Source organism: Bradyrhizobium sp. CER78 (assembly GCF_029846235.1).
In the GTDB taxonomy this organism is placed as follows: Bacteria; Pseudomonadota; Alphaproteobacteria; order Rhizobiales; family Xanthobacteraceae; genus Bradyrhizobium.
Window position 1 is genome coordinate 399600 of record NZ_JARVWP010000003.1, and the last position, 196733, is coordinate 596332.

Annotated in this window: 195 protein-coding genes and 3 pseudogenes; 111 read left to right on the forward strand and 87 right to left on the reverse strand. The window is 64.9% G+C overall.

Annotated features, from left to right (window positions below):
* Positions 1-550: 550 nt before the first annotated feature.
* Entirely contained in the window at positions 551-1276 is a 726-nt protein-coding gene (locus QDT69_RS07780) for a hypothetical protein (protein ID WP_279706012.1), read from the reverse strand.
* Between the two features lie 75 nt (positions 1277-1351).
* Between QDT69_RS07780 and QDT69_RS07785 the strand changes: the two genes are divergently transcribed.
* Both QDT69_RS07785 and QDT69_RS07790 read left to right on the forward strand, forming a co-directional pair.
* Complete coding sequence (locus QDT69_RS07785) at positions 1352-3823, forward strand: ribonuclease E/G (protein WP_279706194.1); 2472 nt, start codon at positions 1352-1354, stop codon at positions 3821-3823.
* Between the two features lie 99 nt (positions 3824-3922).
* Entirely contained in the window at positions 3923-5155 is a 1233-nt protein-coding gene (locus tag QDT69_RS07790) for an FAD-binding oxidoreductase (protein WP_279706013.1), read from the forward strand.
* 91 nt (positions 5156-5246) lie between these two features.
* Here the strand turns inward: QDT69_RS07790 and QDT69_RS07795 are convergent, their stop codons facing one another.
* Together QDT69_RS07795 and QDT69_RS07800 are read right to left on the reverse strand one after the other, a co-directional pair.
* A complete protein-coding gene (locus tag QDT69_RS07795) occupies positions 5247-6581 on the reverse strand; it encodes a dicarboxylate/amino acid:cation symporter (RefSeq protein ID WP_279706014.1) in 1335 nt (444 codons plus the stop codon).
* A gap of 184 nt (positions 6582-6765) precedes the next feature.
* Positions 6766-7953 (reverse strand): aminotransferase class I/II-fold pyridoxal phosphate-dependent enzyme, encoded by a 1188-nt coding sequence (locus tag QDT69_RS07800; protein ID WP_279706015.1) that lies wholly within the window; start codon positions 7951-7953, stop codon positions 6766-6768.
* A 240-nt stretch (positions 7954-8193) separates the two neighbouring features.
* On the opposite strand from QDT69_RS07800, the gene QDT69_RS07805 reads away from it, so the two are divergent.
* From QDT69_RS07805 to QDT69_RS07855, 11 genes are all read left to right on the forward strand, one after another.
* Entirely contained in the window at positions 8194-9615 is a 1422-nt protein-coding gene (locus QDT69_RS07805) for a M48 family metalloprotease (RefSeq protein WP_279706016.1), read from the forward strand.
* 86 nt (positions 9616-9701) lie between these two features.
* Positions 9702-10469 (forward strand): DsbA family protein, encoded by a 768-nt coding sequence (locus QDT69_RS07810; RefSeq protein ID WP_279706017.1) that lies wholly within the window; start codon positions 9702-9704, stop codon positions 10467-10469.
* A 133-nt stretch (positions 10470-10602) separates the two neighbouring features.
* Positions 10603-11535 carry a hypothetical protein gene (locus QDT69_RS07815; RefSeq protein ID WP_279706018.1) on the forward strand — a complete coding sequence of 311 codons (933 nt, stop codon included), beginning with the start codon at positions 10603-10605 and terminating at the stop codon, positions 11533-11535.
* A 127-nt stretch (positions 11536-11662) separates the two neighbouring features.
* Positions 11663-12463: a DUF1236 domain-containing protein gene (locus tag QDT69_RS07820; RefSeq protein WP_279706019.1), complete on the forward strand. Its 801-nt coding sequence runs from the start codon at positions 11663-11665 to the stop codon at positions 12461-12463.
* Between the two features lie 309 nt (positions 12464-12772).
* Positions 12773-13246 carry a type II 3-dehydroquinate dehydratase gene (gene aroQ, locus QDT69_RS07825; RefSeq protein WP_050420223.1) on the forward strand — a complete coding sequence of 158 codons (474 nt, stop codon included), beginning with the start codon at positions 12773-12775 and terminating at the stop codon, positions 13244-13246.
* A gap of 52 nt (positions 13247-13298) precedes the next feature.
* Positions 13299-13802: an acetyl-CoA carboxylase biotin carboxyl carrier protein gene (gene accB / locus QDT69_RS07830; protein WP_279706020.1), complete on the forward strand. Its 504-nt coding sequence runs from the start codon at positions 13299-13301 to the stop codon at positions 13800-13802.
* Between the two features lie 25 nt (positions 13803-13827).
* The gene (accC, locus tag QDT69_RS07835) at positions 13828-15186 is read left to right on the forward strand and encodes an acetyl-CoA carboxylase biotin carboxylase subunit (RefSeq protein WP_279706021.1); all 1359 of its coding nucleotides are present in this window, start codon (positions 13828-13830) and stop codon (positions 15184-15186) included.
* Positions 15187-15286: 100 nt separating this feature from the next.
* Positions 15287-16828, forward strand: coding sequence for a CHASE3 domain-containing protein (locus QDT69_RS07840; protein ID WP_279706022.1), 1542 nt, complete (start codon positions 15287-15289; stop codon positions 16826-16828).
* Positions 16825-17265, forward strand: a complete 441-nt coding sequence (locus tag QDT69_RS07845) for a response regulator (protein ID WP_050420220.1) — start codon at positions 16825-16827, stop codon at positions 17263-17265. Before QDT69_RS07840 ends, QDT69_RS07845 begins: the two co-directional genes overlap by 4 nt.
* Positions 17262-18353 (forward strand): response regulator, encoded by a 1092-nt coding sequence (locus tag QDT69_RS07850; RefSeq protein ID WP_279706023.1) that lies wholly within the window; start codon positions 17262-17264, stop codon positions 18351-18353. Before QDT69_RS07845 ends, QDT69_RS07850 begins: the two co-directional genes overlap by 4 nt.
* 133 nt (positions 18354-18486) lie before the next feature.
* Entirely contained in the window at positions 18487-19164 is a 678-nt protein-coding gene (locus QDT69_RS07855) for a hypothetical protein (RefSeq protein WP_279706024.1), read from the forward strand.
* Between the two features lie 24 nt (positions 19165-19188).
* Here the strand turns inward: QDT69_RS07855 and QDT69_RS07860 are convergent, their stop codons facing one another.
* The 7 genes from QDT69_RS07860 to QDT69_RS07890 all read right to left on the reverse strand — a co-directional run bounded on the left by QDT69_RS07860 (position 19189) and on the right by QDT69_RS07890 (position 30693).
* Positions 19189-19527, reverse strand: a complete 339-nt coding sequence (locus tag QDT69_RS07860; protein WP_279706025.1) for a BA14K family protein — start codon at positions 19525-19527, stop codon at positions 19189-19191.
* 11 nt (positions 19528-19538) lie between these two features.
* A complete protein-coding gene (locus QDT69_RS07865; protein WP_279706026.1) occupies positions 19539-19850 on the reverse strand; it encodes a hypothetical protein in 312 nt (103 codons plus the stop codon).
* An 8-nt stretch (positions 19851-19858) separates the two neighbouring features.
* On the reverse strand, positions 19859-21310 hold the full coding sequence (locus QDT69_RS07870) for an efflux transporter outer membrane subunit (RefSeq protein ID WP_279706027.1): 1452 nt from the start codon (positions 21308-21310) through the stop codon (positions 19859-19861).
* Between the two features lie 36 nt (positions 21311-21346).
* Positions 21347-24631, reverse strand: a complete 3285-nt coding sequence (locus QDT69_RS07875; protein ID WP_279706028.1) for an efflux RND transporter permease subunit — start codon at positions 24629-24631, stop codon at positions 21347-21349.
* Between the two features lie 3 nt (positions 24632-24634).
* Positions 24635-27742, reverse strand: a complete 3108-nt coding sequence (locus tag QDT69_RS07880) for an MdtB/MuxB family multidrug efflux RND transporter permease subunit (protein WP_279706029.1) — start codon at positions 27740-27742, stop codon at positions 24635-24637.
* The gene (locus tag QDT69_RS07885; RefSeq protein WP_279706030.1) at positions 27739-28977 is read right to left on the reverse strand and encodes an MdtA/MuxA family multidrug efflux RND transporter periplasmic adaptor subunit; all 1239 of its coding nucleotides are present in this window, start codon (positions 28975-28977) and stop codon (positions 27739-27741) included. Before QDT69_RS07885 ends, QDT69_RS07880 begins: the two co-directional genes overlap by 4 nt.
* A gap of 270 nt (positions 28978-29247) precedes the next feature.
* On the reverse strand, positions 29248-30693 hold the full coding sequence (locus tag QDT69_RS07890) for a DASS family sodium-coupled anion symporter (RefSeq protein ID WP_279706031.1): 1446 nt from the start codon (positions 30691-30693) through the stop codon (positions 29248-29250).
* A gap of 235 nt (positions 30694-30928) precedes the next feature.
* Here QDT69_RS07890 and aat point away from each other — a divergent pair, with 235 nt between their 5' ends.
* The gene (aat, locus tag QDT69_RS07895; protein ID WP_279706032.1) at positions 30929-31609 is read left to right on the forward strand and encodes a leucyl/phenylalanyl-tRNA--protein transferase; all 681 of its coding nucleotides are present in this window, start codon (positions 30929-30931) and stop codon (positions 31607-31609) included.
* A 109-nt stretch (positions 31610-31718) separates the two neighbouring features.
* Here the strand turns inward: aat and QDT69_RS07900 are convergent, their stop codons facing one another.
* Entirely contained in the window at positions 31719-32717 is a 999-nt protein-coding gene (locus QDT69_RS07900; protein ID WP_279706033.1) for a DUF2155 domain-containing protein, read from the reverse strand.
* A gap of 246 nt (positions 32718-32963) precedes the next feature.
* Here QDT69_RS07900 and QDT69_RS07905 point away from each other — a divergent pair, with 246 nt between their 5' ends.
* From QDT69_RS07905 to QDT69_RS07920, 4 genes are all read left to right on the forward strand, one after another.
* A complete protein-coding gene (locus tag QDT69_RS07905) occupies positions 32964-33743 on the forward strand; it encodes an SDR family oxidoreductase (RefSeq protein ID WP_279706034.1) in 780 nt (259 codons plus the stop codon).
* Between the two features lie 111 nt (positions 33744-33854).
* Positions 33855-34796 carry an alpha/beta hydrolase gene (locus QDT69_RS07910; RefSeq protein ID WP_279706035.1) on the forward strand — a complete coding sequence of 314 codons (942 nt, stop codon included), beginning with the start codon at positions 33855-33857 and terminating at the stop codon, positions 34794-34796.
* 168 nt (positions 34797-34964) lie between these two features.
* Positions 34965-36188: an SLC13 family permease gene (locus tag QDT69_RS07915; RefSeq protein ID WP_279706036.1), complete on the forward strand. Its 1224-nt coding sequence runs from the start codon at positions 34965-34967 to the stop codon at positions 36186-36188.
* A 19-nt stretch (positions 36189-36207) separates the two neighbouring features.
* Positions 36208-36747 (forward strand): hypothetical protein, encoded by a 540-nt coding sequence (locus tag QDT69_RS07920; RefSeq protein ID WP_279706037.1) that lies wholly within the window; start codon positions 36208-36210, stop codon positions 36745-36747.
* A 300-nt stretch (positions 36748-37047) separates the two neighbouring features.
* On the opposite strand, the gene QDT69_RS07925 is transcribed toward QDT69_RS07920, so the two are convergent.
* Together QDT69_RS07925 and QDT69_RS07930 are read right to left on the reverse strand one after the other, a co-directional pair.
* Positions 37048-37266, reverse strand: coding sequence for a hypothetical protein (locus tag QDT69_RS07925; RefSeq protein ID WP_279706038.1), 219 nt, complete (start codon positions 37264-37266; stop codon positions 37048-37050).
* A gap of 205 nt (positions 37267-37471) precedes the next feature.
* The gene (locus QDT69_RS07930; protein WP_279706039.1) at positions 37472-38410 is read right to left on the reverse strand and encodes a GlxA family transcriptional regulator; all 939 of its coding nucleotides are present in this window, start codon (positions 38408-38410) and stop codon (positions 37472-37474) included.
* Between the two features lie 111 nt (positions 38411-38521).
* On the opposite strand from QDT69_RS07930, the gene QDT69_RS07935 reads away from it, so the two are divergent.
* On the forward strand, positions 38522-39223 hold the full coding sequence (locus QDT69_RS07935; RefSeq protein WP_279706040.1) for a DJ-1/PfpI family protein: 702 nt from the start codon (positions 38522-38524) through the stop codon (positions 39221-39223).
* Positions 39224-39262: 39 nt separating this feature from the next.
* On the opposite strand, the gene QDT69_RS07940 is transcribed toward QDT69_RS07935, so the two are convergent.
* Positions 39263-40018: a substrate-binding domain-containing protein gene (locus QDT69_RS07940; protein ID WP_279706041.1), complete on the reverse strand. Its 756-nt coding sequence runs from the start codon at positions 40016-40018 to the stop codon at positions 39263-39265.
* Between the two features lie 120 nt (positions 40019-40138).
* Between QDT69_RS07940 and QDT69_RS07945 the strand changes: the two genes are divergently transcribed.
* Entirely contained in the window at positions 40139-41092 is a 954-nt protein-coding gene (locus QDT69_RS07945) for a LysR family transcriptional regulator (RefSeq protein WP_279706042.1), read from the forward strand.
* A 398-nt stretch (positions 41093-41490) separates the two neighbouring features.
* Here the strand turns inward: QDT69_RS07945 and QDT69_RS07950 are convergent, their stop codons facing one another.
* Positions 41491-41901, reverse strand: a complete 411-nt coding sequence (locus tag QDT69_RS07950; protein ID WP_279706043.1) for an NADH:ubiquinone oxidoreductase subunit NDUFA12 — start codon at positions 41899-41901, stop codon at positions 41491-41493.
* A gap of 268 nt (positions 41902-42169) precedes the next feature.
* On the opposite strand from QDT69_RS07950, the gene QDT69_RS07955 reads away from it, so the two are divergent.
* Positions 42170-42730, forward strand: coding sequence for a BA14K family protein (locus QDT69_RS07955; RefSeq protein WP_279706044.1), 561 nt, complete (start codon positions 42170-42172; stop codon positions 42728-42730).
* 53 nt (positions 42731-42783) lie between these two features.
* On the opposite strand, the gene QDT69_RS07960 is transcribed toward QDT69_RS07955, so the two are convergent.
* A complete protein-coding gene (locus tag QDT69_RS07960; RefSeq protein WP_279706045.1) occupies positions 42784-43680 on the reverse strand; it encodes a DMT family transporter in 897 nt (298 codons plus the stop codon).
* Between the two features lie 180 nt (positions 43681-43860).
* On the opposite strand from QDT69_RS07960, the gene QDT69_RS07965 reads away from it, so the two are divergent.
* Positions 43861-44265, forward strand: a complete 405-nt coding sequence (locus QDT69_RS07965; protein ID WP_279706046.1) for a response regulator — start codon at positions 43861-43863, stop codon at positions 44263-44265.
* 19 nt (positions 44266-44284) lie between these two features.
* Positions 44285-46522 (forward strand): CHASE3 domain-containing protein, encoded by a 2238-nt coding sequence (locus QDT69_RS07970; RefSeq protein WP_279706047.1) that lies wholly within the window; start codon positions 44285-44287, stop codon positions 46520-46522.
* Positions 46523-46687: 165 nt separating this feature from the next.
* Here QDT69_RS07970 and QDT69_RS07975 read toward each other — a convergent pair whose 3' ends face one another.
* On the reverse strand, positions 46688-47581 hold the full coding sequence (locus QDT69_RS07975) for a DMT family transporter (RefSeq protein WP_279706048.1): 894 nt from the start codon (positions 47579-47581) through the stop codon (positions 46688-46690).
* An 822-nt stretch (positions 47582-48403) separates the two neighbouring features.
* On the opposite strand from QDT69_RS07975, the gene QDT69_RS07980 reads away from it, so the two are divergent.
* The 3 genes from QDT69_RS07980 (at position 48404) to QDT69_RS07990 (ending at position 54868) form a co-directional block, all read left to right on the forward strand.
* On the forward strand, positions 48404-52183 hold the full coding sequence (locus QDT69_RS07980) for a vitamin B12-dependent ribonucleotide reductase (protein WP_279706049.1): 3780 nt from the start codon (positions 48404-48406) through the stop codon (positions 52181-52183).
* Between the two features lie 117 nt (positions 52184-52300).
* Complete coding sequence (locus QDT69_RS07985; RefSeq protein WP_279706050.1) at positions 52301-53536, forward strand: pentapeptide repeat-containing protein; 1236 nt, start codon at positions 52301-52303, stop codon at positions 53534-53536.
* A gap of 129 nt (positions 53537-53665) precedes the next feature.
* Positions 53666-54868: a hypothetical protein gene (locus tag QDT69_RS07990; protein ID WP_279706051.1), complete on the forward strand. Its 1203-nt coding sequence runs from the start codon at positions 53666-53668 to the stop codon at positions 54866-54868.
* Between the two features lie 132 nt (positions 54869-55000).
* On the opposite strand, the gene QDT69_RS07995 is transcribed toward QDT69_RS07990, so the two are convergent.
* The 4 genes from QDT69_RS07995 to QDT69_RS08010 all read right to left on the reverse strand — a co-directional run bounded on the left by QDT69_RS07995 (position 55001) and on the right by QDT69_RS08010 (position 58804).
* The gene (locus QDT69_RS07995) at positions 55001-55402 is read right to left on the reverse strand and encodes a lysozyme inhibitor LprI family protein (RefSeq protein ID WP_279706195.1); all 402 of its coding nucleotides are present in this window, start codon (positions 55400-55402) and stop codon (positions 55001-55003) included.
* Between the two features lie 216 nt (positions 55403-55618).
* Entirely contained in the window at positions 55619-56464 is an 846-nt protein-coding gene (locus QDT69_RS08000; protein ID WP_279706052.1) for a ParB/Srx family N-terminal domain-containing protein, read from the reverse strand.
* A 529-nt stretch (positions 56465-56993) separates the two neighbouring features.
* Positions 56994-57266, reverse strand: coding sequence for a DUF2312 domain-containing protein (locus QDT69_RS08005; protein ID WP_163159637.1), 273 nt, complete (start codon positions 57264-57266; stop codon positions 56994-56996).
* A 413-nt stretch (positions 57267-57679) separates the two neighbouring features.
* Complete coding sequence (locus tag QDT69_RS08010; RefSeq protein ID WP_279706196.1) at positions 57680-58804, reverse strand: metallophosphoesterase; 1125 nt, start codon at positions 58802-58804, stop codon at positions 57680-57682.
* Positions 58805-59344: 540 nt separating this feature from the next.
* On the opposite strand from QDT69_RS08010, the gene QDT69_RS08015 reads away from it, so the two are divergent.
* On the forward strand, positions 59345-60205 hold the full coding sequence (locus QDT69_RS08015; RefSeq protein WP_279706053.1) for a hypothetical protein: 861 nt from the start codon (positions 59345-59347) through the stop codon (positions 60203-60205).
* A gap of 403 nt (positions 60206-60608) precedes the next feature.
* A complete protein-coding gene (locus QDT69_RS08020) occupies positions 60609-61598 on the forward strand; it encodes an LLM class flavin-dependent oxidoreductase (protein ID WP_279706054.1) in 990 nt (329 codons plus the stop codon).
* A 15-nt stretch (positions 61599-61613) separates the two neighbouring features.
* Here the strand turns inward: QDT69_RS08020 and QDT69_RS08025 are convergent, their stop codons facing one another.
* Positions 61614-62792, reverse strand: a complete 1179-nt coding sequence (locus tag QDT69_RS08025) for a trypsin-like peptidase domain-containing protein (RefSeq protein WP_279706055.1) — start codon at positions 62790-62792, stop codon at positions 61614-61616.
* Between the two features lie 247 nt (positions 62793-63039).
* Between QDT69_RS08025 and QDT69_RS08030 the strand changes: the two genes are divergently transcribed.
* Positions 63040-63390: a zinc ribbon domain-containing protein YjdM gene (locus QDT69_RS08030; protein WP_279706056.1), complete on the forward strand. Its 351-nt coding sequence runs from the start codon at positions 63040-63042 to the stop codon at positions 63388-63390.
* Between the two features lie 31 nt (positions 63391-63421).
* Here the strand turns inward: QDT69_RS08030 and QDT69_RS08035 are convergent, their stop codons facing one another.
* The 6 genes from QDT69_RS08035 to QDT69_RS08060 form a co-directional block, all read right to left on the reverse strand.
* Positions 63422-63718, reverse strand: a complete 297-nt coding sequence (locus QDT69_RS08035) for a putative quinol monooxygenase (RefSeq protein WP_279706057.1) — start codon at positions 63716-63718, stop codon at positions 63422-63424.
* Between the two features lie 27 nt (positions 63719-63745).
* Positions 63746-65029, reverse strand: coding sequence for a cystathionine gamma-synthase family protein (locus QDT69_RS08040; RefSeq protein ID WP_279706058.1), 1284 nt, complete (start codon positions 65027-65029; stop codon positions 63746-63748).
* Between the two features lie 186 nt (positions 65030-65215).
* Entirely contained in the window at positions 65216-65476 is a 261-nt protein-coding gene (locus QDT69_RS08045) for a PepSY domain-containing protein (RefSeq protein WP_074126713.1), read from the reverse strand.
* Positions 65477-65606: 130 nt separating this feature from the next.
* A complete protein-coding gene (locus QDT69_RS08050; protein WP_279706059.1) occupies positions 65607-66335 on the reverse strand; it encodes an ROK family protein in 729 nt (242 codons plus the stop codon).
* A gap of 565 nt (positions 66336-66900) precedes the next feature.
* Positions 66901-67563: an FMN-binding negative transcriptional regulator gene (locus tag QDT69_RS08055; RefSeq protein ID WP_279706060.1), complete on the reverse strand. Its 663-nt coding sequence runs from the start codon at positions 67561-67563 to the stop codon at positions 66901-66903.
* Positions 67564-67648: 85 nt separating this feature from the next.
* Complete coding sequence (locus QDT69_RS08060; RefSeq protein ID WP_279706061.1) at positions 67649-67894, reverse strand: hypothetical protein; 246 nt, start codon at positions 67892-67894, stop codon at positions 67649-67651.
* 506 nt (positions 67895-68400) lie between these two features.
* On the opposite strand from QDT69_RS08060, the gene QDT69_RS08065 reads away from it, so the two are divergent.
* The 7 genes from QDT69_RS08065 (at position 68401) to QDT69_RS08095 (ending at position 71591) form a co-directional block, all read left to right on the forward strand.
* Positions 68401-68574, forward strand: a complete 174-nt coding sequence (locus QDT69_RS08065; protein ID WP_016840760.1) for a hypothetical protein — start codon at positions 68401-68403, stop codon at positions 68572-68574.
* A gap of 8 nt (positions 68575-68582) precedes the next feature.
* Entirely contained in the window at positions 68583-69455 is an 873-nt protein-coding gene (gene pdxY / locus QDT69_RS08070) for a pyridoxal kinase (RefSeq protein WP_279706062.1), read from the forward strand.
* 16 nt (positions 69456-69471) lie between these two features.
* Positions 69472-70098, forward strand: coding sequence for a LysE family translocator (locus QDT69_RS08075; protein WP_279706063.1), 627 nt, complete (start codon positions 69472-69474; stop codon positions 70096-70098).
* A complete protein-coding gene (locus QDT69_RS08080; RefSeq protein ID WP_279706064.1) occupies positions 70098-70442 on the forward strand; it encodes a tRNA-binding protein in 345 nt (114 codons plus the stop codon). Before QDT69_RS08075 ends, QDT69_RS08080 begins: the two co-directional genes overlap by 1 nt.
* A gap of 140 nt (positions 70443-70582) precedes the next feature.
* Positions 70583-70813, forward strand: a complete 231-nt coding sequence (locus tag QDT69_RS08085; RefSeq protein ID WP_279706065.1) for a hypothetical protein — start codon at positions 70583-70585, stop codon at positions 70811-70813.
* Between the two features lie 9 nt (positions 70814-70822).
* Positions 70823-70996, forward strand: a complete 174-nt coding sequence (locus QDT69_RS08090; RefSeq protein ID WP_279706066.1) for a hypothetical protein — start codon at positions 70823-70825, stop codon at positions 70994-70996.
* A 358-nt stretch (positions 70997-71354) separates the two neighbouring features.
* A complete protein-coding gene (locus QDT69_RS08095) occupies positions 71355-71591 on the forward strand; it encodes a hypothetical protein (RefSeq protein ID WP_021079644.1) in 237 nt (78 codons plus the stop codon).
* Between the two features lie 74 nt (positions 71592-71665).
* On the opposite strand, the gene QDT69_RS08100 is transcribed toward QDT69_RS08095, so the two are convergent.
* Both QDT69_RS08100 and QDT69_RS08105 read right to left on the reverse strand, forming a co-directional pair.
* Positions 71666-72187, reverse strand: coding sequence for a DUF1993 domain-containing protein (locus QDT69_RS08100; RefSeq protein WP_279706067.1), 522 nt, complete (start codon positions 72185-72187; stop codon positions 71666-71668).
* Between the two features lie 151 nt (positions 72188-72338).
* Positions 72339-72524: a hypothetical protein gene (locus tag QDT69_RS08105; RefSeq protein ID WP_128970955.1), complete on the reverse strand. Its 186-nt coding sequence runs from the start codon at positions 72522-72524 to the stop codon at positions 72339-72341.
* Positions 72525-72701: 177 nt separating this feature from the next.
* On the opposite strand from QDT69_RS08105, the gene QDT69_RS08110 reads away from it, so the two are divergent.
* Complete coding sequence (locus tag QDT69_RS08110) at positions 72702-73430, forward strand: class I SAM-dependent methyltransferase (RefSeq protein ID WP_279706068.1); 729 nt, start codon at positions 72702-72704, stop codon at positions 73428-73430.
* 2 nt (positions 73431-73432) lie between these two features.
* Here QDT69_RS08110 and QDT69_RS08115 read toward each other — a convergent pair whose 3' ends face one another.
* The 3 genes from QDT69_RS08115 to QDT69_RS08125 form a co-directional block, all read right to left on the reverse strand.
* Positions 73433-73639, reverse strand: coding sequence for a hypothetical protein (locus tag QDT69_RS08115; RefSeq protein WP_279706069.1), 207 nt, complete (start codon positions 73637-73639; stop codon positions 73433-73435).
* A gap of 104 nt (positions 73640-73743) precedes the next feature.
* Entirely contained in the window at positions 73744-75312 is a 1569-nt protein-coding gene (locus tag QDT69_RS08120; protein ID WP_279706070.1) for a serine hydrolase, read from the reverse strand.
* 291 nt (positions 75313-75603) lie between these two features.
* Complete coding sequence (locus tag QDT69_RS08125) at positions 75604-76170, reverse strand: septal ring lytic transglycosylase RlpA family protein (RefSeq protein WP_279706071.1); 567 nt, start codon at positions 76168-76170, stop codon at positions 75604-75606.
* 381 nt (positions 76171-76551) lie between these two features.
* On the opposite strand from QDT69_RS08125, the gene QDT69_RS08130 reads away from it, so the two are divergent.
* On the forward strand, positions 76552-77622 hold the full coding sequence (locus tag QDT69_RS08130) for a hypothetical protein (protein ID WP_279706072.1): 1071 nt from the start codon (positions 76552-76554) through the stop codon (positions 77620-77622).
* Between the two features lie 74 nt (positions 77623-77696).
* Here the strand turns inward: QDT69_RS08130 and QDT69_RS08135 are convergent, their stop codons facing one another.
* Positions 77697-78326, reverse strand: coding sequence for a L,D-transpeptidase (locus tag QDT69_RS08135; RefSeq protein WP_246787626.1), 630 nt, complete (start codon positions 78324-78326; stop codon positions 77697-77699).
* 176 nt (positions 78327-78502) lie between these two features.
* Here QDT69_RS08135 and QDT69_RS08140 point away from each other — a divergent pair, with 176 nt between their 5' ends.
* Positions 78503-78883: a hypothetical protein gene (locus QDT69_RS08140; RefSeq protein WP_279706073.1), complete on the forward strand. Its 381-nt coding sequence runs from the start codon at positions 78503-78505 to the stop codon at positions 78881-78883.
* A 13-nt stretch (positions 78884-78896) separates the two neighbouring features.
* Here QDT69_RS08140 and QDT69_RS08145 read toward each other — a convergent pair whose 3' ends face one another.
* Together QDT69_RS08145 and QDT69_RS08150 are read right to left on the reverse strand one after the other, a co-directional pair.
* Positions 78897-79679: an SDR family NAD(P)-dependent oxidoreductase gene (locus tag QDT69_RS08145; RefSeq protein WP_279706074.1), complete on the reverse strand. Its 783-nt coding sequence runs from the start codon at positions 79677-79679 to the stop codon at positions 78897-78899.
* A 33-nt stretch (positions 79680-79712) separates the two neighbouring features.
* Entirely contained in the window at positions 79713-80303 is a 591-nt protein-coding gene (locus tag QDT69_RS08150; protein ID WP_279706075.1) for an NAD(P)H-dependent oxidoreductase, read from the reverse strand.
* A 190-nt stretch (positions 80304-80493) separates the two neighbouring features.
* Here QDT69_RS08150 and QDT69_RS08155 point away from each other — a divergent pair, with 190 nt between their 5' ends.
* Both QDT69_RS08155 and QDT69_RS08160 read left to right on the forward strand, forming a co-directional pair.
* Positions 80494-80745, forward strand: coding sequence for a hypothetical protein (locus tag QDT69_RS08155; RefSeq protein WP_279706076.1), 252 nt, complete (start codon positions 80494-80496; stop codon positions 80743-80745).
* 185 nt (positions 80746-80930) lie between these two features.
* Positions 80931-83012, forward strand: a complete 2082-nt coding sequence (locus QDT69_RS08160; RefSeq protein ID WP_279706077.1) for a methyl-accepting chemotaxis protein — start codon at positions 80931-80933, stop codon at positions 83010-83012.
* Between the two features lie 156 nt (positions 83013-83168).
* On the opposite strand, the gene QDT69_RS08165 is transcribed toward QDT69_RS08160, so the two are convergent.
* Positions 83169-84332, reverse strand: a complete 1164-nt coding sequence (locus tag QDT69_RS08165) for an acyl-CoA dehydrogenase family protein (RefSeq protein ID WP_279706078.1) — start codon at positions 84330-84332, stop codon at positions 83169-83171.
* A 315-nt stretch (positions 84333-84647) separates the two neighbouring features.
* Positions 84648-85325, reverse strand: a complete 678-nt coding sequence (locus QDT69_RS08170) for a nitroreductase (RefSeq protein WP_146984255.1) — start codon at positions 85323-85325, stop codon at positions 84648-84650.
* A gap of 150 nt (positions 85326-85475) precedes the next feature.
* On the opposite strand from QDT69_RS08170, the gene QDT69_RS08175 reads away from it, so the two are divergent.
* Complete coding sequence (locus QDT69_RS08175) at positions 85476-85724, forward strand: hypothetical protein (protein WP_279706080.1); 249 nt, start codon at positions 85476-85478, stop codon at positions 85722-85724.
* A gap of 211 nt (positions 85725-85935) precedes the next feature.
* On the opposite strand, the gene QDT69_RS08180 is transcribed toward QDT69_RS08175, so the two are convergent.
* Together QDT69_RS08180 and QDT69_RS08185 are read right to left on the reverse strand one after the other, a co-directional pair.
* Positions 85936-86181, reverse strand: a complete 246-nt coding sequence (locus QDT69_RS08180; RefSeq protein ID WP_279706081.1) for a PilZ domain-containing protein — start codon at positions 86179-86181, stop codon at positions 85936-85938.
* A 71-nt stretch (positions 86182-86252) separates the two neighbouring features.
* Positions 86253-86624 (reverse strand): annotated as a pseudogene (locus QDT69_RS08185) (helix-turn-helix domain-containing protein); the annotation flags it as partial.
* A 168-nt stretch (positions 86625-86792) separates the two neighbouring features.
* On the opposite strand from QDT69_RS08185, the pseudogene QDT69_RS08190 reads away from it, so the two are divergent.
* Together QDT69_RS08190 and QDT69_RS08195 are read left to right on the forward strand one after the other, a co-directional pair.
* Positions 86793-87089, forward strand: a pseudogene (locus QDT69_RS08190) (PilZ domain-containing protein).
* Positions 87090-87134: 45 nt separating this feature from the next.
* A complete protein-coding gene (locus tag QDT69_RS08195; protein WP_279706082.1) occupies positions 87135-87323 on the forward strand; it encodes a hypothetical protein in 189 nt (62 codons plus the stop codon).
* 30 nt (positions 87324-87353) lie between these two features.
* On the opposite strand, the gene QDT69_RS08200 is transcribed toward QDT69_RS08195, so the two are convergent.
* Positions 87354-88229: an MBL fold metallo-hydrolase gene (locus tag QDT69_RS08200; protein ID WP_279706083.1), complete on the reverse strand. Its 876-nt coding sequence runs from the start codon at positions 88227-88229 to the stop codon at positions 87354-87356.
* Positions 88230-88351: 122 nt separating this feature from the next.
* On the opposite strand from QDT69_RS08200, the pseudogene QDT69_RS08205 reads away from it, so the two are divergent.
* Together QDT69_RS08205 and QDT69_RS08210 are read left to right on the forward strand one after the other, a co-directional pair.
* A pseudogene (locus QDT69_RS08205) lies at positions 88352-88465 on the forward strand (glycerophosphodiester phosphodiesterase); the annotation flags it as partial.
* A gap of 75 nt (positions 88466-88540) precedes the next feature.
* Positions 88541-89173 carry a DapH/DapD/GlmU-related protein gene (locus QDT69_RS08210; protein WP_279706084.1) on the forward strand — a complete coding sequence of 211 codons (633 nt, stop codon included), beginning with the start codon at positions 88541-88543 and terminating at the stop codon, positions 89171-89173.
* A 1-nt stretch (position 89174) separates the two neighbouring features.
* Here the strand turns inward: QDT69_RS08210 and QDT69_RS08215 are convergent, their stop codons facing one another.
* Positions 89175-90797 carry an ABC-F family ATP-binding cassette domain-containing protein gene (locus QDT69_RS08215; RefSeq protein ID WP_279706085.1) on the reverse strand — a complete coding sequence of 541 codons (1623 nt, stop codon included), beginning with the start codon at positions 90795-90797 and terminating at the stop codon, positions 89175-89177.
* Positions 90798-90958: 161 nt separating this feature from the next.
* On the opposite strand from QDT69_RS08215, the gene QDT69_RS08220 reads away from it, so the two are divergent.
* Complete coding sequence (locus QDT69_RS08220; protein ID WP_279706086.1) at positions 90959-91402, forward strand: DMT family transporter; 444 nt, start codon at positions 90959-90961, stop codon at positions 91400-91402.
* 15 nt (positions 91403-91417) lie between these two features.
* Here the strand turns inward: QDT69_RS08220 and QDT69_RS08225 are convergent, their stop codons facing one another.
* The gene (locus QDT69_RS08225; RefSeq protein ID WP_279706088.1) at positions 91418-92122 is read right to left on the reverse strand and encodes a GrlR family regulatory protein; all 705 of its coding nucleotides are present in this window, start codon (positions 92120-92122) and stop codon (positions 91418-91420) included.
* A gap of 288 nt (positions 92123-92410) precedes the next feature.
* Here QDT69_RS08225 and QDT69_RS08230 point away from each other — a divergent pair, with 288 nt between their 5' ends.
* The 4 genes from QDT69_RS08230 to QDT69_RS08245 all read left to right on the forward strand — a co-directional run bounded on the left by QDT69_RS08230 (position 92411) and on the right by QDT69_RS08245 (position 97569).
* Positions 92411-93502: a hypothetical protein gene (locus QDT69_RS08230; RefSeq protein ID WP_279706089.1), complete on the forward strand. Its 1092-nt coding sequence runs from the start codon at positions 92411-92413 to the stop codon at positions 93500-93502.
* 142 nt (positions 93503-93644) lie between these two features.
* Positions 93645-96419 carry a molybdopterin cofactor-binding domain-containing protein gene (locus QDT69_RS08235; protein ID WP_279706197.1) on the forward strand — a complete coding sequence of 925 codons (2775 nt, stop codon included), beginning with the start codon at positions 93645-93647 and terminating at the stop codon, positions 96417-96419.
* A complete protein-coding gene (locus QDT69_RS08240; protein ID WP_279706090.1) occupies positions 96416-96940 on the forward strand; it encodes a 2Fe-2S iron-sulfur cluster-binding protein in 525 nt (174 codons plus the stop codon). Before QDT69_RS08235 ends, QDT69_RS08240 begins: the two co-directional genes overlap by 4 nt.
* Positions 96941-96951: 11 nt before the next feature.
* Positions 96952-97569, forward strand: a complete 618-nt coding sequence (locus QDT69_RS08245; protein ID WP_279706091.1) for an Isoquinoline 1-oxidoreductase subunit — start codon at positions 96952-96954, stop codon at positions 97567-97569.
* 85 nt (positions 97570-97654) lie between these two features.
* On the opposite strand, the gene QDT69_RS08250 is transcribed toward QDT69_RS08245, so the two are convergent.
* The 5 genes from QDT69_RS08250 to QDT69_RS08270 form a co-directional block, all read right to left on the reverse strand.
* Positions 97655-97804, reverse strand: a complete 150-nt coding sequence (locus QDT69_RS08250) for a hypothetical protein (RefSeq protein ID WP_279706092.1) — start codon at positions 97802-97804, stop codon at positions 97655-97657.
* 55 nt (positions 97805-97859) lie between these two features.
* Positions 97860-98678 (reverse strand): tetratricopeptide repeat protein, encoded by an 819-nt coding sequence (locus tag QDT69_RS08255; protein WP_279706093.1) that lies wholly within the window; start codon positions 98676-98678, stop codon positions 97860-97862.
* A 32-nt stretch (positions 98679-98710) separates the two neighbouring features.
* Positions 98711-99397, reverse strand: coding sequence for a substrate-binding domain-containing protein (locus QDT69_RS08260; protein ID WP_279706094.1), 687 nt, complete (start codon positions 99395-99397; stop codon positions 98711-98713).
* A gap of 5 nt (positions 99398-99402) precedes the next feature.
* Positions 99403-100107: a GrlR family regulatory protein gene (locus QDT69_RS08265; RefSeq protein WP_279706095.1), complete on the reverse strand. Its 705-nt coding sequence runs from the start codon at positions 100105-100107 to the stop codon at positions 99403-99405.
* A 212-nt stretch (positions 100108-100319) separates the two neighbouring features.
* Positions 100320-101354 (reverse strand): glutamine synthetase beta-grasp domain-containing protein, encoded by a 1035-nt coding sequence (locus QDT69_RS08270; RefSeq protein WP_024581543.1) that lies wholly within the window; start codon positions 101352-101354, stop codon positions 100320-100322.
* Between the two features lie 540 nt (positions 101355-101894).
* On the opposite strand from QDT69_RS08270, the gene QDT69_RS08275 reads away from it, so the two are divergent.
* Positions 101895-102095, forward strand: a complete 201-nt coding sequence (locus QDT69_RS08275; RefSeq protein WP_050425031.1) for a DUF2735 domain-containing protein — start codon at positions 101895-101897, stop codon at positions 102093-102095.
* Positions 102096-102197: 102 nt separating this feature from the next.
* Here the strand turns inward: QDT69_RS08275 and QDT69_RS08280 are convergent, their stop codons facing one another.
* On the reverse strand, positions 102198-102509 hold the full coding sequence (locus QDT69_RS08280) for an MliC family protein (protein WP_279706096.1): 312 nt from the start codon (positions 102507-102509) through the stop codon (positions 102198-102200).
* A gap of 99 nt (positions 102510-102608) precedes the next feature.
* On the opposite strand from QDT69_RS08280, the gene QDT69_RS08285 reads away from it, so the two are divergent.
* Positions 102609-103352, forward strand: a complete 744-nt coding sequence (locus QDT69_RS08285; RefSeq protein WP_279706097.1) for a tyrosine-protein phosphatase — start codon at positions 102609-102611, stop codon at positions 103350-103352.
* A gap of 9 nt (positions 103353-103361) precedes the next feature.
* On the opposite strand, the gene QDT69_RS08290 is transcribed toward QDT69_RS08285, so the two are convergent.
* The gene (locus QDT69_RS08290; protein WP_050425034.1) at positions 103362-103565 is read right to left on the reverse strand and encodes a hypothetical protein; all 204 of its coding nucleotides are present in this window, start codon (positions 103563-103565) and stop codon (positions 103362-103364) included.
* A 114-nt stretch (positions 103566-103679) separates the two neighbouring features.
* Positions 103680-104396 (reverse strand): SGNH/GDSL hydrolase family protein, encoded by a 717-nt coding sequence (locus tag QDT69_RS08295; RefSeq protein ID WP_279706098.1) that lies wholly within the window; start codon positions 104394-104396, stop codon positions 103680-103682.
* Positions 104397-104511: 115 nt separating this feature from the next.
* Between QDT69_RS08295 and fabG (QDT69_RS08300) the strand changes: the two genes are divergently transcribed.
* Positions 104512-105192 (forward strand): 3-oxoacyl-ACP reductase FabG, encoded by a 681-nt coding sequence (fabG, locus tag QDT69_RS08300; protein ID WP_279706099.1) that lies wholly within the window; start codon positions 104512-104514, stop codon positions 105190-105192.
* On the opposite strand, the gene QDT69_RS08305 is transcribed toward fabG (QDT69_RS08300), so the two are convergent.
* Positions 105189-105533: a GrlR family regulatory protein gene (locus tag QDT69_RS08305; RefSeq protein ID WP_279706100.1), complete on the reverse strand. Its 345-nt coding sequence runs from the start codon at positions 105531-105533 to the stop codon at positions 105189-105191. The genes fabG (QDT69_RS08300) and QDT69_RS08305 overlap by 4 nt on opposite strands.
* Before the next feature lie 139 nt (positions 105534-105672).
* Between QDT69_RS08305 and QDT69_RS08310 the strand changes: the two genes are divergently transcribed.
* The 3 genes from QDT69_RS08310 to QDT69_RS08320 all read left to right on the forward strand — a co-directional run bounded on the left by QDT69_RS08310 (position 105673) and on the right by QDT69_RS08320 (position 107074).
* Positions 105673-106356 (forward strand): DUF2161 family putative PD-(D/E)XK-type phosphodiesterase, encoded by a 684-nt coding sequence (locus QDT69_RS08310; protein WP_279706101.1) that lies wholly within the window; start codon positions 105673-105675, stop codon positions 106354-106356.
* A 20-nt stretch (positions 106357-106376) separates the two neighbouring features.
* Positions 106377-106676, forward strand: coding sequence for a putative quinol monooxygenase (locus QDT69_RS08315; RefSeq protein ID WP_024581535.1), 300 nt, complete (start codon positions 106377-106379; stop codon positions 106674-106676).
* An 89-nt stretch (positions 106677-106765) separates the two neighbouring features.
* Positions 106766-107074 carry a hypothetical protein gene (locus tag QDT69_RS08320; RefSeq protein ID WP_279706102.1) on the forward strand — a complete coding sequence of 103 codons (309 nt, stop codon included), beginning with the start codon at positions 106766-106768 and terminating at the stop codon, positions 107072-107074.
* A gap of 80 nt (positions 107075-107154) precedes the next feature.
* Here the strand turns inward: QDT69_RS08320 and QDT69_RS08325 are convergent, their stop codons facing one another.
* Positions 107155-107793, reverse strand: a complete 639-nt coding sequence (locus tag QDT69_RS08325) for a GNAT family N-acetyltransferase (protein WP_279706103.1) — start codon at positions 107791-107793, stop codon at positions 107155-107157.
* Positions 107794-107933: 140 nt separating this feature from the next.
* Positions 107934-108332: a PaaI family thioesterase gene (locus QDT69_RS08330; RefSeq protein ID WP_279706104.1), complete on the reverse strand. Its 399-nt coding sequence runs from the start codon at positions 108330-108332 to the stop codon at positions 107934-107936.
* A 142-nt stretch (positions 108333-108474) separates the two neighbouring features.
* Between QDT69_RS08330 and QDT69_RS08335 the strand changes: the two genes are divergently transcribed.
* On the forward strand, positions 108475-109263 hold the full coding sequence (locus QDT69_RS08335; protein ID WP_279706105.1) for a cobalamin-binding protein: 789 nt from the start codon (positions 108475-108477) through the stop codon (positions 109261-109263).
* A gap of 45 nt (positions 109264-109308) precedes the next feature.
* Here the strand turns inward: QDT69_RS08335 and kynU are convergent, their stop codons facing one another.
* From kynU to QDT69_RS08360, 5 genes are all read right to left on the reverse strand, one after another.
* The gene (kynU, locus tag QDT69_RS08340) at positions 109309-110523 is read right to left on the reverse strand and encodes a kynureninase (protein WP_279706106.1); all 1215 of its coding nucleotides are present in this window, start codon (positions 110521-110523) and stop codon (positions 109309-109311) included.
* Between the two features lie 10 nt (positions 110524-110533).
* The gene (gene kynA / locus QDT69_RS08345) at positions 110534-111373 is read right to left on the reverse strand and encodes a tryptophan 2,3-dioxygenase (RefSeq protein ID WP_279706107.1); all 840 of its coding nucleotides are present in this window, start codon (positions 111371-111373) and stop codon (positions 110534-110536) included.
* 28 nt (positions 111374-111401) lie between these two features.
* Positions 111402-112211: an alpha/beta hydrolase gene (locus QDT69_RS08350; RefSeq protein ID WP_279706108.1), complete on the reverse strand. Its 810-nt coding sequence runs from the start codon at positions 112209-112211 to the stop codon at positions 111402-111404.
* A gap of 160 nt (positions 112212-112371) precedes the next feature.
* Positions 112372-113649 carry an ArgE/DapE family deacylase gene (locus tag QDT69_RS08355; protein ID WP_279706109.1) on the reverse strand — a complete coding sequence of 426 codons (1278 nt, stop codon included), beginning with the start codon at positions 113647-113649 and terminating at the stop codon, positions 112372-112374.
* A 54-nt stretch (positions 113650-113703) separates the two neighbouring features.
* Complete coding sequence (locus tag QDT69_RS08360) at positions 113704-114429, reverse strand: pyridoxamine 5'-phosphate oxidase family protein (RefSeq protein ID WP_279706110.1); 726 nt, start codon at positions 114427-114429, stop codon at positions 113704-113706.
* Between the two features lie 72 nt (positions 114430-114501).
* Between QDT69_RS08360 and QDT69_RS08365 the strand changes: the two genes are divergently transcribed.
* Genes QDT69_RS08365 through QDT69_RS08375 form a run of 3 tightly spaced genes read left to right on the forward strand, consistent with a single transcriptional unit; the run spans position 114502 to position 116477 of the window.
* Positions 114502-116016 (forward strand): PLP-dependent aminotransferase family protein, encoded by a 1515-nt coding sequence (locus QDT69_RS08365; protein ID WP_279706111.1) that lies wholly within the window; start codon positions 114502-114504, stop codon positions 116014-116016.
* 54 nt (positions 116017-116070) lie between these two features.
* The gene (locus QDT69_RS08370) at positions 116071-116220 is read left to right on the forward strand and encodes a hypothetical protein (protein ID WP_021079695.1); all 150 of its coding nucleotides are present in this window, start codon (positions 116071-116073) and stop codon (positions 116218-116220) included.
* Between the two features lie 11 nt (positions 116221-116231).
* A complete protein-coding gene (locus QDT69_RS08375; protein WP_279706112.1) occupies positions 116232-116477 on the forward strand; it encodes a DUF6719 family protein in 246 nt (81 codons plus the stop codon).
* Between the two features lie 51 nt (positions 116478-116528).
* Here the strand turns inward: QDT69_RS08375 and QDT69_RS08380 are convergent, their stop codons facing one another.
* A complete protein-coding gene (locus tag QDT69_RS08380; RefSeq protein ID WP_050425068.1) occupies positions 116529-116834 on the reverse strand; it encodes a hypothetical protein in 306 nt (101 codons plus the stop codon).
* A 140-nt stretch (positions 116835-116974) separates the two neighbouring features.
* On the reverse strand, positions 116975-117133 hold the full coding sequence (locus QDT69_RS08385) for a hypothetical protein (RefSeq protein WP_279706113.1): 159 nt from the start codon (positions 117131-117133) through the stop codon (positions 116975-116977).
* Between the two features lie 437 nt (positions 117134-117570).
* Between QDT69_RS08385 and QDT69_RS08390 the strand changes: the two genes are divergently transcribed.
* Entirely contained in the window at positions 117571-117798 is a 228-nt protein-coding gene (locus QDT69_RS08390; RefSeq protein ID WP_279706114.1) for a hypothetical protein, read from the forward strand.
* Between the two features lie 43 nt (positions 117799-117841).
* Here QDT69_RS08390 and QDT69_RS08395 read toward each other — a convergent pair whose 3' ends face one another.
* Positions 117842-118345 (reverse strand): CreA family protein, encoded by a 504-nt coding sequence (locus QDT69_RS08395; protein WP_050425044.1) that lies wholly within the window; start codon positions 118343-118345, stop codon positions 117842-117844.
* A 293-nt stretch (positions 118346-118638) separates the two neighbouring features.
* On the opposite strand from QDT69_RS08395, the gene QDT69_RS08400 reads away from it, so the two are divergent.
* From QDT69_RS08400 to QDT69_RS08415, 4 genes are all read left to right on the forward strand, one after another.
* Positions 118639-120384 (forward strand): L,D-transpeptidase, encoded by a 1746-nt coding sequence (locus QDT69_RS08400; RefSeq protein WP_279706115.1) that lies wholly within the window; start codon positions 118639-118641, stop codon positions 120382-120384.
* Positions 120385-120465: 81 nt separating this feature from the next.
* Positions 120466-121035: a glutathione peroxidase gene (locus QDT69_RS08405; RefSeq protein ID WP_279706116.1), complete on the forward strand. Its 570-nt coding sequence runs from the start codon at positions 120466-120468 to the stop codon at positions 121033-121035.
* A gap of 172 nt (positions 121036-121207) precedes the next feature.
* Entirely contained in the window at positions 121208-122191 is a 984-nt protein-coding gene (locus QDT69_RS08410) for a polysaccharide deacetylase family protein (RefSeq protein ID WP_279706117.1), read from the forward strand.
* Positions 122192-122210: 19 nt separating this feature from the next.
* Positions 122211-122768, forward strand: coding sequence for a dihydrofolate reductase (locus tag QDT69_RS08415; RefSeq protein WP_279706118.1), 558 nt, complete (start codon positions 122211-122213; stop codon positions 122766-122768).
* A gap of 115 nt (positions 122769-122883) precedes the next feature.
* Here the strand turns inward: QDT69_RS08415 and QDT69_RS08420 are convergent, their stop codons facing one another.
* On the reverse strand, positions 122884-123336 hold the full coding sequence (locus QDT69_RS08420) for a DoxX family protein (protein WP_050425049.1): 453 nt from the start codon (positions 123334-123336) through the stop codon (positions 122884-122886).
* 156 nt (positions 123337-123492) lie between these two features.
* Complete coding sequence (locus tag QDT69_RS08425) at positions 123493-125802, reverse strand: NADP-dependent malic enzyme (protein ID WP_279706119.1); 2310 nt, start codon at positions 125800-125802, stop codon at positions 123493-123495.
* Positions 125803-126025: 223 nt separating this feature from the next.
* On the opposite strand from QDT69_RS08425, the gene QDT69_RS08430 reads away from it, so the two are divergent.
* Complete coding sequence (locus tag QDT69_RS08430) at positions 126026-128020, forward strand: hypothetical protein (RefSeq protein ID WP_279706120.1); 1995 nt, start codon at positions 126026-126028, stop codon at positions 128018-128020.
* A 121-nt stretch (positions 128021-128141) separates the two neighbouring features.
* Here the strand turns inward: QDT69_RS08430 and aspS are convergent, their stop codons facing one another.
* Positions 128142-129917, reverse strand: coding sequence for an aspartate--tRNA ligase (gene aspS, locus QDT69_RS08435; protein ID WP_279706121.1), 1776 nt, complete (start codon positions 129915-129917; stop codon positions 128142-128144).
* A 196-nt stretch (positions 129918-130113) separates the two neighbouring features.
* On the opposite strand from aspS, the gene QDT69_RS08440 reads away from it, so the two are divergent.
* A complete protein-coding gene (locus tag QDT69_RS08440; protein ID WP_279706122.1) occupies positions 130114-131586 on the forward strand; it encodes a protein adenylyltransferase SelO family protein in 1473 nt (490 codons plus the stop codon).
* 95 nt (positions 131587-131681) lie between these two features.
* On the opposite strand, the gene QDT69_RS08445 is transcribed toward QDT69_RS08440, so the two are convergent.
* Complete coding sequence (locus QDT69_RS08445; protein ID WP_279706123.1) at positions 131682-132671, reverse strand: zinc-dependent alcohol dehydrogenase family protein; 990 nt, start codon at positions 132669-132671, stop codon at positions 131682-131684.
* A 104-nt stretch (positions 132672-132775) separates the two neighbouring features.
* On the opposite strand from QDT69_RS08445, the gene QDT69_RS08450 reads away from it, so the two are divergent.
* From QDT69_RS08450 to QDT69_RS08475, 6 genes are all read left to right on the forward strand, one after another.
* Complete coding sequence (locus tag QDT69_RS08450; protein WP_279706198.1) at positions 132776-133675, forward strand: LysR family transcriptional regulator; 900 nt, start codon at positions 132776-132778, stop codon at positions 133673-133675.
* Positions 133676-133792: 117 nt separating this feature from the next.
* Positions 133793-134005 (forward strand): hypothetical protein, encoded by a 213-nt coding sequence (locus QDT69_RS08455; RefSeq protein WP_279706203.1) that lies wholly within the window; start codon positions 133793-133795, stop codon positions 134003-134005.
* Between the two features lie 17 nt (positions 134006-134022).
* Positions 134023-134532, forward strand: a complete 510-nt coding sequence (locus QDT69_RS08460; protein WP_246667325.1) for an NADH-quinone oxidoreductase subunit B — start codon at positions 134023-134025, stop codon at positions 134530-134532.
* Between the two features lie 65 nt (positions 134533-134597).
* Entirely contained in the window at positions 134598-135092 is a 495-nt protein-coding gene (locus QDT69_RS08465; RefSeq protein WP_279706124.1) for a DUF892 family protein, read from the forward strand.
* Between the two features lie 394 nt (positions 135093-135486).
* Positions 135487-136701: a chromate efflux transporter gene (gene chrA / locus QDT69_RS08470; RefSeq protein WP_279706125.1), complete on the forward strand. Its 1215-nt coding sequence runs from the start codon at positions 135487-135489 to the stop codon at positions 136699-136701.
* A gap of 68 nt (positions 136702-136769) precedes the next feature.
* Positions 136770-137924 carry an acyltransferase gene (locus QDT69_RS08475; RefSeq protein WP_279706126.1) on the forward strand — a complete coding sequence of 385 codons (1155 nt, stop codon included), beginning with the start codon at positions 136770-136772 and terminating at the stop codon, positions 137922-137924.
* A 258-nt stretch (positions 137925-138182) separates the two neighbouring features.
* Here QDT69_RS08475 and QDT69_RS08480 read toward each other — a convergent pair whose 3' ends face one another.
* Positions 138183-138881 carry a hypothetical protein gene (locus QDT69_RS08480; RefSeq protein ID WP_279706127.1) on the reverse strand — a complete coding sequence of 233 codons (699 nt, stop codon included), beginning with the start codon at positions 138879-138881 and terminating at the stop codon, positions 138183-138185.
* A gap of 527 nt (positions 138882-139408) precedes the next feature.
* Here QDT69_RS08480 and rnd point away from each other — a divergent pair.
* Complete coding sequence (rnd, locus tag QDT69_RS08485) at positions 139409-140557, forward strand: ribonuclease D (protein ID WP_050425945.1); 1149 nt, start codon at positions 139409-139411, stop codon at positions 140555-140557.
* A 340-nt stretch (positions 140558-140897) separates the two neighbouring features.
* On the forward strand, positions 140898-141101 hold the full coding sequence (locus QDT69_RS08490) for a cold-shock protein (RefSeq protein WP_021079877.1): 204 nt from the start codon (positions 140898-140900) through the stop codon (positions 141099-141101).
* 95 nt (positions 141102-141196) lie between these two features.
* Here the strand turns inward: QDT69_RS08490 and purN are convergent, their stop codons facing one another.
* Both purN and purM read right to left on the reverse strand, forming a co-directional pair.
* The gene (gene purN / locus QDT69_RS08495; protein WP_279706128.1) at positions 141197-141847 is read right to left on the reverse strand and encodes a phosphoribosylglycinamide formyltransferase; all 651 of its coding nucleotides are present in this window, start codon (positions 141845-141847) and stop codon (positions 141197-141199) included.
* A complete protein-coding gene (purM, locus tag QDT69_RS08500; protein ID WP_279706129.1) occupies positions 141844-142917 on the reverse strand; it encodes a phosphoribosylformylglycinamidine cyclo-ligase in 1074 nt (357 codons plus the stop codon). The genes purN and purM overlap by 4 nt, the downstream gene beginning before the upstream one ends.
* A 160-nt stretch (positions 142918-143077) precedes the next feature.
* Between purM and QDT69_RS08505 the strand changes: the two genes are divergently transcribed.
* From QDT69_RS08505 to ppx, 4 genes are all read left to right on the forward strand, one after another.
* Complete coding sequence (locus QDT69_RS08505; protein WP_095734275.1) at positions 143078-143620, forward strand: CDP-alcohol phosphatidyltransferase family protein; 543 nt, start codon at positions 143078-143080, stop codon at positions 143618-143620.
* A 75-nt stretch (positions 143621-143695) separates the two neighbouring features.
* A complete protein-coding gene (locus tag QDT69_RS08510; protein WP_279706130.1) occupies positions 143696-144373 on the forward strand; it encodes a DnaA/Hda family protein in 678 nt (225 codons plus the stop codon).
* A 131-nt stretch (positions 144374-144504) separates the two neighbouring features.
* Positions 144505-146709: an RNA degradosome polyphosphate kinase gene (locus tag QDT69_RS08515; protein WP_279706131.1), complete on the forward strand. Its 2205-nt coding sequence runs from the start codon at positions 144505-144507 to the stop codon at positions 146707-146709.
* Positions 146710-146721: 12 nt separating this feature from the next.
* A complete protein-coding gene (gene ppx / locus QDT69_RS08520; RefSeq protein ID WP_279706132.1) occupies positions 146722-148224 on the forward strand; it encodes an exopolyphosphatase in 1503 nt (500 codons plus the stop codon).
* Positions 148225-148236: 12 nt separating this feature from the next.
* Here the strand turns inward: ppx and QDT69_RS08525 are convergent, their stop codons facing one another.
* Positions 148237-149076 (reverse strand): TerC family protein, encoded by an 840-nt coding sequence (locus QDT69_RS08525; RefSeq protein WP_279706133.1) that lies wholly within the window; start codon positions 149074-149076, stop codon positions 148237-148239.
* 115 nt (positions 149077-149191) lie between these two features.
* Positions 149192-149614: a nucleoside-diphosphate kinase gene (ndk, locus tag QDT69_RS08530; protein ID WP_229198738.1), complete on the reverse strand. Its 423-nt coding sequence runs from the start codon at positions 149612-149614 to the stop codon at positions 149192-149194.
* A 349-nt stretch (positions 149615-149963) separates the two neighbouring features.
* On the opposite strand from ndk, the gene QDT69_RS08535 reads away from it, so the two are divergent.
* The 3 genes from QDT69_RS08535 to QDT69_RS08545 all read left to right on the forward strand — a co-directional run bounded on the left by QDT69_RS08535 (position 149964) and on the right by QDT69_RS08545 (position 152594).
* Positions 149964-150230, forward strand: a complete 267-nt coding sequence (locus QDT69_RS08535; RefSeq protein ID WP_050627571.1) for a hypothetical protein — start codon at positions 149964-149966, stop codon at positions 150228-150230.
* 221 nt (positions 150231-150451) lie between these two features.
* A complete protein-coding gene (locus QDT69_RS08540; protein WP_279706134.1) occupies positions 150452-150622 on the forward strand; it encodes a hypothetical protein in 171 nt (56 codons plus the stop codon).
* A 109-nt stretch (positions 150623-150731) separates the two neighbouring features.
* The gene (locus QDT69_RS08545; RefSeq protein ID WP_279706135.1) at positions 150732-152594 is read left to right on the forward strand and encodes an ABC-F family ATP-binding cassette domain-containing protein; all 1863 of its coding nucleotides are present in this window, start codon (positions 150732-150734) and stop codon (positions 152592-152594) included.
* A gap of 19 nt (positions 152595-152613) precedes the next feature.
* On the opposite strand, the gene QDT69_RS08550 is transcribed toward QDT69_RS08545, so the two are convergent.
* From QDT69_RS08550 to QDT69_RS08560, 3 genes are all read right to left on the reverse strand, one after another.
* A complete protein-coding gene (locus QDT69_RS08550) occupies positions 152614-153180 on the reverse strand; it encodes a hypothetical protein (RefSeq protein WP_279706136.1) in 567 nt (188 codons plus the stop codon).
* 103 nt (positions 153181-153283) lie between these two features.
* Positions 153284-153736, reverse strand: coding sequence for a DNA polymerase III subunit chi (locus QDT69_RS08555; RefSeq protein ID WP_279706137.1), 453 nt, complete (start codon positions 153734-153736; stop codon positions 153284-153286).
* A 15-nt stretch (positions 153737-153751) separates the two neighbouring features.
* Positions 153752-155254 carry a leucyl aminopeptidase gene (locus QDT69_RS08560; protein WP_279706138.1) on the reverse strand — a complete coding sequence of 501 codons (1503 nt, stop codon included), beginning with the start codon at positions 155252-155254 and terminating at the stop codon, positions 153752-153754.
* Between the two features lie 369 nt (positions 155255-155623).
* On the opposite strand from QDT69_RS08560, the gene lptF reads away from it, so the two are divergent.
* From lptF to QDT69_RS08605, 9 genes are all read left to right on the forward strand, one after another.
* Entirely contained in the window at positions 155624-156790 is a 1167-nt protein-coding gene (lptF, locus tag QDT69_RS08565; RefSeq protein WP_050425932.1) for an LPS export ABC transporter permease LptF, read from the forward strand.
* Positions 156787-157884 (forward strand): LPS export ABC transporter permease LptG, encoded by a 1098-nt coding sequence (gene lptG, locus QDT69_RS08570; RefSeq protein ID WP_279706139.1) that lies wholly within the window; start codon positions 156787-156789, stop codon positions 157882-157884. Before lptF ends, lptG begins: the two co-directional genes overlap by 4 nt.
* A gap of 77 nt (positions 157885-157961) precedes the next feature.
* Positions 157962-160385 carry an LPS-assembly protein LptD gene (locus QDT69_RS08575; protein ID WP_279706140.1) on the forward strand — a complete coding sequence of 808 codons (2424 nt, stop codon included), beginning with the start codon at positions 157962-157964 and terminating at the stop codon, positions 160383-160385.
* A 78-nt stretch (positions 160386-160463) separates the two neighbouring features.
* Complete coding sequence (locus QDT69_RS08580; protein ID WP_279706199.1) at positions 160464-161420, forward strand: SurA N-terminal domain-containing protein; 957 nt, start codon at positions 160464-160466, stop codon at positions 161418-161420.
* A gap of 17 nt (positions 161421-161437) precedes the next feature.
* Positions 161438-162439, forward strand: coding sequence for a 4-hydroxythreonine-4-phosphate dehydrogenase PdxA (gene pdxA / locus QDT69_RS08585; RefSeq protein ID WP_279706141.1), 1002 nt, complete (start codon positions 161438-161440; stop codon positions 162437-162439).
* The gene (rsmA, locus tag QDT69_RS08590) at positions 162440-163294 is read left to right on the forward strand and encodes a 16S rRNA (adenine(1518)-N(6)/adenine(1519)-N(6))-dimethyltransferase RsmA (RefSeq protein WP_279706142.1); all 855 of its coding nucleotides are present in this window, start codon (positions 162440-162442) and stop codon (positions 163292-163294) included.
* A 19-nt stretch (positions 163295-163313) separates the two neighbouring features.
* Positions 163314-164372, forward strand: a complete 1059-nt coding sequence (locus QDT69_RS08595; RefSeq protein ID WP_279706143.1) for an alcohol dehydrogenase — start codon at positions 163314-163316, stop codon at positions 164370-164372.
* A 48-nt stretch (positions 164373-164420) separates the two neighbouring features.
* Positions 164421-165632 carry an ABC transporter substrate-binding protein gene (locus tag QDT69_RS08600; RefSeq protein WP_279706144.1) on the forward strand — a complete coding sequence of 404 codons (1212 nt, stop codon included), beginning with the start codon at positions 164421-164423 and terminating at the stop codon, positions 165630-165632.
* Between the two features lie 236 nt (positions 165633-165868).
* Positions 165869-166924: a hypothetical protein gene (locus tag QDT69_RS08605; RefSeq protein ID WP_279706145.1), complete on the forward strand. Its 1056-nt coding sequence runs from the start codon at positions 165869-165871 to the stop codon at positions 166922-166924.
* 216 nt (positions 166925-167140) lie between these two features.
* Here QDT69_RS08605 and gmk read toward each other — a convergent pair whose 3' ends face one another.
* From gmk to QDT69_RS08650, 9 genes are all read right to left on the reverse strand, one after another.
* A complete protein-coding gene (gmk, locus tag QDT69_RS08610) occupies positions 167141-167794 on the reverse strand; it encodes a guanylate kinase (RefSeq protein ID WP_279706146.1) in 654 nt (217 codons plus the stop codon).
* A gap of 3 nt (positions 167795-167797) precedes the next feature.
* Positions 167798-168685: a YicC/YloC family endoribonuclease gene (locus tag QDT69_RS08615; protein WP_279706147.1), complete on the reverse strand. Its 888-nt coding sequence runs from the start codon at positions 168683-168685 to the stop codon at positions 167798-167800.
* 213 nt (positions 168686-168898) lie between these two features.
* Positions 168899-170155 carry an endolytic transglycosylase MltG gene (gene mltG, locus QDT69_RS08620; protein WP_279706148.1) on the reverse strand — a complete coding sequence of 419 codons (1257 nt, stop codon included), beginning with the start codon at positions 170153-170155 and terminating at the stop codon, positions 168899-168901.
* A 225-nt stretch (positions 170156-170380) separates the two neighbouring features.
* Positions 170381-171646, reverse strand: a complete 1266-nt coding sequence (fabF, locus tag QDT69_RS08625) for a beta-ketoacyl-ACP synthase II (RefSeq protein WP_279706149.1) — start codon at positions 171644-171646, stop codon at positions 170381-170383.
* A 96-nt stretch (positions 171647-171742) separates the two neighbouring features.
* The gene (locus QDT69_RS08630; protein ID WP_002716125.1) at positions 171743-171982 is read right to left on the reverse strand and encodes an acyl carrier protein; all 240 of its coding nucleotides are present in this window, start codon (positions 171980-171982) and stop codon (positions 171743-171745) included.
* Positions 171983-172271: 289 nt separating this feature from the next.
* The gene (fabG, locus tag QDT69_RS08635; RefSeq protein WP_024581467.1) at positions 172272-173009 is read right to left on the reverse strand and encodes a 3-oxoacyl-[acyl-carrier-protein] reductase; all 738 of its coding nucleotides are present in this window, start codon (positions 173007-173009) and stop codon (positions 172272-172274) included.
* An 18-nt stretch (positions 173010-173027) separates the two neighbouring features.
* Positions 173028-173981, reverse strand: coding sequence for an ACP S-malonyltransferase (gene fabD, locus QDT69_RS08640; protein WP_279706150.1), 954 nt, complete (start codon positions 173979-173981; stop codon positions 173028-173030).
* A 223-nt stretch (positions 173982-174204) separates the two neighbouring features.
* Positions 174205-175230, reverse strand: a complete 1026-nt coding sequence (locus QDT69_RS08645) for a fatty acid desaturase family protein (RefSeq protein ID WP_279706151.1) — start codon at positions 175228-175230, stop codon at positions 174205-174207.
* Positions 175227-175943 (reverse strand): TetR/AcrR family transcriptional regulator C-terminal domain-containing protein, encoded by a 717-nt coding sequence (locus QDT69_RS08650; RefSeq protein WP_279706152.1) that lies wholly within the window; start codon positions 175941-175943, stop codon positions 175227-175229. Before QDT69_RS08650 ends, QDT69_RS08645 begins: the two co-directional genes overlap by 4 nt.
* A gap of 339 nt (positions 175944-176282) precedes the next feature.
* Here QDT69_RS08650 and rpsF point away from each other — a divergent pair, with 339 nt between their 5' ends.
* From rpsF to rplI, 4 genes are all read left to right on the forward strand, one after another.
* Positions 176283-176750, forward strand: a complete 468-nt coding sequence (rpsF, locus tag QDT69_RS08655) for a 30S ribosomal protein S6 (protein ID WP_279706200.1) — start codon at positions 176283-176285, stop codon at positions 176748-176750.
* 6 nt (positions 176751-176756) lie between these two features.
* A complete protein-coding gene (gene rpsR, locus QDT69_RS08660) occupies positions 176757-176996 on the forward strand; it encodes a 30S ribosomal protein S18 (RefSeq protein ID WP_016844287.1) in 240 nt (79 codons plus the stop codon).
* Between the two features lie 127 nt (positions 176997-177123).
* Positions 177124-178092, forward strand: a complete 969-nt coding sequence (locus QDT69_RS08665; protein WP_279706153.1) for a DUF2232 domain-containing protein — start codon at positions 177124-177126, stop codon at positions 178090-178092.
* 51 nt (positions 178093-178143) lie between these two features.
* A complete protein-coding gene (gene rplI, locus QDT69_RS08670) occupies positions 178144-178746 on the forward strand; it encodes a 50S ribosomal protein L9 (protein ID WP_279706155.1) in 603 nt (200 codons plus the stop codon).
* A gap of 48 nt (positions 178747-178794) precedes the next feature.
* Here rplI and QDT69_RS08675 read toward each other — a convergent pair whose 3' ends face one another.
* The 3 genes from QDT69_RS08675 to QDT69_RS08685 form a co-directional block, all read right to left on the reverse strand.
* On the reverse strand, positions 178795-179256 hold the full coding sequence (locus tag QDT69_RS08675; RefSeq protein ID WP_279706157.1) for a PaaI family thioesterase: 462 nt from the start codon (positions 179254-179256) through the stop codon (positions 178795-178797).
* Positions 179253-179858 (reverse strand): TetR/AcrR family transcriptional regulator, encoded by a 606-nt coding sequence (locus QDT69_RS08680; RefSeq protein ID WP_279706159.1) that lies wholly within the window; start codon positions 179856-179858, stop codon positions 179253-179255. Before QDT69_RS08680 ends, QDT69_RS08675 begins: the two co-directional genes overlap by 4 nt.
* A 114-nt stretch (positions 179859-179972) precedes the next feature.
* Complete coding sequence (locus tag QDT69_RS08685; protein WP_279706160.1) at positions 179973-180932, reverse strand: hypothetical protein; 960 nt, start codon at positions 180930-180932, stop codon at positions 179973-179975.
* A gap of 258 nt (positions 180933-181190) precedes the next feature.
* On the opposite strand from QDT69_RS08685, the gene QDT69_RS08690 reads away from it, so the two are divergent.
* Complete coding sequence (locus QDT69_RS08690; protein ID WP_279706161.1) at positions 181191-182444, forward strand: cyclopropane-fatty-acyl-phospholipid synthase; 1254 nt, start codon at positions 181191-181193, stop codon at positions 182442-182444.
* A 20-nt stretch (positions 182445-182464) separates the two neighbouring features.
* Here the strand turns inward: QDT69_RS08690 and QDT69_RS08695 are convergent, their stop codons facing one another.
* Positions 182465-182785 (reverse strand): hypothetical protein, encoded by a 321-nt coding sequence (locus tag QDT69_RS08695; protein ID WP_279706162.1) that lies wholly within the window; start codon positions 182783-182785, stop codon positions 182465-182467.
* 449 nt (positions 182786-183234) lie between these two features.
* On the opposite strand from QDT69_RS08695, the gene QDT69_RS08700 reads away from it, so the two are divergent.
* The 14 genes from QDT69_RS08700 (at position 183235) to QDT69_RS08765 (ending at position 196629) form a co-directional block, all read left to right on the forward strand.
* The gene (locus tag QDT69_RS08700) at positions 183235-184737 is read left to right on the forward strand and encodes a replicative DNA helicase (RefSeq protein WP_050425454.1); all 1503 of its coding nucleotides are present in this window, start codon (positions 183235-183237) and stop codon (positions 184735-184737) included.
* 51 nt (positions 184738-184788) lie between these two features.
* Positions 184789-186087: an alanine racemase gene (gene alr / locus QDT69_RS08705; RefSeq protein ID WP_279706163.1), complete on the forward strand. Its 1299-nt coding sequence runs from the start codon at positions 184789-184791 to the stop codon at positions 186085-186087.
* Between the two features lie 18 nt (positions 186088-186105).
* A complete protein-coding gene (gene xth, locus QDT69_RS08710) occupies positions 186106-186876 on the forward strand; it encodes an exodeoxyribonuclease III (RefSeq protein ID WP_279706164.1) in 771 nt (256 codons plus the stop codon).
* Positions 186877-187315: 439 nt separating this feature from the next.
* On the forward strand, positions 187316-187906 hold the full coding sequence (locus tag QDT69_RS08715; RefSeq protein WP_279706165.1) for a hypothetical protein: 591 nt from the start codon (positions 187316-187318) through the stop codon (positions 187904-187906).
* Between the two features lies 1 nt (position 187907).
* Positions 187908-188108 carry a hypothetical protein gene (locus tag QDT69_RS08720; protein WP_279706166.1) on the forward strand — a complete coding sequence of 67 codons (201 nt, stop codon included), beginning with the start codon at positions 187908-187910 and terminating at the stop codon, positions 188106-188108.
* Positions 188109-188240: 132 nt separating this feature from the next.
* Positions 188241-188966: a sulfite exporter TauE/SafE family protein gene (locus QDT69_RS08725; RefSeq protein ID WP_279706201.1), complete on the forward strand. Its 726-nt coding sequence runs from the start codon at positions 188241-188243 to the stop codon at positions 188964-188966.
* A gap of 358 nt (positions 188967-189324) precedes the next feature.
* Positions 189325-189612, forward strand: a complete 288-nt coding sequence (locus QDT69_RS08730; protein WP_279706167.1) for a hypothetical protein — start codon at positions 189325-189327, stop codon at positions 189610-189612.
* 261 nt (positions 189613-189873) lie between these two features.
* Positions 189874-190482, forward strand: a complete 609-nt coding sequence (locus QDT69_RS08735; RefSeq protein ID WP_279706168.1) for a hypothetical protein — start codon at positions 189874-189876, stop codon at positions 190480-190482.
* 119 nt (positions 190483-190601) lie between these two features.
* On the forward strand, positions 190602-191273 hold the full coding sequence (locus QDT69_RS08740) for an HAD family phosphatase (RefSeq protein WP_279706169.1): 672 nt from the start codon (positions 190602-190604) through the stop codon (positions 191271-191273).
* Between the two features lie 3 nt (positions 191274-191276).
* Positions 191277-191762 (forward strand): hypothetical protein, encoded by a 486-nt coding sequence (locus tag QDT69_RS08745; protein WP_279706170.1) that lies wholly within the window; start codon positions 191277-191279, stop codon positions 191760-191762.
* An 88-nt stretch (positions 191763-191850) separates the two neighbouring features.
* Entirely contained in the window at positions 191851-193332 is a 1482-nt protein-coding gene (gene radA, locus QDT69_RS08750) for a DNA repair protein RadA (RefSeq protein ID WP_279706171.1), read from the forward strand.
* 186 nt (positions 193333-193518) lie between these two features.
* Positions 193519-194154 (forward strand): CvpA family protein, encoded by a 636-nt coding sequence (locus QDT69_RS08755; RefSeq protein WP_021079832.1) that lies wholly within the window; start codon positions 193519-193521, stop codon positions 194152-194154.
* A gap of 64 nt (positions 194155-194218) precedes the next feature.
* Positions 194219-195730, forward strand: coding sequence for an amidophosphoribosyltransferase (gene purF / locus QDT69_RS08760; protein WP_279706202.1), 1512 nt, complete (start codon positions 194219-194221; stop codon positions 195728-195730).
* Positions 195731-195888: 158 nt separating this feature from the next.
* Positions 195889-196629 (forward strand): SDR family NAD(P)-dependent oxidoreductase, encoded by a 741-nt coding sequence (locus tag QDT69_RS08765; protein ID WP_279706172.1) that lies wholly within the window; start codon positions 195889-195891, stop codon positions 196627-196629.
* Positions 196630-196733: the final 104 nt, after the last annotated feature.

The following is a 196733-nucleotide window of genomic DNA, read 5'->3' on the forward strand; positions in this document are numbered from 1 at the left end:
ACGCCAAGGCGAAAAGAACCGAGTGTTGCGGCGGCGTGACGCTTCCCTTGCACGCGGCGGGCAATCCACGTATGTACGGAGTGCTGACGGCTAGTACTCCCGGTTGTGTCGCGTTCAGCCTCTTGGTGCAGCGGTGGAACCTTCCAAGTCGAAGATCCCGCCGTGTTTTTCCGGTCCCTCCCCAGCCAGCGCCGCGCGCGGCTGACACGGAGTGGCGGATTCAAGCCCGAGCGGCGTCCGGTCCCAGACACACTCCCTCGCCAGAGGGACGGTTTGAGACACGGCGTAACCGATTATCCGGTCCCTTGGGGCCTCGATATGCGATGGCCGGCAGGCGCTTCGGCGCCGGACGGGGCTTTCAGCAAAAGATACGGCGGTCAATTTCGCCGCCAACATGTTTAGACGGGCCGACGCTTAATGCGCCAGACTGTATTGCCGACCAGGATCCCCCGAATGATCGCGCTGACGCGAGGTGAAAACGTCGCCCGTCGCATCATCCCGGTGAGTTCCCGTCCGGCGCTGCGCCGCGAGACGCGTTTTGGCCTTCCCCTCACCCCCGAATCAGGTGGACCGTCGCGTAACCGGGCGGCGCAGTTTGCGCGCGCCATGATCCGCGCCCGCCGCCGCCAAGAGTTCCAAAATGCCCAACAAGATGTTGATCGATGCCACCCACCCGGAAGAGACCCGGGTCGTTGTGGTCCGTGGCAATCGCGTCGAAGAGTTTGATTTCGAGACCGCCCAGCGCAAACAACTGCGCGGCAACATTTACCTCGCCAAGGTCACGCGCGTAGAGCCGTCGCTGCAGGCTGCCTTCATCGAGTATGGCGGCAACCGTCACGGCTTCCTGGCCTTCAGCGAAATCCATCCCGACTACTACCAAATCCCGGTCGCCGACCGTCAGGCGCTGATCGAAGCCGACGAGCGCGCCCATCGCGAGGCCGAGGAAGAGCATGAGAACCGCGGCCATCGCCGCCGGTCGCGCCATCGCAATGCCCGTCGCCGCGGCCATGGCGACCGTGTCCAGAGCGAGGTGGTCGAAGGCGCCGGCGACGCGCAGGCGCAGCCGGCGATCGAGGCCCACGAGCACCCGGTCGATGCCGAGCATCACGAACGCGGCGTGGTCGCCCACGAAGGTCACGAGCATGAAGCGCATGAGCACGCGCATCATGAGGACCATGAGCATCACCACGATCATGAGCATGAGCATCACCATGATCATGGTCACGACGATCATGGCCACGATGATCACGATCATGACCACCACGACCATGATCATGCATACGATCACGACCACGCTCCCGTGGTGAGCGAGGCGCCGGCTGCCGATGCGCCGTCCGACCCCGTCGTCGCGGTGGTCGAAGCCTCCATCGCGTCAGCCGCGCCGGAGACTTTCGAGCCCGCCGAGGTCAATCATGAGCCCGAGCGGGCCCATGAGGAACAGGTCGAGGAAAACGCCGCGCATGCCGACGACGCACCGCATGTAGCTGGCGACGAAGTCCACGCTGTGGCCGATGAGCACGCGGTCGCCGAATACGCCCCGTTCGCGGAAGTGGCCGCGCCTGAGGCCGTACCCGCCGATGAGGCCGGCGAAGATGAAGACGAGGACGACGGCGAAGAAGGCGAGGAAGAGGATGTCGTCGAGTCCGTCGGCGGCGACGATGTGCTCGAGGAGGTTCCGGAGCGCCCGTTCCGTCCGCGCCGCCAGTACAAAATCCAGGAAGTGATCAAGCGCCGGCAGGTGATGCTGGTGCAGGTCGTCAAGGAAGAGCGTGGCAACAAGGGCGCCGCGCTGACCACCTATCTGTCGCTCGCCGGCCGCTACGCCGTGCTGATGCCCAACACCGCGCGCGGCGGCGGCATCAGCCGCAAGATCACCTCGGCCCAGGACCGCTCGCGGCTGAAGGAAGTGGTGCAGGATCTCGACGTGCCCGAGGGCATGGGGATCATCCTGCGCACCGCGGGCGCCTCCCGCAGCAAGCCGGAGATCAAGCGCGACTTCGAATACCTGATCCGGATGTGGGAGACGGTGCGCGACCTGACGCTGAAGTCGCAGGCGCCGACCCTGGTCTACGAGGAAGGCTCGCTGATCAAGCGCTCGCTGCGCGACCTCTACAACAAGGAGATCGACGAGATCCAGGTGGCGGGCGAAGCCGGCTACCGCGAAGCACGCGACTTCATGAAGATGCTGATGCCGGCCAATGTGCGCGCGGTGAAGCAGTATCGCGACGGCCAGCCGCTGTTCTCGCGGATGGGAGTCGAAAGCCAGCTCGACGCGATGTTCTCGCCGACCGTGCAGCTGCGCTCCGGCGGCTACATCGTGATCAACCAGACCGAGGCGCTGGTCTCGATCGACGTCAACTCCGGACGGGCGACGCGCGAGCACCATATCGAGGACACCGCGCTCAAGACCAATCTGGAAGCCGCGGAAGAAGTCGCGCGACAGCTGCGCCTGCGAGACCTCGCGGGCCTGATCGTCATCGACTTCATCGACATGGACGAGAAGCGCAACAACCGCGCGGTCGAGCGCAAGCTGTCCGACTGCCTGCGCCAGGACCGCGCTCGGATCCAGGTCGGCCGCATCTCGCATTTCGGCCTCCTGGAAATGTCGCGCCAGCGCATCCGCGCCAGCGTGCTGGAGAGCTCGACCGAGCCCTGCCCGCAATGCGGCGGTTCCGGCCACGTCCGTTCGGTCTCGTCGGTGGCGCTGCAGCTGCTGCGCGGCATCGAGGAAATCCTGATGAAGGGCGCGACCCACAATCTCGTGGTCCGCACCCGCACCGACGTCGCGCTCTACGTGCTCAACCACAAGCGCGGCCATCTGCGCGACCTCGAAGACTCCTTCCGCGTCTCGCTGTCGATCGTCGCCGACGCCACGGTGCACGGCCAGCAGTCCTACATCATCGATCGCGGCGAGCAGGTGCATACGCTCGAAGCCGCCAAGGCGCTGCTCGCGGCGCAGGCTGCCTCCGCGCCGTCGCAGGCCGAAGAGATCGATGATGAGGAAGAACTGTTCGAATACGAGGCCGAGGTCGAGACCGACGAGACCGAGGGCCTCGCCGACGACCGGGCAGCCGGTGAGGAAGCAGGCGCCGGCGAAGGCGACGGCCAGCGCCGCAAGCGCCGCCGCCGGCGCCGCGGCCGCGGTGGTGCCGAGGCCCGTGACGGCGCTCAGCAGCCGCGCGAGGACGGCGATCTGATGCATGTTCTGCCCGAGGGCACCGAGGCGGTTGCCGCCTCCGACGCCGAAGGCGATGAGGAAGAAGGCGACGAAGCGCAGGGCGCAGCCCGCGACGACCAGGCCGCCAACGGCGATCGCCGTCCGCGCCGCCGGGGACGCCGTGGCGGCCGCCGCCGGCGCGGCAGCGGCGGACCGGATGACGGTCTTGCCGGATCGATCTCCGACGAGCTGAGCCCGGCGGCAGCGCCCGAGGCCAGCGATGCGGTCGCCGATTTCGACAGCCATGACACCGAGCCGGCGCCCTCGCTCGCGCAGCCTGAACTGGTCGCGCAGCCGGCGGAATGGCAGCCGGTCGAGGCCGCACCCGTCGAGGCGATCGCGGTGCCCGAGCCCGAAACCGTGGCAGCGCCTGCCGCTGAGGACACGGCCGCCGAAAGCGATCGCGCGCAGCGCCGCCGTTCGACGGTGCGCGAAAAGGTCAGCTTCGCGTCGAGCCCGCAACCCGAGGCACCGGCGCTGGTCCAGAGCCCGGCGGAGCAAACTGCGCCCGCCCCTGAACCTGCAGCTTCTGCGCCGGAGCCCGCTGCGGCCGAGGCGCCGGCCCGCAAGGGCTGGTGGTCGCGCCGCTTCGGCGGCGGCAACTAGCGCAACCCGCAAAGTCAAAACGCCCGGTTCGCGCCGGGCGTTTTTATTGGACAGGCCATCCGTTCGTCAGGCGTACGGAGCCTGACGGAGACGGAGGCAATGCAAAGCGCGATCGTTCTTGGCGGCGGCATGGTGGGCGTCAGCACGGCGCTGCATCTGCAACGCCGCGGCTGGTCGGTGACGCTCGTCGACCGCAAGGAACCGGGCCGCGAGACGAGCTACGGCAATGCCGGCATCATTCAGAGCGAGGCAGTGCGGCCCTATCCGATGCCGCGCGATCCGGCCACGCTCGCGAGGATCGCGATGGGACGCACCAACGACGTGCGCTATCGCCTGGCCTCACTGCCGCAGCACGCCGGTCCGCTGCTGCGCTATTGGTGGAACTCGACGCCGGAGCGGCACCGCGAAGCCACCCTCGCCTGGTCGCGCCTGATCGCCTACGCCACGGCGGAGCACGACACGCTGATCCGCGATGCGCATGCCGACAATCTGATCCGCCGCGCCGGCTATCGCCTGCTGCATCGCGATCCGGTTGCGCTTGAGCAGGCGATCGCAGTCGCCGAAGAAAACCAACGTGACTTCGGCGTGCAGTTTCGCGTGCTTGACGGCAAGGCGCTCGCCAAAGCGGAGCCCTTGCTGCGCGACGACCTTCCCGGCGCCATTCACTGGCTCGGGCCGTGGACCGTGTCGGACCCCGGCGGTCTCGTCTCCGCCTATGCCGGATTGTTCGAGCGTCTCGGCGGGACGCTGCTGCACGGCGATGCGCTGACGCTGACGCAGACGATGTCCGGCTGGTCGGTCGACACCACCGGCGGCCGGATCGATGCCGCCAATGTCGTCGTCACGCTCGGACCGTGGTCGCCACAATTGCTGCGCAAGTTCGGCTACCGGATCCCGCTGGTGCGCAAGCGCGGCTACCACATGCACTATCAGGGCGGCCGCTCGCTCGACCTGCCCTTGGTCGATACTGCGAACGGATATGCGATGGCGCCGATGGCGAAGGGCATCCGCATCACCACCGGCGCGGAGTTGACCAGCCCCGACGCGCCGGCCACACCGATCCAGCTCGGCTACGCGGAAGCTGCCGCACGCGAGTTGATCGAGATCGGCAGCCGGGTCGAGCCCGAACCGTGGTTCGGCACCCGCCCCTGCACCACCGACATGCTGCCGGTGCTCGGGCCTGCGCCGCGCCATCGCGGACTGTGGGTCAATTTCGGTCACGGCCATCAGGGCTTCACGCTCGGCCCCGCGACGGCGCGGGTGCTGGCCGAAACGATGAACGGCGAGGCATCCTCGGTGGACACCTCGCCGTATCGGTTAGACCGGTTCTGAACCAGAGCGCGATGAGCCCTCATCGCGCTCTGGATTCTTGTTTGAGCATGATCTTATCGGAAAACCGCTTCACACTTTTCCGGACCAAGCTCTAGTCCGTCGTCAGCGCGGTCTCCATGTCGGTCGGATCGATCTGCCTTGAGAGATTGGCATTGAGCTTGTCGCGGTCGAGCTCGCCCTCCCACCAGGCGACGATCACGCAGGCGACGCCGTTGCCGCACAGATTGGTCAGCGCGCGGCACTCGCTCATGAACTTGTCGATGCCGAGCACGATCGCCATGCCCGGCACCAGCCGCGGATCGACCACCGCAAGCGTCGCCGCCAGCGTGATGAAGCCCGCGCCGGTGATGCCGGACGCGCCCTTCGAGGTCAGCATCGCGACGACCAGGATCGTGAGCTGCTGGCTGAACGTGAGATCGTAGCCCAGCGCCTGCGCGATGAACAATGTCGCCAGCGTCATGTAGATGTTGGTGCCGTCGAGGTTGAACGAATAGCCTGTAGGCACCACTAGACCGACCACGGATTTCGAGCATCCGAGACGTTCGAGCTTCTCCATCAATGACGGCAGCGCGCTCTCGGAGGACGAGGTGCCGAGCACGATCAGGAGCTCGTCCTTGATGTAGGCCAGGAACCTGAAGATCGAGAAGCCCGCGATCCGCGCGATGATGCCGAGCACCACGAACACGAACAGCGCGGCGGTCAGATAGAACGTCGCGATCAGCCCCATCAAGTTGAGGATCGCGCCGGTGCCGAACTTGCCGATGGTGAAGGCCATCGCGCCGAACGCGCCGATCGGCGCCGCCCGCATCACGATCGAGATCACGCCGAACACCGCGTGCGCGGCATCGTCGATGAACGAGCGGATGGTGTGGCCGCGCTCGCCGAGCCCCATGATCGCAAAGCCGAACAGCACCGAGAACAGCAGCACCTGCAGGATCTCGCCCTGCGCGAATGCGCCGACGACCGTGTCCGGAATGATGTGCAACACGAAGTCGACGCTCTTCTGCGCCTCGGCCTGCTTGGCATAATTGGCCACCGCCTGCGCATTCGCCGCTGCGCTGCCGAAGCCCGCGCCCGGCTTCACCAGATTGCCGATCAGCAATCCGATCACCAGCGCGAAGGTCGAGACCACTTCGAAATAGACCAGCGCCTTGACGCCGATGCGCCCGACCTTCTTGGCATCCTGTATATGCGCGATGCCCGAGACCACCGTGCAGAAGATGATCGGCGCGATCACCATCTTGATCAGCTTGATGAAGCCGTCGCCGAGCGCCTTGATCCAGTCGTTGGTGGCAAGCTGCGGCCAGAACGCGCCAACCAGCGCGCCGAGCACGATCGCGATCAGGACCTGGACATAGAGAATCTTGTACCACGGCTTGCCACCGGCAGACGCCGGTGAATCCGTGGCAACGGTTGCCGTTGCCATGTGTCACTCCCCCTCAGAAATGGCGGAATAGCCAAGATCAACTTGGCCGTTCAAGTCAAATGGAACTGTGTGGGCCCTGCCGTTTATCCGCGGCGATCTGTTGCGTCCCGCGCCGCCGAAGCACGGCAAGGCGCTTGCGAAACCAATCTAGCCGACAAGGCGGAGGGCTCTCAGAGATTGCGGGCTATTTAAGCCAATGCGCGATCCGCGCAACTGCTTCCTGCATCTCCGCCGCGGAACGCGCATAGGAAAATCGGATGAAGGCACGGCCGTGGATCGGATCGAAATCGACGCCCGGGGTCGCTGCGACGTGCGCCTTCTCGAGCATCTCGCTGGCAAAGGCGAAGCTGTCGGAGGTGAAGTCGGAGACGTCGGCATAGAGATAGAACGCGCCGTCGGCCGGCAGGAACTTGGTCAGCCCGGCCTTCGGCAGGCCCTCGATCAGGATGCGGCGGTTCTCCTGATAGCCGCGCTTGATCGCCTCCATCTCCTCGCGGCCGTCGAAAGCGGCTTCGGCCGCGATCTGCGACAGGGTCGGCACCGAGATCGAGAGATTCTGCTGCAGCCGTTCGATCGGCCGCACCAGCACGTCGGGCACCACCATCCAGCCGACGCGCCAGCCGGTCATGCAGAAGTATTTCGAGAACGAGTTGATCACGAGCGCGTTCGGCGACAACTCCGCCGCGGTCACCGCGGGAAACGCGTAGTCGAGCCCGTGATAGATCTCGTCGGAGATGAAACGGATGCCCGCGCCGTCTGCGGCCGCCATCAGGCTCGATAGCGCCTCGCGCGACATCATGGTGCCGGTCGGGTTGGCGGGGCTGCCGACCAGCACGCCCTTCAGCGGCGCCTTGCGATGGGCTGACAGCAGCGCCTCGCCGGTCAGGGCATGGCGAGTGTCGCCGGAGGTCTCGATCAGCACCGGCTCGCAGCCGAGCGCAGTCAGGATGTGCCGGTACGGCGGATAGCCCGGCACGGTGACCGCGACCCGGTCGCCCGGCTCGAACATCGCAAGGAACGCCAGGATGAACCCGCCGGACGAGCCGGTCGTGACGATGATGCGCTCGGCATCCACCGCGCAGCCATATGTGTCGCGGTAATGCCGCGCGATGCGCGCGCGCAGCGAGGGAATCCCGAGCGCGGAGGTGTAGTCGATCCGCCCGCCGGCAAGCGCGGCCTGCGCGGCCGCGATCGCCTGCTTCGGCGCGCCCTCGGCGGGCTGCCCCACCTCCATATGGATGACATAGCCGCCGGCGGCCTCGATTCGCGCCGCGGCGGCCATCACGTCCATCACCATGAACGGGGGAACGTCGCTGCGCCCGGACGCTGTCAACAAGCTGTTCAGACGGTCTCTCGGTGTCGCTTCACGCATGGATTTCTGCTATTGCACGGCCGCGGCCGGATTTGGGTTCCCGTGATCTGCGACCGCCCCAGACTGGCCGCATTCGGTGGCTCCTTATAACGCTTTCAGGCCAGGTGAATACCCCAAGTGAATACCCGGTTCGCGTGAAGAAGAGCTGCAAAAACAACAGACTGCGCCACGCGCTCGATCCGGTTGGCCCCGGAACCCGCGTTTGCTCCGGCGCGGCCCGTCATTGCCGATAGATCGCCCATGCTGTTCCGCCTTACGCCGCGCACCAGGACCATCAAGCTGACTGCCTTCAAGCTGACCGCCCTCCTGACCGCGGTCGCGCTCGCCGTTGGACCCGTCGTCCCCGCGCAGGCCCAGCAGAAGGGCCCGCCGGTGCTGCGCGACACCGAGTCCGAACAGCTGCTGCGCGAATATACGAGGCCGATCCTGCGCACCGCCGGTCTGGAAAAGCAGAACATCCAGATCGTGATCATCAACGACAGCTCGTTCAACGCGTTCGTCGCCGACGGCCGCCGCATCTTCGTCAATTACGGCGCACTGCTGCAATCGGAGACGCCGAACCAGATCATCGGCGTGCTGGCGCATGAGACGGGCCATTTGGCCGGCGGTCATCTCGCCAAGATGCGCGAGCAATTGGCGCAGGCGCAGACCCAGATGATCATCGCGATGCTGCTTGGTGTCGGCGCGCTCGCCGCGGGTGCCGGCGGCCGGGGCGCCGGCGGCGGGCTTTCCAGCGCCGGCGCGGCAGCGATCTCGGCGCCGCAATCGGTCATTCAGCGCACGCTGCTGTCCTACCAGCGTCAGCAGGAAGAAAACGCCGACCGCGCCGGCGTCAAGTTCCTGAATGCGACCGGACAGTCGGCCCGGGGCATGTATGAGACGTTCAAGCGCTTCACCGACGAGAGCCTGTTCGCCGCGCGCGGCGCCGACCCCTATCTGCAGTCGCATCCGATGCCGGTCGATCGCGTCTCCGCGCTGGAGGAACTGGCGCGCTCGAGCCCCTATTGGGACAAGAAGGACGATCCGGCGTTGCAGCTGCGTCACGACATGATGCGCGCCAAGATCTCCGGCTTCATGGAGCGGCAGGACACGGTCTACCGCCGCTATCCGCTGTCCAACACCAGCCTGCCGGCGCGCTATGCGCGCGCGATCACCACCTACCTGCACGGCGACCTGCGCTCGGCGATCGCGCAGATCGACGGCTTGATCCAGGTTCAGCCCAACAATCCCTATTTCTACGAACTGCGCGGCCAGGCCCTGCTCGAAGGCGGCCGGCCGGCGGAGGCCATCGCGCCGCTGCGCCGCGCGGTGCAGCTCTCCAATAGTTCACCGCTGATCGAGATGCTGCTCGGCCAGGCGCTGGTCGCCTCCGACAACAAGGCCACCACGGACGAGGCGATCAACATGCTGCGTGCCGCGGTGGCGCGCGAGCCCGAGGCGCCGCTCGGCTATACCCAGCTTGCGATGGCCTATGGTCGCAAGGGCGACTATGCCCAGGCCGACCTCGCCTCGGCACAGGCCGCCTATCTCCGTGGCGATGCCAAGACCGCCCGGGAGCTGGCGTCGCGCGCCAAGACGCGGTTCGCGATCGGCACGCCCGGCTGGGTCAAAGCTGACGACATTGTGAGCGCCAAGCCCATGCCGGGTCAGAAAAACAACTAGAAATAAACCGTAGTTCCATACAACGATCACCGAAACCGGCCCACGGCGATGCCGTATTTCGGGCCACCTCGAACAAGGATTTTGTCATGCCAGCGCTTCGTTTTCTTGCCCCTGCCCTGCTCGCGCTCGGCATTTGCGCCGCGCCGCTGACGGCGTCCGCGCAGAGCTTCAACGACACCCAGCGCGGCGACATCGAGACCATCGTGCGCAACTACCTGATCGCGCATCCCGAGGTGCTCGAAGAGGCGATGAACGAGCTCAGCAAGCGGCAGGCCGCCGCCGAGGCCGAGAAGCACGAGCAGAGCGTCGCCAAGAACGCCGACACGATCTTCAACTCGCCGCGCGGCGTCATGCTCGGCAACAAGGACGGCGACGTCACCTTCGTCGAGTTCTTCGATTACAACTGCGGCTACTGCAAGCGCGCAATGTCCGACATGCTCGACCTGATGAAGTCGGATCCGAAGCTGAAGGTCGTGCTGAAGGAATTCCCGGTGCTGAGCCAGGGCTCGGTCGAAGCCGCGCAGGTCGCGGTCGCCGTGCGCATGCAGGATCCGACCGGCAAGAAGTATCTCGAGTTTCACCAGAAGCTGTTGGGCGGCCGCGGCGCCGCCGACAAGGCGCGCGCCCTTGCGGTCGCCAAGGAAGTCGGTCTCGACATGACCAAGCTCGAGAAGGACATGGCGAGCCCCGAGGTCAAGGCGACCATCGAAGAGAACTTCCGCCTCGCCGAATCCATGGGCATGAACGGCACGCCGAGCTACGTGATCGGCAAGCAGGTCGTGATCGGCGCGGTCGGCGTCGAAGGTCTCAAGGAGAAGATCGGCGTTGCCCGCTGCGGCAAGGCGACCTGCTGATCCGTCCTTCGACAGCGCTCGTTCAATCAGCGAAATCCGGCTGCCAGGCAGCCGGATTTTTTTATTGCAGCACCGAACCACGTCCTCGCTGGCTGCAACCAAGGGCCGACACCAACAATGGAAGCCGCCCGCGATGCCCCTGGCCCCGCCAACCCTTGGCTACGACCTCACGCTCCTGAAGACGGCGCCGCAACGCGGCTCCGAACACGATCACGGCTGGTGCTACGGCCTGCCGCCCGGCATTCGCAGCGAGCAATGGCCGCTCAGTCCCCATGACGGCTTTCCGATGCAGCACTGCTTCACGCTGCGCCTCCCGCCGGAGTATCGCGTCAAGGGCGACGGCTATGTCGCGCTCGCGATGTTCGCCGATCAGCAATATGACGAACCCGTCGAGATCGACGCCGTCGTGCAATATCTCGCGGCAGAGACCATCGCGCGTCCGTCCGATCCGAATCTGCTGCCGTACTTCGCGTATCGACAGCATCGTCATCCGATGGAATTCCGGATGAAGGACATCATCGACCACAATTTCGCGGCGATCTGGCTCACCGAGGCCGAGTTCGCCGGCCCGCTCTGCCAGCCGCCGGAACTTGCCGGCAATCCGTTGCTGGAAACCAATTCGCCTCCACGCTGGCTCTTGAAGGGCGCCGCGCGCACGGCGTTCGACGTCAACGTCGGCCGCACCAGTCGCACCGACGAGCTGGAAAAGACATTCTGGTACCGACTGTTCGGCCACGTCCCCGCGAACGGGCACCACGCCTACGGCATTGCGCTCGCGCCGCGCGACGACGATCCCAATGTCGGCAAGCCGCCACGCGATCATCTGCTGCACAAGGGCGAGCTCGGCGACTACATTGCGCCCTATAGCGAGGACGGCATTGCGCGAGGCCTCGACCGATTGCACGGTCGTAACCATCTCGGCGGCACGATGTTTCCCAATCAATGGACGCCGAAATACAGCGCGACTTATCTCGAGATCGAAGAGCATTTCGGCGGCTTCAATTTCGGCGGCGGCAACGGCCAGCTCGATCTTGCGAGCATGGAGTTTGATTGGGCCTGCGGTTGAAGCGCGCGGCATTCATCGCGCATTCACATAAGATACAAATCGCGGGGAACCGCAAATCAACAGGAACATCGCACATCCTCTCCCGTTGTCGGCGCGGGCAATGCTGAAATAACGAGGAGGAATTTCGATGTCTAAACGCTTTCTGATTTCGGTCGCTGCGGCGGCCCTGATCGTTGGTACCGGCTTTGCGAATGCACAGGGCGCAGGCGGCGCCAACAAGGAAACCGGCGCCGGCGGCGGCGCGACCATGCAGCACTCTGAACCATCTGGTGGCGCGTCGTCGGGCACGATGGAGCACGACAAGAGCGGCATGAAGGGTTCCGAGCATTCCACGACGGGGCAATCCCCGGGCACGAAGGGTATGGAATCCGAGAAGGGACAGCCGGGCGCCAGCGGCAAGAACGCGCAGGACACCGCACCGGGCCAGAAGTCCAAGGACATGAAGGCTGAGGAGCGGGGCAAGAGCGGCACCGTCGGCGAATCCCGCGAGAAGAGCAGCGGCACCGAAAGCCGCGAGAAGAGCGGCGCCATGGAGAAGAAGGGGATGGACACCCAGAAGGGTATGGAGACCCAGAAGGGGGCAACCGAGCAGAAAGGCATGGAGACGCAGAAGGGCGCGACCGATACCAGCCGGCCGCAGACCACGACCGGCAACGCGGCGACGTCGGCCACCGCGGCTCCGCCGGCCGAGAAGCGCGCCCAGATCTCGACCGCAATCAAGTCGGAGCACGTCACCGAAACCACCAACGTCAACTTCAACGTTTCGGTGGGCACCCGCGTCCCGGCTGACGTTCACTTCTATCCGCTGCCGGAACGGGTCGTGACGATCTATCCGCAGTGGCGCGGCTATGACTTCATCCTGGTCAAGGGCCGCTACATCATCGTGCAGCCGGAGACCCACGAGATCGTCTACATCATCGAGGGCTAAGCCGGCCTCGGCGCGGGGGTGCCACGACGGGCCCTCGCCGCACTCTCAACCCCGCCCCTCAGGGGCGGGGTTTTGCATCCGCGCAACCCGCAGTCGCCGGTGGATGGCTGGCCGGAGCACAGCCGAGGAGCGCCTTCCACGAGATTTGGTTAACCAGCAATTTCCGTAGGTTACGGCAGCTATCTAACAGGCCGAGGGAAGCAGTTGAAGACCTTCCGATTTCACCTAAAGGCTTCCCCTGCGGCCGGTTGTTACCTATAACCCGGCCCACTTTCCCCTTCGCCGGAACCTTTGGCAGGAATCTTTGGAATGGCTGCTGCCGGAACGATCTATGTGCTGAACGGCCCGAACCTCAACCTGTTGGGGACGCGCGAGCCGGAGACCTACGGCCACGCCACCCTCGCCGATGTCGAGAAGCTGTGCGTGGACACCGCACGCCAGTTCGCCCTGACCGCCGACTGCCGGCAGTCCAACCGCGAGGGCGAACTGATCGACTTTATCCATGAGGCCCATGCCAAGAAGGCGGTCGGCATCATCATCAACGCCGGCGGCTACTCCCATACCTCGATCGCGCTGCATGACGCGCTGGTTGCGGTCAGGATTCCTGCCGTCGAGGTTCATGTCAGCAACATCCACGCCCGCGAGAGCTTCCGGGACCACTCGTTCACTGCTAAAGCCGCCTTCGCGTCACTTTGCGGCTTCGGCATCGACGGCTACCGGCTTGCGATCATCGGCCTTGCCACCAAAATCGGTGCCAAGATCGATGCAAAGGCAAAGACTTAATCGTCAATCCTGACGTTCCCCGTCACCAGACAGAGATTTCGGATCAAACAACATGGCGCGCCAGCCAGACGACAAATCAGCCGTAAAGTCCAAGAGCGAGTCCAAGAACGACGACAGCGTCCTCATTCGCGAACTTGCGCTGCTGCTTGCTGAGACCAACCTCACCGAGATCGAGATCGAGCGTGCGGGCCTGCGCGTCCGTGTCGCGCGCAACATCAGTATCGCGGCATCGGTGCCCGCTGCCGTACACGCGGTTGCCGCGCCGGCTGTCGTCGCCGCGCCGGCTGCCGCCGTTGCCGCTGCGACCGACCTGGCAAAGCACCCGGGCGCCGTCCCCTCGCCGATGGTCGGCACCGCCTATTGGTCGCCCGAGCCGGGCGCCAAGCCGTTCATTGAAGTTGGCACCAAGGTCACGGCCGGCCAGACGCTTCTGATCATCGAGGCGATGAAGACGATGAACCAGATCCCGTCGCCGCGCGCGGGCACCGTGACGCAGATCCTCGTCGAGGACGGCCAGCCCGTCGAATTCGGCGAGCCGCTCGTCATCATTGAATAGCTTTCCGTCAACGTCAGGCGCTGCGATGTTCGACAAGATCCTCATAGCCAATCGCGGCGAGATCGCGCTTCGCGTGCTGCGCGCCTGCAAGGAGCTCGGCATCTCCACCGTCGCGGTGCATTCCACCGCCGACGCCGACGCGATGCATGTGCGGCTCGCCGACGAGAGCGTGTGCATCGGCCCGCCGCCGTCGAAGGATTCCTACCTCAACATACCGGCGCTGCTTGCCGCCTGCGAGATCACCGGCGCCGACGCCGTGCATCCCGGCTACGGCTTCCTGTCGGAGAATGCGCGCTTTGCCGAGATCCTCGCCGACCACAATCTCGGCTTCATCGGACCGAAGGCTGAGCACATCCGCCTGATGGGCGACAAGATCGAAGCCAAGAAGACCGCCAAGCGTCTCGGCATCCCCGTGGTGCCCGGCTCGGACGGCGCGGTGACCTCGGAGGCCGACGCGCTCGCCATCGGCAAGGATATCGGCTTCCCGGTGCTGGTGAAGGCGGCAGCCGGCGGCGGTGGCCGCGGCATGAAGGTCGCCCACACCGAGGCTGACCTCGCACTCGCGCTCTCGACCGCGGCGAACGAGGCCAAGTCGGCATTCGGCGACGCCTCGGTCTATCTGGAGAAATACCTGCAGAAGCCGCGCCACATCGAGATCCAGATTCTCGGCGACGGCCGCGGCGGCGCGATCCATCTCGGCGAGCGCGATTGCTCGCTGCAGCGCCGTCACCAGAAGGTCTGGGAGGAAGGCCCCTCGCCCGTGCTCGCGGCAGCGGCGCGTGCCAGGATCGGCGAGACCTGCGCCAAGGCGATGCGGGACATGAAGTATCTCGGCGTCGGCACCATCGAATTCCTCTACGAGGACGGCGAGTTCTATTTCATCGAAATGAACACCCGCATCCAGGTCGAGCATCCGGTCACCGAAAGCATCACCGACATCGATCTGGTGCTGGAGCAGATCCGGATTGCCGCCGGCGGCGACCTGCCGGCCAAGCAGAACGACATCGCGATCATCGGCCACGCCATCGAGTGCCGCATCAATGCGGAGAACCCGCAGACCTTCCGTCCCTCGCCCGGACGGATCACGCAATTCCATCCGCCCGGCGGCCTCGGCGTGCGGATCGATTCCGCCGTCTATCAGGGCTACGTGATCCCGCCCTATTACGACTCGCTGGTCGGCAAGCTGATCGTGCACGGCAAGACCCGTGGCGAATGCCTGATGCGGCTGCGCCGGGCGCTGGACGAAATGGTGGTCGACGGCATCGAGACGACGCTGCCGCTGTTCCGCGCACTGGTGCGCGAGCCCGACATCATCGAGGGCGACTATCACATCCACTGGCTGGAGCAATATCTCGCCGGCCAGCCGTCCGACGTCCCAAAATAGTTCGGAACTCGGTGGAACCCAGGACCCTGTTCAAACGTACTAAAGGGTTATTGGCTTTCCACGGGGACGCATTGAATCCCACTCCCGCAAAGAGACCGTCGTGACGCCAGTTTCACGACGCCGATCCACGTTACAGATCCTGCTGCTCTCGGCGGGATTTTTCGTGCTGGTCGCGGTCAGCGTGGCGTCCGTCCTGCTGGTCAACAAGGCGCGCGAGGACAACGCCCTGGTCATCCACACGGTCGAGGTCGAGAGCCAGGTTGCCAGCCTGCTGGTCGACATCAGGCGCGCCGAAAGCGCCACCAGGGCGTATCTGCTGACGTCTGCACCACAATACCTGTCCGAGTACCAGTCGGCTGCGGCGGGACTCCCGGCCGCGCTCGGCCATCTCCAGATGATGACCGTCGATAATCCGACGCAGGTCGCCAATGCCGCGAGGCTCAAGGCCGCGGTCGAGCAGCGGCTGGCCGAGTTCGCCCTCAGCATTGAGCGCGTTGGGAACAACGACACTGCGACCAGCGTCGACGTCCTGCGCAAGCCCACATCGACCGATGCGCTGGAGGCGATCGCCCGGATCGGCCGCGACATGCGCACCGAGGAGGATCGCCTGCTGGCGGCGCGCACCGCGACCGCGGACAGGACCCAAGTGCTGGCCTCCTCGGTCACCATCGCCGGCTCCTGCATGGTGCTGGCGCTCGCCGCCCTCTCGGTCGTGCTGCTGCGGCAATCGTCGCGGGCGCGCGACGAGGCCGAGGCCAGGCTGCGCGACAGCAAAGTCAATCTCGAAACCATCGTCGACGAGCGGACCTCCGACCTGCGCGAGGCCAACGAGGAAATCCAGCGCTTCGCTTATATCGTCAGCCACGATTTGCGCTCGCCGCTGGTCAACATCATGGGCTTCACCAGCGAGCTGGAGGAATTGCGCGGCGACATATTCAAGCGCATCGCCACGCTCAATCGCACCGCGTCGCTGGCGCCGGCGATGCCGGAAGATGCGACGGACGTCGCCGAGCCCGAGCTCGAGGGTTCCGACAAGCAGCTGTCCGACGACTTCAACGAATCGCTCGGCTTCATCAAATCGTCGATCGCCAAGATGGACCGCCTGATCAGTGCGATCCTCAATCTCACCCGCGAGGGCCGCCGCGAGTTCAAGCCGGAGCGGATCGATCTGCGCGAGCTGATCGACGGCATCGTCAAGACGGTCGCGCACCAGGCCGCCGAGGCCAATGCGACCGTCGCGGTCGGCGCGTTGCCGAATATCGTCAGCGACCGCCTCGCGCTGGAACAGATCTTCTCCAACCTGATCGACAACGCACTCAAGTACCTCAAGGACGGCGTCCCCGGCGAGATCGCGATCGAGGGCCGCACCAAGCTCGGCTTTGCGATCTTCGAGGTCACGGACAACGGCCGCGGCATCGATCCGAACGACCATCAGCGCATCTTCGATTTGTTCCGCCGCGCCGGAACCCAGGACAAGCCCGGTCAGGGCATCGGGCTTGCCCATGTCCGCGCACTTGTGCGCAGACTGGGCGGCACCATGTCGGTAACATCGGAACTTCACCACGGCAGCACGTTCACGATCACGCTGCCCATCAAATGGTCAGGCAAGAACTTAGGCAAGAACCGGGATAAGGCATCATGAGCGATCCAGTCACCATCATCATGATCGAGGACGACGAGGGCCACGCCCGCCTGATTGAGCGGAATATCCGGCGCTCAGGTGTCAACAATGAGATCATCCCGTTCACCAACGGTACAGAGGCCGTGAACTACCTGTTCGGCAAGGATGGCAGCGCGGTTGAGCGCAAGGGCCAGGCCCTGCTCATCCTGCTTGATCTCAATCTGCCTGACATGACCGGCATCGACATTCTGAAGCGGGTCAAGGAGAACAAGTATATCAAGTCGACGCCGGTGGTCGTGCTGACCACGACCGACGACTCCCAGGAGATCAAGCGTTGCTACGAACTCGGTTGCAACGTCTACATCACCAAGCCGGTGAACTACGAAAGCTTTGCCAACGCCATTCGCCAGCTTGGCCTGTTCTTCTCCGTGATTCAGGTGCCGCCCGCTTCCGTATGACCAGCGCAACGCCGACACTGCTCTATATCGACGACGACGCGGCGCTGGCGCGCCTGGTCGAACGCGGGCTGACGCGCGCGGGCTACAAGGTCGTGCACGCCGCAAGCGGCCAGGAAGGTCTCGACCGGCTCGCCCAGGGCGGCATCGACGTCGTCGCGCTCGACCAGTACATGCCCGGCCTCGACGGGCTGGATACGCTGGAGCAGATCCTCAAGATACCGGACGCCCCGCCGGTGGTGTTCGTCACCGCCTCGCAGGATTCGGCGATTGCCGTCACCGCGCTGAAGGCCGGCGCGGCGGACTATCTGGTCAAGGACGTCAGGGGCGAGTTCATCCCCCTGCTCCAGGTCGCAGTGAACGGCGCGGTGCGGCGCGCGGCGATCCAGAAAGCGCGCGACGAGGCCGAGGCCGAGGTGCACGCCTCGCGCGACCGCTATGCCGCGCTCGCCGCCGAGCGCGAGGTTCTGCTGCGCGAGGTCAACCACAGAGTCGGCAATTCGCTGCAGATCATCGCCTCGCTGCTGCATCTGCAGGCCAATTCCGCAAGCCAGCAGGACGTCAAGGCGGCGCTCACCAATGCGATGGGCCGCGTCGCCGCCGTCGCGCAGGTGCACCGCCGCCTCTACACCTCGCACGACTTCAAGACCGTGATGCTCAACCAGTATCTCGAAGCGCTGCTTGAGGATCTCAGGCGCTCGGCCGAGGGCAACAAGATGTCGCGGCTGACGCTGAAGGCCGCCCCGGTCGAGATCGATCCCGACCGCGCGGTCGCGATCGGCATCATCGTCAACGAGCTGGTGATGAACGCCGTGAAATACGCCTATCCCGACGGCGCCGGCCCGATCCATGTCGAGCTGAAGCCGCAAGGCGACGATTTGCAGCTTGCGATCAGCGATGAAGGCGTCGGTTTCGACGACAAGGCCGATCCGCGCGGCACCGGCATGGGCCAGCGCATCGTCGCGGCGATGGCCGCCAAACTCGACGCCGGCGTCGAGCGCGACCCGGACCACAGCGGCACCCGCTTCGTGGTACGGTTCGCCCGCGTCAGCCCGGCGCCGGCGAAGTCGACCAGCGCCGCCGCCAGCTAGATCGATTTTTCGCATTCGCCTTAACGGCCGCGTCACCCTGTTGTTCGATCGCTGCAGGCTGCCCGGACCGGTTAAGACAAATCTGGGCATTGTTTGCCATGCTTTTCCCCCAACTTGGCAGGAACGGCACGCGATGTTCGGGCGCAGGGTGGAGTTCGGAAAGAAGCAGGAAACCTCGGGCGGGCTCAAGGAGGCCTTGCGTCCGGCGCCGGATGCCGACGGCGCGGCGCCCAGTTTTCACAAGAAGCAGTGGGATGATCCGCGGATCGGATCGATGCTGCGCGATGCGGGTTTCGCGCCGGACGACGAACGCGGCAACGCGCCGACGGCGGACAATCGCCTAGCCGTATTCGCTGCGGCCAATCGGCGGCTGCAGCAGCGCACAGAGGCCTTCAATCGCGACATGACGGCGCGGCACGGCCACTGCCATGCGGTGCCGTTCCTGGTCATCGATCACAAGATCTGGGACGGGCCGCACGGCGCGTTTCTCTACGCGCAGATGGATCTGATCGGCTACGACGAATGGAACGTGATCATGCTGGCATCGGATCCGCAGACCACGGAGGCATGCGGCCTCGCAGGCCATCCGGGCTTTCTCCCGGCGGTGACGCAAACCATGACCGAGCATGTGATCGGCTGGAAGGCGCGGCACGACGCCCTGCTTGAGACCTTCGGAATGACCGGCAGCGGCGGCCGAGGCATCTCGCGCGAGGACTATGAGACCGAAAGGGACACCCTGCGCCAGGAGATTATCGACAAGGCCGGCTGGATGAAGCCGCGCATCATCGAAGACCTCTTGCGCAAGGGCTAGCGGCGCTGGCCTTTCCCGAGCATCTCAATCAGGCCGATCGCGCTGCCGCCGCTGATGATGCGGGCGGCAATCCCGGCACGGTGCACCGAAGATCACCTGCGACGGATACAGTCGCGCCGAGTGATATGGCGTCGAGCCGAACAGACCAGCCGCGCCGAAGCCCGCGCTGAAGGGATCGGCGGCGAAGCTGCCCGGAAACGACCCATTGCTGCGGAAATCGCGGTCGTCATTCCTGCCGTCGAAATACGCGCCGCCGGTGCTGCCGTAGCGCAGCGGCCGCTGCGGCGCGAAGTCCTGGGCCGATACAACAGCCGTGCTGAGCGCGATGGCGGCGCAGGCGATCAATGCCCTGATGGTGGTCATGGCCGAGATCCTCATGGCGGAGTGGTCCCCCAGTCGCCCTTCCATGCGATCAGGCGTCCTTTACCGAATTGCAGATAGAGCCCGTCGCTGCGCCGTGACAACACGCTGCCCCTGACATTGGGCAGCGCGACGAACAATTCGTTGCCCGGCGTGCCGCGCACATAGTTCAGGGCAACGCCGAGCGACTGGCTGGCCTGGTCGGCGCTCATGCCGAACGCCAGCGGAACGCTGTTGGGCGGCCGCTGCTGCGCGCGGGCCATGCCGGTCGGCGCGCCCAGCGCGACGATGAGAGCAATAACGAATGACGTCACGAACCGCTGCATGATCGACCTCATGGCACTGCCGCCGCAAGCGTGCCGGCCGGCGTCCAGCCGCCGCCGAGCGCCTGGAACAGGCTGCTCGCCGCCAGCAGCCTGTTGAGCCGCACCGTGACCAGATTGTTTTCGGCCGTGAACAGCGTCTGCTGCGCCTGCAGCACCGTGATGAGGTTGACGGTGCCGCCGCGCAGCTGCGTCTCGGCGACCTCGAACGCCTTGCGCGAGGCGGCGACGACGTCGGATTGCAGGCGCTCCTGCAACGTATACTTCTGCAACGCGATCAGCGCCTTCTCGACGTCGGCGAAAGCCGACAGCACCGCCTTGCGATAGGCCTGCAGGTTTTGCAATTGCTGGCCCTTGGCAAGCTTGAGCTGGCTCTCCAGCAAGAAGCCGTCGAACAGCGGCTGGGTCAGCCCGGCGGCCAGCGTGTAATACCAGGCGCCCGGCGCGAACAGCGAGGCGAGCGCTGCGCTCTGGAAGCCGGTGGTGCCGGTCAGCTGGATCTGCGGGAAGAACGCCGCGCGCGCCGCATCGACGCTGAAATTGGACGAGGCGAGCTGCGCCTCGGCCTGGCGAATGTCAGGCCGCTGGTAGAGCAATTCCGACGGCATCCCGGGCGTCACGCGCGGCACCGCGATCTGCGTCGTGGAGCCGCCGCGCACCGTGAAATCGGCCGGCGCGCGCGCCACCAGCAGGGCGAGCGCGGCCATGTTCTGCCCGACCGTCACCTCGAGCGGCGGGATTGCCGCGCGCTGCGTCGCGACCAGCGCCTCTTGCTGCGACAAATCGAGCTGCGAGGCGGTGCCGCCGGCGAATTGCGACTTGATCAGCGCGAGGATGCGCTCGGCCGCCGCCAGATTGCGCTTGGTGACCTTGATCTGGTCCTGTGCCGCCAGCAGCTGGAAATAGGTGTTGGCAACGGTCGCCATCGTGCTCAGCGCGACCACCTCGCGATTGTAGCGGGCGACCGTCGCGCTTTCCTCCGACGCCGACAGCGTCGCGCGGTTCTTGCCCCAGAAATCCACGATATAGCTCGCGCTCAATCCGAGGCTATATTGCGAGAACGTCCCGCTGCTGCCGCCGAGCAGCGAATTCGATCCCGTCGCCACCTTTTGACGCTCGGCGTTGGCCGAACCGGAAATCGAGGGCAGCAGCGCGGCGCCGGACACGCCGGCCTGAGCGTCGGCCTGCACGATCTGGGCGATCGCCACCGCGATGTCGAGATTGTAGAGCTGCGCGGATTCCATCAGCCCGGTCAGTTCGGGCGAGCGGAAGCCGCGCCACCAGGCCAGCGCCGGGACGGCCGCGTCGGCATCGCCCTTGGCGGCGGCGCGATAGCTCGCCGGCACCTCGAGACTGAGTTCGGGCTTCTCCACCCCGGGGATGCAGCCGGACAAGCCAAGGCCGAGACCAAGGCTGACGCCGCCGAACGCGACCGCGCGCAGCAGCCGAGCCGGCCTCCGCATGATTTGAAGACTATGCAACGCTGCACCTGTCGGCATTTACTCGCCCGGTTGAAGTGAGGAGCCCGGCATCCGCATCGCGCCGCCGTGGCGGACACGCTGGGCCCACAGGCGGAACCGGTCGAGATAGAGGTAGATGACCGGCGTCGTGTAGAGCGTCAGAACCTGACTCAGGATCAGGCCGCCGACGATGGCGATGCCGAGCGGCTGCCGCAGCTCGCCGCCGTCACCCATGCCGATCGCGAGCGGCACCGCGCCGAGCAGCGCGGCCATCGTCGTCATCATGATGGGACGGAAGCGCAGCAGGCAGGCCTCCCTGATCGCCTCGAGCGGCTCCAGCCCGCGCTTGCGTTCCGCCTCCAGCGCAAAGTCGATCATCATGATGGCGTTCTTCTTCACGATACCGATCAGCAGGATGACGCCGATCAGCGCCATGATACTGAACTCGGTCTTGAATGCCATCAGCGCCAGCAAGGCGCCCACACCTGCCGAGGGCAGTGTGGACAAGATGGTCAGCGGATGGACGTAGCTCTCATAAAGCACGCCAAGCACGATGTAGATCGCGACGATCGCCGCCAGGACCAGGAACGGCTGGTTGCTGAGCGAATCCTGGAACGCCTTGGCGGAGCCCTGGAAGGTGCCGCGGATCGTGGCGGGGACACCGATCCGGTTCATGGTCGCCTCGATGCTGGCGACCGCGGTGCTCAGCGACACGTTCGGCGGCAGATTGAACGAGATGGTGTTGGCGACCAGGAGGCCCTGGTGGTTGACCGCAAGCGGTGTCGCGCCCTGTCTGAACGCCGCCACCGCCGACAGCGGGATCATGGTCTCGCTGTTGGTGGAGACGGCCGATCCGGTCGAGGCCACGCCCTTCCCGGTCGCGCCGATCGAATTGGTGGCCTGGTTGCGCGCGGCCTGGGCATTGGCTGAACTCGCCGCACTCGAGGTTCCCGCCGCCACCACGGTGCCCGCCACCGCGTTGGTCGATTGCGAGCCGCCGACCGATCCACCCGAGGTGCTGATGTAGACGTCCTTCAGCGTCTGCGGGTTCTGCCAGTAGCGCGGCGCGACCTCCATGACGACATGGTACTGGTTGCGCGCGACATAGATCGTCGACACCTGGCGCTGGCCGAAGGCGTCGTAGAGGGTGTTGTCGATCTGGCTGACCGTGATGCCGAGCCGCGCCGCGGCGTCGCGATCGATCACGAGGTCGGATTCCAGGCCCTTGTTCTGCTGGTCGCTGTTGACGTCGGCAAGGTTCGGGTCGCGCTGCAGGGCCGCCGCGATCTTCGGCGTCCAGTCATTGAGCTCCTCCAGCGTCGATCCCTGCAGCGTGTACTGATACTGCGCGTTCGAGGCCCTGCCCCCGACCCTGATGTCCTGCACCGCCTGCAGGAACAGGCTCGCGCCGGGCACCACCGCCAGCTCGCGGCGCAGCCGCGCGATCACGCCGTCGGCGCCGATCTTGCGCTGGTCGAGCGGACGCAGCGAGACGAACACGAAGCCGGAATTGGTCTGGCCGCCGCCGGTGAAGCCGACCACGGTCTCCACCGCCGGGTCGAGCTTGATGATCCCGACGAACTGCGCGAGCTTCTGCTGCATCAGCTGGAACGACACGCTCTGGTCGGCCTGGATCGAGCCGACCAGCCGCCCGGTGTCCTGTTGCGGGAAGAATCCCTTCGGGATCACGTCGTAGAGATAGAAGTTGAGGCCGAACACCGCCGCCAGGATCAGCATCACCGACAGCGGATGCTGAAGCGCCGCGGTCAGCGTCCTGCGATAGAAATTCAGCATCGCCTCGAAGAAGCGCTCGCTGGCCCAATAGAGCCGGCCGTGGCCGCCGGTGTCCGGCCTGAGCAGCACGGCGCACATCATCGGCGTGGTCGCCAATGATACCGCGAGCGAGATCAGGATCGAGATCGAGATCGTCATCGCGAATTCGCGGAACAGCCGGCCGACGATCCCTGCCATCAGCAGGATCGGGATGAACACTGCGATCAGCGAGATGCTCATCGACAGCACGGTGAAGCCGACCTCGTTGGCGCCCTTCAGCGCCGCCTCGAGCGGACTCAGGCCCTCCTCGATGTAGCGGGTGACGTTCTCCAGCACCACGATGGCGTCGTCGACCACGAAGCCGGTCGCGACCGTCAGCGCCATCAGCGACAGATTGTCGAGGCTGTAGCCGATCAGGTACATCGCCCCGAAGGTCGCAACGAGCGACACCGAGACCGCCACCACCGGAATGAAGGTGGCGCGCAGATTGCGCAGGAACGCGAACACCACGATGATGACCAGCAGCACCGCCAGAACCAGCGTTCGTTCCACGTCGTGCAGCGAGGTGCGGATGGTGGTCGAGCGGTCGACCGCAAGGCCGATATCGATCGCCGGCGACACCGACGCCTGCAATTGCGGCATCAGTCCCTTCACCAGGTCGACGGTCGAGATGATGTTGGCGTTCGGCTGCCGGTAGAGGATGATCAGCACCGCGGGCTTGCCGTTGGCGAGCCCGGCGTTGCGCAGGTTCTCGACGCCGTCGGTCACCTCGCCGACATCGGAAAGGTGAACCGGCGCGCCGTTGCGGTAGGCCACGATCAGCGACTTGTAGTCGTCGGCCTTGTTGGCCTGATCGTTGGCATAGACCTGGAAGCGCTGGTCGCCGACGTCGATGCCGCCCTTCGGACTGTGGGCGTTGGCGCTCGACAGCGCCGCCCGGACGTCTTCCAGGCCGATGCCGTATTTGTAGAGCGTCTGCGGGACCAGATCGACGCGCACGGCCGGCAGCGAGCTCCCGCCCACCACCACCTCGCCGATGCCCTCGACCTGCGACAGCTTCTGCGCCAGCACCGTGGAGGCGGCATCGTAGAGGTCGCCGCGGGTCAGCGTATCCGACGTCAGCGTCAGGATCAGGATCGGCGCATCCGCTGGATTGACCTTGCGGTAGGTCGGGTTGCTGCGCAGGCTGGTCGGAAGGTCCGCCCGCGCCGCGTTGATCGCCGCCTGCACGTCCCGCGCCGCGCCGTTGATGTCGCGGCTCAAGCCGAACTGCAGCGTGATCCGCGTCGAGCCGACCGAGCTCGACGACGTCATCTCAGTGACATCGGCGATCTGGCCGAGATGCCGCTCAAGCGGGCTGGCGACCGTGGTCGCGACGTCCTGCGGGCTGGCGCCGGGCAATGTCGCCTGCACCGAGATGGTCGGAAAATCCACCTGCGGCAGCGGCGACACCGGCAGCTTGAAGAACGCGACAATGCCCGCCGCCGCAAGTCCGAAGGTCAACAGCGTGGTTGCGACCGGCCGGCGGATGAAGGGCGTTGACGGATCCATGGCTCAACGCGACCCGCTCGCCTCGCCGACCTCGTCCGCCCGCCCGGCAAACCGCAGCGCGAGGCGATCGAACCAGAGATAGATCACCGGCGTCGTGAACAGCGTCAGCAGCTGGCTGACGAGCAGGCCTCCGACGATCGAGACGCCGAGCGGATGCCGCAGCTCGGAGCCCGCGCCGCTGCCGAGCATCAGCGGCAACGCGCCGAGCACGGCCGCCATCGTCGTCATGATGATCGGCCGGAACCGCAGCAGGCAGGCCTGATAGATCGCCTCTCGCGGCGGCTTGCCCTCGTTGCGCTCGGCATCGAGCGCGAAGTCGATCATCATGATCGCGTTCTTCTTCACGATGCCGATCAACAGGATGATGCCGATGATCGCGATGATGGTGAGGTCTTGTCCTGCCATCATCAGCGCCAGCAACGCGCCGATGCCGGCCGAGGGCAGCGTCGAGAGGATGGTCAGCGGGTGGATGAAGCTCTCATAGAGCACGCCGAGCACGATGTAGACCGTGATGATCGCAGCCAAGATCAGGAACAGCTGGTTGGAGAGCGAGGACTGGAACGCCAGCGCAGCGCCCTGGAAGCTCGTGATCATGCCGAGCGGCTGGTTGATGTCGGCCTGCGCCTGCTTGATCGCCGTCACCGCGCTGCCGAGCGAGGCGCCGGGCGCGAGGTTGAACGAGACGGTCGCCGACGGGAACTGGCCGAGATGCGAGACCTGCAGCGGCGCGGTCTCCACCCGCATCTTGGCCATGACCGACAGCGGCACCGGCGTCGAGCCGACCGATGACGGCAGATAGATCGACGACAGCGCGTCCAGCGAATTCTGCAGCGACGGATCGGCCTCGAGGATGACCCGGTACTGGTTCGAATTGGTGAACACGGTGGAGACGATGCGCTGGCCGTAGGAATCGTACAGCGCGTTGTCGATCGTCGCCGGCGTGATGCCGAACCGCGCCGCCTGGTCGCGGTCGATGTCCACGAACACCGACAGCCCCTGCGCGGAGATATCGCTGGTGACGTCGCTCAGTTGAGGCAATTGCCTCAGCTTGTCGACCAGCTTCGGCGTCCATTCCGCAAGCTCGTTCGGATCGGCGTCCTGCAGGATGAACTGGTACTGCGTCCGGCTCACCGTGCCTTCGATGGTGAGGTCCTGGACCGGCTGCATGTAGAGCGTGATGCCGGTCAGATCAGCCGTGCTGGCCTTGATCCGGTCCATGATCGTCAGGACGCCCGCCTTGCGCTGCTCGTGCGGCTTCAAATTGATCAGGATGCGGCCGCTGTTGAGCGTGGTGTTGGTGCCGTCGACGCCGATGAAGGACGACAGGCTCTCGACGTCTGGGTCTTTCAGGATCGCGCTGGCAAGCCGCTGCTGCCGCTCGGCCATCGCCGCATAGGACACCGATTGCGGCGCCTCCGAGATCGCCTGGATCACGCCGGTGTCCTGCACCGGAAAGAAGCCCTTGGGGATGACGACATAAAGCAGCGCGGTGAGCCCGAATGTGGCGAGCGCGATCAGCAGCACGAACGTCTGGCGATCGAGCACCCAGTTGAGCATCCGGGCATAGATCGCGATGACATAGTCGAAGCCTTCCCGGCTGAGCCGCTGGAAGGTGTTCTCGCGCGCCATGCTCTCCGGCTTCAGCAGCTTGGCGCAGGCCATCGGCACCAGCGTCAGCGACACCACGGCGGAGATCAGGATCGTGACCGACAGCGTGATGGCGAATTCGCGGAACAGGCGGCCGACGACGTCGCCCATGAACAGCAGCGGGATCAGCACCGCGATCAGCGACACCGTCAGCGAGATGATGGTGAAGCCGATCTGCTCGGAGCCGCGCAGCGCCGCCTCCAGCGGCGACTCGCCCTCCTCGATATAGCGCGAGATGTTCTCGATCACGACGATGGCGTCGTCGACCACGAAGCCGGTCGCGATCGTCAGCGCCATCAGCGACAGATTGTTCAGGCTGAAGCCGAACAGATACATCGCCCCGAGCGTGCCGACCAGCGACAGCGGCACCGAGAGGCTCGGGATCAGCGTCGCGCGGGTCGAGCGCAGGAACACGAAGATCACGAGCACGACCAGGACCACCGCAAGCGACAGCTCGTACTCGACGTCGCGGACCGAGGCCCGGATCGTCACGGTACGGTCGGTCAGGATGTTGAGGTCGATCGCCGCCGGCAGCGTGGCCTGCAGCTGCGGCAGCAGGTCCTTGATGCCTTGAACCACCGAGATCACGTTGGCGCCGGGCTGGCGCTGGATGTTGAGGATGATCGCCGGCGTCTCGTTCATCCAGGCGCCGAGCTTGTCGTTCTGCGCGCCGTCGACGACGTTGCCGACGTCGCTGAGCCGGACCGGCGAGCCGTTCTTGTAGGCGATGATCAGCGAGCGGTAGTCGCTGGCATTGCGGATCTGGTCGTTGGCGTTGATGGTGTAGGCGCGCATCGCGCCGTCGAAATTGCCCTTCGGCGTATTGACGTTGGCGTTGCCGAGCGTGGTGCGGAGATCGTCGATGTTGAGGCCATAGGCCGCGAGCTTGCGAATGTCGGCCTGGATGCGCACCGCGGGCCGCTGGCCGCCGCTGATGCTGACGAGGCCGACGCCGGGCAGCTGCGAGATCTTCTGCGCCAGCCGCGTGTCGACGAAGTCCTGCACCTGGGTCAGCGGCATCGTCTTCGAGGTCAGGCCGAGGGTCAGGATCGGCGCGTCGGCCGGATTGACCTTGGCGTAGATCGGCGGCGCCGGCAGGTCCGACGGCAACAGATTGCCCGCGGCATTGATCGCGGCCTGCACTTCCTGCTCGGCGACGTCGAGCGAGATCGACAGGCCGAACTGCAGCGTGATGACCGACGAGCCGGCCGAGCTCACCGAGCTCATCTGGTTCAGGTTCGGCATCTGGCCGAACTGCACCTCGAGCGGCGCGGTCACCGACGAGGTCATCACGTCGGGGCTGGCGCCCGGATAGAAGGTCTGCACCTGGATGGTCGGATAGTCGACCTCCGGCAACGCCGCGACGGGCAGGAATCTGAACGCCAGCATGCCCGACAGCATGATGGCGATCATCATCAGGGTCGTCGCCACCGGCCGCAGGATGAATGGCCGCGACGGGTTCATTTGGTCTGCCCGTCCTCGGACCGCTTGTGCTGGCCGCCTCCCGCCTTGTCGGGATCGGCGCCACCCTTGCTATCTCCCTTGTTGTCACCCTTCGCAGCCCCGTTTGCCGCGCCCTTGGCCGCAGCGGCCGGGTTTGCGGCATCAGTGGCGGAGCGCACGACGATCTTGGCGCCCTCGCGCAGCTTGTCGGCGCCGTCGATCACGATGCGATCGCCGGACGTGAGCCCCGACAGCACCTCGACGCGGTCGCCGTCGGTGACCCCGAGCTTGACCGGCCGCACCGAGACCGTGCTGTCGGCATTGACGAGATAGACGAAGGTGCCGGGAACGCCGCGCTGGATGCCGGCGGTCGACATCGTCGTGGCGTCCTTGTGGGTGTCGAGCAGCAGGCGGATGTTGACGAACTGGTTCGGATACAGCGTGCGCTTGTCGTTCTCGAACTGGGCGCGCAGCTTGATCGTGCCGGTGGTCGCATCGATCTGGCTGTCGAAGGTCTGCAGCGATCCCTCGGCGAGCTTGTTGGCGCCGCTGCGGTCGTAGGCCGCGGTCGGCAGCACCGCGCCCTCCTTCAACCGCTTGGCGACCGCCTGCAGATTGTCCTCCGGCAGCGTGAACAGCACGCTGATCGGCTCTAGCTGCGTGATCACGACGAGGCCGCTGGTGTCGCCCGGCGTCACATAGTTGCCGAGGTCGACCTGGCGCAGCCCGACCCGCCCGTTGATCGGCGACACGATGTGGCAATACGCCAAATTCACTTCGGCCGACATCACCGAGGCGCGGTCGGCTTCGACCGTGCCCTGATACTGCGCGACCAACGCGACCTGGGTGTCGAGCTGCTGATGCGGCACGGCATTCTGTGCGGCGAGGTTCTGGTAGCGGGTGAGATCGACCTGGGCGCCCTTGAGCTGCGCCTCGTCGCGGGCGAGCTGTCCCTTGGCCTGCGCCAGCGTCGCCTCATAGGGACGCGAATCGATCTCGGCGATCAGGTCACCCTTCTTGACCTCGTCGCCCTCCTTGAAATCGATCTTCATCAGGTAGCCGCTGATCTGGCTCCTGATCGTCACGGTCGCGAGCGACGTCACGGTGCCGAGGGCGTTGAGGCTGACGCCGATATCGCCCTTACCGATTGTCTCCGGCACGATCGACATCGGCCCGGCGTTACGCCCGCCACCGGCCTGCGGCGGCGCGGCCTGCTGCCGCGTCCACCAGACAATGCCGGCTAGGACCGCCAGCACCACACATCCCGTCAGAAACCCCGGCCAACGCGACGCTCGCCTGACTGGTCCAGGTGCGACGATCGACGGGTCTTTGATATGCTGGTCCATTAACTTGCCCACGAAGAAACACGAACGAGCTCGCGCGGCTCTATGTGTCCCCTGAAATCTGCGCGCGCCACATTCGAGGAAGCATTTTGAACGCTTCCCTCTGACAAAGCGCGTTAAGAATCGGAAAGGATGGCCCCTCCTTCCCGCTCGCGCGCTGTTTCACGCTGGATTGTGGCTATTTTACCCGATCGATTGTAACCAGGGCAACACGATCAGCAACAATCCGGCAAAGTAGATCACGCCGAAGATCAGCCCGAATTTCCAGAAGTCGCCTTTGCCGATATAGCCGCTGCCGTAATACATCGGCGCCGGTCCCGTGGCATAGGGCGAGATCACGCCCATCAGCCCGAGCGAATAGACACACAGCAGCATCAGGGTCTGCACCGACAGGCCGGGAATGCTGGAGCCGACCGCGAGCACCACCGGCAACACGGCTGCGGTATGCGAGGTGATGCTCGAGAAGAAATAGTGGATCCAGAAAAAGAAGGTGACGAGCAGGATCATCCCGACCAGCGGCGAGGTGCCGGCGAGCGGCTTGGCATAGCCCTCGGCCACCCATTTGATGAAGCCGATCTCGTTGAGCCCCGACGACAGCGTCAGCAGCGAGGTGAAATAGAAGAATACCTCCCAGGCGCTCTTCTCCGCGACGATGTCCTCGAACGCGATCACGCCGGTGAGAAGCATCAGCGAGATCACGACGAACACCACCGTGGTCGCGTTGATGAAGTTCGAGCCGAGCAGCGGCACGCTGATATTGGGGTTGGAGCCGCAGATCCACAGGAACATCGCGAGCAGCACCAGCACCGCCATGATCCATTCGTGTCGCGACGGCGGCCCCATCTTGGCGAGCTCGCCCTCGCTCCAGGTCACGATCTCCGGGCTTTCCTTGATCTCTGGCCGGCAGATCACGTAGCTCAGCAGCGGCACCAGCAGCAGCAAAAGGATACCGAGCGGCGCGAAGCCGATGAACCATTGCGACCAGCCGACCTCGATATTGACGAGCTTCTTGGCGATCGAGAGCGCGGCGGCGTTCGGCGCCAGCGCGGTCAGGAACAGCGAAGAGGTGACGGCCGTGGTCGCAAACGCCGTCCACATCACGAAGGTACCGATCTTGCCCGCGGTCGGACCGGGCTCCGAGCCATAGATGCGCGGGATGTTGCTGACGATCGGATAGATGGTGCCACCCGAGCGCGCGGTGTTGGACGGCGTCGCCGGCGCCAGCACGAGGTCGGAGAACGCCACAGCATAGCCGAGCCCGATGGTGCGGCGGCCGAGCCCGCGCACCAGCAGCAGCGCCAGACGGCGGCCGAGCCCGCTCTTGCGGTAGCCGATCGAGAACACGAAGGCGCCGACGATCAGCCACACCGTGCTCTCGGAAAAGCCGCCGAGCATCCAGCGCAGCGACTTGTTCGGGTCGGGTTCGACATAGCCACTGATGCCGGCGACCGTCAGGCCGATCAGGCCAACCGCGCCGACCGGCATCGATTCGAGGATCAGCCCGGTGATCACGGCGGCGAACACCGCAAAATAGTGCCACTGATTGGCGTTCAGCCCTGACGGCACCGGCACCAGATAGATCACGAGCCAGACCAGCAACGGCGCAAACGTCCGCCATGACGACTTCATGCAGCGTCCCCCTCACCTGTGTTGATTGTCGCGCGCGCAAGCCGCCTAGTCCCCGCTATGTCCCAGGCGGTGGCGCCGTCTTTTTGTGGCAATGTAGCACGGCCGCACAGTCCGCTCGGGAAACTGCGGCCGAATGGCGCGGCTTTTGGAGGAACCGGCGGGTTTCGTCAACACGTCGCGACCTCCATGGCAGGCCCCATCGCAAGTTCGCCCGCGCTTTGCTATCCTCCGTGGCATGACGTCACGCGACTCCGCTTCCTCCGAGATCACGCCCGAGGTGCTGCTGCGCGCCTATGCTTGCGGCATCTTCCCGATGGCGGAGAGCGCCGACGATCCGACCCTGTTCTGGGTCGAGCCGGAATTGCGCGGCGTGATTCCGTTCGACGGCTTCCGCATCGCCTCCCGCCTCGCCCGCACGGTGCGCTCGGATGCGTTCACCATCACCGTCGATACCGCGTTCAAGGCTGTCATCGCCGGTTGCGCGGCGCCGCAGCCCGGCCGCGACGACACCTGGATCAACAAGCGCATCCGCGATCTCTATGTCGGGCTGTACACGTCGGGCCATTGCCACAGCGTCGAGGTCTGGCAGGACGACAATCTGGTCGGCGGGCTCTACGGCGTCAGCCTCGGCCGCGCCTTCTTCGGCGAGAGCATGTTTCACACCGTGCGCGATGCATCGAAGGTCGCGCTGGTGCATCTGGTGGCACGGTTGATCGCCGGCGGGTTCGAATTGCTCGACACGCAATATGTGACCGAGCATCTGAAGACGTTCGGCGCGGTCGAGATTTCGCGCCGCCGCTATCGCGCGCTGCTCGACAAGGCGATCGCGGGCGCGCCGGCGGATTTCCGCAAGCTCGACACGACGCAACCGGTCAAGGGTGAACAGGCGCTGGCTATCGTCGCCGAACGCAATTGAGTTGACCTGATGCGGTAGCCCGGATGCAGCGAAGCGAAATCCGGGGCCGCACTGTCCACGGAGAAAAGACCCGGATTTCGCTGCGCTCCATCCGGGCTACACGTGCCAATCAGTTTCCGAACAGACCACCGAACAATCCGCCCGGCCGCTGCTGTTGCTGGGGCGGCGGAGGTGGCGGCTGCTGCTGGTATTGCGGCAGCGGCTGCGGCGGCGGACGCGGCGCGGCTTGCTTCGGCGGCGCGCGCTTCTGCGCCGGCGGCGGCGTCGGCGCCTTCGGCGGATCGGGCGCGGCGGTCACGATGGTCTGGTCCGGCCCTTTGCAGTCGGTCAGCCAGATGTCGTAGATCGGATGCTCGACGCCGTGCAGGCCCGGGCTCGCCGCGAACATCCAGCCGGAGAAGATCCGCTTCACCTCGCCCTGCAGCGTGATCTCATCGACCTCGACAAAGGCGTCGGTGTTGGCGGCTTCCGTCGACGGCCTAGTGTAGCAGGCATCGGTCTTCACCCGCAGCGCGCCGAACTGCACGGTCTCGCCGATATCCTCGTCGAAATTGATGATGCGGCCGGTGATCTTGTCGAGGCCGGAAAAGCTCGCCTTCTTGTTGGTGATCTTGGTCGAGGGCGGCTCCTGCACGACCTCGTCACCCGGCTGCAACGTCGCAGGCGTCTGCTGCGGGGCACCCTGGGGTGCACCCTGAGGCGCGCCCTTGGGACGCTGCCCCGGCGGCAGCGGATTGGCGCCGGGCGGCGTGTTGGCGACGGCGGGCCCGCCGGGCTGCGGCGGCTGCACGGCAACGCCGGGCGGAGCGACGGTCGCGCCGGGCGGCGGGGCCAAAGGCTGCGACTGCACGCTGCCGGGCGGCGGCACCGCCTGCCCCGGCGGCAACGCCCGCGGCTGCGTCGGCAGCAGGCGGCCGCGCGGCAATTCCGGCACTTCCTCGTCGTCGTCGCTGGGAGGGGCCACCTGGCCACGCGGGATCGAGCCGGGCGGGCGCGGCGCGGGATCGGAGAAAATCGTTCCGATCTGCGCGCGCGCGGGCGGCGCAAGCGAGATGGTGAAGGCGGCAACCAAGGCCGCAAAGCCAGTCAGGGCAACGGTTCGAAGCATCTCGCGCGGCTTTAAAGGGCGAATCGGGCGCGCGACAGTCTACCTTGATATCGGCCGCTCGCAGGCCACCGGTTAACACGCCGAATACGGCGGGGAAAGGGCACCCGGTCACCTCTCCCCGGCCCACTGGCCACCCACTGGTCTCCCTTGGGAACACGTGTGATAGTCCTCACGCTCAAGGCGCGCGGCAACGCGCGAAAACCAGGAAAATCCGGATCGAACCGGACCAGCCAGAGGAAACCCAACATGCCCGATCGCATCAGGCTCGACGGCCGGGTCGCCGTCGTCACCGGGGCTGCCGGCGTCATCGGAACCGCCACGCTCCATCTGCTCGCCGAACGCGGTGCGCGGATTGTCGCAGTCGACCGCAAAGGGGCCGATCTTGCCGCCGTCATCAAGGACCTCCCCGCCTCGGCCGAGGCCCTGTCGATCACCGCCGACGTCACCGATGAGGACGAGGTCAAGGACTACGTCCGCGCCGCCGTGGAGCGCTTCGGCACCATCGATGCCTTCTACAACAATGCCGGCATCGAGGGCGACATCAGGCCGATCCCTGAGTATTCGCTGGAGAGCTTTCGCCGCGTGCTCGACGTCAATGTCGTCGGCGTCTTCCTCGGCATGAAGCATGTGCTGCCGGTCATGCTGAAGCAGAACAAAGGCAGCATCATCAACACCGCCTCGATCGCGGGCCTGATGGGATCGCCGATGATCGCGGTCTATAGCGCCAGCAAGCATGCGGTGATCGGATTGACCAAGAGCGCGGCCTGGGAATGCACCGGCACCGGCGTGCGCGTCAATTGCGTCTGCCCCGGCATGATCGAGAGCCGGATGCTGAGCACGATCCTGCAGGGCCGCTCAGGCGGCAACGCGCCGCCGCCGGTCGAGAAGATCGTCGACCGCATCCCGGCGCGCAGGCTCGGGCTCGCAAGCGAGGTCGCCTCGATCGTCGCGTTCCTCGCCTCCGACGAGGCGAGCTACGTTTCCGGCTCCGCCTACACCGTCGACGGCGGCCGCACCGCCGCGTGAGCCGACCGTCATTCCGGGGCGGTCCGCAGGACCGAACCCGGAATCTCGAGATTCCGGGTTCGATGCTTTCGCATCGCCCCGGAATGACACCATCAAGAAGGTCTATTGCCCATGCCCGTCGTTCTCGATCCCGATGCCGCCGCCGTCTACAAGGCCTTCCAGGAGGCCGGCCGTCCCGCTTATGAGACGCTGACCGCGCCGGAAGCGCGCGAATATTATCGCGCCGCCCGCATCGTCTCCAATCCCGAGCCGCCCGCGCTTGAATCGAGCAAGGCGCTGGCGATCCCGGCGCCGCACGGCAACATCCCGGCCCACATCTATACGCCGAAGACGCTGCGCAAGACGAACGGACTCGCGCCGTGCCTAGTGTTCTTCCACGGCGGCGGCTGGGTGATCGGCGATCTCGATACCCACGAGGTGGTGTGCCAGAAGCTTGCCCATGAGGGCGAGCTGATCGTGATCTCGGTCGATTATCGGCTCGCGCCCGAGCATCGCTTCCCCGCCGCAGTGGACGACGCCGTCACCGCGACCAGATGGGTTGCCGCCAACGCCGGAGATCTCGGAATCGACGCTGCGCGCCTGATCGTCGGCGGCGATAGCGCCGGCGGCAATCTGGCGGCCGTGGTTGCGCTGACCGCGCGCGACGGCGGACCGAAGCTCGCCGCCCAGCTCTTGATCTATCCCGGCACCGATTTCTCGCGGAAGCATGCCTCGCACCGCGAGCCCGAAACCAGCATCCTGTTGACGCATTCGGTGATCGGCTGGTTCGCCAACCATTATCTCGGCGGCGCCGACAGCACCGACTGGCGCGCCTCGCCCGCGCGCGCGAAGAGCTTCGCCGGACTGCCGCCGGCCTATGTGCTGACCGCCGGCGCCGACCCCTTGCGCGACGAAGGCGACGAGTACGCGAACTTCCTGAAGGACGCCGGCGTGCCCGTGACCTACCGGCATTTCCCCGGCCAGTTCCACGGCTTCTTCACCATGGGCAAGCTGCTCAATCAGGCCAATGTCGCGGTGACCGAGATCAGCACGTGGTTGAAGGGACTTGGCTGAAGTCGCTGGGCTGAGCGATCCGATCAGGGACGTGCGCGGCGGCGGTCCCCGATCGAAACTCGCGTGCGCAGCTTGCGGCGTTAGCGCGCCTTGCAGTTCTCCGTGCCGCGCGATAGTGCGGCCGGACGCGCTTCACGCCGCCGAGCACTCCAGCCAGCGAGGATCATCTTGCTCACGCCCATCCTCGTCTACGGCATCCCGTTCGACTTCATCCTGTTCGCGCTGACGCTGCTCGGCGTCGCGATCTTCCATCACCATACGCTCGCCGTGGCGTTGACGGGTCTTGCCGCGATCGTCGCCTACAAGCTGATCTTCGCCGGCTTTGCGAAATTCGGCGCGGGCCTGCCCGGTCTCGTGCACCACATGGAGCATGAGTGGGTCACGCTCGCGAACCTGTTCCTGCTCTTGATGGGATTTGCGCTGCTGTCGCGGCACTTCGAGGAAAGCCGCATTCCGGACGAGATGCCGGCGCTGTTGCCCGATGACTGGAAGGGCGGACTGATCCTGCTGGTGATCGTGTTCGTGCTGTCGGCCTTCCTCGACAACATCGCAGCCGCGCTGATCGGCGGCACCGTCGCGCGTTACGTGTTCCGCGGCCGCGTCCATATCGGCTATCTCGCGGCCATCGTCGCTGCATCGAACGCCGGCGGCGCCGGCAGCGTCGTCGGCGACACCACGACGACGATGATGTGGATCGACGGCGTCAGTCCGCTCACCGTCGTCGACGCCTATGTCGCCGCCATCGCCGCGATGCTGGTGTTCGCGGTGCCGGCCTCGCTGCAGCAGCATCGCTTCTCGCCGATTGTGAAGAAGGCGCCATCCGGCCTCAGCATCGACTGGGCACGGGTTGCGATCGTCGCGGTGATCCTGCTCGCCGCGCTGACCGCCAACGTCACGGCCAATCTGAAATTCCCCGCGCTGCTCGACGCGCTGCCGGTGCTCGGGCTCGCGGTCTGGGCCGCGATCCTCGTCACTTCGCTGCTGCGCCGGCCGGACTGGTCTGTCATGCCCGAGACGCTCAAGGGCACCGTGTTCCTGCTCGCGCTGGTGACGGCGGCCTCGATGATGCCGGTGGAGAAGCTGCCGGCCGCCTCATGGCAGACCGCGCTCGGGCTCGGCTTCGTCTCGGCGGTGTTCGACAACATCCCGCTGACCGCGCTGGCGCTGAAGCAGGGCGGCTACGATTGGGGCTTTCTCGCCTACGCGGTCGGATTTGGCGGATCGATGGTCTGGTTCGGTTCGTCCGCGGGCGTCGCGGTGTCCAACATGTATCCGGAAGCCAAGTCGGTGGTCCGCTGGATCACCCAGGGCTGGCCGATCATGGTGGCCTATGTGGTCGGGTTCTTCGCGATGCTCGCCCTGCTCGGCTGGCATCCCGACGCGCCGCATTGACGCAAATGCAGAATTTGCCATGCTGCAGCGCACAATGCGCATTACTTCAAAACTGTGGAAAAGCGAGACAAATCCGTTGACATTGCTAAACTCCATTCGCCGTAACAGCTTATGGAGATTTCGCATGAGTGTTAGTGCAGAAGTCCTCGCCCGCGCCCCGTCGGAGCAGATGGAGGACGAAATCCACACGGTGACCTCGCATCGGCCACGCAGCAATGTCCGACCTCTCTCACCGATGCCGGACTATGTCGAGCACCGCAACGGCGTCAACGAAGTCGGCAAGCTGTCCGCCGAGGCGGTCGTGCGCGAATATGAAGCGGCGGTGAAAGAAATCGAGGCCCTTGGAGCGGAACTGCAATTGGCCGCCAAGAATTGCGAGGCAATGGTCGCAGGCGTTCATGACATGATCGCGGAAATCAAGGAATTCGCTGCGGGCTACCGCGATCAGGGCAAGCGCTTCTTCCTGCAGATCGAAGCCGTCTCGTTGATGACCATGGAGGTCAGGGACACCTGCGAAGCACTCAAGAAGAAGATCGCGACCGATACATTGAGCCAGTAATTTATTTCGGTTGAAGCACATTTCACGATCAGATCCGTGGATCTCTACGATCGTGGGCTGATCCTGTATTTGGTGAATGACTGCGCTAGTCCGGCGCGGCAGAACCGTTAGTTCTATTGAAGACCAAGTTGTTCAAGACCAAGTTGTTCAAGTTGCTCAAGACCAAGTCATTCAACACCAAGTCAATCAACACCGGTCATTCAACACCTTGCCCCGCCTCGGCGGGGCTTTGTGTTGTGACGCGAATAATATGTGCGCGCGTCGCGTACTCGAACGGACGGGCCTCCGTCCATGACCGGCTTAGCGCGCGTCAGGTGCACGCTCGGCTGTGTCCGCCGCCGAAGATAGTGCGGATATCGGGGACCAGCGGTCGCTGAAATCCTTGGCCGGCAGCGTGTCCGTGTCGGAAGCGATAATGCCGTCGGTCCGCGACGCGTGCGACCTCATCGTAGCGGCGGTTGCAGTGACGGCCAGCAGGGCGACAGCCACGAACCCGGTAATCGTTCGATGCTTTGTCATTCAGAACCTCCTCGGGTCCCCAATGCCCACTTAACGTGGGTCACGGGAACCTTCGCGAGGTTCATCAGCGCAAGACGGCATGCATCGCGTGAAATCGGACAACGATCTTGTCCCACTCAAGGTGCCGTCACCAGCGGCGGTTTTCGCCTCTCCGTTGGAATGATCTTCTATCCAACAAGTCGCCGGAGCTTCCGGAGCCTACGACTTACCCCACCCGCGCGGCCCGGCGCAGCGATTGCGGCGGCTGGCCGAAGGCGCGGATGAAGGCGCGGCGCATCCGCTCGGGATCGCGGAAACCGGTGATCTCGGCGACGCGCTCGATCGCCTCGCCCGACGACTGCACGCGCTGCCGCGCCACCTCGATCCTCAGCCGCTCGACTGCTTTCGACGGCGTGGTGCCGGTCTCGGCGATGAAGGCGCGGGTGAAATGCCGCGAGCTCATCCCGGCCTTGTCGGCGAGGTCCTCGACCGTCAGCGGCGCATCGAGATTTTCCCGCGCCCAGGCGAGCAGCGGCCCGAACCTTCCGTTCGGCGTCTTCAATTCCAGGAGCGAGGAGAACTGCGACTGCCCGCCGCTGCGCCGGTGATACAGCACGAGCTGCCGCGCGGTGTTCTGCGCGACCTCGTCGCCATAGTCCTCGGTGATCATGGCGAGCGCGAGATCGATGCCGGCGGTGATGCCGGCCGAGCTCCAGATGTTGCCGTCGCGGACGAAGATCTGGTCCGGCTCGAGCTTGATCTTCGGATAGCTCTTCACGAAATGCGGCGTGCGCTGCCAATGGGTGGTGGCGCGGCGGCCGTCGAGCAGGCCCGCCTCGGCCAGCACATAGGCGCCGGAGCAGACGCTGGCGACGCGGACGCCGCGACCCGCCATCCGCCGCACGAATGACAGTGTGGTGGGACAGCTCGCCGGTGTCCGCACGCCGTTGCCGCCTGCGATGATCAGCGTCGTGATCGCCGCCGACGGCTTGAGGCCGCGCGCCAGCATCTCGACGCCGGACGACGAGCGCACCGGCCCGGCCTTCACCGCAATCGTCTTGATAGCGGGCGGGTTGTTGGCGAAGCGCGCCGCGATCTCGAACGCCGCGATCGGGCCGGCCGCGTCCAGCAGCTGGAAGTCGGGAAAGATCAGGATGCCGATCATCGCCAAATCCTTTACAGTGGCGCCTCGTCCGAAAACGAGGGAAATACGCCATTCTTGACAGGAGGCCATCATGGCATCCTGGTTCCGTCAAGCGCTATTTGGAGACCTCCGATGTCCGAACCCCTGCAGATTGGATTGCTCGTCTTCCCGAAGGTGACCCAGCTCGACCTGACCGGTCCGCTGCAGGTGTTCTCCTCGGTCCCCGGCGCGAAGGTGCATCTGATCTGGAAACGGATCGAACCGGTTCCGACTGACTCCGTCATGGTGCTGACGCCGACCACGACCTTTGCCGACTGCCCGCAACTCGACGTGATCTGCGTGCCCGGCGGCTTCGGCACCGACGACATGGTCGGCGACGAGGAGATGCTCGGCTTCCTGCGCAAGCAGGCCGCGGGCGCGAAATACGTCACGTCGGTCTGCACGGGCTCGCTGGTGCTCGGCGCAGCGGGCTTGCTCAAGGGCTATCGCGCCACCACGCATTGGAGCGCGATCGATTTCCTTGCGGGCTTCGGCGCCATCCCGACCAAAACCCGCGTCTGCGTCGACCGCAACCGCTTCACCGGCGGCGGCGTTACCGCCGGCATCGACTTCGCGCTGACGCTGGTGTCCGAGCTGGTCGACCGCAAGACCGCGGAAGCAATCCAGCTCAGGCTCGAATACAACCCGGCCCCGCCGTTCAATGCCGGTTCGCCCGACACTGCGCCGGCCGAGATCCTGGCGTTGATGAAGGAGCGGATGGGACCGGCGCACGCGCGCCGCGGCGAATTGATGGGCCGCGCGGCGGCGCGGCTCGGCCAAAGCGGGCCCTCATGATCGCCCCTGACGATTGCGACCGTTAGCCAGGACAGGGCTTCAGGGAGCAATCGGCTCCAGTCCCTTGCTCCGTATCGCAGCGGCAGCCGCCGGCGAGTGCAGGAATGCGATCAATTGCTCGACCGCCTTCGGCTCGCCGGCATTGGCGCTGAGGCCGACGCTGAAGGTGGTGTAGTTCTGCAACTCGTCCGGAAGAACGCCCGCGAGAGCCACGCCCTCGACGCCAATGATGTTCGGCACGGTGATCACCGTCAGCTCCGCCTCGCCGCGCGCGACGGCCTCCACCGGGCTCCGTCCTGCCACAGCCAGGAGCTTCGGCTTCACGTCGCCGGCGATCCCGAGGCGATCGAGCAGATGAAGGAAATAGCTTCCGCTCACGCTCTCGCTTGAATAGGAGATTGATCTCGCCGCCAGCAGCGTTTGCTTCAGGTCCTCGCTGGAGGCGACCTTGGGCGTCGGTGCACCGGTGCGGATCGCGACGCCAGCGGCCGTGCGGGCGATGTCCGATCGAGAGCCCGCGGCTATCTTGCCGAGCCGCGCAAGATCATCGACCGCCGCCGGCAGCAAGACGGCGGCATCGAACTTCTCGCCCGCCTCGATCTGCCGCTTGAGCACAGGCACGCCCTCGAAGGTGAAGACAAGCATATGGCCGGTTGCGCGTGCGAACGCGGGCGCAAGCTCGTTGAAGACACCTTTCATGGTCGGCGTGCTGAGAACCGTGACCTCGGCCGCGCGGCCGGCCGTGGCGCTCATGGCCAGTACAAGCGCCGCGACCGCGACGCGAATGCCCCTCATCGATGTCTCCTGCATCTCTGGTCCAGGCCGACACTTCAGCCGGAGCTGGAGTCAGCGCCAGAACAGGAGTATCCACAAGGTCGATTATTCGACAGGCCGGTAGCCGTCTAGGTACGTCATATGCGCTGGGCTGAAAGGGTTGGGCGTTTTCTCAAGCCTCGCGACCTCCACGTCTTCATGACGGTGGTCGAAGAGCGCAGCATGGCGAAGGCCGCCGAGCGTCTGGCGATCTCGCGGCCGGTGATCTCGCGCACGATCGCCAATCTCGAGCACATGCTCGGCGTGACGCTGCTCGACCGCACGGCGCGCGGCATCGCGCCGACGCTGTTCGGCACGGCGCTGCTCAGGCGCGGCACCGCGGTGTTCGACGAACTTCGGCAGAGCGTCGAGGAGATCGCGTATCTTGCCGATCCCAAGGCGGGCGAGTTGCGCATCGCCTGCACCGAAGTGTGGGCCGCCGGCCTCGTGCCGACAGCGATCGAGCGGCTGTCGAAGCGACTGCCGCGGCTGCGCGTCAGGCTGGAGCAAGGCACCGCGCAGCATCAGTTCAACCTGCTGCGGGAGCGTCGATGCGAGATCGTGATCTCGCGGCTGCTGACCGAGACACCGGATTCCGACATCGACATGCAGCCGCTGTTCTACGAGCCGCTGACCATCGTCGCCGGCCCGCAAAGCTCCTGGTCGCGCCGCCGCAAGCTCACGCTGTCAGACCTCGTCGACGCACCGTGGATCCTGTCGACGCTGGAAGCGGAAGCCGGCTCGCCTTTCGTCGAAGCATTCCGTGTCGCGAAGCTGCCGGTCCCCACCGCAACGATCTTCAGCAACTCGCTCCACCTGCGCATCAGCCTGCTCGCCACCGGACGCTATCTCACACTCGTTCCGGGCTCGGCGCTGCGGTTCGGCCCCGGCGCCGGCCTGCTCAAGGCGCTGCCCGTGGCATTGCCGCGATGGCATCTGCCGACGGCGATCTTCACCCTGAAGGGCCGCATGCTGAGCCCGGTGGCGCAGGTGTTTGCCGATTGCGTTCGCGAGGTTGCGAGGCCGCTGGCCCCGGGTAAGGCCCGGGCAAGGTAGCGCCCTGACGCTTCGCCTACCCTGCTACCGAACTTGCCACAGAAAAAGGCCGCCCGGTTTCCCGAGCGGCCCTTCCTGTCTCACGGTAGCCTCACATTTGCGGGCGATTTCAGGACATCTGTACCGGGGGCCTATCTCCCGGCCGCATCCAACTCGGAGGCCGCTGCTCATCGGGACAGTCGCGATCTGGAGCCCGATCCGACGCGATGGTTTCCCATCTCCGTAAGATGGCTTCATTGAGCCGCGAAGCTGCGCGGGGCGCAAGTGGACAGCATCGGCGACGCCCGACCTGTCCCCGCTGTTACCGTTGTCCACAGGCGCGCACTTGCGCTGCCACAGCCACGCGTGCGCTGCACGCGCGCAATTGCGCACGTGCACGGGTCAGCAACGCGTGAAGGTCAGCTTCCCGGGGTCCAGGCGTGGTAGTCGCCGGTCGCCTTGGGACGGCGGCCGCTTGCCAGCGTCGAGCCGGACGGACGGTAAGCCTGCGCAGTGCCGGTCATGTTCGGCAGATGCGGCTTTTCCCATTCCCGAGGCGCATACTTGTCCTCGGTCGGGGGCACATCAACCGTGTGGTGCAGCCAGCCGTGCCAGCCGGCCGGGATCCGCGAGGCTTCGGCATAGCCGTTATAGACCACCCAGCGGCGCTCGAAATGCAGCGTCGGGTCGATCTCGCCGCCCTTGGTGCGATAGTAGCGGTTGCCCTGCTCGTCCTCGCCGACCAGTTCGCCGAATCGCGAGGTCCACAATTGCGTGCCAAAGGTCTGGCCGTTCCACCAGGTGAAGAATTTCAGCAGGAATTGTTTCATGCGTGGCCGGTCACGGGTTCGAGGCTGTCCGGCTCTGATGCCACCTGAATCCGCAAATGTCCAGCCGCCGCCAAGGTAGCCCGGCACTCCCGGCATGGGCCCCGATCACGAGCCCGTTTGGCGACCAAATGACGCGGTCGCGGAGAGTTTTGTTCACCTGCCATACATGCGCCTCCGGCCAAACAAAGATGACGGACAATCAATGTCGCGCGCGGGAACGTCCAACCGCAGAAATGGTTAGACATTGTCCGTTTTAATGGAGTCCAAAATGATCAATATGAAGGTTTTGAGCACTGCCGCGGCGCTGGCGCTTGCGCTGCCGTTGGCTGTGGCGCCGACCGTTTCCTTCGCCCAGTCAGCCGCGCAGATGGGCGCGATGGGCGGTGGCGGTGGTGCACGCGGCGGTGGCGGCGGCGGTGGTGGTTTTAGCGGCGGCGGCGGTCGTGGCGCGGCCATGGGCGGTGGCGGCGGTTGGACCGGCGGTGGTGGCGGCGGCCACTGGGCCGGTGGCGGCGGCGGTGGATGGCGCGGCGGCGGTGGAGGCTGGCACGGCGGCTATCACCGTGGCGGCGGCTTCTGGCCGGGCGCGGTTGCCGGTGCAGTCGTCGGCGGAGCCCTCGCCTCGGGCGCCTATTACGGCTCCGGCTATTACGGCTACGGCCCCGGGTACTATGACGACAGCTACGGCTATTACGACGACAGCGCGCCTGTCGCCGTGGAGGTCGCGCCGGGCGGCGACGCGAGCTACTGCGCGCAGCGTTACAGGTCCTACGATCCGGCCTCGGGCACTTATCTCGGCTTTGACGGCCTGCGGCACCCCTGCCCGTAATCACGGCTTGAATTGCTAAAATTGGCGAAGGGCGGCGGCAACGCCGCCCTTTTTCATGTCCGCAACGCCACCGCGACGGCTGCGAACGTCACAACCAGCGCCGCGATGTCGCTCGCGCTGAGCGGCTCGCGCAGCATGGCCGCTGCCGCCAGCACGCCGACCACGGGCACCAGCAGCGTGCCGATCGACGCGGTCGCCGCCGGCAGCCGCTCGAGCGCCGCGAACCAGCAGACATAGCAGAGACAGAACTGGATCAGCGTCATGTAGATCATCGACGCCCAGCCGAACTGCGACAGCGCGGCGAGCTGCGGCTGCTCGATCAGGACGCCGGCAATCGCGATCGGCACGCAACCGATCGCAAGCTGCCAGGCCGCGAGCGACAGCGGCGGCATTGCGAGCTTGTAGAACTTGGTCAGCACCGTGCCGAGCCCGACGCAGAGCGCGCCTGCAAGCGCGAACAGAATGCCCGGCAACTTGCCGAGGCTGGCGTCGATCCCGCCGCCGCCGATCAGCGCCGCGATCCCGGCGAGCGCAACCGCAAGTGCGAGCGCACGCGGCAGCGACACGCGCTCGCCAAGCACCCGCCAGGCCACCAGCGCGACCCACACCGGGATCGATATGCCGAGCACGGCCGCCTCGCTGGCGCGCAGCCAGATCAGCGCCAGGCCCATCGAGGCGACCCAGCCGCCGATCGACAGCGTTGATACCAGGGCCAGCCGCAACCACATGCCATCAGGGACGCGCAGCGTCTGCCCTCGCGCCAGCGCAACCAGAGCGAGCCCAAGCGCGCCGACCACGCCGCAGAGCCCACGCGACGACAATGGCGGCCACTCCGTGAGGAGGAATTTCATGATCGGGAAATTGAGGCCCCAGCCGATCGAGGCGACGACCAGGAATCCGAGGCCGAGCGGTGATAGCGGGGCGCGGCCGGCGACGGGAACTGCGGTCATGGACCTGTCGTAATGTGGGCGGACAAATACAAGTGATGGTATCAGGGCTAGCTCGAAATCTGCTTGTCAGCAAACAGCATATGCATTCTATGATACAGACTTTCCATCCAGGTTCCGCCTTAATTGACGGACGGGCCAAGCGAGTCGTCGGCACGCGAGGCCGCAGCAAGAGGATGCATCGTGCCGAGCGTTCTCGTGGTCGATGACGACCCGATGGTGTGCGTTGCCATCGAGGTGTGTTTGCAGCGCCAAGGCTTCGACGTCACCGTCGCGGACGGCGGCGAAGCGGGTATGCGCGCGCTCGACCAGGCCATGTTCGACGTCATGCTGGTCGACGTCTTCATGCCGCATATGCGGGGTTTCGAGGCGATCCGCATCTTCCACGAGCGCGCCCCCGAGATTCCGGTCATCGCGATGTCCGGCTATGCCTTCGCCAATGCCGACCGCGCGCCGGACTTCCTGCGGATGACGATCGAGCTCGGGGCGTCCGCCTGCCTGCGCAAGCCGTTTACCCCGCAGGCGCTGGTTGCCGCCGTTAACGAATGTCTTGCGAAGTCTGCTCCTTCCGCTCGTCTTTCGAAATAATTGCTCGTACTAATCGTCGATGGCTTCCCAGCGTCTCATCCTCGGCAGTGGCCTTGCGATCCTCCTCGTCATCAGCGCGGCGTCGATCGGGCTGGACGTCAAGTCGCGCAGCGAGATTGATTCGGTCGATCGCACGCTCCGAATCCTGAAATGCATTTCAGATGCGCGTCCGCTGCCGCGGGGCGTCGAGAGCGCGGCGCGCGGCTTCGCACTGACCGGCGATACATCCTTCGCCGACGAGTTCCGCGAGCAGAGCGCCGCCCTCACCGCCGCCTTCGACGAGCTGACCAACGCGGTGAAGTCGGCGCCGGAGGAAGCGCGGCTGATCGCGGGCACCAGGGGACAGGTCGATCGCGCCATCGCGCTCGGCGCCGAGCTGATCAGGTTGCGCACGGCGGGCGACACGGCCGGCGCCGCGGCGCTGACCTCAGCCGACGAGAGCCGCTCGCTGATGGAAAAGGTCGGGACTGCGCTCGACCGCCTGGTCACCGAGGAGCGCCGCCTGCTCGGGATCCGCACCGACCAGTCCAAGACCAATGGGCGGCTGCTGCTGGCCATCGACCTCGCGGGCGTCGCGATGATCCTGCTGCTCGCGGTCGCGCTGACGGTGACGGCCCGGCGCGCCAGCCGCGAACTGCAGGGCGCGCTCAGCGCGACCAAGGCAACCAATCTGTCGCTCGAGGGCAAGGTGGCCGAGCGCACCAAGGACCTCGGCGCCGCGCTCGAAGGGCTGCGCCGTTCAACCTCGGTGATGGAAACCACCTTCCGCAGCATGGCGGAAGCGGTGCTGGTGATCGACACCGAAGGCATCGTGCTGCTGTCGAACCCGGCCGCCGAGAAGATGCTGCGCTACAAGCCGGGCATGACGGTCCGGCAGCTCCGCGCCATGAGCAACGTGTTCCAGTCCGACGGCGTCACACCGATGCAGGCCGACGACATGCCCTCGGCCAGAGCGTTGCGCGGCGAGGAATTCGACGGGCTGGAATTCATCGCCAAGCCGATCCGGGGCGCCCCCGTGATGCACCTCGTGGTGTCGGGCCGGCCGCTGCGTGACGGCGGCGACGCCATCACCGGCGCGGCGCTGATCTATCACGACATCACTGCCTCGCGCGAAACCGAGCACAAGCTGCAGCAGGCGCAGAAGCTCGACGCCATCGGCAAGCTGACCGGCGGCGTCGCGCACGACTTCAACAACATGCTGACGGTCATCACCGGCACCACCGAGACGCTGGTCGACAGCCTGCGCAGCCAGCCGAAGCTTGCGCAGACCGCCGAATTGATCGACCGCGCCGCCGAACGCTGCCGCGAGTTGATCCAGCATCTGCTCGCCTTCGCCCGCCGCCAGCCGCTGGAGCCGCGCACCGTCGACATCAACGGCACCGTGGTCGACATCGCCAAGCTGCTGCGGCCGACGCTCGGCGAGCAGATCGAGATCAATTCGGTGCTCGCGCCCGACGTCGCGAGCGTCCATATCGATCCGTCGCAGCTTGCCAACTCGCTGCTCAACATGGCGATCAACGCCCGCGACGCGATGCCGAACGGCGGCAAGCTGCTGTTCGAGACCAGCAACGTCGTGCTCGACGATGCCTATGCTGCTGTTAATCCCGACATCACGCCGGGCCGCTACGTGCTGCTCGCGGTCAGCGACACCGGCACCGGCATGTCGCACGCGGTGCAGGACAAGGTGTTCGAGCCGTTCTTCACCACCAAGGAGGTCGGCAAGGGCTCCGGTCTCGGCATGAGCATGGTCTACGGCTTCGTCAAGCAGTCCGGCGGCCATATCAAGATCTACAGCGAGGAAGGCCACGGCACCACGATCAAGCTCTATCTGCCCCCTGCCCGCGGCCAGGTCGAGGTCGAAGCGCCCGCACCGGAGCCGCCGCGGCGCGGCAGCGAAGTCATCCTGGTGGTGGAAGACGACCAGCTGGTGCGCAACTACGTCGTCACGCAGCTCGGCAGCCTCGGCTACAAGACCATCGCCGTGCCCGACGCCCGCGCCGCGCTGGCGCTGGTCGACAAGGGCGAGAAGTTCGACCTCTTGTTCACCGACGTCATCATGCCCGGCGGCATGAACGGTCGCCAGCTCGCCGACGAAGTCGCAAAGCGGCGGCCCGGCATCAAGGTGCTCTACACCTCGGGCTACACCGAGAACGCGATCGTGCATCACGGCCGCCTCGACGAAGGCGTGCTGATGCTCGCAAAGCCCTACCGCAAGGCCCAGCTCGCCAGCATGCTGCAGCAGGCGCTCGGCGAGTGATGTGAGCGCTCGGTAGCGCGGTTGGCGTCTTGCGCAGACGGCCGCGCTGCGCTCTCCCCGTCATTGCGAGCGAAGCGAAGCAATCCATTTCGCCGCTTGTGGAGGCAGTGGATTGCCGCAGCGCTGCGCGCCTCGCAATGACGCGGTGAAGTCTGCAGGAGCAGCCTACCTTGTCGCCAGCGCGACGCCGGCGAGCGTGAACAGCAGCGCGACGATCTGGGTGGGCCCGAGCGGCTCGTGCAGCGCGACCGCGGAGGCGATCACGCCGATCACCGGCACCGCCATGGTGCCGATCGCCGCGACCGACGCCGGCAGCCGCGCCAGCGCGGCGAACCACGCGACATAGGCGACGCAGAACTGGATCAGCGTCGAATAGACCAGGAGCCACCAGCCGACGGTGGTGATGCGGTCGATATGCGTGGTCTCGATCAGGAAGCCGACGATCGCGATCGGCACGCAGCCGAGACCGATCTGCCAGGCCGCGGCCGGGATCGGCGGCATCACCAGCGGATATTTCTTCGCCAGCACCGTGCCGAGCGCAAAGCCGAACGCGCCGCCGAGCGCCATGATGATTCCCGGCAGCTTCTCCTCGCTCGCGGAAATCCCGTTGCCGCCCATGATCGCGGCAAGCCCCGCGAACGCCATCACCAGCGCGATGGTCCGCAGCAGCGTCGGCCGCTCGCCGAGCACCGGCCAGGCCAGCAGCGAGGCCCACACCGGCATTGTGTAGGCGATCAGCGCGGTCTCGCTCGCCGGCAGCCAGAGCAGCGCGAGCCCCATCAGCACCATCCAGCCGGTGACGTTGAGCGCCGCATACAGCACAAGGCGCGGCCACAGCCTCGCCTCGACATGCAGGCTCTGCGAACGGATCAGCGCCAGCGCGGCGAGCAGCACGGCCCCGATCACCCCGGTGGAGCCGCGCAGGGTCAGCGGCGGCAGCTCGCTGAGCAGGAATTTTGTGGACGGCCAGTTGAATCCCCAGCCCACCGAGGTGATGGCGAGGAACATCAGGCCGGCGGGCGCAAGGCGCGGCCGCGCGTGAGGCTTCTTATCTGTCATGGAACCCGGCAAGGGGACGAAATGGGTATGAAAAGGATGTGAGTCGGCCGCACCTTGCCCGCGATTTTGTCGCCCGACCATCACGCCTCTGACATGCCTGATCCGTAGTTTGCCCGTAGGCCTACGTGAGTCCCCAAAATTCAATCCGGGACGGCGAATAAAAACTTCGCCTGTGAACAGCGGGGCGAAACTCCAATCCACAGGTGGAGCGAATTTTTTTGGCTTGGGAATCCCTGAGGACTCACCGATAGTTGGCTCGATCACAGGCGCGGCATCGACCCCTGTTATCCCCCTCCTTCCACCATATTTAGTGTTTGATTCAGAAACTCGTACTAGTCCTTGACGGGCGCAACGGACATGGCCTAGCTTCCAACCTGTTCGGCGCGAGTGTGTTTGGGTCCCCGCCGGTCGCTCCCACAAGGGTTCCAAAATGACCACTCCGCCAGGCCTTCGGGCCGCGGGTGAAGGGCTTGTCTGCCCTGATTTTGGGCTGCTGTCGGGACGACAAACGGGCCGAGAAGGACCCGGAAACAGAGGCCGTAACCGGCCCGCGAGAAGCGTACGCGTGATGTGTCGCGTGAAGCGTTTTGGGGCGTTGAATGCATGACCGGAGGACCCGATCCAGTCGGATGCCATCGGGAACGTGCCGCCGCAGGGCCGGGCCAAACCGGCGCCGAGCGGACGAGAGAACAGGCCGGATCCACCGGCTGAGCTGCGGATGAAGGGAGGCGTGCACGCGTGTCCCGAAGTCCGCGAACAGATAACATTCCGGCAACCTGCGGGAAACGTGGGACCGGGCAGAAGAAGTGACGGGGCTCGACCATGCGAATCGAACGACGCAACACCACCAGCGGACAATCCCCCTACGCCGGGATCAATTTCCGCCTGACCACCTCAGAGATCCGCAATCCGGACGGCTCGGTCGTGTTCCGTGCCGAGAACGTCGAGGTTCCGGAGTTCTGGTCGCAGGTCGCCTCCGACGTGCTGGCGCAGAAGTATTTCCGCAAAGCCGGCGTTGCCGCGCGCCTGAAGAAGGTCGAGGAAGAGACCGTGCCGTCGTGGCTGTGGCGTTCGGTGCCGGACACCGAAGCCTTGGCGTCGCTGCCCGAGAACGAGCGCATTGTCGGTGAGACCAGCGCCAAGCAGGTGTTCGATCGCCTCGCCGGCTGCTGGACCTATTGGGGCTGGAAGGGCGGCTACTTCTCCACGGAAGAAGATGCCCTCGCCTTCTTCGACGAGCTGCGCTTTCAGCTCGCCAAGCAGATGGTCGCGCCGAACTCGCCGCAGTGGTTCAACACCGGCCTGCACTGGGCCTATGGCGTCGATGGTCCCGGCCAGGGCCACTATTACGTCGACTGGAAGACCGGCAAACTGACCAAGTCGAAGTCGGCCTATGAGCACCCGCAGCCGCATGCCTGCTTCATCCAGGGCGTCGGCGACGACCTCGTCAACGAGGGCGGCATCATGGATCTCTGGGTGCGCGAGGCGCGCCTGTTCAAATATGGCTCCGGCACCGGCTCCAACTTCTCGAGCCTGCGCGGCGAAGGCGAAAAGCTCTCCGGCGGCGGCCGCTCGTCCGGCCTGATGAGCTTCCTCAAGATCGGCGACCGCGCCGCCGGCGCGATCAAGTCGGGCGGCACCACGCGCCGCGCCGCCAAGATGGTCGTGGTCGATGCCGACCATCCCGACATCGAGACCTATATCGACTGGAAGGTGAAGGAGGAGCAGAAGGTCGCCGCGCTCGTCACCGGCTCCAAGATCAACCAGAAGCACCTCAAGGCCGTGATGAAGGCCTGCGTCAACTGCGAAGGCTCTGGCGACGACTGCTTCGATCCCGAGAAGAACCCGGCGCTCCGCCGCGAGATCAAGCTCGCGCGCCGTGCGCTGGTGCCGGACAACTACATCAAGCGCGTCATCCAGTTCGCCAAGCAGGGCTACAAGGAGATCTCGTTCGACACCTACGACACCGACTGGGACTCGGAAGCGTATCTGACCGTCTCCGGCCAGAACTCCAACAACTCGGTGTCGCTGAAGGACGACTTCCTCCGCGCAGTGGAAACCGACGGCGACTGGAATCTGGTCGGCCGCACCACCAGGAAGGTGACCAAGACTCTCAAGGCCCGCGACCTCTGGGAGAAGATCGGCTACGCCGCCTGGGCGTCCGCCGATCCCGGCCTGCACTTCAACACCACGATGAACGACTGGCACACCTGCAAGGCGTCCGGCGACATCCGCGCGTCCAATCCGTGCTCGGAATACATGTTCCTGGACGACACGGCGTGCAACCTCGCCTCGGCCAATTTGCTGACGTTCTACAGCACCACCACCAAGCGCTTCGACATCGAGTCCTACGAGCATCTCTGCCGGCTCTGGACCATCGTGCTCGAAATCTCGGTGATGATGGCCCAGTTCCCGTCGAAGGCGATCGCCGAGCTGTCCTACGAGTTCCGCACCCTCGGCCTCGGCTTCGCCAATATCGGCGGCCTGCTGATGACCATGGGCTTGCCTTATGACTCGAAGGAAGGCCGTGCGCTGTGCGGCGCACTGACCGCCGTCATGACCGGCATCTCCTACAAGACCTCGGCGGAGATGGCGGCTGAACTGGGCACCTTCCCCGGCTACAAGAAGAACGCCGCGCACATGCTGCGCGTGATCCGCAACCACCGCCGCGCCGCCCACGGCAACGCCACCGGCTACGAAGCGCTCTCGGTCAACCCGGTGCCGCTCGATCACGCCTCCTGCCCGCAGGCCGATATCGTCGCGCACGCCAAGCTGGCATGGGACGACGCGCTGGCGCTCGGTGAAGTGAATGGCTATCGCAACGCCCAGACCACCGTCGTGGCGCCGACCGGCACCATCGGCCTCGTGATGGATTGCGACACCACCGGCATCGAGCCCGACTTCGCGCTGGTGAAGTTCAAGAAGCTCGCCGGCGGCGGCTACTTCAAGATCATCAACCAGGCGGTGCCGTCGGCGCTGCGCGCGCTCGGCTATCGCGAGAGCGAGATCGCCGAGATCGAGGCCTACGCCGTCGGCCACGGCTCGCTGTCGAATGCGCCCGGGATCAACGCCTCCACCCTCAAGGCAAAGGGCTTCACCGACGAAGCCATCGCCAAGGTGGAAAAGGCGCTGCCGACCGCATTCGACATCAAGTTCGCCTTCAACAAGTGGACTTTCGGCGAGGACTTCATCCGCGACCAGCTCGGCATCGGCGCGGAAGCGATCGCGGCCCCCGGCTTCGATCTGCTCCAGGCCGTCGGCTTCACCAAGCGTGAGATCGAAGCCGCCAACGTGCATATCTGCGGCGCGATGACGGTGGAAGGTGCGCCGCATTTGAAGGCCGAGCACTATCCCGTGTTCGACTGCGCCAACCCCTGCGGCAAGATCGGCAAGCGCTATCTCTCGGTCGAGAGCCACATAAGGATGATGGCGGCCTCGCAGCCGTTCATCTCGGGCGCGATCTCCAAGACCATCAACATGCCGAACGACGCCACGGTGGAGGACTGCAAGTCCGCCTACCTGCTGTCGTGGAAGCTGGCGCTGAAGGCCAACGCGCTGTACCGCGACGGCTCAAAGCTGTCGCAGCCGCTCAACTCGCAGCTCATCAGTGACGATGAGGACGAGGACGATGCGGTGGAGGCGCTCTACGAAAAGCCGATGGCCGCGCGGGCCACCCAGGTCTCGGAGAAGATCGTCGAGAAGCTGGTCGAGCGCATCGTCGTGATGCGCGAGCGCGAGAAGATGCCGGACCGCCGCAAGGGCTACACCCAGAAGGCGGTTGTCGGCGGCCACAAGGTCTATCTCCGTACCGGCGAATATGACGACGGAAGGCTCGGCGAGATCTTCATCGACATGCACAAGGAAGGCGCGGCGCTGCGCTCCTTCATCAACAATTTTGCGATCGCAGTATCCCTGGGTCTGCAATACGGCGTGCCGCTCGAAGAGTATGTCGACGCCTTCACCTTCACCCGCTTCGAGCCCGCGGGTCCGGTGCAGGGCAACGACTCGATCAAGTACGCGACCTCGATCCTCGACTATGTCTTCCGCGAGCTCGCGGTGAGCTACATGTCGCGCTTCGACCTCGCCCATGTCGATCCGAACGAAAGCGGCTTCGACGCGCTCGGCAAGGGCGTCGAGGAAGGCAAGGAGCCGGATGAGGCGCCCGCCCAGCACCAGGCCACAAAATACCTGTCGAAGGGCCTGACCCGGTCGCGCACCGACAACCTCGTCGTCATGCGCGGCGGCTCGACCGCGGTCAGCGGCAACGCCGACAACGCCCCCGCCGGCGGCAGCCGCGTCACCGCGCTGTCGTCCCACGGCGCAACCGCCCGCGGCGCCTCCGACACCGTCGAAGGCGCGGTCGCCCTGAAGCAGGAAGTCAGCCACGACCTCTCGCCCACCGAGAAGCTCGAGGCCCTGCAACAGTGGAGCAAGCCCGGCACCGCCGCAGCCGTCGCCCCGTCGAAGGCGGAGCGTCGCGCCGAAGCCAAGGCCAAGGGCTATGAAGGCGAGATGTGCTCGGAGTGTGGCAACTTCACGCTGGTGCGGAACGGGACTTGTATGAAGTGCGACACTTGCGGAAGCACGACGGGGTGTTCGTGAGGTCGAGCGACAGTCTGCGATTAACTCCACCGAGCAAGAAGGGCGGCCAAAATGGCCGCCCTTCATCGTACGAGTATGCGGAGAGCCCAAATCAGCGCAGACGGAGCGCGCAAGACGATGCCCGCATCCAACGACGACAAGGCCAAAGATAGCTTCAGCGCGTTCTACTTAGACCGGAGCGCATTCCTCGCGCTGCCGGCATTCTTTCGCGCATCAGGCACCGTTTCCGCAATCATTGCGGTCATGCTATTCATTGTGTGCGCCCCTCTCTGTTTTGTACTGCTGTTCCGGCTCGGCTTCGATGCCGTCATGCTGCCGAACACAAGCTATCAAGACTCGGCCAGAAATTTCCTCGTTGCTTTCATTGGAGTATTTGGAGCGCCATTCCTAGTCTGGAGAACGTGGGTTGCTCATCAACAAGCCACCGCCGCAGCTAAACAAGCAAGCGTCGCGCTAGAAAATCATATCACGAGCATATTCTCAAAATCAGTTGAGCTTCTGGGCGGCGTACGGGAGATCAAAACGACGGGATCTGATGGAGCCACGATTTCGCGTTCGGCTCCGAATATTGAATCCCGTCTAGGAGGCCTCTATTCATTGGAGAGGTTGTTAGATGAGAGTGAAAAAGACCAAAGGGCAATCCTAGAGACGTTATGCGCTTACATTCGCGAGAACTCGCCTTTTGAGCCATCTACAAGCGAGGAGGAACACAAGGCTTACCTTCGAGGAGACCAAACTCCCAAGCCTACCCATCGAAGCGATGTTCAAGCTGCACTAACGATTATAGGTCGAAGGTCGTTGCGGATCAGGGAAAGAGCAACGCTTGAGGGATGGCGTTTGAACTTCCGAAATTCCAATCTGGTTGGATACGACCTTTCTAGCCTAAACTTCGATCGATCTGATCTGACTGGCTCGTTCCTCAACTTCGCCAACCTCAACTATGCAAGCTTCGAGGACTCGGTGTTTGAGACCTCAACCCTTCAAAGAGCGAAATTGACGAAAACATGCTTCCGGTCGTCACGCTTCAAGCACTGTCTCATCAAAGGAGCCGAGATTGACGACACCGATTTTCGCGAGACAAAGATCGATGCGACCGACCTTCGCGAAGCGACCATATCAAGTTTCGATATTTCGGGCGCAGACCTTAGGGAAGCTTTCGACACCTATTTGGAATACACAATCAACCGTCTAAAGTCGGAGGGCGCGACCAGCCCATTTGACGGGCAAGAAGTATCGAGAGTTGTGCAGCTATTCTCTAGAGCCAAATACGACGAACGGACCCAAGTATCGCAAGGAGTAAGTGATGCCATTGCGATCTGGCAAGCGTCCCGGCAGGAAGCGCCGCCCGGGTAAGCGAAGTGACGTCCGGGACCGGCACACAGGTCGCAAGATCGATTCCGCATATCGCTTCACTCATGCGGCTACTTGCTGCTAGCTCGCAAGCAAAAGGCCGCATTTAATCACCTGATTTGGCAACTATCTATGTTTGAACTGCCACCATTTCGGAAGTGCCCAAAATGCAAGAACGAGGCGCTCGGCACACTTTCCGTCGGCGGCACCATGGCGACGAAACGCTGCAAAAATTGCGGGCACTCCCACGGCGAGGTCCTACCGGACGTCGATAAGCGCGTCGTATATCTCGATCAGTTCGTCATCAGCGAACTCTATAAGACAAAGACAAAAACACGGCGCCCGGGTGCACCAAGCGAACAATTCTGGCTGGACTGTTACTCACTGGCCAATCGCGCCTATCTGAGGCAGCAAGTCATATTTCCGACCTCTAACCTTCATTCGGACGAGACGATCGTCTGGCACTCGCCGTCCGAGTTGAGGTTGGCCCACGAGATGTTCAGCGGAGACATCTCATTTGAGGACACCCACTCAGTCGCTATCTCGCAAGAGTGGGAATTTGCAGAGGCATACCTCAAAGACTTGGAAGTACCCAGCCTGACCTTCGACGTGGACGACATTCTTTCCGGCGACAGGAATGTCTGGCTGCCCATCTACCACATCAACGTAAACTCCGATCTATCGATATTCGCGCCGGGTTTGAGGGAGAGCAAAGCGACGGCCGCGAATAGTCTGAAACAACTGGCCGACGCATGGGCGAAGAAGCGATCGACGTTCGATCAGATTCTGAAGCACGAACTATCGAGCTACGGCTCCGCGATGCGGCACGCGCTCGAACATGAGGTTACGAGAACTGCGGCAGCGCTCGCATCGAATGATCCGTCAAGCCTACTTGAAATTAGCTTTGGATTGCAAAATAGGTATCGGCAACTAGCCGGCTTGTTCATGGAACGAGCAGTCCCTGGCAAGACCGCGGCAACGTTTCTTGACTGGGTAGGCAATGAACAGCAGCCAGCACATCGGATATTTGCCTATCTGATAGCAGCTCTCGGCTGGCGAGTATCAAGTGGACAAAGCCCCGCTCTGACCGCGGGCATACTCAACGACTTCATCGCGATAGCGACGTACGCGCCGTACGTAGACGCCATGTTCGTAGACCGACAATGCGCCTCGTTGTTGAAGCAAGGTCGGCTTCGCTCCGACCTGAACTATAAGGCGCGAATATTCTCAATGAGCAACAAGCAAGAATTCCTAGACTACCTCGAAGAGTTGGCAGACATTGCCTCCCCAGAAGTGCGGAGCTGTGCACACGAACTCTACGGCGTAGAGCTGTAGAACGCAGGCTACTGTCGACGGCAAACGCCAACCGCAACAATTTCGGCGGGTTACGCTTCCGCCTTCGCTCAATGAGCTACGGCGCACAAGTCGCTGACCCGCCCTCCTCGCCGACAATCAAGACGGTACCGTCTACCGCGAGGCGTGGGCACGCTTTTCGAGAAGCAGCGTGCGGTCGGCGATGTCCTTCAATTCGAACGCCTGGGAGTCGAGGAACGCGACGGACCCGTTGTCGGGGTCTGCGGCGAGGCGATGGGTTTCGCTGAGATGACGCTTCAGCCAGGCCCGCTGCTCGGTCAGCAATTGCGCGTGCGCCTCGCCCTTCGAGCTGGCGAGAAGGGCTTGGTAGGCGGTGTTGAGCCGCGTGTCCCACTTGCCGATTTCGGTCTTGCCGCAATCGAGCATCTTCGTTGACACCCCTTCTGCCTTGTCCATGCACGCATCATACTCGGCGCTTTGCTGCGCGCGGACCGGTAAAGTCCCGAGCGCGAGCATAGCAGCAGCAATGACAAGCCTTCGCGAATGCATCACCACGTCCAAATCACTCCGCCTTGCGTCTTTCGACAACCATCGCCGCACGAAAACGTCCGAAATAAGATCAAGGAGTTGATGCACTGACCATCTGGCGGAGGGCTGCCTAGCAAGCGTAGCCGAATGAGCGAAGAGACATCCAGGAGCCGGCGCGCAACTCGCAAGATCAATCCCGCACATCGCTTCGCTGATACGGGCTACTTGCTTCGATTGCGATGGTCACGCCGCCTTTGTTACAGAGCTGCCGAGCCGACGTAACAAGAACTTCCTGATTTTGTCTGCCATCATCTTCTTGGCTGTGGCTGGAAAGATCTGGTCTCGACCAGCTGCGATTTCGCCCCATGCATCGGCGAACTTGAACTTATCCATTGCTCGTAGGAGCGCTTCCCCGGCATCCCTCCATTGCGGGGCCTCATGAAGAACTTCACATAGGGGTTCAATAAACGTCCCTCGTACAAAGCCGGGGTTTCCATCGGCCGTTTCGGTAATGCACTGTAGGGCCGTGATGAGGGTGTTTCGTCCGTACTTGTTGAAGCAGCGAATGAGTGAAGTTACCGAATACGTCTGACCTCTTTGGATTGCAGCCCGAACTAGGTTCTTGCGAAGAATCTCGACGCCCGCCGCAGCGCAGACTTCCGCAAGCGCAAGAGCTTCCTCGTCTTTTGCAGCGAGTTTGGCGTGATAAAGCTGCTGAGCAGTTGTTTTGGTAACATTGCCGTTCACCGCTGCGTATGCAGCGGCCTGCTGAGCACGATCAGCCTGAACTATCTGACATGGAACCTGTTCCTGACCTCGCAGCATGGCGGCCGTGGTTCGATGCTGACCATCGACAATGGCAAAGAAACCTCCCTCAACCGGCGCAACGATCACGGGAGCGAACTTCGACCAGTCAAAATTTTCTGCAATTTGAGTGACGTTAGCAGCTCCCCTTCGACCAATTTCTCTTTGGTACGTTACGTCAACAACTAGCTTTTCGATACTAACCCAGTTGAGAATTGGAGCGGGTCCAGGGGAGAACTCCGAGCTAGGAGAAGCAAATCGTCGTGTGCTCAATGCAACAAACATAGCGTCCTCCATCGGTTGCGTTAGGGACTCTTCACGCTGTATTCCACCTCTCCTTTCCCTCCACGAACAATCGTCAATTTCGTTTCTGCACCTTAAAGAGCCGTGGATTCCTGAATCGCACGTCATAAATCGGAAACGGAGCCTACCGTGGCAGCCGATTCTTAGCGATGCCGCGACACAAGAAATCTCACCTAAAGCGAAGATATCGGCGCCGATGGCGCTGGCTCTAACGAGCGTAGAGCGGACTAGCACTACTGCGTCCGGGGTGCTCTCTCCCCGCCTTTGCGAGGAGCGACAGCGACGAAGCAATCCATCTATCCGCGTTTGCGGCCCAATGGATTGCTTCGCTTCGCTCGCAATGACGGCTGGCAGCGTCCCATAAGAGGGAAAGAGCGACTGTGACACAGTAGAATTGGCCGTGAGTGTAATCCGCCCTTTCGCCGGCAACAGTCGCGGCGGGTTACGCTTTCGCCTTCGCTCGATAAGCTACGACAAAGTCGCTAACCCACCCTACTTGCCTCCGCGGACCTCACGCCGCCTTCGCGGTCTTGTCGTCTGCCGGCGCCGTCTCCATCGCGCGCATGTAGAGATCGAGCAGGCTCTCACGCTCGTCGCGCTCGTCCTGGTCCTGCTTGCGCAGCTTGATGATCTCCTTGAGGATCTTCACGTCGAAGCCGTCGCCCTTCGCTTCCGAGAAGACCTCCTTCTTCTGCTCGCTCAGTTCCTGGATCTCAGTGTCCAGGTTCTCGATCCGCTCGACAAACGAACGAATCTTTCCGCCGGGAATGGTGATGTCGGACATGGTGCCTCCTGCTGAATGAGGTCGTGAAAATGAGAGCAAAGAGATGACCAATGTGTTAACCGTGCGATGTCGCGGCGCCTTGTTCATAGCTTGAACCATGCATTGCTTCGTTCGCAACGAGACGAGGAGCTCGGACAAATCATGTCGCGAGAATGCAGATGTATGACTCAAGCCGCGCCACACATTCGCTGTCGTCCCTGCGAAAGCAGGGACCCATAACCACGAATGGTCATTGTTGAGCGATGTTGGAACGACGAGTCCCTTCAACAACATCCGCTGCGGCGTATGGGTCCCTGCTTTCGCAGGGACGACGCGTGGAGAGAGTCTTGCTCCCATCCACACCCGGTCATCGCCCGGCTCGCGGGTGATGACACCGACCTCGCGATGGCATCATCGCGTGCGCAACAAATCACTCAGGCACTATCCGCCACCCGCAACGTGATCCGCGTCAATTCGGACGGGCGGCCGAGCCGCAAGGCGAAACCCGGCCATAGCGCGGTGCCGTTGTTGACGTAGAGCGTCATGCCGTCGACGTCGTAGCGGCCCGAGACGAAGCCGGCATTGGCGCGCGCGGCCAGGCGGTCGATCCCGAGGATCAATCCGCCATGGGTGTGCCCGGAGAGTTGCATTGCGACGCCGAGCCGAGCCGCCTTTCGTGCATCGCTCGGCTGGTGGTCGAGCAGGATGATCGGCGCGCCCTTGGGGGCGCCGTCGAGAACCGCGGCAAGGTCGCGGATCGAATGCCCCCGGTGGCGCGACGCGCGATCGGTGATCCCCGCGATCACCAGGCGGCCGCCGCCGCGCTCGAGCACGATGTGCCTGTTCTCGAGCGAGCGCAGGCCCAACGCTTCGTAGTGCGCCATCCAGCCGTCATAACCGAAGATATATTCGTGATTGCCCGAGATCACGTAGACGCCGTCGGCGGCCATCAGATCGCGCAGCGGTGCGATGTCGCTCCGCCGGGCATCAATGGTGCCGTCGATCAGGTCGCCCGTGATCGCGATCAGGTCGGCGCCGAGCTTGTTCGATCGCGCGACGACCTCGCGCGCCCATGGCGCCGGAAACAGCCGGCTGATGTGAAGATCGGTCAGTTGCAGGATGGTGTAGCCGTCGAACTCTCGCGGCAGTCCGCGGATCGCGACTTCGATGTCGTTGAGCGGCGGAATGCGCATCGCCTGATGGACGCCGATCGCGGCGGCGATGGCCGCGACGCCAGCAATTGCGTAGCGGACGCCGTCAGGCGCGCCCACGAAGCCGCCATGGATCATCGCGGCGACGACCAGCCCGGCATCGAGCGCCAGCTGCAGCAGCGCCAGCAGCATGATCGCGCCGAACGCCCAGTTGAACAGCGCAACCACCGGACGCGGAAACTCCGGCGAGAATTCCGATCCCGACGACAGCCTGTTCCAGCGGTGAAACTGCAAGGCGACCAGCACCAGCAGCGCTGCGACGATCTTTGCCGGGAGCGGCCAGTCGAGCGGCCAGATGAAACGGGCCAGGATCAAGAGGCTGGTCAGGCCGAAGATGAGTTGGGGAATTGGTCTCGCTCCGGATCGGATCGGTGGGTTGCGCGGTCGGCGCCCGGCAAAGGTAGGGTGGATCGGCCGCAGGCGTAAGCCGCCTTCATCAGCACATTTTCGGCAAGTCACGCATCGCTGAGACGCCCCGCGCACCCTGAGCCGCCACGTGAGCCAATAATACGCGATGAGATTGGATTGAATCGGCTTGGCGCGCTCTCGGTTCACCTCTCCCCGCTGGGGAGAGGTCGGATTGCGCCTGGCGATGCGAAGCATCGTCCAGTGCAATCCGGGTGAGGGCTCTTGCTCTCTCGATAGACCGTAATCCCTCACCCGATTTGCTGCGCAAATCGACCTCTCCCAAGGGAGAGGTGAACCTTCGATGCCGTTCCAGCTCAACCTGACCTCGTCATGCTCCAAGCTCGCAAGCCGCGCTGAAGCTTTGATGGAGATCTTCCAGGCACCTCCCCCGCATCCCCCGGTCCCCAGCAAATAGAACTTGAACATCGCTCAAACCTCTGATCTATTATTGAACATTGTTCATTTTCATTGGAGCCGACGATGCAGACCACCTTCCGGATGAACGGTTTGACCGGGTCCGAGCGGCCCGTGAAACCGTGGATGAAAGTCACCCCGGCGATCATCACGATCGGCATCATCGCGGCATTCGCGGTGCACGGACGCATCGCGCAGCCGCCCCACTACAATGATTTCGCCGACCACTCGGCCCTGTTCGGCATCCCTCACGCAGGCGACGTGCTTTCCAACATCGGCTTCGCGCTGGTCGCGATCTGGGGCTGGCTGGCGCTCTGGCCCCACCGCAACGGCGATCAACTCCGCGCCGGATGGCCGGGCTATCGCCTGTTCCTGATCGGCCTGTTCCTGACCGCGTTCGGCTCCGGCTACTTTCACCTCGACCCCGGCAACGGCCGGCTGACCTGGGACATGCTGCCGATCGCGCTCGCCGGCGCGGGCCTGCTCGTCGGCGTCCGCGGTGACACGCATGCGGGATCGCGAGCGAACATCGAAGCGATCGCGCTCGCGCTGTTCGCCGCAGCCGGCGTCGCGTGGTGGGTGTATACCGACAGGCATGGCGCGGGCGACCTGCGGCCGTATCTGCTGCTGCAGGTGCTCCCGCTCGTCCTGATCCCGCTCTGGCAGGCGATAGATCGCGCGCCGCGCACTGAGCGCATCGCCTTCGCCGCTGCGATGGGGCTGTACGTTCTAGCCAAGCTCGCGGAGGTGCTCGACCATCAGATCGCGAACACGTTTGGCTTCGTCAGCGGACACACCTTGAAGCATTTGATCGCGACGGCCGCCACCGCCGCGATCGTCTGGGGCGTGACGCGACGCTTCTCCGGCGGCAGCCGGCGAACGGCAACGGTCGTGCACAATTTCGGAATAATGGAAAAATACCGCTGATTTGCCCGACGCGTCAAGTCGCTTTTCCGAGTGCCGGCGGCGACCGCTCCTTTGCATGGGGTTGTTTTCGATATTTTGGGACGCGCAGCTTTGCTGGAGTCCAGAGCCAATTCCGTCATCCTGAGGTGCGAGCAGAGCGAGCCTCGAAGGATGCACGGCCACCAGCCGGGCCGTCGACCCTTCGAGACGCGCTTCGCGCTCCTCCAGCGCAAAGGCAAAGCCTTTGCGCGGGGGTGACGGTGATAGAGCTGTCCGGCAGAGCTACGCTTCTGGTCGGCGGATTGACTGGCATGTCGACCGTATCCATATGCAACTGCATGAACCGGCTGCCCGCGCCGTTTCGCCCCCACCTGGACACAGCCAAATACCTCCGGCTCCCCGTCCCTAACGCTCCGGAGCTCTCGTGGCCGCCCTCTCCATTCTCGATCTCGTCCGCGTCACCGAAGAGACCGATGCGCGCGGCGCGCTTTACAATGCGCGCGATGTCGCTCGCCATGCCGAGGCGCTCGGCTATCGCCGCATCTGGGTGGCGGAGCACCACAACATGGCGGGGATCGCGAGCGCCGCGACCTCCGTCGTGATCGGGCACATCGCGGCAGGGACCAACACCATCCGGGTCGGCGCCGGCGGCATCATGCTGCCGAACCACGCGCCGTATGTCATCGCCGAGCAATTCGGCACGCTGGCGCGGCTGTTTCCGGATCGGATCGACCTCGGGCTCGGCCGCGCGCCGGGCACCGATCAGCTGACGCTGCGCGCGCTGCGCCGCACGCCTGAATCAGCCGAGAACTTTCCGCAGGACGTGCTCGAGGTGCAGGCCTTCCTTGCCGCCGCCGGTCCCAACCAGCGCATCCAGGCGGTGCCGGCCGCGGGCACCGACGTGCCGCTGTGGATTCTCGGCTCGAGCAATTTTGGCGCGATGCTGGCCGGCGAACTCGGCCTGCCCTACGCGTTCGCTTCGCACTTCGCCCCCGAGCTGCTGAACCAGGCGCTGCAGATCTATCGCGCGCGCTTCAAGCCGTCGGAGCAGCTCGACCGACCCTACACCATGGTCGGCGTCAACATCATCGCCGCCGACACGGATGCAGAAGCGCGGCGGCTTGCCACCACGCAGCAGATGTCGTTCACCAACATCTTCCGCGGCGCGCGCGGCCTCAGCCAGCCGCCGATCGACGACATCGAAACCTATTGGTCGCCACAGGAGAAAGTCCAGGCGATGCGGATGCTGGAGCGCTCCATCGTCGGCTCGCCCGAGACGGTGCGCGCCGGCATCGATGCGTTGGTCGCCGAGACCGGCGCCGACGAATTGATGATCGTGTCCGACGTCTACGATCACCAGAAGCGGCTGCGCTCGTTCGAGCTGATCGCCAAAGCCGGCGGGATCACGCCGTAAATGTAGCCCGTAATGTCACTTGGGTAGCCCCGCAGGCGCCTGCGACTGCGCGAGCTTGCCCACCGTCACGTTCAACGAATTCGGCGCATTGTCGCGAACCATGGCGAGCTTGACCGAACTGCCAGGCGCCGCCGCATAGACCTTCTTGGTCAATTCGTTCGCGCTCTTGATCGGTTCGTCATTGACCGAGGTGATGACGTCGCCGCGTTTCAATCCGGCCTTCGCCGCCGGGCCGCCGTTCTGGACGCCGACCACGACGGCACCGTGGAGATTGTTCGCGCCCAAACTCTCGGCAACGTCGGGGGTGACCGATTGAACCTGGGCCCCCATCCATCCGCGCGTCACCGCGCCCTTATCCTTCAGCTGCGGGATCACCGTCTTCACGGTATCGGCGGGTATCGCAAAGGCGACGCCGACCGAGCCGCCCGAGGGCGAGAAGATCATGCTGTTCACACCGATCACATCGCCATGCGTGTTGAAGCTCGGCCCGCCGGAATCGCCGCGGTTGATCGGCGCGTCGATCTGAACGAAATCCTCCGACGAACCGGTCTCCAGGTCGCGCGCACGCGCCGAGACGATCCCCGCATTGAAGGTGTTTCCGAGCCCGAACGAATTGCCCGCAGCAAGCACCCAATCGCCGACGCGCAGCGGTTGATCGGCGAATTTGACATAGGTGAAGTCGGTCCGCCCATCGACCTTGAGCAGCGCCAGATCGCTGACGGAGTCCTTGCCGAGGACTTTCGCCTTGTAGACCTTGTTGTCGCTGGTGCGGACATCGGCCGTGTCGCTGCCCGCCAGCCGGTGATTGTTGGTCACCGCATAGCCGTCGGCTGAGATGAAGAAACCAGATCCGATCGAGGTCATCTCGGTCGGCTTCGGCATGTTGCCCCCGCCGCGCCGGCCGGGCCCCGGAACAACCTGCCCCGGCATATCCTGATCGGATCCGTCCGGTCCAAGGGAGGGCCCGGGAGAATCATCGTCGTCTGCCGCAGCCACCGTCGCGCTCACGCCGATCACGGCTGGCCCGACCTTCTCCGCGAGGTCGGCGAAGCCGCCAGGACCGGCATCGCCATGATCCGCACCCGAATGCACCGGCTGTGCGTGGGCGAGACTTGTGATCGCCAGCAGTGCCGACGAGAAGGCGGCGGTGGTGACCGACATGCGAAGCCTGAGAGCCGAGTTTCCGTGCATCATCTTCCGCATCCATGTTTTTGGATCAGCCGCCTGCGGGTCGCTCCCCGCAGGCGTGGGGCCGCAATGCCGAGCGACGAATGGCAACAGATAGCCGGGCCGACCGTTCCAGCGGCATCTGTGCTCGACAGCAAACTCGCCAGCCCTGCATTCGATCTGCCGTTTTTCGCGACGAATCCCTGGGTTTTCCCTTGCGTTCCCCGTCTACGACCCTACGGTGCGCCGGTCACGACGGAGACGATGTCGAGCAATGGACGCCGCAATGAACTGCCCGAAATGCAATTCCGAGCATGCCTATCGGGACGGCGCGCTCTGGGTTTGCCCGGAATGCGCCCATGAATGGAGCGCGGAGGCGGCTGCAACTGCCGCGGCCTCGCAGGATGCGGGCGTACGCGATGCGCATGGCAACCCGCTGACCGACGGCGACAGTGTCATCGTCATCAAGGACCTCAAGGTCAAGGGCTCGTCGTCGGTCGTCAAGGGCGGCACCAAGGTCAGGAACATCCGCCTCACCGAAGGCAGCGATGGACACAACATCGCCTGCAAGATCGACGGCATCGGCGCCATGAATCTGAAGTCCGAGTTCGTCAAGAAGGCCTAGCACGCGCCGAGCGCACCAGCCGACCGCCCGCCTACTTGCTCGCGATCTCGTTCGCCGAGACCAGGATCACATCGCGGTCGAGGATCGGCTTCGCCACCTCAAAGAACCGCGCCACGGCCGGCGAATTGTTGTGCCGGTCCATGGCGGCCTGATCGGCGTATCGCTCATAGGTCGCGAACACGCAAGCGTCGGCGGCATCCTGCGAGACGTGATAGCCGACGGTGGACGGCTCGTCGGCCCGGACATGCGCGACGACGTCGAGCAACGCCTGCCGCATCGTGGCCTCGTGGCCCTTCTTGGCGCGGATGACCGCGGTGATCGTCAACATGCCGCTTCTCCCACCCTACGCATTCACTCACACCCTGCTCAACGCCTGGGCGATGTCGGCCACGAGATCGGACGGATGCTCGATCCCGATCGACAGCCGGATCGTCGTATCGAGCACGCCGATCTTCTTCCTGATGTCCGCGGGCACGCCGGAATGCGTCATCGTCGCCGGCAGGCTCGCAAGCGACTCGGTGCCGCCCAGGCTCACCGCGAGCTTGAATATCTGCAGGCTGTTGAGGAATCCTTCCGCGGCCTCTTGCCCACCGACGATATCGAACGAGAAGGTCGAGCCGGCGCCGCTGCTCTGGCTCGCGAACACGCGCCCTGCCGGCGAGGCCGCATCGTGATGGCCGAGATAATGCACCGTCGCTACCTTGGGATGGTCACGCAGATAGTCGGCGACGATCCGCGCATTGCGGTCGGCCTTTTCCATGCGCAGGCTGAGCGTTTCCAGCGAACGGCTGATCATCCAGCAGGAATGCGGATCGAGCTGGGTGCCGATCGCGCCGCGCAGTGCCTTGACGTCCTTTATCAGCTTCTTCGAGCCGAGCGCCGCGCCCGCGATCAGGTCGGAATGGCCGCCGACATATTTGGTCAGCGAGTACAGCGACAGATCGGCGCCGTGCTCGATCGGGCGCTGAAACACCGGCCCGAGCAGCGTGTTGTCGCAGGCGATGATCGGAGTAAAGCCCTGCGCCTTGCCGATCGTGTCGGCGACGCGCCTGGTCAGCGCGATATCGACCAGGCCGTTGGTCGGATTGGCCGGTGTCTCGATGAAGATCATCGCGACGCGGCCCTTCTTCATCGCCTCGTCGGCGGCGCCGCGCACGATGCTTTCGTCGAGGCCATCGGCAAAGCCCACGGCGCCAATCGAGAACGCCGCCAGCGTTTTGGTGAACAGCGTCTCGGTGCCGCCATAGAGCGGCTGCGAATGCAGGATCACGTCGCCGGGCCGCGCGAAGGCGAGCACGGTGGTCGAGATCGCCGACATCCCCGACGAGAACAGCGCGCAGCTCTCGGTGCGCTCATAGATCGCAAGCCGGTCCTCGACGATCTCGCTGTTCGGATGATTGAAACGCGAATAGACCAGCCCCGCCCCCATGCCTTCCGGAGGCTCGCGGCGGCCCGCGACGAAATCGAAGAAGTCCTTGCCGTCCTCGGCGGTCCGGAACACGAAGGTCGACGTCAGGAATACCGGAGGCTTGACGGCGCCCTCCGACAGTTGCGGATCGTAGCCGTAGTTCAGCATCTGGGTTTCCGGATGCAGCAGATGGTTGCCGATATGGGTTTTGGACGGAAACGGTTTTGTCATGGCCGGTCTCCTGTTCGCGAGATCGCCGCGCCGGCGGCGATTCCCGAAAATGATGCGACCGAGCATACCCCAGCTTTGTGCCATTCGGCCAAAGCACGGCATCGCGCAGCTCTGGATAACGAACGGCCGGCGTGCGCCCTGCGCCGCCGGCCGTCCGGAAATCTCAGGCCGCTGCAAAGACGCGGGCTACCAGCCGCGATCCACGTTGCGCACCTCGCCGGTTCGCGCGTCGACATCGACCTGCATCCAGCGGCCGAGCCGGTCGCGGCCCTCGACCTCCCACTCGTCGCCGAGGAACTGGGTGTTGGACACGGTCACGATGCCGATACTGGTCGCGACGTCGAGGGCAGCCTCCATCGAGATCTGGCTGCCGGAATCATAGGCCATCGCCGGCGTCGCAGCGCCGATCGCCAACGCCGCAATGGCGGGAATAATGAAGCTTCGCATCAGTCACTCCTCTTGGAACGGGATATCATGCCGCATAAAACGAGCGGCAGACCCGATCAGTTCCAGGAACAGCAACGACGGAACAGCACGAAACTTCGGCAGTCGCGGCAATTTGGTGGCAGTTCCAGTTTCATCGACGCGTGCTCGCCTTGCGCGATTTCTTCCACATCCGGAAACCGCCCTCGAATGCGTTGGCGTTATCGCCGAACCTCACCTTGGGCGGCGGGTTGTCGACCTTGTCGGCATTGCCGCCGCCGAGCACGATGTAGTCAGGCTCCAATGCAGCCGACAGCCGCGCGATGACGTCGTCGACGCTCTTGCGCCACTTCTTCCGGCCGCGACGCTCGAGGCCGGCGGCGCCGACATAGTCCTCGAATGTCGCGTCCTTGCGGTAGGGCAAATGACCGAGCTCCATCGGCTCATACACGTCCTCCACGATCATCGCGGACCCGAGCCCGGTGCCGAGGCCGAGAAACAGCATCCGCCCGCCCTGATAGCTGCCGATCGCCTGCATCAGCGCATCGTTGACGACCTTCACCGGCCGCTCGAACGCGCTGTGAAAATCAAAGCCGGCCCAGCCGCGGCCGAGATTGTGCGGCTCCGTCAGCGGACGGTTGTGAACCACAGGTCCGGGATAGCCGATCGAGATCACGTCATAGGACCAGTCCTTGGTCAGCGCCTTGACCTGCCGGACCATCTCGATGGCGGACAGAGTTGGACCCGACTCGAATTCGCGCTTGATGCGCTCTTTGTCGGTCATGACCTTCACATGCCTGCCGCCAATGTCGATCGCCAGCACCGTCCGCCGCGACGCGGGCCGCTTTGCTGTCTTGCTCGCCTTCTTTGTCTTGCCGGCCATCGATCCGCTCTCTCATGCGCGCTCCGAGTGGAGCAGAGAAACGTCCTGCGCGCTACAGCCGCGTTCTTTGTCTGACTCCAATTTGTTCGCGAAGAACGAATCGGAATCAGGAAAATCGGCGCGGCTCAAGCGTTAACAATGTGCGTGCACGGAGGGCATCCGAGCGATCGATGTTGTGCCATGGTGGGAATATTACGCTCACTGCGCAATGTCGCCGCGCCGTTCAGGCCATTCGGCATGGGCCGGCTTCCCGGATCGAGCGCAAGGCAGCACCATCGCCGCGTTCTCCGTTCGACTCCATTTCGTTCGCAGAGAACGAATCGGAATCGAATAATCGGCGCGAAGCGATTCTTAACAACACGTTCACACGACTCGAACGAGGCACCTGCACGTTGTTTTTTTTGATCCGCGCGCCGTGCTCCGCGCATCGCGATCCGTTCCTCATTCGACTCCATTCTGTTCGCAAAGAACGAATCGGAATCGGACAAATCGACGCGAATCGATTCTTAACAACACGTTTGCGATTCCGGCGCCGAGGAACGCCGCGGCGAACTAGCCGCAAGCGTCATCCGCCATTGTCGGCAAGATGCGACTTCGCATACGCAAGCTCCGGCCGCAGCGCGCGCATCTTCTCCGCGAGCCTGTGGCTTGCCGTCTCCTCCGCGTGCGCGAGGCGGTTGACGAGCGCGACATAGTCGGCATCGCTCTTGTGCTGGTTGAGTTTCGATTGCCCTTCGATCTCGTCGACGACGAGATCGATCACCCTGATCGACGCCAGCATCTGTTCGCGCTTGCCGGGCTCCATCTGCGTGAGGTCCCAGGGCTGCTTCGGCAGCCGCGCCTCGGAGACCGCGAGCAGCGCGTCACCATGGTCTCGGTTCTCGCCGTGATGGCGCAGATGCGCGACGCCGGACAGATGCACCGCCTCGTAGAGCCAGGTCGAGACGTTGTCGCGCGAGACGTACCAATCGTTCGAGATGTAGGCGTCGTCACCCGAGACGATCAGCAGGAAGCGCCTCGTGCCATCGGCGAGCTCGACCAGCGGATTCTTCGCGGTGAGATGGAGCTGCACGATCACACGATCGTCGCGCCGCACGATCACGAAGGGGACATGGGACGCCCGCGGCCCACGCGCATCGGCGGCGACGATGGCACCGAAACCGCGCGCCGCCGCAAAGGCCAGTGCGTGGTCGTCCTCGATGCGAAACTGAGGGCGGAGGATGTGCATGGCGGCGGCGCTCGCGGCTGGAGGGAGACGTCCCAGCAAGGCTAGCGCAAGTTTTGCCGGAGATCACCGCCATGCACCGTCCGGCTCAGCAGATCATGGCGTTGTCGCCATGGTCGCAGACGCCGCCGGGCTGATCGCGCGGCAGCGTTTCGAACTCGCCGAAGCGCGGCGCCGCCATGCGCGGCGGCCCACCGCCCCAGCGGCCGGCGGCCGCGGCATGTGCCTTTGCGAATGCGGATGGGCCGGCCGCATGGACCTCGCGCGCCATAGCCGATGCAGTCAGCATGACGAGCGCAACCAGCCCCGCCTTGACGCACTTGATCGTGGTCATCGAGCTTCTCCTGTTTGGATTCAACAGGATCGGACCATCTCGCCGGCCTGTTGAAGCATTTTCGCTGCAACCATGACGGGCGGCACCATCGAATTATTCCGCCGCGACCCAGCCAAATTTCGCGTCCTACCGCTCCGTCCGACACATTCGGTTGATCGGAGCGTGAATGTCCGGTGCCTGCGGGATGGGTGGGGCGCAGCAATAGCCATCCGCATGTGCGGGTGATGACACTGCCTGTTTGACATCTTGAAGCGGGAACTATCCACCGCCGTCGTCCTGGCGAAAGCCAGGACCCATTACCCCGAATGCCGATTGTTGCGCGACGCTGGGGCCACAGCGCGTTTCAACAATGTAGCCATGTGGTTATGGGTCCCTGCTTTCGCAGGGACGACGGTGCGGAGGGAGGCTCACTTCGATCTCAGCAGCGGCGTTCGGCCCGTTGAACTGGCGGCACACCGCGGGTTACGCTGTCACCAGTCTCCCGCCCTCCCGCTGGAAGGATCACCATGAACGGCAATCGGTATTACGGCGTCCGCGTCGAGGGTGCGAAATACGGCGTGGGGTTCGGCTCGGCGCTGGCGATTGCGATCTCCTACACCAAGAACCATTCGATCCTGTGGGCGATCATCCACGGTATCCTGGGCTGGCTCTACGTGATCTACGCCGCTCTGTTCGGGTAATGCGGACGATGACTGTCATCTCGATCCAGTCACAGGTCGCCTGGGGCCATGTCGGCAACAGCGCCGCCACCTTTCCGATCCAGCTGCACGGCATCGACGTCGTCGCCGTGCCGACCACGCTGCTCAGCAACCGGCCGGGCTATCCGACCATCCGCGGCCGGGTGCTCGACGTGCAGCTGGTCGCCGACCTCCTGCAAGGCATCGAGGAACGCGGCGCGGTCGAGGGGGCCCGGATGATCCTGTCGGGCTATCTCGGCTCGGCCGATATCGGCTTTGATGTCGCCGACTTCGTCGCCCGCGCGAAAGCGGCGAACCCAGCCCTGCTCTATTGCTGCGATCCGGTGCTCGGCGACCGCGACCGCGGCATGTTCGTGCGCTCGGACATCCCGCCGCTGGTGCGCGACCAGCTCTGTCCGCTGGCCGACATCATCACGCCCAACCATTTCGAGTTCGAGTTCCTCTGCGGCGCCCGCGTGACGACGATCGATGACGTCATCGCGCGGGCCCGCGCGCTGATGGCGCGGAGTCCCGCGACCATCGTCATCACCAGCGCCGAGCTTGCCGGCACTCCCGAGGCCGAGATCGAGACGCTGGCAATCGAGCGCACTGCCTCCGAGGGCATTCGCGCCTGGCGCGTTCGCACCCCGCGGGTGCCGATCAGCCCGTCCGGCACCGGCGACCTGTTCGCGGGACTGTTCACTGCCGCGCGCGTGCGCGGCTTGGCGACGCCGGACGCGCTCAGCCACGCCGCGTCAGGCATCCACGGCGTGCTGGTGCGCACGGCGGAAAGAGGAACCGAGGAAATGCGCATCGTCGAAAGCGCTGGCGTGATGCTGGATCCGAAGCCGCGTTTCGCGGCGGTCGCGATCCCTGCATCCTGACATCCGGGACACATTCATGATCGACACCACCACCCTCCTCACCTACGCCGCCGTCGTGCTCGGCCTGTTCCTGATCCCCGGCCCCGCGGTGCTGCTGGTGCTCGCACGCTCCGTGACCGGCGGACCGCGCGTCGGCGTCGCCACCGGGTTCGGCATCGCGCTCGGCGATCTCGTCCACACCGCCGTGGCGACGTTCGGCCTGTCGGCCGTGCTGATGACCTCGGCGCTGGCGTTCTCGATCGTCAAATATGCCGGCGTGATATACCTGATCGTGCTCGGCGTCCGTGCCCTGTTCGAGAAGAATGACGACCTGCATCTGCCCACGGCGCGGCCGATCGATCCGAGGCGCGCGTTCCGGCAGGCTATCTGGGCGGAAATGCTCAATCCGAAGACCGCGCTGTTCTTCCTCGCCTTCCTGCCGCAATTCGTGCATCCCGGTCACGGCTCGGCCGTCGCGCAATTCGCGACGCTGGGCCTGATCTTCGTGGTGATGAGCGCGGCCTACACCTCGCTGCTCGCGCTCGCCGCCGGCCAGATCAGCCCGTGGATCCGGCGACATCGCCGCATCGGGCAGTGGCAGGGCCGCGTGGTTGGCACGATCTACATAGCGCTCGGCATCCGCCTCGCATTTCAGGAGCGCTGATGTCTCCGCTCAAGCCGCAAGCCACATATGACGACTTCGCCCGCCTCGATGTCAGGATCGGCAAGGTCGTCGAGGTGCAGCCGTTTCCGCGTGCCCGCAATCCGTCCTACAAGGTCGGCGTCGATGTCGGCGCCGGGCGGATCATGTGGTCGAGCGCGCAGATCACGAATTACGAGCCGGCGGCGCTGGTCGGTTCGCTGGTGGTGTGCATCTGCAATCTGGGCCCGAAGAACATCGCCGGTTTCACCTCGGAACTCCTGATCCTCGGCGCCAAGGACGCTAGCGGTCAGGTGATCGCGCTCGGCCCGCGCAGCGAGGTTGCGGTCGGCGAGCCGATCTTCTGACGGCCGCTCTCATCACAGCCGCGTGATTCAAATTGTCTGAAATCCCCGTAGTTTACCGATGGGGGATGATCCGGATTCTCGATGCCCTCGCGCACTGCTATTCCATCGCGCGAGAATCGCTTCGGCATGGGAATCGGAAGATGTCCGCAGTTTTCTTTCACTGCTCCGACGACAAGCACGTCATCCTGGATCGCATCGGCGCCGCAATGGATCTTTCGGAAGCACGGGTGCATGCGGAGCAACTGGCGCGCAGCTTTGTCATGACACCGAGCGCGGAGGACTGGCGCAACTGGGCGGTCCATGTCACCGACGACATCGGGACCGAGATCTTCGAGCTGCCGTTCACCGCCATCCTCGGCGAACTGCACTGAGGGCGTGCCATGAACGCAATGGAACTCGCCCTGCAGCCCTTGCGCCGCCGCCTCGCCCGCCTCGTTGCGCGCTGCGTCGCGCTGCTCGACGGCGTCGTCAACCCCTATCGCCCCGAGCTGTATTACATGCGCGGGCCCGGCCCGAAATGCCGCGCCAGGCGCCAAGCCGTGCTGCGCGACTAGCGCCCAAGGATCGCCAGGGAGCGCCTTGGGAGCGCCAATGGGCGTCCGCAAACGAGAAAAGGCCGGCGGGCGTTACGCCACCGACCTTCTCCTGCAGCTGCCGGTTCCCGGAGTCCGGTTCCGCCGCGATCCACTTGGTCTTAAGCTTGCGCCGACAGTTTTAATCAAATCTTAACGGCATGGCGGTGTGCTGGACCAAAGACTTCTTCGCCGTGCCGCGCGTGTCTGATCGTTCATCGTGCCTGACGCGCTGCACATCGTTTTTGCGCGGATCGCTCGACGATTGTGCGCCATGCATCTTAGGGAACACACGACTCAGTGTTACCCTGTGATGCAAACCGAAACGGGGAGCTTCGGAATGCCGTACTACACCTTCGATCTCGTGGTGGGGGACGAGTTCCGCAATCAAGGAACGATCATCCTCGAAGACATCAGCCTCGCCTCCGATCGCGCCGATCAGCTCGCCAATGAGCTGTCGCAGGTCAAGCCGGAGCTCAAGGCGCGCGGTTGCGCCGTGCGCGTCACCGACATCGACCGGCGCGAACTCTACCGGACGCCGCTCGATCCCGTGCCGCGGTGGCGCAGGATCGGCTAGCGTCGGCAGGCCTCAGGTTCTGACGATCGCGCTTGTTGCCGCGCGCGCTTGGTCTTGCTGCGCGCGGCGACCGGTTACTTCTTCAGGTTCAAGCGGCCGATGAAGTCGCGCTTGCCAAGCGGCGCGCCCTTGTGGCGGAGGATGTCGTAGGCCGTTGTCGAATGAAAGAAGAAGTTCGGCAGCGAGAACGACATCAAAAATCCTTCGGCCGTGAACGGCATCGACCGATCCCCGACCTTGAACGTCACTTCGCGCCCGAGCAGCGCATTGACCGCATCCGGCGCCAGGGCCGACAATTCGCTGTGCGCGTCCTTCACCAGCGCCTGCAGTGCGGCATAATCCAGATCGGGCTTGCCGGACGGCGGGACGAACACGCCGCTCTTCGCCGCCTCCATCGCGCCGCGAGAGTGATGCGCGAGCGAGACCACCTGAAAGCGGAACGGCAACATGTCCGGAAACAACCGGGTCTCGACGATCTCGGCCGGATCGATGCCGTTGTCCTTGAAATGCGCGAGGCTCTTCTCGAGAAAGCCCGAGGCGGAGCCGAGGATCTGCAGATAATTGGCGACCGTCGCGTCGTAGAGTGAAAAGGTCATGGCGAATTCCCCCAGATAGAATTTGTCTGCTGCTTGCCGGAACAGAGTTCCCGGAATTTCCAGCGAAGGCAAGCGGCTCCGGGGAGTCGCAGATCGAATGATCCGGCGCGCGGCACCGGACTCATTCGATCAGACATAGTGGTTGACGCAATCAGCTCTGATGCGGTCCGCGCATCATCTTCAGGGCGTCCTCGATATGGCGCCAGTCGCGGGCATCTTCGGTCTCCCCTTTGCGCTCGCAGGCCACCGCGTTCTGCGCCGCCTGCGCAATAGCCTCCGGGCCGTGCTTCAGCAGCATCTGCCGCGCGATGGTGTGGATTTGCATCTCGGCTATCATGGTGCTCTCCTCGGCTGTCGGCTGCCGCCGGACGGGCGAATGCGCATCCCGCGGCGCTGACATCAGAAACCGCCGAATGCCGCCTCTGGTTCCCGCGCGCGATGCAATCGGCGGTTCCCACGCGGCGCGGCGGCGGTTACAGAGACGAACACCATCCGTTTGCCGAGTTGCCCTGCCATGGCGCAAAACATCTATGATGATCCCGGCTTCTTCGCCGGCTACAGCCAGCTCCCGCGGCAGGTCCGCGGGCTGCTCGGCGCGCCGGAATGGCCCGCGATCCGCGCCATGCTGCCTGATGTCGCGGGCAAGCGCGTGGTCGATCTCGGCTGCGGCTTCGGCTGGGTGGCGCGCTGGATGCGCGAGCAAGGCGTCTCCGACGTGCTCGGCGTCGACCTGTCGCAGACCATGATCGCCCGCGCCACCGCCATGACGCAGGATCCGGCCATCACCTACGAGATCGCCGACCTCGAAACGCTGGAGCTGCCGAAGGCCACATTCGACCTCGCCTACAGCGCCCTCACCTTCCACTACATCAGGGACTTCGATCGCCTCGCGCGCATGCTGTATCGCACGCTCGTCGCGGACGGACATCTGGTCTTCACCATCGAGCACCCGATCTACATGGCGGCCGCCCATCCTGACTGGGGACAGGATCAGGACGGCCGCAAGACCTGGCCGGTCAACCGCTACTTCATCGAAGGCGAACGCCGGACCGACTGGTATGTGAAGGGCGTGCTGAAATATCACCGCACCATCGGCACCACGCTCAACGCGCTGATCGGCGCCGGCTTCATGCTGCGCCGTGTCGAGGAATTCTCCCCGACGCGCGAGCAGATCAAGGCCATGCCCGAGCTCGCCGACGAACTCGAGCGGCCGATGATGCTGCTGGTGTCAGCGCAGCGGTAGAGCTAAGCCGCGAGCAGCTTGTCGAATTCCTCGGGCGGGTATGATTTTCCGTCCTTGTCGGTGATCACTACCTGCCATCCCTCGCTGGCCCAGACCCTGGCCTTGGCGATGATGATGAAGGTGCTCTCCCGCTCGATCCTGACCGTTTCGTTGTCGCGTTCTGCGATCATCTTGTAGGCCAACGCTTGTCCCTCGCCGACATAGTCCATCCGGCGGTGTGTTGGCAGCGGCTTTGGGCTGCATTTCGCTGGGAGTGTGACAATTTGGTGGAAGCCTGCCGCAAGATGCGGCAGAGCGCAATTTGCGGTCGCGGCTACGCCAATTTGCCCATCAAGGTCGGCATATCCAGCGCCGACGAGTTGACATTGACGCTGCGCGCGAATCGCATCTGCGGTCCCTCGAAGGTGCAGGTCACGGTGTCGCGGAACGCCGATTCCACGAACGTCCAGGTCATCACGAAGGTGCGCAGGTCGCGCCAGGTGCCGCTCGCGACCACGCGCATCACATCGGGCTGGTACTCGTGATGCAGCTTGTTGCCGGTCATCGTCGTGGTGCCCTCGCGCGGCGCGTCGAGACCGACCTCAACCTTGTGCGTGCCTCTGCCATCCTCGAGCGTGAAGGTGCAGGTCTTGTCGGCGAAGCTGAGACCCACCGATTTGATCGCGTCGGCATTCTCCGGCATCTGCCAGGTCTTGCCCGAAATCTGCGCCGCGACCGGCGACGATGCCGGCACCAATGGCGGCAGCAACTGCAGGGCTGCGGTTCGCGCCTTCAGCTTCTCGGCATCTCCATCGTTCTTGGTCGCATTACCGGAGAACATCGCCGGGAAATGCCGGAACACCAGCTTGTTGAAACCACTGCGCTGCGGAATGCCGGCACTGATCGCCAGCACTGCATTCTGCTTCGGGAAGACGAAGCTGAGCTGGTCGAACAGGCCGTCGGCGTAGAACGTCTCGGGCCCGATCCACCATTGATAGCCGTAGGTGTCCTTGACGTGCGGCTGCTGCACCGCCGCCACCCAGTCGGCCGGCAGCACCTGCTTGCCGTTCCACATGCCGTTCTTCGCATACAGAATGCCGAGCTTGAGGCAATCGACCGTCTTCCAGCTCAGCCCGTTGGCGCCGGGCGAGATGCCTTCCGGCCCGACCGGCCATTCATAGCCTGAGATTCCGAGAGGATCGAAAAATCGTGGCTTCAGATAGTCGGCCACAGCCTCGCCGGTCGTCTTGGTGACGATCGCGGACAGCAGATAGGTCGCGGCCGAGGTGTAGACCCATTTGGTGCCGGGCTGGTAGACGACCGGGATTTTGAAGAACTCGGCGACCCAGCTGGTCCTGATCGGCCGCCACGCCGAGCCCGAGGTCATCGACGCGTGGCCGGTGCGCATGGTCAGAAGATCCTCGACCGTCATCGCGGCAAGCTTGTCGTCGACGACAGGCGGCAGCTTGTCCTTGAAGAACGAGATCGCCTTGTCCTGCAGGCCGAAACGCTTGTCGGCCAAGGCGAGCCCGACCGCGCTGACAGTGACGCTCTTGGTCAGCGAATGCATCATGTGATTGCGGTCGGCGCGATACGGCGACCACCAGCCCTCCGCGACCACCTGGCCGTTGCGCCACAGCATGAAGCTGTGCAGCTCATAACCCTGGCGGTCGACCTCGTCGAGAAAATCGAGGATCGCGGATGGCGCGATGCCCTGCTCTTCCGGCCGGCCGCGCGACAGCCCATCGGCAAAGCCGGTTTCTGCCTGCGCCGTCGTCACGGTGCCAATGCGTCCGTCCGGCGCAAGCAGCACGGCGGCCCCACCCAGGAACAGCTGCAATGCTCCGCGCCGTGACGGCTGACCTGATGCGACGCCGTCAGTTTCTTGATTGTTGTTGGGCATGGGCCATCCTCCGAAAGCAGAACGGAGGTTATGGCTCCCGCCAGTCGTGTCAACGCATGCGGCGCGCATGCCCGCTCACAGAAAAATCCCGCCTTGGCGGGACAATCCAAGGCGGGGAAAGGTTCGTTGGGTAGAAATCCACGCGCCTGGAAAAAGCGAGCACGGGGAAGTAGCGGCGCCAATTCTATTGGGCTGGGTGGTTCGGACAACAGGATTAAAGCGCGCTCAACGCCGGGACTTTTTCCCGATCCGGCCGGCAAAAAATCCCGAACCTCGCTCGAGCGATGTGGCTCACTGCACCACGTCGAGCCGGACATTCGCGACGCCCTTGCCGATCATGCCGAGCGACTGTGCCGCGGAATACGAGACGTCGAGGATACGCCCGGGGACGTAAGGCCCGCGGTCATTGACGCGCACGGTCACCGAGCGGCCGGTCTTGACGTCAGTGACGCGCAGCTTGGTGCCGAACGGCAATGTCGGATGCGCGGCAGTCAGTTCGTGCGCGTTGAACTTCTCGCCGCTCGCGGTCTCCTGCTCGTCGCTGTAGAAGCTCGCAACGCCCTGCGATGCGAGCTTGCTGTCGGCAGTCTTGCGCGCGGCGTAGGGGGCATGCCGGTGCGCGGTTGCGACATGTGCGCGCGTCGCCGATGACGCAGCCCGCGTCGGCTCGGCCGACGCCGGCCGGCTCGCGAGCGCCTGCGAGCGCTGGCTGACGACCGAGGACTGTGCGCAGGCCGCAAGCGACGCTGCGCCGATCACGGCCGCAAACAGCCGCAACGGCTTTCGCGCCGCTGGCACCGCGCCGCGCGCACGGCCGATAACGTCGACGTACGAAATGACTGCATCGTCGCGTGACATGTTGCATCCCCAACTCGCGCCCCAGCCCAAGCCGAAAATCCAACACCCGCCTAATGAGCCGAATCCAATCGGGGCAGAACGGTGGCGGACAGCAGTCAGACCCGCCGCGCACCGCGCGATTTCCTCTCGGGTGTGGTGGATGCGCCACACAACTCAGGAGATTCCTCCGGGAATGCAGCCCTGGAGCTCCCCGCCTGCGGGTCAATTCCCGCGGCCTCGGCCGCCGGCTTCGGTTCCCGAAACTCCTCAACCTCTCCACCCTCTCGCCTTGCTTTGGTCAAACCCGGCTGGAGTTGTGGGGACAGGGCCAGGGGTCGATACAGAGCGAAATTTGCCGGCCGCCCATTTGCGGTTTGACCTTGGACTGAAACGGGGACCGCCATGCAATCCACACTGAAAGACGCAGATCCGCACGATATTTTCGCGATCGAACCCAGCTTCGCTCCGGCCCGCCCGGACAATGCCGCCGCTGCGGCAGCACCCGCCGGCAAGGGGGCGCCGGGACAGCGCGAGCCGTATTTCGGGCCGAGTCTCGCACCCTCGTCCACGCCGTCGATCGCTTACGCCGCGGCGGCCGCCTCGGTGCCACCGGTCACGCCGACACCGGTGCCGCCGGCCGCGCCGGAATATAGCGCCGCAAGCCATGACGGCAGGCTGGACGACATCCGGCTGGAGCGTGCGCCGCGCCCCACCAACAAATGGGCGATCCGCGCCTTCTGGTTCGTGTTCGCGATCGCCGGCGCCATGGGCACCGCGGCGTGGCAGCACTACGGACATCGCGTCAAGCAGCTGGCGGCCGAATACGTGCCGCAGGTCGAGGCGCTGACATCGCTGCTTCCAGGCAAATCGACCGCCGCTCCCGACCAGGCGAGCCCGCCGGCCGCACAGGCGGCGACCACCGAGCAGCCCGCTGAGGCTGCTCCGGCGGCTGCGCCACAGGACGTCGCCACAGCCGCGCCTGCCGCAGCACCGGCCGCCGCGGCGGCGCCGGTCGCGGCCGTTGCCCCGGCAGCGCCAGCCGCACCCGCGCCTGACCAGACGCAATTGCTGCAGTCGATGGCGCGCGATCTCGCGTCGATGGGACAGCAGATCGAGCAGCTCAGGACCAGCATCGATCAGCTCAAGGCCAGCCAGGATCAGTTGGCGCAGCGTGTTGCACGGACGACCGAGACCCGGGCCGTCGAACCACGGCCGGTCGCGCCGCGCCCGCGCGCCGCGGTCACGCCTCAGGCGGTGCCGCATGCCGCCGTTGCTCCTCCTCCGATCCGTCGGCCGGCGCAGGCCTATATCCCGCCGCCGCCTCCGCCGGCATCAGCGGCGCCGCTGCCGGCCCCCGTCGCGGTCGCGCCGCAGGCTGCCGCACCGCGCCCGGTGCAACCGCAGCAACAGTCGAACATCGTCGATGCTGATGATGGCGGCCCCGTGGTTCGGCCGCCGATGCCGCTGCGCTGACGGCTGACCAACGGCCAAAGAAAAAGCGGCCGGTCGCGATGACGCGATCGGCCGCTTTGCATTTCGTGTACGAATTACGCGCTCTGTCCCGGCGGCAGCACCACCACGGTCGCGCCCGGCTTGACGTGCTGGTAGAGGTCGATGACGTCGGCATTGTTCATGCGAATGCAGCCCGACGAGATCGCCTGCCCGATATATTCGGGCTGGTTGGTACCGTGGATGCGGTACAGCGTGTCCTTGTTGCCCTGGTAGAGGTAGATGCCTCGGGCACCCAGCGGATTGGCCGGTCCACCGGCGACCCGCTTGGGATAGGGCCCGAGCCGCTCCTGGATGTCCTGGGTCGGAACCCAGTCGGGCCACTCGGCCAGACGGCCGACCGTGGCTACCCCGGAGAACGCCATCGCCTCCTCGCCGACAGCGACGCCATAGCGGATCGCCTTGCCGCCGGGCAGCACGTAATAGAGGTAGCGCGCGTCGGTATCGACCAGGATCGAACCCGGCTGTTCCTTTCGCCTGTAATCGACAATGTGGCGCTGGAACTGATCCGGGATCTTGGCCTCCGCATAGGGCGGATGCGCCAACAATTGCCTATCGCGCGGCGTCATCGCGGCATCCGTCACCGGCGACAGCGTCGCCTGCATGCAGCCGCCAAGTGCAAGCGAACCCACCAGCACCGCAGCAAGCCCCAACTTCGACACGATCATTCTCCCCTGCGTCAACTTGTGGCACTTGCTGCCGAAATCGTGCTGAAATCGTGGCAAGCCCGATTGGAACACGGCTGTTTGATCGGTTCCCTCGGGAAGTGTGTCCTTACGGTTGCAGTCGGTTCCCGCGGACGCTAGCCTTGCGGCAAAACGTCTAAAACTTCGGGAGGAATTCGATGCGTTTTGCTCTGCTGATCGGCGGCCTGATCGTCGCGGCAACGCCGGCCCACGCCGATCCGCGCGCGGCCTATGTCACGATGGTGCTGCAGGCCTTCGCGGCGAAGGTCGAGTGCCCCGGCACCGATCTGGTCTATCAGGACCTCGTGCAGCGCGCGCAGGACATGCACCTGCCCGACGGCACCACCGAGCAGGTGCGCAAGGCGATCGCCTACATGCACACCGGCGGCAAGATGGGCGAGAAGCAGGCCGACGACCTGATGACCGAAGTTGCGATCGCAACCCAGACCACCGACCTCGATCAGCGCCGCGCCGGCAGCATGACGACCTGGTGCCAGGACCAGAAGACGCGGCTCGCGGGCTACATCAGGACCAAGTAATCCACTTCAATTCTCAATCGAGCTCCGGCGGCGCGAACCAGTTGGTCAGCGACAGTCCGCCGTCGACCACGATCGATGCGCCGGTGACGTAGCCGGAGAGCTTGTGCGAGAGCACGGCGAGCGCCAGCGGCGCAAGATCGTCCGCCTGACCGAGCCGGCCGAGCGGAATGTGCTTTGCCAGCGCGGGATCGGCGACGAAGCCGCCGGCCGTGATCGCGCCGGGCACCAGCGCATTGACGCGGATGCCATGGCGGCCGCAGCTCTCGGCAAGCTCCTTCACCAGCATCGCCATGCCGGCCTTCGCAGTCGAGTAATGCGGCAGGTTGCGCGGCGTGCCGGCATGCAGCGAGGTGAGCAGCAGGAAAGAGCCCGGCGTCTTTGCTGCCATCAGCTTGCGCGCCAGTTCGCGCGACAGATGAAAGCCGGCATCGAGATTGACCGCGTGCATCTGCCGCCAGGTCACTTCATCGACCGCCATCGCATGATCGGCCTCGCGGCGCGGCGGCGAAGCGCTATGGACGAAGTGCGTCACCTGTCCGACCTTCTCTTGCGCATGCGCCAGCAGGGCGTCGCAGGCCGCGCGTTGCGCGAGATCGCCGACCCACGGCGCCGCTAGCTCGGGACGCGGAGCGGCCTTGATCGCGGCCAGCACCCGGTCCTCATGCAGATCGGCAAACACCGTGCGCACACCTTCGCCGACCAGCGCCTGCGCGATGGCGCGGCCGATGCCGTTGCCCGCGCCGGTCACCACGGCCGCCTCGCGCGCGGGATCGAACGGCGATGTGAAAAGGCTCATGATCCCCGATCTCCCGGACTTGCAGATCTGCGCTCAGTATGGCGGCGCCTTGCGCGCCCGCTGCGCCTTGGCGGCTTCGATCCACCAGGTGAAGTCGTCGGCGAAGCGTGGAAAGGCGCGTTCGAGCGACTTGCCGCCCTCGCCGATCGGCTTGCCGTCGGCCGACAGCGTCTGCGCGATCGGCCCCGCGCTGATCGTGCTCGACACCACCACCATGCCCATCTCCGACAGCGTGCCGTGCCAGGCGGTCGCGGCGCGTGCTCCGGCGAACCGTCCGGCCGAATAGCTTGCGATCGCGGCCGGACGCCAGAACCATTCCTCGAGGAAATGATCGGTCAGGTTCTTCAGCCCGGGCTGGATGCCCCAATTGTATTCGCCGGTGACGAACAGGAAGCCATCGGCGCCGCGGATCTTCCCGGCCAGCGTTTCGAGCACGGCCGGCGCCTGCCCCTTGGGATGCTCCTTGTACATCCGGTCGAGCATCGGCAGCCCGACCTCCTTGGCATCGATCAACTCGACATCGTCGCCGCGGGCGCGAAAGCCGTCGACGACGAAGTGGGCCAGCCGGATGCCCACGCGATCCGAACGATAGGAGCCGTAGAGAACGAGAATGCGGTGGGTCATGGGGCAATCCTAGCACGGCACTGCGACGGTCGTCCCGCGACTTGGCGCGAAGACCCGGCGCGCAGACGTTAACCTCCGCTCGGGGGTATTTTGCCGGCGTTAAGCAATTGGTCGCAGGCCGGCCGCGGCGGCCAAAAATCGCCAGATTTGTTTTCTGGATATGTCGTCGCTTCGAGAAAGGAGAACCGACATGCCGATCGCAAGGCTGATTTTCGCAGGCTCGCTCGCGGCCATCGCCGCCATCGCCACACCGGCGCTGGGCAAGAGTGCCGAGCGACAGAAGGTCGACGAGAAGTCCACCACCGCCACGCCGACGGGCTGCCAAGCCTACCAGCAAGCCCCGGACGGCACCTGGAACCAGCTTCCCTGCGGTGAGGCGGGCTCCCATGGCTCGACCCAACAGCGCGCGGCGACCAAGAGCGCGAACGACGAGGAGCGCTGATCGTCGCGCCTCACCCGCGCGCTTACCCTTAGCCTTGCCGCCAGTGGCGGCGAGGCGGCGCGGCGCCTTCGACTTTCGAATGATCCGGATCGCCGGACCACCGCGGCTCCGCATCATAAACCCAAGCTTAATGCGCACCCAATACGGTTGAGGTCTCTCCCCTCGTCCGGAATGGCGCACATCCCATGAAAATCGGTACTCTCCTGACGACCGCGATCGTCTCATTGTCCGCGGTCGGTGGCGGCCTGGCGGCCTATGTCGCTGTCACCAAGTACCAGACCATGGACAAGGTCTCGACCGCGCAGAGCCGGCTCGAAATCGTCCGCGCCGTCGGCGATATCCCGCGCTACATGAACCCCGAGCGTGGCTACGCCACCAACCTGCTGCTTGGGGAAGCCACGATCGAACCGAAGCAGATCGTCGAGCTCGACCGCCAGCGGAAGCTGACCGACGGTGCCCTCGCCAAGGTCAACCAAGTCCGCGCCACCCTGCCGGGTTCGCTCGATGACGGCGAGGCGGTCGCGCGCGAGATCGACGCGCTGAAGGTGAAGTTTGCCGGGCTGCGCGACGCCATTGCCGCTGCGATCGCCGGTCCGGCCGAGGCCCGCCGCGCCGCCGCCGCCAAGATCGTCGCCGACAATTCCGTGTTCAACGCCGGTGTCACCACGCTGCTCGACGAGCAGGTGCGCCGCCTCGCCGGCCTCGACGGCAATGCCTATCGCCAGGCCAGCTACGCCAACGTCGCCTGGATGCTGCGCGATACCGGCGGCCTCAATGCCAGCCTGCACAAGGCGCTGGTCGGCGCCAAGCGCGTCGCGACCGAGCAGGAGAAGATGGAGCTCTATCGTTCGACCGGCCGCACCGAGCAGATCCTCTCGACCTTGCAGGAGCTGCGCAACAATCCGGCGACGCCCGCCAACGTCATGACGGCGCTCGGCAAGATGCAGGCCGATTACGTCGAGCGCTTCGGCAAGGCGTTGAAGCTCGCCAAGGAAGGCGCCGTGACCGGCAAGTACGAGCTGGATCTCGACACCTACTATCCGGAATCGCAGGTGGGCCTCGCCGCCATCATCACGGTGCGCGACGCGTTCTATGAGAATGCCGAGCAGGTGCTTGCCAGCGCCTATTCGGCGGCGCGCTTCAGCTTCGTGATCGCAATGATCGGGCTGCTCGCAGTCATCGCCGTCAGCGCCGGCCTCATCGTCATGGTCCGCCGCCGCATCCTCAACCCGATCGCCGCCCTCACCGGCCGGATGTCGCGTCTGGCCGCGGGCGACGTCGCCGAGGCGATCCCGGGCGCCGCGCGCAACGACGAGATCGGCGCGATGGCCGCCGCCGTGCAGGTGTTCAAGGACAACAGGATCGAAGCCGACCGCCTCGCGACCGAGAAGGAAGCCGAGAACGACGTCAAGATGCGGCGCGCCCGGGTGCTCGACGATCTGACCCGCGCCTTCGAAGCCAAGGTCACCGAGCTGGTCGGCGGATTGTCGGCGGCCTCGTCCGTGATGGAGGACACCGCGCAATCGATGTCCGCAACGGCGGCGGCCACCAACCGTCAGGCCGCGGTCGTCGCCGCTGCGTCGGACCAGACCTCGACCAACGTGCAGACGGTCGCGAGCGCGACCGAGGAGCTGACCTCATCGATCTCGGAGATCGCCCGCCAGGTCGCGACCTCGACCGAGATCGCCGCGCGTGCGGTCGACCATGCCCGCCGCACTGGCGATACCGCGCGCTCGCTGGCCGAGGGCGCGCAGAAGATCGGCGACGTCGTGACGCTGATCCAGAGCATCGCGGCGCAGACCAATCTGCTTGCGCTCAACGCCACCATCGAGGCGGCTCGCGCCGGCGAGGCCGGCCGCGGCTTTGCCGTGGTCGCCTCGGAGGTGAAGTCGCTGGCCGGTCAGACCGCCAAGGCCACCACCGAGATTTCCGAGCAGATCACCGCGATCCAGACCGCCAGCGACGAGACCGTGACCGCGATCCGCAGCGTCGTCGATGTCATCACCGAGATCGACCAGATCGGCACCGCGATTGCCGCCGCGATCGAGGAACAGGGCTCGGCGACCAAGGAGATCTCGCGCAGCGTTCAGGAAGCCGCGCGCGGCACGCAAGAGGTCAATTCCAACATCTCCGGCGTGCAGCGTGCCGCCGACGACACCGGCGCCGCCGCGAACCAGGTGCTGGGTGCGGCCGAACAGCTCTCGACGCAGTCGAAAGACCTCGCCGGTCAGGTCAACCGCTTCCTCTCCGACGTGCGGGCGGCGTAGCCGAGCGTATGCCGTAGTCACGGCGTGACGACGACTCTATCCCCGTCATTGCGAGCGCAAGCGAAGCAATCCATCGTACCGCAAGTGGAGAGATGGATTGCTTCGTCGCTGTCGCTCCTCGCAATGACGCGGATCGCTTAGGGGCTCCGCAGCTCCCTAACCTCCCCGCAGGCCGAGCACGCGGCGGGCGATGGCCTGGCGATGGACTTCGCTCGGGCCTTCATAGACCCGCATCAGGCGGGCCTTCTGCCAGAGCGCGTTGAGCGGCAATTCCAGCGTCACCCCGAGCGCGCCGAGCGTCTGCATGGCATGATCGCAGGCGTCATAGGCCATCTCGGTCGCGAACACCTTGATCATCGAGGCTTCGTGGCGGATGTCCTCGCCGCGGTCGGTCTTGTCGGCGGCATCGCGCACCATCAGCCGGCATGCATGCATGCGCGTGGAGATATCGGCGATCCACCATTGGATCGCCTGGCGCTCGGCGAGCTTGACGCCGAAGGTCTCGCGCTGCTTGGCGTGCTCGCACATCATGTCGAGCGCGCGCTTGGTGATGCCGACGCAGGTCGATCCCATCTCGAGCCGCCGCGTGCGCAGGCGCAGCTGCATCGGTGCGTAGCCCTTGCCGACCTCGCCCAGCACGGAGTCCTTCGGGATGCGGCAGTCCTCGAACACGATCTCGTAGGTCGAGCCGCCGCCGACCATCGGGATCTCGCGCTCGATGATGAAGCCGGGCGTGCCCTTCTCGACGATGAAGGAGGTGATGCCGCCCTGGCGCTGATCGCTGCCGACCCGCGCCATCACGATGATGAAGTCGGCGGCGCGCGCATTGCTGATCCAGATCTTGCGGCCGTTCAGCACCCATTGCTCGCCCTCGAGCATCGCCCGCGTCTTCATGCCCGCGGGATCGCCGCCGGCGCCGGGCTCGGAGATCGCGATCGCCGACGCCATCCGGCCTTCGATATAGGGCTGCAGATATTTCTTCTTCTGCGCGTCGGTGCCGACCGCCTGCAGCATGCGCAGGTTCGGCGAGTCCGGCGGCAGCACGAACGGCACGCAGCTGCGGCCGAGCTCTTCATGCACCGCCGCCATCGTGCGCGTCGGCAAATCGTGGCCACCGAGATCCTCGGGCGCATCAAGGCCCCAGAGGCCGAGCTCCTTGGAGACGTCGCGCAGCCGCTTGCGATGCTCCGGCGTGAGTTCGGGATGATCGCTGCCGGGCAGTTTCGATTTCAGATATTGCGGCTCGAGCGGGATCAGTTCGCGATCGACGAAGCGCGCGACGGTCTCGCGGATCATGGCTGTCTGTTCATCATCGCTCATCTGGGATTCCTCGCCTGTGTTGTTTCGCTTCACAAAACCAGTAGCGCATTTTTTGTCGGCAGGAATAGCGGAAACGCGCGCTCACGCTGACTGTCGCGCGATGGTTTCATGGTGCGGAATTCAATATCCCGCGGCGCGGTCAGCGTACTCAAATGCGCAAGATGTGGCGGCGCGTCAGGCAATCGATCACGCCGCGAGATCGTTGTCAGCGAGGAAGCGATCGACGATCAGCACGCCGATCGCCGCCGCTTACGCGCGGAGCGGCGTGCAGTCGCCCCACGCATATGCAGGCGTGCGCGATCCCGCTTCACTGCCCTAGTCGGCAAAGCCGACGTAACGGACGAAGTCGCCGTTGGCCTCACGGTCCGACCGCACCGCATTGGCGGCAAAGCTGTCGTCGGGGTAGCCCATCGCAACGCAGGTCATGATCACCTGGTCTTCCGGGATGTTGGCGACCTCGCGCACGATGTCCGAGCGCATGATGCCCTGGCCGTTGATCACGCTGCCAAGGCCGCGATCCCAGGCGGCCAGCACGATGCCGTAGCAGAGCGCGCCGAGATCGAAATGGCAGACCGCGCCGGGATCGAGGATCCGGTCGTAGGCCAGCACCAGCGAGACCGGGGCGTCGAACTGGCGGAAGCCGCGCAGCACCCAATCCTGCCGCATCGGCTTGTCGTCGCGGGCGATGCCCATGGCGCCGAACAGCTTCTTGGCGATGTCGACCTGGCGGCCGCGATGCACGCCCTGGTACTCGCCATGGCTGACGATGTCGCGCTTGGCCTTGGCGCCGGCGACCATCTCCTCCATGTTGCGGCGGCGCACTTCCTCCAGCGGCTCCCCGGTCAGGACGTGGACGTGCCAGGGCTGGGTGTTCATCGAGGACGGCGCCCGCTTGGCCACCTCGATGATCTCCTCGACGGTCGCCCGGGACACCGGCTGCTTCTTGAACCCGCGCACGCTTTTGCGTGTCTGTACCAGCGTCTCGAATTCCATTCCGCGTTTCCCCCATTTTGTTCCGCGCCGCACACGGAATTTTCCCGCGGCTATCCGGGTATTTTATAGACAAAATCGGCTGTGGGAACTTGATCGGGCCAAGAATCCGATATCCAATCCGGCCACTGGTTTGGTTTAGGGAGAACCCAGATGAAGCGGATTTTCTTGGCGGCGGTGATCGCGACCTTTGCCGCCGGTTCGGCATTTGCACAGGACGCCTCCTGCGAGACGAAGGCCGTCGGCAAGGACGGCAAGGCGCTGGCCGGCGCAGCCAAGACCTCGTTCATGAAGAAGTGCACGATGGATGCCTGCGAAAGCAAGGCGGTCGGCTCCGACGGCAAGAAGCTCGCGGGCGCGGCCAAGACCTCGTTCATGAAGAAGTGCCAGAGCGGCGCCTGAGCCCCCTCGCCGGCGCTCATCTAGCCCCTCTATCGGGACAGACCATCGGGTCGCGCAGGGCGCGGCCCGTTGACCATTGACGGGTCGCGCAGGGCGCGGCCCGTTGACCATTGACGGGTAGCGCAGGGCGCGGCCCGTTGACCATTGACGGGTAGCGCAGCGCGCGGCCCGAGCGGCTGTTGACGGGTGACGGACCCAGCTCGGCGGGCGCTCAGAACGAGACGCCGACCCGGACGCCCTTGCTCCAGACCCGCCGGCAGCGCTTCCTCGTATTGCCGTGAAACATCTCAAAACGCTCCGGCAGCTGGATTGGCTTTGCGAATTCCAGACAGGCCCCGCCGGCGGAATAGTCCACCAGCCGGCATTCGATCAGCGGCGCCTTCGGGTCGAGCTGAAGCTTGACCACGCTGGACACGCATCCTGACGGACGAACACGCGCAAATCGTCGGGGATGCATCAGGGCCGCCTCTGGTGGAATCGTACCAACAGATTCCCCGGCCGGCGTTAAGATTCCGTTCAGACGAATGGTTACGATTCGTGTCTGCTCGATGACGGATCGGCTCGCACGGCGCCGTCACGGCGCGAGGCCGCCAGCGTCTCCGACGGCGCTTCCCCGAACTGCGACCGGTAGCTCCGCGAGAAGTCGCTGAGGTGCCAGAACCCATAGGCCAGCGCGCAGGCCTTGACGCTCGGCGCCCCGGCGAGCAGCTGCTGGCGCACCAGCCAGAGCCGGCGCAACCGCAGATAGCGATGCAGGCTCATGCCCCGGTAGCGCTGGATCGCATCGTGCAGCGTGCGCACGGACACGCCGATCTGCCTCGCGATTTCGCCGCTGTAGATCGGATGCGCGACGTCGCCGGCCAAGATGGCGCGCGCGTCGTTGAAGACCTTGAACTGGCGTGGTGTCTCTTCCACGGAGGTGTGGAACGCGCCACCGCCGCCAAGCACGATCAGCGCCGCCATCAATGCCGCCGCCCGCGCCTCCGCAAACCCGCCAGCCACGATCCCTCACGCGGAGGCACGGGCCACGGTGGTTGCGAAGCCATTTCAAGCAGCATGAGCAGCGTCATGACGTATGGTGACCGCAGGGCGGAGCGCGTCAAGAGACGCGCCATCCCGTCAATCTGATGGGCGTCGCTGGCACCTGGCGACGAGGTTGCATCCTGCTCGACGTCTCGCAGAGCGGCGCCCGGCTCGAGGTCGACGGAACATTGGATGTGCTGAAGGCCCAGGAGTTCTTCCTGGTGCTGTCCTCGCGAGGACTGGCGTTCCGGCGCTGCGAGCTGGTTCGCGTCGACGGCACCGAGATCGGTGTGCGATTCATCGAAGAACGCAAGCGAAAGACGCCCCGTCATTCCGAGATGAGGATCGGCGGCAAACCGGCCCGAGGGGGAAGTTGACGAGATGACCATGCAGAGAGCCACCAACATCGCGGTATCGACCGTGTCCGCCGTATCGCTTCGTGGGACAATCGAAATTGATTGCGCTGAGACGGTCGCGACGTTCGAGATCGACGACGAGCTCGCCCATCGCCTGTGCGCCGACCTGGAACGCTTTCTGACCCAGGTCCCGCGCCGGGTCCGCACGGCGCGGTTCTGACACCGCTGAGCTTCCGGCTGCTCGCGCCGCCTACTGGCGCTTGAAGCGATAGTCGAAGCCGTCGCCGTCCGCCTTGATCAGGCCGACTGTCGGGGCGGGAAAATGGATCGGCAGGATCAACGTGTCGGTCCCGGCGACGGAGGCAAAGAACTTCCGCCGCGACACCGCCGATTGCTTCGGATCCCAATCGGGCTTCGCCGACCATTCCGGCTCGCGGCACTGGATCGCGTGATGCATCAGATCGCCGGCGACCACCGCGCGCTGTCCCTTCGAGAAGATGTTGACGCAGCAATGGCAGGGCGAATGGCCCGGCGTCGGCGTCAGCGTGACGGTGTCGTCGAGCGCATAGTCGTCGTCGACCAGCAGCGCCTGCCCGGCCTCGACGATCGGCAGGCAATTGTCGCGAAACACCGTGCCGGGCGGATTGGCGCCCTTGGCATTCTCCGCCTCCCAGGCCGCATACTCGCCCTTGTGGAAGATGTATTTCGCGTTCGGGAAGGTCGGCACCCAGCGCCCGTCGCGCAGCGTGGTATTCCAGCCGGTGTGGTCGATATGCAGATGGGTGCAGAACACATAGTCGATCTGCTCAAAGGAGACGCCGAGCGCGAACAGCTCGTTGCGCCAGCGCTCCTTGCCCGGGAAGTCGAATGGCGGCGGGTGCCCCTTGTCCTCGCCGGTGCAGGTGTCGACCAGGATGGTGTAGCGCGGCGTCCGCACCACGAAGGTCTGGTAGGTGATCATCATCATGCCGCGCGCGGCGTCGAAGACCTCAGGCTCCATTGTCTTGAGATGATGCTTGAACACGGCATCGTCATAGGTCGGGAAGAAATCCTGCGGCCGCCGCCACGGCCCTTCGCGCTCGATCGCCGCGTCGATCGTGATGTCACCGATCCTGATCTGTTTCATGCCGTTTCACTCCCGCTTTTTGCTGAAGCATAGCGGCCGGCGCTGGGTGTCACAAGCCGAGCACCGCGCAGCGTGCCATGCGGCTTTGCATCGCTGGGAACGCCGATGCCGCAAGGCGCGACGAATTCTCGACCGGGGTCGACGATGCCGACACGTTCCGCCGCCTGCCCAAAGACTATTCCGGCGGCATCTGGACCAACGAGATCGAGACCATCGCCCGCCTCACCGGCCGGTAGATCCGGCGTCGCCTGTCATCTGGCCGTAATAGAAATCGTGCGACTGGAACAGCCCGCCGCATCGAGGACAGATTCATGACCGAACCGAATCCGACCCGCCCCAAGCTTGCCGAAACCGTCATCGAACCGACGGTGAAGCTGCGCGAGGTCAAGGTCGGACGTTGCTGCGAAGTCCTCGGCGACACGGCGATCGAATACACCGAGCTCGGCGACTACTCCTATCTCGGCAGCGGTTGCATCGTCGCCGACGCCGTGATCGGCAAATTCTGTGCGATCGCGGCGCAAGTGCGGATCGGCGCGCCGAACCATCCGGTCGAGCGCCCGTCGCAGCATCGCTTCACCTACTGCCCCGAATATTACTCGGCCTCCGCCGAGCGCGATCACGGCTTCTTCAGCGATCGGCGCGCGGATCGCGTCGTGATCGGCAACGACGTCTGGATCGGTCATGGCGTGATCGTGCTGCCCGGCGTCACCGTCGGCGACGGCGCGGTGCTGGCGGCCGGCGCCGTGGTCTCGCGCGATGTCGCGCCCTACACGATCGTCGGCGGCGTGCCGGCCCGGCCGATCAAGGAGCGGTTCAGCCGCAAGATCGCGGCCGAGCTGTCGCAGATCGCCTGGTGGAATTGGCCGCCGGAAACCATCTGGGAGCGCCTGGGCGAATTCCAGTCTGGCGACGTCGAAGTGTTCTGCGCGCGTTGGCGGGCTTGAGCTAGCTCCGCAGCCCCGGGGCTTCCTGCCCGGTGCGTGCGACGTATTCGGTGTAGCCACCGCCGTATTGGTGGATGCCGTCGGGCGTCAGCTCCAGCACGCGGTTGGAGAGCGCGGCGAGGAAGTGGCGGTCATGTGACACGAACAGCATCGTGCCCTCGAACTCGGCGAGCGCATTGATCAGCATCTCCTTGGTGGCGAGATCGAGATGGTTGGTCGGCTCGTCGAGCACCAGGAAATTCGGCGGATCGAACAGCATCTTGGCCATCACGAGCCGCGCCTTCTCGCCGCCCGAGAGCACGCGGCACTTCTTCTCGACGTCATCGCCGGAGAAGCCGAAGCAGCCGGCAAGCGCGCGCAAGGAGCCCTGCCCGGCCTGCGGAAACGCATCCTCCAGCGACTGGAACACGGTACGCTCGCCGTCGAGCAGGTCCATCGCATGCTGCGCGAAATAGCCCATCTTCACGCTACCGCCGATCGCGACCGCGCCGTCATCCGGCTCGGTTGAACCGGCCACCAGCTTCAGCAACGTCGACTTGCCGGCGCCGTTGATGCCCATCACGCACCAGCGCTCCTTGCGGCGGATCATGAAGTCGAGCCCGTCATAGATGCGCTTGCTGCCATAGGCCTTGTGCACGTTCTTCAGGCTGACGACGTCCTCGCCCGAGCGCGGCGCCGGCTGGAATTCGAACGCAACGGTCTGGCGTCGCCGCGGCGGCTCGACCCGCTCGATCTTGTCGAGCTTCTTCACCCGGCTCTGCACCTGAGCTGCGTGCGAGGCGCGCGCCTTGAACCGCTCGATGAACTTGATCTCCTTGGCGAGCATCGCCTGCTGACGTTCGAACTGCGCCTGCTGCTGCTTGTCGGAGAGCGCGCGCTGCTGTTCGTAGAACTCGTAATTGCCGGAATAGGTGGTGAGCTGACCCGCATCGATCTCGACCACCTTGTTGATGATGCGGTTGATGAACTCGCGGTCATGCGAAGTCATCAAGAGCGCGCCTTCATAGCCCTTCAAGAACTGCTCGAGCCAGATCAGGCTTTCCAAATCAAGATGGTTGCTCGGCTCGTCGAGCAGCATGACGTCGGGCCGCATCAAGAGGATGCGCGCCAGCGCCACGCGCATCTTCCAGCCGCCGGAGAGCTTGCCGACGTCTCCGTCCATCATCTCCTGGCTGAAGCCGAGACCGGCCAGCGCCTCGCGCGCGCGGCCGTCGAGCGCATAGCCGTCGAGTTCCTCGAACTGATGCTGCACCTCGCCATAGCGCGCGATGATGTCGTCCATCTCGTCGGCCTTGTCGGGGTCGGCCATCGCGGCCTCGAGTTCCCGGAGCTCGGCCGCCACCACGCTGACCGGCCCCGCCCCGTCCATCACCTCGGCGACCGCGCTGCGGCCACTCATTTCGCCGACATCCTGGCTGAAATAGCCGATCGAGATGCCGCGATCGAGCGACACCTGGCCTTCATCGGGGATTTCGCGGCCCGAGATCATGCGGAACAGCGTGGTCTTGCCGGCGCCGTTCGGGCCGACAAGGCCGATCTTCTCGCCCTTCTGGAGCGCCGCGGAGGCTTCAATGAAGAGGATCTGATGGCCGACTTGCTTTGAGACGTTATCGAGGCGGATCATGCTTTAATGCTGGGGAACTGAGGGTTTGCGGCCTCTTATTCGATCTGGGACGTGGGTGGAAGCCCATTCCGCAGGTTTCGCGCCGTGCTCCCATGCATGCCACGCTCGTTGCCAATCGAATATGACATGAAATAGTCCGGCGATCGGTTTTGGGGCGTCACATGCAAATCTGGTTTCTCTATCTCCTCGCACTCGGCGCCGGCATCAGCGTCGCCACCCAGCAGGTCCTGAACGGCAATCTCAGGTCCGCCCTCAACTCACCGGCCTGGGCCGGGTTGGTCAGCTATCTCGGCGGGCTCGTCACGATGGCGGTCGTGCTGGTCGCGACGCGAGAGCCGGTGCCGTCCTGGAAACTGGTGACGGCCGTGCCGTGGTGGGCCTGGAGCGGCGGCATTCTCGGCGGCGTGTTCATCCTGCTGATGATCCTGCTGCTGCCCTCGCTCGGCGCCGCGACCTTGCTGGCGCTGGTGGTCGCAGGCCAGATGATCGCGGGTATCGCGATGGACCATTTTGGCCTGTTCGGGCTGGCGCAGCATCCCGTGTCGATATCGCGACTGGCCGGCATCGCGCTGATCATCGGCGGCGTGCTTCTGATCAAGGGTTGAGCAAGCTTTCCAGGTCTACGCCCGGCGCATCAGCCGCAGTTCGGCCGACAGGCGAAGGCTGCGCTTTCCTGCCAGCGCGATGCCTTCGAGCCCGGCGCCGTCGTCGCGGCAGGTCCCGGCAAAACCGATGCCGACCTCGTAGCCGCCGAACACCGGATACTCGCCCTTCGCCGGCGTGTGCTCCTGGTTGACGATCTCGCCGCGCCAGCGGCCATCCGCGGACGAATACGAGCCCAGATAATAGAAGAACGCATCGCCGCCGAGGATGCGGCCGTCCATCAGCAGCATCACCCCGGTGAGGCCGGCATCGACACCGTCGAGCGCGCGGAGCTGGATCGCATAGAGCCCGTTGGCGATGCCGCCCGGTCCGACCTCCCCGCGCGGCGGCAAGGCCTCGTCGTCGAGCGGCGCCAGATTCGCCCAGAACACGCCGTCCGGCATGGCGTCCGCCTTGCCTTCGAGCAGGATGGTCGAACCCTCGGTTCGGCCGCGCACCTTGATGACGGCGACATCGGCCCCCATCAGCGGCTTGAAGTTGACATCGTCGTTGTGGCGCTCGGTGATCACGTCGGCGATGATCTCGCCATTCGTCACCTGATAGGTGCCGAGATGAGCGAACGCCGAATTGCCACCCATCATCTTGCCGTCGTGCAGGCACATGATGCTGCGGCCGAATGCGCCGTTGATGCCGTACTCGACCTTGTAAAGTCCGTTGAGCACGCAAAAATCCAATAAATAAAATTGACTCCGTTCGCCACATAGCATCGGGCCGAAACCCGCACCATTGGGTGTTTTGGCGCAGGCAAGCCCGGCAATGTCCGGGTGTGGACACCGGCCGATTCGTCGCTTAGCTGTAGGCGTCCGCCCGCGTCGTGCCGCGTCGCGCGGGATCTACACTCCCTGTTCACTACTCTCCAGTTCATTGCGTCCAAGCATTTGCGCATTCCGCTAATGGTCGCGCGGCCGCATCCGGCCGCGACGTTGGCGCGAGGCTTCGAGGAGCATCACATGATCAATCGATTTCGCCTGGCCGCAGCGCTGGCATTGCTGCTCGGCAGCGGTGGCGCTGCGCCGGCCCAGTCGCTGCCCGACTACATGGCGCCGATCTCGGGCAAGACCACGTCCACGCCGGCCGATGTCGCGACCAAGGATGTGCTCGCGCTCAACACCGGCATGTTCGAGCTCTATGGCGATGCGGCTCGGATCTTCCAGAAGAACGTGCTCGACAAGCACCCGGTGATCCTCGGCCTGTTCTCCGGCGCCGGCGGCCGCCTGATCCTGTACCGGCCCGGCAAGCCGCCGACCGAGGCGCCGCAGGTGCCGGTCGTTTATCAGCTGCTCAAGTCGGTCGGCCACAGCACGATGGCGCTGGCCGAGGTGGTCGGCCCCTATGTCGACAATCCCGACGACAAGTCGTGGCGCGGGTCGATGCAGGCCTATCGCAGCCGGATGCAATCGGCGCTCGACGGGCTCGATGCCACGCCGATGCAGGCCGACTGGCGCGACAACAACCGCGCCATCCTCACCAACAACATCGCTTTCATGGACGAATGCCTCGCCGCCGGCGCCATCCCATTCGCGAAGCTGGAGGCATTCGGCAAGAAGCAGGCACCACTGCTCGCCGGGAACGTCGCCTGGGCCGCGCAGACCCAGGTCGCACACTGGATGACCGTGATGGCCGACTGGAAGACCCAGCTCGGCCCCGATTGGGACAAGACCTACGGCGCGAGCAACACGATCTATGTGGCGCGGCAGAACAACGTGATCTTCAGCGTGCTGGCGCAATTCTTCGGGCCTGACGCCATCAACAGCCGGCTGATGCTGATCGAGACCATCTCCTTCACCACCACGCCGTCCGACATGCTGGAATCGCTGACCCGGATCATCGCCGACCGCTCGGTCGGCGCGCTGTTCTTCGGCAGCTACCATTTGATGGACTATGAATTGATGGGGGGCGATGCGCGCGAGGCGATCATCGCCGAGACCAAGAAGCGCGGTATGACGCCGTTCCTGCCGCCGCTGGTGCCGTTCGGTTCCAAGCAATGGCCGACCCTGATCACGCCGGGTCCGGGACCGGCCACCATTGCCGACCTCAAGTGAGGCCGAAGCTACGAGTGAAAAGGCTACGACCTATTGCGGCATTGCCGTTGCGCTCGCTTTGCCGCAATACGTCCACGTGTATTGTACAAATTATTAAACCCCGGCGCGACATGCCGTCGAGGTGTCGATGAAAGATCAGACCATGCGGCCTTCGCGACGCGAATTCGTGAAGTGGTTGTCGGCAGGCGGCATCTCGGTCAGCCTGTCGCATCTGGCGCTGGCGAAGGAGCCTGCTTTCGCCGGTCGCGAGACGCTGCCCGGACGCGGCCATTTCAATCCGGCGGCCAAGGGCGCCGGCCGCGTCGACGGTGTGGCCAAGGTCACCGGCGCAAAACTTTACGCCTCCGACTTTCGCGCCGCCGACATGCCGGGCTGGCCTGCAACCACCTCGCACGCCATCCTGGTTCGCGCCAATGACGCGACGCATGTCTATGCCGGCATGGACCTCGCCCGCCTCGATGGTCCGGCGAAGCCCTCGGTCGTCGTGACCGCAGCCGACCTCGACCGGATCGGCACGCGGGTGCCGGAGTTCCACGCCGGCGACCTGTTCTGCCCGGTCGGCAAGACGCCGCTCTATCTCGGACAACCGGTCGCGCTGTTGATCTTCGAGCAGTTCGACGCCTTCGACCGCGCACGGCTCGCGCTGCGCGATGTCGGCTTCGTCAAGTTCGGCGACGAGACCGGGCCGGTGAACCTGCCGGACTTCGGCGCGTATCGTTTCACGCGCGTCGCCGGCGCGACGCCCGATGCGCCCGATATCTATTCGCCGATCCAGGCCGGCTGGGTTTCGCCGAGCCGAATCCAGAACGCGGCGCTGCCGGTCTGGCTGCCGCTCGCCAAGGAGACCAAGGCCGACTACGCGAAAGCCGCGATCCATGGCGAAGCGATCCGCGCCCAGCTCGCCAAGGACGATGCGTCGCAGCTTGTGCTCGACCGCGAGTTCGAGACCCAGTCGGTGGATCCGATGTTCCTCGAACCGGAAAGCGGTCTCGCCTGGTACAGCGACAATAGCGGCAACCTCGAGCTGGTGCTCGGCGTGCAGTCACCCTATGAGGCGACCGAGTCGATCGCCTTCATGCTCGGCAAGGCCCGGCCCCCGTTCCGCCCCTCGCACATCAACGCGCAGTTCGCCCATGTCGGCGGCGGCTTCGGCGGCCGCGACCACACCCCGTTCGTGCTCTACGTGGCGCTGGCGGCGATGTTCTTTCCGGGACGGCCGGTGCGGCTGGCACACGACCGCTACCAGCAATTCCAGGGCGGCATCAAGCGTCACCCGATCAAGATGCGCTCAAAGATCGGCATCGATCGCAAGAGCGGCAAGATCACGGCATTCGCCGCCGACCATGTGCTCGACGGCGGCGGGCTCGCCAATTTCTCCGCCAATGTCGCGGTCGTCGCCGCGACCGCCGCGATCGGGATCTACGATATCCCGAAAGTCGACGTCACCACCGTGGCGGTGCATTCGCGCGGCGTCACCGCCGGCTCGATGCGCGGCTACGGCACGCTACAGACAATGACTGCGCTGGAAGTCTTGATCGACGAAGCGGCGAGCGAGCTCAAGGCCGACCCGATCGCGTTCCGCCGCAACAATGCGCTGAAGCAGAACGGCCGGACCATGACCGGCAATCCCTACATCGTGTCGGTGCGCACGCCTGACATCCTCGACAAGCTCGAGACGCATCCGATCTGGCAGCAGCGCGCCGACTTCAAGCAGAAGGCGCCGGAGGGACGGCTGGTCGGCACAGGCGTGGCCTGCGTCACCAAAGATTACGGCTCCGGCGCAGATTGCTCGCTCGGCCGGGTCGAGATCGATCAGGAGGGACGGATCGCGATCTATTGCGATCATGTCGAGATGGGCAATGGCGTTGGCACCGCGCTCGCCAACCGGGTCGCGGGCCATCTCGGTGCCGTCGCTGACGAGGTCGCGGTCTCCCGGGTCGACAGCTATGAGGCGCTCGGGCTTGTCACCTCGGGCGATCCCTACACGATGGATCAGAAGACCCAGGATCTCGCCGAGAAGAACCCGCGCTGGGTGCCCGCAATCAGCTCGGCGACCAGCGCATCGATCGGCGCCCATGTCGGCACGCATTCGGCGGCCGAGGCGGCGCGCGTCATCTTCCGCTTCGGCCTGTGGCCGGCGGCGCTCGAGCTCTGGCAGATCGGCAAGACCGATCCTCGCGCCCGGCAATGGGACAGAGCGCGCTGGCGGGATGGGCAGCTTGTGCTCGATGATCTCGCACCGCTGCCGTTGCCGAAGCTTGCGGCGACCGCGCATGCGCGCGGTTTCGTCACCGGCGCAGTCGCGCACAGCTTCTCGCGCTGGGCCTGGTCGCGTGCCCGCTTCCCGCTGTTCGGCGAGCAATACCGCGCCGAGATCGATGCGCTGGCGATCCGCCGTGGCCGCGGCAGGTTCGAGCGGATTGATCGCGTCAGCGTCAAGTTTCCGCCAACCGACAACAACCGGATCGGCACCGCCTACACCTCGATGTGCGGCACGCTGGTGCGTGTCGAGATCGAGCGCGCGACCGGCATCCTGCGCATCGCCAAGGCCTACAGCGTGTTCGAATGCGGCCAGGCGTTGGTGCCCGAAGTCGCACTCGGCCAGTCCCACGGCGGTTTCGCCATGGGCGTCGGCTACGCGCTGCTGGAAACCCTGCCGCCATTCGAAGGCGGCCCCGGCAACGGGCAGTGGAATCTCGGCCAGTACCTGATCGCGCGCGGCTCCGACCTGCCGCTGCACGACCTCGAGATCGAGATGCTGCCGCCGCTGACGCCGGACGAGCCGCCCAAGGGCATGGCCGAGGTGGTGATGATCCCGATCGTGCCTGCGCTGCTCAACGCCATCAATGATGCCACCGGCCACCGCTTCCGCTCATTGCCGGTGACCACGAGCCTGCTCAAGGGAGCGCTTGCGTGACCACGCTCAATCTCACCATCAACGGCCAGAAGCACGGCCCGATCGAGGTCCGCGACGACCTCTCGATGAACGATTTCCTGCGCGAAATGCTCGGCATGACCGGCACCAAGTTCGGCTGTGGCGCCGCGCAGTGCCTGAGCTGTGCCGTCATCATCGATAATCCCGACGGCACAAGCTACACCACTCCGACCTGCGTGGTGCCGGCGGCGAATTTCGACGGCAAGGCGATCCGTACCGTCGAGGGCCATGCCAAGGACGGCGAGCTCTCGGCGTTGCAGCGGGCCTTCATCGACCATTTCGCGTTCCAGTGCGGCTACTGCACGGCGGGCTTCCTCAACGAGGGCCAGGTGCTGCTCGAACTGCTGGCAAGAGAGCCAGTGGCGCGGGACCAACTCGAGACCGTTATCGCGGACGCGCTCGACGGCCATCTGTGCCGCTGCACCGGCTACATCAAGTATCACCAGGCGGTGCGCGACGTGATCCTCGCCGATTCCAAGCGCTATCTGACCACCAACAAGTGAGCCCGCGCACGATGACATCGGACACGCGGTTTCGGATCATTGCAATCGTGACGGCGCTCGCGACCAGCCTGTGCGCTGGCTACGCGGCGTCGGAGAGCGCGAGCCACGCCCTTGCCTCGCCGGAAAGCTTTGCCGGCATCGAGAATGTCGAGCAGCGCTCCGCGGCGATCTTCACCGAACTCGGCAAGGTACTGACGCATCCGCGCTGCACCAATTGCCATCCCGCCGGCGACAGCCCGCGGCAGGGCGACATCAGCCGCATGCACCAGCCGCCGGTTACGCGCGGCGCCGATGGCCATGGCACCAACGCGATGCGCTGCTCGATCTGCCACCAGCACGCCAATTTCGATCCCGGCCGCGTGCCGGGTCACCCGGAATGGCATCTTGCACCGCGCGAGATGGCGTGGGGCGGCAAGACCGTCGGCGAGATCTGCGTCCAGATCAGAGACCCCGCGCGCAACGGCGGGCGCAAGGTCGAGGAGCTGATCGAGCATATCGGCAAGGACACGCTGGTGGGCTGGGCCTGGCATCCCGGCTTCGGCCGCTCGCCGGCACCCGGCACGCAGGAACAGGCAGGCGCGCTGGTCGAGGCCTGGGTGAAGACCGGCGCAGCCTGCCCGGCGCCGTGAGCATCCGGGAACGCTATCGCTCTTTGGCTCTTTGTTTGAGCATGATCTTTTCGGAAAACCGCTTCACACTTTTCCGGATCATGCTCTAGTGGCGCTTGAAATACTGCACGTAGCGCTCGTGCTTCTCTGCCGCCGCACGCGACTTGAAGGTGCCGAGATTGCGCCGCTTGCCGGTCTTCGGATTGACCTTGCGGGAATACAGCCGGTACTCGCCGGAACGCAGCTTGCGGATCATGACTTCGCCTCGCCAGTGCCTTTCGCACGTCAACGACACGCGTGCGCGAGTGTTCCTAGAAGCAGAGGTTGGTCACCGGATTGCCGCGCTTATCCTTGATCACGTAAGGACAGCGCGCCCGTTCCAACGCCTTCTTGGCATCCTCGTCGCCGAGCGCGGCGGCCCGCTCGTAATAGGCCTTGGCCGCATCGCTGTCCTTCGGTCCGCCGCGGCCGGCCTGCGCGAAGGCGCCCATCCGCTCCAGCGCACCGGGATGGTTCTGTGCCGCCGCCTTCTCGAACAGCGCCCGCGCGCCGGCATCGTCCTGCGCACCGCCCTTGCCTTCGGCCAGCATCATGCCGAGCTGGTACTGCGCCTCCGCATTGGTCTCGGCGGATTTGGCGAGCAATTCGCGCGCACGCGCCGGGTCGGATGCCGTGCTGCCGCCGAGCGCCGCAAGATTGCTGACGCCGCGCGCGTTGCCGGCCTGCGCTGCGCGCTCGAACAATTTGCGCGCCTGCGCCTCGTCCTTGGCGACCCCGGTGCCGTTGCCATAGAGCACGCCGAGCTCGACCATCGCCGATGTCGAGCCCTTGTCGGCCGCCTTGCGCCAGGCGCTTGCGGCCTCCGCGATCTGCCGGTTGGCGGCATAGGCGCGGCCGAGCTCATACATCGCACGACGCGACGATTTTGCCGCCACTGCGCAATACTTGATCGCGGTCGCGATATCGGCCGACGCGATCTCGGACACGCCCTTCACGTCGGCCGGCTTGTCGGGATCAGAGGGATCGGCGGCGAGCCGGTCGCACAGCACGAGGTCGGCCGATTGCGCGTGGGCGAGCAGGGGCGCGGCCAGCGCTGCGATGAAGACAAAGGCTTGGAGTGGCTTGAACATGGGCGGCAGGTTGCGTCGCGGTGCAGGCAAATTCAAGGCTCGAGCCCGGTCTCGCGCAGCACCGGCGCGACCTCGGGTGACGACAAATAGCGTAGCAGATGATCGGCGGCCGCGGCGCGCTGCGAGGCCGTCATGCGGCCTGCTGAGAACACCGCCGGCGTCTGCAAATTGAGGGGAATTGGTCCGACGACCTCGATGCCGTCGACCTGCTTCAACTCACTGATCTGCTGGATCGCGAGATCAGCCTCGCCGGTGACGAGCTTTTCCGCGGTGAAGCCCATGGGGATGATCACCGCGCATGCGTTGATCGCCTCCGCGATGCCGAGACGTGCGATCAGCTGCGCGAACAGAATGCCGCTGGCGCCGAGCCGCGAATAGGCCACCGCGCGCGCCCCGAGCAAAGCCTCACGCAATGCGGCTTCGCTCGCGATGTCGGGATGCGCAGCGCCCGCCTTCACCGCGACGCCGACATAGGAGTGCGCCAGATTGACTGCACTTTCCCGCGCAACGCGCTCTTCGCCGATCATCTCGTCGAGGCCTTCGCGGGTCAGGATCACGACATCGGCGACCTCGCCCTTGCGCAAGCGTTCGAGCAGCGCCAGCGTCGGCGCAAAATCGGCATCGATCGCAACGCCGCTCGCCGCCCGGTAGGCCCCGGCAAGGCGCGCGACCGCGCCCTTCAGCGCCAGCGTCGAGAGCACGCGAACCGAATGGCCCATCCCGCTTACGCCCGTCGCATCAGCTTGAGCGCGGCGGTCAGACGGAGGCTGCGCTTGCCGGCAAGCGCGGTCGCTTCCAGCACGGCGCCCTCCGCATCGCAGGTGCCGGCGAAGCCGATGCCGACCTCATGGCCGCCGAAGATCGGGTTCTCGCCCATCGCCGAGGTGTGCTCCTGGTTGAGTATCTGGCCCTTCCAGCGGCCCTTCTCGGAGGTGTAGGTGCCGAGATAATAGAAGAACGCATCGCCGCCGAGGATGCGGCCGTTGTTCAGCAGCATCACGCCGGTGAGGCCGCCGTCGACCCCGTCGAGGACGCGGATGCGGATCGAATAGAGTCCGTCGATGATGCCGCCCTCGCCGACCCCGCCGGCGATCGGGACTTCGTCCTCGGTGATCGGCGTCATCACCGACTGGAACGGCACGCCGGGCAATTCCTTCAGCTCGCCCTTGAAGCGATAGAGCTCGCCATCGGGCGCACCCTTTGCGATGAGCGTCGCGTCATCGGTGCCGGCCATCGCGCGGTAGTTCGGATCGGGGTTGTGGCGGACGGTCTGGATCTCGACCGCGACCTCGTCGCCGTGCTTTTCGTAGGTGCCGATATGGGCGAAGGCCGAGTTGCCGCCGAGCATCTTGCCGTCGCCGACATACATCACGCTGCGGCCGACGGCGCCGCCCAGTTCGAACCGGACCTTGTAAAACCCTTCAAACAAGCGCCGTGTCCCCGGCAGCCAAGATCAAATCGTTATCTAGCGCGGTTCATAACGCAGCGAAACCGCTTTCGGCGGCAAGCTGCCCGCAAACACTTTGGCTAAAAAGCAAGGGTCCGCCAAGGCAGTCGCCCTGGCGGACCCGATTGCGGTACCGGATGGCTCCATCCGGGTCCGGAAGCTGCTTAGGCCGCAGCCACTTAAGCTGCAGCCATTTAAGCTGCAGCCTTGGCGCCGGTCGGGACCTCGGAGATCGTCTTCAGGATCTGCGAAGCGATCTGGTAGGGGTCGCCTTGGGAGTTCGGGCGGCGGTCTTCCAGATAGCCCTTGTAGCCATTGTTGACGAAGGAGTGCGGCACGCGGATCGAGGCACCACGATCAGCCACGCCGTAGCTGAACTTGTTCCACGGCGCGGTCTCGTGCTTGCCGGTCAGACGCTTGTCATTGTCCGGGCCGTAGACGGCGATGTGGTCCATCAGGTTCTTGTCGAAGGCCTTCATCAGGCTCTCGAAGTACTCCTTGCCGCCGACTTCGCGCATGTACTTGGTCGAGAAGTTGGCGTGCATGCCCGAGCCGTTCCAGTCGGTGTCGCCGAGCGGCTTGCAGTGGAATTCGATGTCGATGCCGTAGCTCTCGGTGAGGCGCAGCATCAGGTAGCGGGCCATCCACATCTGGTCAGCGGCGGTCTTGGAGCCCTTGCCGAAGATCTGGAATTCCCACTGGCCCTTCGCCACTTCGGCGTTGATGCCTTCGTGGTTGATGCCGGCGGCGAGGCAGAGATTGAGATGCTCTTCCACGATCTTGCGGGCGACGCTGCCGACGTTCTTGTAGCCGACGCCGGTGTAGTACGGGCCCTGCGGCGCCGGATAACCCTCTTCCGGGAAGCCGAGCGGACGGCCGTCCTTGTAGAAGAAGTATTCCTGCTCAAAGCCGAACCAGGCGCCTTCGTCATCCAGAACGGTGGCGCGCTTGTTCGAGACATGCGGCGTCTTGCCGTCGGGCATCATGACTTCGCACATCACCAGCACGCCGTTCTCGCGCGCGGCGTCGGGATAGCAGGCGACCGGCTTCAGCACGCAGTCAGAGCTGTGGCCTTCAGCCTGCTGGGTGGACGAACCGTCAAAGCCCCACAGCGGAAGCTGTTCGAGGGTCGGGAACGACGCGAATTCCTTGATCTGCGTCTTACCGCGCAGGCTCGGCGTCGGCGTATATCCGTCGAGCCAGATATACTCGAGCTTGTACTTGGTCATTGAACCTCTCTGTTGATGATGCAAAACCGTGAGGAACCGAAAGCCAGTCGGCCGCCGCACGCGTACCCGGCCACCATCGGCCGGCTCTTACTAAGCAATTAAAATGCCAGTCGCTGCACTGCGGCACCGGCGAGCCTGCGGATGTCCACAGCGGACATCGCATTTTTAGCTGCGACAAAGTAGCGCGGCTGGCATGCGCCACCGTCAGCCAAAATCTTCTCTCCGCCCCCCTCCACCGCCCGTTTCTGCAGCAAATTCGGCTACGGCACCATCCGCCGATTAATGCGGCGGCAGCGCCATGTGACAGTTCGTGTCCAACCATCGGGTGCCCGGCAACCATTGCCTCGGCCCAAGCGTTGGTCAGCTGCCCCCTGCCTCACAGGAAGCAAACCTGGATTTGCCTACTAATTAGACAAAACCTGACTATTTCTTGGTCACTTGCACCCTGCCGGGCCCGGACCGATGTTGAAAGCACGGTAACCGCACACGAATGAGTCGGGCGCACCATGGAGGCTCGCACCGACCAAAGGAGACTTTGACATGATCACCACGGGCCAAAATCAGGGATCGGCAACGATCTATCAATTCCCGGCAGGGGGCCGCGCGGCTCTCGGCGGACGCCGCTATGGCGAGGCGCGGACGGCGCGCGATCTTGCCGCTGAAGTCGAGACCTCGGCATGCAGCGAGAGCTGGTACCATCAGGCCGCCATCGACGACGCCAAGCCGAGCCGCGACCACTGATGTCGATCGGGCGAAGAGACGTAACCCATAAGCGTCACACAACAGCAGAACAGTAAGAGAGGGTCGGAACGCAGCGTTTCGGCCCTTTTTCATGCCAGCTTTTCACGCCAGCTCGCAGGCCGTCACCGGCCGCTTCGCATGCCGCAGCCTGGTCAATCCGGCCCGGTTGATCTCGAGCGTGACACCACCGCCTCTGTAACGCGTGCCTGTCAGCGACAGCCGCTTCGTCAATGTCACCGCCTTGCCGTCGACCTGCAGATGCGCACGCGTGTCGCCATTGAAGAACGCCGCGATGAACTGTGTGCCGTCGGCACATCGATAATTCCGGAAGGCGGACTGCGCCCGTGCCGCCGAGGAACCAAAAACCCCGAAAAGAATTGCGCCGATCAGAATGGCGCCCCCGCGATAAGTCATATTCTCCCCCCGAGAGGCCGGTTATAGACCTGTCTGCGCCGATACACCTGCGCCAAGACTTCCTGCAAGAAGACCTTCACAGCTGCAACAGGCCCGCCGATGTCAGAAGCCCCTGCCCGTCACCTCAATCTCGCCGGCGCCAGCAATTTTCGCGACCTCGGCGGCTACCAGACGCGTGACGGCCGGACGGTGCGCTGGCGGCAGATCTTCCGCTCCAACCATTTGGCGTATCTCACCGAGCAGGACGTCGCCGTGGTGCGCTCCCTCGGGGTCAGAAGCGCGTACGATTTTCGCGGCGTCGCCGAGCGCGCCGAGGCGCTGTGCGGCATGAGCGACGTGACCGTGCATTCGCTCCCGGTCGAGCCGACGGTGGTGGCAGCGCTGCGTGAGATCGCCAGCAACCGCCAGCTTTCGGAAGCCGACGCGATCGACGTGATGCGGGATTCCTATCGCGGCTACGTGCAGGACAACACGCCGCGCTATCGCACGCTGTTCGCTCATCTGCTCGAAGACCGCGCGCCGCTGGTGATCCACTGCACCGCAGGCAAGGATCGCACCGGCTTTGCCTGCGCGCTGATCCTGCACGCACTCGGCGTGTCCGATCAGGTGATCGCCGACGACTATCTCCTGACCAACCAGTACTACAAGCGCGATCCGGCCCACAGCACCGAGCTGCCCGATGACGTCAAGCAGGTGCTCGGCACCGTGCGCGCGGCGTTTCTGGAAGCGTCGTTCGCGGCGATCGATGCCGACTATGGCGGCCTTGACGGATATTTCCGCGAGGGCCTCGGGCTCGGCCAGGCCGAGCGCAAGGCGCTTGAAGGCCGCTATCTGCAGTCCTGATCCGTTCGCTCAGGCCGCGGCCTCGAGCTCGAGCTCCGCGTCGAGATCGGCGATCACGTCCTCGAAGGCCGAGATGGCCTGCTGGATCGCCGCGATCTGCATCAATTCCCAGCTGCCCACCGGCCCCTTACGATTCTGTAGTGCTACGACGAGATCGCGCCGCTGTTCCTTAAGCTGAACGAGCGGTAAACCGTGATCCGGAAGATTTCCCATTGCAAAAACCCCTACCTTGGCTGCAGTTCCGCTTCTACGGAAAGGGTTCTGCAAACGACTTACAGAACTGCTGCAAATTTTATCCAACTGGCCCTCCCCCGTAGTCTTACGTAGTCAAGACGACGTGTTCGCGCTGCGCGCCACCGCATCGTTGATCGCACCGAGCAACGCTTGAGTGACACAATCGGTCGCCCACTCGCTCGTATGGAGATGCTCCTGCGCACCATCGTCGAGCTCAGAGAGCGGAATTCCGGCATCGACCCATTGCTTCATCAGCGCAAAGCGGCGGAACAGGTTGACTTTCCTGCTTGCAGCGACGTCGGCGATCATCGGCATGAACTGGTTGGCAAGCTTGAGCACATCTGGCGTGCCGATGATTGCCTGGGTGTACTGCGAATCCATCACCACGACGTCCAGCGGCAGCGCGGCAAGCACATCGAGTCCGGCCTCGAATGTCGCTTGCACCTGATCGAAGTTGTAGTTCCTGTACACGGCGTTGGTGCCGACCTGCCAAATCACCATCACCGGTGCTTCGGCGATGACATCGGACTCGATGCGCGAGAACTCTTCCGGCGCCTCTTGCCCGCCGATCCCCCGGTTGACGATGTCGATCATCCGGCCGAAGGACTGCTTCTGGCTTCGCCACAGGATCTCCAGCCGCGGCGGAAATGGGAGAATTTTGTCGGCTCCCGCGGTCGATGATGATCCGAGGGCAACGATCTTGACCTTGCGTTCGCGCGCGAGCGCTTGCGCAAGATGCGGCAATCCGTAAGCGAACTTGACGAGTTCGGGATGGGTTTCGCACGGCCTTGGTGTCGGCATCGCAAACATCCTTGAGGCGAATGAACTGATGAATACGCGCAGTAGGAGATGAAATCGGCGGCATTGCAAATGAAATCCGCCTGATCATAGTGGGTGGCAGCCTGTTGCTGATACGGAGACCGCCATGAACGGAAAAGCCATCGTCATCACCGGCGCCCTCGGCGCGCTTGGCAAAGTGGTCGCCGAAGAAGCCCTGGCGCGTGGTGCGCGGGTCGCCGGCATCGATCATGCGGCCTCGCAGCTCGCGGCGACGGCTGACCGTATCGAGCTTGGCGGAGTTGACCTCACCGACACCGCGCATGCGGCAGTTGCGATCGACAAGGCGGCGGCGCATTTCGGCCGGCTCGACGCACTGATCAATATTGCCGGCGGCTTCACCTTCGAGGCGGTCAGCGACGGCGATCCCGCGACCTGGCAGCGCATGTATGCGATGAACGTGATGACCGCGTTCAACACGTCGCGCGCCGCGATCCCGCATCTCACGAAATCCGGCGCCGGGCGTATCATCAATATCGGCGCACTCGGCGCCTTGCAGGCCGCCTCCGGCATGGGCCCCTACGCTGCGTCGAAGGCCGGCGTGCACCGCCTCACCGAGTCGCTCGCCGCCGAGCTGAAGGGCAAGGTCACGGTCAACGCGGTGCTGCCCTCGATCATCGACACCGCCGCCAATCGCGCCGCGATGCCGAAGGCCGATATCTCCAAATGGGTGACGCCGAAAGAGCTCGCCGAGGTGATCCTGTTCCTCGCCAGCGACGCCGCAAGCGCCGTCACCGGCGCGCTGCTGCCGGTCAACGGGCGGGTCTAGTCCGCAACCAGCAGCCGCAGCTTCGACCTGAAGCGGATGCTCTGCTTGCCGGCGAGCGCCATGCCGTCGCCCTCGGCGGTCTGATCGGTATAGGTGCCGGTGAAGCCGATCGTCACCACCTTGCGTTCCCAGACCGGGCGTTCGCCATAGGTCGGCGAATGCTCCTCGTTGGTGACCTCGCCCTTCCACTTGCCGCCGGCCGCGGTGTAGCTGCCGTAGGCGTAGAAGAACGAGTCGCCGCCGCGCATCTGGCCGTCACGCAGCACCATGACGCCCTGGTTGCCGCCAGAGACGCTGTCGAGAAATTCGACGGTGATGTGATAGAGCCCGTTCCGGATCATGCAAATGGTCGCGCCGTTGTCCCCGGCCCAACATAACCGCTTGGCGGCGCATTGGGCAAATTCGATCCGCCTCGATGGGGGCAATTCCGCGCTATGCTGGCGCACCGAGTCGCGGCCGGATGCCGCAGGAGCCTGCCCGTTGGAAACCGCGCTTTATCTGCCCGTCAAACGCTTCCTCGAAAAGCTCGGCTTCGCGGTGAAGGGCGAGATCGGCGGCTGCGATCTCGTGGCGCTGAGCGGCGATGATCCACCGGTCGTCGTGATTGGTGAACTCAAGCTCGCCTTCAATCTCGAACTGATCCTGCAGGCGGTCGACCGCGCCGGCGCCGCCGATGAGGTGTGGATCGCGGCCAAGGTCTCGGCCCGCGGCAAGGGCCGCGAGAGTGACGCGCGGTATCGCAATCTGTGCCGGCGGCTCGGCTTCGGCATGCTCGGCGTCACCGACCGCGGCGACGTCGAGGTGCTGGTGCCGCCGCCGACCGCGGCACCGCGCCGCAATCCGAAGAAGCGCTCGCGCCTGATCACCGAGCATCGCAAGCGCAAGGGCGATCCTGCCATGGGCGGATCGACGCGCGCGCCGATCATGACGGCCTACCGGCAGCAGGCGCTGGCCTGCGCCTGTGCGCTCTCGGATGGACCCCGGCGCGTCAAGGATCTGCGGGCCGACTGCCCCGACGCCGGCAAGATCCTGCAGCATAATGTCTACGGCTGGTTCGATCGCGCCGAGCGCGGCATCTATGTGCTGACCGATGCCGGTCGTGCCGCGCTGAAGCGCTGGCCGCAGCAGCCCAATGGTGCGTCAGGGGCACAAGCAGCCCCGTAACTAATCAACTGGGGGAGATCATGATCGTCGTCACCGGCAGCGTCACCGCCCGCCCCGACAGTTTCGACGAGGTGCGGCGATTGAGCCTCGAGCATGTGCATCGCTCGCGCACCGAGCCCGGCTGCATCTCGCACGCGGTCCATGTCGACTGCGAGAATCCGCTCAGGCTGGTGTTTTTCGAGCAATGGGCCGACCGCGCCGCGCTGGCGGCGCATTTCGCGGTCCCCGCGTCGCGCGATTTCGTCCGCTCCCTGCAATCTCTGGCGGCCGCAGCGACCACCATCGAACTTTATGACGCTCACAAGATTGAGAGACTCTAGCTGCATGGCTGGATTGCCATCTCATATTCATATTGCAATGCAACATTGGGGACCTTACGTATCTCCCGCGATTCAAAGATGAGGCGGCGATGAGCGGAGACTGGAATACCAAGTATGGCACCCGGCGGGTGCGGCATGATCCGCCGACGCTGGAGGAGGCAATCTTCGCGGCCATCGGCATCACCGATGACGTGGAGGCCCAGGCCGAGATCGCATCGTCCCTGATGGGGCTGCCCTATGACGAGGTGCTGGCCGAGGTGAAGAAGACCGCGCGCGTCAGCGCCCGCACCGGCACGGCAACCCGCGTGATCGCCGGCGAACAGGGCGCACAGCGTTCCGTCGTGGTCGAGCGCCGCGTGGTCCGCCGTCTCGCGCCGGCCAAGCGCACCGGCACCTGAACAACGACATCCGGCTACTTAAAGAAAAAGGGCAATCCGCTGAGCGGATTGCCCTTTTGTCTTTGAGGTGAGCTCTCGGCTCAGGCGGCCCGGCCCCAGCCGGACATCTGCATCACCATGCGCCAATAGGCGCGGTTCATGTCGACGATCGCGCGCGCGGCCGCGATCGGTGTCACCGGAGCGATCGCCGGCGAAGCCGCAGCCGGCACCTGTTCGGCCTTGTGCCGCTCGGTCAGGTCGATGCTGCCGGTGGACTCACCATGACGGAAGGTCAGCTGCGCACCGAACTTGGTGGCGAGCGCACGCATCGCGTCGTTCTGCGCACCGGTGGTGATGCGCAGGCTGCCGTAGCCCTTGGCATGCGCCTCGGCGATCAGCTTGCGGAACAGCGTGCTGCCGACGCCCTTGCGCCGAGCGGACCGCTCGACGCTGAAAGCGATCTCGGGCTGCGCATCCGGTGACTGCTCCGGCGGATGCAGCTCGGCGGCGCCGCGGACCACGCCATCCTCGAAATAGGCGATGATGACCGTGCCGTCATTGGCGCAGCGCTCGGCATAGCGGCGGATGAAACTGTCATCGATGAAGCCATGAAAACGATCATGACGGCTGGTTCGATCCAGTCTCAGCAGATGATCGCGCAGCAGAGGAAGCTCCTCCTGCTGGCTCAACGTCCGCACGGTGCCTCGGGCAGAGGTCGAACTAATGGAATCGTGGTTCATTTCATAACTCCTCTTGGTAGCCCTCGAGGAGGCGTCGACTCCCTAACCGTCCTTATATTGTGCGCCGCACCATATAATTCAAGTGTCTAGATTCATTTAAGTAAACAATGATGTGATCAGAAAATCACATCATTGCCTCATCATAATACCAATTGCGTTTGCGTGATCACAGCGACGAGCTTGCCATCCTCGGTCTCCAGCCGGGTCTGCCAGACTTGGGTCCGCCGGCCCCGGTGAACCGGCGTTGCCGTGGCAATCACGGTGCTCCCCTCCTTGGCGCCGCCGATGAAGTTCGTCTTGCTCTCAAGCGTCGTGGTGCCCTTGGCGTCCGGAGGCAGGTTGATCACGGTGGCGGCGGCGCCGACCGAGTCCGCAAAGGCCATCACTGCGCCGCCGTGGATCGTGTTCCGGAGGGTGCAGAGGTCCGGCCGCACCAGCATCTTCGCAACGACACGATCCTGGTCGGCTTCGACGAAGGTGACGCCCTTCAGTTCCGCAAACGGCATCTTCATCGACTGGATCTTTTCGAGCGGCGTCATGGGCACTCCCTGCTTGTCTTTTTCGAAGTTGAAGCCGGCATGATGGATTGCCTGGCCGGGCCCGGCAATGACCTCCGAGGTAATCAAGCGGATGACGTCATGGCGCCGTGACAACCCTTGGCGAGTCTGCATACCGTCGGCGATGCGCGACTTCCCTCCCCGCCGGATCGTCTGCCTGACCGAGGAGACGGTCGAGACGCTGTATCTGCTCGGCGAGCAGGACCGCATCGTCGGCGTCTCCGGCTACGCCGTGCGGCCGCCGCAGGTGCGCCGTGAGAAGCCGCGGGTGTCGGCCTTCATCTCCGCCGACATCCCGAAGATCCTGGCACTCGATCCCGATCTGGTGCTCGCCTTCTCCGATCTGCAGGCCGACATCGTCGCCGATCTGGTCCGCGCCGGTGTCGCCGTCCATGTCTTCAATCAGCGCGATGTCGCAGGCATCCTTGCGATGATCCGCAGCCTCGGCGCGATAGTCGGCGCCGCCGATCGCGCTGAGCGGCTCGCGCATAGCCTCGAACAACGGCTGGCCGCGATCGCGGCAACGCCGCGTCCGGCACCGCGGCCGAAGGTTTATTTCGAGGAATGGGACGATCCGCTGATCAGCGGCATCGGCTGGGTGTCCGAACTGATCGAGATCGCCGGCGGCGAGGCCGCGCTGCCGCATCTGCGCGCGCACAAGGCCGCCCGGGATCGCATCGTCACGGCAGATGCCGTGCGCGCGGCGATGCCCGACGTGATCCTGGCATCCTGGTGCGGCAAGAAGGTCGTGACCGACCGCATCAGGGCGCGCGACGGCTGGAGCGACATTCCGGCCGTCCGCAACAATCGCATCGTCGAGATCAAGTCGCCGATCATTTTGCAGCCCGGACCCGCCGCGCTGACCGATGGGCTCGATGCGATCGTCAATGCGTTGTGGTCGCGGCACCCATGATTGCTCGCCGCAGTCATTATGAGGCGTCGGGATAACGCTCGTTGCTCACGTCACCGCATTCACGACCTGATATTCTGGCCGGCGCCACACCTCGCCATTGATCACCTCCTCGATGATCTCGGCGGCCTTCAGCACCTCGGCTTCGCCGATATAGAGCGGCGTGATCCCGAACCGCATGATGTCAGGCGCCCGGAAGTCGCCGATCACGCCGCGGGCAATCAGCGCCTGCATGGCGGCATATCCGCCGGCAAAGGAGAACGACACTTGCGACCCGCGCTGCGCATGCGCCCGTGGCGTTACCAGCGTCAGCGACGGACAGCGTCGCGCGATCTCAGCTATCAACAAGTCTCCGAGCGCGAGTGAACATGCGCGGACTTCGCCCATCTCGACACGATCCCAGATGTCGAGCGATGCCTCCAGCGCGGCCATCGCCAGCACCGGCGGTGTGCCGACACGCATGCGCTCGACACCGCCGGCAGGTCGATAACCGAGATCGAAGGCGAACGGTTTTGCGTGCCCCATCCAGCCCGACAACGCGACGCGCGCCTGATCGGCATGCCGCGGCGCGACGTAGAGGAAGGCCGGCGCGCCGGGGCCCGCGTTGAGATATTTGTAGGTGCAGCCGGCTGCGAAATCGGCGCCGACGCCGGCGAGATCGATCGGCAGCGCGCCGGCCGAATGGGCGAGATCCCAGACCGTGACGATACCGAGCGCATGCGCCTTCGCGGTCAGGGTCCGCATGTCGTGGCGACGACCGGTGCGGTAGTCGACCTCCGTCAAGTAGAGCACCGCAATGTCGTCCGACAGCGATGCCTCGACCTCCTCCGGGGCCGCCAGCCGCAATTGATGGCCGCGCCCGAGCGTGGCGATCAGGCCTTCCGCCATATAGAGGTCGGTCGGGAAATTACCGGTATCGGACAGAACGACCTTGCGCTCCTGGTTCATCTCGAGCGCGGCCGCAAGCGCCTGATAGACTTTGAGCGACAGCGTGTCGCCGATCATCACCGTGCCGGGCGCGGCGCCGATCAGGCGAGCGAGGCGGTCGCCCACGCGGCGCGGCTGCACATACCAGCCGGCGCTGTTCCAGGCGCGAATGAGTTCATCGCCCCACTCGGCCGTGATGACATGCGCAACGCGCTCGGCAACGCCCAATGGCAGCGCACCAAGCGAGTTGCCGTCGAGATAGATGACATCCGCGGGCAGATGGAACATTGCCCTGGTGTCGTCGTAGACGCGCAGTTGCGATTTCGCTTCGATCATGACACCTCGCCTAGAGGACGGTGCGGACACGCCACAGTTCGGGAAACAGCTCGACCTCGAGCATCCGCTTCAGATAGCTGACCCCACCGGTGCCGCCGGTGCCGCGCTTGAAGCCGATGACGCGCTCCACCGTCGTCACGTGGTTGAAGCGCCAGCGGCGAAAATAATCCTCGAAGTCGACCAGTTTCTCGGCGAGCTCGTAGAGGGTCCAATTGGCTTCGGGAGCTTCGTAGACGTGGCGCCAGGCTTGCATCACGCCCTCGTCGAAGTGATGGGTCTCGTGGACGTCGCGTGACAGCACGGCCGCGGGCATGGTGAGTCCCTTGCGGTCGGCAAGCCGGAGCACCTCGTCATAAAGGCTCGGCGTCGCAAGCTCGGTCTTGAGCAGGTCCGTCACCTCGGGGTCATGCGCGTGCGGCTTCAACATCGCACCATTGCGATTGCCGAGCAGATACTCGATCAGCCGGTATTGATACGACTGGAGGCCCGAGGATTGTCCGAGCCGCGAGCGGAAATGGGTATATTCGCTGGGCGTCATGGTACGCAGCACGTCCCAGGCATTGTTCAACTGCTCGAAGATGCGGGAGACGCGCGCGAGCATCTTCATCGCCGGCGACACGTCTTCGCGGGCGATGGCGTGACGGGCGGCCCGCAGCTCGTGGATGGCGAGCCGCATCCACAGTTCGGAGGTTTGATGCTGGATGATGAAGAGCATCTCGTCATGCGCGTCCGAAATCGGGTGTTGGGCACCGAGCAGCGCATCGAGTTGCAGATAATCGCCATACGACATTTTACGGGCGAAATCGGTCTCGGCGCCCTCGACCGCGGGGTCGTAGTCGTTGCTGCTCATGACACATCCTCTCGATCGATCCACTGCCTCAAACAAGGCCGAGAAGGCGCCTCGTGATGGCCGAGGATGGATCTTTCAGCCCATCGACAATAGTAAAGTGGTTATGCCCGGGGTCGACGACGAGGTGCGTGGGCACGTCGAATCCGGTCCAGATGTTGGCCATCAGCTCTGCCTGACGGATAAACTCGGGCCGCTCGCTACCGCCGACCCAGGTGGTCAGCGGCGATTTGCCCCGTGGCAGATGCAAGGCGGCGCTTTCGAGCGCTGCCTCGTCCATGTCCATCCGAAGCGTCTCGTTCATCGCGGTCTTCAGGAGCGGTCGCAGGTCATGCAGACCGCTGATCGACAGCGTCGCTACGATTCTGTCGTAGACCTCAGGTTCGAGACGGCCGTCGTCGCACAGCATGCGGGTAACGAGATGGCCGCCTGCGGAATGGCCGGCCAATCGAATAGGCCCGGAGACCTGGGCGGCTGCCGAGGCAATCGCGGCCGCGATCTCGGCCGTGATGTCTGAGATGCGCGTGGCCGGTGCCAGCGTGTAACTTGGCAGCGCCACCGTCCAGCCGTGGCTTCGCGCGCCTTCGGCGAGGTCGGTCCATGACGATTTATCGAAGCGCATCCAGTATCCGCCGTGCACGAAGACGACGAGACCCTTGCTGTCGCCGTCCGGCAGAATCAGGTCGAGACGCTGCCGCTCTCCCGATCCATAGGCGATATCCGGCTTGAACGATTTGAGTCCGGCGCGATAGGCCGCCGCCCGCTCCGCCCACCGCGCCGGCAGCTCATCCGAACCCGGCACGTGGGCCGAATTCGCGTAGGCATCATCCCAGTCGCGCATCGTGGCTCCTCGAAGATTCGCCGTCGATCGGACGCCATTTTGCCACCGGCGGGGCTGTTCGCCCAGCCTTTATTTTAAACTTAAAGCATCTGGTTGAGCCACGCCCGGGCCGTCCCCGGCAAGCGGAGCGATAGCGCGCCGAGCCTGCGACGCAAAAAGGCTACGCCTTCTCGACTCCGCACCATTCCGCGATGAACAGCGCGGTGGCCTTGGTCGACTGCCGCAGCGACGCCAGATCGACATATTCATTGAAGCCGTGCATCGCCGCGCCGCTGGCGCCGAAGCAGAGGCTCGGGATGTTGTAGTTCAGGCCATAGAAGCGCGTGTCGGTCAGCGCAGTGAAGGCGCGGTCTTCCACCGCGCCGCCATAAACCGCCTGATGTGCCTTGGCGAACGCGGCCTCCGGCGCCTCGGAGTTCACGAGCTCGTAGCCTTCCGACAGGAAGCCGGACCATTCCACCTGCGGCGGATTGTTGGAAAGGAAACGATGGTCGCGCGCCGCGGCCGCAACGCAAGCCAGAATCTCCTTCTGGCACTCGGCGATCGACCAGCCCGGCAGCACCGCGATGCGACAGTCGACGTCGCACCAGGCCGGCACGCTGGAGGCCCAGTCGCCGCCCTTGATGATGCCGGGATTGAAGTTGATCGGATGATTGACGTCCTTGAAATGACGGTCGGCCTTGGCGCGCTCGTTCCAGGCGATCTCGAGCTTCTCCAGCGCATGCACCAGATGATACGCCGCCATGATCGCGTTCGAGCCGGCACCGGCCTCGAACACGTGCACCGGGAAGCCGCGCACCCTCAGTCGGAACCAGATCACGCCGACCTGAGAGCGGATCATCTTGCCGTTGGTCGGCTCCGGGATGAAGCAGGCATCGGCGCGATAGCCGCGCTGCAAGGTCGAGAGTGCGCCGACGCCGGTGCTCTCCTCCTCGATCACGGATTGGAAGTGAATCCGCGCCGTCGGCTTCAATCCGGCCTTCTTGATCGCATCCAGCGCATAGAGCGCCGCAATCGTCCCGGACTTCATGTCGCAGGCGCCGCGGCCGTACATCTTGCCGTCCTTGATCACAGGCGAGAACGGCGGCGTCTCCCACATGTCCAGGGGGCCGGTCGGCACCACGTCGCAGTGGCCCTGCAGGATCAGCGACTTGCCGGCGTTGGTGGCCGGGCGGTAGGTGCCGACCACCGTGCGCGCCTTGGAGAAATCATGCTCGATCGGGCCGAAGCCGCGCAGATCCCGGAGTTCGTCGAGATTGATGTGCCAGTCGTCGACCTCATAACCGCGCTCGCGCAAGAGGTCGCCGATCATGTCCTGGCACGGTCCCTCGGCGCCACGGGTCGAGGGGATCGCGACAAAGGCCTGCGTCGTCGCAAGCTGCGCATCGAATCCCTCGTCAACAGCGGCAAGGATTCGTTGTTGCGTCTCGGCAGTCATGCGGCAGCTCCATGGGGACATCAGACAAGGTGGGAGCCGTAGCGTAACCTGATTTCACTCCGCGGGGTATTGCGCAAAATAGGCATCCCGCAATGCATCTTCGAGCAGACGGCCTTCCGAATAGCCATCGAGCGTTGTCGGCCGCGTCACGCCGTCGAGCAGCCGCGGGCACGGCTCGGGCGCGCCGAGCACAGTGCGCACTGGAATACGCTCGGCATAGATCGGCAACTCGTAATCCTCGTCGTCGTCGGCGACGCCCTTGGCGCGCACCTTGGCCGAGGCCTCCTCGATCTCCATTGCGATGAACGAGGTCGCCTTGATCTCCTGCTTGTTGCTGGCGCGCAGGCTCGCGGTGCGCTCGGGAAAGAAGCGGTCGACCATCGCGACGACCGCCCGTTCCTTCTCTTCCGGGTCGGTGACAAGATAGGCGGAGCCGAACGCCATCACGGCGCGATAGTCGGCCGAATGGTTGAAGCCGCAGCGCGCCAGCACCAGGCTGTCGAGATGGGCGACCGTCAGGCACACCCGCTGCCCCTCCGACTGGTTCTCCAGCATCCGGCTCGCGCTCGAGCCGTGCCAGTAGAGCCTGGTGCCCTCGCGCCAGAAGAAGGTCGGCGTGCAATAGGGCTGGCCGTCGATCACGTAGGAGACGTGGCACAGCATCGAGGCGTCGAGGATCTTGTGCACGGTGGCGTGGTCGTAGAAGCCACGGTCATGGCGGCGCTTCACCCGGTTACGGGATGACAGCGGATAGGACGGAGTGGATGCACCTTCGGTCACGGCAAGCCTCGCGGGATTTGGAATCTTTCAAGAGTTGTAGCTGCTCATTTGGTCTGCGATAGTGCCAATTCCATGCGAAAAATTCCGACCAATTCCCGCAAGCCCGCGGCGCGCAAGCCGGAGCTGCCGCTCGACCTCACCGGCCCGCATGTCACGGCGGGCGCGGCCTCGCAGCAGCGGCTCTATCAGGCGCTGTGCCACACCATCGTCAGCGGCCTCGTCAGGCCGGGCGAGCCGCTGCCACCGTCGCGCACGCTCGCCAGGCAGACCGGCTTCCGGCGCAACGCCGTCACCACGGCCTATGAGCGGCTGATCGCCGACGGGTTTGCGGTCGCAACCACCGGCTCCGGCACGTTCGTCGCGGCGCGCATTCCGGCGCAGGCCGGCACGCCGCGACGCGCGAAGATCGAGATCGAGCCGCCGCAGCACAATGCGCTGTCGCTCGGCTGCACCCATATCGATGAGCGCGCGCTGCAGCGCTTCCGCGCCTTTGCCGGTCGCAGGCTGCGCGCCTTCGGCTCCGAGCACCTGCATTACGGCGATCCCCGCGGCAGCAGCGAACTCCGCGCCGCGATATCGGACCATCTGCTCTCGGCGCGCGGGCTGCGCTGCGACCCCGACCAGATCATGCTTGCATCAGGCACGCTGCATGCGCTTCGCATCGTGCTCGGGGCGATCCTCAAGCCTGGCGACCAGGTCTGGTGCGAGGATCCCGGCTATCCGGCGGCGCGCCGCGCGATCGAGCATTGCGGCTATCGGCCGGTGTCGGTGCCGGTCGATGGATCAGGCATGCGCATCGACAAGGGACGCGTATCCGCTCCCGTGGCGCGCGCCGCTTATGTGACGCCGTCGCACCAGTTCCCGCTCGGCGTGCAGATGTCGATGCCGCGCCGGCTCGAATTGCTCGACTGGGCAAGAGATGCCGGCGCCTTCGTGTTCGAGGACGATTACGACAGCGAGTTCCGCTATGACGGCGCGCCGCTGCTGTCGCTCGCCGGCATCGATCATCTGCGCCGCGTGATCTACATGGGCACGTTTGCGAAGACACTGTTTCCGGGACTGCGGATCGGTTACTGCGCCCTGCCCGAGGCCCTGATCGGCCCGGTGACCGAAGCGCGCGCCGCACTCGACCGCTTTCCCGGCACATTGATGGAAGGCGCGGTCGCCGACATGCTGAACTCCGGCGCCTTCGCGGCGAACTTGCGCAAATCACGAAAACTCTATCGCGAGGCGCGCGACGTCCTGGCCGAGACACTTGCCACTGCGTCGGAGGGCGAGCTCACGGTTCCCGTGCCGTCGCAGGGCCTGCATCTCGTGGCGCGGCTCGATCCCGCGACTGATCCTTCGATTGCCGCGCAGGCCAAGGCGAATGCCGGCGTCGGCGGCTGGCTGCTTGCCGAGACCTATCATCGCGCGCATCCACTGCCCGGCTTCGTGCTGGGATTTTCCGGTCATCCGGTTCCGCAGCTCGTCGCGGCGGCGGAACAACTGGCGACGACAACGCTGGCTGCGCTGCGCGCGACGCGCAAGACATCCGTCAAGGCATCCGCCAAGCCACCACGCGCTAGGAGAATCGCAGCCGCCTGACTAAGGTCGCCCGCGTTGAGTCGTTGAGTCAGTGTCCGCTTAAGGAGATACCGGATGCCCAATCGCAACGTCCTGTATCTCGTGATCGGCGCGCTGGTCGTGATCGCAGGCATGCTCGGTTACAATCTTTACCAGGCGAAGAAGCAGCCCGAAGGCCTGCAGATCAATGTCGGCCCCGACGGGCTCAAGATCCAGAACAAGTGAAGGGGGCCGCGATGTTGCGCACGGGACTTGTCGCGCTGGTCGGCATCGCAGCACTTGGCGCGATGGTTCACTCCGCCGCCGCAGAGCAGTCGTTCATGCGCGAGGGTGACATCGTCGACCTCAGGGTCGGTCAGCGTGTCTTCGTCGATGATGGCTCGTGCCCCGCCGGGCAGATCAAGCAGGTCACAGGTTCCAAGCTGAGCGAAAACGGCGTCGTTCGTACCCGCAGCTGCGTGCCGCGGCTCGCCAAAAAGTAAAACGCCCCGCTGTCGCGAGGCGCTTGCTTCATCGCTGCGTTGACGCCCTGCTCAGTTCGAGATCGGCTCGAACATGCATTGCAGCGTCGGCTTGGCGATCTTGGTGAAGGTTGGGCCGATCTCGCCCTGCTTGGACGGCGGCACCCAATCGGTCTCGATGGTCGGCACGCCGGTCTCGCTGATCCCGCGCAGCAGCGCCTGGCGGAGATCGGGATCGTCCACCGTCGCAGCCGCATGATCGTGCAGGCAACCGCACACGGCCTCGGGATGGGCCCAGCGGCCGAGCATATGCGGCGCGCACTGGCGCACGAATTCGTCACGCGGTTCAGGCACCCGGTACAGCGACCGGATCTGCATCGACTCGAGGGGAAGCTGGGATTGAGCCTGCGCGGAACCCGCCAAAGGGCCGATCAAGGCGAGCGATGCGAGCATCGCGACGGAACAGATTCGGAGCGACATGGGGAGCCTTTATTGGCGTTTCTGTTTTTGCGTCGCAATCAGTTGGCCTGCGCCACCACCATCGGGGCCGGGGTGACCACCGGCGAGCCGTTATAGGAGAAGGTGCCGATGCCGGGCAAACCGTTGTCCGGGGTGCCAGCCATCGACGAACCAGCCATCACGAAAGCGAAGGCGAGGATCAGGCTCATGGTCCGCATCTGACAGTCTCCGTCATTTCGGGTCGGCGCCCGGCGCCGTTGTGTTGACCGTTTGATAACGATCTGCCGTTTCGGGAGTTCTGCGGAACAAGCTGAAAATGGTTTCGTCGGGGCGAGAATTGTTTCGTCGACCGGCGGTCCACGAAACATTCAGCGAAAAATCCTAATGCTTTCAATGGCCGCGGTGCGGCAGGCCGCCTGCTCAAAATGTCGCGCGTTCAACCGGCTCAGCTGTGAATAGTCCGATTATGCCTGCAAATTGAGTGGGCTATCGCGCTTTCTTAACTTTCCTCTGCTGAGACAGGAAGCAGTCCAGCAAGGGTGGCGTGAACCGGGCGACGGTTCCGGCGACTCATCTGGGCGCCGTGCAACCAACTCCGCGGTGGCACGTTGTCGTGATCCCGATCCAACGCTTGTTGAGATCAATCCAACGAAGGATGTCAGTCGTGGGCAATGGCAACATCGGTGTTGGCAATGAATCCGCGGCCCGCAATTCCGGCCAGCAGCAACAGATGACGGCCGCGATGCCGCAGCAGGGCGCTTATGTGATGGGCGACAATGAGTGCGCGCCGCAGAAGCTGGTCCGCCTCGTCGGCTGCCGCGACTCGAAGCTCAAGCCGGGCTTCAGCATTAGCGCGAAGCAGTTCGGGCAAACCAAGCGCTAGCTCTCCCGCTGCTTCAACCACCGGGGCCAAGCCCCTGCTCCCGCTACTGAATGAACTCGCCGCACTTCTGCACCGCGGTGGCATCGGCCGCGCCCCATGGCATGATCGGCACCGACGACGTCGAGTTCTTCGGCGAGCCTTCGATCAGCTTGTCCGAATAGACCATGTAGACCAGCACGTTGCGCTTGGCGTCGCAGCCGCGCACGATCTGCATCTTCTTGAAGAACAGCGACCGGCGCTGCCGGAACATGTCGTCGCCCTGGCCGAGCTTGTTCTTGAAGCGGATCGGCCCGATCTGCCGGCAAGCCAGCGAGATATCAGAGACTTCCTCGGCAAGGCCGAGCCAGCCCTTGAAGCCGCCCTTCTCCGGCACCGTGAAGTGACAGGCGACGCCCTCGACCTCGGGGTCGTCGACGCCATAGGTCGCGAGCTTGTCGTTGGGGCTCACCCATTTGAACACCGTCGAGCGGCGGAAGATCAGGTCCGGCTCGTCGGCCGCCGCCGCAGGCGTTGCCTGCCCCAAGGTCGCCAATGAGGTGAGCAACATCAGCAGCGCCGCGCACCCCCATCGAGACAGCAGTCGCACGTCACACAAGCTCACAGTTCTCGATGTCATTGAGGTCTCCGCGGGGTGGGGTCCCGCCTATGTAGTGCGCAAACGCCGCACAGGAAGGCGCTGACAGTTCGGTGATCGCGCCCGGCGCTTTAACCTCTTGTGAGGCTTTTTTGCTACTCTTTCGTCGAAAATCCGCCCCTCACGGAAGGGTTAGATCGCTTGCGCTGGTGAACGCGTTCGGCGTCTGCGACAACCAACAGATAGTTTGGACTGGGATTCGGAATATGCGCGCAAGCGGTCGTCGGATTTCGATTTTTGATTCTGCGAATGGGCGGTTCTGGCAGTTTGCAATTCTGACGGCGGCCGGCACCGTGGCCGCCTCCTCGCAGGCCGACGCGGCGCTGTTCTACTGGAACCGCGACTCCGCCTATTACGGCGATGTCGAGCCGATGCCGCAGCCGGTTCGTCCGAAGCCGAAGCGCAATCTCGCCAAGAAGTCTCCGGCGATCGAGAAGGAGGCCGGCAGTAAGCCGCAGGGTCCCCTGATCATCTCGGTCTCGATCGACCAGCAGCGTGTCAGGATCTACGACGCCAACGGCCTCTACGCCGAGAGCCCGGTGTCGACAGGCATGAAGGGGCACTCGACCCCGATGGGCGTCTTCAGCGTCATCCAGAAGCAGAAGTACCATCAGTCCAACATCTACAGCGGCGCGCCGATGCCGTACATGCAGCGCATCACCTGGTCGGGCATCGCCATGCACGCCGGTGTGCTGCCCGGCTATCCGGCCTCGCACGGCTGCATCCGCATGCCGATGTCGTTTGCGGTCAAGATGTACAACTGGACGCGGATGGGCGCCCGTGTGTTCGTCACCCCGGGCGCGATCTCTCCGGCGAATTTCTCGCATCCGCTGCTGGTGACGCAGAAGGTCGCGCCGCAGCAGCCGGTGGCCGACGAGATTCTGAAGATGGATGCGCCGCTCGGCGTGAAGAGCGACAAGGGCGCGGACAAGCCGCAGACCGGGCTGGATTTGCGCAGCAGCGTCGGCCATGCCGCCGCCGCGTCGCTGCGCGACAACACCCACACCGCCGACGCCAGCGGCGCGAGCGCGTCGGCGACGATGTCCGACGCGTCCTCTGCCGCGAGCGATCCCATCGCGGAGAAGCTTGCAACGGACCCGGCGCAGCCGACGAAGCCCGGGATCGCCGCGGCCGACAAGCCGGCCGAGACCAATTCTGCCGGCAACGGCAGCGTCGCCTCCGACGACAAGTCGGCCGGCGAAACCACCGGCAGCACCGACACGCCGAAGTCGGAGGTCTCCGCGAACGACCCGGTGAAGGCCGAAGCCAAGGCCGACGAACCGAAGGCAGATGCCGCCAAGCCCGGCGTCGCCGAGGCGCCCAAGGTCGACGCGTCGAAGACCGATGCGGCCACGGACGCCGCCAAAGCGGCGGATGGCGTGAAGGCCGTCGACAAGCCCGCCGAAGCAGCAACCGCAGCCGACGCGCCCGACGCCAACAAGGATGTCGCCAAGGATCCCGCACGGTTGCCGGGCATCGGCAAGATCGACGTGTCGAAGCGCGCCGGCCAGATCGCGGTGTTCATCAGCCGCAAGGATTCCAAGCTCTATGTGCGGCAGAACTTTGCGCCGCTGTTCGAGGTGCCGGTGACGATCGCGGCCAGCGACCGGCCGCTCGGCACCCATGTGTTCACCGCGGAAGCCGACAAATCAGATGCCAACCTGCTGCGCTGGTCAGTGGTGACGCTGCCGACCCGCAACGCCGCCCGCATCGACGTCGAGGACCGCACCTCGCATCGTCGCAAGGTAGCCGCCGCAGCGCCGGTCGAGGTGAAACCGCAGCCGGCGACCAACAGCCCGGCCGAAGCGCTCGACCGCATCTCGATTCCGGCTGATGTGATGGCGCGGATCAACGAAGCGCTCGGCACCGGCGGATCGATCATCGTCTCCGACCTCGGCGTCAACCAAGGCGAGACCGGCGAAGGCACCGACTTCATCCTGCCGCTGCGCTGAGCCCCTATAACGCCTTCTTGAAAGCCCGCGCCTGCCCGCTGGACTATGATCCCCGAGAACATCTGTTCCGGGGACGAGACCATGATGGACCGCAGGACACTGATCGTGGCGGCCTTGGCCGCGGCCGCTGGTTCCCGGGCGCTGCACGCGGCGCAGCCCGCGATGAGCCGGATCACCGCCTACGCCTTCTCATTCCCTGCACTCGACGGTGGCGACATCCGCCTTGCCGACTATTCCGGCCATCCGCTGATGATCGTGAACACGGCTTCGCTCTGTGGCTTCACGCCGCAATATGCCGGCCTGCAACAATTGTGGACCGAGTTCCGCGATCGCGGTTTCGTCATCATCGGCGTGCCATCGAACGATTTCGGCGGCCAGGAGCCCGGCGGCCCGACCGAGATCGCCGAGACCGCGCAGCATCAGTACGGCGTCACCTTCCCGATCGCGGCGAAAGCGGTGGTCCGCGGCGCGAGCGCGCATCCGTTTTACCGCTGGGCCGCGGAGGCACGGCCGAAGGACGTGCCGCGCTGGAATTTCCACAAATACCTGATCGGCCGCGACGGCTACATCGCGGATGTCTTCCCTGAGTCGGTCACGCCCGACGACACCCGCATCAAGACCGGGATCGCACGGGCATTGGCGGCGGCCTGAGAAGCCGCGATAATCCCCGGAATTAACTGATCCCAAGAGGATTTTGGACACGAGCCCGCCACGTTCATTGCCTTGGCGTCAGTACTGCGACTAGGGTACGATCGGATGGGGGCGAAAGCGGTCCGGTCGCGGCGATGCCGCTACCTGGAGCGCGATCAGCAGGGAACACGCCATGCGCATTGCGGCAGGTCTGATTTTCGCAGGGACCGTATCGTTGCTCGCCTCGAGCGCAGCTTGGTCGCAGACGCCGCCTGCCAAGGGCGCCACTGCGGCGCCGGCCGCAGCTCCAGCGCCTGCCGCAGCGGCGCCAGCGCCCGCCGCAGCCGCGGCTCCGGTGCCGCCGAAGCAACCGCCGCAGCCGGCGCGCGCCGCCTGCACCAATCCGAACGCGCTCGGCGTTGCCCGCACCGTCGAGATCGACACCACGGGCGGTCCGGGCTTCGGCTTCGAACATTTCAAGCAGCTCGACTTCCTGCGCGATCATGAAGTGGTGCTGACCTTCGACGACGGCCCGTGGCCGGGCAACACGCCGGCGGTGCTGAAGGCGCTCGCGGATGAATGCACCACGGGCATCTTCTTCCCGATCGGCAAGCACGCCACCTATCACCCAGAGATCCTGCGTCAGGTCTATGCCGCCGGCCACACCGTCGGCTCGCACACCTGGTCGCACGAGAACCTCAACAACAAGAAGCTCACCGAGGACCAGAAGAAGGACGAGATCGAGCGCGGTCTCGCCGCGGTGAAGTGGGCACTCGAGACCTCACCCTCGCCGTTCTTCCGCTTCCCGGCGCTGCAGCATCCGCCCGAGATGGTCACCTATCTCGGCAACCGCAACATCGCGATCTTCTCCTGCGACCTCGACTCTTTCGACTTCAAGTCGAAGAACTCGCAGCAGGTGATCGACACCGTGATGAAGAAGCTCGCCAAGCTCGGCAAGGGCATCATCCTGATGCACGACTTCCAGAAGCACACCGCGGAAGCCCTGCCGACGCTGCTGACGCAGCTCAAGGCCGGCGGCTACAAGGTGGTCGCGATGCGCGCCAAATTCCCGGCCACCGTGCTGCCCCAATACGAGCAGGAGCTCGCCAAGGACGTCAAGCTGCCGACCGTGAGCTCGCGGCCGGTGAACAGCGTCGTCACCACGGTCGATCAGTAAGCGCGCCGGCCAAGTCCTGGTGTCTGGATTGCGTATCGAGGGTTTCGTCATCGTCTCCGCCGATAGCCGGTTGGCGAACGCGCGAAACGTCATGCCTGACGATCTCAAGATCGAGGGCGATAAGCGGTTCTTCACCGCTGCCCTCGACCGCGCCGATCTCGTCGTGCACGGCCGCCATTCCCAGGAAGAGCAGCCGAACGCACCGAAGCGGCGCCGCCTGATCCTGACCGGTAAGGTCGCGGCCATCGCGCCCGATCCAACCAACCCGAAGGCACTGTTGTGGAATCCCGCCGGCTGCCCGTTCGAGACCGCGAGCCGCGAGGCCGGCGTGACCTCGGGCATGGTCGCCGTCATCGGCGGTCCCGGCGTGTTCGGCATGTTCATGGACCGCTACGACACGTTCTGGCTCTCGGTCGCGGCGAAGGTGCGCATCCCCGACGGCGAGCCGTGCTTTCCTGGCGTCCCTGCCCGCACCCCGCAGCAGGTGCTATCAGCGCACGGCCTTCACGCCGGTCAGCCGCAACTGATCGACGCGGAGCACGACGTCAGCGTCACGCCATGGCGGCGGATGGGTTGAGATCGTAGATTTGTAGGGCGGGTTAGCCGAAGGCATAACCCACCGCCCTTCTTGCCAGGTGCGCAGGTCGGCGGATTACGCTTCGCTAATCCGCCCTACGCAGCTGCGCATCGTTCTACACATCCCCATACGCCGGGTCATCGCGGCGCGGGCCGCGGCCGTAGCCGGCGATGATGAACAGCGCGCCGATCAGCGACAGGTTCTTCAGCGCGTCGATCAGGGTCCTGAGATTGTCGGGCGCCGGCTGGTTCCAGAAATCATGGAAGTAGAAGGTGACGACGCACACATAGATGATCAGGAGGAGCGCGAAGAACCGCGCCAGCACGTTCACCGCGATCATCAGCCCGGCGAGGATCTCGAAGCCACCGACCACAATCGCCAGCAGCTGCATGAACGGCATGCCGACGACGGTTTCGATCTGCTGCGTATACGGCGCGGCGATGGCCGGGATCGTCAGCTTCGCCGCGATCACATCCGCGGTGGCCTGGATGCCGAACAGCTTGCTCGCTCCCGAATAGAGGAACAGCACGGCAAACAGAATCCGTCCGAAGGTGATGAACGCTGGCATGGGTCGGCCTCACTGGATGGCAGAAATCGGACGAAGCAGGCGCAGCGATTATGGTCGCTCTGCCTGCTTCGATCAAATCGAATCCATCTCGGCTCACATGCGATGCGGAGAACCGCGCTGCGGTTCTCCGAACATAACGTGCTCAAACAACGCCCGTCAGCCGAACAGCGTCGGCTGCGCGCGGCCGGCGCGCTCCTGGGCCTCGACCGCGGCAACCGCGGTCATGTTGAGGATGCCGCGCGCTGTCACGCCGGGGGTGAGGATGTGCGCCGGGCGTGCCGGACCGATCAGGATCGGCCCCACCGGCAACGCGTTGGCCAGCGATTTGATCATCTGATAGGCGATGTTGGCGGCGTCGAGGGTCGGCATGATCAGGATGTTGGCCTCACCTTCCAGCCGCGATTGCGGCAGCACCAAGCGCCGCGCCGCGGCCGACAGCGCGGTGTCGCCCTGCATTTCGCCGTCGGCCTCGATCTCCGGATGCTTGTCCTTCAGGAGCTGGGTGGCCCGGCGCATCTTGCGCGAGGAGTCCGTATCATAGCTGCCGAAGTCGGAATGTGACACGAACGCGACCTTCGGCTTGAAGGCGAAGCGCTGGACGTGGATCGCTGCGAGCGAGGCCACTTCCGCCAGTTCCTCCGCGCTCGGGTTCGGCCGCACCTGGGTATCGGCGATGAAATGGGCCCCGGTGGAGGTGATCATCAGCGCCAGCGCGGCGTAGTCGCTGACCCCCGGCAAGAAGCCGATGATCTCGCGGACATGGCGCAGATGGCTCATGTAGCGGCCCTCGACGCCGCACAGCATCGCGTCGGCCTCGCCGCGCGACACCGCCAGCGCCGCGATCACGGTGTTGTTGGTGCGGACCACGGTCCGCGCCGCCTCCGGCGTCACCCCGCGGCGGCCGGCGACGTCGATATAGGACTGCACATAGGAGCGGTAGCGCGGATCGTCCTCGGGATTGACCAGGTCGAAATCGCGGCCGGCCTTGATCGACAGGCCGAAGCGCTTGATCCGGGTCTCGACCACCGACGGACGGCCGACCAGGATCGGCCGCGCCAGCTTCTCCTCCAGCACCACCTGCGTGGCACGCAGCACCCGCTCATCCTCGCCTTCGGCGTAGATCACGCGCACCGGCTGGGTCTTCGCCTTGGCGAACACCGGCTTCATGGTGAGGCCGGAGCGGAACGCGTAGCGCTCGAGACTGGCGGTGTACTCGTCGAAATTGGTGATCGGCCGGGTCGCGACGCCGGACTCGATCGCGGCCCTGGCCACGGCCGGCGCGATGCGCAGGATCAGGCGCGGATCGAACGGGCTCGGGATCAGCGAGCCCGGGCCAAACCCCTGGGTCTCGCCCGTCTCGAAGCCATGGGCCACCGCATCCGACGGCGGATCGCGCGCGAGCTGCGCGATCGCGTCCACCGCGGCGTGCTTCATCGCCTCGTTAATCGCGGTGGCGCCGACGTCGAGCGCGCCGCGGAAGATGAAGGGGAAGCACAGCACGTTGTTGACCTGGTTCGGGAAGTCCGACCGTCCTGTGCAGATCATCGCATCGGGACGCGCCAGCCGCGCCTCGTCCGGCATGATCTCGGGCACCGGGTTGGCGAGCGCCATCACCAGCGGCTTGTCCCCCATCTGCTTGACCATCTCGGGCTTCAGCACGCCCGGCGCCGACAGTCCGATGAAGATGTCCGCGCCTGGAATGACGTCGGCCAGCACGCGTGCGTCGGTCTTCTGGGTATAGACCGCCTTCCAGCGATCCATCGTGGTGTTGCGGCCGTCATAGACCACACCGTCGATGTCGCAGACCCAGATGTTCTTGCGCTGCGCTCCCATCGAGACCAGCAGATTGAGGGTCGCGATTGCGGCGGCGCCCGCGCCGGAGCAAACGATCTTCACATCGCTCAGTTGCTTGCCGTTCAGCAGCAGCCCGTTGACGATTGCGGCGGCGACGATGATGGCGGTGCCATGCTGGTCGTCGTGGAATACCGGGATCTTCATGCGCTCCTTGAGCTGCGCCTCTATCTCGAAGCACTCGGGCCCGCGGATGTCCTCCAGATTGATGCCGCCGAAGGTCGGCTCCAGCGCGGCGACGGTCTCGACCACGCGCTCGATCGTGTCGGCCTTGATCTCGATGTCGAACACGTCGATGCCGGCAAACTTCTTGAACAGCACCGCCTTGCCTTCCATGACGGGCTTGGAGGCCAGCGGGCCGATATTGCCGAGGCCGAGCACCGCAGTGCCGTTCGAGACCACCGCGACGAGATTGGCGCGGGCCGTCAGCGTCGCCGCCTCGGCCGGGTTCTTGGCGATCTCAGTGCAGGCGGCGGCAACACCCGGCGAATAGGCCAGCGCCAGGTCGCGCTGGTTGGCGAGCGGCTTGATGGCCTGGATCTCGAGCTTGCCCGGACGCGGCAGCCGGTGATAGGCGAGCGCGGCGTTATGGAGTTCTTCAGACGATGACGACATACGTGCTCCCCGCGTTTCCGGCCCAAATTTCTTGCTTCTGTGCTAATCCAGGCAAAAGTCAGTTGTCCGGCAAATCGAGCTGGATGTGAAGCATGTCCGGCCGCTTGGATGCAACATCCGAAAATACCCCCGTCAACAGGCCTGGACGGCCCAGTTCACTGATGCTGCACCGTCCGGCCGCGGCTTGGCAATTTCTTTCCCTTGATGATCCGGAGTTGACCGAATGAAGAAAATTCTGCTCGGCCTGATCGCGGTCGTCGTGATTGCGATCGGCGGCTTCTTCGGTTTCGACCTCTATACCCAGCGGCGGATCACAAGCGCCGTGGAGGCCGTATTCGACCAGGTCCGCGCCGAAGGCGGCACGGCGAGCCACGGCCGGATTTCATTCGACCTGATGCAGCGCACCCTGACCATCGGGGATATCGCCGTCGAAACCGGCACGCAGCCGCCGTTCAGGCTGAAGGCGGCGAGCGTGATGGCCTACGGCGTCGACCGATCCGACACCTCGCGCTTTTCCGCCACGAGCCTTGAGGCCCGCGACATCGAGATCGATGCCACGATGGGCGACAAGCAGGCCTTCACGCTCAACTACAAGGTGCCGCAGGTCACGGTGAAGGATTTCACCGGCCCCACCGGCGTTCGTCAACTTCGGAAATCGGCATCGCTGTTCGATCTCTACGGGTTCGGCCTCACCTATCTGGCAGGCGTCAGCGCCTCGTCGATCACGGCCCCCAGCCTGACCGGAACGGTCAAGACCGCCACGTCCGGTGCCGACAGCATGAGCGGCGAATACACTTACTCGAACATTGTGCTCGGCAACATCAAAGACGGGAAGATCGCGTCCAGCAAGACAGACGGCGCCGTCTTCACATTCAACTCCCAACCCGGGGGCAAGTCACTCAAGACAACCGGCGAGCTCTCGAACATTGTCGCGACAGATATCGACGTCGGCGCGATGGCGGCGATATTCGATCCCGCCAAGGCCAACGACGACCGCGACTACCGGGTTCAGAGACATGTTTCCGCCGGTCCCTACATCATCAACGCCACGCCCGGCCTGAATACGCGGATCGACGGTGTGACGATCGATGACATCAGGATCAATCCGTCACGGATGCAGCTGCCGTCGTTGATGGCAATGATCCCGCCGCCGGGGAGTCCGCCGCCATCTCCGGCCCAGGCGCGCGAACTGCTGGATAAAATCGCCGGCCTCTACGCGGGCTTCAGCATAGGAAATGCGGAGGTGCACGGGCTCTCGATGGAGGCGCCACAGGCAACGCAGACGCAGCTGAAGCTCTCATCAATGCAATTCAACTTCGAACGCGGCAAGATCGGCGAGCTCGCGGTCGAGGGAATTGACGCCCGTGCGCCGAACGGCCCATTCAAGGTCGGACGCTTCGCGCTGAAGGCGCTCGATGTCGCGAGCTTCCTGCGGCTGTCGTCACAGTTCGCAGGCCAGAAGCCGTCGCCCGAACAGGCACTCACGCTGTTTCCCTTGATCGAGGGCGTCGAGATCAAGGGCGTCACGGCGCCCTACAAGGCCACCGGCAAGCCGGTCAACATCGACGTCCTCAGCCTCGATTGGGGTCAGTTCGTCGGCACGATCCCGAGCAAGCTGCGGCTGGTCGCGAAGATGGCGGCGCCGCTGGATGCGGCCGATCCGCGGCAGCAGCCGCTAGTCGCAGCCGGCATCGACCGGATGGCTGTCGATGCCGATCTCGGCGCAGTCTGGACCGAGACGTCACGGTCGTTCGCGCTTGAGCCGGTCAAGCTCGACATGGCGGGCCTGCTCAATGCATCGGTGAAGCTCGCGCTCGGCAACGTACCGCGCGAGGCATTTTCGGTCAGCGCCGCGGAAGCGATGGGCGCAGCCGCGCAGATCGAGGCCGGCACGATCGAGCTTGTGGTCCACGACCTCGGCGTCATTGACCTTGCGATCGCGCAGTTCGCGCGCAGCCAGAACGTCGGCCGTGACGAGGCGCGCAAGGCCATCCTCGACACAATCAAGGCACAGGGCGACGCGGCCGGCGGAGGCAATCCGGATGCGACAGCCCTCGTCACCGCGATCAGCCAGTTCATCGAGACGCCGGGGCAGACGCTGGTCATCAAGCTGACCCCGCGCGCGAAAGCGCCGGCGCTTCAGCTGATGCAACTGCTCAAGACCGATCCGCAATCGGCCCTGGCGCAATTCAAGATCGAGGCCTCGACGGGGCTGTAAGCTTCCATTCGGTCCCGTAGCCCGGATGGAGCGAAGCGCAATCCGGGCAGTCTCTCGCGCGGCTGCACAGTTCCCGGATTTCGCTTCGCTCCATCCGGGCTACCGCTCCTTGCTTCCCCCGCTAGCTCTTCGACGGCAGGTTGGTTTTGATGTGCAGCTCCTTGAGCTGCTTCGGCGTGGCTTCCGACGGGGCGCCCATCAGCAAATCCATGGCCTGCTGGTTCATCGGGAACAGCGAGATCTCGCGCAGATTGTTGGTGCCGCAGAGCAACATCACAATGCGGTCGAGACCGGCCGCCATGCCGCCATGCGGCGGGGCACCGTACTGGAACGCGCGGTACATGCCGCCGAAGCGGTCGATGACCTCCTGCTCGCCATAGCCGGCGATCTCGAACGCCTTCACCATCGCTTCCGGCTTGTGGTTGCGGATGCCGCCGGAGGCGATCTCGTAGCCGTTGCAAGCGATGTCGTACTGGAACGCCTTGATCGTCAGCGGGTCCTCCGACGTCAGCGCGTCGAGGCCGCCCTGCGGCATCGAGAACGGGTTGTGCGAGAAGTCGACCTTCTTGTTCTCCTCGTCATACTCGTACATCGGGAAGTCGACGATCCAGGCGAGCTCGAACCGGTCCTTGTCGATCTGGTTCAGCTCTTCGCCCAACTTGGTGCGCGCGAGGCCCGCGAACTTCCAGAATTTTTCCGGATCGCCGGCAACGAAGAACGCGGCATCGCCTTCCTTGAGGCCGAGCTGATCGCGGATCGCAGCCGTGCGCTCCGGGCCGATGTTGTTCGCCAAGGGACCCGCGCCCTCGCCGCCCTCGCGCCACATGATGTAGCCGAGGCCGGGCTGGCCTTCGCCCTGCGCCCAGGAGTTCATGCGGTCACAGAACGCGCGCGAACCGCCGCCGGTGCCGGGAATGGCCCAGACCTGGTTCTTCGGGTCTTCCAGCATCCGCGCGAACACCTTGAAGCCGGAGCCGCGGAAGTGCTCGGAGACGTCCTGCATCACGATCTTGTTGCGCAGGTCGGGCTTGTCGGAGCCGTATTTGCGCACCGCGTCCGCGAATGGAATCCGCGGCCAGTTCCTGGTCACCGGCTTGCCCTTGGCAAAGTCCTCGAACACGCCCGTGATGACCGGCTCCATCGCCGCGAACACGTCGTCCTGGGTGACAAAGCTCATCTCGACGTCGAGCTGATAGAACTCGCCCGGCAGGCGGTCGGCGCGTGGGTCCTCGTCGCGGAAGCACGGCGCGATCTGGAAGTAGCGGTCGAAGCCCGACATCATCAGCAGCTGCTTGTACTGCTGCGGCGCCTGCGGCAGCGCATAGAACTTGCCGGGATGGATGCGCGAGGGCACCAGGAAGTCGCGCGCGCCCTCCGGCGACGACGCCGTCAGGATCGGGGTCTGGAATTCGAAGAAGCCCTGCTCCTTCATCCGCTTGCGCATGGAGTCGACCACCGCGCCGCGGGTCATGATGTTCTGGTGCAGCTTCTCGCGACGCAGGTCGAGGAAGCGGTACTTCAGCCTGATGTCCTCAGGATATTCCTGCTCGCCGAACACAGGCAGCGGCAGCTCGGCCGCCGGGCCCAGCACCTCGATCTCCCTGATGTAGATCTCGACCATGCCGGTCGGCAGTTCGGGATTGTCGGTGCCGGCGGGGCGGCGGCGGACCTTGCCGTCGATCCGCACCACCCATTCCGAACGGAACTTCTCGACCTCGGCGAACGCCGGCGAGTCCGGATCGGCCACGCACTGGGTGATACCGTAATGGTCGCGCAGATCGACGAATAGCACGCCGCCATGGTCGCGGACCCGGTGGACCCAGCCTGAGAGCCGGACCGTCTGGTCGATATCGCTCTCACGGAGCGCGCCGCATGTGTGTGACCGGTAGCGATGCATTTTCGTTCCAAAACTGATGTCGGAGGGTCGAATCGCGACAGGGCCAAAATGCCCTGTCCGAAGTTGCGGAGGGTTTACCCGACGAGGCCGGGTGCGGCAACCAATGGAACGCCGCCTTTTCGGGCCAAACTGCAGATTTTCCGCACCGAGGCTGGCAATCGTTTGCCTATTCGGCCCGCGGGCCTATCTTCCCGATATGACCATCCATTTCCCGTTCCAGAACACCTATTCGGCGCTGCCGGCGAACTTTTTCGCTCGGGTCGCGCCGACCCCCGTGGCTGCCCCCCGGCTGATCAAGCTGAACCGGCGGCTCGCGGTCCAGCTCGGGCTGGATCCGGACCTGTTGTCGACGCCTGAAGGCGCCGAAATCCTCGCCGGCAAGCGCCTGCCTGACGGCGCCGACCCGATCGCCATGGCCTATGCCGGCCACCAGTTCGGGCACTTTGTTCCCCAGCTCGGCGACGGCCGCGCCATCCTGCTCGGCGAGGTCATCGACAAGGAGGGCGTCCGCCGCGACATCCAGCTCAAGGGATCAGGTCCCACCCCGTTCTCCCGCCGTGGCGATGGCCGCGCCGCGCTCGGCCCGGTGCTGCGCGAATACATCGTCAGCGAGGCCATGTTCGCCTTGGGCATTCCGACCACCCGCTCGCTCGCCGCCGTCGTCACCGGCGAGCCGGTGATGCGCGAGACCGCGCTGCCGGGCGCGGTCTTGACCCGCGTCGCCTCGAGCCACATCCGCGTCGGCACCTTCCAGTTCTTCGCTGCCCGCGGCGACACCGACGGCGTGCGCGCCCTCGCCGACCATGTCATTGCGAGGCACTATCCCGAGCTGAAGGATACCGCGCAGCCCTATCATGCACTGCTCGCCGGTGTCGTCGCGCGGCAGGCGTCGCTGGTCGCGCGTTGGCTCCTGGTCGGCTTCATCCACGGCGTGATGAACACCGACAACACCTCGATATCGGGCGAGACCATCGACTACGGCCCCTGCGCCTTCCTCGACGCCTACAACCCGGCGCAGGTGTTCTCCTCGATCGACGAGATGGGCCGCTACGCCTACGCCAACCAGCCGCGCATCGCGTTGTGGAATCTGACCCGGCTCGCCGAATGCCTGCTGCCGCTGTTCGACAGCGAGCAGGAGAAGGCCATCGAGCAGGCGCAGACGATCCTCGGCGAATTCCCGGAAAAGTTCACCGCGGCCTATCAGGCCGGGCTGCGCGCCAAGGTCGGCCTGTTCACCGCGCACGACGGTGACGAGGCACTGATCCAGGACCTGCTCGACGCGATGGCCAAGAACGCGGCCGACTTTACCCTGACCTTCCGCCATCTCGGCAACGCCGCAGCCGACGACGCCGCCGACGTCCGCGCGCAGTTCACCGATCCCCCAGCGTTCGACGAATGGGCCGGCCGCTGGCGCGCGCGCCTCGCGCTGGAGCCGCAAAGTGCGGCCGAGCGCAAGGCGGCGATGGGCGCCGTCAATCCGGCGTTCATCCCGCGCAACCACCGCATCGAGGCGGTGATCCAGGCCGCCGTGAACAACGACGATTACGAGCCATTCGAGGAGTTGCTGACGGTGCTGGCAAAGCCGTTTGAGGAACAGCCGCAGTTCGCCGCCTACGCCGAGCCGCCGCTGCCCGAGCAGATGGTGACGCAGACATTCTGCGGGACGTGAGCCCTGCTTCGTAGGGCGGATTAGCAAAGCGTAATCCGCCGCACCGCTCGATCCGCAATGGCGGGTTACGCCTTCGGCTAACCCGCCCTACGCACTCACACGGTCACCACGATCTTGCCGAACTGCGCATTCGACTCCAGGAAGCGATGCGCCTCCACGATCTCCTCGAACGGAAACGTCCGCGCGATGATCGGCTTCAGTGCGCCGTCCGCCAGCCCGTCGAGGACGAACGCCTTCGCCGCGGCGAGCCGCGCGGGATCCTGAACAATCTCGTGCACGCGGTAGCCGCGCAGGATCAGGCTCTTGCTCAGCACGGTGAACAGCGGAAACGGCGTCGGCTCGGGGCTGAGCCCGCCATACTCGATCAGGATGCCGCCATGCGCCATCGCCGCTGTCAGCGGCACGAAGACGGGGCCGCCGACCGGGTCGAGCACGACACGAACGCCGTCCGGGCCCGCAATCTGCTCCAGCCTTGATTGCAGGTCCTCCTCCGCGGACGCGATCACATGCGCGGCACCGGCGTCGCGCAGCGCCTGCGCCTTGGCTGAGTTGCGCGTGACCGCGATCGGGATCGCGCCGATGCGATTGGCGATCTGGATCGCTGCGAGCCCGACGCTGCTCGATGCTGCCGTGATGACGGCGAACTCCCCGCGGCCAAGCTTTGCAATGTCGATCAGGGCGCCATACGCCGTGAGATATTGCATCCACACCGCGGCCGCCGTCTCGAACCCCAGCGCCGGCGGATGCTTGACGACCAGCTCGGCCGGAAACGCCGCGAGCTCGGCATAGGCCGGCCATCGCGCCATCGAGATCGGCGGCACGATGCTGACGGCATCCCCTGGCGCGAAATCAACGACGCCCTCACCGATCGCCGCGACAAGGCCGGCGGCTTCGAGGCCGAGGCCGGACGGCAACGCCGGCGTCTCGATATAGGTCCCGCTGCGCATCAGGGCCTCGGCACGGTTCAGTCCGAGCGCCTTGATCCGGATCTGGACCTCGCCGCGCGCAGGCGGCGCGATCGCAAGCTCCTCGATGCGCAGCACCTCGGGACCACCAATTTGATGAAAGCGAACGACACGAGTCACAGGCAACACTCCAAAACAGTTGAATTGAATGGAGCTATGCCAAGGCCAATTCGGCGGATAAATCATCCCGCAGACTGAACAGTCAAAACCGGGAGTTTCGAATGATGGACCGCCTGACCAGCATGGCCGTCTTTCTCAGGGCGGTCGATCTCGGCTCCTTCGCCGCCGCTGCGGAGGCGCTCGAGATGTCCGGCCCGATGGTCGGCAAGCATGTCAGCTTCCTCGAACAGCGGCTCGGCGTTCGCCTGATCCACCGCACCACACGGCGCCAAAGCCTGACTGAGTTCGGCCACGCCTATTACGAGCGCTGCCGCGCCGTGCTTGCCGAAGCGGAGGCCGCTGACGCCATCGCGGCCGACGCGTTGTCCGAACCGCGCGGCCGGCTCAAGGTGACCATGCCGGCACTGCTCGGCCGGCACTGCGTGGCGCCGCTGCTGCTCAAGCTCGCGCAGAAATATCCGGCGCTGGAGCTCGATCTTTCGTTCGGCGATCCGGTCGCCGATCTGATGGAGGGCGGCTACGACCTTGCGATCAGAACTGGCGATCTCAGCGAGCAGGCCAGCGTGATCACGCGGCGCATCGCGCGCCAGCGCATGGTGGTGTGCGGCTCGCGCGCCTATCTGAAGGCCCACGGCCGGCCGCGCACGCTCGACGAGCTCGGCCAGCACCAGGCGATCGTCTATCGCCGCCTGGGCCGCGCGCGCCCGTGGCTGTTCCCGCGCGACGGCGCGCCGCCGCGCGAGGTCTGGCCGGCCGGGCGGCTCAGGCTCGACGATCTCGAAGCGATCGCCGACGCCGTGGCGCGCGGCATGGGGTTGGCGTGGCTGCCCTCCTGGCTGGTGCGCGAACGCCTCGAGCGCGGCGCGCTGGTCCAGGTTCTCGGCAACGAAGGGGAACTGCCCTACGACTGCCACGCGCTGTGGCTGCCGACGCCACGGCTGCCGCTGAAGGTTCGGCTTGCAGTGGACGCGCTCGCCGCCGCGCTGCCGAAGCTCGTGGCGTAGCGCCACGCTCCTGATTTGTTTGCAACGATTTCACGCGCTCATCGTTGGCCGGACAGCGTGGAACGTGCGGCCTCGTTCGATCGAGGTTCCGTTCCGCAGAGATCATGGAGCGCCAGCATGGGCCAGAACGACCTGAAAACTGACGACCTGAAAACCGCGATCGCGCGCAGCAATCCGAACGGCATCGAGCCGCCATTTTCCGAGGACGATCTGCAGCGCCAGCAGCTGGGGCCACGCGGCGTGCCGGGAGCGCCGGATCCGGCGAAAATGACTCCGCAGCGCGCGAAGAAGACGCCGACCAATCCCGATCGCGGCGGCCATACCACGTAACGCGCGGAGGAACCGCGATGGCGATAGCAGAATACCAGACCTGGTTCGAGGACCGCCGTTACGAGCTTGGCGACCGCGGCTATTTCGTCGCCCCGTTCGACGATCTCGTGACCTGGGCACGCTCGGGATCGATGATGTGGATGACGTTCGGGCTCGCCTGCTGTGCGATCGAGCAGATGCAGGTGTCGATGCCGCGCTACGACGTGGAACGCTTCGGTGCCGCTCCGCGCGCTTCGCCGCGGCAGTCGGACGTCATGATCGTCTCGGGGACGCTATGCAACAAGATGGCCCCCGCCTTGCGCAAGGTCTACGACCAGATGCCGGAACCGCGCTATGTCATCTCGATGGGCTCCTGCGCCAATGGCGGCGGCTATTATCACTACTCGTACTCGGTCGTGCGTGGCTGCGACCGCATCGTGCCGGTGGATGTCTATGTCCCGGGCTGCCCGCCGACCGCAGAGGCGCTGCTGTACGGCATTCTGTTGCTCCAGAAGAAGATTCGCCGCGCCGGCACGATCGAACGATGACCCGATCCGGTGGACGGCGCCCTGAACGGCGCTCGCGCGCCGCGACAAGCGAGAAAGGTTTCAACATGAAGATCACGAGCTTCAAGGACATGTATGTCGCCGAGCTCCAGGAACTCTGCAGCGTCGAAGACCAGCTCGCCGTAGCGCTGGCGCGGATGGCGGAGATCGCCGCGCATCCGTCGCTCAAGGATGCGTTCGGCCGCCATCACCGCGAGACCATCGTGCAGGGCGAACGGCTGAAATCGCTGCTGCGCATGCATGGCGGCGATCCGCTGGAGCACACCGACCAGGCGATGCAGGCGCTGATCCGCGAGACCGCGAAAATGGTTTCGCTGCTGCCCGACGACAATCTGCGCGATGCCGGCCTCCTCGCCTCGGCGCAGAAGCTCGAGCACTATGAGATTGCCGCCTATGGCAGCGCGGCGGCCCTCGCCGGCCAGCTCAATCTGCGCGACGACCAGCGGCTGCTACACGACAGTCTGGAAGAAGAGCGGCACTGCGACACGCTGCTGACGGCGCTCGCCAAGGGCGAGATCAATCAGGACGCGCTGGCCGCGTAAGGCGCGGATCTGCCCTCATGTGAGCGTTAACTCACCCTGCACCATGCCGGGAGGCTCGCGGCGGTAACCATAAGGCTTAACAGCGCGTCAACGCTCCCCCAACAAGTCTAACTGTTTCTGATGGGGGAGAACGGCCCGTGGACGCATTCGCATTCGAATTTATGGGATTGGCGATGATCGCGCTGTGTCTCGTCGTGCTGGCGATGCCTGCGGCGCGCCGGCCGTCGAAGAACATCCGCTACGAGTGAGCCATCGCGACGGCCACGGTGTTCGTCGCACGGCGCCCGTCCATCTCGCTGTAACCGGATAATATCGCGCTCAGGCGTCACCAAAACGCGATATCCTTGCCCTGATGAGTCCTGACGCGGGACGCAAGCCAGGGAATTGACGGCGCTTGAACGAGACCGACGTCCAGCACTCCGACACGACGCCCTCCGCCGCGCATTCGCCGCGCGAGGTGCTGCTGATTTTCCTCAAGCTCGGCGTGACCTGCTTCGGCGGTCCGATCGCCCATATCGGCTATTTCCGCGACGAGTTCGTCACCCGCCGGCGCTGGCTTGACGAGCAGGCCTATGCCGATCTGGTCGCGCTCTGCCAATTCCTGCCCGGCCCCGCCAGCAGCCAGGTCGGCTTTTCGCTCGGCCTGATGCGCGCTGGCTATCTGGGCGCGCTGGCGGCCTGGACCGGGTTCACGCTGCCGTCGGCGATCGCGCTCGTGCTGTTCGCCTTTGGCGCGCGCGGATTGAGCGGCCCTACCGGCGCAGGCTTGGTGCATGGGCTCAAGCTCGTCGCGGTGGCGATCGTGGCGCAGGCGGTCTGGGGCATGGCGCGCTCGCTCTGCCCCGACCGTGAGCGCGCGTCGATCGCGACGGTGGCCGCGCTCATGATCCTCACAAGTTCGTCGTCGATCGCGCAGATCGGCGCCATCATTCTGGGCGCTATCGCCGGGCTGTGGTTCTGCCGCGCACCACCGGCCAATGGTGTCACGCATATCGCGATGCCGGTGTCGCGCCGCGTTGGGATCGCCGCGCTGATCCTGTTCCTCGCCCTGCTGGTCGGACTGCCGCTCCTCGCCCGCGCATGGCCCGGCCTCGGCCTGTTCGAGGCCTTCTACCGCTCCGGTGCGCTGGTGTTCGGCGGTGGCCATGTCGTGCTGCCGCTGCTGCGCGAAGCGGTGGTGACGCCGGGCTGGATCGGCGACGATGCGTTCCTCACCGGCTATGGCGCCGCACAGGCCGTGCCGGGCCCGCTGTTCACCTTCGCTGCCTATCTCGGCGCCGTGATCGGCGGCGTACCGGGTGCGATCGTCGGCCTCGTCGGCATCTTCGCGCCGGGAATTCTCGTCCTGCTCGCAGCACTGCCGTTCTGGGATCAATTCCGCAAGCAGCCGGCGGCGCAGGCGATGATGCGCGGCGTCAACGCCGCCGTGGTCGGCATCCTCGGTGCCGCGCTCTATAATCCTGTGTGGACCAGCAGCGTGCAGCGTCCGCTCGATGTCGGCATCGCGTTGGCCGGTTTCGTGCTGCTCACGGCCTGGCGGGCGCCGCCGCTGGCGGTGGTCGTCCTGAGCGCGGTCGCCGGCGTCGCCACCGGGCTCGTGCAATCGTGAACGGCCCTCAACCGTTTCGCCGGCCGGATTAAGGACGCCTTCACGGCTGGCGGTCAAAATACCGGCATATGCCAAATGTTTCTAAACATGCGGATCCGACCCGTGTTCCCGTGCTGGACCTGCTGCGGCTCGCCGCGGTCGGGGCCGTGATCCTGTATCATTACGGCTTCTGGGGCCCCGCATCGCACGGCGCGCAAATGGTGGCGTTGCCGTACCTCACCCCGGTCGCCCAGTACGGCTTCCTCGGCGTCCCCGTGTTCTTCGCGATCTCCGGCTTCGTCATCGCCTATTCGGCGGAAGGCCGCACGCCGGTCGGTTTCGCGATCGCCCGCTTCAGCCGGATCTATCCGACCTTCGTCATCTGCATGACGCTGACCTTCCTTGCGACCCTGCTGCTCGGCCACACTTGGTTCCAGGTGACGTCGGGGCAGTGGCTCGCCAACCTGTTCATCGCAGCGCCGATGCTCGGCCAGCCCTACATGGACGACGCCTACTGGTCGCTTGTGATCGAGGTCGTGTTCTACGCCTGGGTCGCGCTGCTGCTGGCCTGGGGCATCTTCCCGCGGCGGATCGACACCATCATCGTGGCGTGGATCGCGATCACCTTCGCCAACGAGCTCACACTCGATGTTCCCCTGTTCGAGAAACTCTTCATGGCCGACGACAGCGGCTTCTTCGCCGTCGGGCTCCTGATCTATGAGCATTACCGCGGACGGCGCGACACCAGGCTCTACAGCCTGCTGACACTGGCGATGGGCACCGCGACGTTCCAGGCCGTGCACAAGCTGGAGCGGCTCGGCGTCCACACCCATGGCAGCTTCGATCCGCGCGTCGTCACCGCGATCTGCATCATCTCGCTCGCCATCGTGTTTGCCGCCACGCGTATCAAGTCGGTGCCGCTGCCGGACGGTCTGGTCAGGGCCATCGGCGGCATCACCTATCCGCTCTATCTGCTGCATCTGCAGCTCGGCTACGTGATCCTGCTGCTGATCACGCCAACGCCGGACGCGTTCTCGACTGCGTTTGTCGTGGCATGCATGGTAGCACTTGCGTGGTTCGTCTGGCGTTTCCTCGAAGCTCCCGCGCATTATCGCGTCAGAGACAAGCTCACGCTGCTGGCCTCACGGTACGGATGGCCCTCGCGCATTCGCGCGGACGAACCGCGGATTGATCCGGGCAACATCGCCGCGTCGGTCGAGGCCGGACGAATCGCCAATCATTGATCCCGCCGCAGCGCAGGCGCTCGCAGCAACCTCCCTCGTCATTCCCCGGTGCGCAATTGCGCACCTGAGGGCTCGCGAAGCGAGAGCCCGGAATCCATTCATCCACGCGGTTTGCGGCCCAATGGATTCCGGGCTCAGCCCTTCGGGCTGCCCCGGAATGACGGGAGGATGGAGGCGCGCCGCTATCACTGATATGCCCGGCGGCGCGCAACAGCGCATTGCGCCAGTCCAGCCGTTGCCAAGGCAATTCTTCGCCCCTCAGCGCCTCGCCCAGCGATTGCTCGCCCATCCGGCGCAGAACACCGCATCGGCACTGTCGGGAATGGTCTGCGCGAACCATCGGTCGACGTCCGGCGAGGTCTGGGTCGTCGGCTCATCGCGATAGCGCAGCTGGCCATAGGCGCCTCGCATCGCCATTGTCGCCTTCTCGATGGCCTGGCGCGGATACAGGATGGCAGCCAGGCTGAGACAGAGTTCGTCGAGATCGGCCCCATGCGTCTCGGCCGGAATGGCCGGCACGACACTTCGGCACTGCGCGCGGCCCAGGACGTAGATGACGGGATTTCGCGTCCGCCAGCACAGGCAGAATTCTGCGGGCGCCGCCGGGTCGCCGAACTCCGCCGCCATCGCGGTCTCGAACATCTGCTTGAAGAAGCCGCTGCCGCGATAGGTGTCCCGGACCGCGGTGCCTGACAGATAGATCACCGGCGTGCCGCCAACGGCCAGACGCTGGATGATCATGTAGGCCACGCATGCGCCGCCGTGATGACGCAGGACGATGCCGTGGTCGGCCTTGAACGGCGAGTGCTGGCGCGACCAGAATCTCTCCGCCGTCAGCCAATTGGTTTCGATGATGCTGTTGATGTCGTCGAGCACGGCATCGCGGCGATGCTCCGGGACGTCAGAGGCGATCTGAAACAGCTCGCTGGTAACAGCCTCGGCTTGCGGCGAGATCAAGGTGGCGGGTCCTTTCGTAATTCGACTTCAGGTTGCTTGTGCAACGTACGGCACGCGTGGCCAGCCTGACTAGTCTGCGCTCCTGGTTGCTCCAATCGCCAATTCCCAATTTGCCCGACGGCGCAAATGATCGCAGCAACGCGAGCGCCCGATATCGACTGCCTCTGGAGTACTGGATCACCCGCTTTCGCCGGTGATGACATCGCGTGTTTGGGACCTTGAATCGAGAACCATCCCCACCGCCGTCCTGGCGCAAGCCAGGACCCATTACCCCAGATGCGAATTGCTGCACGATGCCGGGGCCTCGATCCCTACGACGACCAAAACCGGCGGTTATGGGTCCCGGTTTTCGCCGGGACGACCGACGAATTCGCGGCGCGGTCAGGCTGAAAACACCCTCGAATCGCGCCCAATCAATTCAAAAATGCCCTGTCCCTCACCCCATGCAGGGCCAAAATCCCTGCAAGACCCTTGACATAGCTGCCCTTTCGGCAGAACGCGTGTGGTCAAGCCGTCATGGACATTTCATGGATCTGATTAGCACGACCTCCGACCTCGCCGCCGCCTGTGATCGGCTCGCCCAACACAAGGTCATCACCGTCGACACCGAGTTCCTGCGGGAGACGACCTACTATCCCCTGCTCTGCGTCGTGCAGATGGCGAGCGCGGATGAAGCCGTCGTGGTCGACGCGCTGGCGCCCGGCATCGACCTCAAGCCGTTCTTCGAATTGATGTCGAACGAGGCTGTGCTCAAGGTGTTTCACGCCGCGCGGCAGGACATCGAAATCGTCTGGCACCTCTCCGGCACGATCCCGCATCCGATCTTCGACACCCAGGTCGCGGCCATGGTGCTCGGCTATGGCGACAGCATCGCCTATGACCAGCTGGTCGATCGCGTCACCGGCCACCGCCCCGACAAGACCCATCGCTTCACCGACTGGTCGCGCCGTCCGCTGACCGAAGAGCAGCTGCATTACGCCGTCTCCGACGTCACCCATCTGCGCGAAGTGTTCGCGGCGCTCGATGCCGATTTGCGCAAGCGTGACCGCAGTGACTGGGTCAGCGAGGAGATGGAGATCCTGACCTCGCCGAAGACCTACGACTTCCATCCCGAACGCGCCTGGGAGCGGCTCAAGACCCGCGTACGCAAGCCGCGCGAGCTCGCGGTGCTGATCGAGGTCGCGGCCTGGCGCGAGCAGGAGGCGCAAAGCCGTGACGTGCCGCGATCGCGCGTGCTCAAGGACGATGCGGTCGGCGACATCGCCACCCACGCGCCGACCTCGCTGGAGAAGCTCGGCAACCTGCGTTCGCTGCCAAAGGGTTTCGAGCGCTCGAAATGGGGTGCCGACATCATCGCCGCGGTGCAGCGCGGGTTGGCCCGCGACCAGGCGACGCTGCCCAAGCTGGAAAAGCCCAGAAACAATTCCAACGGTGCGGCGACTGTCGAGCTGCTCAAGGTGCTGCTCCGCATGACGTCGGAACGCCACGGCGTCGCCAGCAAGGTGATCGCCACCGTCGACGACCTCGAGCAGATCGCGGCCAGCGATCAGGCCGAGGTCGGCGCCCTGCACGGCTGGCGGCGCGAATTGTTCGGCGAAGCGGCACTCAAGCTCAAGCACGGCCAGCTCGCGCTCGCGATCGACAAGGGCCGCGTCGTGCGGGTGGATCGGGGCTAGCGCACCAGGTTCCATCCGACCGTCGGCCAGTGGCCGAACGCCTTGGGCCTATAGTTCGACCGGCACAGGCTGAGGTTGCGTCAGGCAAAACCACCGCGCTTGCTAACGCGCAATTTTCGTGTTGCAATCCCTTCACAATCGGATTGCGGCCGTTCGACTGTGCGTTTCACGACGTTTCTATCCAAGGCTTCAAGAGGCGGCTTCGAGAGGCGAAACTTCGGACTTGAAGACTTTGGATCTGAAGACCCGGGAATTGTACAGACAACGGAAAGCCCGCTTGTGGCGTGGCACGTGGAAAACGTGGCCGCGTCTTTTTTATGTCTAGACTGGGAGAGAGACGATGCCGAAGGGTACCGTCAAATGGTTCAACCCGACCAAAGGTTATGGGTTCATCAAGCCGGCCGTCGGCGACAAGGATGTGTTCGTCCACATCTCGGCGGTCGAACGCGCAGGCCTCAGCACACTCAACGAGAACCAGACCGTCGAGTACGAGCTGGTGGAAAACCGCGGCAAGGCGTCGGCAGAGAACCTCAAGGTTCACTGAACTTCGCTGCTCGCGGAATTCATCCTGATGCCTCCCCCGGCCGCATCACCCGGGGGATACTTCTCAGGGATTTCGTTTGGCGCAGGCGACGCGCCTTAAGGCGCCGGCGCGATCAATGTGCTGCCGGTTGCGGCGCTGCCCTGCGTCCTGCAGCGATCGCCTTCGAGCTTGAGCCGGCCGCTCGCCAGCAGCCGCAACGCCTCCGGATAGATGCGATGCTCGATTCCGATCACGCGTGCGGCGAGCGTCTCGGGCGTGTCATCGTCGGCCACAGTCACCGCACCCTGCATCACGATCGGTCCGGCATCGGTCTCCGGGATCACGAAATGCACCGTCGCGCCGGACAGCTTGACCCCTGCACGCAACGCTTGGCCGTGCGGGTCGAGGCCGGGAAAGCACGGCAGCAGCGAGGGATGGATGTTGAGCATCCGCCCGTACCAGTGCCGCGCGAAGTCGGCCGTGAACAGCCGCATGAAACCGCCGAGGCAGATCAGCTCGACCCGGTTGTCGTCGAGCGCCTTTTGCAGCACCGCCTCGAAGCCCGCGCGATCCTTGCCGAACGGCTTGCTCGCGATGACGACGGTGGGAATGCCGCTGGCGGCCGCCTTCTCCAGCCCGGGCGCGTCGGCGCGGTTGGAGATCACGACCGCGATCTCGGCCGGAAAGTCCGCAGCCTTCGCAGCCTCAATCAACGCGGCCATGTTGGAGCCGCGGCCGGAGATCAGGATGGCTGTGCGGCGCTTCATCGCGAGAGATCGAGATGACCGTGATAGACCACGCGATGCTCGTCCTTCGCCTCGATCACCTCGCCGAGCAGCGTCACGGTCTCGCCGCCGGCGGTGAAGGCCTCGGTCACCGCATCGACCGCATCGGCCTTGACGATCGCGATCATGCCGATGCCGCAGTTGAAGGTGCGCAGCAGCTCAATCTCGGCGATGCCGCCCTGCTCGGCCAGCCATTTGAACACCGGCAACACCGGCAGCCGCGCCAGATCGATGCCGACGCCGAGATGCTTCGGCAGCACGCGCGGAATATTGTCGGTGAAGCCGCCGCCGGTGATATGGGCGAGGCCCTTCACCGCGCCCGTCTCGCGGATCGCGCGCAGGCAGGATTTCACATAGAGCTTGGTCGGCGTCAGCAGCGCCGCGCCGAGCGTCATGACCGGTGCGAACGGCGCCGGCGCGTCATAGGCCACGCCGGATTGCTCGACGATCTTGCGCACCAGGGAGTAGCCGTTGGAGTGCACGCCCGAGGAAGCAAGGCCAATCACGGCGTCGCCGGCCGCGATATCCCCGGTCGGCAGCAAGGTGCCGCGTTCGGCCGCACCGACGGCGAAGCCGCCGAGGTCGTAATCGCCGTCCTTGTAGAGCCCGGGCATCTCGGCGGTCTCGCCGCCGATCAGCGCGCAGCCGGATTCGCGGCAGCCCTCGGCGATGCCGGCGACGATCTGCGCGGTGGCCTCCGGATGCAGCTTGCCGCAGGCGAAATAGTCGAGGAAGAACAGCGGTTCCGCACCCTGCACGACAAGGTCGTTGACCGACATCGCGACGAGATCGATGCCGATGCCGCCGTGGATGCCGGTCTCGATCGCGATCTTCAGCTTGGTGCCGACGCCATCGGTCGCGGCCACCAGGACAGGATCCTTGAAGCCCGCGGCCTTGAGGTCGAACAGCCCGCCGAATCCGCCGATCTCGGCGTCCGCGCCGGGCCGTGCGGTCGCCCGCACCATCGGCTTGATCAGATCGACAAGACGATTGCCGGCGTCGATATCGACACCCGAATCCGCGTAGGTGAGCCCGTTTTTGCGCTCGGTCATGCCCAATTCCAGATGGTTAGGGGCTGGTTACGAGGAATTCCGCCCCCGCGCAATGGCTCGCGGCGATGCTGCCGCGATACTATGTAGATAACACCCGGCCGTCGCGCAAAAGAGCCGGATATCGAGTAAAATCAGGCTTCTAGCCGGGAAGCGACTCAACTTGAGCATACCGAACATCATTACCCTCGGCCGCATCATCCTGGTGCCGGTGATCGTCTGGGCCATCGTGTCCAGCCAGATGGAGATCGCTTTCGCGATCTTCGTGATCGCCGGCGTGTCGGACGCGGTCGACGGTTTCCTCGCCAAGCGCTTCAACATGACGAGCGAGCTCGGCGCCCTGCTCGACCCGCTCGCCGACAAGGCGCTGCTGGTGTCGATCTATGTCGCGCTCGGAATCTGGGGCGCGGTGCCGCGCTGGATCGTGATTCTCGTGGTGTCGCGCGACATCATGATCGTCTCCGCCGTGATTGTGTCATGGTTGTTCGACAAGCCGGTCGAGATGAAGCCGCTGATGGTGTCGAAGCTGAACACGGTGGCGCAGGTCGGCTTCGCGGCGTTGGTGCTGGCCTCGCTCGGCTTCGGCTTCGAGCCGCATCCCTACGACTGGATCCTGATGGGCCTCGTCACGATCTTTACTTTGGGCTCGGTGTCCCTCTATCTCGTGGAGTGGGTGCGGCACATGAGCACGATCGAGGCTCGGTAGAGCATGATCCGCAGATCGGTTCTCGCGCGACAAACGCGAAGCGTTTGCGCGGATTAGAGTGGTTTGGAGACTTGTGTGGCCAGTAGCGTTCAACCTCGTCAATTGGCCTTGGCCTTGCCGCACGAGGAGAAACTGACCCGCGACGATTTCCTCGAAGGGCCTGCCAATGAAGCCGCGCTGGCGCTAATCGACGGCTGGCCCGACTGGCCGAATCGAATCATGCTGCTGGTGGGCCCCGACGGCTCCGGCAAGAGCCACCTCGCCGCGATCTGGGCCGAGAGCGCCGGCGCACGCGCGACCGCGGCGCATGCGCTGACCGCCGACACCGTGCCGGCAGCGCTCGCGACCGGTGCGCTGGTGGTCGAGGATCTGAGGCCGTCGGATTTCGACGAGCGCGCGATGTTTCATCTGATGAATCTGGCGCGTCAGGACGATGCCTACGTGCTGATCACGGCCCGCTTGCCGCCGTCGGCGTTCGAGATCGAGCTGCGCGACCTGCGGTCCCGGCTCCGCGCGGTGCCGACGGTGACGTTGCTGCCGCCCGACGACCAGCTGTTCCGCGGCCTGATCGTCAAGTTCTGCGCCGACCGCCAGATGAGCGTGGACGAGCCGCTGGTCAGCTACCTGACAAACCGGATCGAGCGCTCCTATGCCGCCGTCCGCCAGGCGGTCGAGCTGCTGGATACCGAGGCGCTGCGGCTCGGCCGGCCGGTGACCCGGGCGCTGGCGGCCGAACTGTTGCGGGACGCCTGAGCGGACCTGCGGCTTGACGGCGCGGGCCGGCGGAACATCAATGTCATCGAAACGTCATCGCAATATCACATGGTCTCTGCGGCCTTCGGTTAGACCGCTCCGGCCCCTGCCCCGAATTGGACCAGCACTTGATGGACTCGGCACAAGCACCTGAAATCAAAGAGAAAGAGGCGGAACTCCCGCCCGTCCCCGCGATCGCTACCAGTCCCGAGCGATTCATCAACCGGGAGCTCTCCTGGCTGCACTTCAACCGGCGGGTGCTCGAGGAATCGGTCAACACAGGCCATCCCGTGCTGGAGCGGGTCCGCTTCCTGTCGATTTCGGCGAACAATCTCGACGAGTTCTTCATGGTCCGCGTCGCCGGTATCAAGGCGCAGGTCCGTGAGGGCATCGCCGAGCGCAGCCCGGACGGCCTGCTCCCGGCCGAGCAGCTCGTGATGATCAACAAGACGGTCTCGCAGCTCGCCTCCGACCAGCAGGCGATCTGGAGCGACCTGCGCGATATCCTCTCCAAGGTCGGCATCCAGCTGGTCGATGGGCGCGATGTCACCAGGTCCGAGCGCGCCTGGATCGAGGATCACTTCCTCCACAGCATCTTCCCGCTGCTGACCCCGCTGGCGATCGACCCCGCGCATCCGTTCCCGTTCATCCCGAATCTCGGCTTCACGGTCGCGCTGCAATTGTCGCGGATCGCCGACGGCAAGGCGATGAACGCGCTGATCCGCATGCCCGGCAAGATCGACCGCTTCCTCCGCATTCCCTCGACGAAGGAAGGCGCGCCGGCGCGGCTGATCACGCTCGAGCAGGCCACCGGTCTGTTCATCGGCCGCCTGTTCCCCGGCTACACCGTCAAGGGCCAGGGCGCATTCCGCATCATCAGGGACTCCGAACTCGAAATCGAGGAAGAGGCCGAAGACCTCGTTCGCCTGTTCGAGACTGCCCTCAAGCGCCGCCGGCGCGGGTCGGTGATCCGGCTCGAGATCGAGGCCTCGATGCCCGAAGAGCTGCGCGTCTTCGTGCAGCACGCCCTGTCGGCAGCGGACGATGAGGTGATCCTGGTCGACGGCGTGCTCGCGATGAATGAGCTGTCGCAGCTCACCCGCCTCAATCGCCCCGATCTCGAATTCCCGCCCTATGTGCCGCGCCATCCCGAGCGCGTGCGCGACCATGGCGGCGACATCTTTGCCGCTATCAGGCAGAAGGACCTCGTGGTCCACCACCCCTACGAATCCTTCGACGTCGTCGTCCAGTTCCTGCAACAGGCAGCGCGCGATCCCGACGTGGTCGCGATCAAGCAGACGCTGTATCGCACCTCGAACAACTCGCCGATCGTGCGTGCGCTCGCCGAGGCCGCCGAAGCCGGCAAGTCGGTGACCGCGCTGATCGAACTCAAGGCGCGGTTCGACGAGGAAGCCAACATCCGCTGGGCGCGCGACCTCGAACGCGCCGGCGTCCAGGTGGTCTACGGCTTCATCGAACTGAAGACGCATGCCAAGCTGTCGATGGTGGTGCGCCGCGAGGGCGGCAACCTCACCACCTATGTGCACACCGGCACCGGCAATTATCATCCGGTCACCGCGCGCATCTACACCGACCTCTCCTATTTCACCTCGGATCCGATCATCGGCCGCGACGTCGCGCGGGTGTTCAACTACATCACCGGCTATGCCGAGCCGAGCGACATCGAGAAGATGGCGGTGTCGCCGCTGACGCTGCGCAAGCGGATCATCGAGCACATCCATGGCGAGATCGCCCACGTCAAGCACGGCCGGCCCGGCGCGGTCTGGATGAAAATGAATGCGCTGGTCGACCCCGACATCATCGACGCACTGTATGAGGCCTCGCAGGCCGGCGTCTCGGTCGAGCTCGTGGTGCGCGGCATCTGCTGCCTGCGGCCCGGGCTGCCCGGATTGTCGGAGAACATCCGCGTCAAATCGGTGATCGGCCGGTTCCTGGAACACGGCCGAATTTATTGCTTCGGCATGGGCCAGGGCCTGCCGAGCACAAAAGCTGCTGTGTATATCTCGTCCGCCGACATGATGCCGCGCAACCTCGACCGCCGCGTCGAGGTTCTCTGTCCGCTGCAAAATCCCACGGTGCATCAGCAGGTTCTCGAACAGATCATGGTCGCGAACCTGAAGGACACCGAGCAGAGCTGGCAATTGTTGCCCGACGGATCGTCAACGCGTATGAAGGCCGCGAAAGGCGAAGAGCCTTTCAACCTGCATGACTATTTTATGACAAATCCGAGTCTGTCCGGCCGTGGTAAGTCTCTCAAGGAATCTTCACCGCGCCGTCTCACGCGTCGCAACGAGCGTCAGCAGCCATCGTCTTAAGGGGGCCTTACGGTGAAGCGGCCGCGGAAGCGCGCTTCCAGCGTCGCTGTGATCGATATCGGCTCGAACTCGGTTCGTCTCGTGGTTTACGAGTCGATGGCGCGCAGCCTCATCACCATCTTCAACGAGAAGGCGCTGTGCGGGCTCGGGCGCGAGGTGCAGAGCACCGGCCTGCTCGCAACCGATGCGGTCAACAAGGCGCTCACCGCGCTGCGCCGCTTTCGTGCGCTGTGCAGGATCCAGCAGGTCGGCCGCGTCTACGCGATCGCGACCGCCGCCTGCCGCGACGCCAAGAACGGTCCGGACTTCATCGCCAAGGCCGAGCGGATCTGCGGCGCCAAGATCGAGATTCTCACCGGACCGCGTGAAGCGAAGCTGTCGGCGCTCGGCGTCGTCTCGGGCATACACAATCCGAACGGCATCGTCGGCGATCTCGGCGGCGGCTCGCTCGAGCTGATCGACGTCAAGGGCAACCGTGTACGCAGCGGCGTGACTCTGCCGCTCGGCAGCCTCGCGCTGCAGGACCTCTCGAACAAATCGCTCAAGCGCGCCGAACGCATCGTCAAGAACGAGCTGCTCGGCGTCGCCCAGCTCAAGACCGGCCGCGGCCGCACCTTCTACGCGGTCGGCGGCACCTGGCGCGCGCTCGCGCGCATCCACATCATCCAGAGCGGCTATCCGCTCAAGGTGATGCACGGCTATTCGATTCCTGCCGTCGACGCGCTCGACTTCGCGCAGCGGCTGCGGCGGCTCGCGGCCACCAACATGCTGGCCAACATCGAATCGATCGCCGATGCGCGGCGGCCGCTGCTCGCCTATGCCGCGCTCGTGCTCGAATACATCATCCGCGTCGCGCAGCCGAAGACCATCGTGTTCTCGACCTTCGGCGTGCGCGAGGGCCTGCTCTACGAGATGCTGCCGCCGGCCGAGCGGGCCAAGGACGGGCTGGCCTGCGCCGCCCAGAACCTCAACGAATTGCTGTCGCGCTCCGCCCGCCACGCCCAGGAACTGACCGCCTGGACCGACCGCCTGGTGCGCGTCGTCAGGCTGCGCGAGACCGAGGAAGACCGCCGGCTGCGTCACGTCGCCTGCCTGCTCTCCGACATCGGCTGGCGGGTGCATCCCGATCATCGCGGCGAGGAAACCCTCAGCCTGATCATGAACGGCAATTTCGGCTCGATCACGCATCAGGGGCGTGCCTTCGTCGCGCTCTCGGTGTTCTATCGCTACGCCGGCCTCAGTGAGGAAAACGAACCGCCGCCGCAGATCCGTGCGCTGGTGACGCCGGCGATGGACGAGCGCGCGCGCGTGCTCGGCGCTGCGTTCCGCGTCGCGCATCTGATCACGGCGGCGCGCACCGGCGTGCTGCCGGCAACTCATTTCCGCACCCAGGGCCGCAAGCTGATGCTGGTGTTCGAGCACCGGATGGTTGATCTGGTCGCCGATCGCGTCGGCAGCCGCTTCAGGCAATTGGCGCGGCTGGTCGGGCGCGCCGGCTCGATCGTGCGGCGCTAGAGAAAATCCCGCTCACGCCGCCTTGGCGGCCTGCTTGGCCTTCCTGAGCGCCTGACGGCGCCAGATCGATCCGACGGCCAGCACCACGATAATGCCGAGCACCGCGAGCGTGATCTCGCCGCCGCTGCCGCCATGCGCGAATTGCGGCGACATCCCGATCGACGTCAGCCAGGAATCGAGCCTGGCGCCGAGCGGTCCGGCGAACAGCGCATCGAGCTTCGGATGCACGGCCGGGTCGGTCGCGATGACGTCACCCGCGATCCAGCCGAGCAGCGCCGCGCCGGCCCAGACCAGGATCGGCAGCTTGGTGAGCAGCGCCATGATCAGCGCCGCGCCGGCAACGATCAGGGGAACGCTGATCGCAAGGCCGAGCACCAGCAGCGGCACGCTGCCGTTTGCGGCGGCCGCCACCGCGATCACATTGTCGAGGCTCATCACGATATCGGCGACGACGACGATCTGAACCGCGGCCCACAGATGCGAGGCCGCATGCACGCTGTCCTCGTCCTCCTGCTCCGGCACCAAGAGCTTGGCGGCGATCACGATCAGCGCCAGTCCGCCGACGAGCTTCAGGTAAGGAAGCTCCATCAGGCTGGCGACGATGCCGGTGAAGATGACGCGCAGCAGCACCGCCGCGGCGGCGCCGAGAATCATGCCCCACAGACGCTGGCGCGGTGCGAGCCCGCGGCAGGCCATCGCGATCACGAGCGCGTTGTCGCCCGACAGCAGGACGTTGATCCAGATGATCTTGCCGACGGCGACCCAGAAGGTCGGCGTCGCCATCTCGTTCTTGAACTCGGTGAAGAACGCGCCGATGTACGCCGGATCAAAGATCTGCCACAGCCAGTCCACAGCGAGTCCTATTCGTCGGCCTTGCGGCCGCCCCTGGCGGCGGTCGTCCGCCGCTCCCCAGTTTATTTCGACACGGTCTCCTCCAGGAGACCGTGTCACTTTCAGTTGTACGTCGTTAGCCGACGATTTCGTTACCGGCGAAGAACTGCGCGATCTCGATCACCGCGGTCTCCGGCGCATCCGAACCGTGCACCGAGTTCTCGCCGATCGACTTCGCATAGAGCTTGCGGATGGTGCCTTCGGCGGCCTTCGACGGATCGGTCGCGCCCATCACGTCGCGATACTTCAGGATGGCGCCCTCGCCTTCCAGCACCTGGACCACGACAGGGCCCGAGGTCATGAAGTCGACCAGCTCGCCGAAGAACGGGCGTGCCTTGTGGACGGCGTAGAAGGTCTCGGCCTGGCCGCGGGTCATCTGGATGCGCTTCTGCGCCACGATCCGCAGGCCCGCCTTCTCGATCACCGCATTGACCGCGCCGGTCAGGTTGCGCTCTGTGGCATCGGGCTTGATGATCGAAAAGGTGCGTTCAATCGCCATGATTTCGTCCTTGTAAACGGTGGCTGGGAGTTGCCGGGGCTTATATCGGCGCGATGGGGTAACGGCAAGCGACCCTGTGACGCGTTAGCCTTTAGTTTTGATGGATTTTCGCGGCGAAAACCGTCGCCCAAGCGGTCTCCGGACAGGTGCGCTCGGCTGGCTTACCGCGATTTCACCTAGGTGAACCCATTCTGTCAGCGCCGTGCCGCTGCCGTTCAGCTCCACCCGCATAGGCTGTTCACTGATCGGACGCCTTGCTGGCCCCCCAATCCGCAAGCCTCACAGGACGTCTCGGGAAACGATGTCACCGCGGGCGCGCCGCGCGCGCCCATAGCTCGAGGAGACGATCATGTTACGCAAGATTTCGCTTGCCGCTATTGCCGCAATTTCGCTCGGCGCCGCCGCGCTCGCCCCGACCTCCGCCTCCGCCTGGGGCGGTTGGCACGGCGGCTGGCACGGTGGATGGCACCACGGCTGGTGGGGTGGCCCGCGCGTCATCGTCGGAGGTCCGGCCTACTACGGCGGTTACGGATATGGCTACGGCGGCTGCTACGTGCGTCGCGTGGTGCCGACCCCGTGGGGTCCCCGCTGGCGCCTGGTCAATCGTTGCTACTGATCCATCTGGTCTATCGCCCGCTCCCCTGACTGAACTCAGCCCCGGCCTCGCGCCGGGGCTTTTTTCTGGCCGGGGAACCCAACCCGACGATGCGCCTCACTCCCTCAAAGGCGAGAGTAAGGCGGGCGGGAAACTAAATTCGGGGGTCGCGACTTGTCATGGCGAGGATAACTCGAACATGCGAGGTGGAACTCGCCAAGAGACATACAATGACAATGACAATGACCAAGATCGACAACGATCCCGATCAGCTTGATCGCAAGACCTGCCGTTACATCTGCGACGCCGTGGGTGAACGGCTCCAGCAAAGCTTGCGGCCAGAGCCCGCGCTTTCGTCCCGCCTCCAGCAACTCCTCGAGGAGATGCAACGGCGGGAAAACGATCACCATTAGGTATTGCGGGCTCACCAGCAGCCCCAATTGCGTTTTTGCAACAGCCGTCCGGAGAGATTTTTACAGGTAGACGGGTTGCGTTTGGCAGCGGGTCCGGTGACAACGCTGCATGCTCTCCATCACTGACATCTCAATCCGGATCGCCGGACGGCTGTTGATTGATCACAGTTCTGTGCAAATCGTGCCCGGCGCGCGCGTCGGATTTGTCGGCCGTAACGGCGTTGGCAAGTCGACGCTGTTTCATGCCATCCGCGGCGACCTCCCGACCGAGAGCGGCAGCATCGCGCTGCCGCCGCGCTGGCGGATCGGCAGCTTGGCGCAGGAAGCACCCGACGGGCCGGAAAGCCTGATCAACGTCGTGCTGAAGGCCGACCTCGAGCGCGACGCGCTGCTGCACGAGGCCGAGACCGCGCACGACCCGCATCGGATCGCCGAGATCCAGACCCGGCTGGTCGACATCGACGCCCACTCCGCCCCCGCCCGGGCAGCTGCGATCCTCTCCGGCCTCGGCTTCTCGACCGCAGACCAGGCGCGGCCCTGCGCGGAATTCTCCGGCGGCTGGCGCATGCGCGTCGCGCTGGCGGCGACACTGTTCTCCGCACCCGACCTGCTGCTGCTGGACGAACCGACCAACTATCTCGATCTCGAAGGCACGTTGTGGCTCGAGAACCACCTCGCCAACTATCCGCGTACGGTGATCGTGATCAGCCACGACCGCGATCTGCTGGACACCTCGGTCGATCAGATCCTGCATCTCGATCGCGGCAGGCTGACGCTCTACAAGGGCACCTATTCCTCCTTCGAGGAACAGCGCGCCGCGCGCGAATTGCTCGACGCCAAGCACGCCAAGCGGCAGGCCGATGAGCGCAAGCGCCTGCAGGACTTCGTCGACCGCTTCAAGGCCAAGGCCTCCAAGGCGCGGCAGGCGCAGTCGCGCGTGAAAATGCTGGAGCGGATGAAGCCGATCACCGCGCTGGTGACCCAGGACGTTCACGAGATCTCGTTCCCGGCACCGGAGAAGCTGCTGTCGCCGCCGATCATTGCGGTCGATGACGTCTCGGTCGGCTACGAGCCGGGCAAGCCGGTGCTCAACCGCGTGACGCTGCGCGTCGATACCGACGACCGCATCGCGTTGCTCGGCTCCAACGGCAACGGCAAGTCGACGCTGGTCAAGTTGCTGGCCGGCAAGCTCGCGCCGTTCTCGGGCAGGATCACAAAAGCGGACAAGCTGTCGGTCGGCTATTTCGCCCAGCACCAGGTCGACGAGCTCAATCTCGACGGCTCCCCCTATGATCACATCCGCAAGCTGATGCCCGAGACTCCGGAGAGCAAGGTGCGCGCCCGCGTCGGCGCGATCGGCTTCTCCGGCAAGGCCGGCGACACGCTGGTGAAGAGCCTGTCGGGCGGCGAGAAGGCGCGGCTGCTGCTCGGGCTTGCGACGTTCTATGGCCCCAACATGATCATCCTGGACGAGCCGACCAACCATCTCGACATCGACAGCCGCGCGGCGCTGGCGGAGGCGATCAACGAATTCCCCGGCGCCATCATCATGGTCTCGCACGATCGCTATCTGATCGAGGCCTGCGCCGACCGGTTGTGGGTCGTGGCGAACCAGACCGTCACGGCCTACGACGGCGATCTCGACGAATATCGCCGCATGATCCTGTCGGCCAATGACGGACGGACGGCCTCGCGCGAGCGCGCCAAGGAGCCGACAAAGCCCGAGCGGATCCGCAATGAAAGGCGCGTTTCACCGCGGCAGCGGGTGACGCAAGCCGAGAGCGAGATCGAGCGCATCAACGGCATCATCGCCAAGATCGATACCGCGCTCGCGCTGCCCGATATCTTTACGCGCGATCCCAAGCAGGCTGCGCAGCTGACCAAGGCGCGCGCCGGCGCCGAGAGCGCGCTGCAACGCGCCGAGGAAGAATGGCTGGAGGCCAGCGCCGAACTCGACGAGGCCGCGAACTAGCGTCGTTGCGGGTTGCGGCTCAGCCGTTCGAGGTTGCCGCCGACTTTTTCGGCTTCTTCTTTGGCTTCGCAGCCTTCGGCTCCGGCGCGGGATCAGGACCACGCTCGACCGACGTAAGGCGCCCCCCGGAGAACGTATAGATGCCGGCGCGTGCGCCACGCGACCAGGTCACCACCGCGACGCGTTCGCCGCCAGGTCCGTTCGACAGGTTCACGCTATCGGGGGCGCCGATGCCGCGCACGACGTCGCATTCGGTGTGGCCGAGTGCGACGCTGCCGCCCATCGGCTGCGGCGGCGGGGCACCGGGAGCCTGCGCGTTCGCATCGGCAGCGCCCGGCGGGGGCGCCATGCCTGGACAGCTGCCGTCGGCACTGACGAGGTCGTCGTTGGTCACCGGCTTGTCCGGCGTCAGGGGCGGCGATTCGATCGAGATGTTGCGGATGAATACCCGTCCGGGCCGCGAGAACCAGTCTGCATCACGCGAGAAAATGTCGGATGCGCTTGAACAGCCGGCAAGGCCAGGTGCAAGCAACAGCAGGGCCAGCAGCGACTTCCGACTGAATGTTCCGTCTCGCACGATCGACAAGGCTCCTAACCCCACTACCTAAGGGGTTGTCCGAACATCACTTTGCGGCATGACCGTGACCCGCCCCGGGAAACGTCGAATTATCATTAATTAGTCGATATCGCTATTGGCGCCGCTGCCAGCGTCCCCGCTCGTCGGTCTGCCAATAGGTGACCTCGAAGCCCCGTGCCTTGCAGGCGGTCCAGCTCTCCCTGGCCGCGGCCACCGCGTCGGGATCGTCGCCGTTGAACACGAGGACCACCCGCTCGTAGCTGTCGCAGTCGGCCGGCAGCGCCGCGTTGTCGACCAGGAATCGGACATTGGCCCGGTTCGGATTATCTTCCTCGATCGACAGGATGATCGGCTGGTCCTGTGCATCGGCAACGCGCGCGCTCGCGTGCGGGAGGAATGAATCGTCGCTGTAGGTCCACAGATGCGCGTCGAGCGTCTCGGCGCGCTCCTGCGACGTCGATTGCACGACCACGCGCCAGCCGCGCTCGAGTGACTTCTCAAGCAGCGGCGGCAACACGGTCTCCAGCGTCATGTTCTGCAGATGGTAGAACAGAACCTCGGTCATGCGACGGCTGACACTCTACTTCTTGGCTTCGTAATAATCGGAGACCAGTCGCTCGAGCAGCCGGACGCCGTAGCCCGAGCCCCAGCTCTGGTTGATCTCGGTCTTCGGCGCGCCCATCGCGGTGCCGGCGATGTCGAGATGGGCCCAGGGCGTGCCGTCGACGAAGCGCTGCAGGAATTGCGCGGCCGTGATCGAGCCACCATTGCGCCCGCCGGTGTTCTTCATGTCGGCGAATTGCGAGTCGATCTGCTTGTCGTATTCGGGACCCAGCGGCATGCGCCACACCTTCTCCCCGGTCTCCAGGCCGACCTTCGCGAGACGCTCGGCGAGTTCGTCATTGTTGGAGAACATGCCGGCGTGATCGGTGCCGAGTGCGACCATGATCGCTCCGGTCAGCGTTGCCAGATCGACCATGAACTTCGGCTTGCACTTCTTGGCGACGTACCAGAGCACGTCGGCGAGCACGAGGCGCCCCTCGGCGTCGGTGTTGATGATTTCGATGGTCTGGCCGGACATCGAGGTGACGATGTCGCCCGGACGCTGCGCATTGCCGTCGGGCATGTTCTCGACGAGGCCGATGGCGCCGACGGCGTTGACGCGGGCCTTGCGCGCCGCGAGCGCGTGCATCAGCCCGACCACGCAGGCTGCGCCGCCCATGTCACCCTTCATATCCTCCATGCCGCCGGCCGACTTGATCGAGATACCGCCGGTGTCGAAGCAGACGCCCTTGCCGACGAACGCGACCGGCGCCTCGCTCTTCTTGCCGCCGTTCCAGCGCATGATCACGGTGCGGCTGGGCCGCACCGAGCCCTGCCCGACGCCGAGCAGCGCACCCATGCCGAGCTTGGTCATCGCCTTGACGTCGAGGACCTCGACGGTGACGCCGAGCTTGCGGAGCTGGCTGGCGCGGCGCGCGAACTCCTCGGGGTACAGCACGTTCGGCGGCTCGTTGACGAGTTCACGCGCGAGATTGACGCCGTCGACGATCGACGATTCGGGTGCGAACGTCTTCTTCGCAGAGGCGACGTCGTCGACCGCGATCGAGACCTCGGCCCGCACGGCGCCGTCCTCGCCGTCCTTCTTCTTGGTCTTGTAGCGGTCGAACTTGTAGGCCCGCAGGCGGATGCCGGTGGCAATCGTGGCTGCCTGGCCGGCGGTCATTGCAGCATCGGGCAGTTCCGCGAGGACGGTCATCGCGGCGCTGCCAGCATTGAGCTTGCCGGCCACCACGCCGCCGAATTTGAGAAGATCCTTCTCCTTGAGGTCGGCCGCCTTGCCGGTGCCGATCACGATCAGCCGGTCGACCTTGATTCCCTCCGGCGCCAGGATGTCCAGGGCTGCCCCGCTCTTGCCCTTGAACTGGTTGGCGGCGGCCGCCCGCTTGACCGTCTCAGCCGCGGCTCCCAGCACCTTCCTTGTGGCAGCCCCCAGCTTCAATTGCTCGTCGCAAAAGGCGACCAGGATGCCGCGAGCGGACGCGGAGAATGGGACAAAGCCGACCTTGACGGCGTCGGACATAGGAAAATCCTCCAGAACTCAGGGTGTTGCTCGGACCTGAGGCGGTCCTTCCGGCACGCGGGGTGAGCATTGCGATGGCGGTCCGGAACGCCCCGGACCGGGCTTGTGAGACACTATGGCCTGCCGGCTGCGCCGCTGCCAAGCGCCGGAGTGGCCGGAAGGCCACAAAAGCGATTAATTAACCATAAATTAAGCGCGCCTTGGCCCGGCCATTTTGTTGACGGATCAAAGGGATGGTAGTGAGAGTGTGAACAGAGAGTGAGCCGGACGGGTCCGCGGCTCGACCATAGGGGAACCCGGGTTGACGGGATTGGTCGAAAGCCGTGCGTTTGGTTGCGCCATGGGGGACGTGGGGGTCGTGCGGTAGCGATGGGGTCGGTCGACAAGTACATCTTCAAAACGACGCTGGCGTCGTTTGCGCTTGTCCTGGTCAGCCTCACCGGGGTGATCTGGATTACCCAGGCGTTGCGCGGCATCGACCTGATGACCAGCCAGGGTCAGACCATCCTCACCTTTCTCGGCATCACCGGCCTCGTGATCCCTGCCCTCGTCCTGATCATCGCCCCGATCGCACTGATGATCGCGATCTCGCACACGCTGAACAAGCTCGCGACCGATTCCGAGATCATCGTCATGAACGCGGCCGGCTTCTCGCCGTTCCGGCTGTTCTACCCATTCTTCTATGCAACCTGCGTGGTGGCGGCACTGGTCGCCTTCATCGGCGCCTATCTCGCCCCCGACGGCATGCGCCGGATCAAGCAGTGGGATGCCGAGATCACCGCCGACGTCCTGACCAACATCCTGCAACCCGGCCGCTTCGCCCAGCTCGACCAGAACCTGACGATTCGGATCCGCGAGCGCCTGCCCGGCGGCGTGCTCGGCGGTGTTTTCGTCGACGACCGCCGCGATCCGCAGCAGCGCGTCACCATCGTCGCCGACCACGGCACCGTGCTGAAGAACGAGAGCGGCTCGTATCTCGTGCTGGAGGACGGCAATCTCGAACGATTCGAAGTCGGCAAGCGCGATCCGACGCTGGTGGTGTTTCAGCGCTACGCGTTCGACATGTCGAAATTCTCGCAAGGCCGCGACGTCACGCTCGGAATTCGCGAGCGCTACCTCTGGGAGCTGATGTGGCCGGACGAGAACGATCAGACCTATCAGCAGCTGTCAGGCCAGTTCTTCGCGGAGCTGCATGATCGCTTCATGGCACCGCTCTATCCGTTCGCGTTCGCGGCCCTCACCTTTGCTTTCCTCGGCGCGCCGCGCACCACGCGCCAGAGCCGCAATTTCTCGATCGGCGGCTCGGTATTTGCGGTGTTCGGCCTGCGCATGGTCGGATTCGCCTGCTCGGTGGTCGCGGTGAAAACGCCGATCGCAGCGCTCGTGCAATATCTGATGCTGTTCGGCGGCATCGGCGTCGGGCTCTGGATGATCATCGGCGGCGTGGTCGTCGAGCCGCCGCCGCGGCTGATGGAAGCGATCAACAGGAACAACGAACGCATTGCGCGCCTCTTCCGGAGGCCCGCAACCGCATGAGCATGGTCACAAATACGCTCGGCCGCTATTTCGCCGGCCGATTCGTGATCGCAGCGGTCGGCGTGTTCGCGGGCATCTTCGTGCTGCTCGTGCTGGTCGACTATATCGAGATGGTGCGCAAGACGTCGGGCCTAGTCGGCGCCTCCGCCATCACAGTCGCCGAGACCTCGCTGTTCCGCGTGCCGCAATTGCTCGAAAAGCTGATGCCGTTCTGCGTGCTGATCGGGGCGATGACCTGCTATCTCGCGTTGTCGCGGCGGCTGGAGCTCGTGGTGGCGCGCGCCGCCGGCGTCTCGGCTTGGCAATTCATCTCGCCGGCGCTGGCCAGCGCGATCGTGCTCGGCATCTTTGCGACCACCGCCTACAATCCGATCTCGGCCAATCTGCGCGAGCTCTCCAAACGGATGGAGGCCGAACTGTTCGGCTCTGCGCCGGGCGGCGGCATTCAGGACGCGTCGGGCTTCTGGCTCAACCAGATCAATGACGAGGGCCAGGCGATCATCAATGCGGCGCGCAGCGAACAGCAGGGCGTCCGGCTGACCGGCCTCACGGTGTTTCGATTCGATACGGCGTTGCAGTTCAAGGAACGAATCGAGGCCCGCGAAGCGACGCTCGAAGAGGGCCGTTGGGTGTTCACAGGAGTACGCCGATACACCCTCGACAAGGCTCCGGTGGACCAGGACACCTTCTATCTGACCACCACCCTCACCCCGGCACAGGTGCGCAACAGTTTCTCCACCCCCGAAACTGTGTCCTTTTGGCAACTGCCGAACTACATCCGCTCATCGGAGAGCTCAGGGTTCGCGACGGCTGGCTATCGCTTGCAGTATCACAAGCTCATCGCACAGCCGTTTTTGCTGGCTGCGATGGTGATGTTGGCGGCTTCTGTGAGCCTCCGCTTCTTTCGGATGGGCGGCGTGCAGAAGATGGTTTTGAGTGGCGTGGGCGCAGGCTTTCTGCTCTACGTGCTTTCGAAAGTAACTGAAGATTTGAGCAAGGCTGAGTTGATGCATCCCATCGCTGCGGCGTGGTTGCCCGTCGTCGTGGGTAGCCTCACCGGTTTCTTAGCCTTGCTGTACCAGGAGGACGGGTAGTGGCTACTGTCGCCGCCCGCCAGTTGATGTCGCCTGCATTCGGGCGGCGCAGTGCCCTGCGCCGTCAACGGAGTCGCATGGCCGCGTTTGGCGTTTCGATTTCCGCTCTCTTCGCCGCGTTCGTCGTGGTCAGCGCGCTCGACGTCGTCGCGTCGACGCCGGCTGCCGCGCAGGCGTTCACCTACAATCCGCGTCCGCCGAAGCCGCCCCGCCCGCCGGCCAAGAATGACGGGCAGATGCTCGTTCAGGCGACCGAGGTCGATTACGACTACAACAACTCGCGCATCTCGGCGGTCGGCAACGTCCAGTTGTTCTACAACGGCACCAGCGTCGAGGCCGACAAGGTCATCTACGACCAGAAGACCAAGCGTCTTCATGCCGAAGGCAACATCCGCATGACCGATGCGGAAGGCAAGATCACCTACGCCAACATCCTGGATCTCAGCGACGACTACCGTGACGGCTTCGTCGATTCGCTGCGCGTCGACACCGAAGACCAGACCCGGATGGCTGCGACCCGCGCCGACCGGTCGAGCGGCAATTACACGGTGTTCGACAACGGCGTTTATACCGCCTGCGCACCCTGTAAGGATGATCCGAAGAAGCCGCCGCTCTGGCAGGTCAAGGGCGCGCGCATCATCCATAACCAGACCGAGAAGATGCTCTATTTCGAGAACGCCCAGCTCGAATTCTTCGGCGTTCCGATGGCCTATCTGCCGTATTTCTCGACGCCCGATCCGACCGTGAAGCGCAAGAGCGGCTTCCTGATGCCGGGCTTCACGAGCTACACCGCGTTCGGCTACGGCGTCGAAATCCCCTATTATTGGGCGATCGCGCCGGATATGGACGCGACCTTCAGTCCGCGCATCACGTCCAAGCAGGGCGTGCTGATGCAGACCGAATTCCGCCAACGTTTCGCGGACGGCGCCTATCAGATCCGGCTTTACGGCATCGACCAGCTCGACCAGAAGCAGTTTACCGGCCAGCCGGGCGACCGCCAGTTCCGCTGGGGCGTCGACACCAAGGGCCAGTTCGCGCTGAACGACAAATGGGTCTGGGGCTGGGACGGCGTCCTGCTGTCCGACTACTTCTTCATGTCCGACTACCGGCTCGCCCAGTACAAGGACCCGTTCGGATCGTTCCTGTCGCTGCCGACCGAAGCGATCTCGCAGCTCTATCTGACCGGCGTCGGCAACCGCAGCTTCTTCGATGCGCGCGCGATCTATTACCTCAGCTACTCGGGTAACCAGAACCAGGTCCCGGTGGTCGCGCCGGTGATCGACTACAACAACGTGATCAACCAAAATATCCTGGGCGGCGAATTCAGCTACAAGATGAACTTCGTCAACCTGACCCGCGAAACCGCGGTGTTCGATCCGATCACGACGACGGCCAGCAACCCCCTTAACCCGTTGTGCACGACCACATCGGCCGATCCGATGGCGCGCACGCCCTCGCAGTGCCTGCTGCGCGGCATGCCGGGCACCTACACCCGCCTGACGGCCGAGGCGCAGTGGCGCAAGTCGTACACCGACCCGTTCGGCCAGATCTGGACGCCGTTCGCCAGCGTCCGCGCCGATGCGATCAATGCCGACATCTCGAACCAGCCGGGCGTCTCCAACTTCCTGCCGGTCGGCGACACCCAGACGGTCCGCCTGATGCCGACCGTCGGCCTCGAATACCGCTACCCCTTCATCAATGTGCAGCCGTGGGGCACGACCACCGTCGAGCCGATTGCGCAGGTCATCATCCGGCCCAACGAACCCAATGCCGGCAAGCTTCCGAACGAGGACGCGCAGAGCCTGGTGTTCGACACCAGCAATTTGTTCGCGGTCGACAAGTTCTCCGGCTACGACCGCGTCGAGGGCGGCAGCCGCGCCAATGTCGGCGTGCAGGCCACCACGCAGTTCGACCACGGCGGCGCCATCAAGGGGATGTTCGGACAGTCCTACCAGATGTTCGGGATGAACTCGTTCGCAGTCGCCGACGTCACCAACACCGGCCTCGACTCCGGCCTGCAGAACCCGCGCTCGGACTACGTCGCAAGCCTCGCCTACTCGCCTAACCGCACCTACACCTTCAGCGTCCGCTCGCGGATGGATGAAGCGACCTGGAACATCAACCGGTTCGAGGCCACGGCGAGCGCGAATTTCGACCGCTGGTCGGTCGCCGTGACGTATGGCGATTACGCTGCGCAGCCGGAACTCGGCTACCTGACGCGCCGCGAGGGCATCCTCACCAGCGGTTCGATCAAGGTGGCGTCGAACTGGGTGGTTCAGGGTGCGGCGCGCTGGGATCTTGAAGCGAACAAGATCAACCAGTATGCCTTGGGTGCGGGCTATGTGGACGACTGCTTCGTGCTGGCTGCCAACTATGTCACGTCCTATACCTACCAGGCCGGTTCGCAGCCGCCCGTCCTCAGCCACGCGATCATGTTCCAGATCGGGCTGCGGACGATCGCCCAGACCTCCACGACCAGCAGTTCGGCTGGCATGCAGTAGCAAGTGAGGGCCTACCAGGGGGGCTTGTATTGCCCGCGGGCCGGTGGCCCCGGCTTGAATTGGTTTAAAACGGCTGACATGACCTTACCAACGACCGCTAGCCCGCCAACGCGCCGCCACTCGCTCGTGTTGAGCTCCCTGCTGGCTCTTTTGCTCCTGCTGGGAGGCGGTGCGCGCCTGCACGCCCAGACCATCGCCGTGATGGTCAATGGCGAACCGATCACCAATTTCGACATCGAGCAGCGCGCCAAGTTGAACGCCCTGACCGGCGGCAAGAACCCTGATCGAAAGGCCATCCTCGAAGAGCTGATCGACGAGAAGCTGAAGATCAAGGAAGCCAAGAAATTCGGCGTCGATCCCACCGCCAACGACATCGAACAGTCCTATGGCGGCATGGCGCAACGGATGCGGCTGAACAACGATCAGCTGACCAAGGTGCTCGAGAGCAAAGGCATCCGCCCCGATACGCTCAAGCAACGCATCAGGGCCGACATGGTCTGGACCAGCCTGGTCCGCGGCCGCTTCAAGGAAAGCCTGCAGGTCGGCGAAAAGGACGTCGCCACCGCGGTCAAGGAAACCGGTGATGCTCCTGACGCCGAAGCCTTCGAATACAGGATGCAGCCGGTCGTTCTGATCGTGCCCCGCGGCTCGCCGCAATCCGAATTCGAGGCCCGTCGCAAGGAAGCGGATTCCCTGCGCGAGCGCGTGACCAGTTGCGAGGAATCCAACACGTTCTTCAAGTCGATGCGCAACGCCGCGATCCGCGAGATCGTCGTGAAGACGTCGGCAGACCTGCCGCAGTCGCTGCGCGACATCCTGGACAAGACCCCGGTCGGCCACCTCACCCCTCCAGAGCTCACCAAGCAGGGCATCGAAATGGTCGCCCTCTGCGGCCGGAAGGCAACCACCGTGGACACGCCCAAGAAGCGTGAAATGCGGGACAAGATGTACGTGCAGAAGTACGAAGCGAAGTCGAAGGCCTACCTGCAGGAAGTCCGAAAAGCCGCGATGATCGAATATCCAGGCGGGCGGTGATCGACTATCGTTGACGCATGGCTCAACCTCTCGCACTGACATCCGGCGAGCCCGCAGGCATCGGCCCCGACATCACGCTCGCCGCATGGCTGCGCCGCCGCGAACTCGATCTGCCGCCGTTCTATCTGCTCGGCGACCCCGCCTCGCTGGCCGAGCGCGCCAAGACGCTCGGGCTTGCGGTGGAGCTTGCCGAAGTCAGGGCCGAGGAGGCATCGGCGGCGTTTGAACGGGCCCTCCCCGTCGTTGCGACCGGCAAGGCGGCGACGGCGCAGCCGGGCAAACCCGACGGGACGAGCGCGGACGCCGCGCTGGCGTCGATCCGTCAGGCCGTCGCCGATGTCGCCGCCGGCGAGGCCAGCGCCGTCGTCACCAATCCGATCGCCAAGAACGTGCTGTACCGCGCCGGCTTCCGTCATCCCGGCCATACCGAATTCCTCGCCGAGCTCGCCGCACGCGGCGGGGCCGCGCCGCAGCCGGTGATGATGCTGTGGTCGCCGGCGCTCGCCGTCGTCCCGGTGACCATCCATGTGTCGGTCCGCGAGGCGCTGGCGCAATTGTCGACCGACCTGATCGTGTCGACCGCGCGAATCGTGGTCGCGGACATGAAGGCGCGGTTCGGCCTCGCCGCGCCGCGGCTTGCTATCGCCGGCCTCAACCCGCATGCCGGCGAAGACGGCACGCTCGGCATGGAAGACGTCGAGATCGTCGCGCCCGCGGTCGATATCCTGCGCCGCGATGGCGTTGCCGTCCGCGGCCCGCTGCCCTCCGACACCATGTTCCACGCCGCTGCGCGCAAGACCTATGACTGCGCGATCTGCATGTATCACGACCAGGCACTGATCCCGATCAAGACCGTCGCGTTCGAGGACGCCGTCAACGTCACGCTGGGACTGCCCTTCGTCCGCACGTCGCCCGATCACGGCACTGCATTCGACATCGCCGGCACCGGCAAGGCCAATCCCTCGAGCCTGATCGCCGCGCTGCGGCTCGCCGCGCGGATGGCCGCGGCGTCAAGCTGAGTGAGCGCGATCGACGATCTGCCGCCGCTGCGCGACATCATTCGCGAGCATTCGCTGTCGGCGCGCAAATCGCTCGGCCAGAATTTCCTGCTCGATCTCAATCTCACCGCGCGCATCGCCCGCGCCGCGGGCCCGCTGGAAGACTGCACGGTGATCGAGGTCGGGCCCGGCCCCGGCGGACTAACACGCGCGCTGCTTGCGATGGGCGCCAAGCGCGTGATCGCGGTCGAGCGCGACGAGCGCGCGATCGACGCACTGGGCTATATCGTCAAGCGCTATCCCGGCCGCATCGAGATCGTGCATGACGACGCGCAGCATTTCGATCCCCGTCCCTTGCTGGACGGCGGCAAGGCCAAGATCGTCGCCAACCTGCCCTACAACATCGCAACCCAGCTTTTGGTCGACTGGCTGTCGATCGAGCCATGGCCACCCTGGTACGACACCATGGTGTTGATGTTTCAGCGCGAGGTCGCCGAGCGCATCGTCGCCCATGAGGACGAGGAGGCCTATGGCCGGCTCGCGGTGCTCGCCAACTGGCGCGCCGAGACCAAGATCCTGTTCGACATTTCGCCCGCGGCTTTCGTGCCGCAGCCGAAGGTCACGTCCTCGGTGGTCCGACTGATCCCGCGCGTTACGCCCGCGCCGTGCGACCGCCGCATGCTCGAGCAGGTCGCCGCCGCCGCCTTCGGCCAGCGCCGCAAGATGCTGCGCCAGAGCCTGAAGTCGCTGTCGGTCGATCCGGCGCGGCTTGCTGCCGCAGCCGATATCGACGCGACACGACGCGCCGAAACCATTCCGGTTTCCGGCTTTGTTGCCATGGCGAGGGAATTGGCCGATATACGGTCCACAAAATAGAACAACAGGAGAAAACGTAATGGCGCCTATGGTTCGCCAATCCCTCGTCAAATTCGATGCACCGCTGTGCGAAACCATCGTCGACACGCCTAAGCCCCAGGGGCGCGAAGTGCTGGTGCGGATCGAGCGTTGCGGCCTGTGCCATTCCGATCTCCACATCCAGGACGGCTACGCCGATCTCGGCGGCGGCAAGAAGCTCGACACCACCCGCGGCATGACCCTGCCCTTCACGCTCGGCCATGAGATCGCAGGCGTGGTCGACGAGGTCGGTCCCGATGCGCCGAAGGATCTGGTCGGAGCCAAGAAGGCCGTCTTCCCCTGGATCGGCTGCGGCCAGTGCCGTGACTGTCTCGCCGGCGACGAGAATCTCTGCGTCAAGCAACGCTTCCTCGGCGTCTCGATCGACGGCGGCTTCGCGACCCACGTGCTGGTGCCCGACGCAAAGTACCTGCTCGACTACGATCCGCTGCCGGTCAATCAGGCCGCCACGCTGATGTGTTCAGGCGTGACCGCCTATGGCGCGCTGAAGCGCCTGGTCGATCGTCCGCGCCAGCGCAATCTGCTGCTGATCGGTCTTGGCGGCGTCGGCATGATGGGCCTGTCGTTCGCGCAGGCGATGTTCAAGCAGCCGATCACGGTTGCCGATCTCAGCCCGGCGGCGCGCGAGACCGCGCTGAAGAACGGTGCGGCGGCCGCCTACGATCCGGCGGAGCCCGACGTCGTCAAGCGCATGCTGAAAGAGAGCGACGGCGGCTTCGACGGCGTGGTCGACTTTGCCGGCAACGAGAAGTCGATGGCGTTCGCGGTGTCGACGGTGGCACGCGGCGGCAAGATCGTGGTGTCCGGCCTGATGGGCGGCCAGTTCACGCTGCCGATGGTGCAGTGGGTCTACAAGCGCATGACCATCGAAGGCTTCATGGTCGGCACGCTGGCCGAAGCCCAGGAGCTAATGGCGCTCGCCCGCGCCGGCAAGATCAAGCCGACGCCGATGAAGGAAGAGCCGATGGCCGACGTCCAGAAATGGATCGATGAATTGCGGGCCGGAAAAGTCGTGGGACGTATCGTACTGAAGAACTAGCAAGAACGTCCTGCCGGCCTCGCCCGAGAAGAATGGGGGAGGACGCGAATGAGGAGGATACGTTCGACGATCCAGGCATGGGCGGCGCTCGCGCTCGCCCTTGCCGTGACGCCGGCCCTTGCGCAAAAGCATTACGGGCCCGGCGTCACCGACGGCGACATCAAGATCGGCACCACGACACCCTATAGCGGTCCGGCGTCGGCCTATTCGGCCGGCGCGGTCTCTATCACCGCCTATTTCGCGATGATCAACGATCAGGGCGGCGTCAATGGCCGCAAGATCAACTTCATCAGCCTCGACGATGCCTACAGCCCGCCGAAGACGGTCGAGCAGATCCGCCGCCTGATCGAGAGCGACGAGGTGCTGTTTCTCGTCAACCCGGTCGGCACCGCGCCCAACATGGCGGTGGTGAAATACATCAACCAGAAGCAGGTCCCGCATCTCTTCGTCGGATCAGGAGCTACGATCTTCAACGATCCCGAGCATTATCCGTGGACGATGAGCTGGACCCCGCATTACGCGTCCGAGGGCGAGATCTACGCCAGGTACATCCTGTCGACGCTGCCGGACGCCAGGATCGGCATCCTCGCGCAGAACGACGATCTTGGCCGCGACTACATACTCGGCTTCAAGCGCGGGCTCGGCGACAAGGCTGCGACGATGATCGTGTCGCAGCAGGCCTACAACACCAGCGACCCCACTGTGGACTCGCAGATCGTGTCGCTGAAGGCCGCGGGCGCCAACGTGCTGTTCATCGCCGCGGTGCCGAAATTCGCGGCGCAGGCGATCCGCAAGGCCTACGACATCGACTGGCACCCGCAGGAATTCCTCTCCAGCATCGGCTCCTCGATCGCGGGCGCGATCCGTCCTGCGGGCTTCGAGGCCGCCAAGGGCGTGATCTCCGCGGCCTACCAGAAAGACCCTGCCGATCCACAGTGGAAGGACGATCCGGCCATGCAGGCCTGGAACGTCTGGATGGACAAGTACAATCCGCATGTCGACAAGAGCGACTACTACGCACCCTATGGCTACAACATCGGCTACGCGGTGGTGCCGATCCTCAAGCAGTGCGGCAACGACCTGACGCGCGAGAACGTCATGAAGCAGGCCTCGCATCTCGACATGGCGCTGCCGCTGCTGCTGCCCGGCATCCGCCTGCGGACTTCGCCGACCGACCTGCGGCCGATCAAGCAAATGCGTCTGGTCCGCTTCAACGGCCAGCGCTACGTGCTGTTCAGCGACGTGCTCGAAAGCAACTAGGCGTACTAGAGCGCAACCAAACGTGCGGACTGAGGGTCTCGGCACGAATTTTGGAATCCGGCGCGCTCGTAGCCAGGCAAACCGGTTCCTCGGCCTCCGGCTCGCCGCAATTGCGACACGCCGCGAGCCCCAATTAAGCCCTACCCGTTCCGGATTTGCGGCGCATTGCGACCCAACTCTTTGCCGAGATTGGTTTCACCAGCGTTTGCGTAAAAAAAGAAATACCGGGGACGTGTATGTCAAATCGTTCAGCGAAATTCGCTGCGGCGCTTGCCGCGAGCATCTTGGGGGGCGCCAGCTTCGGCGCCATGGCGCAGACCGCCGCCAATACCGCGAGCACCAACACGGCGGACGCCAAGACGGCGGATGCCAAGACGGCGGACACCTGTCAGGCCGCGCCGAAGGGAACCGCGCCGGCGGGCAGCCACTGGTTCTATCACCTCGACCGCAGCACCCAGAAGAAGTGCTGGTATCTCGGTGACGCCAGGAACAAGGTTGTCGCCAAGCCCGCCACCGCGCAGCAACAGCCTGCGGCAGCCGCGCCGGACGCCGCGACCGCCGACGCGACGCCGCCACAGAGCCAGCCGGCGACCGTGGTGCCGCCGCCCGCGATGCGCAAATCAGTCGCCAATGCGCATGCCGAGTGGCCCTCGCCGCAGGCCACAGCCGCGCCAGCGGCAAGCCCCGATGCAGCACAGGCCAGCGGCGTGGCAACGCCGGCCGCGACGGCGGCGCCTGCCGGCGCTAGCGCCCAGTCGTCGGAGGTGAACGCCAGGTGGCTGGATGCATCGAGCATGGCCGGAACCAACGGCACCCGGCACGCGGCGGACCAGCCGACCGTGGTCGCGCAGGCCGACACGACGCCGCAACAAGCCGCCGCGCCAGCACCAGCCGCGCCCGCTACGGCCGAGGCATCCGCCGAGAAGTCATCGTCCTCGACGCAAATGCTGCTGATCGTGATGGTCGGCGCCCTGGCGCTCGCTGGCCTCGTCAGCGCGCTGGTGTTCCGCCTGACCCGCACACGGACGCCGCCCTACCAGATCAGCGACGAGTGGCGTGCCCCCTGGGATTCGCTCCACACCGAGCCGGCCCCGCCGATGTCCGTCGTCGGCCGTGACCGTCCGCTGCGTCTGTCGGAGGCGGCACCGCGCCGTGCGGAGACCACCGTTCCGCGCCGCGCCGAGACGCCGGTTGCTCGCCGTGAGACGATACGTGATCCCGGTCAGACCGAGCAGGACAACAAGCAGATCGCGGCGATGCTGCAGCGGCTGGCGCGCAGCGCGGCGAACTAGCCGCAAGGACCAGAGGAAGCGGTGTCGTGCTGCATACTGAGGTCGTCCCCCGGCTTGACCGGGGGAACCCAGTACGCCGCGGCTCCCGGCCGCCTCTGGAATACTGGATCGCCCGGTCGAGCCGGGCGATGACAGTTGTGGTTGACACGCCCAGAGTCTGCTCTGGAACAATGAGACCTGATGCGATCCCTTGCGATCGCATCACGACTGCGCGGGCTATTTCTCGAGCTGACGCTGCAGGCCGCGCACGAATTCGGTGAGGCCGGTGCGGCGCTCCCGCTTGAGGCGCTCGGCTTTCAGGATCGACTGCACCTCGGCAAAGGCGTCGTCGACGTTCTGGTTGACGACGATGTAGTCGTATTCCGCCCAGTGGCTCAACTCATGACTGGCGCGGTTCATCCGTCCGCGGATGACCTCTTCCGAATCCTGCGCCCGCGTATGCAATCGCTTCTCGAGATCGGCGGCCGACGGCGGCAGGATGAACACCCGCACGACATCAACGCTGGCTTTCTGGTGAAGCTGTTGGGTGCCCTGCCAGTCGATGTCGAACAGCACATCCTGTCCGACCGATAGCGCGGCCTCGACCGGAGCGCGCGGCGTGCCGTAGAGGTTGTCGAACACGGTCGCCCATTCGAGCAATTCACCTTGCTCGACCATGCTCTCGAACTTCTTCTTGTCGACGAAAAAATAGTCGCGGCCCTCGACTTCGCCCGGCCGCATCGGCCGCGTCGTCGCCGACACCGACATCTTCAGGCCCGGTTCGCGTTCAAGCAGCATGCGCGACAGCGTCGTCTTGCCGGCGCCCGAGGGCGACGACAGGACGAACATCAGTCCGCGCCGCTCAACGCCGTCAAAACCCTGCGCCGTCATCATTCACTCCAGATTCTGGACCTGTTCGCGGAACTGCTCGACCACGTTCTTCATCTCGAGCCCGGTATTGGTCAGCTCGACATCGTTCGATTTCGAGCAGCAGGTGTTGACCTCGCGATTGAACTCCTGGGCGAGGAAGTCGAGCCGCCGCCCGACCGGGCCGCCCTTGCCGATCATCTCGCGCGCCTGGCCGATGTGCGAGGCGATGCGATCGAGCTCCTCGCGGATATCGGCCTTGGTCGCGATCAGGATCGCCTCCTGGCTCAGCCGGTCGGCATCGAAGCGATCGGAGGTCTCCAGCAGCGCTGCGATCTGCTCGGCGAGCCGCGCCTTGATCGCGTCGGGCTTGCGGCCGGGCGCCGCCTCGGCGCGCTTGGCAAGCTTCTCGATCTCATCCATCCGCTGCATCAGGATCTGGCCCAGCGCATCGCCCTCGCGGCGGCGCATCTCGACGAGGCTGCCGAGCGCCTGCTCGAAGGCGTTCGCCGCCGCCTCGCGCGCCGCCTTGTCCTCGTCCTCGTTGCTCTCGGGCTCGACCACCTCGATGACGCCCTTGATACCGAGCAATCCGTCGATGCTCGGCGCCACCGCGTCGATCCGCTGCGCGAGCTCACCTGCGACCTTCACCACGGCGGCGAGCACGTCCTCGTTGATGCGGATCGTCTGCGCGGCATCGCTGCGCTTGACGGTGAGATTGGCGTAGACCGTACCGCGCGACAGCAGCTCGCCCGCGCGCTTCTTGGCCAGGGCTTCCAGTTCGTCCCAGCCCGGCGGCAGCCGCAAGCGCAGGTCAAAGCCTTTGGCGTTGACCGATTTCAGCTCCCATTCGAACGTATAGGGACCACTCGCGCCATGGCTCCGGGCAAAGCCAGTCATGCTCGACAGCGCCATCGCGTAAACTCTCCAACAGAAGGATATGGGACCAACCCGGAGCCTTCGAGACTCGTGGGCAGCCGTTACGAACTTAAAACGGATTCCGTGAAAGTGGAATTACGTCCACCTTCGGGAAACGCAGAGCTACAGCATGATCCGGAAAAGTGTGAAGCGGTTTTCCGAAAGATCATGCTCAAACAAGAAGCTAGAGCGCGATGATCTCATCGCGCCTTAGCGCTGCACGACCGGCGGCGAATTGGTCTGCTGGGCTGCGCCCTGGCGACCGCGCGGCGGCTTCTTCTGATTGGTGGGCTTCGGCGGCGTCGTCGCCGTCGGATTGGTGTCGGCCGCCCCGGGCGCCGCGGCGGCAGGCGCCGGATCATCCGCGGGCTCGACGGTGTCGTTCTGGATCTGCTTTTCCGACGCGCGCAGCTTGGCGACGTTCTTGGCGTGCTGGTCGTATGTTTCGGTAAAGGCGTGGCCGCCGGTTCCGTCGGCAACGAAGAACAGGTCGCGGGTGCGCGCCGGATTGGCCGTCGCCTCCAGCGAGGCGCGGCCGGGATTGGCGATCGGTCCGGGCGGCAGGCCGTCGATCACATAGGTGTTGTAGGGCGACGGCTGCGTGATCTCGCTGCGCTTGATCGGGCGTCCCAGCGTGCCCTTGCCGCCCACCAGCCCGTAGATGATGGTCGGATCGGATTGCAGCTTCATCCGCTGCCGCAGGCGGTTGACGAACACGGCGGCAACCCGGCTGCGCTCGTCGGCGCGGCCGGTTTCCTTCTCGACGATCGAGGCCAGCGTCACCAGCTGGTCCGGCGATTTCAGCGGCGTGTCGGTGTTGCGGCGTTCCCAGATCTCGGCGAGCACGCGCTTCTGCGCCTGCTGCAGGCGCTGGATCACCTGGTCGCGCGTGGTGCCGCGCGGGAATTTGTAGGTCTCCGGCAGCAGCGTGCCCTCGCGCGGAATCTCGCGCACCGAGCCGGTGAAGATGTCATTGTCGGAGAGCCGCGACACGATCTGCTCCGAGGTCAGGCCTTCCGGAATCGTGATGGCATGCTGCACCACCTTGCCGTCGACGATGGTGGCGATGACCTCGCGCAGGCTGGCATTCTTCTGGAACGAATATTCGCCGGGCTTCAGATCCGAGCTCGCCTTCAGCGCAAACACGCCACCGATGAACACCCACGGATTGACGTTGATGACGCCCTCGCGCAACAGCACGTCGGCGATGTCGCGCTTGCCGGCGCGCGCGGGGATGTTGACGATCTTGTCTTCCTGCAGCGGTCCCGGCGATTCCAGCGCCTGCTTGCCATAGTAGTAGGTCGCTCCGGCGCCGAGCATCAGGATGATCAGGATCGTGAAGATGGCATTGCCGACGATCACGAAGGGATTGCGGGCACGATCCGAGCGCTTGGGCGGCGGCGGAACCTGCTCAGGCTCCAGCGCGGCACGTGGACTCCTCGGTGAAATGGGCGGCCTCTCACTCATCGATGCAAACCAATATCCTGCCGGTTGAATCGTGGCCGGACAAACCCCTGCCCTGCCAATAGCATACGCCCGCTATTAGGAGTCACCGCGGAATACGGCAAAACGGTGGACTAGTTCTAAAGTCCCGTTCCGACTGAATCGGAACGGGACTTTGGATTCTTGTTTTGACGCGTTTTCTTCACGCGAACCGGTACCCACTTCGCTCGAAAACGCTCTAAAGACCTACTAATTAGTCACGCGCTGCACGATCACGGAGGCGTTTGTGCCGCCGAAACCGAAGGAATTGGACAGCGCCACATTCACGTCACGCTTGCGCGACGTGTGCGGCACGAGATCAATCGCGGTTTGCACCGACGGATTGTCGAGATTGATGGTCGGCGGCACCACGTTATCGCGAATCGCAAGGATCGCGAAGATCGCCTCGATCGCGCCGGCCGCACCGAGCAGATGTCCGGTCGCGGACTTGGTCGACGACATCGAAACCTTCGACGCCGCATTGCCGAGCAGACGCTCGACGGCACTGAGCTCGATCTCGTCGCCGACCAGCGTCGAGGTGCCGTGCGCGTTGATGTAGTCGAGATCGGACGCCGCAAGGCCGGCGCGCTTCAGCGCCATGCTCATGCTGCGGAAGCCGCCATTGCCGTCCGGCGGCGGCGAGGTGATATGGAAGGCATCGCCCGAGAGGCCGTAGCCGGTGACCTCGGCGTAGATCTTCGCGCCACGCCGCTTGGCGTGCTCATATTCCTCGAGCACGAGAACGCCGGCACCCTCGCCCATCACGAAGCCGTCGCGATCCTTGTCGTAGGGCCGCGATGCCTTTTCCGGGGTGTCGTTGAAGCCGGTGGACAGCGCACGCGCCGCGCAGAAGCCGGCGATGCCGATGCGGGAGATCGGCGATTCGGCGCCGCCTGCGACCATCACCTCGGCGTCGCCGAGCGCGATCAGCCGCGCCGCATCGCCGACCGCATGCGCGCCGGTCGAGCACGCCGTGACGACGGCGTGATTGGGACCCTTCAGGCCGTGCTCGATCGAGACGTAGCCGGACGCCAGATTGATCAGTCGGCCCGGAATGAAGAACGGAGAGACCCTGCGCGGTCCACGCTCCTTCAGGAGCACCGCGGTCTCGGCAATGCCGGTGAGGCCGCCGATGCCGGAGCCGATCATCGTGCCGGTCGCGAACTGGTCCTCATCGGACTTCGGATGCCAGTTGGCATCGTCGAGCGCCTGCTTGGCCGCGCACATCGCGTAGACGATGAAGTCGTCGACCTTGCGCTGGTCCTTCGGCTCCATCCACTGATCGGGATTGAAGGTGCCGTTGGAGCCGTCGCCGCGCGGAATATAGCAGGCGACCTGGCTCGGCAGGTCGGACACTTCGAAGGTGTCGATCTTCTTGCCGCCGCTGTCTCCGGCGAGGATACGCGCCCAAGTTGCGTCAACGCCGCAGCCGAGCGGTGTAAGCATGCCCAGCCCCGTGACGACAACTCGTCTCATTTCCACGTCTCCGGCCAGCAATGCGCGGCTAATAATAAGAAGCCGGGGGACCGCTCGATCGCGGTCCGTCCGGCCCCGTCAACTTCGCGATCGGCGTCAGCTCTTCGCGTTCTTCTCAAGAAACTTGGTCGCGTCGCCCACGGTCAGGATCGTCTCCGCCGCGTCGTCGGGAATCTCGCAACCGAATTCTTCTTCGAAAGCCATCACGAGCTCGACCGTGTCGAGGCTGTCGGCGCCGAGGTCATCGATAAAGCTCGCGCTATCGACCACCTTCTCGGGCTCGACACCAAGGTGCTCGACCACAATCTTCTTAACCCGCTCGCCAATCTCACTCATCGTTCAACCTCGTTGTTCCATTGGACCCGACCCCAAGACGATACGAGCCATCGTGGTCGTCTCGATTACTCAGTCGCGCATAGTCTTGATTCGGCCCGGTCGTAGCCGACTAAAGCCCCGGCGAACGGCAGGCGTCGCCACGCCAATATACAGGGTTTCAAAATCCTGCAATGGCGTTCTTCGCCCATCCACGGGGGGTTCAGCTACCATACTTCCAAAGCCTTGACTACACGCCTGAACCGGCTCCCGAAAACGGCTTTTCGCCGCATTGCGAGAACCGGCAAGTAGCTCAAATCATAGCCATCCCGCCGTTGACGTGAATCGTCTGTCCGGTGACGTAGGCAGCCTCGTTGGAGGCCAGATAGACCGCTGCCGCGGCGATATCCTCGGGCGTTCCGAGCCGCGCCGCAGGAACCTTCGCCAGGATGGTTTCGCGCTGCTTGTCGTTCAGCGCATCGGTCATCGGCGTCTTGATGAAGCCCGGCGCGATGCAGTTGGCGGTCACGCCGCGCTTGGCGTATTCGGCGCCCAGCGTCTTGATCAGGCCGATGATGCCGGCCTTCGACGCGGTGTAGTTGCCCTGTCCCGGATTGCCGGTGACGCCGACGATCGAGGTGATCGCGATGATGCGGCCGAAGCGCTTGCGCATCATCAATTTGGTCGCCGCGCGCGCCAGGCGGAAGGTCGCGGTCAGGTTGACCGCGATGACGTCGTCCCAATCCTCGTCGCGCAGCTGCACGAACAGATTGTCGCGGGTAATGCCGGCATTGGCGATCAGGATGTCGACCTGCCCCATCGCAGCTTCCGCCGCCGGCACCAGCGCCTCGACGTCGTCCTTGCTGGAGAGGTTGCACGGCAGCACGTGAACGCGCTCGCCGAGCTTGGCGGCGAAGCCGTCCAGCACCTCGCGCCGCGTTCCCGAAATCGCAACGGTTGCGCCCTGGGCATGCAGCGCCTGCGCGATCGCGCCGCCGATGCCGCCGGTTGCGCCGGTGACGAGTGCGGTCTTGCCAGTCAGATCAAACATCGAATTCCCCTCCCGGCTTTAAGCCGACGCTGCCAGCGCATCCTTGGCTGCAGCAATATCGTTCGGACCGCCGACGGACACGCCGACCGCGCCGTCCGCAATGCGCTTGACGAGGCCGCTCAGCACCTTGCCGGCGCCGATCTCGAAGAACCGCGTCACACCCTGCCCGGCCATATAGGCAACCGACTCGCGCCAGCGAACGGTGCCCGTGACCTGTTCGATCAGGCGGCGGCGGATCTCGTCGGGATCGGTGATGGCCGAAGCCAGTACGTTGGAGACCAGCGGCGCCGCGGGCGCCTTGATGGTGACGCCGGACAGCGCCTCTGCCATCGCATCGGCCGCCGGCTGCATCAGCTTGCAGTGGAACGGCGCCGACACCGGCAGCAGCATGGCGCGCTTGGCGCCCTTGGTCTTGGCGATCTCGACGGCGCGATCGACCGCGGCCTTGTCGCCGGAGACCACCACTTGGCCGCCGCCATTGTCGTTGGCGGCCTGGCAGACCTGGCCCTGCGCCGCCTCATTGGCGACCGCGACCGCCGCCTCGTAATCGAGGCCGAGCAGCGCGGCCATCGCGCCGGCGCCGACCGGCACCGCCTTCTGCATCGCCAGCCCGCGGGTGCGCAGCAGCCGCGCGGTGTCGCTGACGGTCAGGCTGCCGGCGGCGGCCAACGCCGAATACTCGCCGAGCGAGTGCCCGGCAACGAACGCCGCGTTGCGGCCGACCGAGAAGCCGGCTTCGCTCTCGAGCACGCGCAAGGTGGCGATCGAGACCGCCATCAGCGCCGGCTGGGCATTCTCGGTGAGCTGCAGCGTTTCCGCCGGACCATCCCAGATGATCGCGGTCAGTCTCTCGCCCAGCGCAGAATCGACCTCGTCGAACACCGCCTTGGCGACCGGAAAGGCGTCGGCCAGGGCCTTGCCCATGCCAACCGCCTGCGAGCCCTGCCCGGGAAACGTAAATGCTGCCGTCATCGGCGATCCCTACCTTTTTGAGCGTGATCCCCGCGCAAGCGCCTCGCGCCTGCCGCAGGGGAAAACGGTATCCGCCTCGCGCGAAACGCGCCACGGCGGGTCCGGGCCAATCTCTTGCATCAAGCCGTGCAACCGGCCTCAGACCGGGCCGTAAGACACCGTTGGGGGGCGCGATGTCAAGCCGCGTGGGCGGAACCCCTGGGGATGCCGAACCGGTCCGGCCCTAGAATCCGCCGGCATTCTGGTCGGCGTTAACCTTGGCGCCGGCCCTCGCCCGGCGGGCGCTGTTGACCAATTGCCCCGGGCGATCCTCCTGGGCGGGCCTGGCCGTCGCCAGCCGCAGCACGGCGGCGTAGCCCGGCTGGACCTCCATCCGGTCGGCATAGCGGCTTCCGCAGAGGATGCGGTGGACACGCGGCAGGTTGTAGCAGGGCACGTAGAACAGCAGATGATGCTCGAGGTGATAGTTCACATAGTACGGCGCGATGAACAGCCGCTCGATGACATTGGCCCGCGTGGTGCGGGTGTTGCGCAGGGGATCGGAGCTGTCGGGCACGACCGCATGCTCGGCAATGTTGCGGATGCGCGTGATCACCATCATCCAGGTCAAGAGCGGCACCAGCCATAGCAGCGGATAGGCCCACCACACGCCCGCGGCAGCGAGGCCTGCGAACAGCAGCGCATTGGTGACGCATTGCGGCCCGAGCTTGTGCCAGAAATTGGCGGCGCGCTGCGACAGCGGCCACTCCCTCGGCCCGATCGCGTTGAGCACTTGCGCCTTGCGCTGCTGGTAGCCGGTCTGTCCGGTGATATCGCGGAAGAACTTACGGCGATAGCTCAGCTTGGTGATGGGGAACGGCGCCGACAGCACGAGGTCCGGATCGTCCTCCTGCTGCGTCCGCGCATGGTGCTGCAGATGATAGCGGCGATAGCCGCGGGTCTCCGCGAAGATCGGATAAGCGCAGAACCACTGGCTCAGCGCGAGATTGGTCTTCTCGTCCGCCGAAAGGCAGCCGTGTGCGCCGTCATGCATCAGGATGGCAAGGCCGAGCTGGCGCGAGCCGATGATCGCGACCGCAAGCAGATAGGTCAGCGGATTGGGCCACCACGCCACCAGCGCGATCGCGCCCAGGATCAGCACCCAGGCATGCGCGATCAGGGCTGCGCCCTTCCATGTCGTGCGCTCTCGCACCGCCACCAGTTCGTCCTCGGTGAGGAAATCGCGGGCTCGCATGCGAAGCGCGGTCATGAGCTTTTCTCCCCGTCCGTTGAGGGTGCAGTGTCGCGATCGCCGACCAGGCGCAGCCGCGTCGCATCATTGGTCGAACTCGATGTTGCGGTGGCCTGCTCGCCGAGCGCCCGCAGCAATTCGCGGCACATCTCCTCAGGCGCACGCCCCATCGCAAAACCTTCGACGATCACGCCGATCGCAATCGCCCAGAACCGCCGCGAACTCTCTTCCGGCGCGCGCAGCGAACGCCAGCCGTGCCGCTCGACCTGGCCCGCATAGGCCCGCGCGCCTTCGCTGTGCAGGCGCTCGATGGTGCGCTCGACCAAGGGCGCGAGGTCCTGCCGGCGCCGCGTCAGGGTCAGGGCCTCGGCGAAGAACGCGACCGTGTCGGTCGCGGTCACGGTCTCGGCCAAGGCGTGGGTGTATTCGCGCGGCGTGTGAGCCTTCAGGGCGGCCTGCTCGGTCGCGCGCGCGAGATAGAGCATGTCGCGGCTGGCGGCTTCGACGAACAGCGCTTCCTTGGTGCGGAAGTAATAGGTGATCTGGCTCGGAAAGGCGTCGGCGGCCGCGGCGATATCGGAGATCGAGGTGCCCGAGAGCCCGCGCTCCTTGAACAGGCGGCTCGCGGCATCGAGCAGCAGCGAGCGCATCTTGCGCCCCGCCGACCGTGTCGCGCGGACCGCGTGCTTCGGATCGGGCGCAGACATGCCGCTGGCGGTCTCCGAACCCATCGATCATCCTCCCTGAGATATTTGTATGACATACAAACAAATAAATCAACAGGGAACCGGGCAATGTTGCGCCTGATTGCCTGGAGGGCTACGACCTCCCCTCAAATCCGGACGCCACGAACCCTTGCTTTCGCGGCCAAAATCCGTATAAGCGCGCCATTCGTGGGCTCCGGCCGGGAGCTGAACGGACGGTCTCAGCAAATTCACCCGTTGATTTTGATGTGGCAGGGCCAGTCGGCCCGTCGTCCCGTGCTCCCGCCTTCTGAGCAGCTCGAGTCCTTTCCGAAGGTCTCGAAGGGCTTGTCGCCGGAAACCGCGCCAACACAGGAAAGGACAACCATGCCTCTTTATGAGCATGTTTTTCTCGCGCGTCAGGATGCGAGCACCCAGCAGGTGGATGAACTGACGGCCCAGATGACGGGCATCGTCGAACAGGGCGGCGGCAAGGTCACCAAGACCGAGAGCTGGGGCGTGCGCTCCCTCACCTACCGCATGAACAAGAACCGCAAGGCGCATTTCGTGCTGATGAACATCGACGCTCCGTCGGCTGTCGTCACCGAGATCGAGCGCCAGGAGCGGATCAATGAAGACGTCATCCGTTACCTCACCGTGCGCGTCGAAGAGCACGAGGAAGGCCCGTCCGCGATGATGCGCAAGGCCGACCGTGATCGCGAGCGCGATGACCGTGGTGGTGGCTTCCGTGGCGACCGCGAAGGCGGCTTCCGTGGCGACCGCGAGGGTGGTGGTTTCCGTGGCGACCGTGGTCCGCGCCGTCCGCGCGACGAAGAAGCTGCGACCGAGGAGTAATGAATCATGGCTGATGCTGGTGCCCGCCGTCCGTTTTTCCGTCGTCGCAAGTCCTGCCCGTTCACGGGCGCGAATGCGCCGAAGATCGACTACAAGGATTCCAAGCTACTGATGCGTTACGTCTCCGAGCGCGGCAAGATCGTGCCGAGCCGCATCACGGCCGTGTCCGCCAAGAAGCAGCGTGAGCTCGCCCGCGCCATCAAGCGCGCGCGCTTCCTCGGCCTGCTGCCCTACGTTATCAGGTAATCGTTTCCGGCCGGCGGCATGCGCCGCCGGCCGCTTCTTTCTCATAAGGCTTCCGGGTCGTCCGGTCGCCGATGGTTGGGGTTCTCGAAGCAGAACCCCTAACCGCTCAAAGGGGGCGGGACAGCTGATGATCGCGATACTCATCGTTGCACTTGCAGCCGGCGCCGCGTCGGCGCTGATGTTCGCGTCGCTCACCTCGGGCGCGGCGATCTCGATATTGCTGTTCTATCTCGCACCGCTGCCCGTCATGGTGGCGGCACTCGGCTGGGGACCGCTCGCCGCCGCTATCGGTGGTGTCGGTGCGGCATCCGCGCTCGGCGTGATCTTCGGACTTCCCTACGGCATCGCGTTTGCCATGATGGTCGCCGTGCCCGGCTGGTGGCTCGGCCACCTCGCGCTGCTCGGACGGCCGGTCGAGGGCGCAGCCGGCGACGACGCCACCCAGCAGCCGCCTGCGCTCGAATGGTATCCCGTCGGCCGTATCCTGCTCTGGATCGCGGCCTTTGCCGTGATCACCACGACCGCGACGCTGCTCACGCTCGGCTCGGATAGCGATACCATCACCGGCGCTTTGCGCCGCGGCCTGCTGAAGGTGCTCAGCACCGGCGACGGACAAGGCAGCGGTGAGATCGAACGGCTGGTCGAGATGCTGGTGATCCTCGCGCCGCTGGCCGCAACGATCCTCTCGATGGTCACGCTGACGCTCAATTTGTGGCTGGCCGGCAAGATCACGCAGACCTCCGGGCGGCTCAACCGGCCCTGGCCGGAACTGCGCAGCACCGCGCTGCCCTCCATGACGCTGGTCGCGCTGCTGGTGGCGACGGCGCTCAGCTTCGTTGGCGGCATGCTTGCGCTGCTCGCCCAAATCATCACGACGGCGCTCGTGATCGGCTATGCGCTGGTCGGCTTTGCGGTCCTGCACACGCTGACACTATCGCTCAACAGCCGGGGCTTCTGGCTCGGCGGCATCTACGCCGTGGTCGTCATGTTCGGCTGGCCGATCGTGGCCATCTTCGCGCTCGGCATCGCCGATGCCGTGTTCGGACTGCGCCAGCGCTACTTGCAGACAAGACCGCCGCCATTGCCCGCGGCCTGAGATTCGAACCAACCACTTAAACCCGTACTTTGCATCTAAAGGAGAACGAAAATGGAAGTCATTCTGCTCGAACGCGTCGCCAAGCTTGGCCAGATGGGCGAAGTCGTGCGCGTCAAGGACGGGTTCGCCCGCAATTTCCTGCTGAAGCGCGGCAAGGCGCTGCGCGCCACCGAGGCGAACCGCGCCAAGTATGACGGCATGAAGGCCGAGCTCGAAGCCAACAACATCAAGGCCAAGGGCGAAGCCAGCGTGGTCGCCGAGAAGATCGACGGCCGCGACATCATCATCATCCGCCAGGCCTCCGAGTCCGGCCAGCTGTTCGGCTCGGTCACGGTGCGCGACATCGTCGCTGCGCTCGCCGCCGACGGCGTGACGGTTGCCCGTCCGCAGGTCTGGCTCGACTCGCCGATCAAGGTGATCGGCGCGCGGAAGGTGACGATCGCCGTTCACCCCGAGGTCGAGGCCAGCGTCACCGTGACGGTCGCCCGCTCCGCCGAAGAGGCCGAGCGCATCAAGCGCGGCGAGGACATCTCGACCCGCCAGGAAGACCAGGACGCTGCCGCCGAAGCGCTCGCCGCCGCCGGCGAATTCTTCGATCCGGAAGCCCAGCACGACGACGAAGCAGCACCGGCTCCGGCCGCCGAAGAGAAGTAAGCTTCTCTCCATCGTCCACCCGACCACATGCGACCAAGCCCGGCCCCATCAGGCCGGGCTTTGGATTCGTGCCGCCGCCTGATCGTCGAGCATCGCGATCGACGCCAGTGCTGTCGCGGTGTGCTTCTCCTTGCCGTCGATGATGCAGAACACGTCGGCTGCAACGACGGCGACCTGACGCCCCGGCTTGATCACCCGCGCCCGGCAGATCAGGCGATCGCCCGATGCCGGCGACAGCAGGTTCAGCTTGTACTCGGCGGTCAGTGCCGGCTGGCCGCGCGACGTCGCGGCCGCAATCGTGGTGGCGTTGTCGACCAGAAACGCCGTCACCCCGCCGTGAAACAGGCCGTGCTGCTGCAACAATTCCGGCCGCCGATCGACCGCGAGCGTGCATGTTCCGCGCGACAGCTCGGCCACTTCAGCACCGACAAGACCCATAAAGCCCTGACGGCCGACATTGTCGCGGATGCGCGTTTCGATCGGCGCAAAATCCGGATCGATCTCGTTCATGACGTCCCTCCTGTTCGCTCCGGCGCACCCGGCGCCACCACTGCGCGGATCGCACAGGCGATCAGCGTCTCGGCCTGTTCGCGCGGATCGCCGCCTTGGCGGCCCGACAGATAGGCGCGGCAGAAGATCTGCGCCGGCCCGATGATCTGGCTGAAGAACAGCACTGCGCTCATCGGCAGCAGATCGCCGCGCGCGAGCAGCGGCGCGCGCCAGCGCTCGATGCCGTCAGTGAGCCTGGAATTCTCGGCGCGCTGCGCGCCGCGCACCTCCGCGCTCCACTCGCTGCGTGAAATCTCGAACAGGAAGCGCGCCTCGCGCCTGGAGGTCACGACCCAATCGAGATGAGCGTGGATCAGCCGCGCAACGCCCTCGCCGGCGCCGCAGGTCTCGTCGACCGAAGTGATGATGGCGGCATGATAGGCCTGCAGGATCTCCAGGAACAACGTCCCGGCGAGCTCCTTCTTCGAGGTGAAGAAGTGGAAGAAGCTGCCGTTGGACGCGCGGGCGCGGGAGCGGATCTCGGCCACCGTCGCGCCCTCGAAACCGTCGCGGTCGAACACCGCCAGTCCCGCCGCCAGCAGATCTTCGCGCGCCGTGCTCACTGCGTCTCCTTGACGTATCACTTTGACGTATCACTGGCTAGATCAACACTCTAGAGTGTTGCTCCAGTGGCGGTCAAATGAATACGCCGGACCAAACAGGCCCGGCGTCGGCAGTTACTTCGAGCTTGGCGCTTCCGGCGTACCGGAGCCCGACGTCGTCGGCGGCGGAGGCGGCGGAGGCGAAGGTGCGGCCGCGGTTACCGGCGCGGCGGGCGCCGGAGCGGGAGATGCCGCAGCGGCCGGCTCGGGCGCAGCTGGCGCCGGAGTGACCTGCGGAACCGGGTCGTTACGCACAGCAGAAGGCTCGCTGCTCTTCGGCGCATCGAGCTTGGCTGCGTCGGGCTGGCTCGCAGGCTTCGCCGCCGGCTTCTCGGTCTCGCCCTTGTCTTCCTTGTCTTCGTGCTTCACGGCCGTCTGGGCCTTTGGCTCGCCGCCCGCGGACTCGCCCTTCGGCGCCTCCTCGGACTTTGGCTCCTCGACCGGCTTGCCGCGACGTCCGTGCTTCTGCCGCACCGGCTTGCCTTCGCCGGCGGCTTGTGGGGTCTGGCCGTCGTCCGGCTTGGCTCCCTCCGGCGTCTCGCTCGGGCGCGCCATGCGCTTGCCGCGGTGAGCGGGACGTCCTTCGGGGTTCAAACCATCGGCGTCGGGCTTCGCCGCCTCCGTGGCCCCTTCCTGCGGCACTGCATCCTGGTGATGCCGGCGAGACGGACGCTCGGCCGGCTGGTCCGGAGACTGGTTCGCCTCCTGGCGGCCGTCCCTCGCGCCCTGCTTGGAGCCCCTAGGCTGATCCTTGGCCTGGTAGCGCGGATCGTTGGCGCCGTTCGAAATCAGATAGGACGACAGCACGCCGGCCATGTCGCTCGACGTCGTGTAGTGCTGGCGCAGAAAGCCCGGCAACGAACCGGCCGGCACCGTCTTCAGGAGACCGCGCGGGCTCTTGTGGCAGGCCGTGCAGGTGCTCCCGAAAATCTGGGAGGGGCTCTTGCCGGCCTCGAGGTTTTGCGCGCGCGCCGATCCGGCCGACAGGCCAATCAGAAGCGCCACCGTCGCCAGACTGAGGGCTCGGCTCAACATTCCTTAAGTCTCCAAATTCCGGAAAAATTGCCGCCTGCGCCTCATGGATCGGCCGCGGCGGTCACCTTGTAGCCGATTATCACGCGAATGGAAGCGCGCGCATGACGCATCCACGCAATTGTCACATTTTGGAATATCGGCTTTGACGCCAACGCAGTAGCGGCCTTTAATTCCCTGCCTATGTTGAGGTTGGGGACACATTGGAGTGATCAGCTCCGGTGGTGTCGGTGTGCAGCTTGCCGTTCCGTTGGTGTTTCGATGGACCGATTGTTGCGATATTTCTTGGGGCGCTTCATCCGCCGTGGTTCGATCACGTTCACGACCGCGAGCGGCGCTCAATTCAGCTGTGGTGACGGCACGGGAGTTCCGGTCGCCGTACGCTTCATGTCCAGAGCGGCCGAAGTCCGCATTCTGATCGATCCTGAACTGTACCTCGGCGAAGCCTTCATGGACGGCACGTTCGTGGTGGAGCAAGGCACCATCGCCGACGTGCTGGCCGTCCTGATGGGCCAGGCGGCCATGTTGCCGAACTTCGCCAGGTTGCAGGCCTGGATGCGCTTCCTCGGACGGCGCGCCCAGCAGATCAATGTGCGCGGCCGCTCCAGGAGCAACGTCGCCCGCCATTACGACCTCGACGGCCGCCTCTATTCCCTCTTCCTCGACGCGGACAAGCAATACAGCTGCGCCTATTTCGAGACGCCGGACGCGACGCTGGACGACGCCCAGCTCGCCAAGAAGCGTCATCTCGCCGCAAAACTCCTGATCACGCCCGGCCAGCGCGTTCTCGACATCGGTTCCGGCTGGGGCGGTCTCGGGCTCTATCTCGCCGAGATAAGCGGCGCCGACGTCACCGGCGTCACGCTGTCGACCGAGCAGTTGCAGATATCCAACGCCCGGGCGGCGGAGCGGAACCTGGCGCAATCGGCGCGTTTCCTGATGCAAGATTACCGCGACATCCCCGGCCCGTTCGACCGCATCGTCTCGGTCGGCATGTTCGAGCATGTCGGGGTCGCCTACTACGAAACCTTCTTCAAACGCTGCGCCGAGCTCTTGAGCGATGACGGCGTCATGATGCTGCACTCGATCGGCCGCTCGACCGGTCCCGACGTCACCAGCCCCTGGATCCGGAAATACATCTTCCCCGGCGGGTACATTCCGGCACTCTCGGAGGTCATGCCGGCGATCGAGAAGGCCGGACTGCTGATCTGCGACATGGAGATCCTGCGCCTGCACTACGCGGACACCCTGAAGGCCTGGCGCGACCGCTTCATGGCGCGGCGCGAGGAGGCCGTGCGGCTCTACGACGAGGCCTTTGCCCGGATGTGGGAATTCTACCTGGCGGCCTCGGAAATGTCGTTCCGCGTCCAGAACATGATGAACTTCCAGCTCCAGCTCACCAAGCGCCAGGGCATCGTGCCGATGACCCGCGATTATATCGCGCGCGAGGAAGGCCGGCTGCGGCTCAAGGAAGCCGGCGCCGCAAAGCCCCGGCTGCAACTCGCCGGCGAGTAAATCCGCGACAAATGGTGCTGCTAGTTGCGCAGGCTGAAGGCCGACCCGCAATGGGTGAAGCTTGGGGCCGGACGCGCCAGATGTGCGACGGCGGCGGAAACCAGCCTCCGATCACAGGGAACATTCCGGATCTCCGGACGGGCCGCCTGCTCCATCGCGTCGACCAGCGCCGCCAGCCAGCGGCGGTCCGCACCGCCCGCTCGGCCAAGCCCTGATCGTGCTGTCTGAAACTCTCGAGCCATCGTCACCGTATCTTCCCTGAGCGAGGACAACCCGGAATCCGCCGGGTCGTTCCCGCGAAGCTGCCGCAAAGAAAATGCGGCAGATGTGATCTGCTTCACAGAGGTCCGTTCCGGGCTGTCGTAGTGGTCCGGAATGACCCGAGAAACGCATCAGACGATGTTGGACCCGCAGCGCGACCTCGTGACCGACTACGCCTTGATCGCAACGGGCGTGGCCGCCGCCTTGATCGCGCTGGCTTTCCTCATTCTGGTCTGAGCAGCCGGGGCCACCACCAACCTCGCTGCTGATTGGGCGCTGCAACCGCAAAAAAGGTTCAGGCCGCGCCGAACTTTTGCCGACGCCATCGCAGACCGGGCCATCCTCCGCCCGATTCCGGGCAAACCCCCGTCAAGCGGAATGCATCCGGCGGTCCCGGATTCCCACATCGCGTTGTGTGAATCGTGCATAAGAAACATCCGACCTTTCGCTTCGCGCCGGGCTGGCGCTTGATCGCCGCCCCACAGCCGAAAATCTCAGTAACGACGAAATCAGAAGAATAAGCTCGTCCATGGCCTTGATTGATTCGAACGTCCACAAGCTCGCGCCCGATGCCGCATCCCCGACCTATCGGAGTGCGCCGCACAACATCGAAGCTGAGCAGAGCCTTCTGGGCGCGATCCTGGTCAACAACGACGCGTTCTATCGCGTCTCCGACTTCCTCGAGCCGAAGCACTTCTTCGAGCCGCTGCACCAGACGATCTACGAGACCGCGAGCTCCCTGATCCGGATGGGCAAGGTCGCGACCCCCGTCACCCTGAAGACGTTCCTGCCGGCCGATACCGACATCGGCGGCATGACGATCAGCCAATACCTCGCCCGCCTCGCCGCCGAAGCGACCACCATCATCAACGCGCAGGATTACGGCCGTACCGTTTATGACCTCAGCCTGCGGCGCAACCTGATCCAGATCGGCGAGGACATCGTCAACGTCGCCTACGATGCACCGGTCGACTTCGCCCCGCGCGCACAGATCGAGGACGCCGAACGGCAGCTCTACAGCCTGGCTGAAACCGGCCGCTACGACGGCGGCTTCCAGCGCTTCGCACAAGCGCTGACGATCGCCGTCGACATGGCGGCCAAGGCATTCCAGCGCGACGGCAAGCTGTCCGGCATCTCGACCGGCCTGCGCGACCTCGACGCCCGCATGGGTGGCCTGCAGCCGTCCGACCTCATCATCCTCGCCGGCCGCCCCGGCATGGGCAAAACCTCGCTCGCCACCAACATCGCCTACAACATCGCCAAGGCCTATGAGGGCGAGGTCCAACCGGACGGCACCACAAAGGCGATCCACGGTGGCTCGGTCGGCTTCTTCTCCTGCGAAATGAGCGGCGAACAGCTCGCCACCCGTATTCTCGCCGAACGCACCGGCATCCCCTCGAGCTCGATCCGCCGCGGCGGCATCTCCGAGCTCGACTTCGAGAAGATCCGCGACTGTTCGATTGAGCTGCAATCGCTGCCGTTCTATGTCGACGAAACCGGCGGCCTGTCGATCTCGCAGCTCACCGCGCGCGCCCGCCGCCTCAAGCGGCAGAAGGGCCTCGATTTGATCGTGATCGACTACATCCAGCTGCTGCAGGGCTCGGGCAAGAAGGGCAACGACAACCGCGTGCAGGAAATCACCGAGATCACGACAAACCTGAAGGCGCTGGCGAAGGAATTGAACGTTCCGATCATCGCGCTGTCGCAGCTGTCGCGTCAGGTCGAAAACCGCGACGACAAGCGGCCGCAGCTCTCCGACCTGCGTGAATCCGGTTCGATCGAGCAGGACGCCGACGTCGTGATGTTCGTGTATCGCGAGGAATACTACCTCGCGAACAAGGAACCGCGTCCCGGCACCCCCGAGCACGAGAAGTGGCAGATGGAAATGGGGCTCGCCCACGGCAAGGCCGAAGTCATCATCGGCAAGCAGCGCCACGGCCCGACCGGCACGGTCGATCTGCACTTCGAGGCCAGCGTGACGCGGTTCGGCGACCTCGCGCCCGACGGCCAGGTTCCGGATCGCGCCTATTGATGATCCCGCGGCCCGGTTGAACGCCGCAGGCCCCCCGCGTACAACTGCACCATGAACATCGTGACCGACGCGAAATCGCAGCTGACGCCCGAAGCCAATCTGCTGGCGGCCCATCCGACCGCCACCGGCATCCTGACCGTCGACCTCGACGCCATCATCGCCAACTGGCGCAAGCTCGAGAAGACCGCGGTACCGGCGGAATGCGCCGCCGTGGTCAAGGCCAACGCCTATGGCTGCGGCGCCGAGCAGGTGTCGCGGGCGCTGGCCAAGGCCGGCTGCAAGACCTTCTTCGTCGCCACCGTCGAGGAGGCCGCGGCGGTGCGCGCGGCCGTTCCGCAGGCAACCGTGTATGCGCTCGGCGGCTTCTTCCAGCAGACCGGTGACGCCTACGCCAAGATCGACTGCAAGCCCGTGATCGGCGATCTCAACGAGCTCGCCGAATGGGACGTGTTCTGCCGCCGCTCCGGCTGGTCCGGCGGCGCCGCCATTCATATCGACACCGGCATGAACCGGCTCGGGCTCACCGTGAGCGAGGCGCAGGGCATTATCCCCCGCATCAATGCCGGCGACCACGGCATCACCCTGGTCATGAGCCACCTCGCCTCCGCCGAACTCCTTAACAATCCCGCGAATGCAAAACAGCTTGCGAGCTTCCGCGAGATCGCGAGCCTGTTCACCGGCGTGCCGGCCTCGCTGGCAAATTCCTCCGGCGTGTTCCTCGGCGCCCAATTCCAGTTCGAGATGGTACGGCCCGGCTGCGCGCTCTACGGCGTCAATCCGACGCCGGAGGCCGACAACCCGATGCAGCAGGTGGTCGACCTCAAGGCGCGCATCGTGCAGATCCGCAACATCGATCGCGGCGAGACCGTCGGCTATGGCGGCACGTGGACTGCGCGCCGGCCGACCCGGCTTGCGATCGTCGCGGCCGGCTATGCCGACGGCTATTTCCGCGCCGCCAGCGCCAATGACGGCACCCGCGGTGCCGAGGTCGTGGTCGCCGGCAAGCGTTGCCCAATCGCCGGCCGCGTCTCGATGGACCTGATCGCGGTCGACGTCACCGACCTCGACAAGAATGCCGTCCGGCGCGGCCACATGGTGACGCTGATCGGCGAAGGCATCACGGTCGACGAGGTCGCGCATCATTTCGGCACCATCGGCTACGAGGTGCTGACCAGCCTCGGCCGCCGCTTCGTCCGCATCTACAAGGGCGGCGATGCCGTCGCCGCGAGCGAGGCCGTCGCCGAGAAGAGCGAGGCGGCCGCCACGCCGGCGGCGCCTCCCGCCTTGCCGACGGCAGCGCCCGCTGCACCGCCGCCATTGCCTGCCGAGCCGTCCACGCCGGCCAGCTGACCCGATCGATCGTCGCGCATGAAGATCGCGACCTTCAACATCAACAACGTCAACCGGCGGCTGCCGAACCTGCTGCGCTGGCTGAAATCGGCCAAGCCCGACGTCGTCAGCCTGCAGGAATTGAAAGCAAGCGACGCCGAGTTTCCTTCTGCCGCGATCGAGAAGGCCGGCTACGGCGCGGTGTGGCAGGGACAGAAGACCTGGAACGGCGTCGCCATCCTGGCGCGCAACGCCGAGCCGGTCTTGATCCGCACCGCCCTGCCCGGCGACGCCGGCGATCACGAGGCGCGCTACATCGAGGCCGCGGTGCGCGGCATCGTCGTGACCAGCCTCTATCTGCCGAACGGCAATCCGCAGCCCGGACCGAAATTCGATTACAAGCTGGCCTGGTTCAAGCGGCTGCGCGCGCATGCCGCCAAGCTGCTCAAGCAGGACGTCCCCGTGGTGCTCGCCGGCGACTACAATGTCGCGCCGACGCCGTTCGACATCTATCCGACGAAGTCCTGGGACAAGGATGCACTGATCCAGCCGAAAAGCCGCGCTGCGTTCAAGGCGCTGGTCGACCAGGGCTGGTGCGATGCGATCCGCACGCTGCATCCGGACGATCAGATGTTCACCTTCTGGGACTACAAGCGCCAGCGCTGGCCGCGCGATGCGGGCCTGCGGCTCGATCATCTGCTGCTCAGCCCGCAAGTGGCATCGCGGCTCGCGAAGGCCGGTGTCGACCGCGCCATCCGCGGCGAGGAAGGCGCCAGCGATCACGCACCGGCGTGGGTGGTGTTGAAGTGAGTGGCCCGCTCGCGCGTCAACAACGCCGTCGTCCCTGCGAAAGCAGGGACCCATAACCACAGGGTAGCGTTGTTGAAACACGCTGTGGCCACAGCGTCGCGCAACAATTCGCATTCGGGGTAATGGGTCCCGGCCTTCGCCGGGACGACGCTGAAATTGTTGCACGGTCTGCGAGCCACAGACCGCCGCAGGCGCCCACATAGCAGCCGCTCCAGTCGGCGGTGGTGGCGGCGCCGCCGCCACAGACGACTGAAACGGCGCGGAGCCCTCACTTTGCGCGCTACCCACTGGCGCACCTTACGAACCTCCGGTCCCCAGATGCGATGGTTGCTTGCGGATAAAAGTGGCGGGAAAAGCCAAATTTTCCCCCGAAGGGTCTTCCATTTTTCAATATGGACCCATATTATGATCCATAATTCCATTTTGAAACGTAGACGCTATGACTGATCACCAGCCCGACGCCAGCAAAGCGCTATTCAACATCATCGCTGCCCTAACGCCCTTGTCGTCCGAAGAGCGCCATCGAACTGTTGATGCCGCGATGACCTTTCTCGGCGAAACGTCCTCGGCACCCCGAAAAGGTCCCGACAGTTCAAGCGGGCCCAATCGGCCAGAACAAGCTGAAGATGAGCCGCAAAACGTCAAAGGGGCGACGTTCATCGGAACCTGGATGAAGCAACATCACGTCTCACAGGATGAGCTCGATCAAGCCTTCCACTTCCACGACGACGGATCGTTCGATCTCCACAATGCGCCCGGCAAATCGAAGAAAGAGCAAACTCTCAACACTTACATTTTGACCGGGCTCGGCCAGTACTTGGTCTCAGGTGGCGAGCGGATATTTGATGATGTGCAGGCCCGCGCGTTTTGCGAGCGCATCGGCTGCTACGATCAGGCCAATCACGCTTCGCATCTCAAGAACCGCGGCCCAGAATTCACCGGCGACAAAATGAAGGGCTTCACGCTGACCAACCCGGGCATCAGACGTGGAGCTAGCCTCGTGAAGGAACTGGCCAGCGAGGCGACCTAAAATGCTCGACGACAATGACACGAAGGTTCTTTTTGCGCTAACGGTGATTTGCCTGCTCGTGGCGGCTCCGCTGGCCTTCTTGTCGCACGACCCGCCAACCACGATGCAAACTCGATTTATGGATGCAATCTTGGTCGTGGCGGGTGGCAGCGCGACGGCATTGTTTACAAAGCTTAAGAGCAACGGACGGGGACGCCGCTAATAGCGTAACGACTGAATGCGAAGGCAATCCTTGTTTGCCTCAATTGCTGAGCCGTTCGAATATCGGTCGTTCTCCGCGGTCATCGATCACCAACTCAATGACCTGCTGACCGCCATCTCCCGGAGCGCGCAGGTGGGCTTCCTCTTCGTCCTCATCGTCGGCCTGGTCGCCGGCACCATCTCAGGCATCGTCGGCACCGGCTCGTCGATCATGCTGATGCCGGTGCTGGTCTATCAGTACGGGCCGAAGCAGGCGGTGCCGATCATGGCGGTTGCCGCCGTGATGGCCAACCTGTCGCGCATCCTGGCGTGGTGGCGCGAGGTCGACTGGCGTGCCTGCCTCGCCTATTCGGTCACGGGCATCCCGGCCGCAGCTCTCGGCGCGCGCACCCTGCTCGCACTGCCCTCCCGCGCGGTCGATATCGCGATCGGCGTGTTCCTGATCGCGATGGTGCCGGTGCGGCACTGGCTCGCCAAACACAAACTCAAGGCCAATCTCTGGCACCTGATGATCGGCGGCGCCGTCATCGGCTATCTTACCGGCATCGTGGCTTCGACCGGCCCGCTCAGCGTGCCGCTGTTTCTGTTCTACGGCCTCAACAAGGGCGCGTTCCTCGCCACTGAAGCGGCAAGCTCGCTCGGGCTCTATGTCAGCAAGTCGGTGACGTTCGAACGCTTCGGCGCGCTGACGCCTGATATCGCGCTGAAGGGCCTGATCGCCGGCGCCTCGCTGATGGCCGGCGCCTTCATCGCCAAACGTTTGGTGCTGCAGATGAAGCCGGAATCGTTCCGCCTGATCATGGACGGCATCGTGCTCGCTGCGGGCACGGCGCTGCTGTGGGCGGCGATGGCGGCGTAGGCTCGCGGGCATGTCGTGATTTTACGGGGGTCGACGCGCCTGGACGTTGTACTCCGAAAGAGCCGTGTTGGGCGCCCGGTTCCCGGTGTTATCCGGATTGCCACCATCCGGCGACTGCGTTTATGACAAGCTCATTACTTGCACTCGATCGTTTGCGGACAAGCACTTTGCTCTAGCAGGCATCACGGGATTTATCGACGACCCGGATGCGAATCCCCAGGAGTCAGGCAGCACAAGGTGCGCAATCGCGCGCGCACCTCGACGTCTGATGTCGGCCTGACGGATTCGGGATCGCAAGTCGAAGCATTGGGACTAGCGGGTTGTCGGAAGTCCGGCAGGCGAGAAAGGCAGACGCGCGATGCGCAAGATGATGATCACGACCGCGGCGGCGGTGACGTTCGCTGTTGCTGGCTCTGCGTTGTGGCCGACAGCAAAGCCCGACGTCGAGCACTTCGGAGACAGCGTTTACGAAACGATCTGGGTCTGGCGCATTCCAGCCTACGCGAACAATCCGTCGTGGCGGGTTCGCTGGAGCTGGACCGATCCGCTGCGCGCGCAGGCAAGATGCTGCCGCGCTTTGCCGACGGGCTCGGTGCTGCGCGAGAATCCTACGTTGCTGCTGTCCAGGCGAGACATCCGCGTCTAGAGCATGATCCGGAAAAGTGTGAAGCGGTTTTCCGAAAAGATGATGTCTAAGCAGGAATCCAAAACGCGACATCTCATCGCGCTTTAGACGCGGCGGCCGAGAGCAATATTCGGGTTCCACACGCCGGAGAGCATTTGATTCAAATTCTCGTTTTAGTTGAGCTTACTTTTTATCCTTAACCAGAAACACGATCTTTAATTTACATCTACAAGGTGTGGTTTACCTTGTCTTCGCAAACTCAACGGAGACAGGGATAACAAGATGCGTCAGCTAAGCCTTACCCTGTCGCTGATCTTCTTTCTGGCAGCACAAGGCTTCAGCGTCGCCGCGGACGATACGAAACCCGGCCAATCGGCTGTCGGCGCTGACCGCGTCGCATGTTCCCTACAGCCGAAAGCCGTGGAACCTTCCGATCCGTCGTCGACCTCGGCGATACCTCACGTCGAGAAGTTCATCGCGAAAGAGCATTTCAAGGAAGACATCGCGTCGAGCGCTCCGGTCAAGATCTCCTGGCTGGGCGCGACCTTCGCAAAACGCTTCGCGAACAAGGTCGAGGACGATGCCGGCGGCGCATCGTTGCAATCCTACGTCCTGAGCGCCGCCTCGAGCGACAACGAGATCCTGGCCAAACTGGGTCAGAGCCACGAGAGCCGGTTGGCCGATATCTGGTGCGCGTTGAAGCAGCAGCCCAACGGCAGCGGCGGCTCCCTCGAGATCAGCTCGAAGCCGAATGTGTTTTACGTCCGCGATATCGCCGGAGAGCTTGGCGCCGTCGACGTGCTCTGGGGCGGCGTCGGGTGGGAGATCGGCGCAAGCCCGGTGAGCGACAAGCCGCGGTGGCCGGCCGGAACGCGGGTCTTCTCCCGCTGATTCCCCACGGTGCCGCTTTAAGGCAACGCGCGGCGCTGAGATAGTCTGCAACAGAAAGTGTCGCGCGCATGGTGGCCCGGTTCTGCTAGGACGGCGGCGTCTGCTTGGGGGCTACGAGCGTGGGCGCATTGATCTTCGACTTCGACGGCGTGATCGCCGACAGCGAGGCCATCGCCAACACCGTGCTGGCGAAGACCGTCAGTGATCTCGGACATCCGACCACGCTCGATCAGGCACTCAGCCGCTATTCCGGCAAACGCTGGGTCGACGTTATCGCCGAGATAGAGGCCGCGATCGGAAGACCGGTGCCGACCGATTTCCTGGGCGCGTTCAACCGCGCCACGCTGGACCGGCTGCGCAGCGACCTCAAGGAGGTCAGCGGCGCCACCGACTTCATTCGGAAATTCTCCGCCATCCCGCGATGCATCGCCTCGTCCAGTTCGATGGAGCGCCTGCAATTGTGCCTCTCGGTCCTCGGACTGGAAGCGGAATTCGACGGCCGCGTCTTCAGCGCCGACATGGTCGCGCGCGGCAAGCCGCATCCGGATATCTTCCTGCTTGCCGCCGAGAAGCTCGGCGCAAAACCCGGCGAGTGCCTCGTCATCGAGGACAGCGCCGGCGGCATCAAGGGAGCGGTGGCGGCCGGCATGACCGCAATCGGCCTGTGCGCCGCGAGCCGTATCCGCGACGGGCACGACGAAGTCCTGCGCAATGCAGGCGCGGTACATCTGGCGAATTCGTGGCGCGAAGTGGAGCAGATCGCCCGGCAATTCTTCCAGACGCAGGGCTGAAACATGAAATCCTTCGAACTGTCGCTGTTCGCCGACTACTTCCAGTTCTACATCCAGGATGAACCCGCAGCCGGCGATCTTTCCGAGGCGTGGACAGAGGACGCCTTCGACCGGCTGCTCGCGATCGCGCCGGGGACGGTCGGGATCGGAACTGTGCGGAACATGGATGTCCCGGTCGCGGTGCATCTTCTGGAGCGCGAGCCGGACGATGATTCCGCGGACTGGGATCACGTGGTCGAAGCCAGCCTCGACGTCGCGTCGGGACGCATCGTGATCGCCGGCTGCACCGATTACTTCCCTGACGCCATGCGTATTGAGACCCCGCCCGGGTGCTATCGGGTGCGCGTGTCCTACGGCGCGCTCGACACGCTGTCGGAAGACGGCCTTGACGGCGACGACCATTACAGGCTGCAGCTATGGCCGGCCGCCGCGATCGCGGTTCGCGTCCTGAAGCAACGATCGGCATCGGGGCCTCGGAACCGACTCTGATCGAACATGGCTGAGCACGACGACGCCCCCCGGCGTTCCCATCTCCTGATCCGTGCTATGGAGGGGATACGGAATCGAGCTCTCCCCCATGGCCAAATCCACCCTCTCCTTCGTCTGCCAGAACTGCGGCGCGGCGTATAATCGCTGGCAGGGCAAATGCGACTCCTGCGGCGAGTGGAACACGCTGGCCGAGGAAGACACCACGGGCTCGGTGCCGGTCTCGATCCGCAGCAAGCGCAAGGGGCGGACGTTCGCGCTGGAATCGCTGTCCGGCAAGACCCAGGACGCTCCGCGGCTGTCATCCGGCATGACCGAACTCGACCGCGTCACCGGCGGCGGCTTCGTGCGCGGCTCGGTGCTGCTGGTCGGCGGCGATCCCGGCATCGGAAAATCCACGCTGCTGACCCAGGCCACCTCCATGATGGCGCGCGCCGGCCACCGCGCGGTCTATATCTCCGGCGAAGAGGCGGTCGCGCAGGTGCGGCTGCGCGCCGAACGGCTCGGGCTCGCCGACGCCCCGGTGCAGCTCGCGTCCGAGACATCGGTCGAGGACATCGTCTCGACGCTGTCGGAAGGCGCGGTGCCGCGGCTGATCGTGATCGATTCGATCCAGACCATGTGGACCGACACCGTGGAATCCGCGCCGGGCACCGTGACCCAGGTCCGCGCCTCGGCACAGGCGCTGATTCGCTTCGCCAAGAAGACCGGCGCCGCGATCATCCTGGTCGGCCATGTCACCAAGGACGGCCAGATCGCCGGTCCCCGCGTGGTCGAGCACATGGTCGATGCGGTGCTGTCGTTCGAGGGCGAGGGTTCGCAGCAGTTCCGCATCCTGCGCTCGGTGAAGAACCGTTTTGGCGCGACCGACGAGATCGGCGTGTTCGAGATGACCGGGCTCGGTTTGCGCGAGGTCACCAACCCCTCGGAATTGTTCCTCTCCGAGCGCGAGCTCGGCAGCCCCGGCACCGCCGTGTTCGCCGGCATCGAGGGCACCCGCCCGGTGCTGGTCGAGTTGCAGGCGCTGGTGGCGCCGACCTCGCTCGGCACGCCGCGGCGCGCCGTGGTCGGCTGGGACCCGAGCCGGCTGTCGATGGTGCTGGCGGTGCTGGAAGCGCATTGCGGCGTCAAATTGTCCGGACATGACGTCTATCTCAATGTCGCCGGCGGCCTGCGCATCCAGGAGCCGGCCGCGGACCTCGCCGCTGCCGCCGCGCTGGTCTCCTCGCTGGTCAATGCGCCGTTGCCGACGGATGCGGTCTATTTCGGCGAGATTTCGCTGTCGGGTGCGATCCGGCCCGTCGCGCAGACCCCGGCCCGGCTCAAGGAGGCCCTCAAGCTCGGCTTCGGCCGCGCCATTCTGCCCGAATCGGCCCGCGGCGACGGCGGCGGCGATGCCGGGCTTACCCTCAACAGCGTCGGCAATCTGACCACGCTGGTCGCGGAAATTGCGGCACGCGGGACGCCCAGGGGCGGCCGGCGCGAGCCGGGCGGCGACCAAAGCCGCTCCCGGGGCACTGATGCGGCTGAGAAAAATGCCACACCGGCCCGATTCCGTCGTGAGACGAGCTAAAGCGGGCGTGACGTCACAGCCCCTCGCCGCTATACATCCGCCGCGCGGGACAGGTGGCGCTCCGGTCTTGCCGGATGCCCCCGATGCGCCTCAGTTTGGACGGCACCGAGACGCCGATTCGCGAGAGCCTTAACAGCGTAAGCCCTTAACAGCGTACCGAAACGTACCAGCGGACCTGACCAGCCGATGCCCATAACGATCCTCGATCTCGTCCTGCTCGGCGTGATGCTGATTTCGGGCCTGCTTGCCATGGTGCGCGGCTTCATGCGCGAAATCCTGTCGATCGCGGCCTGGGGCGCCGCCGCGCTGGTCACGCTGTATGCTTTCTCCAAGCTGCTGCCGACCGCCAAGACTTACTTCAATAATGACACGGTCGCGGCCGTGGTCGTGGTGGCCGGCGTCTTCATCGGCACCCTGATCGTGGTCTCGATCATCACGGTGCGGATCTCGGACATGATCCTGGATTCCCGGATCGGCGCGCTCGACCGCACCCTCGGCTTCCTGTTCGGCCTCGCCCGCGGCCTGCTGATCGTGGTCGTGGCGTTCATGTTCTTCACCTGGCTGGTTCCCGACAAGCAGCGGCCCGACTGGGTGACCGGCGCGAAGTCCCGGGTGGTGCTGCAGGGAACCGGGGATTGGCTGATGTCGCTCTTGCCTGACGACCCCGAGAACACCATCTTAAAGAAGTTCAAGAAGAATAAGCCAGACGACGATTCTGCGGCCGATACCAACGATCAGGCGACGCCGGCGTCGGGTGATGGCTATAGCAAACCTGCGCGTGACAGCTTGAAAAAGCTGATCGAGAAACCCGCGGGCCGATAACTTATTTGGGCCCTTACGAGAGGCGATGAACGAGATGCAAACCCCTTCCGATCACGCCGACCAGATGGATCTCGACCTCGGCCCGACGGAATTGCAGGAACATCTCCGGGAAGACGATCTCCGGTACCACCCCGACCTAGATGGCGACACGCTCCGCGAGGAATGCGGCGTGTTCGGTGTCTTCGGCCACGCCGAGGCCGCCGCGATCACCGCGCTCGGCCTGCACGCTTTGCAACACCGCGGCCAGGAAGCCGCCGGCATCGTCTCCTTCGACGGCGGGCGCTTTCACAGTGAACGCCGCCTCGGCCTGGTCGGCGACGCCTTCTCCCGCCGCGAGGTGATCGAGCGCCTGCCCGGCAACGCCGCGGTCGGCCATGTCCGCTACTCCACGACCGGCGGCACCATCCTGCGCAACGTGCAGCCGCTGTTCGCCGAGCTCAGCGCCGGCGGCTTTGCGGTCGGCCACAACGGCAACCTGACCAACGGCCTCACCCTGCGCCGCGAGCTGGTCAAGGGCGGCGCCATGATGCAGTCGACCACCGACACCGAGGTCATCCTGCATCTCGTCGCGCAGTCGAAGCGCACCCGTTTCATCGACCGTTTCATCGAGGCGCTGCGCACCATCGAGGGCGCCTATGCGCTGGTCGCGCTGACCAACAAGAAGCTGGTCGGCGCGCGCGACCCGCTCGGCATCCGCCCGCTGGTGCTCGGCGATCTCGACGGCCGTCCGATCCTGACCTCGGAGACCTGCGCGCTCGACATGATCGGCGCCAAATATGTCCGCGACATCGAGCCCGGCGAGATCATCGTGTTCGACGAGCGAGGCGCGCACAGCCACAAGCCGTTCCCGCCGAAGCCCGCCCGGCCCTGCATCTTCGAGTACATCTATTTCGCCCGGCCGGATTCGATCGTCGGCGGCCGCTCGGTGTACGACGTGCGCAAGGCGTTCGGCGCCCAGCTCGCGCGCGAGAGCCATCCCGAGGTCGACGTCGTGGTGCCGGTGCCGGATTCCGGCGTGCCCGCCGCGGTCGGCTACAGCCAGTATTCCGGCGTGCCGTTCGAGCTCGGCATTATCAGAAACCACTATGTCGGCCGCACGTTCATCCAGCCGACCCAGACCGTGCGCGAGCTCGGCGTACGCATGAAGCACTCGGCCAACCGCGCCGCGATCGAGGGCAAGCGGATCATCCTGATCGATGACTCGCTGGTGCGCGGCACCACCTCGAAGAAGATCGTGCGCATGATGCGCGACGCCGGCGCCCGCGAGGTGCATTTCCGCCTCGCCTCGCCGCCGATCCTCTATCCCGACTATTACGGCATCGACCTGCCCGATCGCGGTGGCCTGCTGGCAGCGACCCATTCGCTCGAGGAGATGCGCGACATCATCGGCGCCGACTCGCTCGCCTTCCTGTCGATCGACGGCATGTACCGCGCGATGGGCTATGAGGGACGCGATCCCGCCAGCCCGAAATTCGCCGACCACTGCTTCACCGGCGCCTATCCGACCCACCTCACCGACCAGAGCGAAACCGAGCCCTCGCCGCGCCAGCTCTCGCTGCTGGCGGAGGCGAGCTGACGCCAACACCGCTGTCGTCCCTGCGAAAGCAGGGACCCATAACCACCGGCCCGCATGGCTGGTGACAGTGTTAGACACGACCACTTTCTTCCATTATCGCCGTCACGGCGTATGGGTCCCTGCTTTCGCAGGGACGACGATTTGTTAGAGTCCCCTCCATGACAAAACCCCTCGCCTCCCGGATTGCCCTCGTGACCGGCGCCTCGCGCGGCATCGGCTACGCGACATCAGTTGCGCTGGCCAAAGCCGGCGCGCATGTCGTCGCGGTGGCGCGCACGCAGGGCGGGCTGGAAGAGCTCGACGACGAGATCCGCAAGCACGGCGGCAGCGCCACGCTGGTGCCGCTCTCGCTCACCGATTACGACGGCATCGCGCGGCTCGGGCTCGCGCTGCATGAGCGCCACGGCAAGCTCGACATCCTCGTCGGCAATGCCGGCACCGCCGGCCCTTCGTCGCCGCTCGGCCATATCGAGCTGAAGCCGTGGAACGACGTGATGGCGATCAACGTCACCGCGAACTTCCAGCTGATCCGCTGCATGGACCCGCTGCTGCGCCAGTCCGACGCCGGCCGCGCGGTGTTCGTGACCTCAGGCGTGGCGCACAAGGCCAGCGCCTATCTCGGCCCCTATGCGGCCTCGAAGGCCGCGCTGGACGCACTGGTGCGCTCCTGGGCCAACGAGACCGCCAACACGCCGCTGCGCGTCAACCTGTTCAGCCCCGGCCCGATCCGCACCCGGATGCGCGCGCAGGTGTTTCCCGGCGAAGACCCGATGACGCTGGATACGCCCGACATGGCCGCCGAATTCATCGTGCCGATGTGCGCGCCCGAGTGGACCGAAACCGGCAAGCTCTACGACTACAAGGCGCGCACGCTGCGGACGTTTCAGCCGCCGGCGTAAAGGGGCACAGCCGGGCCACGCTTTCGATTGTCATCACCCGCGCATGCGAGGGCTTTGCGAAAGTCGCCCGATCCACTGGGCAGACGCTAGCCGGTTAGGTGGGC

Bases quoted from the DNA above. Each gene is read 5' to 3' on its own strand.
- QDT69_RS08715 (WP_279706165.1), top strand. From the start codon at position 187,316: ATGACTGATCACCAGCCCGACGCCAGCAAAGCGCTATTCAACATCATC.
- QDT69_RS07905 (WP_279706034.1), top strand. From the start codon at position 32,964: ATGCCCGATCGCATCAGGCTCGACGGCCGGGTCGCCGTCGTCACCGGG.
- QDT69_RS08080 (WP_279706064.1), top strand. From the start codon at position 70,098: ATGTCTCCGCTCAAGCCGCAAGCCACATATGACGACTTCGCCCGCCTC.
- QDT69_RS07880 (WP_279706029.1), bottom strand. From the start codon at position 27,742: ATGAACCCGTCGCGGCCATTCATCCTGCGGCCGGTGGCGACGACCCTG.
- QDT69_RS08245 (WP_279706091.1), top strand. From the start codon at position 96,952: ATGACATCGGACACGCGGTTTCGGATCATTGCAATCGTGACGGCGCTC.
- QDT69_RS07940 (WP_279706041.1), bottom strand. From the start codon at position 40,018: ATGAGGGGCATTCGCGTCGCGGTCGCGGCGCTTGTACTGGCCATGAGC.
- QDT69_RS07800 (WP_279706015.1), bottom strand. From the start codon at position 7,953: ATGCGTGAAGCGACACCGAGAGACCGTCTGAACAGCTTGTTGACAGCG.
- QDT69_RS07805 (WP_279706016.1), top strand. From the start codon at position 8,194: ATGCTGTTCCGCCTTACGCCGCGCACCAGGACCATCAAGCTGACTGCC.
- QDT69_RS08040 (WP_279706058.1), bottom strand. From the start codon at position 65,029: ATGACAAAACCGTTTCCGTCCAAAACCCATATCGGCAACCATCTGCTG.
- aat (WP_279706032.1), top strand. From the start codon at position 30,929: ATGACGTCACGCGACTCCGCTTCCTCCGAGATCACGCCCGAGGTGCTG.
- QDT69_RS07950 (WP_279706043.1), bottom strand. From the start codon at position 41,901: ATGAAACAATTCCTGCTGAAATTCTTCACCTGGTGGAACGGCCAGACC.
- QDT69_RS08270 (WP_024581543.1), bottom strand. From the start codon at position 101,354: ATGACCAAGTACAAGCTCGAGTATATCTGGCTCGACGGATATACGCCG.
- QDT69_RS08085 (WP_279706065.1), top strand. From the start codon at position 70,583: ATGTCCGCAGTTTTCTTTCACTGCTCCGACGACAAGCACGTCATCCTG.
- QDT69_RS08285 (WP_279706097.1), top strand. From the start codon at position 102,609: ATGTCAGAAGCCCCTGCCCGTCACCTCAATCTCGCCGGCGCCAGCAAT.
- QDT69_RS08380 (WP_050425068.1), bottom strand. From the start codon at position 116,834: ATGCAGATCCGGTCGCTGTACCGGGTGCCTGAACCGCGTGACGAATTC.
- QDT69_RS08235 (WP_279706197.1), top strand. From the start codon at position 93,645: ATGCGGCCTTCGCGACGCGAATTCGTGAAGTGGTTGTCGGCAGGCGGC.
- kynA (WP_279706107.1), bottom strand. From the start codon at position 111,373: ATGAGCAGCAACGACTACGACCCCGCGGTCGAGGGCGCCGAGACCGAT.
- QDT69_RS08025 (WP_279706055.1), bottom strand. From the start codon at position 62,792: ATGATGCACGGAAACTCGGCTCTCAGGCTTCGCATGTCGGTCACCACC.
- QDT69_RS08555 (WP_279706137.1), bottom strand. From the start codon at position 153,736: ATGACCGAGGTTCTGTTCTACCATCTGCAGAACATGACGCTGGAGACC.
- QDT69_RS08650 (WP_279706152.1), bottom strand. From the start codon at position 175,943: ATGGGTTCGGAGACCGCCAGCGGCATGTCTGCGCCCGATCCGAAGCAC.
- rplI (WP_279706155.1), top strand. From the start codon at position 178,144: ATGGAAGTCATTCTGCTCGAACGCGTCGCCAAGCTTGGCCAGATGGGC.
- QDT69_RS08440 (WP_279706122.1), top strand. From the start codon at position 130,114: ATGACCATCCATTTCCCGTTCCAGAACACCTATTCGGCGCTGCCGGCG.
- fabF (WP_279706149.1), bottom strand. From the start codon at position 171,646: ATGAGACGAGTTGTCGTCACGGGGCTGGGCATGCTTACACCGCTCGGC.
- QDT69_RS08055 (WP_279706060.1), bottom strand. From the start codon at position 67,563: ATGCACATCCTCCGCCCTCAGTTTCGCATCGAGGACGACCACGCACTG.
- QDT69_RS08335 (WP_279706105.1), top strand. From the start codon at position 108,475: ATGCGCGACTTCCCTCCCCGCCGGATCGTCTGCCTGACCGAGGAGACG.
- QDT69_RS08330 (WP_279706104.1), bottom strand. From the start codon at position 108,332: ATGACGCCGCTCGAAAAGATCCAGTCGATGAAGATGCCGTTTGCGGAA.
- QDT69_RS08295 (WP_279706098.1), bottom strand. From the start codon at position 104,396: ATGTTTGCGATGCCGACACCAAGGCCGTGCGAAACCCATCCCGAACTC.
- QDT69_RS08580 (WP_279706199.1), top strand. From the start codon at position 160,464: ATGACCTTACCAACGACCGCTAGCCCGCCAACGCGCCGCCACTCGCTC.
- QDT69_RS08175 (WP_279706080.1), top strand. From the start codon at position 85,476: ATGAAGCGGATTTTCTTGGCGGCGGTGATCGCGACCTTTGCCGCCGGT.
- kynU (WP_279706106.1), bottom strand. From the start codon at position 110,523: ATGATCGAAGCGAAATCGCAACTGCGCGTCTACGACGACACCAGGGCA.
- QDT69_RS08280 (WP_279706096.1), bottom strand. From the start codon at position 102,509: ATGACTTATCGCGGGGGCGCCATTCTGATCGGCGCAATTCTTTTCGGG.
- fabG (WP_279706099.1), top strand. From the start codon at position 104,512: ATGAACGGAAAAGCCATCGTCATCACCGGCGCCCTCGGCGCGCTTGGC.
- QDT69_RS08125 (WP_279706071.1), bottom strand. From the start codon at position 76,170: ATGTCACGCGACGATGCAGTCATTTCGTACGTCGACGTTATCGGCCGT.
- QDT69_RS08730 (WP_279706167.1), top strand. From the start codon at position 189,325: ATGCGCAAGATGATGATCACGACCGCGGCGGCGGTGACGTTCGCTGTT.
- QDT69_RS08320 (WP_279706102.1), top strand. From the start codon at position 106,766: ATGAGCGGAGACTGGAATACCAAGTATGGCACCCGGCGGGTGCGGCAT.
- QDT69_RS08350 (WP_279706108.1), bottom strand. From the start codon at position 112,211: ATGCGCGACTGGGATGATGCCTACGCGAATTCGGCCCACGTGCCGGGT.
- fabD (WP_279706150.1), bottom strand. From the start codon at position 173,981: ATGACGGCAGCATTTACGTTTCCCGGGCAGGGCTCGCAGGCGGTTGGC.
- purF (WP_279706202.1), top strand. From the start codon at position 194,219: ATGGATCTCGACCTCGGCCCGACGGAATTGCAGGAACATCTCCGGGAA.
- QDT69_RS08685 (WP_279706160.1), bottom strand. From the start codon at position 180,932: ATGTTGAGCCGAGCCCTCAGTCTGGCGACGGTGGCGCTTCTGATTGGC.
- QDT69_RS08160 (WP_279706077.1), top strand. From the start codon at position 80,931: ATGAAAATCGGTACTCTCCTGACGACCGCGATCGTCTCATTGTCCGCG.
- QDT69_RS08095 (WP_021079644.1), top strand. From the start codon at position 71,355: ATGCCGTACTACACCTTCGATCTCGTGGTGGGGGACGAGTTCCGCAAT.
- QDT69_RS08290 (WP_050425034.1), bottom strand. From the start codon at position 103,565: ATGGGAAATCTTCCGGATCACGGTTTACCGCTCGTTCAGCTTAAGGAA.
- QDT69_RS08000 (WP_279706052.1), bottom strand. From the start codon at position 56,464: ATGTTTGTTGCATTGAGCACACGACGATTTGCTTCTCCTAGCTCGGAG.
- QDT69_RS07890 (WP_279706031.1), bottom strand. From the start codon at position 30,693: ATGAAGTCGTCATGGCGGACGTTTGCGCCGTTGCTGGTCTGGCTCGTG.
- rnd (WP_050425945.1), top strand. From the start codon at position 139,409: ATGGATCTGATTAGCACGACCTCCGACCTCGCCGCCGCCTGTGATCGG.
- accC (WP_279706021.1), top strand. From the start codon at position 13,828: ATGTTCGACAAGATCCTCATAGCCAATCGCGGCGAGATCGCGCTTCGC.
- QDT69_RS07935 (WP_279706040.1), top strand. From the start codon at position 38,522: ATGTCCGAACCCCTGCAGATTGGATTGCTCGTCTTCCCGAAGGTGACC.
- aspS (WP_279706121.1), bottom strand. From the start codon at position 129,917: ATGCATCGCTACCGGTCACACACATGCGGCGCGCTCCGTGAGAGCGAT.
- aroQ (WP_050420223.1), top strand. From the start codon at position 12,773: ATGGCTGCTGCCGGAACGATCTATGTGCTGAACGGCCCGAACCTCAAC.
- QDT69_RS08035 (WP_279706057.1), bottom strand. From the start codon at position 63,718: ATGTTGACGATCACCGCGGTCATCCGCGCCAAGAAGGGCCACGAGGCC.
- QDT69_RS08375 (WP_279706112.1), top strand. From the start codon at position 116,232: ATGTTGCGCACGGGACTTGTCGCGCTGGTCGGCATCGCAGCACTTGGC.
- QDT69_RS08460 (WP_246667325.1), top strand. From the start codon at position 134,023: ATGGCGATAGCAGAATACCAGACCTGGTTCGAGGACCGCCGTTACGAG.
- QDT69_RS08490 (WP_021079877.1), top strand. From the start codon at position 140,898: ATGCCGAAGGGTACCGTCAAATGGTTCAACCCGACCAAAGGTTATGGG.
- mltG (WP_279706148.1), bottom strand. From the start codon at position 170,155: ATGAGTGAGAGGCCGCCCATTTCACCGAGGAGTCCACGTGCCGCGCTG.
- QDT69_RS07925 (WP_279706038.1), bottom strand. From the start codon at position 37,266: ATGACAAAGCATCGAACGATTACCGGGTTCGTGGCTGTCGCCCTGCTG.
- QDT69_RS08110 (WP_279706068.1), top strand. From the start codon at position 72,702: ATGGCGCAAAACATCTATGATGATCCCGGCTTCTTCGCCGGCTACAGC.
- QDT69_RS08060 (WP_279706061.1), bottom strand. From the start codon at position 67,894: ATGACCACGATCAAGTGCGTCAAGGCGGGGCTGGTTGCGCTCGTCATG.
- QDT69_RS08135 (WP_246787626.1), bottom strand. From the start codon at position 78,326: ATGATCGTGTCGAAGTTGGGGCTTGCTGCGGTGCTGGTGGGTTCGCTT.
- QDT69_RS08645 (WP_279706151.1), bottom strand. From the start codon at position 175,230: ATGACCGCGCTTCGCATGCGAGCCCGCGATTTCCTCACCGAGGACGAA.
- purM (WP_279706129.1), bottom strand. From the start codon at position 142,917: ATGACCGAGCGCAAAAACGGGCTCACCTACGCGGATTCGGGTGTCGAT.
- pdxY (WP_279706062.1), top strand. From the start codon at position 68,583: ATGACTGTCATCTCGATCCAGTCACAGGTCGCCTGGGGCCATGTCGGC.
- QDT69_RS08400 (WP_279706115.1), top strand. From the start codon at position 118,639: ATGCGCGCAAGCGGTCGTCGGATTTCGATTTTTGATTCTGCGAATGGG.
- QDT69_RS08465 (WP_279706124.1), top strand. From the start codon at position 134,598: ATGAAGATCACGAGCTTCAAGGACATGTATGTCGCCGAGCTCCAGGAA.
- QDT69_RS08260 (WP_279706094.1), bottom strand. From the start codon at position 99,397: ATGGGCCATTCGGTTCGCGTGCTCTCGACGCTGGCGCTGAAGGGCGCG.
- QDT69_RS07810 (WP_279706017.1), top strand. From the start codon at position 9,702: ATGCCAGCGCTTCGTTTTCTTGCCCCTGCCCTGCTCGCGCTCGGCATT.
- radA (WP_279706171.1), top strand. From the start codon at position 191,851: ATGGCCAAATCCACCCTCTCCTTCGTCTGCCAGAACTGCGGCGCGGCG.
- QDT69_RS07945 (WP_279706042.1), top strand. From the start codon at position 40,139: ATGCGCTGGGCTGAAAGGGTTGGGCGTTTTCTCAAGCCTCGCGACCTC.
- QDT69_RS08615 (WP_279706147.1), bottom strand. From the start codon at position 168,685: ATGGCGCTGTCGAGCATGACTGGCTTTGCCCGGAGCCATGGCGCGAGT.
- QDT69_RS08735 (WP_279706168.1), top strand. From the start codon at position 189,874: ATGCGTCAGCTAAGCCTTACCCTGTCGCTGATCTTCTTTCTGGCAGCA.
- QDT69_RS08665 (WP_279706153.1), top strand. From the start codon at position 177,124: ATGATCGCGATACTCATCGTTGCACTTGCAGCCGGCGCCGCGTCGGCG.
- QDT69_RS07955 (WP_279706044.1), top strand. From the start codon at position 42,170: ATGATCAATATGAAGGTTTTGAGCACTGCCGCGGCGCTGGCGCTTGCG.
- QDT69_RS07875 (WP_279706028.1), bottom strand. From the start codon at position 24,631: ATGGATCCGTCAACGCCCTTCATCCGCCGGCCGGTCGCAACCACGCTG.
- QDT69_RS07865 (WP_279706026.1), bottom strand. From the start codon at position 19,850: ATGCAGCGGTTCGTGACGTCATTCGTTATTGCTCTCATCGTCGCGCTG.
- QDT69_RS08045 (WP_074126713.1), bottom strand. From the start codon at position 65,476: ATGCGAAGCTTCATTATTCCCGCCATTGCGGCGTTGGCGATCGGCGCT.
- QDT69_RS08255 (WP_279706093.1), bottom strand. From the start codon at position 98,678: ATGTTCAAGCCACTCCAAGCCTTTGTCTTCATCGCAGCGCTGGCCGCG.
- QDT69_RS07990 (WP_279706051.1), top strand. From the start codon at position 53,666: ATGTTTGAACTGCCACCATTTCGGAAGTGCCCAAAATGCAAGAACGAG.
- lptF (WP_050425932.1), top strand. From the start codon at position 155,624: ATGGGGTCGGTCGACAAGTACATCTTCAAAACGACGCTGGCGTCGTTT.
- QDT69_RS08595 (WP_279706143.1), top strand. From the start codon at position 163,314: ATGGCGCCTATGGTTCGCCAATCCCTCGTCAAATTCGATGCACCGCTG.
- QDT69_RS08065 (WP_016840760.1), top strand. From the start codon at position 68,401: ATGAACGGCAATCGGTATTACGGCGTCCGCGTCGAGGGTGCGAAATAC.
- lptG (WP_279706139.1), top strand. From the start codon at position 156,787: ATGAGCATGGTCACAAATACGCTCGGCCGCTATTTCGCCGGCCGATTC.
- QDT69_RS07970 (WP_279706047.1), top strand. From the start codon at position 44,285: ATGGCTTCCCAGCGTCTCATCCTCGGCAGTGGCCTTGCGATCCTCCTC.
- QDT69_RS08050 (WP_279706059.1), bottom strand. From the start codon at position 66,335: ATGGCCGGCAAGACAAAGAAGGCGAGCAAGACAGCAAAGCGGCCCGCG.
- QDT69_RS08305 (WP_279706100.1), bottom strand. From the start codon at position 105,533: ATGATCCGGAACGGGCTCTATCACATCACCGTCGAATTTCTCGACAGC.
- QDT69_RS08455 (WP_279706203.1), top strand. From the start codon at position 133,793: ATGGGCCAGAACGACCTGAAAACTGACGACCTGAAAACCGCGATCGCG.
- QDT69_RS08145 (WP_279706074.1), bottom strand. From the start codon at position 79,679: ATGAGCCTTTTCACATCGCCGTTCGATCCCGCGCGCGAGGCGGCCGTG.
- QDT69_RS08545 (WP_279706135.1), top strand. From the start codon at position 150,732: ATGCTCTCCATCACTGACATCTCAATCCGGATCGCCGGACGGCTGTTG.
- QDT69_RS08115 (WP_279706069.1), bottom strand. From the start codon at position 73,639: ATGGACTATGTCGGCGAGGGACAAGCGTTGGCCTACAAGATGATCGCA.
- QDT69_RS08195 (WP_279706082.1), top strand. From the start codon at position 87,135: ATGCAGAGAGCCACCAACATCGCGGTATCGACCGTGTCCGCCGTATCG.
- QDT69_RS07860 (WP_279706025.1), bottom strand. From the start codon at position 19,527: ATGACCACCATCAGGGCATTGATCGCCTGCGCCGCCATCGCGCTCAGC.
- QDT69_RS08215 (WP_279706085.1), bottom strand. From the start codon at position 90,797: ATGATCCGCCTCGATAACGTCTCAAAGCAAGTCGGCCATCAGATCCTC.
- QDT69_RS08230 (WP_279706089.1), top strand. From the start codon at position 92,411: ATGATCAATCGATTTCGCCTGGCCGCAGCGCTGGCATTGCTGCTCGGC.
- QDT69_RS08170 (WP_146984255.1), bottom strand. From the start codon at position 85,325: ATGGAATTCGAGACGCTGGTACAGACACGCAAAAGCGTGCGCGGGTTC.
- QDT69_RS08090 (WP_279706066.1), top strand. From the start codon at position 70,823: ATGAACGCAATGGAACTCGCCCTGCAGCCCTTGCGCCGCCGCCTCGCC.
- QDT69_RS08575 (WP_279706140.1), top strand. From the start codon at position 157,962: ATGGCCGCGTTTGGCGTTTCGATTTCCGCTCTCTTCGCCGCGTTCGTC.
- QDT69_RS08200 (WP_279706083.1), bottom strand. From the start codon at position 88,229: ATGAAACAGATCAGGATCGGTGACATCACGATCGACGCGGCGATCGAG.
- QDT69_RS08675 (WP_279706157.1), bottom strand. From the start codon at position 179,256: ATGAACGAGATCGATCCGGATTTTGCGCCGATCGAAACGCGCATCCGC.
- QDT69_RS08120 (WP_279706070.1), bottom strand. From the start codon at position 75,312: ATGCCCAACAACAATCAAGAAACTGACGGCGTCGCATCAGGTCAGCCG.
- QDT69_RS08100 (WP_279706067.1), bottom strand. From the start codon at position 72,187: ATGACCTTTTCACTCTACGACGCGACGGTCGCCAATTATCTGCAGATC.
- QDT69_RS08535 (WP_050627571.1), top strand. From the start codon at position 149,964: ATGTTACGCAAGATTTCGCTTGCCGCTATTGCCGCAATTTCGCTCGGC.
- QDT69_RS07960 (WP_279706045.1), bottom strand. From the start codon at position 43,680: ATGACCGCAGTTCCCGTCGCCGGCCGCGCCCCGCTATCACCGCTCGGC.
- QDT69_RS07930 (WP_279706039.1), bottom strand. From the start codon at position 38,410: ATGATCGGCATCCTGATCTTTCCCGACTTCCAGCTGCTGGACGCGGCC.
- QDT69_RS08430 (WP_279706120.1), top strand. From the start codon at position 126,026: ATGAAGAAAATTCTGCTCGGCCTGATCGCGGTCGTCGTGATTGCGATC.
- QDT69_RS08745 (WP_279706170.1), top strand. From the start codon at position 191,277: ATGAAATCCTTCGAACTGTCGCTGTTCGCCGACTACTTCCAGTTCTAC.
- QDT69_RS08180 (WP_279706081.1), bottom strand. From the start codon at position 86,181: ATGCATCCCCGACGATTTGCGCGTGTTCGTCCGTCAGGATGCGTGTCC.
- QDT69_RS08220 (WP_279706086.1), top strand. From the start codon at position 90,959: ATGCAAATCTGGTTTCTCTATCTCCTCGCACTCGGCGCCGGCATCAGC.
- QDT69_RS08325 (WP_279706103.1), bottom strand. From the start codon at position 107,793: ATGAACCACGATTCCATTAGTTCGACCTCTGCCCGAGGCACCGTGCGG.
- QDT69_RS08630 (WP_002716125.1), bottom strand. From the start codon at position 171,982: ATGAGTGAGATTGGCGAGCGGGTTAAGAAGATTGTGGTCGAGCACCTT.
- QDT69_RS08140 (WP_279706073.1), top strand. From the start codon at position 78,503: ATGCGTTTTGCTCTGCTGATCGGCGGCCTGATCGTCGCGGCAACGCCG.
- QDT69_RS07900 (WP_279706033.1), bottom strand. From the start codon at position 32,717: ATGCTTCGAACCGTTGCCCTGACTGGCTTTGCGGCCTTGGTTGCCGCC.
- QDT69_RS08150 (WP_279706075.1), bottom strand. From the start codon at position 80,303: ATGACCCACCGCATTCTCGTTCTCTACGGCTCCTATCGTTCGGATCGC.
- QDT69_RS07910 (WP_279706035.1), top strand. From the start codon at position 33,855: ATGCCCGTCGTTCTCGATCCCGATGCCGCCGCCGTCTACAAGGCCTTC.
- QDT69_RS08030 (WP_279706056.1), top strand. From the start codon at position 63,040: ATGGACGCCGCAATGAACTGCCCGAAATGCAATTCCGAGCATGCCTAT.
- QDT69_RS08605 (WP_279706145.1), top strand. From the start codon at position 165,869: ATGTCAAATCGTTCAGCGAAATTCGCTGCGGCGCTTGCCGCGAGCATC.
- QDT69_RS08425 (WP_279706119.1), bottom strand. From the start codon at position 125,802: ATGTCGTCATCGTCTGAAGAACTCCATAACGCCGCGCTCGCCTATCAC.
- QDT69_RS08130 (WP_279706072.1), top strand. From the start codon at position 76,552: ATGCAATCCACACTGAAAGACGCAGATCCGCACGATATTTTCGCGATC.
- QDT69_RS08275 (WP_050425031.1), top strand. From the start codon at position 101,895: ATGATCACCACGGGCCAAAATCAGGGATCGGCAACGATCTATCAATTC.
- ndk (WP_229198738.1), bottom strand. From the start codon at position 149,614: ATGGCGATTGAACGCACCTTTTCGATCATCAAGCCCGATGCCACAGAG.
- rpsF (WP_279706200.1), top strand. From the start codon at position 176,283: ATGCCTCTTTATGAGCATGTTTTTCTCGCGCGTCAGGATGCGAGCACC.
- fabG (WP_024581467.1), bottom strand. From the start codon at position 173,009: ATGTTTGATCTGACTGGCAAGACCGCACTCGTCACCGGCGCAACCGGC.
- QDT69_RS07790 (WP_279706013.1), top strand. From the start codon at position 3,923: ATGCAAAGCGCGATCGTTCTTGGCGGCGGCATGGTGGGCGTCAGCACG.
- QDT69_RS08720 (WP_279706166.1), top strand. From the start codon at position 187,908: ATGCTCGACGACAATGACACGAAGGTTCTTTTTGCGCTAACGGTGATT.
- QDT69_RS08690 (WP_279706161.1), top strand. From the start codon at position 181,191: ATGGACCGATTGTTGCGATATTTCTTGGGGCGCTTCATCCGCCGTGGT.
- alr (WP_279706163.1), top strand. From the start codon at position 184,789: ATGAACATCGTGACCGACGCGAAATCGCAGCTGACGCCCGAAGCCAAT.
- QDT69_RS07870 (WP_279706027.1), bottom strand. From the start codon at position 21,310: ATGCGGAGGCCGGCTCGGCTGCTGCGCGCGGTCGCGTTCGGCGGCGTC.
- xth (WP_279706164.1), top strand. From the start codon at position 186,106: ATGAAGATCGCGACCTTCAACATCAACAACGTCAACCGGCGGCTGCCG.
- QDT69_RS08420 (WP_050425049.1), bottom strand. From the start codon at position 123,336: ATGCCAGCGTTCATCACCTTCGGACGGATTCTGTTTGCCGTGCTGTTC.
- QDT69_RS08515 (WP_279706131.1), top strand. From the start codon at position 144,505: ATGGACTCGGCACAAGCACCTGAAATCAAAGAGAAAGAGGCGGAACTC.
- QDT69_RS08105 (WP_128970955.1), bottom strand. From the start codon at position 72,524: ATGATAGCCGAGATGCAAATCCACACCATCGCGCGGCAGATGCTGCTG.
- QDT69_RS08315 (WP_024581535.1), top strand. From the start codon at position 106,377: ATGATCGTCGTCACCGGCAGCGTCACCGCCCGCCCCGACAGTTTCGAC.
- QDT69_RS07845 (WP_050420220.1), top strand. From the start codon at position 16,825: ATGAGCGATCCAGTCACCATCATCATGATCGAGGACGACGAGGGCCAC.
- purN (WP_279706128.1), bottom strand. From the start codon at position 141,847: ATGAAGCGCCGCACAGCCATCCTGATCTCCGGCCGCGGCTCCAACATG.
- QDT69_RS07820 (WP_279706019.1), top strand. From the start codon at position 11,663: ATGTCTAAACGCTTTCTGATTTCGGTCGCTGCGGCGGCCCTGATCGTT.
- QDT69_RS08475 (WP_279706126.1), top strand. From the start codon at position 136,770: ATGCCAAATGTTTCTAAACATGCGGATCCGACCCGTGTTCCCGTGCTG.
- QDT69_RS08390 (WP_279706114.1), top strand. From the start codon at position 117,571: ATGTCAGTCGTGGGCAATGGCAACATCGGTGTTGGCAATGAATCCGCG.
- QDT69_RS08165 (WP_279706078.1), bottom strand. From the start codon at position 84,332: ATGAGCGATGATGAACAGACAGCCATGATCCGCGAGACCGTCGCGCGC.
- QDT69_RS07975 (WP_279706048.1), bottom strand. From the start codon at position 47,581: ATGACAGATAAGAAGCCTCACGCGCGGCCGCGCCTTGCGCCCGCCGGC.
- QDT69_RS08075 (WP_279706063.1), top strand. From the start codon at position 69,472: ATGATCGACACCACCACCCTCCTCACCTACGCCGCCGTCGTGCTCGGC.
- QDT69_RS07780 (WP_279706012.1), bottom strand. From the start codon at position 1,276: ATGATCATGGTCGTGGTGGTCATGATCGTGATCATCGTGGCCATGATC.
- QDT69_RS08450 (WP_279706198.1), top strand. From the start codon at position 132,776: ATGGACCGCCTGACCAGCATGGCCGTCTTTCTCAGGGCGGTCGATCTC.
- QDT69_RS08560 (WP_279706138.1), bottom strand. From the start codon at position 155,254: ATGTCCGACGCCGTCAAGGTCGGCTTTGTCCCATTCTCCGCGTCCGCT.
- QDT69_RS07855 (WP_279706024.1), top strand. From the start codon at position 18,487: ATGTTCGGGCGCAGGGTGGAGTTCGGAAAGAAGCAGGAAACCTCGGGC.
- QDT69_RS08005 (WP_163159637.1), bottom strand. From the start codon at position 57,266: ATGTCCGACATCACCATTCCCGGCGGAAAGATTCGTTCGTTTGTCGAG.
- gmk (WP_279706146.1), bottom strand. From the start codon at position 167,794: ATGACGGCGCAGGGTTTTGACGGCGTTGAGCGGCGCGGACTGATGTTC.
- QDT69_RS08015 (WP_279706053.1), top strand. From the start codon at position 59,345: ATGCAGACCACCTTCCGGATGAACGGTTTGACCGGGTCCGAGCGGCCC.
- QDT69_RS07850 (WP_279706023.1), top strand. From the start codon at position 17,262: ATGACCAGCGCAACGCCGACACTGCTCTATATCGACGACGACGCGGCG.
- QDT69_RS07795 (WP_279706014.1), bottom strand. From the start codon at position 6,581: ATGGCAACGGCAACCGTTGCCACGGATTCACCGGCGTCTGCCGGTGGC.
- QDT69_RS08250 (WP_279706092.1), bottom strand. From the start codon at position 97,804: ATGATCCGCAAGCTGCGTTCCGGCGAGTACCGGCTGTATTCCCGCAAG.
- QDT69_RS08410 (WP_279706117.1), top strand. From the start codon at position 121,208: ATGCGCATTGCGGCAGGTCTGATTTTCGCAGGGACCGTATCGTTGCTC.
- QDT69_RS07985 (WP_279706050.1), top strand. From the start codon at position 52,301: ATGCCCGCATCCAACGACGACAAGGCCAAAGATAGCTTCAGCGCGTTC.
- QDT69_RS08755 (WP_021079832.1), top strand. From the start codon at position 193,519: ATGCCCATAACGATCCTCGATCTCGTCCTGCTCGGCGTGATGCTGATT.
- accB (WP_279706020.1), top strand. From the start codon at position 13,299: ATGGCGCGCCAGCCAGACGACAAATCAGCCGTAAAGTCCAAGAGCGAG.
- QDT69_RS08765 (WP_279706172.1), top strand. From the start codon at position 195,889: ATGACAAAACCCCTCGCCTCCCGGATTGCCCTCGTGACCGGCGCCTCG.
- QDT69_RS08355 (WP_279706109.1), bottom strand. From the start codon at position 113,649: ATGACTGCCGAGACGCAACAACGAATCCTTGCCGCTGTTGACGAGGGA.
- QDT69_RS08600 (WP_279706144.1), top strand. From the start codon at position 164,421: ATGAGGAGGATACGTTCGACGATCCAGGCATGGGCGGCGCTCGCGCTC.
- QDT69_RS08700 (WP_050425454.1), top strand. From the start codon at position 183,235: ATGGCCTTGATTGATTCGAACGTCCACAAGCTCGCGCCCGATGCCGCA.
- QDT69_RS08385 (WP_279706113.1), bottom strand. From the start codon at position 117,133: ATGCGGACCATGAGCCTGATCCTCGCCTTCGCTTTCGTGATGGCTGGT.
- QDT69_RS08395 (WP_050425044.1), bottom strand. From the start codon at position 118,345: ATGTTGCTCACCTCATTGGCGACCTTGGGGCAGGCAACGCCTGCGGCG.
- QDT69_RS07815 (WP_279706018.1), top strand. From the start codon at position 10,603: ATGCCCCTGGCCCCGCCAACCCTTGGCTACGACCTCACGCTCCTGAAG.
- QDT69_RS07980 (WP_279706049.1), top strand. From the start codon at position 48,404: ATGCGAATCGAACGACGCAACACCACCAGCGGACAATCCCCCTACGCC.
- QDT69_RS07920 (WP_279706037.1), top strand. From the start codon at position 36,208: ATGCTGCAGCGCACAATGCGCATTACTTCAAAACTGTGGAAAAGCGAG.
- QDT69_RS08405 (WP_279706116.1), top strand. From the start codon at position 120,466: ATGATGGACCGCAGGACACTGATCGTGGCGGCCTTGGCCGCGGCCGCT.
- pdxA (WP_279706141.1), top strand. From the start codon at position 161,438: ATGGCTCAACCTCTCGCACTGACATCCGGCGAGCCCGCAGGCATCGGC.
- QDT69_RS08210 (WP_279706084.1), top strand. From the start codon at position 88,541: ATGACCGAACCGAATCCGACCCGCCCCAAGCTTGCCGAAACCGTCATC.
- rpsR (WP_016844287.1), top strand. From the start codon at position 176,757: ATGGCTGATGCTGGTGCCCGCCGTCCGTTTTTCCGTCGTCGCAAGTCC.
- QDT69_RS08365 (WP_279706111.1), top strand. From the start codon at position 114,502: ATGCGAAAAATTCCGACCAATTCCCGCAAGCCCGCGGCGCGCAAGCCG.
- QDT69_RS08370 (WP_021079695.1), top strand. From the start codon at position 116,071: ATGCCCAATCGCAACGTCCTGTATCTCGTGATCGGCGCGCTGGTCGTG.
- QDT69_RS08155 (WP_279706076.1), top strand. From the start codon at position 80,494: ATGCCGATCGCAAGGCTGATTTTCGCAGGCTCGCTCGCGGCCATCGCC.
- QDT69_RS08540 (WP_279706134.1), top strand. From the start codon at position 150,452: ATGACCAAGATCGACAACGATCCCGATCAGCTTGATCGCAAGACCTGC.